Raw genomic sequence first — 229401 nt, forward strand, 5'->3', positions numbered from 1 at the left:
TGAGCGGGAAGGGGACCAGCGCCGCCTTCTACGCTGCGGAGACGAAAGGCGTGCTGTCGGCCCTGGACAAGCAGGCCCTCAGCCCGGCGGAGGTGGCGGACCGGCTCAACGCGATCTGGTGCCAGGGCCATGACCGCCGCCTCTTCCTCACCCTGGCCTACGGCACCTTCCACCCGCGGACGGGCCGCTACCAGTTCGTGCGGGCAGGGCATCCCTCGGCCTTCCTGCGCCGCGCGGAGGGCGGCGTGGCGCGCCTCCACCCGCGCGGCCTGGGCGTGGGCCTCAGCGCCACCCGGTTCAAGGACACGCTGGAGCCCAGCGAAGGCATCCTGGAACCCGGTGACAGCCTGATCTTCTACACGGACGGGCTGTCCGAGGCCCAGGCGCCGGATGACACCTTCTATGGCGAAGACCGCCTGGAGGCGCTGCTCGCCGGCTCCTTCGAAGATATGCAGGCCGCCATCCTGGCCGATGTGGTGGCCTTCACCCAGGGCCGCCCGCTGGCGGACGACCTCACCCTGCTCATCCTGAAACGCTAGCGCCGAATCCCTAGCGCCGAATCCCTAGCGCTGGGCGTCCCGGAGCTCCCGCATGATCTCGGGGGCCTGGATGCGGGCTCCGCCGAGGGCCTTCGCGAAGAGCAGCTTCGCCTCGTCCAGCCGGCCTTCGCTGCGGGCCAGCCAGGCCTGGGCGCGGAGGATGTAGGGCGTCTCCTCGGTGGAGAGCGCGCGGCTGCGGTCGAGCAGGGCGCGGGCCATGCCGCGCCGGCCCTCCCGGGCCATGCACTCGGCCTCGGCCGCCACGCAGTGGGTCTCCATGAGCGTGTCCCGGAGCTCCTGGTGGAGGGCCAGGGACTGCCGGTAGAACATGCGGGCCGCCTCGTAGCGGCCGGCATCGCGGTTGATCTCCCCCAGGTTGTAGAGGGCGGTGGCCTCCATCGGCCGGAGCTGGGTCTTCCGGGCCTGCTCGAGGCACTGGCGCTCCAGGCCCTCGGCCCGGTCCAGGTCGCCCCGCGCCTGGGCCACGCTGGCCAGGCCCATGAGGGAGTAGACCAGGCCGTTGCTGTCGCCGATGGCTTCGCGCAGGGCCTGGGCCTTGCGGAAGAAGGTCTCGGCCCGGTCCAGGCCGCCCTCCTGGGCCAGGGCCAGATCCCCCAGGTTGTTGGTGATGAAGGACTCGCCCCAGCGGTCGCCGTAGGCCTGCACGGTCTGGAGGGCGCTCTGGTAGCGGGCCTCCGCTTCCTTGAGGTGGCCGCGCTCCTTCTCGATCACCGCCAGGTTGTTGAGGGACCGGGTGGCGTTGAGCTTGTCGCCCAGGCGCTGGTACATGGCCAGGGCCTGCTGGTACTCGGCTTCCGCCTCGGCGGGCTTGTGCTGGCGCTGGAAGTTCACGCCGAGGGTGGCGTGGATGCCGGCTTCGAAGGCGGTCTCGCCCAGGGACTTGGCCAGGTCCAGGGCCTCGCGGCCGAGGCGGTCCGAGGCCTCCCATTGGCCGCGGTCCCCGTGCCGCACGGACAGGTAGTGGAGGGCCTTCATCTCGCTCACCCGGTCCCCCTGGGCGCGGGCGGACCAGCGGGCCCACTGGAACACGGGCTCGGGAGGGACGTCGGCGAGACGGCTGAGGCAGCGGGCATAGCCGAGGACCGCCGGGGCGAACTCCGGAGCCTTCAGTGCCGCCGCCTGGAAGGCCGGGGCGGCCTCCTTGAAGTCGCCCCGGTCCATGAGGTCGGCGCCGCGGATGTAGGCCTCCAGGGCCTCCGGAGCCACGGGCAGCATGGCCTTGGGCTGGGAGGCCAGGGGATCCACGGCCTTGATGAGCTCCGCGGCCACCTTGCGGGCCAGGGGCAGGGACACCGCCGCGCGGTCGCTGGCCTCGCGGGCCTCGCCGACGTGGCGGACCTTGCCGGAAGCGTCCTGGAGCTCGTAGGCCAGCACCACGGAGCTGCCCGCACCCCGGGACAGCGTGCCCCGCAGCACCAGCTGGGCGCCCATGGCGGACACGAGGCGGGCCTGGTCATCCTGCGGGATCGGGCCCCGGGGCGGCAGGCGCAGGGCCGCCCGGCCGCGGGCCAGGCTGTCGGCATCCACGGGCGCGAGCTTGGCCTGGGCGCCCAGGGAGGTCTCCAGCATCTGCGGCAGCATCAGCTGCGCCAGGGAATCCAGGTGGGCGTCGCCGGTGGCGTTGGTGAAGGGCAGCACCGCCAGCCGCGCCGGCCGCTCGCGGGTCAGGTCCGCGATGATCCCCCGCGAGGTGAACCAGTTCGCGCCCGCGGCCAGGGCCAGGGCGGCCAGGGCGGAGGCGCCGGCCCAGCGCAGGGCGCTGCGGGGGCGGAGCAGATGGTCGAGGCGCCGGCCCACCTGGGCCGCGGTGGGCCGCTTGAAGGGATGGGCCTCCAGCATGGACAGCAGGAGCTCCGCGGCCCCCGAGGGCAGACCCCGGACCTTGAGGTCCCGGTGGCTGCCCTGCACGATGGCCACCATCCGCGCCCGTCCTTCACCGGGGAAGGGATGCTCGCCCGCGAGCAGCTCCCAGCCCAGGATGCCCAGGGAGAACACGTCGCTGGAGGAGCCTGCCGCCTGGCCTTGGATCTGCTCCGGGGACGCGTAGCTCGGGCTGCCCATGAAGGTCCCCGCCTGCGTGATGCGCTCCCAGGCCTGGTTGCCCGAGGCCTCCGGGCCGGTCTTTCCCCGCCCCTCCTCCTCCATGGCCTTGAGGGTCTCCAGGGTCGGCACCCCTGAGGGCGTGCTGCGGGTGTCGCCCGGGCCCGTGGGCTCCACCAGGCGCGCCAGCCCGAAGTCGAGGACCTTCACCTGCAGCTTCCGGGTCCCCGGTGCCTGGGCCACCATGATGTTGCCGGGCTTCAGATCGCGGTGGATCAGCCCCTTCGCGTGGGCGGCTTCCAGCGCATGCGCCACGGCGCTGACCACCTGGAGCTTCTCGCGCACGGTGAGCTCGGGCCCCGCCTGGTCCAGGGTGCGTCCCTCGATGAGCTCCATGGCGATGTAGGTGCCGCTGGGGCTCTCCATCCAGTCGTGCACCTGGCACACGTTCGGATGGTTGAGCTGGGCCAGGGCCAGGGCCTCCCGGCGGAACCGCTCCGGCGCCGTGGCTTCGCGATCCGCGCCCGCCCGCAGGACCTTGAGGGCCACGCTGCGTTCCAGGGTGGGATCCCAGGCCTGGTACACCTCGCCCATGCCGCCCGTGCCCAGCAGGGCCTCCACCCGGAAGCGCCCCACCTGCGTGCCGGCTTCCAGAATCCGCCTCCGGTGGGAGGGCACGGACTCGGCATCGGTTTCATTGGACATTTGGGCACCGGCGATTTTTTTTACCTTATCACACGGTGGGATTCCCGATGGCTGTCCGTTCACTCCAGTCGGGCCTTCCGCTCGCCATCCCGCCAGCGCAGGCGCAGGGCCGCCCCGGCGGGCTGGGCCTGCGCCGCGGTCACGGGGTGTCCCTCGGCATCCAGGGCCAGCACGAAGCCTCGCTGGAGCGGGCCGGTGGGATCCAGGCCCCGCAGCCGTTCCCCCAGCACGGCCAGGCGCTGGCCCCGCTGCTGGAGGCCCCGCAGCACCGCCGGCGCCAGGGCGCGCTGGGCCGCATGCACCCGCGGCAGGTCCAGGTCCCCGGCGGCGCGCCCGGCGGCTTGGCCCAGGCGCTGGCGCAGCAGGGCGAGCCGCCCGCCGGCGGCATCCAGGCCGCGGCTGGGGTGGGCCAGGGCCAGGCGCTGGCCCAGGGCGGCCAGGCGCGTTTCAACCACCGCCAGGGGATCCGCCCGCTGGAGGCCGTGGTCCGTGAGCAGGTTGAGCGTCGTTTCCAGGCCCCGCAGACGCCAGGCGGTCTTGGCCGTCAGGGCTTCCACCCGCCGCCGCAGCTCCGCGCCCAGGGCCGCGCGGTCCGGCGTGGCCAGCTCCGCGGCCTGGCTGGGCGTGGCGGCGCGGCGGTCCGCCGCCAGGTCCACCAGCGTCGTGTCGATCTCATGCCCCACGCCGGTGATGACGGGGATGCGGCAGTCCACCACGGCGCGCACCAGCTCCGGATCGTTGAAGGCCCAGAGGTCCTCCAGGCTGCCGCCGCCCCGCACCAGCAGCAGGGCCTCGCAGCCCCAGTAGGGATCCTGGAGCTCCTGGATGGCCAGCAGCGTCTCCGGCACGCAGCGCTCGCCCTGGGCCGCCGCGGGGGCGATGAGCAGGTCGATGCCCGGCGCGCGGCGAGCCGTCACCTCCAGCACGTCGCGCAGGGCCGCGCCGCCGATGGCTGCCACGATGCCGAGCTTCTTCGGGAAGCGGGGCAGGGGGCGCTTGGGCCGGTCGAAGAGGCCCTGGGCGCGCAGGTCGGCCTCCAGCGCCCGCAGCCGCGCCTGCAGGTCGCCCACGCCCGCGGGCTCGCAGTGCGTGACCGCCAGCGTGATCGTCCCGCCCGCCACATAGAGGTTGAGGCTGCCCTTCAGCACCACCCGCTGCCCATCCGCCGGCCTGTGCTGGAGGAACCGCTGCTGCCCCGCCCACACCGCGCAGGACAGCGCCGCGCCCTCCTCTTTCAGCGTGAAGTACCAGTGCTTCCCCGAGCCCCGGAAATTCGACACCTCCCCCACCACGCACACCGCCGCGAACGGCGGCTCCAGCTTGGTCTTTACCTGCTCCAGCAGGCGCTTGACGGAGAGAGGCGCCGAGTCACTCATGGCTTGCGGAAGCGTCCCAGGCCCACCGTGAGCCCCGCGAAGACGGTGTATCGGGGCGCTCCTTGAGTCAGTCCCACATCCACGCCCGCATCCAGCACCAGCCGCTTCGACGCCTTGTAGGCTACGGCCCAGAGGTTGGAGGCGATGCGCGCATTCACCGGGGTGGCCTGGAGGGCGTAAAGTTCACCGGTGAGGGACCAGGCGTCGTTCAGGTTGCGGGTGATGGAAACGGTGCCCGCGGTCTGAGTGGCGCGGCCCCCTCCCGCATCGGGAGTGAGGCCGATCCAGGACTCCAGCAGGTTCACATCGATGTGGTAGGGCCCCGCATCCCGGCTGAACAGGAGGGTGAGAATGTCGATCGGGGCGCCGTTGCCGAGGCCCTGCGCCGACGAGGCCGTGGGGAAGGTGTGGGCCACCTGGATGGCCTGATCCATGCCGAACAGGCCATCGTGGAGGTAGCACCACTGCACGGCCAGATTGAAGTCACCCAACCCCGAGACTGCAGGCGCGCCCGCGGGTTCCAGGCGCAGGTAGCCCGGGCATGAGAGGCGAAGCTCCAGATCCTTCGCCAGACCCAATTTCAGGAGGGTGGGCGTTCCAAAGCTGGGGCCGTCGTCGCGGAGGGTGCTCCGCTGGAGACCCCATTCCAGCTCTGCGACGCCCGGCTGTGTGGTGAGGGCCGGATTGGCAAAGGTCGGCCGGTTGGGGTTCACCTCGATGGGTGGTTCCTCCGCCCGCAGAAAGCCGGAGAACATGAGGCAGAAGGCCAATGGGATGCGCATGGCCATTCAGGCTAGCGGATCTGGGTCCGGCCGGGGCCATGGGCCCGGGGGTTTTTGATGGCCTCGGTTGATCTACCTCGTAATACAATGGCGAACCATTCCATCCTTCCCATCGAGGTGGTTCCCATGCCTGGACGCGCCCTTCTCCTCCGCTGCCTGGTCCTCGCGTACGCCTGCACTGGCGTGGCGCAGGCCCAGACGAAACTGCTGCGCTTCCCGGACATCCACGGGGACAAGGTGGTCTTCACCTACGGGGGCGACCTGTGGACCGCCGCCAGCACGGGCGGTTCGGCCACGCGGCTGACGGCCCATCCGGGCCTGGAGCTGTTTGCGAAGTTCAGCCCCGACGGCAAGTGGATCGCCTTCACGGGCCAGTACGATGGTGATGAGCAGGTCTACGTGATGCCCAGCGAAGGCGGCATCCCCCGCCAGCTCACCTTTGATCCCGCCGCGGGCCCCATGCCGCCCCGGGGCGGTTACGACCACCAGGTGGTGGGCTGGACGCCGGATGGCTCCAGCGTGCTGTTCCGCGCCGGCAGCGACGCCGACGGCGTGCTGAGCCGCACGGCCCTCTACACCGTGAGCCTGAAGGGCGGCCTGCCGGCGAAGCTGCCCATGCCCACCGCGGGGCCCGGCACCTTCTCGCCCGACGGCAAGCGCATCGCCTACGCGCCCATGTTCCGCGACTTCCGCCACTGGAAGCGCTACCAGGGCGGCTGGGCGCAGGATCTCTACGTCTTCGACCTGGCCACGAAGGCGCAGAAGAAGATCGCCGCCAGCCCGCGCACCGAGCGCGATCCCATGTGGATCGGCGACAAGGTGTACTTCGCCTCGGACCGCGACGGCAAGCTGAACCTCTACGCCGTGGATCCCGCCACGGACGCCGTGCAGCAGCTCACCTTCCAGAAGACCTGGGACGTGCGCTGGCCCTCCAGCGACCACCAGTCGCGCATCGTCTACGAGCTGAACGGCGAGCTGCGGGTGATGAACACCCAGGACGGCAGCGACAAGGGCCTTGCCATCACGGTGCCCACGGATGGCGGCGCCTCGCGGCCCGCGCGCATCAGCGTGGAGCGCAACATCGAGGGCTTCGCCCTGTCGCCCAAGGGCGAGCGCGCCCTCTTCGTGGCCCGCGGCGACGTGTTCACCGTGCCCATCGAGAAGGGCCCCGTGCGCAACCTCACGAACAGCTCCGGCGCCCACGACCGGCAGGCCCGCTGGTCGCCGGACGGGAAGAAGGTGGCCTTCATCTCCGACCTGAGCGGCGAGGATCAGGTCTACCTCGTGGCGCAGGACGGCAAGGGAAAGTCCGAAGCGCTGACCTCCGGGCTGACGGCCCAGCTGAACGCCCTGCTCTGGGCGCCGGACGGGAAGCACCTGGCCTTCACGGACAAGGACGGCATCGTCTACGTCCTCGGCGTGGCCGACCGCAAGCTCACCAAGGCGGCGAAGGATCCCTTCGCGCGGGTGGGGGACCTGGCCTGGTCGCCGGACGGCCAGTTCCTGGCCTTCTCCCTGGCCAACCTGAACGGCACGCGCAGCCTCCAGGTCTGGGGCCTGGCGGACCAGCAGCTCCACCGCCTCACGGGCGAGCTGTTCCCCGTCACCGACCCCGCCTGGGATCCCGAGGGCAAGTACCTCTACGCCCTCAGCCGCCGGGACTACGCCCCGCAGATCAGCACCCTGGAGTTCGACTACGCGGGCAGCCGCAACCTGGACGTGGTGGCCTACGCCCTGCGGAAGGACGTGCCCCATCCCTTCCCGCCGGAGAGCGACGAGGTGGGTGTGACGCCTGAGAAGAAGGAGGACGGCCCGAAGAAGGAGGAGGGCGGGAAGAAGCCGGAGACCGCCAAGGCCCCGGCGGCGGCTGTGCGCATCGACTTCGACGGCTTCGAGCAGCGCGGCGTGCGCGTGCCCGTGCCCGCGGACAACCTGGCCGGCCTGGAGGCCGTGAAGGGCTTCCTCCTCTACAGCAAGCAGGAGCCCTTCGTGTACGGCGAGGCCAACGGCCGCCGGCCCGGCGGCGGCGGTCTCTGGATCTTCGACCTGAAGAAGCGCCAGGAGAGCGAGCTGCTGGCGGGCGCGCAGGGCTGGGTGCTGAGCCAGGACGGGAACAAGATCCTGGCCCGGGCCGGCCAGGGCCCCGCGGCCTCGTTCCAGCTCATCGACGCCAAGCCCAAGGCCACGGAGAAGAAGACCGTCTCCACGAAGGAGCTCTACGTGGACCGCATCCCCGCCGAGGAGTGGCGCGAGGTCTACGACGAGACCTGGCGGCGCTTCCGCGACTTCTTCTACGTGAAGAACATGCACGGCTACGACTGGAAGGCCCTGCGCGAGCAGTACCGCCCCTGGCTGCAGCACGTCACGCACCGCTCGGACCTGACCTACGTGCTGACGGAGCTCATCTCCGAGCTGAACATCGGCCACACCTACACCGAGGGCGGCGACCAGTTCCTGCCCGAGCGCGCCCGGGTGGGCCTGCCCGGCGCCCGCATCGAGCTGGATGCCGCCGCGGGCCGCTACCGCCTGGCCCAGATCTACCGCGGCCACAACGAAGAGCCCAAGTACCGCAGCCCGCTGACGGAGCCGGGCGTGGACGCCCGCGAGGGCGACTACATCCTCGCCATTGACGGCGTGGAGCTGAAGGCCGACACCAGCCCCTACCAGCTGCTGCGGAACAAGACCTTCTCGGTGACGCTGACGCTGAACGCCAAGCCCAGCCTCGAGGGGGCCCGGCAGGTCACCTACCAGCCCATCCAGAGCGAGGCCAGCCTGCGCTACCTGGACTTCGTGCTGCGCTCGAAGGAGACCGTGGACAAGCTCAGCGGCGGGAAGGTGGGCTACCTCCACATCCCCGACATGGGCGGCCCCGGCCTGTACGAGTTCATCAAGTGGTACTACCCGCAGATCCGCAAGGAGGGCCTGCTGGTGGACGTGCGCGCCAATGGCGGGGGCAACATCAGCCAGATGATCCTGGGCCGGCTCGGGAAGAAGCTGCTGGGCACGCGCTTCGGCTACGCGGGAGACATCCCCAGCACCTACCCCTCCACCGTGTTCCACGGCCCCATGGCGGCCCTCATCAGCGAGACCAGCGCCAGCGACGGCGACATCTTTCCCTACCACTTCCGCTTCGCGGGCCTCGGCCCCCTCATCGGCAAGCGCACCTGGGGCGGCGTTGTGGGCGGCGGCAACTCGCCCCTCATCGACGGCGGCAGCGTCTTCGTCCCGCAGTCCGGCACCAATGCGCCCACGGGCGAATGGATCATCGAGGGCGAGGGCGTGACCCCCGACATCGAGGTGGAGAACGATCCCGCGTCGATGCTGGCGGGCCACGACCGCCAGCTGGAGCGGGGCGTGCAGGAGGTGCTGAAGCGCATGGCCGAGAAGCCCATGCACCTGCCCAAGCGGCCGGCGGACCCCGTGAAAACGAAATAGGTCTGGTGGTCATACCACTGCGATTCGTGCCGGAAATATCCTGAGCAATAGATGTAACCACAAGGGCTGGAATCTCCCCGATTCCGGCCCTTGTGGCGAATAAACGCTTTTGGCTTGGTGGTCAGACCAAGGTTCGCTACTGTTCTGCAACTGATCCGGAGGTAGACAATGTTTCTCAGTGTCCTCGCAGCCACGCTGCCACTAATCGTTCTGCTCATCGGCATCCCGCTGCTGATGAAGCCCGCCGCGAAGGTGGCACCCATCGCCCTGCTGGTGACGGTGCTCGCGGCGATCCTCGTGTTCCACTTCCCGGCCAAGATCACGGTGCTGGCCGCCCTCCAGGGCGGGCTCACGGGCATCTTCCCCATCATGTACATCCCCTTCGGCGCGCTGGTGGTCTACAACGTGCTGAAGGCCACGGGCTGGATGGACAAGATGCAGGGCGCCATGGCGAACCTGACGGTGGACCGCCGCGCGCAGGCCCTGCTCATCGCCTTCGGCTTCGGCGCCTTCCTTGAGGGCATCTGCGGCTTCGGCGCCCCCGTGGCCATTCCCGCCAGCATCCTCATCGGCCTGGGCTACAACCCCATGATGGCCGCCCTGGTGTGCCTGGTGGCCAACACGGGCCCCGTGCCCTTCGGCTCCCTCGCTATCCCCACGGTGACGCTCGCCAAGACCACGGGCCTGGACGTGATGAAGCTCTCCCAGATGACGGGCCGCTTCATGGCGCCCCTGGCGCTCATCATGGCCTTCGCCACTGTGTACGCCATGTCCAAGTCCAAGGGCATGAAGGGCGCCCTGGGCACCATCCTGGTGTCGGGCCTCAGCTTCGCCATCACCGAGTTCCTCGTCTCCAACTTCATCGGCGCGGACCTCACCTCCGTGCTGGCGGGCCTGGTCTGCCTCGTGGCCACCGCCATCTACCTGAACTTCCAGAAGGGCGCCCAGCCCTGGCTCTTCGAGGGTGAGGCCCCGGCCACCGAGCAGCGGCGCGAGTTCCACGCGAAGGAGCTGTTCCTCTCCTGGCTGCCCTACCTGCTGCTGGCCGTGCTCGTCATCGCCGTGAACCTGCCCAGCACCAAGCCCCTCTTCAACGGCAGCGCCCCCGGCTGGAAGTGGGTGCTCCTCAAGGCCCAGATCTACAACCCCGGCAAGCTCTATGCGTTCACCTGGCTCCAGAGCCCCGGCACCATCATGCTCATCGCCGGCCTCATCGCCTTCCCCTTCATGGGCATCAGCTACGGCGTGATGGGCGAGCAGTTCGGCAAGACCTTCAAGCAGATGATCCCCTCCTTCATCGCGGTGGCCAGCATCCTCGCCATCGCCGAGGTGATGAACCTGGCCCTGCCCATCATCGACCCCAAGACCAAGCTGGCCGTGGTCGGCGACCTCGCCACCAAGCAGATCTCCATGGTGGCCACCATGGCCAACGGCATCGTCGCCCTGGTGAGCAAGCACGTGTATCCGTTCCTGAGCCCGCTCTTCGGCACCCTGGGCGTGTTCCTCACGGGCAGCAACACCTCGGCCAACGCCCTCTTCGGCAACCTGCAGAAGCTCACCGCCCAGGGCATGGGCCTGTCCGACATCCTCATGGCCTCGGCCGGCAGCGCGGGCGCCTCCGCGGGCAAGATGATCTCGCCCCAGAGCATCGTCATCGCCGCCACCGCCGTGGGCCTGGCCGGGAAGGAAGGCCTGATCATGCGCCAGACCATCAAGTACACGATCCCCTACGTGATCCTGCTGGGCCTCATGGTCTTCGGCTTCGCGTTCCTGTTCCCGGGGCTCGTCCCCTGACCTGCTGATCGACAACCGCCAAGACGCGAGAGCGTCTTGGCGGTCTTTTTAATCTTTGAATGCAACATGTGTATGTGAGGTGGGCCTATGCGCATCATCGTGGCTCCGGATTCCTTCAAGGGCAGCGTGTCGGCCCTCGGCGTGGCCGAGGCCATGGAGCGGGGCATCCATGTCGTGTTCCCGGCCGCGGAAGTGCTCAAGGTGCCCATCGCCGATGGTGGCGAGGGCACGGTCGAGGCCCTGGTGGCCGCCACGGGCGGGCGCCTCCTGTACGCGGGCGTGCGGGGGCCCCTGGGCGAGCCCGTGCGAGCCCACTGGGGCATCTCCGGCGACGGCACCACCGCGTTCATCGAGATGGCCTCGGCCTCGGGTCTGCCCCTGGTGCCGAAGGAACGCCGCGATCCCCGCAGCACCAGCACCTTCGGCACGGGCGAGCTGATGAAGGCGGCCCTGGACGCCGGCCTGCGCAAGCTCGTCATCGGCATCGGCGGCAGCGCCACCAATGACGGCGGCACGGGCATGGCCCGGGCCCTGGGTGTGCGCTTCCTGGATGCCGAGGGTCGCGAGCTGCTCGAAGGCGGTGCCGCCCTGGCGCGCCTGGCCCGCATCGATCTGTCGGGCCTGGACCCCCGCCTCGCCGAAGCCAGCGTCCTGGTCGCCTGCGACGTGGACAACCCCCTCTGCGGCCCGCGGGGCGCCTCGGCGGTCTACGGCCCCCAGAAGGGCGCCACGCCGGAGATGGTGCAGGAGCTGGATGCCGCCCTGGGCGTCTTCGCAGGGGTGGCCCAGGCCGCCACGGGCCGCGACATCGCGCTGCTGCCCGGCGCCGGGGCCGCCGGCGGCCTGGGCGCGGGCCTGCTCTTCTTCACGCCGGCCAGCCTGCGGCCCGGCGTGGCCATCGTGCTGGAAACCACGGGCTTCGACGCCCTGGTCCAGGGCGCGGATCTGGTCATCACCGGCGAAGGGCGCACGGATTTCCAGACGGCCATGGGCAAGGCGCCCGTGGGTGTGGCGGCGGTGGCCAAGCGCCACGGCGTGCCCGTGATCTGCATCGCCGGGGGCCTCGGCGACGGGGCGGACGACGTGCTGGCCCACGGCATCGACGCCCTCGCCACCGCCGTGCCCCAGCCCATGACCCTGGAGGCCTGCATGGGCCAGGGCGCCGTCCTCGTGGAGGCCGCCGCGGCCCGGGCCTGCCGCCTGGTGAAGGTGGGCATGGCCCTGCGTGGTTGACGCCCGGTAGCCTCGCCCCCTCGGCCAGAATCAATGTCATTGTCCCTACAGCCCACTGAGTGGAGATCCCCATGACGACGACCCTCGAGTTCCGTGACGCCGTTCGGTCCGCCTACCCGGATGTCTACACGCCGGAGGTGCTTCGTGCCCTCGACGTGCTGGCGCCCCTGGATGAGCGCCGCCGGGCGCGCATGGCGGCCCGGACCGCGCGGCGGAAGCAGCGGGCGGAGGCGCGCGAGCGCATCGCCTTCCTCGATCCGGAAGCGCTGATTCCGGGCACCCGGATCAAGGTGGCCGATGCCCGCGCCGGGAACTTCGATGGCGCCGTGATCCCGCCCGATCTCACCCGCCAGTGGATCCAGGGCACGGGGCCCGCCACCAAGCCGCGCTCCGATGTGCGCTCCGGCCTCCGCAACGTGGCCTATGCGCTGCTTTCCGGCGCGGACGGCTGGATGTTCGACGGCGAGGATGCGCTGGGCCAGGTGGACACCATGTCGCTGGACAACCACCGCAACCTAAAGCTCGCCATCGCCCGGGATCCCCTCTTCCTGGAAGTGGCCGAGGAGGTGGCCGGGGAGATGAACCGCTGGGCGGACGGCTTCTTCGGCCGCCCCATCATCGCCGACTGGCGCCAGCAGCTGGACTTCACCACGATCCTGTACCGCTGCCGGGGCCTCCACTTGGAGGACCGCCACATCCGCCGCGACGGGCACGGGTTCTCCGCCTCCATCGCCGACCTGGTGCTCTACGTGGTGAACAACCACGAGCGGCTGCGGGCCGCGGGCCGCAGCATCGTCCTCTACCTGCCCAAGACCCAGACCGCCGAGGATGCCGCCCTCTGGAACGACATGCTGCTGGCCCTGGAGGGCCACCTGGGCCTGCCCGTGGGCACCATCAAGTGCTACGTGCTGGTGGAGCAGCTGGAGCAGTGCTTCCAGCTCATGGAGATCCGCGCGGCGCTGTCACCGCACTTCGTGGGCTTCAACACCGGCCGTTGGGACTACATCAACAGCGTGTCGGACGCCCTGGCCTGGGACCGCGAGTTCGTGAATCCCAACATCCAGGCCATCACCATGACCTACGGCTACATGCGGACCTACGAGGACCGCGTGCGCCGGGCCATGAACACGCCGGACCGGAACGGGCGCTTCGCGCTCTGGCAGGGCGGCATGGAACCCAACATCCCCGTGGGCAGCGAGGAGGGCGTGGCGGCCAGCATGAAGCGCGCCGTGGCCGGCGCCGAGCGCGAGCAGCGCGAGGGCGCCTCCGGCAAGTGGGTGGCCCACTGGAAGATGGTGCACATCGTGCGGCCCGTGTGGGAGCGCGTGGGCGAAGCCAACCAGATGGGCCGCGCCTTCCCGGCGCTGACCTACGGCCCCGCGGACGCGGCGGGCCTGATGCAGCTGGAGGAGGCGCCCCGCACCATCGCCGGCGCCCGCGACCTGCTCTCCGTGGCCCTCCAGTACGGCAACGCCTTCCTGCGCGGCTTCCAGGCGGCTGCGCTGAAACCGGCGGACTTCTTCGGCAACGACGATGTGCTCTACCTCATGGAGGACATGGCCACGGGCGAGATCCGGGTCTCCATCCTGTGGGAGTGGCTGCACAAGGGCGCGGTCTTCACCGAGGCCGACGCCGCCACCGGCACCGCCGCCGGGGACGCCTTCACGCCGGCCCTCTTCGCCCGGCTGCTGGAGGAGGAGTACGCCAAGCTCCGCCAGGCCGGCAACCGCGATGTCCACGACGACTCCAAGAACACCACCCTCCCCATCGCCCGCGCCATCGTCCAGACCTATGTCCAGAGCAAGGTCAAGGCTCCCTGGTACGTGGACCTGCTCAACCTGAATCTGGGCCTGGAGGACCTGGCCGTGGCCGAACAGCGCATCGCCCGGTTCTTCGAGACCTTCAAGCAGGACGGCACCCGGATCACGGAGAACCTGGATTTCTGAAGGGAATGCGGCGAGAGGATTAACAGGATGAATGGCAGGATGAACAGGATTCAAGCCTGTCGCTGTCAGGCTGGCTGACCCGGTTCTTCATGCCGATGCTCCTGGGCCTGTCTGCCGGGGAAGTGGGTTGTCGCGCAGTCTGGGCACAGGCCGTGGGTGAGGGCCGTGCCCGCCACTTCCAGGCAACGCGGCTCCCCGGGAAGCCAGGCCCCGGCCTGGTCGCGGACCTTCCCGCACCAGCCGCAGACAGGGACCAGCGCACCCGGGGCGCGGCGGCCCGCGCAGGCAGCAGCCGGCTGACTCGAGACATGACTCATCGGGAAGGCTCCGGGGCTTCCGGAAGGTCGCCAGACCTTCATCCTGAAACCCATCCATGATGGTGGCGGCACAAGGATGTTTTGACAGTGATCTACGGCACGAGCCGTGAGCCTACCTGCGGTCAGGCTCTCAACGGGGCCGCGAAGGTCCGCGGGGTGGGGTGGTCGTCCTCGCTGCCGGGAAGCTGCTGACAGCCATCATCGAAGTGATGAGAGCCGGCTTCATTTTGATCGGGCAGGCCCAGCCACCGAGTCGGATGATGTTTTATAAAATATTTTAAAATAATTACTTATAGAACGGTTTGGTTTATGCACATGCCCCGGCACATCGGGGGCGGACATCAAACACGAGAGCCTGAATCGACCTGGCCGAAGCCCACCCTCGGGAGGGCTTGGCGTCGGTCGAATTCCGAAGGCTCAACCCTTCCATCCGTGTTTCAAAGCCTCGTTCATCCAGCAACCGGCATTCCTGCCCTCACCCCAAAAAGGACCGAACATGACCATCAAGCTGAACAAGAACCTTGCGATCCCCACGGGCCTTGCGTTGGCCATGGGCTTGGCCGCCTGGTCACCGTCCCTGGCGCAATCCACCGAGCCTGCGAAGGCGAAGAAAATGACGATGGAGCACTCCAAGACAGAGCACTCCAGGAAGATGATGGACCGTTGCCACGACATGATGGCCACCATGAAGGCCCAGGATGCTGAGCTGGCGGCTCTGGTTGCCAGCATGAACAGCGCGCCGAAGGACTCCAGGGTGGATCTGATGGCCGACATCATCACCAAGCTGGCAGATCAGCGGGCTGCCATGCACGCCCGGATGGCGGAAATGCATATGGAGATGATGAAGCACATGCAGATGGGCGAAGGCGCCACGCCGCACCATTCCATGAAGAAGGAGATGGAGAAGAAGACCGGGGAGCGGCCATGAGCGAATCGAAGACCTTCTCCAAAGACCCCACGTGCGGGATGAGTGTCGATGAAGCCACCGCGCTTCATTCAGAACGGGACGGGAAGACCTACTATTTCTGCAGCGAAATGTGCCAGGAAAGGTTCCAGTCCCTGTCCGCCGGTACCACCGAAACCTGCAACGGCTGACGTCCGCACCCTGGCGGGACTGCAAAATTCGATTTCAGGCTTTCTTTGGATTCACGCCTTTTGCAGTTCCGCCGCGAAGGCCTGCAGGGCGCGGTAGTAGGGATCGATGCTCGGGATGTAGTGGCGCTCTCCGGCGGCGTGGGGGCCGATGCCGGACTGGCCCCAGACCACGCCCTGGCCCTTGGGGGCAAAGCGGGCGGAGGTGCCGGCGCCCTTGCGGCCCAGGCGGATCTCGCCGCCGGCGGCTTCGATGCCCGCCAGCAGGGCCTTGAGGTAGGGGTTCTCGGGATCGCAGGCCACGCCGGGCTCCCAGGCGGAGGGCACGAACTCCAGGTCTCGCTTCTCCGCCAGGGCCACGATGTCGGCGCGCAGCCCTGAGATGTCGTCCTGGGGGATGGGGCGGATCTCCACACCCAGGGCGCCGCGATCCGGCGTGATGTTGAAGATGCCGGGCGTGCCCACCTGGATGTAGGCGAAGCGGGCCAGGGACTGCCAGCCGTCCGAGGCCTTCAGGGTGAGGCGCTTGCCGAACAGCTCGCGCAGGGCCTCCCGCGCACCCAGGAGGCGCTCCGTGAGGTCGCTGCCCCCCGCCAGGCCGCTGTGGCCGCGGGTGCCATGGGCCACGAACTCGAACCGCAGCACGCCGCGGTTCTGGGTGCAGACTTCGCCCCACAACTCGGTGCCCTTCTCGCCCGTGCGCTCGCCGGCCACGAAGAAGGACGGCTCATAGCCCCACTCCTCCTTCAGCTGCTGCAGCACATGGGGGGTGCCCATGGGCTCCAGCTCGCCGTTCTCCTCGTTGCCCACCAGGAGCAGGTTCACGGGCGGGTAGGGGGCGCCCTTCTTGAGGGTGTCCTTCATCCAGACGAGGTAGGTGGAGAGCACGGTCTTCATGTCCGCGGCGCCGCGGCCCCAGAGGTAGTCGCCCTCGATCTTCGGCTCGAACTGGCTGTCGTCGGGTTCCGGCTCCACCACGTCGAAGTGGCCGCAGAGCATGGCCGGGGCCTTCTCGCCGCCGGGGAAGTGGGCCAGCACCGCGGGGAAGGTGGCCTGGTCGAAGTAGCGCACGGGCACGCCGTGGTTGCGGAGGTAGTCGTAGATGAAGGTGGCCGCCCGGTGGATCTCGGGCATGCGCTCCTCGGGGCAGGCGGTGACGCTGGGGATGCGGATCAGGCGCTGGGACACGGACAGCACCTCTGCGGTCTTGTCCGCGAAGCCGGATTCCACCAGGGTTTCGGGCCGGGGCCGGAAGCGCACGGGGGCCCGGGGATCGAGGTGCACTTCATCGCGGGCGTGCTCCACGAAGTCCTGGAGTTTGTTCTGCTCCGCGCCGAGGTCGGCCAGGTGGGCGGTGACGGTCTCCACCTCGTCGCGGACCTGGACCTTCCGCGCCTCGGCCAGTTCGACGAGCAGGGCCGGCGGCACGATGTCCGAGGTGCCGAGCTTCGCCTGCAGGCGCTGGCGGATCTTCTCGGCGGTGCTGGGCGCGCCTTCAACCATGTCGCGCAACGGCTGGAGGTCCTCCCAGAAGCCCAGGGCCTCGGCCATGGGCCGCAGCTGGTTGAGGGTCCAGGCCAGGAATGGGCGCATGGCCACGGGCTTGGCGGTGAGGGGATCCTCGATGACGGCGTTCAGGCCCTCCCTGGCGGCCAGCTCCTCGTTGCGGCGGGCCCGGGTGATGTCCTCGGCGTCGTAGCGGAAGCCGCGGGCGAAGTCGGGATCGGCGTAGAAGCGGAGCAGCAGCAGGTGCTTGAGGGTGAGGTTCGCCACGTCGAGGGCCAGCTCGTGGCCGGGGTCGTCCGTGCGCACTTCCACGCGGGCCATGGGCAGGTCGATGCGCGCGAAGAGGTTCTGCCGCTCGATCTGCGCGGCCATGTCCTCCACGTTGCGCGTCTCGCCGGCGGCGAAGAGGCCCCGGGCGTAGATGTCGTGCAGCTGGTCGCTGGTGACCTGGATGAGGCGCTCCACGGGCTCGGCCTGGGAGCGGGCGCGCACGGGGATCCAGTTGTTGTTGCCGAAGCGGACGCCGCGCCGCACCAGGTCGTAGGACAGGCGCAGGTAGTCGGCGTGGCTGCGGTTCAGGTCCGGCATGTCCAGGGCCGGCGGGTTGGGGAAGGTGAGGTTCCGCACCGATTCGTAGGGCGTGAGCCGCACCACGGGCCTGCCGTCCTCCTCCGAGGCCTGGAGGGGCGTGCTGGCGCTGGTGGCGATGAAGAGCGCCGCGAAGGCCCGCATGAGCCGCGTGCCCGTGATGTAGACCTGGTTCTTGTAGTCGTCCAGGTGCCGGTCGCCGCGCTCGGAGGCGGGCAGGTGCATGAAGTCCCAGGCCAGCATGGGCTCGGGCAGGCTGAGGTTCGAGTGGGTGCCCGCGGTGGCCAGCTCGGTGCCGTACAGCTCGACGCAGCGCTGGAGGTAGCGCCGCTTGGCCAGGTGCCAGGACATGGGCACGCAGTCGGGCCCGATCTCCGGCAGCACGAGCAGGTTCCCGTGCCAGTAGTGCAGGGGTTCCCCGAAGGCGCGGCCCGCCTTGTAGAGGGCGTTGATGAGGGCGGCCTCAAGCAGGCGGCCTTCGTACACCGCGCCCCGGGGGGTGTGGTAGGGCCGCGTGACCCACTCGATCATCCAGTGGAAGACCTCCAACTGGTGGTACTCCTCGGTCCAGGGCGCCAGCACCTTGGTCCGCAGGTGATCGACGAAGGACATGCGGTCCGGCCCCGTGCCCACGGTGAGCAGGGGGCGGAACTGCGGATCCACCAGGTTCCACTCCAACTCCAGCCCGCAGAGGCCGCCCGAGGGACGGGTCTCCAGCGCCGTCTGGCGCGCCAGCTGGAACTTCTCGACGAAGGCGTTCAGGTCGAACACTAGCCCTCCAGACTCTTCAGCGCCGCCACGAGCCGCTCGGCGGCACCCCGGGTGCGCTCGACGGGGGTGGCGTAGGAGAAGCGGATCCACTCGGCGCCGTAGGGGCTGAAGAAGGCGCCGGGAACGACGGCCACGCCGTGCTCCTCGGCCAGGTACTGGCCCATGGGCTCGGAGTCGGCCCAGCCTTTGGCCGCGAAGGCATCCGCCACCTTGATGAAGGCGTAGTAGCCCTGCCCGATGATGTGGGTGAGCTGCTGCTCCTTGAGGAAGCCGCGCAGCCAGGCGCGGCTGGCGCGGGTGGGCTCGGCGATGGGCGCGGAGGCGGCGGCGAAGCCCTTCTCGTAGGCGGCCATGGCCACGGCCAGGCTGAAGAAGGAGGGGATCACGGTGTGCGAGGCCTGGGCCACGATGACCTTGACCACCTCCGCGTCCGCCAGCAGGTGGCAGTTGCGGATGTTGGAGGCGCCGAGGCTCTTGGTGAGGCCGTCGAGCACCATCAGGCGCTTGCGCATCGCGGGCTCGAAGGCGCGCAGGAGGACGTTCACGTCGTAGGGCTCGCCATCCCCCACCGCGTGGTACATCCAGTCGAAGAGGACGTAGGCCACGCCGGCTTCCAGCGCAGTGCGGGCCAGGGCGATCTGGCGCTCCAGCGTGAGCGTCTGGCCCGTGGGGTTGTCGGGGCTGGTGATGACGAGGCCCGCCACCTTGCGGCTCGACTTCGCGGCTTCGGTGACGCAGGCGCGGATGCCGTCCTCGGAATAGGCCCAGCCTTCCTCCGCCCGGCCCGGGGCCCACATCACATTGGCGCCGATGCCGTACGGCCCCCAGTTGTAGCTGATCCAGGGCACGCGGCTGACCACGATCACGTCGCCCTGGCGGCCGTGGCCCAGGGCCAGCATGGCCTGGTAGGCCTTCTGCAGGCCGTCGCGGCCGCCCTGGGTGCCGATGACATTGGCCGTGCCCCAGCCGGTGTCCGGCGCGAGCTTCCAGTACTGCTCGGCCACGGCCTTGCGGTAGGCCTCGGTGCCGAAGGGCATGTCGTAGGCGGTGCCGTGCTGCTTCTGCAGCTCGAAGGCGCGGTCCAGCAGCGCCCCGGGCACGCCGGGGAGCGAGGCCCCGCCGTCGCCCTGGCTGGCGTCGAAGACCGGCGCGCCGGGCTGCTTCTCCTGGAAGACCTTCAGCGACTTGTTGATGAGGAACATGCGGGAGGCGGGAATCGGCGCCAGCTGTTTCAGGTGATCGCTCACCGGGACGAGATTGGCCTCAGGCACGGCGAAGGCGGGCGTTTCAGGGGAGAGCAGGGCAGCCATGGATCCTCCCGATACGAAAAAGTCGCCCCTGCGGCAACCCGGGGGCGACAAGCATTGGTTAAGATTACCAGTCCGGGCCATGGGCTCAAGTTATAGAACGTTATATATCAATAAATGATGGTTATGGTTCGCTGGTGAAATCCAGGTGCCGGAACGGCCGGCCCGAGGGCCCTGTGTAGTCCTCCACGCACTGCCCATGCCCCAGGAGGAGGTACCGGTAGCTGAGCAGGCCTTCGAGCCCCACGGGCCCGCGGGCATGGATGCGCCCGGTGCTGATGCCCACCTCGGCGCCGAAGCCGTACCGGTAGCCGTCGGCGAAGCGTGTGGAGGCGTTGTGGAAGACGCCCGCCGCATCGACCTCGGCCAGGAAGCGGGCCGCGGCCCGGGGATCTCTCGTCACGATGGCCTCCGTGTGGCCGCTGCCGTGGGCGCGGATGTGGGCCAGGGCCGCATCGAGATCCGCCACCACCTTCAGGGCCAGGATGGGGGCGCCGTACTCCGCATCCCAGTCGGCTTCCGTGGCCGGGCCGAGGGTGGGCACCAGCTCCAGGCAGGCGGGGCAGCCCCGCAGCTCCACGCCCCGGGGGGCGAGGTCCGCCGCCAGGGCCGGCAGCAGACGGGCCGCGGCCCGGCGGTGGATCAGCACCGTCTCCACCGCGTTGCAGGCCGCCGGGTACTGCAGCTTCGCGTCCCGCACCAGGGCCACGGCCATGGCCGTCTCCGCGGCCTCGTCGAGGTACATGTGGCAGATGCCGTCGGCGTGCCCCAGCACGGGGATCCGGGTGGCGGCCTGGAGGCTCTGCACCAGCTCCCGGGAGCCGCGGGGGATCACGAGGTCCACCAGGTCGGGACGCTGCAGCAGGACTGCCACGGCCTCGCGGTCCGGCAGGCCCTGGACCGCGGCGTCCGGCAAGCCGGCTTCCGCCAGGGCCTGCTGGATCACGGCCAGGAGCGCGGCGTTGGAGCGGCGGGCCTCGCGGCCGCCCTTGAGCAGGACCGCATTGCCGCTCTTGAGGGCCAGGGCGCTGATCTGGACCAGGGCGTCGGGCCTCGCTTCGAACACGACGCAGAGCACGCCCAGAGGGCAGCTCACGCGGGTGAGCTCGAGGCCGTCATCCAGCAGCCGGCGCAGCTGGACCCGGTGCAGGGGATCGGGCAGGGCGGCCACGGCGCGCACGCCCTGGGCCATGGCGGCCAGCTTGGGGGCATCCAGGTGGAGCCGCTGGAGGGTGGCGGCGGGGAGGGTGTCCCCGGCGGCGCGGACATCCTCTTCATTCGCCGCGAGGAGGACGTGGGCCTGGCGCTCCAGCAGGTCGGCCAGCCGCAGGAGTGCCGTCGATCGGAGCCCGGAGGAGGTGGTCGCCAGGCGCCGCGATGCCTCGCGGGCGGCCTGGGCCATGGCCTGGATCTGGAGGGGGCTGAGGGCTGCTTCGCTCATGGCTGGACTCCCCTGGGGGCGGCGAGGAAGAGGGTGCCGACGGGCTCGCCTGCCAGGATCTGGTCGAGGATCCCGACGGCGAGGCCCGAGGCCAGCACCACGGGCACGCCGGCCTTCGCCGCGGCCCGGGCCGCCGCCACCTTGCTGACCATGCCGCCCCGCCCGCGGCCCGAGGTGCCGTCGAGCCTGGCCTGGGGATCGGCCCCGAAGGGGATCTCGGTCAGGGGCCTCGCGTCCGCATGCAGCCCGGGGTTCCGGGTGTGGAGGGCAGTGACGTCCGAGAGGAGGATCAGCAGATCGGCCTCGAGATGCGCGGCGACGAGGGCCGACAGATGGTCGTTGTCGCTGAAGATCGGCCGCCGGCCGGGGGAGGGGCGCTCCAGCTCCAGGGTGGACACGGTGTCGTTCTCGTTGAGCACGGGGATCGCCCCCAGTTCCAGCAGGGTCTCGAGGGTGCGCCGAAGGTTGGCGTGGCGGAGGGGATCGGCGAAGTCGTCTTCCGTGAGCAGCACCTGGGCGGCGCACAGGCCCATGCGGGCGAAGCCCTCCTGGTAGATGGACATGAGCTGGCCCTGGCCGGCCGCGGCGCAGGCCTGCTTCTGCGACAGGCCCTCGGGCTGGATGCCGAGCTGCCGGGCGCCGAGCCCCACGGCGCCAGAGGATACCAGCACGGGCTGGGCGCCCTGCCGGCGCAGGGTCGCCACGGTTTCCATCAGTCCGTACAGGCGGCTCAGGGCCGGCCGGCCTTCGTTGTCCAGCACCACCTGCGTGCCGAGCTTCAGCACGATCCGCCTGGCCTTGGAAAGGTCCGTCCGGGCGGCGGAGGCTTCGAGTCTGTGGATCATGGGACCTGCCGAAAGCAAAACCCCCGGGCTGGTGGGCACCGGGGGCGGGTGAGCGGATCGTATGGACGACGGACTCAGACCCCTCCCACCGGAATGCCGGGGATGGGCTGGCTGGGGATCGGGTTGAGGGTCGCGACAGGAATCATGGTGTGCCAAGTGTGCCGAAGCGGGGCGGCAGGCGCAATGGAGAATGGCGGATCAGTTCGCGGCCAGCTGCAGAGCCTCCCACACCGCCTCGACGTGGCGCCGCTCGGTGGCCTCCGCCCCGATGCTCACGCGGAGCATCTGCCGCCCCTTGAGTAGCGCGGGCGTGAGGTAGGCCTTGCCGCCCTCGTTGATGCGCCGGGCGATCTCCAGGTTGTGGGCGGTGAGGGAGGCCTCGTCCAGGCCGGGCTTGAGATGGCGGAGGCAGACGGTCTGGAGGGGCACCGGGGCCAGGCGCTCCCAGTCCGGGGCGGCGTCCACCTGGTCCTTGAGCCACTGGGCATTGTCCAGGTCGCGCCGGATGCGGGCCTGGAGGCCCTCCACGCCGACATCCATGAGGTAGAACCAGAGCTTGAGCGCCCGGAAGCGGCGGCCCAGCTGGATGTGCCAGTCGCGGAAGTTGCTCACCTGGCCGTCCTGGGCCGTACGCAGGTAGCTGGGGTTGGTGCTCATCACGCGGATGAGGTGCTGGGGATCGCGCACGTAGTAGGCGCTGAGGTCGAAGCCCACGCCCATCCACTTGTGGGGGTTGAAGACCAGGCTGTCGGCCCGCTCGATGCCCTCCCACATCCAGCGGCACTCGGGCAGCACCATGGCCGTGCCCGCGAGGGCCGCGTCCACGTGGAGCCACATCCCGTGCCGTTCCGCCAGGTCCGCCAGGGCCGGCAGGGGGTCCAGGGCCGTGGTGCCCGTGGTGCCGATGGCCGCGACCAGAGCGCAGGGGCGCAGGCCGATCTCGATGTCCTTCCCGATGGCGGCCTGGAGCAGGTCGAGCCGGACGGCGTGATTCTCATCCGTGGGGATGAGGCGGAGGAAGCTGCGGCCGAAGCCCGCCAGCAGCGCGGCCTTCTCGATGGAGCTGTGGCCCTGGTCCGTGGCGTAGACCACCAGGGGCGCCTCGCCGCTCTGGAGGCCTTCGGTGTTCTGGGCGTAGTCCGAGACCTTCTCCCGGGCGCAGAGCAGGGCCGTGAACGTGGCGGTGCTGGCGGTGTCGTGGATGACGCCGGTGAAGGCCGTGCTCAGGCCCACCATCTGGCGCAGCCAGTCCATGACCACTTCCTCGACTTCCGTGGCGGCGGGGCTGGTCTGCCAGCTCATGCCCTGGGCACCCAGGCCCGAGGCGGCCAGGTCGCCGAGGATCGAGCTGTAACTGGTGTTGCTGGGGAAGTAGGCGAAAAAGGATGGATGGTTCCAGTGGGTGATGCCGGGCATCACGTCCCGCTCCAGGGCCGCCAGGGCCTGGGCCACGCGGCCCCCGTGGAGGGGCGGGTGGTCCGGGAAGGCCGCCCGGATCTCGCCGGGCTTCACCTGGCTCATGACGGGCAGGCGCTCGAGGCCTTCGCGGTAGTCTGCGATCCAATCCACGAGCTGGTAACCGAGGCGGCGGAATTCTTGGGCGTCCATGGTCCCTAGTTTCGCCGCATCCCGGCCGCGGCGCGACCTGGATGTGGGAAGGGGCAATCGGCTGCGGGTCAGCTCAGGTGGAGGATGACGGTGGTTTTCGACTGGCCGCGTTCGCCCCCGCCGGAACCGCTGCTTTCCCTGGCATGGCGCACCACCACCAGGCGGTTCCCGACCTTCATGAACTGGAAGGATTCCTTCTGCTGCTGCTCGAAACTGATGACGAGCAGGGCCCGCCCCTTCATCCGGGTATGGGTCTCGGCGGCCAGGGGCAGGCCGTCGGTTCCGACCCAGACGCTGGCCGTGGCATCGAAATCCTTCACGTATTTCTGGTCCTGCTTGGACAGCCTGGGCGCGAGCTTCAACAGGAAGCGCCTGGCCGGTTTCCCCTGCCAGGCCTCGGCCTTCTCCTCCAGCAGCTGCCCCTGTTCCAGCATGCGGAGCAGTTCCTCGGCCCCATTGAGGTAATCGCTCACCTCGACGGGCTTCAGACCCTCGATGGCCCGCCGCGTGGTGGCCCTCTTTTCGGGGTCCATTGCCTGGACCCTGGCCTCCTGGGCAGCGGTCTGGATGAGGGCCCGGTTCCAGGACATCCTCAACCCCTGGGGACCATCCTCCACGAAGGTGGTGGCCTTGCCTTCGGTGATGACCGGGGCCTTGTCATCCCCCTGCCGGCTCCAGAACTGGTAGTCCACGCTGGCCTTCACGGGGTCCTGGCCGGTCATCCGGGCGAGCGTGGCCTTGAGGTCCGACAGTCCATCGGCCTGGAGGAGTCCACCGGCGAGGAGCAGGGCAACGAGTTGAAGGCGCATGGCGGCTCCCGGGAATCGAACTGGATCAGCTTACGGGAATGGATCCGGTTCGTATCGCAGCAGGTCTCCCGGCTGGCAGTCCAGCGCGCGGAAGCCGAAGTGAGCGGCGATCTCCCGCGGTGCAGCCGGGGCGATTTCCCTTCAAGGAATCGTTGAATAGTCCTGTTTGGTTATTATAGAATATTGTAGAACCGTGAAGGTTCTGGAGCAAGGAGCCGAGCATGGACATGACCATCGACTTCCCGGGCGGCGCGCGGGTCGACGCGCACTTCGGGCCTTACACCGTCATGACGGACCAGCCTGTCCAGGGTGGCGGTGAAGGGTCCGCGCCCAGCCCCTTTGCCCTCTTCCAGGCGTCCCTCGCCACCTGCGCCGGCATCTACGTGCTGAACTTCTGCCGCCAGCGGGAGCTCCCGACCGAGGGCATCCGCCTGGTCCAGCGGACCGTCCCCGATCCCGCCACGGGGATGGTGGGGCGCGTGGAGCTGGAGATCGTGGTGCCGTCGACGTTCCCCGAGAAGTACCACGAGGCCCTCGTGCGCACCGCCAGTCAATGCACGGTGAAGAAGCATATCGAGCATCCGCCGGCGTTCAGCGTGAAGACCCTGGTCGAGGGCTGAGGTCCGTCCCGGAGAAGGGCCTACTCGTACCGGAGGGCCTCGATCGGATCCTGCTTCGCGGCCTTCAGCGCGGGCCGCGGGACCCGCTCCGCGAGCCGAAGGCGAGTGGGAGGACGCGCCAGTGGCGCGTCCGTTCGTGGGGGAGCAGGCGCCGTGCGCGAGGCGAAGCCGAGCGCCCAGGCGCTGGCCCACGGGCGATGAGGTGATCTACTCGTAGCGCAGGGCCTCGATCGGGTCCTGCTTCGCGGCTTTGAGGGCGGGCCACAGCCCGAAGATCAGCCCCACGGCCGTGCTGACGCCGAAGCCAAGGATGATGCTCCAGATGGGCGCGGCGGCCGGGAACTCGAAGACGAGGCGGACCAGCATGGCGATGCCCAGGCCCACGGCGATGCCGATGGCGCCGCCCACGCCCGTGAGGCTGATGGCCTCCACCAGGAACTGCATGGCGATGTCCTTGCGGGTGGCGCCCAGGGCCTTCCGCACGCCGATCTCGCGGGTGCGCTCGGTGACGCTCACCAGCATGATGTTCATGACGCCCACGCCGCCCACCAGCAGGGCGATGGCGGCGATGAGGATCATGGCGCCGGCGATGCCGCCGGTGATCTGTTGGAAGGTCTTGAGCTGGGCTTCGCTGGTGAAGATGGCGAAGTCGTTCGGCTGGTTCGCCCGCAACCCCCGCCGGGCCCGGAGGATGGCCACCTCCTGGTCCATCATCTCGTACATGCGCTTGGGGTCCTTGGGCACGGTGGCGATGTGGATGGTGTCGCCGGTGCCGTTCTTCACCTGGGGGAACATCTCGTCGAAGGTGCTGATGGGCACGATCAGGATGTTGTCGGCGTCGCCGCCCAGGAAGCTGCCCTTCTTCTCCAGCAGCCCCACGACGCTGAAGGCGGTGCCGTTCACGAGCACGATGCGGCCGATGGGATCCTTCCTGCCGAAGAGGGCCGTGGCGGTCTCGGGGCCGAGGACGCAGGTGCGGGAGGCGTGCGCGATGTCGGCGTCCGCCAGGAAGCGGCCATCCTGGACAAAGGAGTTGTTGGACGGCGCATAGTCCGGATTGGTGCCCACGAAGGTGGGGCCGTTGGCTTCGGTGCCCTCGGGCGTCTTGATGATGAGGGAGGCGCCCGCCGGTCCGAACAGGTAGCGCTCCTGGGAGACGGCCGCCGCCAGCGTGGCCGTGCGCTTGAGCGCCTCGGCGTCCTCGATGGTGAGGTTCCGCCTGCGCTTCTGGTCCTCGGGCAGCGGCCCGCCGCCGCCGAACCGCTGCTCGTATTTCTGGAACTGCACCAGGGTGGTGCCGAAGCTGCTGAAGCTGTCCGTGACCGCGTCGTTGAAGCCCGACACGAAGCTCACCATGGCGATGACCGTGGCCACGCCGGCCACGATGCCCAGCAGCGTGAGGAAGCTCCGCAGCTTCTGGGCCACCATGGCGCGCATGGCGAACTTCACATTCTCGCTGCCGATGCCCCGAAAGCCCGCGTTCCGCCTGGCCATGATCACTCCGCCCGGATCGCGTCGATGACGACGAGGTTGGAGGCCCGGAAGGCAGGCAGGAAGCCCGCGGCCAGGCCCACAAGGGTGCTGAGGAGGATGCCCGTGAGGACGATGCCGGGCGTGATCTGCGCCGGGAAGTCCGCCAGGGCCCGGATGGTGAAGGCGCCCGCCGAGCCCACCAGCACGCCCACCACGCCCCCGGCGGCGGAAAGCAGGGCGGCCTCCAGCAGAAACTGGCGGCGGATGTCGCGCTTGCGGGCGCCCAGGGCCATGCGGACGCCGATCTCCTGGGTGCGCTCGACCACGCTCACCAGCATGATGTTCATGATCACGATGCCGCCCACGCCGAGGCTCACGCTGGAGATGAGCATGAGCAGCAGGAACGCCGCGCTGCTGATGGTCTTCCAGAGCTGCTGCAGGCTCTCCTGGGTGATGATGCCGAAGGGGTCGGGGTTGCGGAAGCTGGTGTGCCGCATGGCGCGGAACATGGCGCGGACCTCGTCCATGGAGGCGTCGAGCCCCTCCACGCCGCCCCGGGCCTTGATGTGGAGCTCGAGGCTGTCGTTGGCGGCCATGAAGTTCTTCCGGTAGACCTGGAGGGGGATGTAGATGCGGCCGTCCTGGTTGAAGCCGATGGTGCGCCCCTGCTTGGGCATGACGCCGATGATGCGGAAGGGCAGGCCCCGGATCAGCAGGATGCGGCCCACGGGATCCAGGTGCGGGAACAGCTCCTCCCGGGTGTTGGCGCCGATGACCGCTACGGCCTGGGCGGCCTGGTTCTCGTTCTCGCCGAAGTACCGGCCAGCTTCCATCTCGAGGTTGAAGAGGCCGCCGAAGTTCGCGGTGGTGCCGATGACGATGATGTCCGGGAGGCGCTTGTCGCCATAGTTCACGGGCATGGCGTTGCCGGCGGCGGCCGAGATCTGGGTGGCCTCCTTGAGCATGCCGCTGGAGAGGCGCTCGTATTCGGACCAGGTGATGGGCGGCCGCTTGAGGGCGTCCAGGAACTCCTTGCGGCTCCGGATGATGCCGAACTTCTGGACGATGAAGACGTCCGGGGCCAGGACGATGATCTTCTCCTTCACGTAGGTGTTCAGGCCCGAGATCACGCCCACCACGGCGACGATGGTGGCCACGCCGATGATGACGCCCAGCAGCGTGAGGAAGCTGCGCAGGGTGTGCGCCCGGATCGCCCTCAGAGAGGCGCGGAGGAGTTCAGTGGGATTCATGGCCGGGCCTCAGGGCTTGCCTTCGTCCTTGTCCTTCTTCTTCGCCTTCTCCACCCGCACCGCCTCCCCGCCCTTGAGGTCGCGCAGCGCCCGGTTGGGGCCGGTGATGAGCGTCTCGCCGCCCTTGAGCCCGGAGAGCACCTCCACGGAGAGGTCGCCCATGAGCCCGGTCTTCACGGCCACAAACTTGGCCTTGCCGCCCTCCTGGAGGAACACGCCCTCCTCCTCGCGCGGGGCGCCGGGCTTGCGGGCCTCCCCGGGCTTCAGCTTGATCTCGCGCATGACGAGGGACTGGAAGGGGATGGCCAGGGCCTGGTCGCGGCTGCCCGTGAAGATGTCCGCCTGGACCGAGAGGCCGGGCTTGATGGTGAGGGGCGGATCCTTGATCCAGACCTTCACCTTGAACTTGGTGGCTTCGTTGGCGCTGAGCTTGAGGATGGGGCTGCCGCCCACTTCGGTGACCTGTCCCTGGAAGGTCTGGTTGGGGTAGGCGTCCACGCGCACCTGGGCCTCCTGGCCCAGCTTCACGCTGGGGATGGAGGCTTCGTCCACTTCCATCTCCGCCTCGACCTTGCTCATGTCGGAGACGGTGAGCAGCACGGTGCCGGCCTGGTTCTGGATCCCGGGCACGGCGGTCTCGCCCAGCTCGATGCGGCGGGCGGTCACGACGCCGTCCATGGGCGCGGAGATGGTGGAGAAGCCGAGGCCCACGTGGGACTGGCTCACGTTGGCCTTCGCCTGGTCCGTCCGGCGGCGGGCGGTCTCCTGGGCGGCCTGGGCCGTCTCGAAGGCCGTCCTCGCCCGCTCGAAGTCCGCCGCGGAGATGATGCCCGCGGTGCGGTTCGCCTTGGCCCGGTCGAAGTCGGAGCGGGCCTGGGCGAGGTTGGCCGAGGCGGAGATCAGGTCGGACTGGGCCGCGTGCAGGTTGGCCTGCATGGCGTCCGCGTTGGCGCGGGCGCTGCGGGGGTCGATCTCCATGAGGAACTGGCCCTTGTGGACCCGGTCGCCTTCCTTGACGGCCAGGCGCGTCACCTGCCCCATGATGCTGGCCGAGATGTCGGCTTTGGTCACCGCCTGGATCTTGCCGTTGGCGCTCACCTTCGCCTGGAGGTTCTCGCGGCCCACGGTGGCCACCTGGACGGCGATGCCCTTGTCCCGCATGCCGGCGAGGCTCAACCCGCCGATCACAATGACCGCCAGTCCTCCGCCGAGGATCCACATCTGCTTCCGCTTCATGTCAAAGGCCTCCCCAACGGGCTGAACGTATCTCTATCTTCGCGCAGACAGCCAAGGGGTTTAGTGGCCTTGGGCATCGTTAATGGAATTTGTTTTCATTGACTCCGAAGGCCAATTGGAAAATAATTCCATCTGGAGGATCCACACTTGGCCCAGCGCACCTTCGGTCCCGCCATCCTCGCCCTTCTCGCGGCCGGCCCGGTCTTCGCCGCAGCGGCCGGCAGCGGCACGCTCGCGGGCCGGGTGCTGGACGACCAGGGCCGGCCGGTGGCGGGGGCGACCCTCAGCCTGGCCAACCCCGTGTCGGGCTACCGGCAGCAGGTGCGGAGCGATGCCAAGGGGGCCTTCGCCTTCCTGAACGTGCCGTTCAATGTCTACCACCTGGACACCCGGGCGCCGGGCCTGCTGCCGGGGCACGTGGACGTGGATGTCCACAGCCAGCTGCCCCAGCAGGTCACCGTGCCCCTCAAGCCCGAGGGCGCCACCGTGGTGGTGGAGGAGAACCTGCAGCTGGTGGAGGACCACCCCAGCACCCACATCGACATCGACAAGACCACCATCGAGCGCACCCCGGCGGCGGTGCAGAGCCGCGCCATGGAGAGCATCCTGCTCACCACGCCCGGCTTCATCGCCGACGAGAATGGCCGCTTCCACTTCCGGGGCAGCCACGGGCAGATGACCTACGTGGTGGACGGCATCCCGGTGTCCGACCAGATGCACGCCACCTTCAGCAACAGCCTGGATCCCTCCCAGGTGGAGAGCATGGAGGTCATCACCGGCGGCATCTCGGCGGAGTACGGCGGCAAGCCCGTGGTGGTGGTGAACCTCACGACCAAGTCGGGCCTGGGCACGCCGGACGGCTTCGAGGGCGAAGCCTCCTTCGGCGGCTCCCGGTTCCGCACCGCCGAGGCCGGCTTCAACGCCCGGGGGGGGAAGGAGGCCTTCGGCTGGTTCGTGAGCGCCGCCGCCAGCGAAAGCGACCGCTTCCTCGATCCGGTGAACTTCGGGAACCTGCACAACCACGGGAAGACGGGCCGTCTCTACTCCCGCTTCGACTGGATCCTGGGCAGCCAGGACACCCTGCGCTTCTCCGTGTCCGGCGGGCGCACCGACCGCGAGGTGGCCAACCTGGCCTCGCAGCAGGTCCGGGGGCAGGATCAGCGCGCCACCACGTCCGACGCGAACCTGAGCCTGGCCTGGACGCACCTGTTCAACGACCGCCGCAGCCTCGACGCGTCGCTGTTCTACCGTGGCTCCCAGGCGGAACTGAAGCCCAGCGAAGATCTGGCGGAGGGCTTCACGGGCGCCGGGATGCGGGACTTCCCCTACTGGGTGAAGCAGGACCGCAGCCTGGACAACCTGGGTGTCCAGGCCTCCCTCACCCAGCGCTGGGGCCAGGAGAACCTGCTGAAGGTCGGCGTCTCGCGGATTGCCTTCCCCATCCACGAGGCTTTCCGCTTCGCCATCCCCGATGACTCCCAGGCGGCCGGTCCCGGCGATCCCCTCTATCCCTACACCCCCGCCGGCGGCGGCCACATCTTCCAGTTCGACGCCCGCATCCAGCCCACCCTCACCTCGGCCTTCGTCCAGAACGACATCCACCTCGGCGCCTTCTTCCTGGCCCTGGGCCTGCGCCACGACACCTACCGGGTGGAGGACATCTCCGACAGCCTGCTCCAGCCCCGGCTGGGCCTGAGCTACCGGATCAAGGCCACGGGGACCGTGTTCCGGGCTTCGTACGACCGCCTGCTGATCCTCCGGGAGCACGAGAACCTGGCCCTGTCCCTGTCCCAGCAGGCCTGGGACCTGGGGCCCTACGCCGGCACGCCCCGGCAGCCCCTGCGGCCCGAGCGCCAGCAATCCTGCAGCTACGGCGTGGAGCAGCAACTGGGCAAGGCCGGGCGGATCATGGTCGAGTACTGGGAGAAGCGCAGCCGCAATGCCGGCGACAACGCCCAGTTCCTGAACACCGGCGTGCTGTTTCCCGTGGGGGCCGACAAGGGTCTGTTCCGCGGCATGAACCTGCGCCTGGACCTGGTGCCCGTGAAGGGGTGGTCCGGCTACCTGAGCCTGGGCCGGACCCGGGCCATCTTCCAGGCGCCCCTGGTGGGCGGCCTCCAGCTGGAGGCGCCCGAGGCGGCTCCGGGCGAGCGGTTCCTCATCGACCACGACCAGAAGCTCAGCGCCCAGGCGGGGGTAGTCTACGAGCACGGGGGCTTCACCGCCCAGGTGTCCGGCCGCTACGACTCGGGGCTCGTGGCCGGTGATCCCGCCGCGGTGGACGGGAATCCCGACTACGATTTCGGCGCCCAGTACGTCCGCCGCGATTCCGAGGGCACCTGGCGCATCCAGCCCCGCACCACCTGGAACCTGGGCCTGGCCCAGGCCTGGAAGCTGGCGGGGAAGCGCCGCCTGACGCTGGGGCTGGACCTCCTGAACGCCACGGACGAGCGCGGCCTCTACAACTTCCTCAGCACCTTCGGCGGCACCCACGTCATCCCGCCCCGCACGCTGGCGGGGAGGGTGAAGTGGGCGTTCTGAGGCGCCTGGACGCCTAGAAGGGGTGCTCGAAGCTCAGGTAGAGGAAGACGGCCTTTTCGCCGCGGCTGGCGCCCACGCCGATGGGCACCGCGATGCCGGGCACGATCTGGAGGCCGCTGGGGAAGTTGTAGGCCCAGCGGATGCCGGGTGAGATGAACGAGGAACTCTGGCGCTGGGTCTGGCCGGGGCCGGTGATGGCCTCGGTGTTGGCGTAGACGTACTCCAGCATCACGTTGAACCGCGGGTTCGCCAGCCAGATGAAGCTCTGGCCCAGCGAGTAGTCCCGGGTGGTGGCGCGGTCGCCATCCGTGTTGCGGGCCCTTGGGGTGAGGGTGCCACCGGCGTTGAAGTGGCCCACGAAGGCTTCGCCCATGGTGAAGCTGACGGGGAAGTTCACCTGGTATCCGGTGGCGCCCTTCCCGTAGCCGGTCTTCTCGTCGCCGGTCGGCAGGAGCACCGACAGGCGGGGTGCGATGGCCACGGGGGCGTCGCCATCCCCCAGCAGCTGATAGCGGTAGTTCAGGGCCACGTCGCCGAAGGCCTGCTTCCGGCCGGGAGAGGCGTCCAGCCGCTGCCAGGGCAGGGTGAAGCTGAACTGGTGCTTCTGGCTGAAGACCGGCCATTCCTGGGTGAAGGTGTAGATCCAGTCCTTGGACTCCTGGTACCGGGTGAAGGTGCTGATGTGCTGCACCACGCCCTTTTCCTGGTTGTAGGCCTCCTCTACGAGGAAGGAGTTGTCCTGGATGGGGCCTTCCTTCTTCTCCTGGGCCGTGAGGGAGGCCGCGAGGAGGAGGACGGGAAGGAGACGGGGGAGGCGGAGGGGGGAGGTGGGTGTCGTCATGTCGATGATATTGAGTCTCAGAAATAAATGATTCAAGACCTCGGGGTTGAGAAGTGATTCCCGTCACCAGGAGGGGCCCTTGAGGATGCCCCGGTCTAATCGGTGCGGGCAGGGAAGCCGGGCCCCGGGCCGGATACGTAGTGATACGATGGTCATTCCGACCCTATGTGGAGAATCCATGCCGTTCCAAGCCAGACGCCTCATGCTCCCCCTGCTCGCCTTCACCCTGGCTTCGGCCTCGCTGCGGGCCGAGGAGGGCATGTGGACCTTCGACAACCTGCCGACGAAGAAGCTTCAGACGACCTACGGCTGGGCCCCTGATCAGGCCTGGCTGGATCATGTGCGCCTCTCCGTGCTGCGCTTCCCCGGCGGTTCCGGCTCCTTCGTGAGCAAGGACGGGCTGGTGCTCACCAACGAGCACGTGGGCCGCGGCTGGATCCAGCGGGTGAGCAGCAAGGAGGCCGACTATGTGAAGAACGGCTTCGCGGCCGCCACCCGGGAGCAGGAGATCAAGGTGCCGGGTCTCGAGCTCATGACGCTCATGACCATGGACAACATCACGGACCGCCTGGCCAAGGCCGTGAAGGCCGGCACCTCCGAGAAGGAGGCCCACAAGGCCCGCCATGCGGAAATTGAGAAGATCAAGAAAGAGATGCAGGAGAAGAGCGGCCTCACCTGCGAGCACGTGACGCTGTACCAGGGTGGCGAGCACTGGATCTATTCGTACCGGAAGCATACGGACGTGCGCCTGGTCTTCGCGCCCGAGCTGCAGATCGCCCTGTTCGGCGGGGACTACGACAACTTCACGTACCCGCGGCACAACCTGGATTTCACCTTGTTCCGCGTCTACGAGAACGGCAAACCCTACACCCCCCCCGACTTCCTGAAGTGGACCCGCACGGGCCTGAAGGCCGGCGACCTCACCTTCGTGGTCGGCCACCCCGGCAGCACCAAGCGGCAGGACACCTTCGCCCAGATGATCTATTCCCGGGACTTCGCCATCCCCATGCGGCTCAAGGGCCTGGAGAGCCAGAAAGAGGCCCTGGTGCAGTACGGCAAGACCTCGCCCGAGGCGGCCCGGCAGGCCGGGACCCAGATCCTCCGGATCGAGAACAGCCTCAAGGCCCTCCGGGGGTACTGGTCCGGGCTGAAGAACAAGGAGGCCATGGCCCGCATCGAGGCCGACGAGAAGGCCTTCCGGGCCAAGGTGGCGAAGGAGCCCCGGCTCCAGGGCGAGGCCGGGCCCAGCTGGGGCAGGATCGAGGCCGCCCTGAAGGTGGCCCGGAGCCAGGCCAAGGACAACGCCTACGTCGGCACCGCCCACTCCACGCTGCTGGGGTACGCCCTGTCGCTGGTGCGGATCGCGGACGAGGAGCAGCTTCCCAGCGAGAAGCGCCTGTCCGAGTACAGCGACACCAACCTGAAGACCGCCAAGGCCCGGCTGGGGGTGCCCACCCCCTACTACCCGGAGCAGGAGATCTTCGTGTTCACCCGCGGGCTCGAAGAGGCCGCCCGGGAGCTGGGCCCGAAGCATGCCTTCGTGAAAGCCATGCTCGGCGGGAAGTCCCCCGCGGAGGTCGCCAAGGCCGCGGTGACCGGGTCGAAGCTCGGCGATCCCGAGGCCCGCAAGGCCCTCCTGGCCGGCGGCCGGAAGGCCATCGCCGGCAGCCAGGATCCGATGATCCTCCTCGCGAAAAAGCTGGACCCCCTGGGCCGGGCCCTCCGCAAGCGGCAGGAAGACCTGGTCCAGAGCGTCCTCACCGAGCACGCCGGGCGCATCGCCAAGGCCCGCTTCGCGGTGTTCGGCAAGAACACCTACCCGGACGCCACCTTCACCATGCGCCTCACCTACGGCCCCGTGGCCGAGTTCCCGGCCAACGGTACGCTGATCCAGCCCTTCACCACCTTCGGCGGCCTCTTCGACCGCTACGACGGTTGGGGCGGCAACGCGGCGGCGGCCCACGACGGCGCCTGGCGCCTGCCCCAGCGCTGGCTCGACAAGCGCGGCGCGCTGGACCCGTCCATGCCCTTCAACTTCGCCCACAAGGTGGACATCATCGGCGGCAACTCCGGTTCCCCCGTGGTGGACCGCAAGGGCGACCTGGTGGGCCTCATCTTCGACGGCAACATCGACATGCTGCCCGGCAACTACTTCTACGACGAAACCGCCAACCGCGGCGTCTCCGTGGACGCCCGGGCCATCATCCACGCCCTGGAGAAGGTCTACGGGGCCAGCGCCCTGGCCGCCGAGCTCACCGGGAAATAATTGTCTTCTGGAGTCACCATGAACCGCCTCTCCGCGCTCGCGCTGTCTCTCGTATCGGTGCTCGCCCTGCCTGCATTGCGCGCCGAAGACGGCATGTGGACCTTCGACAACCTGCCCCTGAAGCAGCTGAAGGAGAAGTACGCCTTCGAGCCGGGGAAGGAGTGGATCGACCACGTGCGCCTCTCCACCCTCACCCTGGGCGGCTGCACGGGCTCCTTCGTGAGCGCCGATGGCCTGGTGATCACCAACCACCACTGCACCCGGGGCTCCATCCAGCGCCTGTCCACCAAGGACCGCGACCTGGTGAAGAACGGCTTCGTGGCCATGAGCCGCGACCAGGAGATCAAGATCCCCGGCCTCACCTACCGCACGCTCATGGCCATGGAGAACGTGACGGAGCGCGTGGCCAAGGCCGTCAAGCCGGGGCTGGGCGAGAAGGCCGCGGCCGCGGCGCGGGCGAAGGAGCTGGACGCCATCAAGGCCGAGTTGGAGAAGGCCAGCGGGCTCACCTATGACGTGGTGAACCTCTACCAGGGCGGCGAGACCTGGATGTACGGCTTCAAGGTCTTCAAGGACATCCGCCTGGTGGCCGCCCCCGAGATCGCCGTGGCGGCCTTCGGCGGCGACTACGACAACTTCACCTACCCCCGCCACGACCTGGACTTCTCCATGGTCCGCGTCTACGAGAACGACCAGCCCTACCATCCCGCGCACCACCTGACGTGGAGCACCGAGGGGCTGAAGACCGGCGACCTCACCTTCGTGGTGGGCCACCCCGGCCGCACCAGCCGCCTCCAGACCTTCGCCCAGATGAAGTACGACCGGGACTTCGGCATCCCCACCTACCTGAAGGGCGCGGACCGCACCCGGGCCCTCCTCGAGGAGTACGGCAAGCAGGATGCCGAGCACGCCCGCCAGGTCCAGACCCTGATCCTGGGCGTGAACAACGGCGCCAAGGCCAACGAGGGCTCCCTGATGGGCCTGAAGGATGCCGAGGCCATGAAGCGCATCGAGGCCGCGGAGAAGGCCCTGAAGGCCGCAGTTGCCAAGGATCCCAAGCTGGCGGCCACCACCGGCCAGAGCTGGGCGCGCGTCGAGCAGGCGATCCAGCTCCAGAAGGGGTACCTCAAGGAAGCCCAGTACGTCGGCGCGGCCCGCTCCGCGACCCTGGGCCAGGCCCAGGCCCTGGTGCGCCTGGCCGAGCAGCAGGAGCTGCCCGTGGAGAAGCGCCTGACGGAGTACCGCTCCGAAGGCGGCCTCAAGACTCTGAAGACCCGCCTCTCGGGCCCCGCCATGGGCATGATGGGCCAGGCCGCCAACCCCGAGCTGGAGACCCTCCTCTTCACCCGCGGCCTGGAAGACGCAGCCCGCGAGCTGGGCCCGCAGGATCCCTTCGTCCTCGCGATCCTGGGCGGCAGGAAGCCCGCGGAAGTGGCCAAGGCCGCCGTGGAGGGCACGAAGCTGAACGATCCCGCCGTCCGCAAGGCCCTGGTCGAAGGCGGCAAGAAGGCCGTGGCCGAGAGCACCGATCCCATGATCGTGCTGGCCCGCAAGCTCGAGCCCATCCTGCTCCGCCTCCGCAAGAAGCAGGACGACGTGAAGGCCATCCTGGAAGAGCACGGCGCCCGCATCGCCAAGGCCCGCTTCGCGGTCTACGGCAAGACCCTGCCGCCGGACGCCACGGGCACGCTGCGCATCACCTACGGCGCCGTGGCCACCTATCCCGCCAACGGCACCCTCCAGCAGCCCTTCACCACCTGGGCCGGCCTCTACGACCGCCACTTCGGCTGGGGCGGCAACGAGGCCCACGCCTATGGCGGCGAGTGGACCCTGCCCCAGCGCTGGCTGGACCGCATGGGCAAGCTGGACCTCCGGACGCCCCTCAACTTCTCCCACGCCGTGGACACCACCGGCGGCAACTCCGGCAGCCCCGTGGTGAACCGCAAGGGCGAGCTGGTGGGCCTCCTCTTCGACGGGAACATCGAAGGCAACGCCGGCCGCTACTACTACGACGAGAAGGTGAACCGCAGCGTCTCCGTGGACGCCCGCGCCATCCTCGAAGCGCTCGTGAAGGTCTACGACGCGCCGCACCTCGCCGCCGAGCTGACCGGCAAGTAGTCCCGTTTCGCTGAATGCCAGGGGCCCCGTCCGGGGCCCCTTTTCGGAGCCCCCATGCGCCTCTCCGCCCTCGCCCTGTCCCTGGTCACGGTGCTCGCCCTGCCCGCGCTGCGCGCGGACGAGGGCATGTGGACCTTCGACAACATTCCGGTGAAGCAGATCAAGGCCAAGTACGGCGTGGATCTGGACACCGCCTGGCTGAAGAACCTGCAGTTGGCTACGGTGCGCTTCCCCGGCGGCACGGGGGCCTTCGTGAGCCGCGACGGCCTGGTGGTGACGAACCACCATGTGGGCCGGGGCGCCATCGCCCAGGTGTCCAGCGCCCAGGCCGATCTCGTGAAGAACGGCTTCACCGCGGCCCGCCGGAGCCAGGAGATCAAGGTGCCTGGCCTCGAACTGATGATGCTCGTCTCCATGAAGGACGTGACGGCGCGGGTGATCGGTGCCGTGAAGCCCGGCCTGTCGGACCAGGAGGCCATGGCGGCGCGGCTCAATGCCCTGGCGGATCTCCGCCGGACCGAGGAGGCCAAGACCGGCCTCACCTGCGAGCCAGTGACGCTCTACCAGGGCGGCGAGTACTGGCTCTACCGCTACAGGAAGTTCAGCGACGTGCGGCTGGTGGCGGCCCCGGAGCTCCAGGTGGCGGCCTTCGGCGGCGACCCGGACAACTACACCTACCCCCGCCACAACCTGGACTTCTCGCTGTTCCGCGTCTACGAGGACGGGAAGCCCTACCAGCCCGAGGCCATCCTGCCCTTCAGCGCGAAGGGCGTGGCCATGGGCGAGCTGACCTTCATCTCCGGGCATCCCTTCAGCACATTCCGCCAGCAGACGCATGCCCAGATGGCCTACGCCCGGGACTTCGGCATCCCCTTCCAGCTCCGCACCCTGGAGCGCCAGAAGCAGGCGCTGCAGGCGCTCTCGGCCACCTCGCCCGAATCGCGCCGCCTGGCGGCCGAGGCCATCTACGGCATCGAGAACGGCCACAAGCGGCTCAGCGGCCAGCTGCTGGGCCTGGCCAAGGCGGAGAACCTGAAGAAGGTGGAGACCGCCGAGGCCGCCTTGAAGGCCGCCGTGGCGAAGGATCCCGCCCTGCAGGCCCGCGTGGGCGAGAGCTGGAATCGCGTGGCCGAGGCCGTGGAACGCCAGAAGGCCCTGCTGAAGGAAGCCACCTACATCGACTCCGGGCGTGGAACCCTGGTCGGGCGCGTGGCCTCCCTCCGCCACGCCCTCACCCTGGTGCGGCTCGCGGACGAGACGGCCAGGCCCTCGGCCGAGCGGCTCACTGAGTTCAGCGAAGGCAACCTCAAGGCCACCCGGGCGCAGCTCCTGTCCCCGCGGCCCGTGCAGAAGCCCATCGACACCGCCCTGCTGGCGGCGGGCCTGCAGGAGGCCAAGGACGAGCTGGGCGCGGACCATCCCTTTGTGAAGGCCCTGCTGGGGGACCAGTCGCCGGAAGCCGTGGCCAAGGCCGCGGTGGAAGGCACGAAGCTGGACGATCCCGCCGTGCGGAAGCAGCTGGCGGAGGGAGGCAAGGCCGCCCTCGAGGCCAGCACGGACCCGATGATCCTCCTGGCGAAGAAGATCGATCCCTTCGGCCGCGCCGTCCACAAGCGGGTGGAGGCCGAGGTCACCGGCGTCTTCAATGAGCACGGCGGCCGCATCGCCGAGGCCCGCTTCAAGGCCTTCGGCCGGGCCGTCTATCCGGACGCCACCTTCACGCTGCGGCTGGGCTACGGCCCGGTGGCCACCTACGCCAACGGCACGGGCACCCTGGCCCAGCCCTTCACCACCTTCATGGGCATGTACGACCGGCACCTGGGCTGGGGTGGCAACGCCGCCGCCGCGGAGCATGGGGCCTGGACCCTGCCCGAGCGCTGGCTCAAGCGGCAGGCGAAGCTGGACCTGGCCACCCCCTTCAACTTCATCTACGCCTGCGACACCGTGGGCGGGAACAGCGGCAGTCCCGTGGTGAACGTGCAGGGCGAGTTCGTGGGCATCAACTTCGACAGCGTGTTCGAAGGGCAGGGCGGCTACTACGTCTACGACGCGGACACCAAGCGCGCCGTGGCCACCGATGCCCGCGCCATCCTCGAGGCCCTGCGCAAGGTCATGGACGCCAGGCACCTCGTGGCCGAGCTGACCGGGAAGTAGGCATGGACCTCTACTTCTCCTGCTCCCTCACAGGCGGACGCGGGGACCAGCCCGTGGTCGCCGCGCTGATCTCCCGCCTCCAGGCCCTCGGCCACTGCGTGCTGACGGCGCACTTGGCCGATGCCTCCGCCATGGCGGCGGACGGCGGCCTGTCGCCGGAGGCGGTGTACGAGCGGGACACGGCCTGGCTCCGCGCCAGCGACGCGGTCATCGCGGAGGTGAGCACCCCCTCCCACGGCGTGGGCTTCGAGCTCGCCTACGCCCTGGAGCGCGGCAAGCCCGTGCTGTGCCTGGCGCGGGAGGGCGTCCGCGTCAGCAAGATGCTCACGGGCATCCGCCAGCCCGGCTTCCAGGTGCGGACCTACCGCACGGTGGAGGAAGCGCTCGCGCACCAGGAGGCCTTCCTGGGGCGATAATGATGACGAGATCCTGAATCCCACGGAGGACGCCATGTCCGAGCAGGGAACCACCCGACGCGACCTCTTCAAGCTCGGCGCCGCCGCCACGGCGGGACTGATCGCCACGCGGCTGGGGGCTGTGGACACGGAGCCCGCCGCGCTGCACCCCGCCCCGAAGGCGCCCTTCAACCCGGCCACCGCCGCGGCCATGCCCACCCGCAACCTGGGGCGCGCGGGGCATCACGTGGGGATCTTCAGCCTGGGGGGCCAGGCCGCCATCGAGAAGGCGAACAACGAGAAGGTGGCCATCCCGCTCATCGAGCGGGCCCTCGATCTCGGCGTGAACTACCTGGACACCTCGGCACGGTACGGCGGCGACGCCCGCTGGAGCGAGCAGTACTTCGGCCAGGTGATGAAGCGCCGCCGCCGCGAGGCCTTCCTGGCCACCAAGACCCACGACCGCACGGCGGACGGCTCCCTGCGCATTCTCGAGACCTCGCTGAAGCTGCTCCAGACCGACCACGTGGACCTCTGGCAGCTGCACGCCATGAGCACCATGGACGATGTGGAGCGCGTCTGCGCCAAGGGCGGCGCCCTGGAGGCCTTCCAGAGGGCGCGCGACCAGAAGCTGGTGCGCTTCCTGGGCCTCAGCGGCCACACGGATCCCGACGTGCTGGCCGAGGCCATCCGCCGCTTCCCCTTCGACACGGTGCTCATGGCCTTCAACGCCGCCGACACCTGGCACCTGCCCTTCAAGAAGACCCTGCTGCCCCTGGCCGTGGAGAAGGAGATGGGCATCATCGGCATGAAGATCCCCGCCCGGGGCCGCATCCTCGAAGGCGTCCCGCCGCCGCCCCCCGACAAGCAGCGCGGCACCGCGAAGCACGACCGCCCCGGCACCCTCACCATGAAGGAGGCCATGCGCTACACCCTGAGCCACCCCGTGAGCACCGTCATCATCGGCGTGGACAACGTGGCCCAGCTCGAAGAGAACATCCGCATCGCGGGAGAGTTCCTGCCCCTGAACGCGGCCCAGCTGGAGGCGCTGGAACAGAAGGTGAAGCCCGTGTATGGGCAGGCGTCGTGGTACAAGCGGGATGCGCCGGCGAATCCGTCGAAGTGAAGGCAATTAGCCACGGATAAACACGGATGCACACGGATGCACACGGATGAAGCGGGCGGGTGCGAAGGTGGTAGCCTGGGTTAAATCTCGCTACCTCGTCTAATAGAAAGTTAGGCCTCTCGAATGGCGAAGATACTCCTCCTGTTGATCGTCTCCGTTCTCTGCCTCGGATATTGGTACCTGTGCGTTTTCAAGAAGGACAAGGTTCTCTGGGTTGTTAGCAATCCAGTAAACGGGAACACCTACTCTGACCTGCTTCCAATCCATTCATGGATTTCTGGCTTGATTGGTATCGCGGCTTTGGTTGCCCTTATTGCGAAACTCTTACCGCGATCGCCCTAACCTTCCGCTCAACTCGGACCCCGCCTGCATTGCCTTCAGCTCTCTCATCATTTCGCTATCTCGGCTCCGCTCGGCGCTTTGGTGTAGGTGCGGCCGGTTAGCTTCATTCGTAGTCCCCAAATTGGCGTTTATCAGCCTTTATCCGTGTTCATCTGTGGCTGATTTTGCTTTTTAGTGCTGAATAAATCTCTGGCCTCCGGTCCTTGAGCGCCGGGAACCGCTCGCGCCAGGCCCTCAGCGCTGTCAGGTCGATGTCCCCGATCACCAGCCCCTCGGTGGCATCTCCCTTCACGATCACTTCTCCGAAGGCGTCGTGCAGAGCCGAAGCGCCGGGGTAGTCGAGGCCGGCGCCGTCGCGGCCCACGCGGTTGACCCCGCAGACGGCCATCTGGTTCTCGATGGCGCGGGCGGCGAGGAGGGTGGACCAGGCGGCGATGCGGCGCAGGGGCCAGTTGGCGGGGATGAAGACCACCTCGGCGCCCTTCGCAGCAAGGGCGCGGAAGGGCTCGGGGAAGCGCAGGTCGTAGCAGATCTGCAGGCCGCAGGGGATCCCGTCCAACGCGAACAGGGGGCAGTCCTCGCCGCCGCTGTAGTGTTCGTGTTCCTCGCCGTAGGAGAAGGGATGGATCTTCCGGTAGGCGGCAATCAGCGAGCCGTCGGGCGCCGTGACGAAGGCCGCGTTGCGCGGATGAGGCACGTGGGCCTCCACGACCGAGCCCACCAGGTAGAGCCCGAACTCGCGGGAGAGCGCAGCCACGGCCTCCGTGGTGGGGCCGGGCAGGGGCTCGGCGAAGGGCTCGGGGGCCATGGTGAAGCCCAGGGTGAACAGCTCCGGGAACACCGCCACCCGCGCGCCCGCCCGGGCCGCCGCCTCCACGAACCCGCGGGCCCGGGCCAGGTTCGCCGCCGGGTCCTGCCAGACCGTGTCCTGCTGGATGAGGGCGACGCGCAGCGTGGTCATGGATCGATCCCTGGAGATGAGGAGTCGAGAAAGAAAAAGCAAACCACCAAGGCACCAAGACACCAAGAGCTGCAAAAGAAACTGGTCTTTGTCTTTCTTGGTGCCTTGGTGTCTTGGTGATGATCCTTGTTCTTGTTCGTCAGTCCTTGAACCTGGCGGGATCCAGCGGCCCGGCGGTGGTCTTCCGCAGGTAGCAGCCGGCGGCGAGCGCTCCCACGGCGAGGCCGCTGGTCATGCCGTGGCCGCCGAGGCCCGCGGACCAGAAGAGGCGGGGGTTCCAGGGATCCCAGCCGAGGACGAAGCGGCGGTCCGGGGCGAAGGTGCGCAGGCCGGTCCAGTAGCGGGTGATGGGGCGCTCTGCCAGGTCCGGCGCCAGCTCGCGCAGGCTGGCGAAGAGGCCCTCGAGCACCGCGGGATCGGTGTCCGGCTGCCGCCCGCGCGGGGGCAGGGGCACGGCCACCTCCTCGCAGGGGCACATGAGCAGGCCGCCGCTCTCCGGGCGCAGGTAGAAGGGGCGGTCCACCCACCAGGCCCAGGGCTCCTGCTGGGGATGGGCGGCGCCGCTCCACACCAGGGAGCGCCGCAGGGGGGTGAAGGGGATCTGCGATCCGGCCAGGCGGCCCAGCTCGCCCGCCCAGGCCCCCGCGGCGATGGCCAGCGTCTTCGCACGCAGCGGCCCGCGGTCCGTGTCCAGGTCGAAGCCTGCCTCCGTGGCCCGCAGGCCCGTGACCGCGCACCCGAAGCGCAGGTCCGCGCCTCCGGCCCGGGCGCCCTCGGCGCAGGCGCGCAGCAGGCCCGCGATGTCGATGACGCCGTCCCCGGGAATGGCGAGGTGCTCCGCCGCCTTCAGTCCGGGGAGGGGGATGCCTTCGCCGCGCTGGACGGCCACGCCATGGCGGGCCGCTTCGGCCTCGAAGGCGTCCAGGGGACCGCGTTCCATGCTCACCAGGAGCCCCCCGCCCGCGGTCAGCAGGCCTGCCTCCGCCAGGCGCCGGCAGCCTTCCACCGTGAGGGCCGTGTGTTCGTCGCGGCCCGTGAGGGAGCGGGCCACGGCGGCGTTGTGGCCGCTGGCGTAGGTGCCGGGCTGATCCTCCCGCTCCAGGACGACGATGCCGCCCTGGCCGGCCTGGGCGAGGTGGAAGGCCAGGCTCAGTCCGGCGATGCCGCCGCCGATGATCACCACCTCTGCCGTCTCAACCGTGCCCATATCCCATCGTAGCGCCGATGCCCACCAGACCTGCGTCCGCCCTGGCGCGGGGCCCCTGCCGCTGTGACCGGCGTCAAGCTTTCCGTGTTGCCACATGGGTGGAAGGCCTATGATGGGAAGCATCCGGAGGTTTCTCCGTGCGGACGATCCTGCGCGCCATCCTGGCCGTCGCGCTGCTCCTGGGCGGCTGGGGCGGGGACTGGGTGCTGGCCGGCAGCCGGGCGGCCCAGTCCCACGACTGCTGCTGCGGGACCATGCCCAGCGGCATGGAGGATCCCTGCCCCTGCCCGAAGCCCGAAGGGAACCGCACACCGCTGCGGGGCGCCTGCACCGAGCGCCAGGCGGTGGCCGCCCAGGCCGTGCGCCGGAGCGAACAGGGCGAGCGCCGGACCGAGCCCCGGCCCGAGCCCAGCGGCTGGGCCCGCTCGACTTCGGACGTTGCCGAAAACCTGCCCATCCCCACCCAAGGTGGCCGTGACCCGGATCTGGGACGGCACCTCGCACGACTGAATACCCTCCGGATCTGATCGGAAATGGTGCGAAGCTCTGCCTGCTTTCGAGCGGGTCAATGCCTCTTTCCCTTTCTCGGAGATCCCCATGCGCACGCTGCTGCGCCTGGCCCCGGCCCTGGTGCTCGCCGCACCGGCCCTGGCCCAGGCCCCCCATCACGACCACCCAGCCACTCCCCCTCAAGAGGCCGATCCGGTCCTGGCCTCCCTGCTGGCCGAAGCCCTCGGGAAGCATCCTGATGTCCAGAAGGCCGACGCGGCGGTGCGCATGGACCAGGAGCGCATCCCCCAGGCGGGCGTGCTGCCGGATCCCTCGCTGTCGCTGGGCATCCAGAACGATGGCTTCAAGGAGCTCCAGATCGGCAAGATGGAGACCAGCTACTACAGCGTCGCCTTCACCCAGCCGTTCCCCTGGCCCGGTAAGCGGGGCCTGCGGAGAGAGGTGGCGGCGGCGGGAGTGGATCTGTCCGAGGCCACCCGCTCCCGGGTGCTTCTGGGCCTGGAGGCCGACGTGCGGCGCGGCTATGCGGCCCTGCTGCTGATCCGCGGCCAGAAGGAGCTGCTGGCGCAGCAGGCCGTGTTCCTGGAGCAGTCCGAACGTTTGGCCCGCACCCGCTACGAAGTGGGGCAGGGCAGCCAGGGCGATCTGCTGCGGGCCCAGCTGGAACTCACGCGCCTGAAGCAGGCGGCCTGGTCCCTGGAGGCCGAGGAACGGTCGACCCTCGCGGGCCTGAACCGCCTCCGCCAGCACGATCCGGCGGATCCCATCGCCACCACGGCGGCCCTGGCGGACCTTCCGGAGCCCGGCCTCCTCACTGCGGACCAGGTGGAGGCCCGCAGTCCCGAATTGGCTGGCGCGCGGGCGAGCGTGCGCCAGACCGAGAAGCTGCTGGACCTGGCGAAGCTGGACCGGCGCCCGGACTTCGCCGTCACCGCGGGCATCATGCCCCGGGGCAGCCTGGATCCCATGTGGCAGGTGGGCGTGAGCATCTCCCTGCCCATCTACGGCCGGCACAAGCAGCAGCGCGCCGTGGCCGAGCATGAGCACCACCGCCGCGGCCAGGGCGCCGAGGTGGAATCCGTCCGCACCCTGCTCCGCCAGCGCACGGAGGAGCGCACCATCCAGATCGAGACGCTGCGCCGCACCCGGGACCTCTACCGCGAGGGCCTCCTGGTGCAGAGCGAGGCGAACTTCAAGGCTTCCCTGGCCCAGTACGAGGCGGGCCGCGCACCCTTCCTCGGCGCCCTCGAAGCCCTCAACGGCTGGGTGGGCGACCAGGGCGCCTACCTGCAGACCCTGGCCCAGCTCCAGGCCCAGCACATCGCCCTGAGCGAAGCGGCCCTCGGGGCCACACCCCCCGTCAACGGCGGGTCCCTGGCCTCGGCGAGCCTGGCCTCCGGTGCCGCCGCCCCCGCAAAGTCCGCCTCCTCCGCCAAAGCCCCGGGCCAAGCCCAGGACAGCGGCCCCGCCATGTCCAAGATGTAGGAGATCCCCCATGAGCCACGAACAACCCACCTTCGATCACCCGGCCCCCGCCCGCGCCTCCCGCTTCCGCACCCTCGGCCTGGTGGCCCTGGGGCTGGCCGCCGGGGCCGGCGGCACGCTGCTGCTGCGCCCCGCCCCCAAGGATGATCACGACCACGGGGCCGCCAGCGCGACGGCGCCGAAGAAGCAGATGTACCAGTGCCCCATGCACCCGCAGATCATCCAGGACCACGCGGGCACCTGCCCCATCTGCGGCATGGACCTCGTGCCCATGGACGGCCAGGGGACCGCGGCCACGAGCCTGGAGAGCCATGCGGCCGTCACCATCGACCACGAGCGCCAGCAGCTCATCGGCCTCCGCACCGAGCCGGTGGCCGAGGAGACCGTCAGCGGCGAGCTGCGCGCCCTGGGCCGCGTGGCCGTGGACGAGACCCGCGTCCGCAAGGTGAACGTGAAGGTGGAGGGCTTCGTGGAGAAGCTCTTCGTGGACTTCGTGGGCAAGCCCGTGGCCAAGGGCCAGCCCCTGTTCAGCCTCTACAGTCCGGAATTCGTCAGCGCCCAGCGGGAGTACCTGCTGGCACTCAAGACCCAGAAGGCCCTGTCGGGCGGCTCGCTGCAGAGCAGCGGCGGGGACCTGCTGGAGTCGGCGCGGCGCCGGCTCATGCTGTGGGACGTGCCGGCAGCGGCCATCGACAACCTGGAGAAGACCGGCGAGGTCCTGAAGTCGCTCACGCTGCGCAGCCCCATCTCGGGCGTCGTGACGGCGAAGAACGTGGTGGAGGGCGCCCGCATCACGCCGGCGGACATCCCCTTCGAAATCACCGATCTCAGCCGCGTGTGGGTGCTGGTGGACATCTACGAGGCGGAGCTGGGCCGCGCGAAGGTGGGCATGCCCGCCGAACTGACAGTCCAGGCCTCGCCCGGGAAGACCCTGAAGGGGCGGATCGCCTTCGTGGATGCCGTGATGGATCCCAAGACCCGCACCGCCAAGGCCCGCCTGGAGTTCCCGAACCCGGGAGGGCTCCTGAAGCCCGAGATGTTCGGGGACGTGGTGCTCCGGGGGCAGGGGCGCAAGGGCCTCGTCGTCCCGCTGGATGCAGTGCTGGACGCCGGCACCACCAAGGTCGCCTTCGTGGCGCTGGGGGACGGCAAGTTCGAGCCGAGGGAGGTCACCACGGGCATCACCATCGGCGAGAAGGTGGAGATCCGCTCCGGGCTGGCGGTGGGCGAGGCGGTCGTCGTCCGTGCCAACTTCCTCGTGGATTCCGAGTCCCGGCTGAAGGCGGCCCTGGCCCACATGAGCCAGAAGGCCGCCGGTGCCGAGGGCCAGAAAACCCCTGTTCCGCCGGCGCCGTCCGGCCACCAGCACTGAGGGGGCCGGGATGAGCGCACATGTGGGTTACGACCCCGAACACCCGACCTTCCTCCAGCGGATCATCCGCTTCTCGGCGGAGAACCGCTGGCTGGTGATCGCCGCCTCGGCGGTCCTGCTGGCCATGTCCTTCTGGACCATGCGGAACATCCCGCTGGACGCCCTGCCGGACCTCAGCGACACGCAGGTCATCGTCTACAGCAAGTGGGACCGGAGCCCCGACATCGTCGAGGACCAGGTGACCTATCCCATCGTCACGGCGCTGCTCGGCGCCCCGAAGGTGAAGGCCGTGCGGGCCCTGTCGGATTTCGGCTTCTCCTATGTCTACGTGATCTACGAGGACGGCACGGACATCTACTGGGCCCGGTCGCGGACCTTGGAGTACCTGAGCAAGATCACCTCCAGCCTGCCGCCGGGGGTGACGCCCGTCATCGGGCCCGACGCCACCTCCGTGGGCTGGATCTACCAGTACGCCCTGGTGGACCGGAGCGGCAAGCACAGCTCGGACGAGCTGCGCTCCATGCAGGACTGGTTCCTGCGCTACGGCATCCAGAGCACGCCCGGCGTGGCCGAGGTGGCCACCGTGGGCGGCCAGGCCCGGCAGTTCCAGGTGCAGGTCGACCCCAACAAGCTGGCGGCCTACCGCATCCCCATCGAGTCCGTCATCGGTGCCGTCAAGTCGGCCAATTCGGAAGTCGGCGGGCGCCTGGTGGAGTACAGCGGCCGGGAGTACATGGTCCGGGGCCGGGGCTACGTGAAGACCACCAAGGATCTGGAGCAGGCGGTGCTCAAGGCCGAGAACGGCACGCCCGTGCGCCTGGGCGATGTGGCCACCGTGACCCTCGGACCCGAGATGCGCCGCGGCCTCGCGGACCTGGACGGCCAGGGCGATGTGGTGGGCGGCATCGTGGTCATGCGCCAGGGTGAGAACGCCCTCAACGTCATCGAGCGCGTGAAGACGAAGATCAGCGAGCTGAAGCAGGGGCTGCCCGAAGGCGTGGACGTGATCACGGTCTACGACCGCTCGGAGCTGATCCACAACGCCATCCGGACCGTGAAGCACAAGCTCATCGAGGAGATGATCGTCGTCTCGATCATCATCCTCATCTTCCTGTGGCACGTGCCCTCGGCCCTGGTGCCCATCATCACCATCCCCGTGAGCGTGGCCCTGGCCTTCATCCCGATGTACGGCATCGGCCAGAACGCCAACCTCATGAGCCTGGCCGGCATCGCCATCTCCATCGGCGTGCTGGTGGATGGCGCCATCGTCGAGGTGGAGAACGCCTACAAGAAGATCGAGAAGTGGATCGAGGCCGGGAAACCGGGAAGCTTCTACCAGGTGCGCCTTGAGGCCCTGATGGAGGTCGGCCCCAGCGTCTTCTTCTCCCTGCTGGTGGTGGCGGTGAGCTTCATGCCCATCTTCACCCTGGTGGACCAGGAAGGGCGGCTGTTCAAGCCCCTGGCCTACTCCAAGAACCTGGCCATGGCCATCGCCGCCATCCTGGCGCTGACCCTGGACCCGGCCATGCGCATGCTCTTCGCGCGGGTGGAACCCTTCCAGTTCAAGCCGAAGTGGCTGGCCTGGACCTTCACACAGCTCGCCGTGGGCAAGTACTACGCGGAGGAGAAGCATCCCATCAGCGTCTTCCTCCACCGGATCTACGAGCCGCCCTGCCGCTTCGTGCTGAAGCACGCCAAGGCCACCATCGCCGTGGCGGTGCTGATGGTGGTGGCAACCATCCCGGCCTTCATGAGCCTGGGCAGCGAGTTCATGCCACCGCTGAACGAAGGCACGCTGCTCTACATGCCCTCCACCTTGCCGGGCCTCAGCCAGACCGAGGCCCAGCGCATCCTCCAGGTGCAGGACCGCCTCATCCGAACCGTGCCCGAGGTCGAGCGCGTGTTTGGCAAGGCGGGGCGGGCCGATACGGCGACCGACCCGGCGCCCTATTCCATGATGGAGACGGTGATCATCCTCAAGTCCGAGGACCAGTGGCGCGAAAAGCCCCGCTGGTTCAGCGCCTGGGCGCCGGACTTCCTGAAGGCCGTCCTCCGCCCCGTCTGGCGCGACCGGATCACCCAGGAGGAGATCGTCGCCGACCTGGACCGCGTGGTGCGGCTCCCGGCCATCCCCAACGCCTGGACCATGCCCATCAAGGCGCGGCAGGACATGCTGTCCACCGGCATCCGCACCCCCGTGGGCCTCAAGATCAACGGTGCGGATCTGGCGACCATCGAGAAGGTGGCCGTGGAGGCCGAGCGCATCCTGTCCGGCGTGCCGGGCACCCGCAGCGCCTTCGCCGAGCGCACGGCCCAGGGCTACTTCCTGGACTTTGTGCTGAAGCGGGAGCAGCTGGCCCGCTACGGCCTCAGCGTCGAGCAGGCCAACATGCTGGTGATGACCGCCGTCGGCGGCGACAACCAGAGCACGGTCTTCGACGGCCGGGCGCGCTACCCCGTGAACGTCCGCTACGCCAGGGACTACCGCGAGAGCCCCGACGCCCTGAAGCGCGTGCTCATCCCCACGCCGACGGGCGCCCTGGTGCCCATGGAGGAGATCGCCGACCTGAAGTGGACCAACGGCCCCGCCATGATCCGCGACGAGAACGGCCAGATGAACGGGTACGTGCTGGTGGACTTCGACACCTCGAAGCTGGACGTGGGCACCTATGTCCAGCACGCCAAGGCCGCGGTGGAGAAGGAGCTCAAGCTGCCGGCCGGCTACAGCCTCACCTGGTCAGGCCAGTACGAGAACATGATCCGGGTGAAGGAGCGGCTGAAGATCATCCTGCCCATCACCCTGGTGCTCATCTTCGGCCTGCTCTACGCCAACACCAAGAGCGCCTTCAAGGCCTCCGTGGTGATGCTGGCCGTGCCCTTCAGCGCCATCGGCGCCTTCTGGCTCCTCTGGCTGCTCGGCTACAACATGAGCATCGCCGTGTGGGTGGGCCTCATCGCCCTCATGGGACTCGACGCGGAGACCGGCGTCTTCATGCTGCTCTTCCTGGACCTCAGCCATGACGAGGCCCGGCGGGAAGGCCGCCTGAAGACCGACGGCGACCTCATCGAGGCCGTCATCCACGGCGCCGTGAAGCGCGTGCGGCCCAAGGCCATGACCGTCTTCGCGGCCTTCATGGGCCTGCTCCCCATCATGTGGAGCACCGGCACCGGCGCCGACGTCATGAAGCGCATCGCGGCGCCCATGGTGGGCGGCCTGGCCACCAGCTTCCTGCTGGAGCTGCTGGTCTACCCCGCCATCTACTACCTCTGGAAGCGCAAGGAGGTGGTGGCGGGTCCGGTCACACCCGAGCCCGTGCCGCAGGCGGTCTGAACCCATGGAGCAAGTTCCCGTCCTCATTCCGACTCCCCTTCCTGCCCGGGATCCCGGCGCCGAGCTCCCGGCGCCAGCCCCGGGCCGGAGGGGATGGCGTCCCCCGGGACGCCATCGGCGCCGGCGATGCCCCGTTCTGGAGGGTTCAGGGCTCCGCCGGCGCCGGCCTTGGGGAGGCAGCTCCTCCATCTCCTCTCATCCACTCCATCCCCTCCAGCTCCTCCCCCGGCGGCCCCGCGTACGGCCCAGGCTCCGCCGGTCATGAACGGGCCGTCATCCGAACAAGGACAACCCCATGCTCAACCTCCTGCTGACCCTGGCCATGACCGCCACTCCCCAGGCCAAGCCCGCCACCAACGCCAAGTGCCCCGTCCTGGGCGGCAAGGTCACCGAGAAATCCAAGACCGTGGCCGTCCGGGGCCAGGAGTACCGCCTCTGCTGCGCCGGCTGCGACACCACGCTGCTGAAGAACCCGGACAAGTACCTGGAGAAGGACGGCACGCCGAAGAACGCGAAGAAGTAGCGAGTAGACTGGAACGGCTCCCGGAGGACCCATGCTCCACACCGCCCTGCTCACCCTCGCCGTCCTGGCCGCGCCCGCGGCCGAGAAGGCCAAGCCCGCCACCAACACCAAGGATCCTGTCTGCAAGATGACGGTGGATGCCAAGTCCGCCTCCGTCGCAGTGCGGGGCCGGGAATACCGCGTGTGCAGCAAGCACTGCGGCGAGGCCCTCCAGAAGGATCCCGACAAGTACCTGGAGAAGGACGGCTCCGTGAAGGCTGAGAAGAAGAAGGGCTGATCCACCGCCTTTCCAAGGCCCCGGCGCGGCGGAAGCAGGTCTCCGCCGCACCGGGGCCTCGCCATGCCGATTCGCCCGGATCACAACCTTCATGGCTGGAGGATTTATTCAAAAATATGAACATTGGTCGAAAAATTAATATCTCTTAACAGCCGGTAGTAGGATCGTGACCCCAGGACCGGGATGGACACCCCGATCCCATCTCTCTGGAGGTCCCGTGCGCCATCTGGTCCCCTTCCTCCTTCCCGCCTTCCTGCTGGCCGCTCCCCCGGACCAGGCCAGGACCGATGCCCTCGCCCGGGACGCCAAGGCCCATCTGGCCGCCCGCGCCTTCCAGATGGGTCTCGACCAGCACCTGGGCCTCACCTTCAAGAACCTCGTCGCCGACGCCTCCGGCGAGGACCATGTGCGGCTCGACCAGACCTACAAGGGCGTTCCCGTGCTGGAGGGCGAGGCCATCGTCCACTTCCGGAACGGCCGGGTGCGGGCCGTCACCGACGACCTGGTGCGCGGCGTGGCCCTGAACGTGGAACCCAGCCTCGGGCGGGGTGAGGCCCTGGGCGCCGCCCACGCGGCCCTGGCCCCCCGCGGGAGCTACGCCTACGAGCCGACGGCGACCCTGGTCGTGGCCAGCCTCGACTCCGACAGCCCCGGCCGCGCCAACCGGTACGTGCTGGCCTACCACGTCCACACCGAGCTGGAGAATGGCGCCCAGGAGACGAAGCACACGGATTTCCTGGTGGATGCCCACACGGGCAAGGTCCTGGAGTCCTGGGACACCCTCCATACCACCGGCGCGAGCGGAACAGGCGCCTCCCAGTGGTACGGGACGGTGGCCCTCAGCACCAACAGCACGGCCACGGGCTATGAGCTGCGGGACACCACCCGGGGCAGCGGCGGCACCTTCGGCAACAACGTCACCACGAACCTCCTGAACGGCACCTCGGGCACCGGCACGATCTTCACCGATGCCGACAATGCCTGGGGCAACGGGCAGCAATACAGCGGTACCGCGGGCATGAGCGCCAATGCCCAGACTGCCGGCGTGGACGGCCATCGGGGCATGCAGGCCACCTGGGACTTCTACCAGAACGTGTTCGGCCGGAACGGCATCGACAACGCCGGCAAGGCCACCTTCAGCCGCATGCACTACAGCAGCCAGTACGACAACGCCTTCTGGTCCGACAGCTGCTTCTGCATGACCTACGGGGATGGCCAGGTGGGCGGCTCCGTGGGCGAGGCGGACCTCGACACCGCGGGCCATGAGATGACCCACGGTGTCTGCGCGGCCACGGCGAAGCTGGTCTACCGGAAGGAGCCGGGCGGCCTCAACGAAGCCAACTCCGACATCTTCGGGACCCTGGTGGAGTTCTACACCCTGAACGGCGGTACCGGCAGCTTCATCCCCAGCACGGCCGGCCCGGGCCCCATCACCGCCAACTACAAGCTGTTCGAGAACAGCTGGGGCCACGCCTATCCGAACGAGGCCCTGCGCTGGATGTACAAGCCCAGCCGCGACGGCCGCAGCCCCGACTTCTACAGCAGCAGCCTCGGCCGGCTGGACGTGCACTACAGCTCCGGCGTGGCGAACCACTTCTTCTTCCTGCTGGCCCACGGCAGCACGGTGGACAGCTTCAGCGACAACCTGGGCTCGCCCATGACCAACGGCGTCACCAGCATCACGGGCATCGGCAACGACAAGGCCGGCCGCATCTGGTACCGGGCCCTTACCGCCTACATGACGAAGAGCACCAACTATGCAGGCGCTCGGGCGGCCACGCTGAACGCCGCGGCGGATCTCTATGGGGCCAATTCCACGGAGTACACCACCGTGAACACGGCCTGGCTGGCGGTGAACGTCAAGTAGGGTGGAGCCACGGGAACACGCCACGCGGCGGCCGTCGGGCCACCGCGTGGCGCGCGCCGCACCGACACAGGGCGGGGCAGGCCACCGCCGGCTCAGGGCGGGGGCAGACCGAGGGTCCGCAGCAGGGCGGTCAGAGCCTTGAAGGCAGGGTGGTCCGGATCGCCCTCGTCATCCACGGCCAGAAGGTTGCGGGCCTTGCCGGGTCCCTGGACGTCGATCTCATACCGGTAACCATCGGTGTCGGTGGGCTCGTGGCTGCTGGTCAGGTCGGTCAGGTCCTCCAGCTGGAGGGCGAGGATCCTGTGGGACTCCGCGTCCAGCCGGGTGGCATCCACGGTGCCAAGCAGCTCTTCGATGCCCGCGGGTCCGCCGGTCTTGACGATGGTGAGGATCATGGCTCCTCCTCGTCGCTCACGAGGGGTCCTGGCCGGGGCCGCGTGGGTGGGCCGGAAATGTAGGGTCGCCCGCGAAGGGTGTCAATCGACCCGGGTATCGGGTTCCACGCCCGGGTGCCACCCGCGCGTCATCTCGGGCCCAGGGTGGGGTCGGCGCAGTCCTTCAGCACGTCCAGCCACGCCTTCAGCACGAAGGCGGTCGCCCCCCAGAGCGGGGCCTGGGGCAGCTCAAGGCGCGGGACATCCAGGGCCAGGCCATGGCGCTCCAGCCGCTCGATGGTCCAGGGGGCTTCCATCAGCGGCGCCAGGGGCAGCATGAGGACCTGCTCCAGCTCATGGTCCAGGCGGAACCGGGGCTCGGGTTCCTCCCAGCGGAAGAAGACCGGGGTGAAGCGCACCCGGGCCTTGGCCACGCCATCGGGGAAGCAGCCCAGCTCCCAGAGGCCCTCGGACACCCCGATCTCCTCGCGCACCTCCCGGCGGGCCGTGGTGGGCAGGTCGCGATCCCTGGGCTCCACCATGCCCCCGGGGAAGGCGATCTCCCCGGCGTGGTGGGGCGCGCCATAGCCGCGCTGGGCCAGCACCAGCTTCCGGGCGCCCGCGGCATCGCCCCAGAGGATCACGCCCACGGCCGCCCGGCGGGGATCCTCGGGGATGCGGGCGCTGATCTTGTGCGGATGGGGTCCGAGCTGGGGCCGCCGCAGGCTCTCCCCGATGCAGGGCCAGGGGATCGGGGGCGCCTCGTCGGGGGGGCGCCAGGCGCTCATTTCACCTTCCCGAACACGGATCCCTTCACCCGCTCCACGGTGTAGACGCCCCGGATGCGGCGCAGACCGGCCATGAGTTCCACGAGGTGGGCGCGGTCGCGCACCCGCAGGGCGATGTGGAACAGCCCGGCGCCTTCCTCCGTGGCCGAGCCGTGGAAGCGCTGCACGTTGATGCCCACGCGCTGGATGCCCTCGGAGATGGCGGCCACCATGCCAGGCCGGTCCTCGGTGGTGAGGGCGATCTCCGTGTCGTAGAGCTCCGTCCCGTGCTTGCCCCAGGCCACGTTCACGCGGCGCTCGGGATGCAGGGTGGCGGTGTTGAGCTGGGGGCAGTCGGCCCGGTGGATGGCGGTGCCGCGGGTGCGGGTGATGTAGCCCACCACCTCATCGCCCCAGATGGGCTTGCAGCAGGCGGCCAGGGCGTAGAGGATGCCCGCGGTGTCGCCCACCACCACCGAGTCCATGAGGTTCGAGGTGTTCTCCTTGGGCCGGGCCCGCTCGGGTTCGGGCACCAGGGGCTCGATGAGCTTGTGGACGCTGAGCCGGCCGAAGCCCAGGGCCGCATGCGCCGCGTCCCAGTTCGCCAGCTTCAGCTCCACCAGCCGCGCGTCGAGCTTGGCCTGGGACTCGGCATCGTCCAGGCGCACGCCCATGGCGCGGGCCTCGCGCTCCAGCCGCTCGCGGCCCAGGGTGATGGCGTGGGCGCGCTCCTCCTCGCGGATGAAGGCCTGGATGCGGCTCTTGGCGCCGGCGGACTTGACGAAGCCCAGCCAGTCCCGGCTGGGCTTGTGGTCGGGCCGGGTGAGGATCTCCACGCGGTCGCCGTTCTGGAGGATGTGCTTGAGCGGCACCATGCGCCCGTTGACCTTGGCGCCCACGCAGCGGTGGCCCACCTGGGTGTGGATGGCGTAGGCGAAGTCCACGGGCGTGCTGCCTTCCACGAGGCTGCGGAGATCGCCCTTGGGTGTGAAGACCTGGATGCGGTTGAAGGTCAGCTCGCCGCGCAGGTTGGCCACCAGGTCGCGGCTGTCCTGGGCGTCCTGGTGCAGCTCCACCATGCGGCGCAGGAAGGCCACCTGGTTGATCTCCAGGCGGTTGGCGATGCGGCCGTCCTTGTAGGTCCAGTGGCTGGCGATGCCGGCCTCGGCATGGGTATGCATCTCCTCCGTGCGGATCTGCACCTCGAAGATGTCGCCGGAGCTCATCAGCACCGTGGTGTGGATGCTCTGGTAGCCGTTCTCCTTGGGCAGGCTGATGTAGTCCTTGAACTTGCCGGGCACGGGCCGGTAGAGGCCGTGCACGAGGCCCAGGGCCGTGTAGCAGCTCGCGCGGTCCGGGCAGATGATGCGGTAGGCCAGCCAGTCGTGGATGTCGTCGAAGCCCTTGGCCTGGGCGCCCATCTTCTTCCAGATGCCGTACAGGTGCTTGATGCGGCCGGTGACGTGGGCGTTGATGCCCTGCTGGCGGAGGATGGCCTGGAGGGAGCCGTGGATCTCCTGGATGGTGCCGGCGAGCTTGGCGCGCTTGGCCTCCACCGCATTCCGCAGCTCCGCGTACTGCTCCGGCTCCAGCTGGCGGAAGGCCAGGTCCTCCAGCTCCAGGCGGACGAGGCCCATGCCCAGGCGGTTGGCCAGGGGCGCGTAGAGCTCCAGGGTCTCGCGGGAGATGCGGCGGCGCTTCTCCTCCTCCATGACGCCCAGGGTCTTCATGTTGTGCAGGCGGTCCGCCAGCTTCACCAGCAGCACGCGCACGTCCTTGCCCATGGCCACCAGCAGCTTGCGGACGTTCTCCGCGTTGAGCAGGTGCTTGTCCGTGAAGGCCAGCTTGCTCATCTTCGTGAGGCCGTCCACGATCTCGCCGATCTCGTCCCCGAACTGCGCCTTCACCTGGGGCAGGGTCATCAGGGTGTCTTCCACCACGTCGTGCAGCAGGCCGCAGGCCACGCTCGCGGCGTCCAGGCGCCAGTCGGCCAGGCTCTGGGCCACGGCCAGGGGATGGAAGAAATACGGCTCGCCGCTCTTCCGCAGCTGGGTGGCATGCATGTCCCGGCCCACGGTGAAGGCCCGGCGCAGCAGGACCACGTCCCCCTTGGGGTGGTGCTGCAGGAAGGCCGCCTTCACCCGGTCGAAGGCCCCGTCCAGGGTGAGGCAGGCGTCCCCTTCGCAGGCCGAGCCTTCCCCCTCGCGGAGGATGGGCTCCAGGGCTTTCCCGGGCACGGCCATGTTTGAGTGTCGCGCAGGGGCTGTCCAGACGCCAGACCGGAAGTGCGGGAAACAGGGGGGAAGCCTCGATCTGCCACACTTGTCGGATGCCGCGCCGCTCTGCCTCCGACGATTCCCCCGCCTACAAGGGCTGGACGCGCCCGGGGCCGGTGCCGCCGGGCGGAGTGGAGCTGGAGCCGGGCGAGACCCTCGACGGCCTGTGCGGCCACTGGCGGATCTTCCAGCTGGAGAAGGGCAACCGCTTCAGCACGGACGACCTGGTGACCGCCTGGTACGGGACCACCTGGTGCCCCAGCCCCGGGCGCATCGCCGACCTGGGCTCGGGCATCGGCAGCGTGGCCCTCATGGCGGCGTGGCGCTGTCCCGGCGCCACGGTGCACACGGTGGAGGCCCAGGAGCAGAGCCTGCGCCTGGCCCGGAAGAGCATCCGTCACAACGGCCAGGAGGGGCGGATCTTCCCGCGCCTGGGCGACCTCCGCGACCCCGCCCTGTTCGCGGGCGAGGCCCCCTTCGACCTGGTGACGGGCACGCCGCCCTACTGGCCCGAGGGCCACCGGCTGCCCGCCGCCCATCCCCAGTCCGTGCCCGCCCGTCTGGAGGTGCGTGGCAGCATCGCGGACTACGCCCAGGCCGCCGCCCGGCTCCTGGCCCCTGGCGGGATCTTCGCCTGCGTCTTCCCCAACGACCAGCGGGACCGCGCCCTGGCCGCCCTGGGCGAGGCCGGGCTGCTCTGCCTCCATCGCCGCGAGATCGTCTTCAAGGCCGGCGAGCCCTACGGCCTGGACGTCTTCGCCGCCGGGCGCCGCCAGGACTATCCGGACGATTTCGAAGCCAGGGCGCAGTGCCCGGAGGTGGAGCCGCCCGTCCTCATCCGCCGCGCCGATGGCAGCGTGGACCCCGCCATCGCCCGAGTGAGGCTCGCCGTGGGGTTCCCGCCGGGGCTGTGACCCCACTCGGATCCCGTATCCTGGGTCATGCGCCTTCGCCGCCTGCTCTGCCTTCCCGCCGCCCTCCTGCTCCAGGGGGCGCCACCGGACATCGCCGTGCCGCCCGCGGAGGCCGTCCGCACCCCCAGCGGCCTGGCGTACCGCGTGATCCGCCCGGGGCAGGGCGGCCGGCGGCCCACCACCGGGGACTTCGCCCGGGTCCACTTCACGGGCTGGGGGCCGGATGGTGCCGTCTTCACGAACACGAGGGTCCAGGATGAGGCGCCCTTCGTCAGCCTGGAGCGGCTGATGCCGGGGATGCGGGAGAGCCTGCTGGCCATGACCGTGGGCGAGCAGCGGCGCGTCTGGATCCCCGAGGCCCTCGCCTTCGCGGGGGCCAAGGGCCGGCCCGCCGGGACCGTGGCGATGGACCTGGAGCTGCTGGACGTGGTGCCCGATCCCCACCAGGCGCCGGCGGATGTGGCCGCTCCGCCGCCGGACGCGGCGGTCCTCCGCTCGGGCCTGGCCTTCAGCGTGCTCAAGCCGGGCACGGGGAAGGTCCACCCGACCCGGTCCAGCTGGGTGATCGTCCACTACACGGGCTGGACCACCGACGGGAGGATGTTCGACAGCTCGCTCCCGAAAGGCAATGCGGTCCCGCTCCACCTGAAGGGCACCATCGCAGGCTGGATCGAGGGCCTCCAGCTCATGGTGGAGGGGGAGCGGCGGCGCTTCTGGGTGCCAGAAAAGCTGGCCTACCAGGGTGCCAGCGGGATGCCCAGGGGCATGCTGGTCTTTGATGTGGAGCTGGTGGGGATCGGCCAGTAGCTCCAGCTCCTAGTTGAAGCGAACCTCCGACTGGGCCAGGGCATAGGCGAAGCTGGCCAGCGCGGCGGCGTTGAAGGCGAGGTCCTCCTTCTCCACCTTGTCGAAGGTGTCGGCGTGGGTGTGGTGGATGTCGAAGTAGTGGGTGGCGGCGTGGCCCACGCCGATGCCGGGCACGCCCTCGGCCACCATGGGGCCCACGTCCGCGCCGGATCCGCCGAGGCGCAGGTCGATGGCCCCGAACGGGGCAAGGCTGGCTCCCAGGCCCTTCAAGGAGGCCAGAGCCGCGGCTTTGGCCTCCGGCGTGGCCTTGCGGAGATCGAGGCCGAAGGACTTGATGCGCTCACTGCCGGAATCGGATTCGAAGGCGGCCACGATGTCCCTGAACTCGGCGCGATGGGCGTCGCGATAGGCGAGGCCGCCGCGCAGGCCGTTCTCCTCGTTGGTCCAGAGCACCACGCGGACAGTGCGGCGGGGCTTGAGTCCCAGGGCCTGGATGAGCCGCGCGGCCTCCAGGGCGGTGACGGTGCCGGCGCCGTCGTCCTGGGCGCCCTGGCCCACATCCCAGCTGTCCAGATGGCCACTGAGGATGACGACTTCGCCGGGCCGCTCCGTGCCCCGGATCTCGCCCACCACGTTGGCGGAGGGGACATCCGGCAGCGTCTGGGCGCCCATCTCGAGGTGGACCCGGATCGGCTCGCCGCGCTGCTGCATGCGCCGCATCTGCGTGGCGGCCTCCAGGGTCACCGAGGCGGTGGGGATCTTGGGGAAGGCGGGATCGTAGTCCATGACGCCGGTGTGGGGGGTATCGAGGCTCACGGGCCCCACGGAGCGCACGAGGGCAGCCACCGCGCCGTGCTTCGCCGCCTTCGCGGCCCCGTCGTGCCGGTAGACCACCGTATGGCCGTAGCCCTTGTAGGGCACGTCGAAGAGGACGATCTTCCCCTTCACGGCCGCCGCGCCCAGCTGATCCAGCTCGTCGAAGGAGCCCACCACCACCACGTCGGCGGTGAGGCCGCCCGGAGGCGTGCCCACGCTGCCGCCCAGGCCCAGGATGTTCAGGCGGTGCGGGGCGGGCAGGAGCAGCTCGGCGGATTCCCGGCCGCGCACCCAGTGGGGCACCATGGCCGCTTCGGTGTGGACGTTGACGAGGCCCGCGGCCTTCATGCGCTCCTGGGCCCAGGCGATGGCCTGGTCCAGCTGGGGGGATCCGCTGAGACGGGGGCCGATGCGGTCGCAGAGCCAGGCCAGATCCGCATAGGCGCCGTGGGTGCGGAAGGCTTCGGCCCGCAGGCGCTCGGAGGGTGTCTTCGGCGTCTGCGCGCCGAGGAGCAGGGGGGCGAGGAGGAACGGGAGGCAGCGGGATGGGGTCATGCCTCATCTTAATTGGTAATTCCGGCGGTTCACGGCTTTTTTGCCAGGGCCTCGATCTGGGCCGTCACGGCCTTCGTCAGCGCGTTGGGGATCGGGATGCTCAGGCTGTACTGCTCGATCAGCCAGCGGTCCCCTTTCCGCGTCAGCACGCCGGTGCCCCGGGCGGGGCCCAGGTTCGGGGTGGCGAGGTCCTCATCGAACCAGGCGGTGCGGCCATCTCCCGACAGGGTGATCGCCCGGCGCGTGGCCCTGAAGTTCCAGGCCTTTCCACGCTGGAAGATGGGGTGGGCCCAGGCCTGGAAGGCGGCCCTCGTCCAGCGCTCGGCGGGATCGGTGCCCAGGAACACGGCGCCTTCGGCGAAGTGGCCGAAGTAGCGGCCCTCATCGGCCTGCGCCGCCGCCAGGTGCCAGTCGTCCAGCACGGCGGCGACGGCCTGCTCGGCCGGGGATTGGGCGGCGAGCGAGAGGGTGGCGCAGAGGATCAGGGCGGGGCGCATGGGGGCTCCTGGCGTAGGCCGGTGTCAGCGGCGAAGGCTCACCCGGACCCGCATGCGGCCGCTGGCGTCGGTCTCCAGCACCTGCCAGGACAGCGGTCCGGCCCTGCCCTTGGGGTTCTCGCCGGGGCCCAGGTTGAAGGCGGCGTCGTCCAGCTCCCAGCGCCGGCAGGGGAAGTGGGGCTTGGGGGGCTCGGGGCTGCCGGGATGCGCATCCACCACGCGCATGGGGCCCCTGGGATCGTCGGGGCTCAGCAGGGAGGGATCGATGCGGGCCACGATGAGCCCCTCGTGGCCGGGGCCGAAGCGGCCCCCCACGCGGCCGCGCTCGAAGCCCCAGGGCCGGCGCACCTCCAGGCTGAAGAAGCGGCCCTTCTTCCGCGGATCAGGCAGGGTCACCCACTGGGGATCGGCTCCCGGGGCGCGGGAGACGGGCGCGATCCAGCCCTCCCAGGCGCGCCCCTTCACGGCGAGGCGGCGGACCTGGTCCCGGAAATGCCCCCGGTACCAGAGCTCGGACCGCACCCAGGCGGAGGGATGGGAGGGGCTGTAGCCCGTGTCCTCCACCCAGGGGCCCTCGCCGGGGTGGGAGCGGTCCCAGCCGCGGTACTGGCCCGCGTCCATGAGGTCCCAGATGCCGGCGGTGAGGGGGTCCCCGCAATCCAGGTAGAGGTCGTCCACGCGGTGCTCGCCCATGGCGTGGAAGGCCTCGTGCACGATGTTCCCGAGCGGCACCTGCTCTGTCATGAAGATCAGGGGCCAGCGGTGCCCGCGATCCCAGGGCAGGGGGACCAGCAGGCTCACCGCCTTGAGGTCGGCCTCGTCGGCGGTGAGGGACTGGGGCTTGCCGGGCGTGATGATCCAGAGGTGGTCGGGCTTGCCGTCGGAACGCCGGGCGCCGGTGCGGTTGTCCAGGCGGTCGCAGGCGCCGAGGTCCTCGCCTTGCAGCCGCTCCAGCACCCACTCGGCCATGCCCAGCTTGTGGGCGTCGGTCCGCGGGGCCGGATGGTCGGCGCTGCGCAGCTTGAGGAAGCGGCCCTCGACGAGGGAGAGGGCCCCCTTGCTGACTTCGTACAGGTAGTTGGCCGCGCTGGCCACCCCGGGCCGGCGGGAGAAGATGAGCTCGCGCAGGGCGCCGTCAGGCAGCTTCGAAGGTTCATCCGTGAAGTCGAGGCGCACGACGAAGACCGCCTCCTGGCGGTGCCGGGGCTCGGGGCTGAGGGCGATGTCGCCACGCCACTCGGCGGCCGGCACCAGGTCGCGGCGCCAGCCATCCTTCTCGACGGCCAGCACGGTGTCGCCCGGTTCCAGGTCCAGGTGGAAGCGGCCCTCCCCGTCGGTGACGGCCAGGGGGGGATCCGCGGCGGGGGACACCCGCGGCTGCCGATCCGGATAGACCCGCACCCCGGCCAGCCCCCGGCGGCCGTCCGTGACGCGGCCCTCCAGGGTGGCGGCCGGGGAAGCGAGGGCGGCCAGGAGGCCGAGGGCGGCTCCGAAACCGCGGCTGGAACGGCGTGTCATGCCTGGCCGACGAGTTTCTGCAGGTGGGCCAGCCGGGCCAGGAGGGCCACGCGGCGGCGGGTTTCCGGCGCCAGCAGGGGTTTCTCGAGGGCGTCGTCCACCGGCTCCCGCAGGCGCGACCAGGTCTCCAGCTCGCCGGGATCGTGCAGGAGGAGGATCGGCAGGTTCCTCAGCTCCCCGGACTGGTGCAGGGTCACGGCCAGGTTCTGGGCGCCCCCCTCGGACAGGTCCGTGTCGAGCACCAGCACGTCGGGCCGGTGGGCGAGGATCTGGGCCCGGGCCCGGCTTTCGCTCTGGGCCTCGAGGTAGATCGCCTGGTCCTTGCCGAAGTGGTTCTGGACCTGGGTGAGCACCAGCGCGCTGGCGGAGGCCACCAGCACCTTGGGGCGGGCCGGGGGCAGCGGGCCGGTCTGGAGCGCCAGGGCCCGGATGCGGAGGTGGGTCTGTACGCGCACCTGGAGGAGCAGGGTGTTGGCAGGCTTGCGGATGAAGTCGTCCGCGCCGGCGGCGTAGCTGCGGTCCTTGGCATCCCGGCTCAGGGCCGTCAGCACGAGGATGGGGATGTCCGCCGTGGCGGGATCGGACTTGATGGACTCGCAGGCCTTGAACCCGTCCATGGAGGGCATGACCACGTCCATGATCAGCATGTCGGGGCTCGGGCCGCCGCTCTTGAGGCGCGCCAGGGCCTCTTCGCCGTTGGCAGCCACGATCAGGTGGTGCTCCAGCGGCTGCAGCTGCGCCTCCAACATGCGGCGCTGCAGAGCGTTGTCCTCTACCATCAGGATGGTCATGGGAGACGCGAAGTAGGACAAGCGAACTCCTTGCTCTCGTGACTTGAGGGTAAAGGTCCTGAGGGTTCCAGGCAACAGCAGGATGTCGTCGGGGTTGGTAAAACCCCGCAGACAGCATGGGTTTCCAACGATACAATGGCCAGTTCGAGGTTTCTCAGTGGCTCATCCCAGTCTCATCCGCAATTTCTCCATCGTCGCCCACATTGACCACGGCAAGTCCACTCTGGCGGACCGCCTGCTCGAGCTGACCAAGACCGTGGCCGGCCGGGACATGCAGGCGCAGATCCTCGACGACATGGACCTGGAGCGGGAGCGGGGCATCACCATCAAGGCCCACGCAGTGACGCTGAAATACCCCGCGCTCGATGGGAAGACCTACACCCTGAACCTCATCGACACCCCGGGCCACGTGGACTTCACGTACGAGGTCAGCCGCAGCCTGGCGGCCTGCGAGGGCGCCATCCTGGTGGTGGATTCCACCCAGGGCGTGGAGGCCCAGACCCTGGCCAACACCTACCTGGCCCTGGAGAACGGGCTGGAAGTGTTCCCGGTGCTGAACAAGACCGACCTGCCCAGCTCCGATCCCGAGCGGGTGCTGGAGCAGATCGACACGGTCATCGGCCTGGTGGACACCGCCCACGCCGTGAACGTGAGCGCCAAGACCGGGGCGAACTGCGACCAGGTGCTGGAGCAGATCGTGAAGTGCATCCCCGCGCCCCAGGGCGATCCGGACGCACCGCTGCAGGCGCTGGTCTTCGACTGCTACTACGACGCCTACCGCGGCGTGGTGAACCTCATCCGCGTGGTGAACGGCACCCTCAAGGCCGGCGACCAGATCCGCTTCATGTCCACGGGCAGCGAGCACCGGGTGGACGAGATCGGGATCTTCGATCCCAAGATGGACAAGCAGGAGTCGCTGTCCGTGGGCGAGGTGGGCTACCTGGTGGCCAACATCCGCCAGCTGGTGGACGTGAAGGTCGGCGACACGGTCACTCATGCGGTGACGCTCACGACGAAGCCCGCCACCGAGATGCTGAGGGGCTTCAAGGAGATCCAGCCCGTGGTCTTCGCGGGCATCTTCCCCACCTCCAGCGACGACTTCGAGAACCTGCGGAACGCCATGGACAAGCTGCGGCTCAACGACAGCAGCTTCACCTACGAGCCGGAGACCTCCACGGCGCTGGGCTTCGGTTTCCGCTGCGGGTTCCTGGGCCTGCTCCACATGGAGATCGTGCAGGAGCGCCTGGAGCGCGAGTTCGACCTGGATCTCATCACCACGGCCCCCAGCGTCCGCTACCACGTGCACCTGACCGATGGTACCGAGACCGCCGTGGATAACCCCTCGAAGCTGCCGCCCCTCCAGAAGATCGCGAAGATCGAAGAGCCCATCATCGAGGCCACCATCCTCACCCGCACAGACTTCGTGGGCGGGCTGATCAAGCTCTGCGAGGAGCGCCGCGGCCTCCAGCAGAAGCTCGAGTACGTGAGCCAGGACCGCGTGATGCTGGTCTACGAGCTGCCCCTGAACGAAGTGGTGATGGACTTCTACGACAAGCTCAAGTCCGTCTCCAAGGGCTACGCCAGCTTCGACTACCACATGAAGCACTACACGGAATCCGACCTGGTGAAGATGGACATCCTGGTGAATAGCGAGGCGGTAGATGCCCTATCCATCCTGGTGCACCGCAGCAAGAGCCAGACGCTGGGCCTCGCGCTCTGCCAGCGGATGAAGGAAGTCATCCCCCAGCAGATGTTCGACGTGGCCGTGCAGGCCGCCATCGGCAGCAAGATCATCGCCCGCACCAACGTGAAGGCCCGCCGCAAGGACGTGCTGGCCAAGTGCTACGGCGGCGACGTCAGCCGCAAGAAGAAGCTCCTCAACAAGCAGAAGGAAGGCAAGAAGCGGATGAAGGCCATCGGCAACGTGGAGATCCCGCAGGAGGCCTTCCTGGCGATCCTGAAGGTCGAGGGCTAGTCGCCTTTGCCGCCGTTCTTGATCTCGCCGGACTCGACGAGGTTGGCCAGCAGGCGCGGGAGCTCATCCTCGCCGAGGATGCCCCGGCGCTGGAACAGGCGGATCAGGCCCAGCACCATGGCCCGCGTCTGGTAGGACTCCAGCGGGGGGACCGTTTCGCGGAGGGTCCGGCTGTGGATGAGATCCGGTGAGGACGCCGGGCGCGGAGCCTCTGTCGGCTCGAAGAACTGGAAGGGATCCAGGTTCGTGGGTTCCTGGATGGCGACGCCGGTGCTGTCGAAGAAGGGGTCCCGGGAGAAGGCCACCTCGGCCGCGAGGCCCGACGCGGGAAGGGGCAGGGGATCGAGGCTGAAGTTGACCGGGAGGGCCTCGCCTTCGGCGTGGTCGGCGCCCACGTCCACGGTCAGGGGCGCGCCCGGGGTGGGTGTCTCCAGGCTGCGGTAGAGGTCTCCGATGGCCTTCCGCAGCGCGCTGTGGGAGGCCACCACGGGCTGGATGTGCAGGCCCGAGGCGAACCGGGCGCTGTCCACGGCGTTCAGGTCCGACGGATCGGACATGGCCAACACCAGCGATTTGGGTTCCTTGATCGAGATGGGCAGCACGGTGAACTGGTCCGCCAGACGGTAGGGCACCAGCTTCAGCACCTCGGGCGGCACCTCGAGATTCCGGACGTCCATCTGCGGTACGCCGGCCTGGTGGCTGAGGAAGTCCATGAGGACCTCCTCGGAGATGTAGCCGAGGGCCACCAGGTTGCTGCCCAGACGGCCCCGGGCGATTTTCTGGTGCGTGATGGCGCTTTGCAGCTGGGCCGGCGTGATGAGGCCGGATTCCACGAGCAGTTCGCCAAGTCGCTTGATCGGTTGCTGCATGAGGGATTCCCGGGGCTTAGGTCTTCCGATGATGCAGAGAGGGTGGCCCTCAAGGTAACGTCATTCAAGGCTTTTGTGGGGCGTGGGGCATGGACTCTGAAGATCTCTGGCGGGCGGCCCTGCATGATTTCAACAATCTGGTGACGGGGCTCCAGGGTGTGGCGGATCTCGGAGACCCCTCGCTTCCCTTCGACCCGCAGAACCACGCAAGGTTGCAGACGATCATCGAGGATGGCAAGACCCTCATCGCCATGGCGCGCGCCCTGGCCCTCGGGCGTGTGTCCGGCGGGGAGCCGGTCCCCTGGGCGGACTGGGCCGCGGAAGTGCGTGAGCGCCTGGACGACGCCGGCCAGCTCTTCCGCTGCCCGGTGGAGCTGGTGGATGCCGGTGCCGGGACGGCCACCTGGCCCGCGCCGCTGCTCCAGGACTGGACCGTCGCGTTCACCCGGCAGATCCTTCCGTGGGCCGCGCCGGGTCCCCTGCGCCTGGAGGCGGAGGCCCGGTCCGGGGCCCTGCTCCTGCGCTGGATCACCGATGCGCCCCTCCCGCTCGCCCTGGAGGCGGAGCCTCCCCCGGACCTGCCGCGCAGCCTGGCGGGCTTCTGGCTGCGCGCCATGGCCGGCCACCAGGGCCTGGTGCTGGAGACCTCCCCGGGTTTCCTCCAGGCGCGCCTTCCCCGCCCCCAGAGCGGAACCATCTCTGCCAAGGACTCCTGATGTTCCAGCCCCCCCCTCCTGTTCCACCCGCGGCCGTGGTGGAGGTCACCGCCACGCGCTTTCCCGAGGATCCGGCCAGGGTACCCGCCTCCATCACGGTCCTCACCGCCCGGGACCTGGCGGATCGCGGCGCCACTGACCTGGGCGGCGCCCTGGGCCTGCTGGCGGGCGTCTACATCGCCCCCGGTGGCGATGGCGGGCCCGCGGGATCGGTGCCCGAATTCTGGGGCCTGAAGGAGTTCGACGCCTTCCTGCTCGTCGTGGACGGGGTGCCCTGGGGCGGGGCCTTCAATCCCGCGCTCTCGACCCTGAGCCTCGAGGGCGTGGAGCGCATCGAGATCCAGAGGGGCGCGGCCCCGGTGATGTACGGCGCCACCTCCTTCGTCGGCGTCATCCATGTCATCCGCGGCCTCCCCTCCGAGGGGAAGGGCACGGTCCGCCTCTCCGCGGGCAGCCATGGGAGCTTCGGAGGTGCCGTCTCCTTCCGGCTTCCGGCCGGAGCCACCACGGACAGCACCCTCACCGTGGATCACGACACCCAGGGCTTCGAGGATTCCCGCACGGGCTTCAAGCGTACGCACCTCCTCTGGCGCAACCGGGTCCAGGCCCTGGACGGAGTCCTCCGCTTCGACCTGGAGGGCACGGTCACGGACCAGCAGCCCGCCAGCCCCTTCCCCCGCGTGGGCAGAGCACTGACGGACCGGGTGCCCCTTGATGCCAACCACAATCCGGCCGGGGCCTACCTCGATGACCGGCGGGCCACCTTCACCGCGGGCTACGAGCGGACCCTGGAGGCCGCCACGCTCTGGGCCACCACCCTGTCGATCGCGCGCGGGCGCCAGGACGCCTTCCGCGGCTTCCTCACGGACGTGGCCACCACGGCTCCCAATGCCCACGGGTTCCGCGAGCGCATCGACCTCACGGACGTCTACTTCGACACGCACCTCACCTGGGCCGGGAGGGGCCTCAAGGTGGTCGCGGGCCTGGATCACCTGCATGGCCAGGGCCGCGGCCGGGGTGGGGATTTCGACTACTTCGTGAACCTCGACGGGTCCGGCGCCCCTGGGGCGGAGGCCCTCCCCAGCGAGGCGGACATCCGCCTGGACGACCGCCGGGACTTCTCGGGCCTCTACGTCTTCGCGCAGTGGCAGGCGGCGCCGCGCCTGACGGTGGAGGCGGGCCTGCGCCTCACCCGGGCGGAGGAGAGCCGCCGCACGTCCACGCTGGATGTCGCCAGCGGAACCCTTGAGGGCGGATCCGACGCTCGGACCACGACCCGCCTGGGCGGCAGCGCCGGGGCCACCTGGACCGCCTGGCAGCGCGGGGAGGACCGGGTGAATGTCTTCGCCGGCGTGCGCAGCACCTTCAAGCCCGCCGCCATCGACTTCGGCCTGGACAGCGGGGCGTCGATCCTGAAGCCCGAGACCGCCACCAGCTACGACCTGGGCCTCAAGGCCGACCTCCTGGACCGCCGCCTCGCCCTGGAGGTCAGCACCTTCCTCATGGACTTCGAGAACCTGGTGGTCCCCCAGTCGGCGGCCGGCTCGCCGGTGCTCGTGAACGCGGGCACGGAGCGGTTCCAGGGCGTGGAGGCCAGCGCGGCTTGGCGCTTCACGCACGATCTGGCGGCCCGCCTCGCCTACAGCTACCACGACGCCCGGTTCCGGAACTACGCCAAGGATTTCGGCGATGGCACCCTGACCCAGCTCGCCGGCAAGCGCCTGGAGATGTCGCCCTACCACCTTGGTGGCCTGGGCCTCGCCTATGCGCCGGCCCGGGGCCTCACTGCCTCGGCGGAGCTGTCCTATGTGGGGGCCGTCTTCCTCAACCAGCGCAACACCGCCCCGGCCGGGGGCTATGCTACCTGGGCGGCCGGCCTGGGCTGGCGGGGGGAGGCCTGGGAGGTCCGTCTGGACGGAAGGAATCTCACGGACCAACACAAACCTGTGGCCGAAAGCGAGCTGGGCGACGCCCAGTACTACCTGCTACCCGGTCGACAGGTCGCCCTGAGCGCCCGCTGCCGGTTCTGAGGCAGAAGGCGTTCCGACAGCGTTACCGGTACAATCAAAGGTTTGGGCGGTGCGATGAAGTTCCACATCCTCGCGACCATGTGGGCCACGAAGCGGAGCCCGGTGGACTCCGCGCAGTGGGGACCCACAGGGAGCGGATCATGCTTGTCAGGGAAGTAACGCGATGAAGTTCCACATCCAGACCTGGGGCTGCCAGATGAATGACCACGACGGCGAGAAGCTGTCGGGGCTGCTGTCCGCGGAGGGTTTCGAGGCCGTGGATTCGGCGGAGGACGCTGAGCTGGTGCTGCTCAATACCTGCTCCATCCGCGAGAAGGCCGTGCACAAGGTCTATTCCGAGCTGGGCCGCCTGCGCGAGGAGAAGCAGCGGCGTCCCCTGCTGGTGGGCGTCACGGGCTGCCTGGCCCAGCAGGAGCAGGCCGCCCTGTTCAAGCGGGCGCCCCACATCGACTTCGTGCTGGGCACCATGGCCCTGAAGCAGCTGCCGCGGCTGGTGGCCGAGGCCCAGGCGGGCAAGGCCCGGGTGATGGACACCGGCGAGTACCCGGACAATCACCTGTTCCCGCCGGCCGTCACACGCCGCCGGGACACGGCCAAGGCCCTGGTGACCATCACCGAGGGCTGCAACCACGCCTGCACCTACTGCATCGTGCCCACCACCCGCGGGGCCGAGCGGCATCGGCCGTACGAGGACGTCCTGGCCGAGGTGCGCGGCCTGGTGTCGCGCGGCTATCGCGAGGTGGAGCTGCTGGGCCAGAACGTGAACAGCTATGCCGGCGGCTGCACCTTCGCGGAGCTGCTGGAGCGGGTGTCCGAGGTTGAAGGCCTCGAATGGATCCGCTTCACCACCAGCCACCCCATGAACTTCACGAAAGAGCTGGCCCGGGTGCTGGTGACGAATCCCAAGGTCGTACCCTTCCTCCATCTGCCCCTGCAGAGCGGCAGCGACCGGGTGCTGAAGCGCATGCTGCGCGAATACACCGTGGCCGAGTACCTGGAGCGCCTGGGCTACCTGGGCGAAGGCCGGGCGCGCATGGCCCTCAGCACGGACTTCATCGTGGGCTTCCCCGGGGAGACCGACGAGGACTTCGAGGACACCCTGCGCGTCCTCGACGAGGTCGCCTTCGACAGCTCCTTCAGCTTCATCTACTCGCCCCGGCCGGGCACGCCCTCGCTGCGCCTGAAGGACGACCTGCCCATGGCCGTGAAGTCCGAGCGCCTGACCCGCCTCCAGCAGCGCCAGGCCGAGCTCACCCGGGCCAGCAACGAGCGGTTCCTGGGCCGCGAGATCCCGGTCCGCATCGAGACCCACGGCCCCACCGAGCATGGCTGGTGGCTGGCCCGCAGCGGCGAGTGGAAGACCGTGCATCTGGCAGCGGGGCCCGGCCGGGACCTGCCCTTCGGTGAGTTGGTGCAGGCGCGGATCACCCAGGCCAGCCCGCACTTCCTGGGGGCGGAGCTGGTGTAGGGGCTGTCGGCTATCAGCTATCAGTTGTCAGCGTGAGGGACCAGCGGCGGGTGGCGCCGGGGGGAAGCAGGAAGCTCCCCGGCTTGTCGGCGAAGTCCCCATCCCAGCCTTCGGGATCGGCGTGGCCTTCCCAGGGTTCGATGCAGAGGAAGGCGGGGCCGGGATCGGGCTTGGCCCAGAGGCCCAGGTGGGGGAAGCCATCCCAGCGCAGGGTGAGGGCCGGTCCTCCTTCCGCTTCGAAGCGGAGGCCCCGGCTCCGGGGCTCCAGGAAGATCAGGGCGTCCTCCGCGAACAACGCTTCGCAGAGCGGCAGCTCCCGCCCCTGGATGGGGCTGGGATGAGGGGTCGGATCCAGCAGCCCCCCGGCCGTCAGGCGCTGGAGCGGGCCGGGCTCCTCGGTCTCGAAGACGAGCCGGTGCGCGGCCTTGGGAAGACCCGGCGCCAGGGGCCACCGGAAGGCCGGGTGCAGGCCCAGGCTGGCGGGCAGGGGCGCGGCGCCGGGGTTGCGCAGGGAGAGGTCCATGCGCAGGGAGGTCGCGTTCAGGGTGTAGGCCACCCGCAGCACGAAGGGAAAGGGGTAGGCCGCGCGGCTGGCCTCGTCGTCGCGCAGCTCCACCGTGCAGGTGGTGGCGGTTCCTTCCAGCAGGGCGAAGTCGCGGTCCCGGGCGAAGCCGTGTCGGGGCAGGGGGAAGGTCTCCCCGCCATGCCGGAGGAGGTCGCCCTTCAGGCGGCCCACGATGGGGAAGAGCAGGGGGGCGTGGCGGGGCCAGAGGGCGCCTGCCCCCCAGAGCAGGTCGCGGCCACCCAGGCGCAGGGACTGGAGCTCGGCGCCGGTGGCGGCGATGACGGCCTCGGCCGGGCCTGAGTGCAATCGGTGGATGTCCATGCCCGAGATTATCGCCGTCGTGGTAGATTGCCCGCCTAGCCTGCCGCTTTCCTCCGGGAGCCAGCCATGCCATTCAAGGCGGACGTCATCGCGACGACCCTCCACGCGCCCCTCGCGAACGTGGAGCAGAACTGGCCGCTGGTGGTGGACGCGCTGGCCGCCCTCAAGATCCAGGACCCGGCCACGGAGATGGCCGCCGTGGCGACCATCGGGGCTGAGAGTTACCTCTTCGCGCCGGAGCGGGAACAGGGCAGTGAGGCGTATTTCCGGCGCATGTACGAGTTCAAGCGCGCCTTGGGCAACACGGAACCCGGTGACGGCGCCAGATACTGCGGCCGGGGCTTCATCCCGGTACTCGGTCGGGCCGAGTACGCGCGCTTCGGCAAGCTGGTCGGTGTGGACCTGGTGGAGGATCCGGACCGGGCGCTGGAGCCGGCCCTGGCCGCCCGCATCCTGGCCTACGACTTTATGCTCAAGGAAGTGCCCAAGGCCGCGGCCGAGGGGGACTGGGTGAAGGTCCGCCGCCTGGTCCGCGGCGACCTCACCGGGTGGAAGCGGTTCAACGGGATCCTCATCCCCCTGCTGAGGCTGCAGTCCGAGCAGGGGTGAGCATCCACACTTTGGTGCGCCCGACCAGACTCGAACTGGTACTCCGTTGCCGGAAGCGGATTTTAAGTCCGCAGCGTCTGCCATTCCGCCACGGGCGCGCCGCTCCAGCCTAACGGGGCATGGCCGTCCGTGATAGCGTCGAGCCATGAGGACCTGTTCCGCCGCGCTGGTGCTGGTGATCCTGCCCGCCTCCCTGTCCGCGCAGGTCCGGGATCTGCGGGCGTTCTACCGGGAGCGCTGCGCGACCTGCCACGGGGCCGATGGCTCCGGCCGCGGACTCAACGGGGCGCGTCTGGGAGGGCGGAACCTCGCCGATGGCCGTTGGCTGGCCAGGCAGGAGGAGGATGCCCTGGTGGCCTCCATCCTGAAGGGCCGGGGGGCCATGCCCGGCTTCGCGCGGCAGCTCACCGAAGGGGAGGCCCGGCGCCTGGTGGTGGAGACCCTGGCTCCCCAGGCGGGGCGGAAAAAACCCTGAACCGCCCCTTGCACGGGGGCCCGCCGGGCCCATCCTAGGCGGGTGTTTCAACATCCATCGAGGTGGCCATGCGGATCGTCCCGACCCTTCCCCTCCTCCTGTTGGCCGCCAGCCTGGGGGCCCAGACACCCCTGAAGTCCGTGGACGAGCTGCGGGCCTTCTTCGCCCAGAACTGCGTGAAGTGCCACGGCCCCGACGGGTCGGCCCACGCCGCTGACGGGAAGAAGCTCGGCGGGTTCGACTTCACGGACGCGAAGAAGGCCGCCAAGGAGACGGATGCCGACATGGTGAAGACCATCCGCAAGGGCATCTTCTTCGGCATGGTCATGCCCTCCTTCAAGGACCGCCTGACCGAGGCCGATGCGGCGCTCCTGGTGAAGGAAGTGCTCCGGAAGGCCGAGAAGGGCAAAGCCATCGCGCCGTAGCAGGAGGTGGGCCGATAGGATGAAGGGATGCCCGGCGCCCCCCCCGATCCTTCCACCCACCCCCTGCTCCGCAACCTGAACGCCCCCCAGCGGGAGGCCGTCTGCCATGCCCATGGGCCGCTGCTCATCCTGGCGGGCGCAGGCTCCGGCAAGACCACGGTGATCACGCGGCGCATCGCCTGGCTCATCGAGGAGGAGGGCGTCCATCCGGGCTCCATCCTGGCCATGACCTTCACGAACAAGGCGGCCGAGGAGATGCGGGAGCGCGTCCAGCGGCTGGTGTCCGTGCCCGCCGCGCAGATGTGGGTGAGCACCTTCCACAGCTTCTGCACCCGGATCCTGCGCCGCGAGGGCGAGCGCACGCCCGTGGGCCGCGATTTCGTCATCTTCGATCCGGCGGACCAGAAGAGCCTGATGAAGCAGGTGCTGGCGGAGCTGAAGCTCCCCGAGAAGCAGTTCCATCCGAAGAAGGCCCTGGAGGTCATCAGCGACTTCAAGAACCGCTGTCTGCTGCCGGAGGAGGCGAGGGAAGAGGCCCTGGATCCCTGGACCCGCAAGGTGCTGGATGCCTATGACCTCTATCAGAAGGGCCTGAAGAACCACCGGGCCTGCGACTTCGACGACCTGCTGCTCTATACCGAGCGGCTCTTCCGCGACCCCGTGGTCCAGGCCCAGTACGGGGAGCGCTTCAAGTTCATCCTCGTGGACGAGTACCAGGACACCAACCGGGCCCAGTACCTCCTCGTGCAGCACCTGGCCCGGCGCCACCACAACCTGTGCGTCGTGGGTGATGAAGACCAGTCGATCTATGGGTGGAGAGGCGCGGACATCCGCAACATCCTCGACTTCCAGCAGGACTTCCCGGAGGCCGTGCGCATCGAGCTGCTGCAGAACTACCGCTCGACAAAGAAGATCCTGGACGCGGCCTCGGAGGTGATCGCCAACAACTCCCAGCGCGTGGAGGGCAAGGGCGCGCTGAAGACCGACCTGGGCGACGGCGAGACCATCACCTTCAAGCTGGCGGACGAGGGGCGCCTGGAGGCGGAGTGGGTGGTGCAGCGCATCCAGGAGCTGCGCTACCGTGAGCCCGAAGCCAAGGTGGCCGTGCTCTACCGCGCCAACTGGCAGTCCCGGCAGATGGAAGAGGCCCTGCGCGCCCAGAACCTGCCCTACCGGCTGGTGGGCGGCGTGAAGTTCTACGAGCGCCAGGAAGTGAAGGACCTGATCTCGTACCTGCGCCTCATCTCGAACCCCTTCGACCTGGTGAGCTTCCGCCGCTGCGTGAACGCGCCCACCCGGGGCGTGGGACCCACCACGCTGGGGAAGATCGAGGGGGCCATTCCCGAAGGCGGCACGCCCCTCGAAGGGCTGGCCATCCTGCTGCGAGCGGGCGAGCTGAAAGGCCGGGCCCAGCGGGAGATGGGCAAGTTCCTCGAGCTCTTCCACCGGGCCGCCGCCGAGCGGGAGGGCCAGGGGCTCTCGGGCCTGGTGAAGTGGGTGCTCCAGGAGAGCGGCTACCTCCAGAGCCTGGAGGACGAGGCCACGCTGGAGGCCGAGGGCCGCATCCGCAACCTGGAGGAGTTCCTCAGCGCCGCCGCGGAATCCGAGTCCCTGGGCCTGCGCCTGTCGGAGTTCCTGGACCGCATCACGCTCGCCGCGGACGCCGACCAGGTGGAGGAATCCGCCCACCTCAGCCTCATGACCATCCACTGCGCCAAGGGCCTGGAGTTCCCCTTCGTCTTCGTCATCGGCATGGAGGAGGATGTCTTCCCCAACCGCAACGCCCGCGAGACGCCGGAGGGCCTGGAGGAGGAGCGCCGCCTCTTCTACGTGGCCATCACCCGCGCCCAGCGCCGGCTCACGCTGAGCGCCGCCCGGCGCCGCCGCATCATGGGCACCGAGATGCTCTCCATGCCCAGCCGCTTCCTGAGGGAGCTGCCCGCCGAGGCCCTGACGGCGCCCATCCGCTGGGGCACCGAGCTCTACCAGTCCGGCGAGGGTGTGCGGCCCGGCAGCTCCTTCACCCGGGGCGCCGGCGGCGGCTCCGTGGCCACGGAGCTCCAGCGCATCCGCAGCTTCTTCGATCGGGTCAAGGAGGTGCCGGCGCCGTCCGGTGAGCCAGATGGCGGCAGGTTCTCCGAACCTGCCGAAGCAAAAGATCCGGCTGCGTTTGAGGCGGGAACGCGGGTGAAGAGCGCCCGGTTCGGCGCGGGCACGGTGCTGGCTTCCTCGGGCCGGGGCGAGGGCCTGACCTACACCATCCGCTTCGATCAGGGCGGCGACCGGCGCATCATGGCGCGGTTCGGAGGGCTGGAGCGCTTCTGAAAGCTGGCGGCCGGCAGCTAAATCAGGTCCTCAAGGGCCGATATGGCCGTGGGGAACTGGAAGCCGAAGCCCAGGGCCTGGGCCCGGGTCGGAAGCACGAAGGCGCCCTGGAGCAGGAGGGCCTCGGCCATCTCGCCCAGGAGCCCCTTCAAGGCGGCGGCAGTCATGGCACCGGGCACCGGCATCAGGGGGCGGTGAAGCCGCCGTGCCAGAAGGTCGGTGAAAGCCTCGTTGTCGACCGGTGCCGGCGCCGTGCCGTTGAAGGGCCCCTCCCAGGCGGGGTTGTGGGCCGCCTCCAGGAACATGGCGACCAGATCGTCCAGGTGGATCCAGCTGAGCCCCTGCCTCCCCGAGCCGAGCTTGCAGCCGAGCCAGAACCGGACCGGCAGCGCCATCTTCGGCAGGGCCCCACCGTCCCGGGCCAGCACCACGCCGATGCGGATGCGGACGACACGGACCCCGATCGCCGAGGCCGCGGCGGCTTCCGCCTCCCAGGCCCGGCAGACCTCGGGCAGGAACCCGGCCCCCGGCGGGTCCGCTTCATCCACGGGCGTCTGGTCCCGGGCTCCGTAGTAGCCGATGGCCGAGGCGTTCACGAGCGCCCGGGGCGGCAGGCGGCAGTCTTTCATGGCCTCCACCAGCCGGCGGGTCGCGAGGATCCGGCTGTCGCGGATCGCGGCCTTGCGGGCCAGGCTCCAGCGCTGGTCCGCGATCCCCTCGCCCGCCAAGTTGATGACCGCGTCCGCGCCGTCGAGCAGGGCCGCGAGGTTCTCCCAGCCATGGGCTCGGGCTCCCGGGGGCAGGCCCGCCCGGGCTGGATTCCGGGTCAGGACCGTCACCTGCGCCCCCTGATCCAGAAGAGACCGGACCAGGGGCTGCCCCACCAGCCCCGTGCCGCCCGCGACCACCACCCGCCTGGGATCTGAACCCGCCATGGGCATCTCCTCGCCTGAATATAGGTCAAGCCCGGAGCTCCGGCGCTATCCTTGAACCTGGCTTTGAGTCCCGGGGACTCCTTCCGCCGAGGCAACCGTGCGCTACCTGCTCTCCAACCTGCCGCTGAACCTGGGGGAGGAGGCGCTGGACCTCGCGAAGCCCCTGGCCCACGCCCTGGGCGGTGCCCCGAAGGACTACCACGCGGTCGCCCTGGAACGCCGCAGTCTGGACGCCCGCCACAAGGGCGCCATCCGCTTCCTGACGGCCCTCAGCTTCGATACGGAGCGCGCCCTGGAATTGGGCCCCCATCCAGGCGGACTCAAACTGGACCTGGCGCCGCCTGCCGCGCCCTATGCCGTGGCGCCGCCACCGCGCAGACCCCGAGTGGTGGTCGTGGGCAGCGGCCCCGCCGGCACCTTCTGCGCGCTGCGCCTGCTGGACTACGGCATCGAGCCCATCGTGCTGGAGCGCGGGCCCGCCATGGGCGAGCGGGTGCAGGCCATCGCGGGCCTGTGGAAGGAGGCGGTGCTGGATCCCGAGGCCAACGCCCAGTTCGGCGAGGGCGGCGCGGGCACCTTCAGCGACGGCAAGCTCACCACGCGCATCGGCCATCCGGCCACCCGCTACGTGCTGGAGGCCTTCGTGCGCTTCGGCGCGAACCCGCGGATCCTCTACCTGGCCAAGCCCCACGTGGGCACAGACGTCATCCGCCGCTGCACGGTGCTCATCCGCAAGGAGGCCGAGGCTCGCGGCGCCCGGTACCGCTTCAAGGCCAGGCTGGCGGAGGTCCGCTTCGATGACCAGGGCCGCGTCCGCGCCGCGGTGCTGGCCAGCGGCGAGGAGCTCCCCTGCGAGGCCCTGGTGCTGGCGCCGGGCCACAGCGCCCGGGATACCTTCGAGATGCTGCATGGCCACGGCGTGGCCATGCGCCAGAAGCCCTTCGCCATGGGCGTGCGCGTGGAGCACCCCCAGGACCTCATCGACCGGTCCCAGTACGGCCCCAGCGCAGGGCATCCCTCGCTGCCCGCCGCGGACTACAAGCTGGTCTGCAACTTCGGCCTGAACCGGGCCGCCTACAGCTTCTGCATGTGCCCCGGCGGCGAGGTCATCCAGTGCAGCAGCGAGGAGGGCGGCGTGGTGGTGAACGGCATGAGCAACGAGAAGCGCGACTCGGGCTTCGCCAACTCGGGGCTGGTGGCCAAGGTGAACACCGCGGACTTCGGCAGCGACCACCTCCTCGGTGGCATGTACTTCCAGCGGAAGTGGGAGCAGGCCGCCTTCCGCGCCGCAGGCGAGACCTACGGGGCCCCGGCCATGGCGGTGCAGGATTTCCTCAAGGGCCGCGCCACGGGCCGCCTGCCCCGCACCAGCTTCAGGCCCTTCGCCGTGGCGGCGGACCTGCGCACCTGCCTGCCGGACTTCGTGCGGGAGCAGCTGGCGGGAGCCCTGCCCACCTTCGACCAGAAGATCCACGGCTTTGCCAGCAGCCAGGCCATCCTGCTGGCCATCGAGAGCCGCACCAGCAGCCCCATCCAGCTCCTGCGGGGCGAGGACGGCCAGTCCGTGTCGCACCCGGGCCTCTACCCCTGCGGGGAGGGCGCAGGCTTCGCCGGCGGCATCACCTCCGCTGCCGTGGACGGCATCCGCGTGGCCGAGTGGATCGCCCAGGGAGCCGGCGCTCCGGTGTTCCAACCCTTCGAGAAGCAGGTCAGGGCAGGGGATCTGGCGAACGAGTACTGATCTGGGGCTGGGGGACCTCGATGATCCGCCAGTCCTCGCCGAACTGCTCCAGGAAGCCCAGGGAGTAGCAGCGGAAGAACACGAAGATGGGCAGGAAGGCCACGGAGCTGAGGTAGGGCAGGATGGCCACGCAGCAGGTGAGGCAGCAGCCGGCCAGGATCAGGATGAGCGCGGGGATCCACAGCAGGAAGGTCATCAGGTAGAACCCGACGAAGCGCCAGCGGTTCCCGGGCAGGAGCTCCCGGCGCAGCACGGCCCAGGCCTCAGTGGTGCCGAGGTTCCGGCGATACATGATGGGCACCACGAAATCGCGCAGCAGCAGGCCGATGATCGCGATGGCCAGGAATCCGAGGAACAGGAGGCCTCCGGCGCTGATCGTCCCGGTGAGGGCGGAGGCCCCGAAATGGCGGGCGTGGATGTCGGGCAGGGCGATGAGGACGCCGAGCCCGCCGCAGACGATGAGGAGGCCCAGCGAGGCGAGCAGCAGCATGAGCCGGAACCGGAAGAGGCGATTCCCCAGGTCCTGGAACCGGGTCCAGGGCTCCACGATCTCCGCCCGGTCCCGGGCGACGTTGTCCAGGAACATGAACTCGCCCCGGCTGCCCAGCCACTGGAACACCACCACGAGGCCGAGGATCAGGATGAAGAGCACCACGCCCAGGGCGATCACCAGCGGCAGGTGGGTGGAGACCCACTCCGTCACTGGACTGAAGTCAGGCGCGGTGGTGCGGGAGGAATGATCGAAGGGATTGCCGTTGACGTTGAAGGACCCGCCGTCCACCAGATTGGCGAGGAAGACGGAAAAGCCCAGCACGAACCACTTCCGGGCGCTGAAGGGCTCGAAGAGGATGCGCCTGACATGGGCCAGGGCGGGCTGGATGGGATCGGTGATGGAGATCATGGTGGCCTCATCATTCCATGGCCTCCCTCCAGGCGGAAATCGGCTATCGTGGCTCCGAAGCCGCAGGATCAGGCGCACCGCCCCGGAGGAACCATGTTCGAATCCGCGGAGCTCGGCCACAGGATCGACAAGGACGTGTGGGACCGGGAGGTCCCCCCCCTGCGGGAGGCGCTGCTGGACGCCCAGTACGACCTCGCGGCGGCGAAGTTCCCCGTGGTCATCCTGGTGGCGGGCGTGGACGGGGCCGGCAAGAGCGAGACCGTGAACACGCTCAACGAGTGGATGGATCCCAGGCACATCCAGACCCACGGCCTGGCCGAGCCTTCGGACGAGGAGCGCGAGCGCCCCTACATGTGGCGCTACTGGCGCCTGCTGCCCCCCAAGGGGAAGATCGGGATCTTCGATGGCTCCTGGTACACGTGGCCCATCCTCGAGCGGGCCTATGGCCGCATCAAGACCTCGGACCTGGACCAGGACATGGCCCGGGTGGCGCGCTTCGAGCAGATGCTCATCCACGAAGGGGCCCTGGTGCTGAAGTTCTGGATGCACCTTGGCAAGACCGTCCAGAAGAAGCGGCTCAAGAGCCTGGAGAAGGATCCGAAGACGAGCTGGCGGGTGACGCCCCGGGACTGGAAGCACTTCGAGATGTACGACACCTTCCGGCAGGTGGCCGAGCGGGCCCTGCGCGCCACCAGCACGGGGGACGCCCCCTGGATCGTGGTGGAGGCCACGGATCCCCGCTACCAGCGGCTCACGGTGGGCAGGATCCTGCTGGAGCGCCTGCGGGCCCGGCTGGATCATCCCGCGCCGGTGGTCCCCCCGCCGCCCTCCCAGCCGCCGGCACCCACCCTGGATGGCGTGAACATCCTCAAGGCCCTGGACCTGTCCAAACGCATGGACAAGAAAGACTACGAGGAGGAGCTGCTCATCCTCCAGGGGAAGCTGAACCTGCTCACCCGGCACCGGAACTTCCGGAAGCATGCCGTGGTGCTGGTGTTCGAGGGGGTGGACGCCGCAGGGAAGGGCGGAGGCATCCGGCGCATCACCCAGGCCCTGGACGCCCGCCGGTACCACATCCACCCCACGGCCGCGCCCACGGAGGAGGAGCGGGCCCAGCCGTACCTCTGGCGCTTCTGGCGGAACCTGCCGCGCCGGGGCGAGGTGGCCATCTACGACCGCAGCTGGTACGGCCGGGTGCTGGTGGAGCGCGTGGAGGGCTTCTGCTCCGAGGCCGACTGGCGGCGGGCCTACAGCGAGATCAACGACTTCGAGGACCAGGTGGTGCGGAACCGCAGCCTCCTGCTGAAGTTCTGGCTGTCCATCAGCCAGGAGGAGCAGCTGCGCCGCTTCGAGGAACGGGAGACCACCCCGTTCAAGCGGTTCAAGATCACCGAGGAGGACTGGCGCAACCGCGAGAAGTGGCCCGCCTACGAGGCCGCCACCTGCGATATGCTGGACCGCACTAGCACCGAGATCGCCCCCTGGACCCTCGTCGAGAGCGAGGACAAGCACTTCGGGCGGATCAAGATCCTCAGGACCCTCGTGCAGCGGCTGGAGGATGAGCTATAGGATTCAACGCCTGGGACGCCCCATCTCCCTACGACACGACTGATCTGGCGAGATCCTCCTCCATGCCGACCCATCCTCCCCTCCCACCGCCCCAGGCCGTGCAGCCCGCCGCGGAACTGCCGCTCCTCCCCGGCTCAGACCCCATCATCCTCGGGGCGTTCCAATGGGCGCTGGCGCATTCCCCCAGCCTGCAGCAGGTGGTCCAGCAGCTGCCCGGGGCCGATCGGAAGGCCCGCTACCGGTTGGTCCCAGGCATGGCTCCGAACTACGGGGAGCTCCGCATCCGGCCGCTGGAGGACATCTACGACATCGACATCGTGGTGCCCATCCTCGCCTGGAGCCGCTGTGGGGACGCGCTTGAGCCTTGGGTGGCCAGCGCGCTGTTCCTGGCCCTGGAGACCGCGAGCAAGGGGAGATACAAGGAGACGGGGGATCCGCAGCACTTTCACTTCATCGGCAAGACCAGGGAGGGAGCCTTCGCCTTCCAGGCCAAGGTCCGGGAGGAACTGGCCTTGGCGGATCCCGCACGGATGAAGGATCTCCCCGACGGGCAGCTCATCTACCGCTACGAGTTCAGGCCCGGGACCTACCCGCCTTCAACCTCCCGGGATGTTCCCCGGTTTTCCAAGCCCCCTGTGCGCCGGCCCCTTCCCCCGGGCGTGTCCTGAGGCACCAGGAGGGACTTTCAGCGTTCGACGGTTCAGACCGCCCGCTCCTTGCCGAACACCCGGTCCAGCACCAGGCCCGCGGTCTCTTCGATGCTGCGGCCGGTGACGTCGAGGACGGGCCAGCGGCGGTGCTGCTTGAAGACTTCGTCGGCATAGACGAGCTCATCGAGGATGCGGCCCAGGTCGCTGTAGCTGTCGGCGCTGCCGGTGGCGCCCAGGCGCTTCAGGCGGTAGGCGCGGATCTCCTGGAGCCGGTCCGGCTGGATGGTGAGGCCCACGATGCGGCCCTGGGGGATGGTGTCGAGCTCGGGAGGCGGAGGGACGCCGGGCACGAGGGGCACGTTCAGCACCTTGTAGCCTTCCATGGCGAGATACATGGAGAGGGGGGTCTTGCTGGTGCGGCTGATGCCCACCAGCACGATGTCCGCGTCGGGCAGGCCTCCCATGTCGATGCCGTCATCGAATTTCAGGGCGAACTCGATGGCCTCGATGCGGCGGAAGTACTTGTCGCCCACCGCATGGAAGCTGCCGGGGCGCTCCTCGGGGCGCTCCCGCAGGTAGAGGGCCAGGGTGTCCAGCAGGTTGCCGAAGAGGTCCACCTGGGTGAGCCGCAGCTCCGCGCAGCGGTCCGCCAGGTAGAAGCGCATCTCCCGGGAGACGGTGGTGTGGATGATGACGGCGCGCTTGTCCGCGGCCATCTGGAGCACCCGGTCCATGTCCTCCTTGGACCGGACGTTCTGGAACCGGCGCACCAGGGCGGAGCTCTCGCCCTTGGCAAACTGGGTCAGGGCCGCCTGGACCATGCGCTGGGCGGTCTCGCCGGAACCTCCCGACACCACGTAGATGGGCTGCCTGTCCATGGAAAGAGCATACCCTGGGGTGATGGAACCGCTGTCCCGTACCCTCGTGTGGCTGGCGATGGCCCTCCCGGCCGGCGTGGCGATCGGCGGCGTGGCCGTGGTCCTCGCGCGCTGGGCGCGGATCCACCGCCGCGCCAAGGCGGACCCCGAGGCGCTCCTGCTCTCGGCCGTGTCCGGCAGCCTCCGGGAGCGGGGCGAGCTGGCCAACTCCCTGGGCGAGCTGCGCACGGTCCATGAGCGGCTGCTGGATGCGCTGCCCACGGGCGTGCTCTGGGTGGACCAGCGGCAGCGCCTGGCGGCCCTGAACCGGCGCGGCTGCGAGCTGCTGGGCGTCCGGCCCGGCGTCGTGGGCCTGGAGGCGGCCTTCGTGCTGGAGCCCTTCCCCTGGTTGCGGGAGGCCCTGGGCCGGGAACCCGGGCCCGCCTGGCGCTGCGCCGCCGGGGGCCGCCGCTGGCGGCTCCAGCGCATCGAGGCTCCGGACCGCATCGGCGCGCTGGTGCAGTTCGAGGATGTCACCGAGGCCGAGGCCGAGGAGCATCGTCGCCAGCTGCGGGAACGCTTCGCGGACCTGGGCGAGATGACGGCGGGCGTGGCCCACCAGCTCAAGAACGGCCTGGCGGTGCTCAAGGGCCGGGGGCAGATGCTGAAGCGGGCTGGCCATGGGGAGGCCGCGGAGGACCTGCTGGAGGAGACCGAGGATCTGGAGCGGATGGTCCAGCGCTTTCTCCAGTGGGCGAAGCCGCTGGATCCGGTGGCGGAGCCGCTCCGCCTCGAGGAGGCCGCCGCCCAGGCCCTGGTGGAGCTGAAGCGCCGGCCCATGAGCCAGGGTCGCCAGCTGGCGGTGGAAGGGGAGGGCGGGGCCACGGGCGACCCGCTGCTGCTCCACCAGGCCCTGGTGAACCTGCTGGAGAACGCCTGCCAGGCCACGCCGCTCGGGGGCCGGATCCTGCTGCGGGTCGCCCCCGGGCGGATCGACATCCTCGACGATGGGCCCGGGCTGTCGGAGGACACGGCCATCCGCATGCTCCGGCCCTTCGAAAGCGGCCGGCCGGACGGCACGGGCCTGGGGCTTCCCCTGGCCCTGAAGTGGCTGAATGCCCAGGGGGCCGATCTGCGCCTGGTGCCCCGTCCCGAGGGCGGCACCTGTGCGGAGATCCGCTGGTAGGACGCTGGTAACTTGATGTCATGAAGATCGCGCTCCTTCAGCTCAACGCCCGCCTCGGCGACCCCGAGGGCAACGGCCGGGCCCTGGAGGCGGCCTACGCCGAGGCGGTGACCCGGGGCGCGGAGCTGGTCCTGGCGCCCGAGCTGGCCATTCCGGGCTACCTGGCGGAGGATCGCCTCTGGGAGACGGGCCTCCGGCGGCGCATCGAGCGGGAATCCCACCGGCTGGCGGCGCTGTCCGGGCCCGTGCCGCTGCTCTTCGGGACCGCCCGCCCGGCACCCTCCGGACGCCTCTGGAACGAGCTGTGGTGGTGCGAGGGCGGGGCCCTCCGCCACTGCGCGCACAAGCGCGTGCTGCCCAGCTACGACATCTTCGACGAACACCGCTATTTCGAGCCGGATCCCTCGCCCCAGCCGCTGGTGGCCTTCCGGGGGCACCGCATCGGCCTCTCCATCTGCGAAGACCTCTGGGCGGATCCCCAGCTGGGGAATGCCCCCGTGGGCTACGGGGTGGATCCCATCGCGGACCTGGCCGCGGCGGGGGCCACGCTGATCCTCAACGGCAGCGCCAGCCCCAGCGGGCTGGGGAGCTACCTGCCGCCGGGTCGCAGCGCCCCCTGGGCCATCCCCTCGAAGGATGCCCAGCGGCAGCGCCTGCTGCCGGGCCTGGCCCAGAAACACGGGGTCCCCATCGCCTACGCCAGCCGGGTGGGGGCCGAGAGCTGGCTGCTCTTCGACGGCGGCTCGGGCCTGGCGCTCCCGGACGGCCGCTGGCAGGGTTGCGAACCGTTCCACGAGGGGCCACACCTGGTGGATACCAGCCAGCCCGGCGAGGCCTGGCGCACCGTGGCGGAGGCTTCCTGGCTGCGGACCGCGCTGGTGATGGGGATCCGCGACAACCTGGCCAAGCAGGGGCTCGAGGCGCTGGTGCTGGGACTCTCCGGCGGCATCGACAGCGCCGTGGCCGCGGCCCTCGCCGTGGAGGCCCTCGGCCCCGGCCGGGTGCTGGGCGTGGCCCTCCCCACGCGGTTCAGCAGCGGGGAGAGTTCCGCCCTGGCGGAGCAGCAGGCCCGGCAGCTCGGCCTGGGCTTCCTGGACATCAACGTCGATGCGCCTTTCGCCGGGTTCACCGCGGCCCTGGAGCAGGCCCTGCCGGACCGCGCCTTCGGCCTCACGGACGAGAACCTGCAGAGCCGGTGCCGCGGCAGCCTGCTCATGGCGCTGACCTCGGAGCCGGAGATCCACCACCGCCTCGGCACCAGCCGCGTGGCCGTGCTGAACACGGGGAACAAGAGCGAAGCCGCCACCGGCTACTTCACGCTCTACGGCGATGGCATCGGCGCCTTCGCCCCCCTGGGGGACTGCCTCAAGGCCCGGGTCTATGCCGTGGCGCGGGAGCTGGGGGATGCCGTGCCCCGGGGCGTGGTGGAGCGCCCCCCCACGGCGGAGCTGCGACCGGGCCAGACAGATGAGGCCAGTCTCCTGCCCTACGCCCAGCTGGACGCCATCCTGGGCGCAGCCCTGGAGGCCCAGCGCCCCGAGGAGGGGCTCGGGGACGACCTGGCGCTGGTGCTGGAAGGGGCCGCCCTGGATCAGGCCCGGACCTCGCTCCCCCGCATCCTGGGTCTCCTGCGCCGCTCGGAATTCAAGCGGCGGCAGCTGCCCTTCGCGTTCAAGGTGAGCCCCAAGGCCTTCGGTGCAGGCCGGAGGATCCCCCTCACAAGCCTATGAAAACCCGCATGGCCGCGATATTCTGGCCCTCCTGGCCGGTGTGGCGAAATGGCAGACGCGACGGACTCAAAATCCGTTTCCCCCTAAAGGAGTGTCGGTTCGAGTCCGACCACCGGTACCAACTTCCACGATTAATTGACCACAATCTCCTTGAATGGATGTCCGCGGAAGTCTACATTCGGCTGTCAGTCCCCCCGTTTGAAGATCCGAGTCGAGCGCCTGTCGGCCCCTGACCGGATCCCACTGCTGTTCGCCACGAAAAGGACCCGGACCATGGAAGTCGTTTGGAACACCCGCTACAACACGGGCATCCAGATCATCGACGAACAGCACCAGGAACTTTTCGCCACCGTCGATCGCCTCAGGAGTTCCGTCCAGTCCGGGGCGGACCGGACGGAGATCGAGACCCTCCTGGCCACGCTGGTCAGCCATTCCGAGCGCCACTTCGCCACCGAGGAAGCCTTCATGGCGCGGTTCGGGTACCCGGACCTGACCCAGCACGTGGCCGAGCACGCCTCCATGCTCACCAGCCTCCATGAGCTGCACAACAAGTTTCGGGAGAGCCACCACACCCTGGCGCTGATGATCCCGACCTTCATGGAAGGCTGGTTGAAGCACCACATCAGCGATGGGGACTTCGGCTTCGTGACCTTCCTGAAATCCCGGAACTTGGCCTGACCTGGGCTCCGCCTGTGACGGCCGGGTGACGGCCGTCGGGAATTTCCGGGAATTTTCCGGGTGAAAAAGGCACTTGAGCCGTTTGGCCAGGATCGGAGATCCTTGGACTCTCCCCTGCCACGGATAACCGGAAGAACCGGGATCCTCCATCCACCGACGGCCAGACCCCTGGCCCAGGAGCGACGATGAACCGACGCTGGACCACCCTCACGCTGACTGCCCTCGCCTGTGCCACGATCGCCTCGGCCCAGACCTCCTCCACCGCGGGCGCGGTGCGCGGCGTGGTCAAGAACAAGGCCGGCCAGGCGGTGCCCGGCGCCAGTCTCTCCCTGCGGAACCGGGAGACGGGCCTGGTCCGCACCGCCACGACCAATTCCCTGGGCGAGTACCAGATCGGCCTGCTGCCCGTGGGGAACTATGAGCTCACGGTGGCCGCCTCCGGCATGCGCACCCTGAAGGACACCGGTGTCCAGGTGTCCCTGGGCCAGAACACCATCGCGAACTTCAGCCTGGATGTGGCCGAGGCCTCGGCCATGGTGGAGATCGTCGCCTCGTCCCAGACCCTGGACACCACCCAGGTGAACAGCGTCACCGCCGTGGACAGCAAGCTGGTGGAGGCGCTCCCCTTGGCGGGCGGCCGCGACTTCACGGCCCTGGTGCAGCTCACGCCCGGCTCGGTCTACGACTCCGACAACAACCGCGTGTCCATGGAGGGCGCCCGCGGCATCCAGAACAACCTGACCATTGACGGCGCTTCGTACCAGTCGAACTTCTTCGGCGAGCAGCGCGGCTCCACCCGCATCCCCTTCGCCTTCGGCGCCGACACCATCAAGGAACTCCAGATCATCACCAACGCCTTCGATGCCCAGTACGGGAACGCGGCGGGCGCGGTGATCAACGCCGTGTCCAAGACCGGCACCAATGAGTTCTCCGGATCCGCGCTCCTGCAGGTGCGGCCGAAGTCACTGGTGGCGAAGATCCGGCCCGTGCCCTACGATCCGCGCGGGACCACCAACACGAACAAGGCCCTGACGAAGAACTTCACCCAGACCCAGTTCAACGTGAACGTGGGCGGCCCGATCATCAAGGACAAGCTGCACTTCTTCGTGGGCGTCGAGACCTACAAGTACAAAGAGGACATGACGCCGGACTTCGCCATCGGCACCAGCGCCTCCACCAACCTGGCGGCCTTCAACACCTTCATCGGCACCTTCGGCGGCCTGGTGATGGGGAATGACGGGCGCACCCTGGCCCAGGAGGGCGGCCGCAGCTATACGAACGACCGCACCAACACCGTCTACTTCGGCCGCTTGGACTGGACCATCAACGAGAACCACCGGGCCACCCTGCGCGTGAACGCCCAGGACTGGAAGTCTGAGAACGGCACCACCTCCTTCACCAGCAGCTTCGCCCCCACCACGGGCCAGACCCAGCAGGGGTTGGAGAAGAACAGCGGCCTCTCCTGGGTGGCCGAGCTGAACAGCATTCTCGGCGCGAACCTGGTGAACGAGGCCCGCATCCAGCGCGCCATCGAGCGCCGCCCCCGCTACGCCAACACCACCGCCGCCCCGGAGTTCCAGGTGAACAGCGGCTTTACGGCGGGCCAGAACAACTTCCTCCCCAACGGCCTGGACGAGTACAGCTGGCAGGTCATCGACAACCTCACCTGGAGCCAGGGCGACTGGACGGTGAAGGGAGGCGTGGACCTTCAGTTCTTCGACTTCAAGAACACCTTCTTCCGCTACCAGAACGGCTCCTTCCAGTTCGGGAACTACGCCACGGCCAGCCGCTGGGCCACGGGCACTGTGGGCACCGGCGACACGCTGGTCTACCAGGGGGCCTTCAGCAACTACGGCGGGGCCATCTCCTACAAGTCCAAGCTCTACGCGGGCTATGTTCAGGGCCAGTACCAGGGCCTGCTGGACCGCAGGCTGCTCCTCAGCCTCGGCCTCCGGGCCACCCGCGAGGACCAGCCGGACAACCCGCGCCCCAACACCCAGTTCGCCGGCCTGGACCAGGCCAATGACGCGTCGGCCTACGATCCCCGCTTCGGGTTCACCTACGACCTGAAGGGCAATGGCAAGACCCTCATCCGAGGCGGCTACGGCTGGTTCTCCAGCCCCAACCCAAGCCTCACCGTGTCCAACACCATGAACAGCAACGGGAACACCACCTCGACCTACCGGATCTCCAACGGCGCGTCCACCAACGCCCAGTTCAACACCGGCCTCCTCTCCTACGCCAACCGCGTGTCCGGGACCACCCTCACTCGGCTGGATCCCACACTGCTGGCCACGGTGGGCAACACCAACTCCAAGCAGGGGCAGGTCTGGGACCCGCGGAACGACCTGTCCGTGGCCAAGCGCGCGGCTCTGGGCATCGAGCACGCCTACGACAACGGCTATACCGTGGGCTTCCAGGCGGTGTACGCGAAGTTCGAGAACCTCCAGTACTTCGTGAACATCAACCTGAACCAGATCGGGGCTCCCGCCGGTTCGTATTACAACGACGGCTATCCCCTCACCACCAACCTCTTCGGTGGCGCCCGCCCTGCCAAGGCCGTGGTGGCCGGCCGGCTCCTGGATTTCACCGGGTTCGGCGACGTGTTCCTCAGCCGGAATGATGGGGAAGGCAAATACCAGGCCCTGATCCTCACGCTGTCCAAGCGGGCCGAGTCGGGCTGGGGCTTCACCTCCAACCTGACCTGGTCCAAGGCCCGGGACAACAACTCCAACGAGCGCACCACCGCCAGCGCCAGCTCGGAATCGAACGTCAACAACCCGGCGGATCCCCTGGCCACCTATGCCTACAGCGACAATGACCGCCGCTGGCGGGTGGTCTTCGCGGGCTACTTCCCCGTCTACTTCGGCATCCAGGGTGCCGTGAACTTCAGCTACACCTCCGGTCGTCCCTACAGCTCCTTCAATACCGGCCGCACGATCACGGGCGTCTCCTACTCCGGCGACCTGAACGGGGATGGCGCCACCAACGACTACAGCCCGAACACGGAGCGCAACCAGTTCCGGCAGCCCTCGCTCCGCAGCCTGGACCTCCGCCTGAGCCGGGACTTCAAGATCGCCCGCCGCTTCGAGATCCAGGCCTTCCTGGACATCTTCAACCTGCCGAACTGGGCCAACCAGCGCACCACGCTGACCACCGGCACCCAGGGCAACGCCACCGTCGGGTTCGTCCCCGTGTCCGATTTCGGATTCATCAACCTGCCCGACCGCAGCACCCGCGAGGTCCAGCTCGGCGTCCGCGCCAAGTTCTGATCGCCGCAGCTGGCAAGAAGAAGGCCCCGCATCCGCGGGGCCTTCTTCTTGCGGCGGGCCGTCACTTCAGGGTGATGACGGTGGCCCCGGCGCCGCCCTGGTTCTGGGGGGCATCCTCCACCCGGGCGATGCCGGGGTGGCCGCGCAGGGCCTCGCGGACCGCCGCCTTCAGCCGGCCGGTGCCGTGGCCGTGGACGATGCGGATGATGCGCCGGCCCGCGGCGAGGGCTTCCTCCACGAAGCGGTAGATCTCACTGTCCACGTCGTCGCTGGCCCGGCCGATGAGGTTGATCTCGGAGTCGATCTCCTGGACTTCGGCCCGCACTCGCACCCTGCCAGTGGGTTTCGGCGCCGCCTCCCGGGCGCCGATGGGCTCCAGCTCACCCAGGCGGCACTCCAGGCGGCGGCCCTGAGGCGTCTCCAGCGTGGCCCGGTCACCCTTGAGGGAAACGACCTTGCCCTCGACGCCCAGACCTCGGTGGCGGGCGTAGCCCCCCTCCCGGACCTCCAGGGGCGTCGCCGGCTTGGGCTTGGCCCCACGGGGCGCCAGCTCTGCCTCCGCCAGGCGGGCGAGCTGCTTCACCCGCTCGTGGGCCTCGGTGCCCAGGCGGTCGGCGTTCACGTCGGCCGCCTTCTGGCGCTCCTTCAGTTCCTTCACCAGACGCTTGCCCTCGTGGTCGAGGAAGTCCAGCACCCGGGCCAGCTTCTCCTTCGATTCCTTCTGGAAGGCCTCCCGCTCGGACCGCAGCTTCTCCTCCCGTTGGCGGAGGATCTCCCGGTCCTTCTCGGCGGCCACCGTCTGGCGGCGCAGGGTCTCGGCCTCCTCCAGCAGGCGCGTGCGCTCGGCCTCCAGCTCCCGCAGGAAGTCGCGCCAGTCCTGCTCCCGCTGGCCCAGCACCTTGTCGGCGTGGTCGAGCACAGCCTTGGGCAGGCCCAGCTTGGCGGCGATGGTGAGGGCGCGGCTCTGGCCCGGCTGGCCCACCAGCAGGCGGTAGGTGGGGGCCAGGCGGTCCTCGTCGAACTGCACGGAGGCGTTCTGGAAGCGCGTGTGGCGCAGGGCCCACTGGCTGATCTCGCCCAGGTGCGTCGAACAGAGGATCCAGCAGCGGCGGCGGGACAGGGTCTGGAGCATGGCGATGCCCAGGGCCGCGCCCTCCTTGGGATCCGTGCCCGTGCCCAGCTCGTCCAGCAGCACCAGGCCGCCGTCATGGACGTTTTCCAGGATCTTCTTCAGATGCAGCACATGGCTGCTGAAGGTCGAGAGGCTTCCCGTGATGGTCTGGTGGTCGCCGATGTCCGCGTGGAGGCTGGGCAGGGCGGGGAAGCTGGAGCCCTCCTTCGCCGGCACGGCGCAGCCGCAGGCCGCCAGCACCGAGAGCAGGCCCACGGTCTTCAGCACCACAGTCTTGCCGCCGGTGTTCGAGCCGGAAATGACCAGGCCCGGCTTCTCCGCCTCCAGCACCAGGTTCAGGGGCACCACGGGGTGGGGCAGCGGATCCAGGCCCATGGCCTCCCGCACGGCGGGCAGCAGCATGGGATGGCGGGCCTCCAGGAGGCAGAGACGGCCCTGCTTGGGATCGGTTTCCACCTCCGGCAGACGGCCGTCGCAGAGGGCGGCCCAGCGCAGGAGGGCGAGCCCCTGGTCCGCCTGGGCCTGGAGGTCCCGCCAGCGGGCGAAGTCCTCGCGCCGGGCCCGCAGGTCCGCCAGCAGGTCCCGCAGGAAGGCCTGCACGGCCTGGGCGTAGTCGCGGTCGGCCTCCACGAAGGCGTTGTTGAGGGGCACGGCCTCCATGGGCTCGATGAAGACGGTGGCACCGCTGCCGCTGCGGTCCAGCACCAGGCCGGGCATGAGGCCGCGCCGCTCCTGGCGCACGGGCAGGCAGAAGCGCCCGTTGCGCTCCACGACCATGGCCTCGTTGAAGGCGTCCGGCGTGGCCCGCAGGAGCTTCTGGAGCTTGGCCTGCACGGCCTGGAAGGCGTCCTGGCGGTGCCGGTGGAGGCTGGCCAGGGCCGGAATGCGCAGGGGATCCAGCCGGCCGTCGGCGTCGAAGCTCTTCGCCAGGCGCTCCGCGATGGGCGCGGGGTCCGGCAGCAGGGCCGCCGTCACCTGAAGCCGGTCGATGCCCAGGTGCGTGCCCGCAGGCGCCGGGCGGGCCTCAGGCCAGGGCAGGGCGGCCAGGCTCTGCAGCAGGCGGGCCATGGCCTTCAGCCCATCCCGCAGCTGCCGCCAGTGCTCCGGCAGCAGCCAGCCCGCCGGGTTCAGCAGCTCGTCCAGGGCCTCGTCCATGGGCAGCACCGGCAGGAGATCCGGCGACTGGGCCCAGAGGTCCTGCAGCTCCAGCTGGTGCAGCCGCCGCAGTCCCGCCAATCCGTCCGAGGGCTGCATGGCGCCCAGGGCCACGCGCGCCGGCGCCGTGCGGGCCCCCGACTGGATCAGGCGCACCGCATCGGGGAATTCGAGAGCATGGAGTTCAGGGTTCATGGGGCGCAGTCTTCAATCCTCGTCTTCAGTAAAACAAAAAGGGCCCGCTTCTGCGGGCCCTTTGCGTGCAAAGCGCTGCTTTGCACGAAGGCAGGATCAACCGATCATGCGCCGTTCCTGAGCGAGGCGCTTCAGGGTCTTCTTACGGGCGGCGAGCATCTTGCGCTTGCGCTTGGTGCTGGGCTTCTCGTAGTGCTGGCGCTTCTTCAGCTCGCTGAGAATGCCGGACTTCTCGCACTTCCGCTTGAAGCGGCGAAGGGCGAACTCGAAAGTTTCGTCTTCTTTGACCTTGACCAAAGGCATATGGATGCACCTCCTTTCCCGTGGATTTCAGAGGGACCTGCGGGGCAGGACCGGACCGAACGAAAAGTCTACCTCAACACTGGGGTTATGGCGAGGAGGAAAGCCTCCAGCTACCCTGAACCCTCACTGCTTCTTCCGGATGCCCATGCCACGCCCCCTCCTGCTCATCGTGGACGGCGAGTCCCTACGGACTCCCGGCCTGGTGTCTGCCATGGAAGGCGACGGCTGGGAGATCCGGTGGCTGCGCCACGATGGGACCGAGGCCTTCCTGCGGGAGAGCCTGGATCCCGACCTGCTGCTCCTGGATTCGGCCGCCCCCGGCGGCGCGGACAGCGACCTGGTCCGGCAGCTCCGGCAGCGGAATCCCCGGTTGCCGGTGCTGGTGGTGACCGAAGGCCCCGACCGCGGGGAGGAGGCCGGAGCCGGCGTGCAGGAGTACCTGGAACGGACCCGGCCCGATGGGGAGATCGCCGCCATCCTCCGTCGCTACCGCCCCGGCCAGGCCAAGCTCAGCACCCAGGACATCTTCGGGGACCTCCTGGCGGACCTGGAGGGGGCCGGGGAGCCCGCGGCGGCCTCGGCCGGACCGGCGGCGGCCCAGCCTCCCCTGAGCGCCTCGGACATCTTCGGCCGCGTGATCGAAGAGGTGGAGGCACTTCCGGAGCCCGCTCCCATCAGGAACCTGGTGCGCGTGGTTCCGGCCCTGGCCTCGGCTTCCGCCCCGACCCCGTCCATCGCCTCGCTCCCGATCGAGTCCCTGGGACCCTCGGATTTCACCCTCAGCGGCATCTCGGGGGTCCACGACCCCTTCGCCTGGTCCGGCGGCCCGGCGGGCTCCCCCGCGGGCCCCCCGGCGCCGGAGGCGAAGCCCGCGACCCCCGGGGCGCCGGACATCCTCGAGGAGTACGGAAACTACTTCCTGCTGGAGAAGATCGCCATCGGCGGCATGGCCGAGCTGTTCAAGGCCCAGCAGCGCGGCGTGCAGGGCTTCCAGAAGATCGTGGCCATCAAGCGGATCCTGCCGCACTTCAGCGACAACGAGGACTTCGTCACCATGTTCATCGACGAGGCCAAGCTGGCGGCCCAGCTGACCCATCCGAACATCGTGCAGATCTTCGACCTGGGGAAGGCCGGCAACTCGTACTACATCGCCATGGAGTACGTGAACGGCCGGGATCTCCGCACGCTGCTGCGGAAGGTGCGGGAATACGGCCTGCCCTTCCCGGAGCAGGTGGCGGCCTTTGTGGTGATGAAGGTGGCCGCGGCCCTGGACTACGCCCATCGCAAGCGGGGCTTCGATGACCGGGAGCTCAAGCTGGTCCACCGTGACATCAGCCCCCAGAACGTGATCCTCTCCACCGAGGGCGCCGTCAAGCTCGTGGACTTCGGCATCGCCAAGGCCGCCAGCAAGGCCAGCCATACCGTGGCCGGCGCGCTCAAGGGGAAGCTGCTCTACATGAGCCCGGAACAGGCCACGGGCCAGCCCCTGGACAACCGCTCGGACCTGTACTCCCTCGGCCTGGTGCTGTTCGAGCTGCTCACGGGCGAGCGCTGCTTCCAGGCGGATTCGGAACTCGGCGTGCTCGAGAAGGTGCGCCTCGGCCGGGTGTCGGACCTGCTCACGCTGAACCCGAAGGTCTCGAAGGAGATGGCGGCCATCGTGAGCCGGGCGCTCCAGAAGGGCGTGGACCACCGCTACCCCTCGGCGCGCTTCATGGAACGCGACCTGCGCGACTACCTCCAGCGGCTGGGCCCGCCCATCACCGAGCACGATGTGGCCGAGTACATGCAGGCCCTGCTCAACGGGACCCCCGAGAACCTCGAGCACCTGATCGCCTCCCGGTTCCCGCCGCCCGCGGGCTTCACGAGCGGGACCCATCGCAACCTGGCGCTCCAGGCGGACACGGCCATCCGGAAGGTTCCCGTGCCCAGCGAGACCCCTGAACTCAGTCTGGCGCCGCTGGAGCCCATCGAGCCGATCGGGGACATCCCGCACCGGCCCCGCTGGCTGCTGCCCGTGATCCTCGGCCTCGCGGCGGCCCTCGTGGCCCTGCTGGCCATCGCCCGGTGGTCATGACCCGGTGGTCCTGAACCGGCGATCTGGATAAGATCACTCTTTACGAACAGTTTCGTCGCCCCAGGGAGCACCCATGGATCTGAGCCAGGATCAGAAGGCCTTCTACGAGACCACCCGCGAGCGCTGCCGCTCCGAGGTGTCCCAGATCAACAACACCATCGCCTCCGAAGTGCAGCGGGTGAAGGAGCTGCTCACCAGCCTGAGCAACCGCAAGACCGCGGTCCTCCAGATGTACGGCGCCGCCTGCGAGGTGCTGGGCGAAGAGAACGATCTCGCCGAAGAGTCCATCGACATCGAGTTTTAGCTGTCAGCCATCAGCTGTCAGCTCTCAGTCACTGATGGCTGACAGCTGATGGCTACTCATGGATCCGCATCAGCGGGGCGGCGCACTTCTGGCAGTTGCTCTGGTGCGGGGGATTCTTCTTTCCGCAGTGGCTGCACACCTGGATGTGGGCCCGCTTGCGGCGCCAGATGCGCAGGTAGAGGACGCCGAGGAGCGCGATCAGCAGGCAGCCCTTCTGCCAGGACTGGAGGAAGAAGCCCGTGGGGCTCTCGGCCTTGGGTTTCTCCGGCTGCCCCTGGAGGCTGAGGGTGGTGGGCTGGCTCATGCTTCGGCCCCTTCGTCGGGCAGGTCCTCGATCGTCTCCAGAGCGCCATCGCCGAAGAGCCCGTCCTCGGGCAGGGGCGGCTCGAGCGCGGCCAGGGCCTGGGCCTCCAGGCGGCCTTCGCCGAAGTCGTCCAGCCGCGGAAGGTCATGGAGGCTCTTCAGGCCGAAGTGCAGCAGGAAGGCCTGGGTGGTGGCGTAGGTCATGGGCCGGCCCACCACGGGCTTGCGGCCGGCGGGGATGATGAGCTGGCGCTCCAGGAGGCTCTTCACCTGGTTGGCGCTGCTGGTGACGCCGCGGATGGCGTTCAGCTCCGTGATGGTGACGGGCTGGCGGTAGGCGATGATGGCCAGGGCCTCGATCAGCGCCGGCGTGAGCTTGCCGCTGCGGGTGGTGGTCACCAGCCGGGCGACCATCTCCTTGTAGAGCGGGCTGGTGGCCATGCGCCAGCCGCCGCCGACCTCCAGGAGGCGCAGGCCGCTGGAGCCGCTCAGTCGCTCCTGCAATTTCTCGATGCCCTGCTGGAGGGCGCCGTCGCCCAGGCCCGTGAGCTCCCGCAGCCGCGCCAGGTCCAGCACCTCGCCGGCGGCCGTGAACAGGGCCTCCAGGGCGCCCGGGAGGTCGCCACCCTCGTCCCAGAGGGGGTCCTGGTTGAAGATCTCGATGTCGTTCACCGGTACGCTCCCAGCCGCTGGCCCACCTTCACGCCGCCTTCGGTCCGGAGTGGCAGCCAATCCTTGGCCCTCGGCCCGCCGATCAGCAGCACCACGGTGGAGCCGAACTCGAAGGTGCCGAGGTCGTCGCCGGGCCCACAGGGCAGGCGGTCCACCGTGAAGCCGCCGTCCCGCGGCAGGTCCCGCCCGCCGAGCCAGCGCCCGTCGATCACGACGCCGCCCACGTGCGTGGCGCCCACCAGCACCGCGGCCACCTCGAGGCCTTCGCAGGAGCCGGTGCCAAGGGCGGTCCACGCCGCGCGCCGGTTGCGCTCGTAGAGGCGGGGGATGGCGCCGGTGCTGGCATCGTTCACGGGCCAGAGCTCCCCTTCCACGCGGCTGACGGCAGTGACGCTGCCTTCCAGGGGCACGTGGATGCGGTGGTAGTCCTTGGGCGAGAGGTAGAGGGTGAGGTACTGGCCGCCCTCGAAACGCTCGGCGCCCCGCTCATGCTTCAGAAGCTCGGAGACGTGGTAGGTGAGGCCCTTGGCCTGGATGGCCGTATCGGCCTGGATGCGGCCGCTGGCGATGATGCGGGCGTCCACGGGGCTGTTCAGGCCGCCGGGCAGGGGCGCGTCCTGGGGACGCAGGCCCGGCTTGAGGCGCCGCGTGAACAGGGCCTGGAGGCTGGGATAGTCCTTCAGGGGGAATTCGGCCTCGGCCAGGTCGATGCCGTAGTGCCCCGCGAACCGGCCCAGCAGGGGCTCGCGCCAGGCTCTGGGCAGGGAGCGGGCGGCGGCCCAGCCCACCACCCGCGAGCCGAGCTTCTTCGGGTAGAGGCCGAGCAGTCTCAGGGAGAGGGGCCCCGGCGTCCAGAGCAGGACATAGGCCACCCAGAGCAGGGCGAACACAAGCGCCACGCGCGCCGGAGGGGGCCAGGACAGATGCATCCCATCAGGATAACCCGCCCTCCGCCCGCCTGGCCCGCTCACGTAGCATGGACCCATGGATTGGACCCACCTGAAGCCCTCCGGAGGCCGCCGCATGCCCTGGAAGAACGGCGGCGGCACCACGCTGGAACTGGCCGTGGACCCGCCGGGGGCCACCCTGGAGACCGGCTTCCGCTGGCGCCTCAGCTCGGCTGATGTGGCCGCATCGGGGCCCTTCTCGGCGTTTCCCGGCCTGGAGCGGTGGCTGCTCCTGCTGGCGGGCGCGGGCTTCCACATCGATTTCGGCCCCCACGGCCGCGCGGAGCTCACGGAACCGTTCCTGCCCATCCATTTCTCCGGCGACTGGCCCGCTGTCGCCACGCTGGCCGGCGGGCCCAGCCAGGACTTCAACCTGATGGTGGACCCCCGGCGGTGCCGGGCCCGGCTGGAGACCCTCCGGCTGGAGGCGTCCCTGGCGTTGCCCCTCCAGGCTGCGACCACCCTCCTGTTCGTGGCCCGGGGCACGGTGTCCGTCCCGGCCTGGAATCTCCACCTCGGCCACCGGCATCTGCTCCGCGTGGAGCGGGGCCGCGGCGCTCTGAGCGTTGCGCCGGGGCTGGCCGGGGCGGTCCTGGTCCGGATGGACCTGGATCCCGCCTGACCCCCCCCCATCCGCTCCGTGGTAGGGTGGCACCCACTCACCCCACCGCCCAGGAGGCACCCATGAACCGGAGGATTCTTTCCTCGCTGCTGGCATTCGGCTTCGCCCTGCACGCCCAGACGCCGGTGAAGATCGGTGTCATCAACTGCGCCACGGGCACCCAGGCGCCCATCGGCGAGTACATGAGCAACGGCTACAAGCTGGCGCTGGAGGATCTCCAGAAGAAGGGCATCAAGGTGGAGCTGGTCACGGAGGACGACACGGGCAAGCCCCAGGTGTCCATGTCGGCCATGGAGAAGCTGGTGACCCGCGACCGCGTGGCCGCCGTGGTGGGCCCCTACAGCTCCGCCTGCGCCAACGCCGTGTCGAAGCTGGCCGAGAAGTACAAGGTGCCCCTGCTGGTGCCCGTGGCCTCCAAGGAGGACATCACCCGGCAGAACCAGAAGTTCGTCTTCCGCCTCAGCGCCACCACCGAGGACTATGCCTCCATCCTCATCTCGATGGCCCAGAAGCTGGGCAAGCCCAAGACCATGGCGATCCTGAACGAGAACACCGACTTCGGCACCTCCGGCGCCAAGTCCGCCAAGGCCTACGCCGCCCAGGTGGGCATCCAGGTGGTCATGGAGGAGGCCTACGCGGCCGGCTCGCCCGACTACCGCTCGACCCTCGCCAAGGTGAAGGCCACCAAGCCCGACCTCGTCTTCATGGTGTCCTACGTGGCCGACGGCATCCTGCTCATGCGCCAGGCGCGCGAGGTGGGCCTCCAGCCCCAGGCCTTCCTGGGCGCGGGAGCGGGTTTCGCGTCCTCCGAGTTCGCCCGGGAGCAGGCCATCTCCAACAACGTGTTCTCCAGCACCCAGTGGACCACCGACGTGAACTGGCCCGGCGCCAAGGACTTCGGGGCCCGCTACAAGGCCAAGTTCGGCAAGGCCGAGGTCCCCTACCACGCCGCCAACGCCTACGCCTCGATGATGGTCATGGCCGAGGCCGCGGCCAAGGTGGGCGGGGACCGCGAGAAGCTCCGCGCGGAGCTGCGGGGCGGCCACTGGAACGGCATCATGGGCGACGTGCGGTTCGTGGACTACAGCGGCTACACGAACCAGAACAAGCACCAGATGCTGGTGGAGCAGATCCAGAACGGCAAGCACGAGACCGTCTGGCCGCCTGAGTACGGCTCGAAGAAGCCGGTCTACCCCTTCAAGTGGAAGTAGCCACCTTCTGATCAGACCGTGAGCCTGTCATCTTGGATGGCATGCACATCGGACACGCGCTCACGGTCATGGCCGCGGCCTTCCTCGCCGGGGCCATCAATTCCATCGCGGGGGGTGGCACGCTCGTGTCCTTCCCCGCGCTGCTTGGCATAGGCCTCACGGGGCAGCAGGCGAACGTCACCAGCACCTTGGCCCTGTGGCCGGGTTCCATCGGAGGGTTCTGGGGCCATCGGGAGGATCTCGCGGGCATCCGGGCCTTCGCCCTGCGCCTGATGCCGCCCTCGCTCCTTGGCGGGGCGCTGGGTGCCTGGCTCATGCTCGTCACGCCCCAGAAGGTTTTCGACCAGCTGGTGCCCTGGCTGATCCTGGTGGCGACGGTCCTCCTGGCGGCCAACGATCCCGTCAACAAGCTGCTGAAGCGGATGGGCAGCCACGACCGCACCCCGGGCTGGTGGGTCGGCGCCATGATCTTCCAGTTCATCGTGGGCATCTACGGCGGCTACTTCGGCGCCGGCATCGGCATCCTCATGCTGGCGGCCCTGAGCCTGCTGGGCCTCACGGACATCCACCAGATGAACGGCCTCAAGAACCTGCTGGCCCTCTGCATCAACGGCATCGCCATCTTCGCCTTCCTGGCCATGGAGTTCCTGCGGCACCCCGGCAACGTGCAGTGGAAATACATGGTCGTCATGGCTGCCGCGGCTGGCCTGGGGGGCCTCTTCGGCTCCCACATGGCGCACCGGGTGGGCCGCAAGACCGTGCGTGTCGGCGTTGTCAGCATCGGGTTCATCCTGTCGGCCTGGTACTTCTACAAGCATTACGCCGTCTGACAAAGGCGCCGCTTCCAGGCGGGGGCTGGAGGGCCGTCCGGGGCCTCCATTCAAGAAAAGAGAATTTTTCTGTGCTTGAACTGGCGCGAATTTGAGGCAAGATCCAAGCGACAAATCACACAGCGCCCGTTGGCGCTCTTGAACAGGAGGCCCGCAACATGGCCGAGAACCTCACCAAGGCTGAACTCGTCGAAGCCGTCGCCAAGACTGCCGACATCACCAAGGCTGCCGCTGCTGCTGCGATCGGCTGCTTCCTCGACTGCATCGCCGGCCACGTGGGCAAGGGCGGCAAGGTGACCCTGGTCGGCTTCGGCACCTTCAGCCAGAAGACCCGCAAGGCCCGCACCGGCCGCAACCCCCAGACCGGGGCCCCCATCAAGATCGCCGCCTCGAAGTCCATGAGCTTCAAGGCCTCGAAGGCCGCCAAGACCGCCAAGCCCAAGGCCGCGAAGAAGGCCGCCCCCAAGGGCAAGAAGAAGTAGTCGGTCCATCGGGACCGGAAGAAGGGGGCCATCGGCCCCCTTCTTCCTTTGGGACCGACCCACGCGACGAGGAGCGGAGAAGCAGATGGCACTTTCAGGATGGGCCGAGGACTACGTGAACCTGGTGCTGGCGGTCGGCCGCCACGACGCCGACTTCGTGGACGCCTACTACGGCCCTCCCTCGTGGAAGGCGGCGGCCGAGGCCGGCAGTCCGCGCCCCCTTCCGGACCTGGGCACGGAGGCCCGCCGGATCCGGGAGGGCCTCGCCGCCGCATCGGTGCCGGCCGGCGAGGCGCTGCGCCGAGACTACCTCCTGGGGCAGCTGGGGGCCGTGGAGGCCCACCTGGCCCGCCTGCAGGGCCACCGCTTCAGCTTCGACGACGAAGCCGAGGCCCTCTACCAGGCCCGGCCCCCTGTGACACCGGAAGCCACCCTGGAGGCTGCGCTGGCCCGGCTGGATCGGGTGCTTGACGGCCCCGGCTCCGTTCAGGACCGCTACCAGAAGGCCCGGGAGCGGGTCCTCGTTCCGCCGGAACGGGTGGATGCGGTCTTTCAGGCGGCCATCGCGGAGGCCCGGGAGCGCACCTGCCGCCACGCGACCCTGCCGGCCTCCGATCACTTCCGCGTGGAGTACGTGCGGGACAAGGCCTGGTCTGCCTACAACTGGTACCAGGGCGGCGGGACCTCGGTGATCCAGGTGAACCTGGACCTGCCCATCGCCATGGACCGGGCTCTGGATCTGGCCGCCCACGAGGGCTACCCGGGCCACCATGTCTACAACGCCCTGCTGGAGCAGCGCTTCGCCCAGGCTCCGCCCGCGGGCCGGGGCTGGGTGGAGTTCACGATCTACCCGCTGTTCTCGCCCCAGTCCCTGATTGCCGAAGGGACCGCCAACTTCGGCATCGAAGTCGCCTTCCCCGGTGGGGAACGCCTCGCCTTCGAGCGGGACGTGCTCTTTCCCCTGGCGGGCCTCGACCCCGCCGAGGCGGAACGCTGGTCGAGGGTGCAGGCGGAGCTGAAGGTGCTGGCCTTCGCTGACAACGAGGCCGCCCGTGGCTATCTGGACGGCCACCTGGATCGCGCCGGGGCCGAGGCCTTCCTGGTCCGCTACTCCCTGCGGACCGCGGCCCAGGCCGCCCAGCGCCTGCGGTTCATCGACACCTACCGCAGCTACGTCATCAACTACAACCTCGGCGAGCAGCTCGTGCGCGACTGGGTCGAGCGCCAGGGGGGCACCGTGGCGGACCCGGCCCGGCGCTGGGCGGTCTTCGTCGATCTCATCTCCAGCCCGCGATTGCCCAGGGCGCTGGGGCTCTAGAGCCCACGGGCTCCCGTACAATGGGACTCGCACCCGGGGAGCCGTCCTGCGTCTGATCATCGCCGAGAAACCGAGCATGGGCCGCGCCTTGGCGGAGGCCCTGGGTCTGCCCGGGCGGGGGCGGAGCCTCATCGAGGGGAACGGACTGGTGGTGACCTGGTGCGTGGGGCACCTGGTGGAGGCCCTGAATCCCGAGGGCTATGATCCCGCCTGGAAGGCCTGGCGCTGGGACCGGCTGCCCATCTTCCCGGAGCCCTTCCGCTATGCGCCCATCGAGCAGACAAAAGAGCAGTTCGACGTGGTGGCGCGCCTGCTCAACCGGGCGGACATCACCGAGGTCGTGAACGCCACGGACGCCGGGCGCGAAGGCGAGCTGATCTTCGATCTCGTCTACCGCCTGGCGGGCTGTGCCAAGCCCGTCCAGCGCTTCTGGACCTCGAGCCTCACGCCGGAGGCGATCCAGGCGGCCTACGGGGCCATGAAGCCAGGGGAAGCCTACACCGGCCTGCGGGACGCCGCGCGCAGCCGCCAGGAGGCGGACTGGCTGGTGGGCATCAACGCCACGCGGGCCCAGACCCTGCGCATGCGCAGGGCAGGGGCCGAGGATGGCGTGTGGAGCGTGGGGCGGGTCCAGACCCCGACCCTGGCCCTGCTGGTGCGCCGGGAACTGGAAATCCGCGACTTCAAGCCCCAGCCGTTCTGGACCCTCAGGGCCCGGTTCGCGCATCCCAACGGAGTCTACGAGGGTCGCTGGTTCCGGGAGCAGGAGGGCCAGACCCAGGAGCGCTTCGCCACCGAGGCGGAAGTCCAGGCGCTGGCGGCGACCCTGGCAGGCAAGCCAGGGAGGATCCGGAGCGCCACGGGCCGCACGGAGAAGAAGAAACCCGAGCTGCTCTACGACCTCACGGCCCTGCAGAAGGAGGCCAACAAGCGCTTCGGCTTCACGGCGGAGGGCACCCTGGGCCTGGCGCAGAACCTGTACGAAAAGCAGCTCATCTCCTACCCCCGCACCAACAGCCGCCACCTCACGGAGGCCGATGCCCTGAAGGCGCCCCAGTGGATCAAGGCCCTGGCCCAGGGGCAGCTCACGGAGCTCGGGCCCTTCCTCGACCAGCTCCGGAAGCGGTGGCCCGTGAAGCTGGACAAGCGCTTCGTCAACGACAAGGAGGTGGAGGACCACGCGGCGCTGGTGCCCACCGAGAAGCCCGCCCGGGGCCTCGCCGGCGACGAGCTGCGCATCTACGACCTCATCGCCCGGCGCTTCCTCGGGGCCTATTTCCCGGATCGCGTGGAGACCAAGACGACCATCATCACGGAAGTCGCCAGCGAGACCTTCAAGACCAACGGCACCGTCGTGAAGGAGGAGGGATGGTCTGCCGTGGATCCCCCTTACCGCCGCAAGAAGGCCGAGAAGGTGGCCGACCCGGCCGAGGCGGAGGAAGAGGCCGAGGAGGACAGCGAGGGCGGCCTGCCTGTCGTGAAGAAGGGCGAGGCCGTCGAGGTCGCCGCCCTGCAGCCCAAGGAGGGGAAGACCACGCCCCCCAAGCGCATGAGCGAGGGGGACCTGCTGTCCGCCATGCAGGGCGCCGGTCGGGACCTGGACGACGAGGCCCTCCGCGGGGCCATGCGGGACTGCGGTCTGGGTACGCCTGCGACGCGCGCGAACATGATCGAGACCCTCATCAAGCGCGCCTACATCGAGCGCAAGCGCAACATCCTGCTGCCCACGGACAAGGGCATCCGGCTCATCCAGGGCCTCCCGGCGGAAGCGCTGCGCAGCGCGGAGCTGACCGGGACCTGGGAAGCCCGCCTGGAGCGCATGCGGCGCGGCGAGGAGACCCGCGAGGCCTTCATGGCCGACATCCGCAGATTCGTGTCCGCCGTGGTGGAGGAACTCCAGGACGCGCCCGCCCCCCACGTCCACGGGGCCCCCTGTCCTGCGTGCGGCCAGCCCATGCGGATCATTCCCAGCACCCGGCGCGGGGAGTTCTTCCACCGCTGCCTGCCGTGCAACGTCGTGGAGCCGGTGGCGAAGGCCCACTAGAACCCTCAGGAGAGCCCTGGCCGCCGCTCCGCCCCGACCGCCGGAGGCATCGGCCCAAAAAGGAAGCCGCCTTGCGGCGGCTTCGTCTGGCGGAGAGTAAGAGATTCGAACTCTTGATACGCTTTTGGCGTATACACGATTTCCAATCGTGCTCCTTCGGCCACTCGGACAACTCTCCCGTGGCTCCGCGTGAACGCGGGGAACCAGAAGGTTATCACGGCCCCGGGCCGCGGCCAAGGGCCGTGATCGGAAGGGCTACACGGCCTCGAGAACGGCCACCAGCAGCTTCCAGAAGTTGCCGACGGAGGGCACGCTCACGTGCTCGTCGGGGGTGTGGACGTCCCACATGCTGGGGCCGAAGGACACCATCTCCATCTCGGTGTACTTCTCGCCGATGAGACCGCACTCCAGGCCGGCATGGATGGCCATGATCTCCAGCGGCTTGCCGAACACCTTCTGGTTGGTCTCGTTGACGATGCGGACCAGCGAGGCCTTGGGCTCGGGCTTCCAGCCGGGGTACCCGCCGGTGACGTGGGACTCGAACCCACCCAGGGCGCAGGTGGCGGCGATGCGCTCGGACAGCGCGGTCTTCGAGGGGTTGATGGAGCTGCGCGTGAGGAGGTTCACCTCGACCTCGTTCTCGCGGGTCTCGATCACGCCCATGTTGGTGGAGGTCTGCACCAGGCCAGGAATGTCCGGGCTCATGGCCTCGACGCCGTGGGGCAGCGCCAGCAGCAGCTGGATCAGGGCATCGGTGTCGGGGCCGGACATGACCTGGGTGGCCTCCCCGGGCTCGAGGGCCAGGTGCAGGCCGGGATCGAAGGCGCCGAGCGCCGCGCGCCAGTGGGCCTCGTGCTCCGTCAGGGCGGCCTTGAAGGCCTGTTCCTTGGCGGGGTCCAGGAAGATCTGGGCCGAGGCTTCGCGGGGGATGGCGTTGCGCTTGTTCCCGCCCTTGATGGAGGCCAGGCTGAAGCCGAAGGCCGGCTTCAGGGCACCCAGGACCTGGGCGAGGATGCGGATGGCATTGCCGCGGCCGGCATGGATGTCGATGCCGGAGTGACCGCCCTTGAGGCCGAACACCTTCAGGCGGAAGGCCTTGGTGCCGGCGGGCGCGGCCGTGCGGGTGAGCTTGCGGGTGACGATGGTGTCCTCGCCGCCGGCGCAGCCGATGGTGAGGTAGCCCTCCTCCTCGCTGTCGAGGTTGAGGAGGAACTTGGCCTTGAGGCGGCCGGGCTGGAGCCCGTTGGCGCCCGTGAGGCCGGTCTCCTCGTCAATGGTGATGAGCGCCTCGATGGGGCCGTGGGCGATGTCCTTGCTGGCCAGCACCGCGAGGGCCGCAGCCACGCCGATGCCGTTGTCGGCGCCGAGGGTGGTGCCCGTGGCGCGGAGGAGGTCGCCGTCCTTCCAGACCTTGATGGGATCCTTGAGGAAGTCGTGCCCCGTGCCCTCGTTCTGCTCGCAGACCATGTCCACGTGGGCCTGGAGGCAGACGGTCGGCCGGCCTTCCTTCCCGGGGGTGGCCTTCTTCCGGATGATCACGTTGCCGACCTCGTCGCGCTCCACCTCGCAACCCAGGGCCTTGGCCTGATCGGCCACCCAGGCCGCGGCGGCGGCTTCGTTCTTGGACCCGCGGGGGATCTTCGACAGCCCCAGGAAGTAGGACCAGATCGTCTTCGGTTCGAGGGATTCGAGCAGCGCGTCCACAAAACCTCCCTGGGCCCGGCCGGTCGGCCGGGGCGGTTCCGTCAACTGTACCGGCCGACCGGCAGCCTGGGACGTGACGGGAGTCACGGTGTGACACGATTTCGAATCCCTCTCCCTCCGCCACGAAGAAGCCGCCTTTCGGCGGCTTCAGTGGCGGAGAGAGAGGGATTCGAACCCCCGAACAGGTTTCCCCGTCTCCGCATTTCGAGTGCGGTGCCATCAACCACTCGGCCATCTCTCCGGAACGCCCATTCTATCAAACTGACCGTTAGAATCCAGCCTTCGGGAAGCCCGGGTAGGGCCTCATCCCGCGATCTGACCCCCGGCCACGGCCTGCCGGGCTTCCGTGAGCTGGGCCAGCGTGTAGGCCGCGAGGGCGAGCAGGAGGTCGCGGACCGCCACGTCGAGGTAGGCGCCCATGGTGAGCAGGTTCAGGGCGATGCCCACGAGCCAGAGGCCGGCGACGTAGGCGCCCAGGCGGGTCCAGCGGGTGAGGATGGCCAGGCCCACCAGCATCTCCACCAGCCCGATGGCATGCATGAAGGTGGCCGGGGAGACGGGGATCACGCGCAGCACCAGGGGATTCAGGTAGAGCTCCCACCTGGCGAGGAGGTTGAAGTACTTGTCCAGTCCCGCCAGGAAGGGCGCGGCGCCGAGGCCGATGCGCAGGGCCCACCAGCTCGTGTTCAGCTTGTCGTTCATGGTCTGGTTCCTTTCATCCATGGGGGAGCCTCAGAGGCTCTTCAGGTACTCGACGAGGTCCGCCTTCTGGGCGCTCGTCAGACCGAGACCCTTCCGGGTGTCGTAGGTCTCGACGACCGCGCCCAGCGTGGGGGCGGTGCCGTTGTGGAAGTAGGGCGCGTGCTGCCACAGCCCGGCCAGGGGCGCGGTCCGGTACATCCTGGTGGCGCTCCGCGAGGCGTAGCTGGGAACGCCCGCCGGCTCGGGCTCGCTGACCACCTCGCTGGGCAGGTGCAGTCGGAGGTTGGCGTCGGTCAGCGTCGGGCCCGAGTGGCAGGCGGCGCACTTCCCGGGGCCCTCGAAAACGGCCCTCCCCCGGCCGGCGGCCGCGGCATCGAAGCTCCCGGCTGGGGGCCGCGGCGCGGCGAGGCTCAGCTGGTAGGCCTGCAGCGCCGGCAGCTTGGCGGACACCAGGTCGGTGGTCCCGTTCGTGACGCTCACGCCGGTGCGGGGCTCGGAGAAGCTGCCCCGGCCGCCCATCTGGGTCACGGCGACATAGCGGTTCCAGTAGGCAAGGTCGCTGCCGTCGCCGGTGGCGGTGATGCTGTGCACGCCCAACAGCCCGTAGGCCGGCGGGATCACCTGGGGCCCGTTCTGGCCGTCCAGGTTGAAGCGGGGATCGTATCTCCCCTTGCCCCAGGAGGCGTAGACGGCCTTGGCGCCCGCGGGCACCGCAGGGGAGAGGGCGATGATGGCGCCCGGGTTCAGGTCGCGGTTGGCCCAGCCGTCCAGGCGCTTGCCGATGCCCGGCGCGAAGGAATCGTCCACGGTGGAGTGGCACAGGGCGCAGGTGATGCCGACCCGCGTGAGGGTGTCCTTCCCGTTCACGCTCTCCACCGTGCCCTTCACCCCCACGACGGCGTTGAGCTTCAGCAGGGCCACTGTGGTGGCCGGGTCGGTCAGGCTGATGGCCCCGCTCTGGATTCCCTGCACCACTGCGGACGGCAGCGCCTCGGCATCGACCTTCAGGCCCACGGACAGGGCGGTGGTGGGATCCACGGCGGTGGCGATCACCTGGTGCATGCCCAGGGTGTCCGTCCAGAAGGCCTCATCCCCGAAGGTGTCGTCGCGGAAGATGACCTTGCCCTGGGCGACCAGGGCCGGGTCCAGGGGCGGTTCGCCCGGGGCCGTTGCCGCCCGATGGCTGGAATAGCAGCCCGCGGCGACGAGCAGGGCCGCGACCGGGAGGGCGAGGGTGTATCTCAGGGGCAGTTTCATGGCGGACTCCTTGCCCGGACGGGCTCCTGTGGTTCACCTCCTGAAGCTAGGGGTTCTATAAAAACAAACAAGAATGTTTAAATTGTTTAAACTCTCAGCATCCGATTCGCCCGCGGAGGCGGCCATGAAGAACCTGCACGAGAACCAGCGCAAGATCCTGGAGCACCTGCTCAGCCATCACGAAGGCGCCTCGCTGGACGAGCTGGCCGCGCACCTGGGGCTCACGCGGACGGCGGTTCAGCAGCACGTCCTGAAGCTGATGGATCTCGGCTACCTCACCTACTCGGACACGAAGGGCTCCGTGGGTCGGCCGCGGCGGCGCTACCTGATCTCGGACGAGGGGATCGATGCCTTCCCCAAGAAGTACTCCTGGCTGGCCAACGCCATCCTGGCCCAGCTCGCCCAGAACCTGGGCCCCGGTGGCGCCAGGTCCTTCATGCAGAACCTGGCCGGCGCCGTGGCGGCCTCGCTGGAGAGCCGGGCGAATCCCGCCGATCCGCCGGCCCAGCGGCTGCGGAAGGTCACGGCGCTCATGAACGAGCTGGGCTACCGGGCCGTCCTGAAGCCCGGCGGCCCCGCCGGGGAAGCCGCCATCGAGGCGGTCAACTGCGTCTACCACGCCGTGGCCAAGGCGCACCCCGAGCTGTGCCAGTTCGACGTGAGCCTCATCGAGCAGGCCACCGGGATGGACGTCCACCTGGAGACCTGCATCGCCAAGGGCGGCGCCGTGTGCCGGTTCTGCGTATCGAAGCCCTCTCGGAGCTGAGAGACCACCCGGTAGAATCCAGCATCCGGGAGGCGGGCATGGACGGCAGGGCGTGGATGCTGGGATGGGCCCTGGCGGTGTCGGCCTCGGCCTCGGCCCAGGAGACGGACCTGTCCCTGACGGCCGCGGCGGCGGATCGCTTCGCGGCGCTGGCGCTCAAGTGCGCGCGGCAGGAGTATCCGAACAAGCTGGATCACGTGATGAACGGGGCGGGGGAGGTGCAGTCGCCGAAGGTCCTGCACCCGGCCTTCTACGGTTGCTTCGACTGGCACTCCTCGGTGCATGGGCACTGGATGCTGGTCCGCCTGCTGCGCACCCATCCGGACATGGCGAAGGCGGCGGAGATCCGCGCCGTGCTGGACGAGAATTTGGCGCCTGAGCGGATTGCGGTCGAGGTAGCCTACCTGGATCAGCCCAACCGGCGGAGCTTCGAGCGCACCTATGGCTGGGCCTGGTTGCTCAAGCTGGCGGCGGAGCTGAAGACCTGGGATGCGCCCGAGGCCCGTCGCTGGTCTGCGGCCCTGCAGCCCCTGGCGGATCGGATCGCCGCCGCCTACCGGGACTTCCTGCCGAAGCAGACGTACCCCATCCGCACCGGCGTCCACCCCAACTCCGCCTTCGGCCTGGACCTGGCGCTGGACTATGCGAAGGCCGCGCCGGATCCGCGGCTGGAGGTGGCCATCCTCGAGCGGGCGCAGACCTGGTTCGGCCGGGACCGCCGCGGTCCCCTGGCCTGGGAGCCGGGCGGGGAGGACTTCCTCTCGCCCTGCCTGGAGGAGGCGGCGCTGATGGCGCGCCTGCTACCCGGGAATCGCTTCGGCCCGTGGCTGGATGCCTTCCTGCCGGGCCTGCCCGGAACGCTGGTCCCCGCGGTCGTCTCGGACCGGACCGATCCCAAGATCGTCCACCTGGATGGCCTGAATCTGAGCCGCGCCCGGGCCCTGTATGACCTAGCCCGGACCTTCGGCCCCAGGGATCCCCGGCGGTCCGCCCTGGTCCGGGCCGCCGACCGCCACGCCCGGGCCTCGCTGCCGCATCTGGCCTCCGGCAGCTACGAGGGCGAGCACTGGCTGGCCACCTTCGCCCTGCGCATGCTCGAGGCCAGAGGCACGGGTATCAATAGATAACGAGGGCAATAAAAGGTAACTTTCAGGTTATCTATGATTTGCCTGGCTGAAAAATACCATTCCGACCCTTGACGTCCGGACGCTGTCGCACGACCATCGGCAGGCATTGCCTGACATCGATGTGCAAGGTTGACCACCTGTCCGGAGGTTTCTGGATCGGCTTCGCCGATCCATTCGGGACCTTCCGGGCCCTGCCGAGGGAGGATCTCGTGAGACTGCGAACCTATTCCATCGCCACCGTGGCGCTGGTGAGCGTGTTCCCGCTCGCCGCGCCGCTCCAGGCCTGCTGCGATGACTTCTGGAGCTGTGTGGGCGCCGTGGCCTCGGGGGGGCTCACCTGCGCGGTGGAAAGCCTGGTCAACAGCATCAGGACCCTCATCCAGAACGTGTCGCGGCTGGCTTCGACTCTGGGCCAGCAGGCCGCCGATGTGGTGAACCTCGCCAAGTCGGAATTGAACGGCGCCGCCGGGGACCTGCGGGGCCTGGCCGGCCAGGCCGAGGGGGACTTCAATGCTGCCGCCCAGCTGGCCCAGTCCGTTGTGAACGAGGCGAGCCGCCCCCAAGTGATGGTTCCCCACGTGGCGCCCGGTGTCGCGGCGGCCGCCGGCACCGCCGGAGCGCGAGCGGGCACCGTCGGCGTGCAGCCCCCGGGCGTCCGTCCGGGTGCCACCACCGCCACCGCGAAACCCTCGACGGTGGGCGCGGTTGGTGCGGGCACGGGAGTCCGGGTGGATCAGCTGCCGGCCGATCCCCACGAGGTGACGGAGGCCCTGCGGAGGGCCAAGGATGCCATCGACGCCCTCCGCCCCGATGTGACGCAGCCCATCAACCAGGTCCGCCAGTTCGCCACCCAGGCCGAGCAGCAGGCCGCCTCCGCGGCTTCCTCCGCCGCGAACATCGCCCAGACGGCCCTGCTGGCGCCGCTCCAGACCTTGGGCAACATGCTCACGGACCTGGTCAACCACCCGGAGCACATCTTCGATCCCAGCCGGATCGTGGACGACGCCATCACCCAGATCACGAACCAGGCCATCACCACCATGACCCAGGTGCATGACGCGGTGATGCAGCAGGCCAAGGCGACCCTGGACCAGGCCCAGCGGCCCATCCAGGACGCCCTGGACCGCGCCGCGGTGGCGAAGAAGATCGCCGACGCCATGCAGAAGGTCCAGCGCGCGAAGACGAAGTCGTCCTGCGACGCCCTCAACGCCCTGATCCCGCGCCAGCGCCTGGAGGTCCGCGCCTTTGTCACCCACGTGGCCGGCGCCGCGCCCGCCCCGGGGGTCATGGCCCTGAACCTGAACCAGAACAGGACCCTGGCCCTGGCGCCCTTCAACCGGACGGTGGCCTCGCGGCTCACCGCCAAGACTGCCGGCACCCAGATGGCCGCCAAGCTGAAGGGTCCCTGGCAGGACTTCAAGCGCCTCCAGGCCGCCCCCCCCAAGGTGGACCCCGCGGCGAAGCCCAGGGTGGACGCCGAGATCTCCCGCCGCTTCGCCGGGAAGTCGCCCGCGGAGGCCGAGGGCGAGAAGCGCGCCATGCTGAACGAGGCCCGCACGCGGTTCGCCAAGGATCCGGCCCTGCTCCGGAAGGTCGAGGCCATGCTCGACAACGACCCGGTGATCCGGGGCCGCCTGGGCGGCCCCCGCGGCGCGGCGATGCGTGAGCAGTAGGGCCATGCCCGGGGGTTCCCCCTTGTCTGGGAGGCAGGTGTGATCGATCGGTCTCTGCGGACCTTCGTCCTGGCCACCGCCACCGCCGCCACGGCGGTGGCGGCCGGGGACGGCTTCGAGCTGAAGCCGCCCGCCGCCCCCGGCGCGCCACTCCAGGGCACCGCCACAGCGCCGGCGGGAACGGAATGGGTGGTGGTCTTCTACCGGGTGGCGGGGGAGGAGGAGTTCTCCAGCTTCAACCTGGATGTGGGGCCGGACGGGACTTCCTATGCGGGCCAGCTGCAGGGCGCCTTCCCCTCGGGGGCGAAGCTCGAGTACTACGCGGCCCTGCGCACCCCCGCCGGCATCAAGTACCTGCCCCGGGAAGCCCCGGCGGCCTTCGCCAGCCTGCAGCTGCCCGGCACCCCCGTGGCCCCGGCGGGCGGGGCTGCGGCCCAGGCTCAGGCCGAGCCGGTGCCTGGGCCGGGCTCCGGTCCCGGCCCGGGGAACCCGCCCCCGGCCCACGGCCCGATCTACGTGGACGGCGCCTTCGAGCGCGTGGCGCACCACCAGAACCCGGTTCCGGGGGAGCAGCGGAATGTGGCCTCGGGCCAGATCCGGTTCGCCTACCAGAAGGACGAGGATGGCCGCCAGGTGCTGCTGAACGCCCGGGTGGTCTACACCAACCAGCCCTTCGGGAACCAGACGCGCTGGAGCCTCGGCGACCTCCAGGCGGCCTACGCCGCCGGAGGCCACAAGGTCCAGGTGGGCGACATGGTGGTCCAGGAATCCGAGCTGACCCTGGGCGGGGCGGGGCGCCGGGGCCTCGATTACACCTACGCGGGGCAGCCGCTGGGGGCCCATCTCTTCGCCCTCAACACCCAGGCCCATGCCGGCACGGAGGGGCTGGCCTGGCCCGTGAAGGGCAGCGAGGTCTACGGCGGGTCCCTGGGCTACGGATGGCTCAACGGCAACCTTCGGGCCAAGGTGGTCTTCCTCTCGGGGAAGGACGATCCCGCCACCGCCACGAACCTGGTGTCCGCCTACGCGCCCACAGTGCGGGACGGGTCCACCGGCTCCCTGGTCCTGGACGGGCGCTTCTTCGACAGCCGGCTGGCCGTATCCGGGGAGTACGCGCGCAGCCTCTTCACCAAGGACCTGCTGAACGAGGCGCCCCACCTCGCCGACCAGGCCTGGCGCCTCAGCGGCTTCTGGGCCGATGGGCCCTTCAGCGCCCAGCTCGGCTACCGGGACGTGGGCCGGGACTTCGGGACCGTGGGCGTGGCGTTCTTCGTGGGGGACCGCCGCACCCTGAACGGCAGCCTCGGGTTCAACCGCGCCACCTGGAGCCTCAGCGCCACGGCCATCGACGAGCGCACCAACCCCACCGGACAGCCCGGCCTGGACCAGGCCTGGAGCCAATCCCAGAGCCTGGATGCGAGGGTGGGGCTCACCCAGGCGCTGTTCTGGCGGGTGGGGCTCCGGCAGGCCCGCCAGGAGGCCGAGCTGATCTCCAATCCGCTCATCCCCTTCAGCAACAGCACCCGCTCCGGGCTGACCACCGGCTTCGACCTGATGCTGCCGCCCGCCTCCAGCCTGGCGTTCAACGCCCAGTTCGACCGCCTCCGCGCGGAAGGCGCCAGCGACACCCGGGGGACCAGCACCACCTTCTCCCTCGGCGGCAGCCTGGCCGTGGGACAGCGCGTGCGGGTGTCCCCGAACCTGAGCTGGTCCCGGACCCTCAACGATCCCGGGGACCAGAAGACCACCATGGAGAACGCCTTCCTCAACGCGGACTTCGCGCTCGTCCCCGGCATCCTGGGCTTCCTCCTGAACGGGGGCATGTCCCGGACCGTGCTCGTCACCGGCGAGGTGATGGAGAACTCTGTGGCGGAGGGCACCCTGCGGTTCTTCCTGGACACCTTCCTCAAGGGCCGCGGCCGGGCCAGCCTGGGCCTCAAGGGCCGCTACACCCACGCGCCGGCCCTGGCGGCCCTGGCCCGGGGCGGGGCGACGGGGACGCCGACCCCCGCCACCACGGCTGCGGCCATGGCCAACGACAACCAGGTGTCGATCCTCCTGAACATCTCGTACTGAGGAGCAGCCCCATGCGAAACCTCCTCATCACCCTCGCGCTCCTCGGCACCCTGGCCCTGGGGGCCCAGGGCACCGGCACCCTCTCCGTGACCCCCGGCATCCCGGTCACGGGGGTTCCCACCACGTTCCTGCTGTCCGCCAGTCCGGCGCCGGTCGGCGCCGTGGTCTGGGACTTCGGGGATGGCACCTCCCTCAGCGGCGGATCCGTGGCGACCCATGTCTACGCGCGGTCCGGGCCCTACCTGGTGCAGGCGGTCTATCCGGTGGTGGTCGGGCAGGTGTTCCAGACCGCCCAGCTGCCGCTACGGGTGGCGGACCGCTTCGGGCCCGCGGCCCCGTTCAGCATCTCCATGCTGCGCCTCCGCTGGGAGGATGGCCGCGTGGACACCACCGTGGAGCAGGGCTTCAGCCCCCTGGCCGCCTTCGCGGACGTGAAGTTCGAAGGCACGGGGCTGCTCCAGGCCCAGTGGGTGGTGGATGACATCCCGCTGGGCACGTTCACGGCGTCCCTGGCCTTCGCCGGCGCGGTCACCCTGGACTCGAGCCGCATGATCCCCCTGCCCACCACGGCCTACGGCGAGCACCTGGTCACCCTCAGGATCCTCTCGCCGGTGGTGCCCTTCGAGTCGCCCCGGATCCGCTACTTCGTGAAGCTGGGCGGCGAGGAGGCCCCCCAGGTGGATGAGGTGGCCCCCTCGGCGGTGCGCCCCGGCGAGGAGACGGAGCTCCGCATCCGCGGCCGCCGTCTGGCCCCGGGCATGGCCGTCTCCTTCGGCAAGGACATCGCCCTGGTAGCGCCGCTTCGGTTCCCGGAGCCCGGCTGGGCCATCGCCCGGGTCTTCGTGGCTCCCACGGCCCACCCGGGTTTCCGCGAGGCCCAGGCCTTCAGCAAGGCCGGGCGGAGTCGCGGCCCGGCGCGGCTGGAGGTGCTGCCCCGGCCCCGGCAGACAGCTTCGGCTGGACCGGTGCCGCCCGCGCCCCTCCTGGCCTTCCTCTGGTCCGAGGGAGATGGCGTGGCGAAGCCCAGCCTGCTCCGGGCGCTGACGGCGGCCTTCTTCCCTCCGGAGGAAGGGTATTCCGCCGGAGAGGCCCCAAACCTCTTCCAGCGGCCTTCCGGAGAAGAATGATCCCCGGGGACCCGGGCTCAGGTACGCCGCCGCCGGAAGAAGGCCTGCAGCTGCTCCCGGCATTCCGGCTCCAGCAGGCCCCCCTCGAAGGCGAAGCGGTGGTTCAGGGCCGCGCCGTCCAGGGTGTCCAGCCAGCGGCTGACGCCCACCTTGGGGTCCGAGGCGCCAAACACCACGCGCCCGACCCGGGCGTGGATCAGCGCGCCGAAGCACATGAGGCAGGGCTCCAGCGTCACGTAGAGCGTGGCGCCCGTGAGCCGGTAGTTCTTGGCCCAGGCCCCGGCGCTGCGCAGCGCCTGGATCTCCGCATGGGCCGTGGGGTCGTTCAGCTTCACGGGGTGGTTGTGGCCGCGGCCCAGGAGGGCACCTTCTGACACCAGCACGGCGCCCACGGGCACCTCGTCCAGGCGGTCCGCCTTCTCGGCCTCCTCGAGGGCGAGCTTCATGAAGTAGATGTCGTCACCGCTCCACATGGCCCAACCAGTGTGGCTGATTTCTCGGCCGCTCCCATGGCCAGGTGATTCCCTCCTCGCCGGGGGCCCGACGATGGAGGCGACATCGAGTCGCCTCCATCGTCACCCGGCGGTCGGGACGTCACCGCTCCACATGCTTCCAGTGTGGCCGAACGGTGATCCGTACATCGGGAACAAAGGAGCAGTATGGCCGAAAAGCCCTTGAACAAAAAGGCTGATCCTCGGTTTTGAGGGTCGCTACACTCACTTTGGTCCTTCGGACCGATGTCATTCTCACGACCCCGCGGCGGCCCGGCCCCCGCGGGGTTTTTGCAGAGCCGCCGAGCGGGGGACGCACATGCAAGCGCACCTGATCCTGAAGGACGGGACCATTTTCCGGGGGCGCGCGCCGTTGGGCTTCGGCGGGGGCGGCGAGGCGGTGTTCACCACGGCCATGGCCGGCTACCAGGAGATCCTCACGGATCCCAGCTTCGCGGGCCAGATGGTCTGCATGACCTTCCCCGAGCAGGGCATCTACGGCATCCACGCCGACCTGAACGAGGGCACGCGGCCCTGGGCCACGGGCCTGCTCTGCCGCCGCCTCACCTTCGCGCCGGACCACACCCGCTCCGAGGGCGACCTGGCGGGCTGGCTCAAGCGCCACCACATCCCCGTGATGACCGACCTCGACACGCGCGCGCTCACCCAGCACCTGCGCGATCAGGGCTCCCAGCCCTCGCTCATCTGGACTGAGTTGGACGGCAGCCTGGATGCGGGCGTGGCCAAGGCCAGGGCCCTGTCGGACATGACCGGCCAGGCCCTCTGCGCCGAGGTGAGCTGCAAGGACCGCTACGAGCTGAACCCCGGCGGCGCCTTCCGCGTGGCGGTGCTGGATGGCGGCATCAAGCTCGGCATCCTGAGGCAGCTGGAGGCCGTGGGCCTGCACCTGGAGGTCTTTCCCTGGGACGCCCCGGCCGCGGAGCTGGCCGCCAAGCGCTTCCACGGGCTCTTCCTCAGCAATGGCCCCGGCGATCCCGCCGCGCTGCCCGGCATGCAGAAGGAGGTCGAGGCCTGCATCGGCAAGCTGCCCATCTTCGGCATCTGCCTGGGCCACCAGCTGCTGGGCCAGGCCTTCGGCGGCCGCACCTTCAAGCTCAAGTTCGGCCACCGCGGCGCCAACCAGCCCGTGCACGACCTCATGACCGGCCGCATCGAGATCACGGCCCAGAACCACGGCTTCGCGGTGGATGAGGCCAGCCTGCCGAAGGAGATCGAGGTCACCCACAAGCACCTCAGCGACGGCACCGTCGAGGGCCTGCGGCACACCAAGCTGCCGATCTTCTCGCTCCAGCATCACCCGGAGGCCTCGCCCGGACCCCACGACGCCCACCCGGCCTTCCAGCGCTTCGTCGCTATGCTCCAGGAGGTCCACCATGCCTAAGCGGACGGATCTGAAGAGTGTGCTGGTGCTGGGTTCCGGCCCCATCCAGATCGGCCAGGCCTGCGAGTTCGACTACTCGGGGACGCAGGCGCTGAAGGCCCTGAGGGAGGAGGGCATCCGCACCATCCTGCTGAACTCCAACCCGGCCTCGATCATGACGGACCCGGGCCGGGCCGACGCCACCTACATCGAGCCCCTCACCCTGGCGGTGCTGGAGAAGGTCATCGAGGCCGAGCGGCCCGACGCCATCCTGCCCACCGTGGGCGGCCAGACGGCCCTCAACCTCGCCATGGAGGCCCACGAGAGCGGGCTGCTGGAGCGCACGGGGGTCATGCTCATCGGCGCCCAGCCCGAGGCCATCAACCGCGGCGAGGACCGCCAGCTCTTCAAGGCCCTCATGGACGACCTGGGCCTGGAGACCTGCCGCGGCGGCTTCGCCCACAACATGGGCGAGGCCCGCGACCTGCTCAAGCTCACGGGCTTCCCCGCCATCATCCGCCCCAGCTTCACCCTGGGCGGCAGCGGCGGCGGCATCGCCTACAACGTGGAGGAGTTCGAGACCATCGTGGCCCGGGGCCTGGACCTGAGCCCCACCAAGCAGGTGCTCATCGAGGAGAGCATCCTGGGCTGGAAGGAGTTCGAGCTGGAGGTGGTGCGGGATCTCGACGACAACGTCGAGGTGATCTGCTCCATCGAGAACCTGGACCCCATGGGCATCCACACGGGCGACAGCATCACGGTGGCGCCCGCGCTCACGCTCACGGACCCCGAGTACCAGCGCATGCGCGACGCGGCCCTGGCCGTCATCCGCGCAGTGGGCGTGGAGACCGGCGGCTCGAACATCCAGTTCGCGCTGGACCCCGAGACCAGCCGCATCATCGTCATCGAGATGAACCCCCGCGTGAGCCGCAGCTCCGCGCTGGCCTCGAAGGCCACGGGCTTCCCCATCGCCTGGGTGGCCACGAAGCTGGCCCTCGGCTACCGGCTCTGGGAGCTGCCCAATGCCATCACCCGCATGACCAAGGCGGCCTTCGAGCCGGTGCTGGACTACGTGGTGGTGAAGATCCCGCGCTTCACCTTCGAGAAGTTCCCCCAGGCCGAGAAGGTGCTGGGCACGCAGATGAAGAGCGTGGGCGAGGTCATGAGCCTGGGTCGCAGCTTCCAGGAGGCCCTGCAGAAGGCCGTGCGCTCGCTGGAGGAAGGCCACAAGGGCATCTCCGGCGCCCTGGAAGGGAAGCTGGACCTGGGCCGCCTCAAGGAGCACCTGCTCATCCCCGGGCCCCAGCGCATCTTCTGGGTCTACCACGCGCTCAAGGCCGGCCACAGCGTGGAGGAGCTGCACCGCCTCACGAATATCACGCCCTGGTTCCTGCGCGAGATCGAGGAGATCGTGGTGCTGGAGGGCCGCCTCCGCAGCTTCCCTGTGGATCGCCTGCCCGAGGAGCTGCTGGAGAAGGCCAAGCGCGCCGGTTTCGCGGACGATCAGATCGCCGTGTTCTGCTCGGGCACCGAGGCCGAGGTCGCCGCCCGCCGCGAGGCCCTGGGCCTGCGTCCGGCCTACAAGCGGGTGGACACCTGCGCCGGCGAGTTCCAGGCCGAGACACCCTACCTCTACGGCACCTGGGAAGATCACAGCGAGGCCGAGCCCACGGACCGCCCCAAGGCCATCGTGCTGGGGAGCGGGCCCAACCGCATCGGCCAGGGCGTGGAGTTCGACTGCTGCTGCGTGCAGGCGGTGGAGGCCATCCGGGCCAGCGGGGTGGAGGCCATCCTCATCAACTGCAACCCCGAGACCGTCAGCACGGACTTCGACACCAGCGACCGCCTCTACTTCGAACCCCTCACCTACGAGCATGTGAAGGCCGTGGTGGACCGCGAGGCCGCCGGCGGCAAGCTCCTGGGCGTCTTCGCCCAGTTCGGCGGGCAGACGCCGCTCAAGCTGGCCGGCCCCCTGCATGCCGCGGGCGTGAAGCTCCTGGGCACGCCGCTCAACGCCATCCTCGACGCCGAGGACCGCGAGCGGTTCGGCCAGGCCCTCAGGCGCCTGGACATCCCGGCCCCGGCCTGGGGCATGGCCACCAGCTACGAACAGGCCAGGGACATCGCCCAGCGCCTGGCCTACCCCGTGATGGTGCGTCCCAGCTTCGTGCTGGGCGGCCGCGCCATGGCCGTGGTCTTCGATGATGCGGGCCTCGAGAAGTACATGCGGGAAGCCGTGGCCGTGAGCAACGACCAGCCCATCCTGCTGGACCGCTTCCTGGACGGCGCGCAGGAGCTGGACATCGACGTGGTGTGTGACGGCGAGCAGGTGGTCATCGCCGGCCTCCTGGCCCACATCGAGGAGGCGGGCATCCACAGCGGCGACAGCTACGCCGTGATCCCCGCCCTGGGCGTGCCCGAGGACATCCTGGAGACCGTGAAGGGCTACGCCCGGAAGCTGGCCCTGGATCTGGGCGTGCGTGGCCTCATGAACCTGCAGTTCGCCGTGAAGGACGGCATCGCCTACTGCCTGGAGGCCAACCCCCGGGCCAGCCGCACGGTGCCCTTCGTGAGCAAGGCCACGGGCATGGACTGGGCCGGCGTCGCCGCCCGCATCGGCCTGGGCCAGAGCCTGAAGCAGCAGGGCGTCACCGATGGTGTGCCCCGCGCCGTGTCGGTCAAGGGCGTGGTCTTCCCCTTCGCCAAGTTCCCGGGCGTGGATCCGGTGCTGGGCCCCGAGATGAAGAGCACGGGCGAGGTCATGGGCATCGGCGACGGCTTCGGCGAGGCCTACGCCAAGGCCCTGCTGGCGGCGGGCATCCCGTTGCCGCTGTCGGGCACGGTGTTCCTCACGGTCAACGACCGGGACAAGGCGCGCCTGCCGGAGCTGGCCCACAAGCTGGTGGCCCTGGGCTTCGGCCTCTGTGCCACCGAGGGAACGGCCCGCACGCTGGAGTCCGTGGGCCTCAAGGTGCGCAAGATCTTCAAGGTGAACGAGGGCCGGCCCAACGCCGTGGATCTGCTGAAGAACGGCGAGGTGCAGTGGGTCATCAACACACCCCTGGGCCGCGACGCCTTCTTCGACGAGAGTGCCATCCGCCGCGAGGCCCTGCGCCTGAAGATCCCCTGCCTCACCAACCTCAGCGCCGCCCTCGCCGCCTGCGAAGCCGTCGAGACCCTGCGCGGCGAGATGAAGGTGCGGGCGATCCAGTCCTTGGGATGATTCCTGCCCTCGCCACCTGATGGGCCGGCAGAGATTCTTCCGGCTCGATCAGGTGGCGCGGTCTAGGGACGCATGTTGTAGCGGTTCAGGAAAGCTTCCACGGCTCCCGGATTGGCTTTCAGCCAGGCCTCGTAATCAGGCCGGAAGGTCTCGCGGTAGCGCAGCAAGAAGATGGCTGCGTCGAGTTGACCATCTCGCTGGAAGGTCAGGAACTGGCGAAGGATTCGATCTTTCGGCTCGGTCCCGGCTTTCTGACACGCCTCGGCATAGGTCGTCAGGCTCAGCTCCCAGAAGAAGCGCTCCTGCTGGAACCGGGTCTTGAGGTTCGGAGTGTCTTTGCCTCCACCAGAACCGGCATCCACACTGATCCTGTCGAGGATGGCGCCGGCCAGGATCATCCAGACGGATTGGGCCTGGGCGTCCGCGGGGGAATCGCTGAGGCTCACGGTCTGAGCCCCGTCCTTGTTCCATCCGACCATGACGCCGGGTCTGAAGGCGAGCCGCGTCATGGGGCGTCCCTCATCCCTGCGATACCAGGCCAGAGGCTGCCAGCTGGCGCGGTTGCCAGGGAAGACCTTGATGGCCTCGATCATGGTTGCTTCGGCTTCCTGTTTCCGCCCCAGGGCCTTCTGGGCGTCTGCGAGGTAGCGCCAGGCCCGCGGATCGGCGGGATTAAGCTGCGCTGCCTTTCGGAACCACGAGATGGCATCCTCCATCCGCTTTTCCGCGAAGTAGGCATCCCCCACATAGAGTGCCGCCTGGGCAAAGGCCGGGCTCTCTTTGAGAGCCTTTAAATAATGGGTGCGGGCCTCGTCCCAGGCCTCTTTTCCGAAGGCTTCCTCCCCCGCGCTGAAGGCCTGGGTGGCGGCCGCCGATGGATCAGCAGGCGCCGGGCGTTCCGCATCCCGCAAGTGCTGAAGCAGGGACATGGCGTTCGCCGCTGCGTTCTTGTCGAGTTCCTGTATGTCCAGCATCGCCGTAGCGCTTTCCTCGGCGCATTCCTGGTACCAGGCGGCGGACCATCCCTTGGATTGCTTCGCCATCTCTCGATATACCTGGGCCCGGATCCAAAGTGGTTGGGCATCCTTCGGGTCGCGGGCGATGGCCAGATCCAGCTGATCGAGGGCTTCGCCGACCTTCCCCGCGTTCAGAAGGTCGATGGCCTTTTGAACGGGAAGAATGGGGGCCATGGGAGGAATGGCGGGCGGCGCGAGGGCCACGATGGCGGGGGCCAGGAGCGGGAGGGGCATGCGGCGTCCGGGGAATGACTCAGGATTCCCGGATGGCGGGTCGGGGTCAACCGCTCGAGAAACGGGAAGGCCGGAGGTGGCACATGACAATTGACGTACCGGCGACGATCATGTCCTTCCGCCATCTTCCCGGAGGTCGTCATGTCCGCGTCCGTTACTGACCGTATCCAGTCCTTCCTGGTCTCGGGCCCCTTTGCGGTGGTGGGCGCGAGCACGGACCGTTCGAAGTACGGGAACAAGGTGCTGCGCTGCTACCAGCAGCATGGGAAAGAGGTCTATCCCATCAACCCCAAGGCGCCTGAGGTGGAGGGCCTGAAGGCCTACCCCTCGCTGGCGGCGCTGCCGGTGAAGGTGCCGGCCATCTCGGTGATCACGCCACCGGCGGCCACGGAGCAGGTGGTCCGCGAAGCGGCGGCCGCGGGTGTGAAGCACATCTGGATGCAGCCCGGCGCCGAGAGCGACGCGGCCATCCGCACGGCGGAATCCCTGGGGATGAACGTCATCGCCGGGGGGCCCTGCCTGCTGGTGATGATGGGCTATCACGAGTGAATCCGCTGCGCGGATTCACATATAAAAAGCCTTCCGGATTCGCGAAGCGAATCCTCATCTGAATTCGCGCAGCGAATTCAGCCTAGGCCAGCCCCAGGCTCCTCCGTACCTCCAGCCGATCCTCCTCGTGGGCCTGGATCAGCTTGGGCACTTCGTTCTGCCACAGCTTCGATACATCGGCGAAGGAGATGGTCGGCTTCGCTTCGGCGCCAGGGGTCGAGGGTTCGGTTGAGTCCTGCGAGAACATCCCGCGGGTACCAGGTTCGGGGGTCATGGGTTTGGATCCTCAGTAGGGAAAGGTAAGCGGTCTGGAGCTGATACGCAATCACGGAATCGACGGCTTTCGGGCGCGTCCGCACGCTGGCGATGGCCTCGTGCCCCGTGGTCATGAGATCGGGGCCCTCCTCGTCCACGCGCACGTGGTAGAGCCGCAGGGAGCGACCCGCCCGGGGGGCGAAGCCCAGAAAGGTGAAGGGGGCCCACGCGTGGGCCCGGGCCATGCGGTCCAGGGGCACGTAGCGGCCTTCGCGCTCGGAGCGGGCCAGCATGGCCTTGAGGGCGCCGCCGGGGTCGCGGTCTGTGTAGACGAGGTGGACCTCGCCGCAGCCCGCCTGCCGGATGCGATCCAGGAGGAAGGCCACACCGTCGGGATCCGTGTGGGGCGCGTCGAACACGGCGCCGAAGGCTGATCCCATGGCCAGGGCGTTGGTGGTCTTCCCCGTGGCCTGGCCGCCCATGAAGATGATCACCGGCCCGCCCTGGGCATGGGCCAGGGCCCGGTCGCGCAGGCGCTTGCCCAGGGCGTTCAGATGCACGGCGGCCCGGCCCGCCGGATCCTCCAGGGCCTCGTAGCCCTGGGTGGGGTTCTGGCGGAGGCTGGGCAGCAGCGTGGCGAGGAGGTCCCCGTTCACCAGTTGGCCCTTGAGCGTCCCCGGCCGGGCCGCGTAGTCATCGAGGGCGGGGCCCGCCCGGCGGGCCAGGTCCGCGGCCTCGGCCTCGAGGGCCCCGCGCAGGTTCCGGCGCCCGGCTTCATCGAGCTCCCAGTAGGAGCGGCGCTGGTGCCAGGGAACCTGCTGCCAGGGCAGCGGAGCCGGGGAGGGAAGGGGGGGCATGACCCCCCCAGCCTACTGGATGGCGGGGGGGACCACACCCTATGCTCGAAACCATGTCCGCTCCCGCCTCCACCCTCCTGTTTCCCGGCCAGGGCACCGAGGTCCCGGGCATGTCCCGGGGCTGGGAGGGCCACGAGGCCTGGGCGGAGACGCTGGGGGTGGCGGAAAGCCACACAGGCCGGCCCCTGAGGCGGGCCATGGTCGAGGGGCCGCTGGATCTGCTGCGGTCTCAGCGGTTGGCGCCCTGTGCCGTGCTGGCCCACTCCGTGGGTATCTACCGCGCCTGGCGCGGGGCCGGGATGGCCCTTCCCGTGGCTGCCGCGGGCCACAGCATGGGGTTCTACTCCGCCCTCGTGGCCGCCGGAGTGGTACCGCTCGAGGCGGCCCTGGACCTGATCTCCGCCGTGGAGGACCTCAGCGAGGCCGCCTTCGGCCGCGGGGCCATGGGCATGGCCTTCCTCATCGGCGTGCCGGAGTTGGAGGTGCACCGGGCCCTGGCGGACCACCCGGGGCTTGTGCTGTCCAATCGCAATGGGCAGGCCCAGTTCACGGTCTCCGGCCCCGTGCCCGCCCTCGAGATCCTGGTGGGGAGACTGGAGCCTGCGGCCCTCAAGGCGGGCCTGTTGCCGGTGCAGCATCCCCTGCATGGCCCCCACATGGCGGCGCTGCTGCCGGCCATCACCCGGAGGCTGGCGGCCGTGCGGCCCGCGGAGCCCGCCTTCCCGCTGATCTCCCACTTCGACGGGCGCCTGCTCACGACGGGCGCGGCAGCCTGGGATGAGGGCATCGCCTCCGTGGCCCTGCCCGTGGACTGGCTGGCCGTGGTGGCCCGGCTGAAAGCCCTGGGCGCTCCGCTGGCGGAGTGCGGCCACGGTCGGCAGCTGGCGGGGCTGACCCGCTGGGCGGAGCGGGACCTGGTGGTGGCTTCGCTCCAGGACCCCCCGCGCTCGTAAAAAATCGCCCAATTCTCTGGTAATACATCTGGATATGCCGCCCGGGGCTCTGCCATGATGGGCTCCCGAACCCTTCGGTCTGGATGCGCTCCATGGCGGTTTCCCCTCTCATCCTCGGTGAAGCGCTGGCGAACAGGTGTTCCCAGGTGCTCTACCGCTGCATGGAGGAGGTGGGCAGCACGAAGGGGGTCCTCTACCTCCGGGTGCCGGGGCAGGGCGCGTTCGAGGTCGTGAGCTTCTACGGCTGGCCCCGCGGGACCCGGCCGCCGGTGTCCATCCCCGAAGGCCACCCGCTGTTGATCCGGACCCAGCGCCAGCGCCGGACCTACGTGGTGAATGACGCCTCGGAGTCGCCTGAGCTCTCGGCCTTCGGCCAGGGCGGGGAGTGGCCCCGCTACCTCATCACGCCGGTCTATCTGCAGGGGGACTGGGTGGGCCTGCTCATCCAGCGGGACCGCATCAAGGGCGGCACCTTCGAGGCGGAGCGGGACGAGCCGCCCACCCTGGCCATCTGCGGGGATCTCGTGGCGGCCCTGAAGGAGTTCCACTTCTACGGCGGACCCCGTTCCGTCCCGATGCAGCCCATCGGTCCCGGCCGGGTGCCGGAGGGCCTGCCCACCGCGGCGGACCTCATCGGCGAGGTCGCACCAGCGCCCGAGCGGCTCCTGCCGCCGGTCCCTCCCGCTGTGCCCCATGCCCGGGCCGCGGGGCCGGGCGTCCCCTCCACAGGGCCCTCGACCAGGGAGCGGCTCTACGGCTTCCCGGGCGGCAAGAGCGACTACACGTCGCTGCCCTGGGAGGCCGATCGCAGTCTCAGCGGCTGGGTGGCACCCGCGCCCGTGAACCCCGAGCGCCGGCAGGGCATGGTGCCGCCTGAGCTGCGGGGGTTCTTCTGGGAGATCGCGGGGCTCATCAGCCAGATCCTCCCAGCCACCGCCGTGGCGCTCTGGATCGAGGATCCCGAGGAGATCCGCCCCATCCTCGCCTTCAGCACCCTGCCCCTGTCCCCGGACCTCCAGCAGCAGATCCTGGCCCACGCCACGTTCCACCTGCCGGCGGTGCGGGAACCGGATCTGCGCCTCATCAGCCGGACGGAGATGCCCGAGGTGCCGGCGCTCACGGGCGCGTTCGCCACCTACATGCCCCTCCTCCTCAATGAGACGCCCCACGGCCACGACCTGGTGATGGTGTTCCGCCTGGAGGACCACTCCTTCTCCCTCGCCGAGGTCGAGGCCATCCAGCAGCTGAGCCGCATCCTGGCGCTCCACCTCCAGGAGGCGCGGCTCCATGAGCGGTACCACCACGCCTTCCTGTCCGTGAGCCACCGCATCCTGCAATCCGGCGAGGGCCGGGTGCCGAGCCTGCGGCCCCACAGCCTGGCCACCGCGCGCCTGGCCCGGAACCTGGCCCTGATGCTCGACCTGCCCACCGAGGATGTGGAGGCGGTGAGCATCGCCGCCCTCCTCCACGACGTCGGCCTGCTGCTGCTGGACCCCCAGATGCTCGCGAAGCCCACGCTGACCGGCGAGGAGATGAAGAAGGTCCGCGACCATCCGGAGCTGGCGGCCGTCTTCCTCAAGGACCTGCGCTTCCCCTTCGACGTGATCCGCATCATCCGCCACCACCACGAGCGCTGGGATGGCCGGGGCTACCCGGAGGGCCTGCGCGAGACCGCCATCCCCATGGGCAGCCGCATCATCGGCCTCATCGAGGCCTACGAGGTGATGACCAGCGGCAAGGGTTATCGCCGGCCCCAGGGCTTCCGCCAGGCCCTGGTGGAACTCCGGAACGAGGCTGGCACCCAGTTCGATCCGGCGGTCGTGGAAGCTTTTTCCGAGCTCATGGCACGAAAGGATGAAAGGGCCTGATAATTGAGGCCCGGAGCGTCCATGCGGTCCACTCCTCCAGCCCGAACCCAGCGCGGCTTCACCATGGCCCTGGCCCTGGCCCTGGTCGTGGCGATGGGCGTGATGCTCATGAAGATGGGGCCCCGGCTGAGCGCCGAGGTCCAGCGGGAGAACGAGGCCGAGCTGATCTTCCGGGGCGAGGCCATTGCCACGGCACTCAGGGTCTATTTCGCCCAGATGAAGCGCTACCCCACGGACCTGGACGAGGTCATGAAGGTCCGCCCCCGTATCCTGCGCCAGAAGTACCTGGACCCCATGACCAGCAGCGGCGAGTGGCAGTTCGTCACCCAGGTGCAGGCCGGAGCCTCCGGCGATACCCAGGGCCTGCCCATCGTCGGAGTGCGCAGCCGCTCCGATAAGGACAGCATCCACGCCTATCAGGGCAAGACCCTGGTGAAGGACTGGCTCTTTACGGCTGACGAGAATCTCCTCGGAGGAGGCGCCATCACGGAGAACGAGCGGACCCGGCGCGGCCTCCAGGGGACCACGCCGACCCCCCGGAAGCCCTGAGGCACCATGCGGCCGCTCCTGCTGATCGCCTTCCTGCTGGTGTCCGGCCGGCCTTCCGCGGCCCAGGACTTCCAGGCCTGGGTGCGGGACCTGGAGGCCCGCGGGATCGTCGTGTCCGCCGGAATCTGGGAGGTCGATACCGGGAAGATCCTCGAGCGCCATCACGAAGACCTGGCCCTGGTGCCGGCCAGCACCACCAAGGTGGTCACCACCTACGCGCTGCTGAAGACGCTGAAGCCCGACGCCACCATCGAGACCGAGGTCTGGGGCGACCTCAAGGACGGGGTGGTGCAGGGGGACCTCACCTTCAAGGGCGACGGCGACCCGCTGTTCACCAGCGAGCGCATCTGGATGCTGGCCCAGTCGCTGAAGAAGGCGGGCATCCGGCGGATCACCGGCGGCATCCGGCTCGATCAGAGCGCCTTCGACGCCCAACGGGAGCCGCTGGGTTGGGAGAACACCTCCGCCGACACGCTGCCCGTGGTGCGGGCGCTCTCCGTGGACTTCAACCGGGACGAGAACGGCCGCCTCGTGGCCGATCCCGACCGCCAGGCCCGGGAGACCCTCCAGCGCATCCTCCAGGAGACGGGCATCGCGGTGGAGAGCCGGGTCGGTGTCAGCGGTACGGGCGTTCCCCGCAAGCTCGCCTCCTGGACCTCGCCGCCCCTGCGGGCCCTGGTGCAGGACATCAACAAGTGGTCGAACAACTTCATGATCGAGATGCTCGTGCGGCGGTTCGGAGCCGGCTCCTGGCCCCGCGGGATCCAGCGGGTGCAGGCCTTCTACCGCACGGCCTTCGGTCTGGGGCCTGAACAGCTCCAGATCACGGATGGGTCGGGCCTCAGCAAGGACAACCGCCTGTCGGCCCGCACCCTGGCCATCATCCTCCGGGGGGCGTACCACGACTTCGAGGTGGGCCCTGAGTTCGTCTCGTCGTTGAAGGTCATCGGCGGCGAGCCCTGGAAGCTGAAGGTGAAGGACCCCAACCTCACGCGCCGGGTGCGGGTGAAGACCGGCCACCTCGACCAGGTCACTAGCCTCTGCGGCTACCTCCAGACCTTCGACGGGAAGGTGAAGGTGTTCGCCATCCTGCTGAACGGGCCCGCCCACGATGAGGATGTCTGGGAGCAGGTCTCCCGCTGGGCGAACTGATTCCGCTCAGCCCTTGCGCCTTCAGCCTCCCGGCGGCGATGCTGGATCCATGGATGGGACGCGGGCGGAGACGCCGGATCCGAGAGGCCTGGCGGCCCTGATCCTCGGGGCCTCGCTCCTGGGGTTCGCGGCCATGCTCGTGCGCTGGGCCGCCCCCGCGGGGCCGCTGGCGGTGGGGTTCTACCGCATGGCCATCGCCCTGCCGCCCGTGGCCTGGCTGGCCTGGCGAGCGCGGGGCACCGCGCGGGCCGGCGTCGGGCGGGCCCGGCTCTGGGCCGGCGTGGCGGGCCTCTGCTTCGTGGGCGACCTGTGGATGTGGCACTCGGCCCTCCATCACACGAGCGCCGCCAACGCCACGCTGCTGGTCACGCTGGCACCCATCTGGGTGGCCGTGGTCTCCGTGGCGTGGCTCGGGGCCCGGTTGCGGCGCCGCTTCTGGCTGGGCGTGATCCTCGCCCTGGCCGGGGCCCTGGTGCTGGGGCTGGCCAAGGGCGCCCGCTGGGGCACGGGGCTGGGCGAGCTGCTGGGGGCGCTGGCTTCCCTGGCCTACGGCGCATTCACCCTTGTGCTGGGCCGCGCCCGCCGCGACCTCAGCGCTCCGGAGGCCCTGTTCTGGGTGGTCCTCTGCTGCACGGCAGGCTTCGGCGTCCTGGGATCCGCCCAGGGCGAGGCGTTCAGCGGCTATCCGGCGCGGGCCTGGTGGGCCCTGGCGGGCCTGGGCCTGGGCGTGCAGGTGGTGGCCTGGTGGCTCATCACCTGGGGCATGGGCCACGTATCCACCAACGTGGGCGCCATGGGGCTCATGACCCAGCCCGTGGCCACGGTCATCCTGGGCTGGCTGCTCCTGGGCGAATCCGTGCGGCCCATGCAGGGGCTGGGCACGCTCCTGGTATTGGCGGGCATCGCGGCCTGCGCCTTCGCGCCGCCGGCGGCGGGGAAGGCCTGAGTTCCGGGCCGCGTCATCCGGTCAGAGCTGCAGATGGAGGCGCAGGCCGCAGATGGTGGCCGGACCCCGGTCGCGGTTGAAGGCGAGGCGCTCGAAGCGCTGGGCCTCGAAGCTGAAAGAGCCGAGAGATCCAACGGCCAGGGCGTAGTAGGCATCCAGCACACGCTCGGCCGAGTAGGCCAGGCGGCCGTCGCCCACCATGAAGCCGGACCCGCCGGCCACCAGATAGTCGCGGTGGTGCCGGTTGAGGCCGTTGGCCGCGAAGCCGAGCCCGACCCGGTCGCCACTGCGGCCCCAGGCCCTCCCACTGGCGGACAGGCCCATGGACAGGGTCCGCTCCACCTCCGTGAAGGCCCAGGATTCCGTCTTCCCGTCATTCCACCCCGCCCGTAGGAACAGGCCCAGGCCCGGCGTGACGGCCTGCTCCGCGTTGAGCCCGAACCCATGCTTGGCGCGGCCGGGCACGCGAGTGGCTGTCACGTCCGGCGCCGCAGGAGCCAGCGCGAGGGCCTCCCGGTAGGACCCCATGCGCGCGTGGTTCTGGAAGGCGAGCAGGCGCAGGGCGCCCTTCTGGCCGCCGAGCTCGTGGTCGTGCTCCAGCTCGATCACCTCGCCGTGCGCATGGTGGACATCGTGGTCAAGCTGCAGCTGGTTCGCCTCTCTCGGCTCCATGAGGGACCCGGCCCGCAGGGCCCAGTCGTCGTGGAGCCACTCCAGCGCCACGCCCCAGGTGTAGCCGCGCGTATCCGCCGGGTAGTCCCAGGCCGCGTTGGCCCAGAGGCTCCAGTTGTTGAACTGGGTGCGGGCGTCATGGCTGTAGGTGTTGGCGTCGAAGATGTCCGTGCCCGACAGCTTGCCGGCCGTGAACACCACGCGGCGGCGGCTCTGGCGGGTGGCCACCTGGTTGGGGCCATCCTCCACGGCCTCGGTGGGCTCGCCCAGGTTCCAGGTCTGGCGCAGGAAGAGCCGGGCCAGGCCCGCTTTGAGCGTGGTGCTGTCCACGCGGTAGGTCTCTCCGTTCGGAGGCGCGGCGAGGCCCAGCACCCGGCTGACCCCGGCTCCGGCGAAGGCCTCGGCATTGGCATAGAGTTCCGCGCCCTCCCACAGCCGGCGGCCGGCGAAGACGGTGGTCGTGTAGGACCCCCGGACCTCCCGGCGGTCCTGGAGGCTGTTGTCGCCCTCGTAGGGGGCGGTGAACCCGCCGTGGCCCTGGAGCTGGTAGGTGAGCTGGACATGGAGGGACCAGGGACCCGGGGCCTCGGAAATCTGGGCCCCCAGGCCAGCGGAAAGACAGAGGGAGACAAGGGCGTACAGTCGCTTCATCGTGGCGCGATCCGATCGGACTCAGGTTGGGTGGCAGGTCTGGTGAGCCGGGGTGGCTACTCCGGCGTGAGGACGCCCCGCTCCTCGCGATAGGCGAAGAGTTCCCCGAAGCGGCCCCACGCGACCAGGGTCTCGAAGGTCTTCTCCGGATCCTCCATGGGCAGCCGGGTGGCCAGCTCCTGGAGGAGGGTCTCCTCGGACAGCTCGCCCTCCTCGAGGTGCATCATCTCCTGCACCACGCGGAAGAGCCGCAGCTCCAGGAGCTGGGCTCGCCACAGGTCCTTGCGGTCATCCATGTTGGCGTTCACGAACCGCTTGCCCAGGGGCGTGAGCAGGACGGCGCGCTTGGGCGTGTCCACCAGGTCCAGCATCTCCGCGGCCTTCACAGTGGTGAGCACCTTCTCGAAGGCGACATGGGTGTGCGAGGCCACCTGGAAGAGGTCGCTGGTGCCGCCCTGGGTCTCCAGGAACTCCAGCAGGCCCAGGATGTCGCCGCTCTGGGCCATGGGCAGGGGCTCCACCTGGTCCTCCTGGGCGGCGGCGCTGGGGATGGGGGCGGTGACCTGCACGTCCGGGAGCTCGGCGCTGGTGAAGATGTCGTGCAGGTGGTCCACCAGCTTCATGAACTCGGGGGAGCGGCTGTCGCGGGGCCGGGCCATGGGCACCTCGACGATGGTCCGCAGGGTGCCCGGGCTGCCGGACAGCACGGCCACCCGGTCGGCCATGAGCAGGGCCTCGCGGATGGACTGGCTCACCATCACGATGGCCGAGGGGTTGCGCTCCTTGTCCGCCCAGATGTCCATGATCTCCGCGCGCAGTGCTTCCGCCGTGAGGGCGTCCACCTGACTGAAGGGTTCGTCCATGACCAGGATCTCGGGGTCCACCGCCAGGGCCCGGGCCACGCCCACGCGCTGCTTGGTGCCTCGCGAGAGCTCGCGGGGGAAGGCCTCCTCGAAGCCCTCGAGGCCGACCTTGCGGATGGCCTGGTGGGCCCGCTCGCGGACCTCGCCCTCGGGCAGGTCGCGGGCGCGCAGCACCACACGGACGTTCTCCTCCACGGTCATCCAGGGGTAGAGGGCGAAGCTCTGGAACACCATGGCCACGCCCGGATTCAGGCCTTCGAGCTTCTCGCCGTGGTGGCGGACCTCGCCCTGGGTGGGGGGCATGAGGCCCGCCAGCAGCCGCAGCAGAGTGGACTTGCCGGAGCCGTTGGGGCCGATGAGGCACAGGATCTCGTCCGGCCGCACCTCGAGCCGGATGTCCTCGAGCACGCGCTGGACGCCGCCCCGGGGGCCGGGGAAGCGCATCTGGACGCCGCGGAGTTCGCAGATGGGGGAGGTGTAGGGCTGCTGCATGTCCACCTCAGCGGTTGAGCGCGTAGCGGGTCTCGGCCAGGCGATAGAGCGGCACCCAGACGAGGCGGTTGAAGAGGACGACCAGGGTCGCCATGAGGAGGGCGCTCGCGGCCAGATGGGGCATGGAGCCCTGCTCAGTGGCCAGCACGACCTCGGCGCCCAGGCCGAAGGTCCGGAGCGTGTGCTGCCTGGTGGTGACGATCTCGGTGATGATGCTGGCGTTCCAGGCGCCTCCGGTGGCGGTCACCCACCCGGTGACGAGGAAGGGGAACACCGCCGGGAAGTAGAGGTTCCAGCAGCGCTTCCACAGGGACATCCGGTAGGCGGTGGAGGCCTCGCGGAGGTCCGCGGGGATGGCCTGGGCCCCCGCGATGATGTTGAACAGCAGGTACCACTGGGTGGACAGCACCATCAGCAGCACGCAGCTCACGCCGAGCCCGATGCCCAGGGAGCTGAACAGCAGGATGAGCGACGCGAAGATCAGGGAGGAGGGGAAGGAGGCCGCCACCTGCACCACGGACTGCAGGCGCCGGGACCACTTCGGCGACATGCCGATCCACAGGCCCACCGGCAGGGTCCAGAGCGTGGCCAGGAACGTGGACAGGAGCACCCGCGACAGGGAGGCCCCGCCGGCCTTGAGCAGGACCAGCCACTTCGGGCCGCTCACCTCGGCCAGCAACCGCACGACGGAGAACGCTCCCAGCGAGAGCAGCGCGAGGATGCCCACCATGGCCGAGGAGGCCACCCAGGACCCCAGCCGCCCTGGTCGCTGGAACTCCTCGTGGGCCTTCCGGATGAAAGCCGGGCGCGGGGTCCGCTGGTGCAGGCGCTGGTTGCGGCGGCGTTCCAGCCACTTCAGGAGGCGTGAGCGGCGGAAGAGGCGGAGGAGCCAGTTCTCGCCGGGATCCACCTCGCCGCCCTCGTCCACCTGGAAGCGCTGGGACCAGGCCACCACGGGTCGCCAGACCAGCTGGTCCAGCAGGATCACCAGCACCAGCATGGTGAGGATGGCGTAGATCTGGGCGCGGGTGCTCCCCTGCTCCACCGCCGTGTTCATGTAGGATCCCAACCCCGGAAGCTGGAAGTTCTTGTTGCCCGCGTGGAAGGCCTCGGCAGACATGAGGAAGAACCAGCTGTTCGCCACGCTCACCATGGAGTTCCACACCAGGCCCGGCGTGGCGAAGGGGATCTCGACCCAGCGGAGCTTCTGGAGCCAGGTGAAGCCGTAGAGGCTGGAGGTCTCCTCCAGTTCCTTGGGCAGGGTCTTCAGCGACTGGTAGAAGCTGAAGGCCATGTTCCAGGCCTGGCAGGTGACGATGAGGAGGATCGCCGACAGCTCCAGGCCGATGTTGCTCCGGGGGAAGAGGGTGAGCATGAGCAGCAGCACGGGCGGCAGGAAGGCCAGCAGCGGTACGCTCTGGAGGATGTCGAGGATGGGCACCAGCACCCGCTCGGCGCGCGGGTCCTTGGCCGCCCAGTAGGCCACCACCAGCGTGAAGGCCAGCGACACGACGTAGGCCGCGATGGCCCGGATCAGGGACAGGAGGAGGTACTTGGGCAGGGCCCAGGCGCTGAGGGCGATCTCCACCGTGGGCCGCTGGACGGCAGTCCACTCCTTCCCCACCAGCCAGAGCGCCGCCAGCGTGCCCACGAGGGCCGCGAGCACGAGGAGGTCGATCCAGCGGCGGTGCCGGATGGGCGCCGTCAGCAGGTTCATCGCCTGGCCCCAGACAGTGTCGAGGAAGCGGTGGATCATGGCCGGTCCGGAGGAGCGGATGGGGCGCAGCCTTGCGCGCCGACATCCCGTTCAGGGGGCGGATTCGGGGGAGCCGGAAGAACGGGGGATGGCCACCTCAGCGGGCGGCGCACCACGACGGAGGTTCGGAGAGGTCGGATTGTCGTCCCATCGAACCTCCTTTCCGGCGCCAGGGCCATGGCCAGTCTGACCCCGGGACTGGCCCCGGTCAACACGGGAAGCGCTTCACCTGAGGCCTCGATGGGGGCACCATGAACGATTCAACGAGGAGTGGAATCGTGCGGAACGGCAGCCATGGCGACCGCTGAGGAGCGGGTGCTGGCCCTGGCCGTGGCCCGCGGGTTCCTCGAACCCGGCGACATCAGCGGCCAGCTGGATGACCTGGTGGCCTCTGGGCGCCTGGACGAGGGCGATCGCCGCATGCTGGAGCAGGAGCTGGCCGACCTGGAGGCCGCCGAGGCGGACCACTGGTCCATGGAAATCACCGCGCAGGGGCCCAGGGCGTCCGACGGCCCGGGCACGGAAGGGGGGGCCGAGTCCCCGGTGCCAGGCCCGGAGGCGTCCATCCCACCGGCCGGGCTCCGGCAGAGCGGAATCTTCCGGGCCCGGACCCTCGAACGGTGGGGACGGTTCGAGGCCCTGGAGCTGCTCGGCGAAGGGGGCATGGGCCGGGTCTTCCGGGCCACGGACTCCCGCCTCCGCCGCGTGGTGGCGCTCAAGCTCCTCCGGCGGGACGATCCCGCGCTCCTGCAGCGGTTCATCCAGGAGGCCCAGCTCCAGGCCCGGATCGACCATCCCAACGTCTGCCGGGTGCATGAGGTGGGCGAGTGGCGCGGCCAGCCCTACATCGTCATGCAGTTCATCAATGGGGAGACCCTCCTGAAGGCCGCGTCCACGCTGTCGCTGGAGGCGCTGCTGCGGCTCATGACGGAAGTCTGCGAAGGCGTCCACGCGGCCCATCGCCTGGGCCTCATCCATCGCGATCTCAACCCGGCGAACCTCATGATGGAGCGGCTCGAGGACGGGTCCACCCGGGCCTGCGTGCTCGACTTCGGGCTGGCCAGGGGCCTGGAGGGCGGCCGGTTCACGGAAACCGGGCAGGTGATGGGCACCGTCAGCTACATGTCCCCCGAGCAGGCGCGGGGGAAGGCGGGCCTGCTGGACCGCCGGTCGGACATCTATTCCCTGGGCGCCACCCTCTACGAGCTGCTGACCGGGGATCCGCCCTTCGGGGGGGAGGGGCTCGACTGCATGACGCGCATCGTGAAGGACGATCCGGTGCCGGTCCGGACGCACGTGCCCACCATTCCGCCGGACCTCGATACGGTGGTGCTCACCTGCCTCCAGAAGGACCCGCGCCGGCGCTACGCCACCGCCCGGGCGCTGGGGGAGGACCTCCAGCACATCCTCGACGGCGAGCCCATCCAGGCCCGCGCCGCCACGCCGGTGGAACGGATGATCCACTGGGCCCGGAAGCGCAAGGCCCTGGTGGCGGCCTCGGCCGCGGTCTGCCTGTCCATCGCGGTCTTCGGCGGGCTGGCCGTGCGGGAGCGGCTGCGGGCCCAGACCCGGGCCGCCCATGCCCAGCGGTTCGCCCAGGCCGCCGAGCGCATCGAGGCCCTGGCCCGCTACCTGCGGATCCAGCCGGCGCGGGATCTGACCCGCGACCAGGCGGATCTCCGGGCCCGGGTCGAGGCCCTGACCCGGGAAGTCCGGGCCGCGGGGCCGCTGGCGGAGGCGCCGGGTGCCTACGCGCTGGGGCGGGCCCGCCTCGCCCTGGACGATCCGTCCGGCGCCAGGACCCACCTGGAACGGGCCTGGGCCATGGGGTTCCGGACGCCCGAGGCGGCCCACGCCCAGGGGCGGGCCCTGGCCGCGATCTATCAGATCGAACAGGGGAAGGCCTACGCGCTGCCCGACCCGGACCTGAGGCAGCGGCGGCTGGAGGAGTTGATGCAGACGCTGAGGATTCCCGCGGCTGACTGGCTGAGGCGCGGCGCCAGCGCCAGCCTGGAGCCCCCGGCCTTCCGGACGGGGCTGCTCATGCTGATGGAGGGCCAGCCGCAGGAGGCGGTCCGGCTGGCCCGGGAGGCCCAGGCGCAGGCTCCCTGGTTCTACGAGGCCCTGCGGCTGGAGGCGGAGGCCTGGCTCGCCCAGGCCCACCTCGCGCAGGAAGAGCCGATCACCAGGCCCGCCCTGGCGGCGGCGGGCCGGGCCCTGGCGCAGGCCGAGCTCCGGGCCCCCTGCGATGTGGACCTTCTCCGCCTCGACCTCCGGCGCTGGCAGGAGGCGGTGGCGCTGGGCTGGCAATCGGGGGCGGACCCCCGCGGGCCCGTCCTGGCCCAGGTGGCCGTGGCGGACCGCTGGACCCTGCTGGAGCCCTCCGCGGCCGAGCCCCTGGCCTGGCGGGCGCGGGCGCGGGGGGAGATGGCCCGGTACCTGACCTACCGGGAGAGCGACCCGGGGGCCTGGCTGACCCAGGCCAGGACAGATGCGGCGGAGGCCCTGCGGCGGAACCCCGATGAAGTCGAGGCGTTCACCGCCCGGGCTTCTGTCCTACGCACGGAAGGCTTCCGCCTGTTGAGCGCGGGGGCGGATCCCTCCCAGCCCCTGAAGGAGGCCATGACCGCGGCCGATCGGGGCCTGCAGCTCGATCCGGGGCACATCGTCCTGATGAACATCCGCAGTTCCGCCCTGCTCGCCTGGATCGACCACACCCGACTGAAGGGCAGCTACCGCCGCGACGCGGTGGCGCCCTACCTGCAGCAGGCCCGGGCCACGGCGGATGCGCATCCGGGGGACGCCTACTATCAGTCGAGCCTGGGGGGCGTGGCCCAGGCCATGGCGAAGGCCAGCCTGGCCTCTGGAGGAGATCCCTCTGCCGACGCGGAGGAGGCGGTCCGGGCCTATGAGGCGGCCCTGAAGACCCAGCCCGGCCACGTGGGGTTCCATCGGGGCATCCTCATCGCCCGGGCGGTCCAGGCCAAGGCCCTGGCGCGGGATGGCCGGGATCCCGAGGGTGCAGTGGACCTGGCGCGTACGGCCTTCCATCGCGCCCGGAAGGCCCAGGTCCCCCTGGCGACCCTGACGCCCTTCCTCATGGAGGCGCTCCTGGCCGCCGCCATGCAGGCGCAAGCGCAAGGCCGGGATCCCAGCGGCTACCTGGACGAGGCCGGCCAGCTGCCGGTCCAGCTGGATGGCAGTGCGGAAGATCCCATCGAACCGGGCGCCATCCGGCTCCGCTACCTGGCGTTCCTGCTGCGCACCGGGCACCGGTCCCAGCCCCCGCACGTGCGGGAATCAGGGGAGGAACTGGCCCGGTCCCTGGTCAGGCTCAAGCCCGTGGATCCCGGGTTCTGGATGGCCCTGGCCCAGTTCCGTGAGGCCTGCGGCGATTTCGCGGGCGCCGCCCAGGTCCGGGCGAGGGGCAGGGCTCTGCATCCAGGCTGGCGGGACTTCTAGCCATTCACGGGATTCATGAGGCTCTTCGAAAGGTAGGCCGGCGCAGTCCCATCCTCCTTGGGGTGGTTCCAGATCTGGTTCACCACGGCCGGGGTTATGGGAAGGTGCGGCTGGTCGCCGATGATCGGCCCGCCGTGCGGGAAATGATGGAGGAAATCCTCCCGGGTCATCTGCTTGCCCTCGGCGGGGCCGCCCTTGTCGTAGAACTTGCCGAAGACCTCCACGGCCCGGTCGCTCCACACGAGCGCGTCGCAGATCTTGGGATCGATGGTGTGGACCCGCGTGGTGCCGTCGGGCATGAGGAGATTCACGGTGATGCCCGTGATGCGGGGGCGGGGTGGGTTGGCCATGGAGGATCTCCTGTGGCGTGAGGTTCAGGGGCGGGGCACGGCCTGGAGCAGCTGGGCGATGACCTGGTCCGTGGTGGCGCCATCGGCCTCGCTCTCGAAGGTCAGCAGGAGCCGGTGGCGCAGCACGTCGGGGGCGAGGTCCACCACGTCCTGGGGCAGCACGTGGTCGCGGCCCTGGAGGTAGGCCAGGGCGCGGGTGGAGGCCTGGAGGGAGAGCGAGGCCCGGGGGCTGGCCCCGCAGCGCAGCAGCTCCTTGCCTTTCCAGACCTTGCCGTGGCCGGGCCGGGTGGCCTGCACCAGCCGCACGATGTAGGTGCGGATGGCGTCGTCCAGGCGCACCTTCTGGGCCTCGCGACCGGCGGCCAGGAGGCTCGCGGCATCCACCACGGGGTTCACCTCGTCGCCGTTCAGGTGCGCGCGGCGGAGCACCTCCACTTCGTCCTCCTGCTTCGGATAGTCCACGTGGAGCTTGAAGAGGAAGCGGTCCATCTGCGCTTCGGGCAGGGGGAACGTGCCCTCCTGCTCCAGCGGGTTCTGGGTGGCCAGCACGAGGAAGGGATCCGGCAGGCGGAAGCTCTCCTCGCCCAGCGTCACCTGGCGCTCCTCCATGGCCTCCAGCAGTGCGGCCTGCACCTTGGAGGGCGCCCGGTTGATCTCGTCCGCCAGCAGCAGGTTCGCGAAGATGGGGCCGCGCTTGGGGGTGAACGTGAGCTGCTTGGGATCGAAGACCAGGGTCCCCACCACGTCGCTGGGCAGCAGGTCCGGCGTGAACTGGATGCGGTGGAAGCTGGTGTGGCTGGCGGCGGCCAGCGTCTTGATGGTGCGCGTCTTCGCCAGGCCCGGCAGGCCCTCCAGCAGGACGTGGCCGCGGCAGAGCAGGGCCACCAGCAGGCGGTTGAGCAGCTGGGGTTGGCCCACGATCACCTTGCGGCATTCGGCGAGCAGGGGTTCCAGGGAGTGGGCGTAGGTCGCGGTCATGGGGTGTCCTGAAGGTCCACTCATCTTGACTGGAACCGGGTCGGACCGGAATGGCGCATTGACCCCTGGTAGGTCTTCATGACCCACGGTAAGTGCTTACGGGCTCTGTGGCCGGTGCTAGGCTCCTCCAAACCCCGATCCCAGTCACTTCCCCATGGAGGACCCATGCGATCCGCAGTCATCGTCGAAGCCAAGCGCACGCCCATCGGACGGGGCGTCAAGGGCGCCTACGCTGCCACCCGCCCCGAGCAGCTGGGCTCGGTGGTCATCGAGGCCCTCAAGCCGCTCCTGAAGGACTGGTCGGGCCTCGAGGACGTGCTGGTGGGCTGCGCCATGCCCGAGGGCGAGCAGGGCATGAACATGGCCCGGCTGATCAGCTTCCGCGCGGGCCTGCCCATCACCGCCGGCGCCGCCACCATCAACCGCTTCTGCGGCAGCAGCCAGGAGACCATGCTCATGGCCGCCCGGGCCATCATGGCCAACCAGGGCGACCTCTTCCTCACCGGCGGCGTGGAGAGCATGTCCAAGGTGCCCATGATGGGCTTCAACCCCAGCGTGGATCCCTACATCAGCGAACACTACCCCGCGGCCTACTGCTCCATGGGCATCACGGCTGAGAACCTGGCCAAGGAATACAAGATCTCGCGCAAGGACCAGGACGAGTTCGCCTACCAGAGCCACCAGAAGGCCGCCGCCGCCTGGAAGGCCGGGAAGTTCGAGAAGGAGATCGTCCGCTTCGAGGCCAAGGGCCTGGACGGCAAGCCCGTCACCCTCCAGCAGGACGAGTGCATCCGCGCCGAGACCACCCTCGAGAAGCTGGGCGAGCTGAAGGCCGCCTTCATGGTCGATGGGTGCGTCACCGCCGGCAACAGCTCCCCTGTCACGGACGGCGCGGCCTTCATGCTGGTGATGGAAGAAGGCCTGGCCAAGTCCCTGGGGCTGAAGGCCCGGGCCCGGATCATCGGTGGCGCCGTGGCCGGCGTGGAGCCGGACCGCATGGGCATCGGCCCCGTGCCCGCCGTGAAGAAGGTGCTGGACCGCTTCGGCCTCAAGCTCGACCAGATCGACGCCATGGAGCTGAACGAGGCCTTCGCCGCCCAGAGCCTGGCGGTGATCCGCGAGGGCGGCTACGACATGGCGAAGGTGAACGCCTGGGGCGGCGCCATCGCCGTGGGCCACCCCCTCGGCGCCAGCGGTGCGCGCATCATCACGACCCTGCTGAACCGCCTCGAGACCGACGGCGGCAAGTACGGCATCGCCACCATGTGCATCGGCGGCGGCCAGGGCATCGCGTCCATCATCGAAAAGATCTGATCCAACCACGCGAATCGACATCAGGAGGTTGGACATGAACATCAAGAAGATCGGAGTCCTCGGGTCTGGCGTGATGGGCTCGGGCATTGCGGCGCATGTGGCGTCGGCGGGCTGCCAGGTGGAGCTGCTGGACATCGTCATCGACGAGGCGGCGCCGGACAAGCTGGCGGAAGGGGCGCTGGCGGCGTTGGCGAAGTCCAAGCCGGCCCTGGCCATGCACCCCTCGTTCCTCAAGAAGATCCGGCCCGGCAACCTGCGGGACCACCTGGACCGCCTGGCGGACTGCGACTGGGTGGTGGAAGTGGTGAAGGAGGACCTGGCCATCAAGCGGGAGCTGTACGGGCGTCTGGAGCCCAAGCTCAAGGCCGGCGCCTGGGTCAGCTCGAACACCTCGGGCATCCCCCTGAAGCTGCTGGTGGAGGGCCGCAGCGACGCCTTCCGGCAGCACTTCGTCATCACACACTTCTTCAACCCGGTGCGCTACCTGAGGCTGCTGGAGTTCGTGAAGGGCCCCGAGGTGGATGACAAGGAGGCCCAGGCCTTCCGCACCTGGCTGGAGGAGAGCCTCGGCAAGGAGGTCGTGCCGGCCTACGACAGCCCCACCTTCATCGGCAACCGCATCGGCATCCACAGCATCATGGCCACCCTGCAGATGGCCCTGGAGGAGAAGATCCCCTTCGAGGTGCTGGATTCGGTGCTGGGCGACGCGGCGGCCCGGGCCAAGAGCGCCGCCTTCCGCACGGCGGATCTGGCGGGCGTGGACATCCTCGCGGCCACCGCGAAGAACGTCTACGACCTGTGCCCGAACGACGAGGTGCGGGATGTCTTCAAGTTCCCGGAGTTCCTCCAGTACATGCTGGACAACAAGCTCCTGGGCAACAAGACGAAGCAGGGCTTCTTCAAGAAGGGTCCGAAGGACGCCAAGGGCAAGAAGAGCTTCCTGGCGCTCGATCCCGCCACCCGCGAATACATTCCGCAGGTGAAGCGGGATTGGCCCATCCTCAAGGAGCTGAAGGGCATCGACGACCCCGCGGAAAAGGTGAAGACGCTGCTCACCAGTGATACGGAAGCCGGCCGCCTGGCCTGGCGCTGCATCGCCCCCAACCTCACCTATGCCGTGAACCGCCTGGGCGAGGTGACGGACGGTCCCCTGAACGTGGACCGCGCCATCAAGAACGGCTTCGCCTTCGAGCTCGGGCCCTTCGAGACCTGGGACACCCTGGGCGTCGAGCGGGTCGTGGCCCGCATGAAGTTCGAGGACCTGCCCATCGCGCCCCTCGTGGAGCAGATGTTGGCCAAGGGGGTCACCAGCTTCTACCGCTGGGAGCACGGCGTCCCCGTGGCGCAGCTCAATCCCAAGACCCTGGCCTACGATGCGATCCTCGAAGACAAGCGCGTGATCATCCTCAAGCGCGAAGAGGGCCGCGGCAAGGTGGTGGCCGAGAATGGCAGTGCCCAGCTCCTCGACCTGGGCGATGACGTGGCCTGCCTCAGCTTCCGCAGCAAGATGAACGCCCTCGACGACGGCATCATCGGCCTGATGGAAGACACCATCCAGAAGCACATCCCCGGCCGCTTCAAGGGCCTGGTGGTGGGCAACCAGGGGCAGCACTTCAGCGCCGGCGCCAACCTCGTGATGGTGCTGAACGCCGCCAAGGACAAGCAGTTCGACCTCATCGAGGAAGTGGCCCGCCGCCTGCAGTACGCGGCCCGCATGCTCACCTATGCCCCGTTCCCCACGGTGGCGGCGCCCTTCAACCTGGCCCTGGGCGGCGGCTGCGAGGTCACCATGGCCTGCCAGCGGGCCGTGGGCCACGCCGAGCTGTACATCGGCCTGGTGGAGGTGGGCGTGGGCGTGATCCCCGCGGGCGGCGGCTGTCTCCAGATGCTGCTGCGCATGGAGGAGGCCATGGCCGCCAAGGGCGAGCTGGGCCCCATGCCCAAGGTGAAGGCCGCCTTCCAGTTCATCGGAACGGCGAACGTGAACACCAGCTTCGATGAGGCCCAGCGCAACGGCTACCTCCGCCGCACGGACCGCCGCGTGATGAACAAGGCCTTCCTGCTGAACGAGGCCAAGCAGGAAGTGCTGAAGATGGCCGCGGACTTCCAGCCCGTGAAGGAGCGCACCCTGCGCCTGCCGGGCCGGGGCGGCAGCGAGGCCCTCAAGATGGCCGTCCGCGATTTCCAGCTGCAGGGCCTGGCCAGCGAACACGACGCCATCATCATGGGCGAGCTGGCGAACATCCTGTGCGGCGGGGACGTGAGCCTCGTCCAGGAGATCAGCGAGGAGCGGATCCTGGAACTGGAGCGGCAGGCCTTCGCCCGCCTCTGCAGCTACGAAAAGACCCAGGCCCGCATGGACGCCATCCTGAAATCGGGGAAACCCCTGCGGAACTGACCCAAACTACCGCTATGTTGTGACTTAAGCCGCCTTTTCCCGGGCGGCTTTTTTTTGGTGTTGCCAGGGTGTGACCAGGTCGGAACACTTGGGGCGGTCCACATCGGAACCAGACAATCAGGAGGCACTGTGAGCGGAAATTCTCAGTCAACTCCACGCGTAGCGGCCATCGTGGGCCCCTACCTCTCCGGAAAGACCTCCTTGATGGAGAGCCTTCTCTTCGTGGCGGGCGCCCTGCCGCGCAAGGGCTCCGTCAAGGAGGGGAACACCGTCGGCGACGCCTCCATGGAAGCCAAGGCCCGGCAGATGAGCGTCGAGGCCAGCCTCGCGGCCTGTACCTATGAGGGTGAGAACTGGACCCTCATCGACTGCCCGGGATCCGTCGAGTTCCGCCAGGAGTCGGTCCACGCCCTCATGGCCGCGGACATCGCCGTGGTGGTGTGCGATCCCGACCCGGCCCGGGCGCTGATGGCCGCGCCCGCCCTGAAGTTCCTCGATGACCACAAGATCCCCCACGTCATGTTCATCAACAAGATGGAAGCCGCCGGCAGCGCCGGAAAGCTGAAGGACGTGCTCAATGCCCTGCAGATGGTGTCGGAGCGCCCGCTGGTGCTGGTGGAGATCCCCATCCGCGAGGGCGACCAGGTCACGGGCTACGTGGACCTCATCAGCGAACACGCCTACAAATACGAAGCCGACAAGGATGCGGACCTGAAGCAGCTGCCGGAGTCCCTGTTGCCCGAGGAGCAGGAGGCCCGCCAGCTCATGCTGGAGAAGCTTGCGGACTTCGACGACCACCTCATGGAGGAGCTGCTGGGCGACATGGCGCCCTCGCTTGAGGAGGTGTCCGAAGACCTGGCCAAGGATGTGCGCGACGATCTGCTGGTGCCGGTCTTCTTCGGTTCGGCGGACAAGGACGCCGGCGTCCGCCGGCTCTTCCAGGCCCTGTGCGACGAAGCGCCCCGGGTGGAGGCCACTGCCGCGCGGCTGGGCATCCCCGAGGGCAAGGACGCGCTGGTGCAGGTGTTCAAGAGCGTCCACGCCCAGCACGTGGGCAAGCTGAGCATCTCCCGGGTGTGGCGCGGCGAGGTGGCCGATGGCGCGATCCTCGCGGGGAACCGGGTGAGCGGCATCAACCGGCTCTTCGGTTCCCAGCAGATCAAGCAGCAGAAGGCCTCCGCCGGCGAGGTGGTGGCCCTGGGCCGCATGGATGAGGTGCGCACCGGCGAAGTTCTGACGCCCGGCGCCAAGCTCGAGATGGACTGGCCCGAGCCTCTCCAGCCCATGCTGGCCCTCAGCCTGCACACCGCCAAGAGCGGCGACGACGTGAAGCTGTCGCTGGCCCTCCAGAAGCTCTGCGAAGAGGACGCCTCCCTCCAGGTGGAGCAGAACGCCGAGACCCAGGAGCGCATCCTCTGGGGCCAGGGCGAGGTGCACCTCAAGTGCGCCCTGGACCGCCTCAAGAGCCGCTTCGGGCTCGATGTCCAGCAACACCCGCCCATGGTCCCCTACCGCGAGACCTTCACGAAGGGCGCCAAGGTGCACGGCCGCCACAAGCACCAGACCGGCGGCCACGGCCAGTTCGGCGACGTGTGGTTCGAGATCAAGCCGCTGCCCCGCGGCACGGGCTTCCAGTTCGAGGAGCGCATCGTGGGGGGCGTGGTGCCCAAGAACTTCTTCGGCGCCATCGAGCACGGCGTGGTGGACTGGATGAAGCGCGGCCCCCTGGGCTTCCCCGTGGTGGACATCCACGTGGCCCTGGTGGACGGCAGCTACCACACCGTGGACAGCTCCGACATGGCCTTCAAGACCGCCGCCCGCATCGGCATGACCGAGGCGGCGCCGGTCTGCCACCCGGTGCTGCTGGAACCCATCTCCGAAGTGCACATCAGCGTCCCCAGCGAGTACACGCCCAAGGCCCAGCGCCTGGTGACGGGCCGCCGGGGGGGCCAGGTGCTCGGCTTCGACGCCAAGCCCGGCTGGAAGGGCTGGGACGTGGTCTCCGCCTACATCCCCCAGGCCGAGATGAGCGACGTCATCGTGGAGCTCCGCAGCCTCACCATGGGCGTCGGTTCCTTCACCTGGGCCTTCCATCACCTGCAGGAGCTGGTGGGCCGCGACGCCGACAAGGTGGTGGAGGCAAGGAAGGCGGCGAAAACAACGGCCTGAGGCCGAGCGCGGCTCCAGCCCTCCGGGCTGGAGATAGGAAAAGCCATTCTTCCTTCAAAATGAGACAATCTATCTCCGGATTCCCGCAGGGAATCCGGAGCATGGAGCGTCCCCTTGGCCCAGAAAGGCGTGCAAGTCATCACGGTGGAACCGGACAGCCTGGCCGAGGAGGCCGGGATCCGTCCCGGCGACACGTTGCTGGAGATCCATGGCGAGGCGGTGCTGGACCAGCTGAACTACCAGTTCCTCATCACCCGGGAGGACGAGGCGCAGGTGCTTGTCCAGCGGCCGGACGGCAGCACCTTCCAGGCCTTCGTGGAGAACGGCGGCGAGGGCATCGGAGTGGACCTGGCCCAGGATGAGGTGAAGGTCTGCAAGCAGAACTGCGTGTTCTGCTTCGTGCACCAGATGCCCAAGGGCTTCAGGAAGTCGCTCTACCTCAAGGATGAGGACATCCGCCTGTCCTTCCTCTACGGCCACTTCACGACGCTCTCCAGCAGCGATGACGCGGAGCTGGACCGCATCGTACGCGAGCGGCTGAGCCCCATCCACGTCTCGGTGCACGCCACAGATCCCGCGGCCCGGGTGAAGGTGGTGGGCAACCCTCGCGAAGGCCACATCCTCCGCAAGATCGACCGGCTGCTGGAGGGCGGCATCGATGTCCACACCCAGGCGGTGGTGGCGCCGGGGCTCAACGACGGGGCCATCTGGCAGCAGACGGTCGACGACCTCTGGAGCCGAAGCCTGGGAGGGGGGAAGGAGGGCAGGGGCAGCGTCCTGAGCCTGTCCTGCGTGCCCGTGGGGCTCACGGCCCACCGGGAGAACCTGCCTTCGGTGCAGGATGTCGACACGGCCTTCGCCCGGGACTGGGTGGCCCGCTGGATGCCCGAAGTGCGGAAGCACACCCGGGCCAACGATGGCGAGCCCTGGCTGCTGCTGGCGGACGAGTGGTTCACCCGGGCGGGCATCGAGGTCCCCGGACGGGCCTTCTACTCGCGCTCCTGGGCCCAGCTGGAGAACGGTGTGGGCCTGGTGCGCCGTTTCCTGGAGCACAGCCGCCGCTTCATCAAGAGTCCCCGCGCCAAGGGTTTCGCGGGGCGGCGGGTGCTGCTGCTGACGGGGTCGAGCTTCGCGCCCACCCTTTCGCGGGTGGCCGCCGAGCTGAACCGCGCCGTGGGCAGCCATCTGCGCGTGGTGCCGGCCCGGAACTTCAGCTTCGGCGACAGCGTCACCGTGGCGGGTCTGCTCTGCGGCGAGGACCTGAAGTACGCCGCCCACGCCGATCGGGATGCCAAGGGCGGGGGCCCGGGCTGGGTGGATGCGGTGGTGGTGCCCTCAGCCAGCCTGCGCACCCACACGGGCCCCACGGACCAGTACACCCTGCGCGGGGTGGTGGTGCGGGAGGAGGGGACCTTCCTGGATGACCTGACGCTGCCCCAGATGGCGGCGGAGCTGGGTGTGCCCACGGTGCCCAGCGGCGCCAACCTGTCCCACCTCCTGGATCACCTGGAGGCCGCCGACCGCGGCGCCTTCCGGGGCGGGGCCCTGGCCTCGGCCTTCCACACCGCGGGCCTCAACCTGCCCCAGGGCGCCTACAACCCCTGAGCCTCGTGTAGGGAAAAACGCACGCAGAGGGGCGCTGAGAAGGCGGAGGGCGCTGAGAAAAGAGGAGAGCCGATGCAGCCTCCGCGCGCTCTGCTGTCTCCGCGTCCCTTCGCGGGTGTGGTTGAAGCTTTTCAGGCCCCACCCCCGCCAGTCCAGGCAGGATGGAAGGCATGCCAGCCTTGATCGCCGCCCAATCCCGCCGCCGCATGGTGGCCCGCGCGGAGTTGGCTGGTTCTGCGGTGTGCTTCGGCCTGATGGCCATCCTGGCGCGGAAGCTCACGCTGCCGGGCATGGGGTTCACGGCGGGCCACCTGGCCGTGCTGCGCTTCGTGGTGGGGGCCCTGGTGAGCCTCGCCGCCTTCGGCCTGATCCCGGGGCTCTACCGGCCGAACAACTACCGCCTGCTGGTGACGCGGGGGCTCTCCGGCGGCGCTGTGGTGGTGCTCTACTTCTACGCTCTGGCCCACATCCCGGCGGGGGAGGCGGGGATCCTCTACAACGTGTTCCCCGTGATCGCCGTGGTGATGTCCCTGGCGCTCTTCAAGGAGCGCCCCACGATCCACCTCTGGCTGGCCATCCTGGCTGCCTCCCTGGGCGTGGTGCTGGTGCTCAGCCAGGGGCATATGGGGCTGGGCCTCGGGAGGGGGGAGGTGGCCGCCCTGGCCGCGGCCATCTTCGCGGCCACGAGCGCCAACGCCATCCGGGCGGCGCGCCATACGGAGAATGCGGCCACCATCTTCTTCTTCTTCTGCGTGGCTGGGCTGCCCGTGGTGCTGCCCTTCGCCCTCTCGCCCTGGCCCGGCCTCTCCCAGGGGAGCCTCGGCGCCTGGGGCCTGGCGGTGCTCATGAGCCTGCTGGCCCTCGGAGGCCAGCTGCTGATGTCCGAGGCCTACGGGACCCTGGCCGTGTCCGAGGCGGCGGTCTGGCTCCAGCTGCTGCCGATCGTCCAGTACCTGATGGCGGTGCCCATGCTGGGGGAGCGCGCCACTGGGGCCGGGCTGGCGGGCGTCCTCATCACCGTGGCGGGGGTGGCCTACGGCACCGTGCTCGGGCACCGCCCGCGGGCATGAAAAAGGGCCCCGGGTGGGGCCCTTCTCGTGGAATCGGGAACGCCTAGCTGACGGGCGCGGCCACGATGCGCTTCTTGAGGGAGACGGCCACTTTCACATCGCCGCCATCCTGGCCCTGGAACTTGTCCAGGTTCTCGAGGGACTTCTTCTTCGCCAGATCCGAGGCGACGCGGATGGCATCGAGCACATCCACCATGGCCTGGAACTTCACGTCCTCGTCCACCTTCAGGAAGACCTTCCGGTAGTTGAGGGGCTGCAGCATCACGGCATCGGGCAGCTTGTCCTTGATGCCCTGGGCGTCGATCTTGTCCTGCTGGAGGGTCATCGTCCCGTCCTGGTCCACCTGGATCAGGATGTTGTTCGGATCGGGCTTGGGCGGGGTGGAGGTCTGGACGACCTGGGGCACCACCACCTTCATGGCCTTGCTGAGACCGGGCACCATCACGATGAACACGATCAGGAGCACCAGCACGATGTCGATCAGCGGGGTGACGTTGATATCGGTTTTCGCCTTGCCTTTCGCGCCGCCGGCATCCATCAGTTACCCCCTTCCTTCTTGGTGTCCTTGTCCTCGCTGGTCACGATGGAGGCCTCGTCGGCGCCACCCTTCCGGCAGGACTGGAACAGCTCATTGATGTACTTGAAGGGCAGATCGGCGTCGGCCTTGACGAACACCCGCTTGTCGTTCAGCTGGGACACGTTGCGGTTGATGTAGTCCTCGAGCTTCTGGCGCTGGCCTTCGTCATTGATGAAGAAGCGCTCGTCCTTGGCGTCCTTGTCGTCGATGAGCACGGCGCCGGGGCCGATCACTTCGTACTTGTCATTGCGCTTGGAGGTCAGCATGAGGGTCAGGTACTTCTGGCCTGCGTCCGCCTGCTGGTCCACCTTCGGGGCATGCTTGGCCAACGGCAGCTTCACGGCGTTGTTCACGGCTGGAGTGATCACGATGAAGATGATCAGCAGCACCAGCACGATGTCCACAAGCGGCGTGACGTTGATGTCGGACTTCATCCCACCCTTGGAACCACCTGTATCCATGGTGTGTTCTCCTCAGAAAATCGCCCGGGAGCTCGCGCCCCCGGGCTGGGTGGCGGATCCTTAGCTCTGGCTCTCGCGGCGGATGAACTCGTCGATCATCTGGGAGGCCGCATTGTTGATGTTGGTGACGACGACATCCTGCTTGTTGGTCAGCAGGTTGTAGATCCACACGGCCGGGATGGCGACGAACAGGCCGAGCGCGGTGGTGGCCAGGGCCTCACCGATGGAGCCGGCCAGGGCGTTGATATCGCCAGCGCCCTTGGTCTTCAGGTCGGAGAAGACCTTGATGATGCCGATCACGGTGCCGAGCAGGCCGATGAAGGGGGCCAGCGCGCCGATGGTGCCCAGGCCGCTCATACCCTTCTTGAGGAGCTCGACCACCTCGGCGGTGCCGCGCTGGATGGCGCGCTCCACGGGCTGGATGGCGTCGTGGTTGGGGTTCATGGTCTTGAGCTGCTTCTCGTACTGGAAGATGTCCAGGCCGTGCTTCAGCACCAGGGCGATGTGGCTCTTGTTGTGGGTGGTGGCGGCGCGCTTGGCGGCCTCGAAGTCACCGCGGCGGAGCGTGTCCATAAAGAGCTTGAGGAACTTGTCGGAGGCCTGCTTGCTCTGCGCGTAGGTCACGAAGCGCTCGATGGCCACGTAGATCTGGTAGGCCATCAGGAGGAAGAGGACGGTGATGATGAACTTGTTGGCGATGGACGCCGCGCGCCAGATCTCGGCCGCGGAGAAGCTGTCGTGGCCGCCTTCGGCAAGCCCGAGCATCAGGGGGGTGGCAAGCAGGTTCATGAGGTTTCCTTATGGAATGGGAAAAGGGTTGGACGTGGGAGGTGGCGCGGGCTAGCGGAGCCGGAACGGCATCGTGAGCTTGAAGCGCGCGTACTGGGGAGTGCCGTTCAGGAGGGCGGGCTCGAACTTCCACTGCATGGCGTAGGCTTCGGCCGTGGGCCGCAGCTGGGGAGGACCTTCCTTCGCGACGGCCGAGGTGGGTACGCCATCGGGGCCGACCACGATCTCCACGACCACCGTGCCCTGGATCTTGGCGATCTTGGCGAGGGCCGGATACGGCGGAGCGGGGGGCTGGTACTTCACCTTGATCTGGCTGAAGTCGAAGTCCACCACCTTGCCGGTGCCGCCGACGACGCCGCCGACCACACCGCCGACCACACCGCCGATGACGCCGCCGGGGACACCGCCGGGGACGCCGCCGGGGACACCGCCCAGGGAGTGGTCCTGCTTGGGCAGCTCTTTAGGCACCGTCTCGGGCACCACTTCCTGGCGCGGATCGATGGGGGTCGTATCCACCTTGCCCGTGGACACGGCCATCGGCGGCGGAGGCGGCGGAGGCGGGGGAGGCGGAGGAGGCGGCGGGGGCGGCGCGGCCTCAGCCTGTTCGGCGAGGTCGATGGCCATGGTCTTGAGGACCTTCTGACCCGTCTCCGTATGCTTCGCCAGCTGGAAGGCCACGAGCGCGAACAGAGCGTACATGGCCACCGTCGTGGGGATGGTGACCTTGGGGTTGCCCCGCCGGATGGCGTCGTTCCCGGCGGCGAGGGAGGACTTGTAGACTGCGTCCTCCAACGACTCCACGGGGGGGGCCGGCTTTGCGGGGATTGACTTCTTGGGATCTTTGCTCATGCGACTCCCGTGAAAGATCCAGGGGAAAAAACAGCGAGCCGAACCGACGGGAACATCGATCCGGCTACGGAGATGGAGATAAAGAACTGGGGCAAGCCCAACGGCTAAGATGGCAAAGGGCGGACGGCTGGTCAAGCTGGAATAACAGGCGCAAGTCCCCGTGGACAGGGCATTCGGCGTTTTTTTGCTGGCTTTCGCAACACCCATCTGCGTTTCAAAAGGGTGGAATTGTTAATTTTTGTTAAGGAAGTAGAAACTCCCCATGCCAAAGATCACAAGTCCCTATTTCTCATTCATCCACGAGTCTCGGGGCGCCTCCGGGCCAGCCCGGGCCGGGCGATTTCATACCTCACATGGCGAGGTCGAGACACCCGCGTTCATGCCCGTGGGGACTCAGGGAACGGTGAAAGGCATCACTCCGGCTCAGCTCCGGGACATCGGTCCCCAGGTGATTCTGGGGAACACATACCACTTGGGGCTCCGGCCAGGGGATGCTCTGGTGGCCCAGCACGGGGGGTTGCACCGGTTCATGGGCTGGGAAGGGCCCATCCTCACGGACTCCGGGGGCTTCCAGGTCTTCTCCCTGGCTTCCCTGAGGAAGATGACCGAGGAGGGGGTCGCCTTCCAGAGCCACCTGGACGGCAGCCCGCAGTTCCTGTCGCCGGAGCGCAGCCTGGAGATCCAGCGGAACCTGGGCTCCGACATCTGCATGGCCCTGGACGAGTGCCCGCCGGGCCGGATGGAGCGGTCCAAGCTCGAGGTCAGCATGGCCCGCACCACGCGCTGGCTGGCCCGGAGCCGAGCGGTGCCCCTCCAGGCACACCAGGGGCTCTTTGCCATCAACCAGGGCGGCACCCACCTGGACCTGCGGCGGGGTCACCTGGCGGAGGCCCTGGAGCTCGACGCGAAGACTCCCTTCCAGGGCTTCGCCGTGGGCGGCCTGAGTGTGGGGGAGCCCAAGGACGAGATGAACGCGGTGCTGGCGGAGTTCGTGCGGGAGCTGCCGGCGGACCGGCCCCGCTACCTCATGGGCGTGGGGACGCCGGAGGACCTGCTCTTCGGCATCGAGCAGGGGGTGGACCTCTTCGATTGCGTGCTGCCCAGCCGCGAGGCCAGGCACGGCCGCATCCTCACGAGCCGGGGCAAGCTCAACCTCAAGAACGCCCGGCACCGGGAGGCGGACCTGCCCCTGGACCCGGATTGCGCCTGCTACACCTGCCGGACCTTCAGCCGGGCCTACCTGCACCACCTCTTCCGCTGCGGCGAGCTGCTGGGCTTCACGCTGAACACGATCCACAACCTGAGCTACACTGTGGGGCTCACCCGCGCTGCGCGGCAGGCCCTGCTGGAAAACCGCTTTCCGGCGTTCGCCCAGACCTCGCGCGCTCGATGGCAGACCGAGGAGCCCTAGATGATGATGTACGCCCTTCTTCAGCAGCCCGCGACCGGTGGTCCGGCCTGGATCCAGTTCGTGTTCATCGGCGGCATGGCCCTGATGTTCTACTTCCTTCTCATCCGCCCCCAGAGCAAGGCCCGCAAGGAGATGGAGGCCCGCCTGTCGAAGCTGAAGGCCGGCGACGAGGTCGTCCTGACCTCCGGCCTCTACGCCACCATCGACCGCGTCGAGGACAAGCACATCTGGCTCAAGCTCGGCGGCTCCGTGGTCAAGGCGCGGCGCGCGGCCGTGGCGGCCCTGGCCAACGAACCCGAATCCCAGAACTGATCTTCCCGACCTGCCGGGCCGGGACCAACGCACCACTGTTGGCCCGTCCCGCCTTCTGTTAGGAGCGCCCCGTGACCAAACGGAGCCTCTGGCGCCTCGCCATCGTCCTCGCCGTGCTGTTCGGCTGCGGATATTTCTTCACGCCCCTGTCCAAGGTGAAACTGGGCCTCGACCTCCGGGGCGGCGTCCACTTCGAGCTGGAGGTCCAGGGCCAGGAGGCCCTCGCGGCCGACCTGCGCGACAGCAAGGACCGCCTCGCGTCCCGCCTCAAGGAGAAGGGTCTGCCGGGCGCCACGGTGCGCGTGGATGGCGCCGCCCTCCGCGTGGAGGGCGTGGGCGCCGATCAGAAGGCCACCGTGGAGAAGGTCGCCAAGGACTTCTTCCCCGGCTACACGTCCGCCTCCGAGGGGGATGCGTTCCTCCTCTCGCAGAAGGACTCCTACCAGAAGCAGCTCAAGGACGACGCCAACAAGCGGGCCCTCGAGGTCATCGAGAAGCGCATCCGCGACATCGACCCCGCCAACGTGCTGGAGCCTGAGATCACCGCCAGCGGCGCCGAAGGCAACCGCATCGTGGTGGAGATCCCCGGCATCGAGGAAGGCGATCGCGAGCGCATCAAGACCCTGCTGGCCACGCCCGGCCACCTGGAGCAGCGCCTGGTGGCCAAGGGTCCCCAGGTCTACTTCCCCTCCAAGGAGGCGGCCCTGGAGTTCTTCAAGGGGCAGATCCCGCAGGAATTCGAGCTGTTCCCCGAGATCGAGAGCGAGCGCCAGGCCCGTCGCACGGGCCAGCCCACGGCGAAGGCCAAGCCCGGCGAGGAGAAGATCAGCCGCTGGGTGCTGCTGGAAAGCCGCGTGGCCGTGGACGGCGCCGACATCATCGATTCGCACCGGGCCTCCAACTCGCAGACCGAGGCGAACGAAGTCAACTTCACCCTCAACAAGAAGGGGGATGACGACTTCGCCCGCCTCACGGGCATCGCCTCCGAGGAGAGCCGCTACATCGCCATCGTGCTCGACCGCAAGATCATCACGGAGCTGACCGCCAAGGAGAAGATCATCGGTGGTGCCGTGCGCATCAGCGGCAGCTTCAGCGCCCAGGAGGCCGACGACCTCGCCAGCCAGCTCCGCAGCGGCGCCCTGCGCGCGCCCATGAAGTTCCTGGAAGAGCGCGTCGTGGGCCCCGGCCTGGGCCGCGACTCCATCCACGCCGGCGTGCGCGCGGCCATCATCGGCTTCGCCGCGATCATCGCCTTCATGGTGATCTTCTACCACTGGTCCGGCGCCAACGCGATCGTGGCTCTGACGGTGAACGTGATCGTGATGATGGGCCTGCTGGGCTCCTTCCGGGCCACGCTCACCCTGCCGGGCATCGCGGGCTTCGTGCTCACCCTGGGCATGGCCGTGGACGCCAACATCCTCATCTTCGAGCGCATCAAGGAGGAACTGGGCTTCGGCAAGAGCGTGCCCGGCGCCATCGACGCGGGCTTCGACCGCGTGTTCTGGACCATCGTGGACAGCCACGTGACCCAGCTCTTCGCTGCCCTGCTGCTCTTCATCTTCGGCACGGGCCCCGTGAAGGGCTTCGCCGTGACCCTCACCGTGGGCGTCGTGGCCTCGCTGTTCACCAGCATCTACATCAGCCGCTACATCTATGACTGGGTGCTCGAGCACCACCCCGGTACCAAGACGCTCTCCGTGGGCACTCACACCTTCTTCAAGGGCGCGTCCTACGACTTCATGAAGTACAAGGGCACGGCCATCGCCATCAGCTGGGGCATCATCCTGATCTCCCTCCTCTATGTGCGGCCCTGGAACCTCACCCACAACAACCGCATCCACCTCGGCATGCAGTTCGTGGGCGGCAACGACATGACGGTGCGGTTCCGCGGCGCCATGGAGCCCGAAACCATCCGGGCCGCGCTGGCCAGGAACGGCTACACGGATGCCTCGGTCGTGGCCTACGAGAATGCCGACAAGTCGGTCCGCGACTTCTCCGTGAAGGTGAAGGCCAAGAAGGACGCTGATCAGAAGGACAGCACCATCCAGGCCAATGCCCTCCGGGCGATCTTCAAGCAGATGGACCCTGAAGGCGCGAGCAACCCGCTCCCGGCCCTCAACCTCGAAGGCTCCAAGACCCTGGCCGACACCCTGGTGAAGACCAACCCCGTCGGACTGGGCGGGGATGAGGCCGCCCTCGCCGCCGCCTATGCGCCTCTGGCGGAGAAGGTCATCGCCGCCCGGGACCGGCTCCCCTCCGGCCTCTACCAGGCCTTCGGCGAGCTTCCGCAGGACCTGCCCCAGGCGGTGCGGGACACGGTCCAGAAGAACTACCGTCTGGGCTCCGTGGGCATCCTCAAGGACGAGAGCTTCTCGCCCAGCATCTCCGGCGAGTGGACCCGCAAGACCCTCACGGCCGTGGCCTGGGCCCTGGGCGCCATCCTGGTCTACGTGATGTTCCGGTTCACGGCCAGCTACGCCGTGGGCGGCATCGTGGCGCTGGTCCACGACATGCTCATGGCCCTGGCGCTCTTCGCGGCCTTCGGCTACGAGTTCAACGTCCCCGTGGTGGCCAGCTTCCTCACCCTCATGGGCTACTCCATGGCCGACACCATCGTGGTGTTCGATCGAATCCGGGAGAACAGCCATCGACCGGAATACCGCCGGGCGACGGTGACCAAGCTGGTGAACGACTCCATCAACCAGACCCTGGGCCGGACGATCCTCACCTCCCTGTCCGTGCTCTTCGTGAGCGTCTGCCTCTGGCTCTTCGGCGGCCCGGCGCTCCACGACCTGGCCTTCCCGCTGGTCATTGGCGTCATCACCGGCACCTACTCGTCCATCTACATCGCCAGCCCCGTGGTGGTGTACTGGGACCAGTGGTTCGGCGGGAAAGATAAACTCAAACAGCACGCTTGATCCATCGGTTCACATGGAAAAATCGTGGCCCGTTCGGGCCACGATTTTTCTAGGCGCTTCGCGCGGAAGAAGAACGACCTACTTCAGGTGCTTCTCCAGGAACGCATAGATCTCCTTGCGGGACTCCTGGGCCACCGTGGTGTCGATGCGGTTGAAGCTGTGGCCGCCGGGGGCGTCCTGGTAGATCTTGCTCTCAAAGGTCTTGCCGGCGGCCTTGAGGGCGTTGATGAGCTGCTCGACCTCGACCACATTCACGTCCCGGTCGTTGGTGTTCGTGTGGATGAGCAGGGGGGTGCGGAGCTTCTGGACATTCCACACGGGGCTGCGACGTCGGTATTCCGCCACGGCGTCCTTGGGTTCCTTGCCGATGTGGAACTTGGCGGAGAACTCGGCCACGTAGTCCTGCCCGACGTAGCCCAGGCGCATGATGAGATCCGAGACGGGCACTCCGGCGTAGGAGGCGGCGAACTTCTCCGGGTGGTCGAAGACGGCCATGAGGGCGATGAGGCCGCCGTGGCTCCAGCCCACGATCGCGCAACGCCTGGGATCCACAGGCAGGTGTTCCACGGCCCAGTCCCGGCCTGCGACTACGTCGTCGATCTCCAGGCCGCCGTAGTCGATGGCTTCGTAGAAGCCCTTGCCGTAGCCCGTGGAGCCCCGGTAGTCCGGGGCGACCACGATGTAGCCGCGCTCGATCATCTCCCGCACGATGTGGACGTGGTAGGTGCCGAAGTCGCCGTGGACCCCGCCATGAGGCAGCACGATGAGGGGCAGCTTGCGGCCCTTCTCGGCCTTGCGCGGCACGAAGACGTACTGCTGGATCTTCAGCGGGTGCCGCTCGTTCTTGATGCCGTAGGTCTCCTCTCCCTTGGGGTTGGGGGGCCCGGTGTAGGTCACCTTGTCCACCACGGCCACGTCCGAGAGCCGCTGGAACCAGAGCTGGTCGTCTGCGGCCTTCCGTACGGCATCAAGCTCCCAGTTGAGGCCGTTCACCCGGGTCTCCACGCGCTTGAGGCGATCCTCTCCAGGGGCGGCCTGTCCGGACAGCGCGGGTGCCATCGCCAGGAGAAGGGCGGGAAGGCCGAGGGAAGACCAGGTCGGTGGACGCATGGATGGCTCCGGTTTCAGCCCAGGCTAGCGCGATGAACCTCGTCACGCGAGGGCTGAGCGGCCATGGACAAACGGAGCCGTTCCTCTGAATATGTCGGGTCGCCCCTATTCCCAGTCCGGCCCTTCCCTGGAGGAGACCATGAAGCATGCCCTGAGAGGCTTTGCCATCGTTGCATCCGTCGCGGTCCTTGCAGCCTGGACCCCGGCCCGCGCCCAGGGGCTCCCGATGCCTATCCTCGTCCGGGCCGAGCCGCAGATGGTCTACCCCGGCACGCCGGGCTGGCTGGATTCCAACGGTCGCGTGGCCATCACCATCTCCGGGGAGAACCTGTCCCCGGACGATGACCTCGGCCACCCCGCGGGGCCGGACGGCGGCTACCAGCACATCTTCATCCGCGGTGTGTCGCCCCACGGGGATCGGGTCACCCCCTGGGTTCCCGCCACCGCCGCCAACGGCTGCCAGGTCTATGGCGGGGCCGCCCGGACCGTCATCTCCCTGGGGGTGGATCCCTCCCATTACCTCAGCGAGCCCGGGAGCCACTTCCAGGTGAAGCTCTGGGTGTCGCTGTCGGCGACCGAGGCCGCCGATCCGGTGGGCTCCGGCAGCATGAGCAGCCCCTGGTCCGCCATCAAGACCATCGACGTGGCCCCGGCCGGGGCGGTGAAGCCCTCGGCCACCCCGGTGGCGGGCGCCCCCCCGGTCATCAGCCGCATCGTCCCCGCCGACCTCCTCATCGGGAAGCCCGGCCAGGACTACCGTCTCCGCATCTACGGCACCTTCGCCACGGGGGCCTGCAAGGTCATCTTCGGCGGCGAGGCCGCGGCCCCGGTGCCGGGCGAGGATCCGGCCGTGGGGTACGAAATGACGCCCGCCTGGACCTCCACCGGGAAGGACAACGTCTTCCACGTGACCATTCCCGCCAAGTACCGGCGAACCTCCCCCGGCCAGCTCCGGATCGCAGTCCTGGACAGCGCTGGGCGCACCACCCCTGAGAAGGTGGTGACCTTCAGCGCCATGACCGTGCGCGACACCGGGCGCCCCCCGATCTCGGCCCTTCCGACCCAGACACCCCGGACCACGGCCGTGCCCCCGGCGGCTTCAACCGTGGTGGTGCAGACCGCGCCTCCCCCGCCTCCAGGCCAGCCCGCCGTGTTCCAGGTGAAGCTGACGCCCCCGCCCAAGCTCACCGAAATCCCTTCCGATGTGGCCGCCCGGGGCCAGCGGCTGGCCGCCAGGGTCCAGGGGCCTGCCCGGCCTCGGTATGACCAGGCGCGGAGCGATGTGCTGCGCGCCATGAGGACGCCCACCGCGGATGTCCGCGGCACCGCCCAGAACGCGGTCCGGGGCCAGTTTTCCGGGACCTCGTCCATGGATATCGAGGCCCTCGTGGCCATGGTCCTGATGGAGTCTTCCCGTTCGGCGGAGCAGGATCTGCGGGATGCGCTGGCGACCATGGACCAGATCAACCAGGCCAAGCAGGCCCAGCGCGACCAGGCCCAGCGCCTGCAGGAACAGGAGCGGCGGCTCCGGGCACAGATGCGGCAGGCCTCCCCCGGGGTGGCGGTGGCACCTGGACTGCTCCGGGTGGCGCCCAAGGTGCCGCGGAGCGTGACACGGACCCCGGTCCTGAACCTGGAACTGCCCAGGCTGGCTCCGGACCTGATCCATCCGCCGGCGCCCCGTCAGGATCTGACGGCCGCCCAGATCGAGGCGGAACTGGCCAGGACCAAGGGCAACCTGGATGACCTGTCCGAGCTGGGGGACCTGATGCAGACGCGGCTCCAGCAGTACATGGATCAGCGCGCCAAGGCCCTTGAGCTGTGCTCGAACATCCTGCGGAAGTTCGCCACCACCGAGGATTCGCTGATCAGGAACCTCAAGTAGCCTAGTCACCTTCCCAGCTCACCCAGCCCGCCCGGCCAGGGATCTCCCGACGGGAGACCGCCTTGGCCGGCGGGTTGGCGGCCTTCAGCTCCGGCAGCCAGTCCGCGTGGGTGCGGGCCTGGACGCTGCGCTCGCGCAGGCCGCCCAGGAAGGCGTCAAAGGTCTCGAACAGAGCCCCGCCCTCGACCTCGGTGTGCAGGGCGTAGACGTTCAAGGCATCCTCCCGCACCAGGTCCCAGACCTCCCGGTTCACCTGGTCCGGCGTGCGGCCGTCCAGGCCCAGCAGCTCATCCAGGGTGGGCAGGGTGGTGGGGATCTGGAGGGTGCTGAGCGTGCGTCCCTTCACGATGGGGTAGAAGGGCGCGAGCCCCCGGCAGTCGCCGGCGTAGGCCAGGCCATAGGCCTCCTGCAACTCCAGGGTGGTGTCGTTGCAGCGCCAGGCGGGGCTCACGGCGCCCAGGGGCTTTTCGCCGAAGATGGTGCCGAAGGCCTCGTGGGCGTTCGAGTACCAGTCCGACAGCCACTGGCGCGACTTGCGGTCCAGCAGGTCGTGGTACTGCACGTGGTCCCAGGCATGGATGCCCACCTCGTGGCCCGCGGCCTTCGCGGCCCGCATCTCGGCGGCGGCCCGTTTCCAGATGATGGGTGCGGGGATGAGCACGCCGTACATCATGGTCTTGAACCCGTAGAGCTTGGTGGCGTTGGTGCGCCGCATCTTGGCCAGGAAACCCTTGCGGAAGATGCGCCGGATGGCCTTGCCGCTGTTGTCGGGCCCGAAGCTGAAGTAGAAGCTGGCCCGCATCTGGTGCTTGTCCAGCAGGCGCAGCAGGGTGGGGATGCCCGTGACCGAGCCTTCCAGGGTGTCGACGTCCACGCGGAGGGAAATGGCTTTCATGCTGATTCCTCGAAGCCTCCATTCCACCCGCGAACCGGGCCCACCACAAGGCGCGGGCTCACTGGACCAGGGGAAAGCGCCAAGGCGACCGGGTCGGGTGGCGCCCTTGGAAGGTATCCCTGGTGTATCTGATCGAGTGAAATGGCGAGATAGAGTCTCTGGATCCTTGACGCTGGCGAGGCCCTTGGAAGGCGCTCCATTCCTGCCTCTACGCCGCTCTCATCGAGGCATTTGAAAAAGGGATTCTGCCCGGCGTTATCCGATCTATGATCATCGCGATCCATTCCCGACAGTCTGATCACATAGGAGGTTTCGCCATGCAGAAGTCCCTCCACCTCGATCCCAACAAGTGCACGGGCTGCCTGCAATGCGAGATGGCCTGCGCCTGGGAGAACCACCGGAGCTTCACCATCGCCAAGTCGCGGATCAAGGTGTTCACGTTCCACAAGGAAGGCCGCTTCGTGCCCTACACCTGCACGCAGTGCGACGAGGCCTGGTGCATGATCGCCTGCCCGGTGGACGCCATCCGGCTGGATCCCGTCACCGGCGCGAAGATCGTGCTGGAGCCCACCTGCGTGGGTTGCAAGGTCTGCACGATCGCCTGTCCCTTCGGCACCATCAACTACGTGGCCTCCACGGGCAAGGTGCAGAAGTGCGACCTCTGCGGCGGCGAGCCGGCCTGCGCCAAGGCCTGCCCGACCGGCGCCATCACCTATGTGGATGCCGACTGGACGGGGCTCGGGAAGATGCGCCAGTGGGCCGGCAAGACCGACACCAACCCGGCGACGGTGTGAGGAGCGACTGCCATGGCATGGACCAAGAACGTTCTCCGCGTGAACCTCGAGGCCGGCACCTGCACGACCGAGCCGCTGAATATGCAGTGGGCGCAGGATTACCTGGGCCAGCGGGGCCTCGCCACCAAGTACCTCGTGTCCGAGATTGATCCGAAGGTCGATCCCTTCTCCCCAAAGAACAAGCTCATCTTCGTGACGGGCCCGCTCACGGGCACCATGGCCGCCACCGGCGGACGGTACTCCGTGGTGACCAAGGGGCCGCTCACGGGCGCCATCGCCTGCTCCAACTCCGGCGGCTACTTCGGCGCCGAGCTGAAGTTCGCGGGCTGGGACATGGTGATCTTCGAGGGGGCTTCGCCGAAGCCCGTCTACCTCCTCATCAACGACGGCAGGGCCGAGCTGGTGGACGCCTCCCACCTCTGGGGCAAGACCGTCTGGGAGACCGAGGAGATCATCAAGACCCAGCACCAGGATCCCCAGATCCGCGTGGCCTCCATCGGCCGGGCGGGCGAGAACCGGGTGCTCTACGCGGCCATCGTGAACGACCTGCACCGGGCCGCGGGCCGGTCCGGCGTGGGCGCCGTCATGGGCTCCAAGAACCTCAAGGCCGTGGCGGTGCGCGGCACGCGGACCGATGCCTACCACCTGGCCGATCCCGAGGCCTTCTTCGCCGCCACCGAGGCGGGCAAGAAGGTGCTGGCGGCCAACGGCGTGACGGGGCAAGGGCTCCCGACCTACGGCACCCAGGTGCTCATGAATGTCATCAATGAGCTGGGGGCGCTGCCCACGCGGAACCACCGGGACGTGCAGTTCGAGGGCGCCCACGACATCTCCGGCGAGGCCATGCACGAGAAGCGGCCCACGGACGGCAAAGCCAATCTCGTCACCAACGGCGCCTGCTTCGGCTGCACCATCGCCTGCGGCCGCATCTCCCGCATGGACCCCGGGCACTTCAGCGTGAAGGACAAGCCCCAGTACCACGGTGCCTCCGGCGGCGTGGAGTACGAGGCGGCCTGGGCCCTGGGCGCCGCCAATGGCGTGAACGATCTCGAAGCCCTCACCTACGCCAACTTCCTCTGCAACGAGGACGGCTTCGATCCCATCACCTTCGGGGCCACCGTGGGCGCGGCCATGGAGCTCTACGAGATGGGCGTCCTCACGGAGCAGGAGGTCGGCTTCAAGCTGCCCTTCGGCTCCACAGAGGCCCTGGTCAAGCTGGCGGAGCTGACGGCCAGGGGCGAGGGCTTCGGCAAGGTCATGGGCCTGGGCTCCAAGCGGCTCTGCACGAAGTACGGCCACCCCGAGCTGTCCATGACCGTCAAGAGCCAGGAGTTCCCGGCCTACGACGGTCGCGCCCTCCAGGGCATGGGCCTGGCCTACGCCACCAACAACCGCGGCGCCTGCCACCTGCGCGGCTACATGGTGTCGCCGGAAGTCCTGGGCATCCCCGTGAAGATGGAGCCCCAGGCCACCGAAGGGAAGCCCGCCATGCTGAAGGCCTTCCAGGACCTCACCGCCGTGGTGGATTCCGCCGGCATCTGCCTCTTCACCACCTTCGCCTGGGGCCTCCAGGACATCCAGCCGCAGATCCAGACCGCCTGCGAGGGCGACTGGTCTGAGGAGCGGCTGCTGCTGGTGGGCGAGCGCATCTGGAACCTGGAGCGCGAGTTCAACCTTGCCGCCGGGTTCACGGCCAAGGACGACAACCTCCCGCCGCGGCTGATGAAGGAACCCGCCAAGACGGGCCCGCAGAAGGGGGCCGTGTCCAAGCTCGACATCATGCTGCCCGAGTACTACCAGCTACGCGGCTGGACGCCGGAAGGCGTTCCCACCGCCGAGACGCGTTCGCGTCTCGGCGTGTGACAACGATGGGTTTCGTATGAAACACCTGATCATCGGAAGCGGTCCCGCCGGCGTCATCGCCGCGGAGACCCTGCGCAAGGCCGCCCCCGCCGCGGAGATCACCCTGCTCTGCGGCGAGGGCGGGCCGCCCTACGCCCGCATGGCGATTCCCTATCTTCTGAAGGGGGAGATCGCGGAGGCGGGCACCCACATCCGGAAGGATGCCGACCACTATGACCGCCTGCGCATCCAGCTGGTGCAGGCCCGCGCCCGGGCCATCGACACCGCCGGCCGCACCGTGGACCTTGGCGGCGGGCGCAGCCTGCCCTTCGACCGGCTGCTCATCGCCACGGGCTCCCACCCCAGCCTGGAGAAGATCCCCGGCATCGACCTACCGGGTGTCCACAGCTGCTGGACCCTCGAGGACGCCCGGACCATCCTCGACATGGCCCGGCCCGGCACCCGCATCGTCCAGATGGGCGCTGGCTTCGTGGGCTGCATCATCATGGAGGGGCTGCTGTCGCGCGGCGTGGACCTCACCATCCTCGTCCGCAGCGGCTACATGGTGCGCCGCATGATGAACCCCACCGCCAGCGGCATGATCCGCAAGTGGTGCGAGGCCAAGGGCGTGAAGATCCTCACCCGCACCCAGCCCCTCGGCATCACGGCCGAGGGTGGCGCCCTCCGGGTGGACCTGGGCGGGGGACGGGGCCTTCCCGCGGATCTCTACCTCAGCGCGGTGGGCGTGGATCCCAACCTCGACTTCCTGGCAGGCAGCGGCATCGACGTGGGCCGCGGGATCCTGGTGGATCCCACCATGCAGACCAGCGTCGCCGGAATCTATGCCGCCGGGGACGTAGCCGAGGCCACGGACTGCCTCACGGGTCGGCGGCAGCTCAACGCCATCCAGCCCAACGCCGTGGAGCAGGGCCGCATCGCGGCGCTGAACATGGCGGGACAACCCGCCCAGTTCCGGGGCAGCTTCGTCTTCAATGTGCTCACCACGCTCGGGCTGGTCTCCTCCTCCTTCGGGGAGTGGCAGGGCGTGCCGGAGGGCGAGTCCACCGAAGTCCTCGACGAGGCCCGCTACCGCTACCTGAACCTCCAGTTCGAGGGCGATCGCCTGGTGGGCGCCAACTGCGTGGGCTTCGCCGACCACGTGGGCGCCTTCCGGGGCCTCATCGAGGGCCGGGTGCGGCTGGGCAAGTGGAAGCAGCGCCTCCTGGAGGACCCCACCCGGATCATGGAGGCCTACCTCGCAGCGGCGCACCGGGTGGCATGAAGATCACCCTCAAGCTGTTCGCCTCCCTAGCGGCCCACCTGCCGCCGGAGGCCCGGTCCCGCCATCGGGTCGAGCTGGAGCTGGCGCCGGGCGCCACCGTGGCCGACGTGATCCGCCATCAGGGCATTCCCCCGGGCCAGTGTGCCATCGTGCTGGTGGATGGGGCCTGGGTGGCTCCGCCGGAGCGTTCGGCGCGGATGCTGGCCGAGGGCGAGGTCCTGGCCATCTGGCCGCCCGTGGCCGGCGGCTGATGGACCACCGCCTGGAGATGACCCTCAGCCGCGAGGAGTTCCTGCGCCTCTTGCCGGGGGCCGTGGGACCGTTCACCGAGGAAGACGGCGGCTTCCGGGGGACCGATGGCCCGCTGAGGTGGCGCATCCGGCTCATCCCCCTTCCGGAGCTCCGCGTGGGCCGCGTGGTCCTGCCCCGGTACCAGGTCGAGATCCGCCTCGAAGGCCATACGGCGGGCCAGGCGGAGGCCTTCCTGGCCCGCTTCCAGCGCGGATTCCAGCGGGGCGGGGGCTAGAAAACCCGCAGGTCCCGTATAATCCACGGATGCCCACTCAACGCCCTGCCGGAATCCTGCGCTCCTTCCCGCCTGTCTTCTGGCTGGCGAATGTCATGGAGCTCTTCGAGCGGGCGGCCTACTACGGCCTCAACTCGGTGCTCGCGGTCTATCTCACGAACGAGGTCGTGAAGGGCGGCCTGGGCTTCACGGAACAGTCCGTGGGCTTCCTCCAGAGCCTGATCTACGCGTTCACCTACGTCATCCCCATCGCGGGTGGGGCCCTCGCGGACCGCTACGGCTACCGCCGCATGCTCCTCTTCGCCTTCTCGATCCTCACCGCGGGCTACTTCATCGCGGGGAATGTCACTTCCTACGGGGCCGTGTTCGCGGGGCTGCTCGTGATGGCGACGGGCGCGGGCCTGTTCAAGCCCATCATCTCCGGCACCCTGGCCCGCACCACCACGGAGGAGAACTCCGGGTTCGGCTTCGGCATCTACTACTGGATGATCAACATCGGGGCCTTCCTGGCGCCCCTCGTGGTGAGCGTGCTGAAGGGCTTCTCCTGGCGCTACGTGTTCATCGCCTCGGCCCTCTACTGCGCCGCCATGCTGGTGCCCACGGTCTTCCTCTTCAAGGACCCGCCGAAGCCCGCGAACACCAAGAGCCTGCGCGAGGTGGCCCACGGCGCGGCCATGGTGCTGGGCGACGCCCGCTTCATGCTGATGATCGTGGTCTACTCCGGCTTCTGGATCCTCTACTTCCAGAACTTCGGATCCGTGCTCTGGTACCTCCGGGACTTCGTGGACGCCACGCCCGTGAACCGGTTCTTCGCGTCCTTCGGCGTGCCCCTCAAGTTCGACGCCGAGCACGTCACTGTGGTCAACGGCGGAACGATCATCCTGCTGCAGGTGCTCGTGAGCCGCATCGTGAAGAAGATCCGACCCCTGCCGACCATGGTGTCCGGCATCGTCATCGGCACCATCGGTTTCCTCTGCCTGGCGGCCTCCACCAACGTGTGGGTGTTCATCCTGGGCATCTCGGTCTTCTCCATCGGCGAGATGACGGCCCACCCGAAGTACTACAGCTACGTGGGCCTGGTGGCCCCAGCGGACAAGAAGGCCGTCTACATGGGCTACGCCTTCCTCTACGGCGTCATCGGCAGCCTCATCGGCTCCAGCCTGGGGGGCATGCTCTACGGCTCCATGTTGAAGCCCCTGGTGGGTCAGGCCGGCGGACCCGCAGCCGCCCGGACCTTCTGGCTCCTCTTCGTGGCCCTGAACATCGTGGCGGCCGTCGGCCTCATCCTCTACGACCGGACCTTCGCCGAGGACACGCCGCAGACCAACGAGAAGGCCCGGAAGATCATGCTGGGGATCTACGGACTGCTCCTGGCCGGGGGCGTGCTGTTCGTCTGGTCGGCGGTCTCCGGGGACGCCGTGTCCTACAAGACCCTGGTCCAGGCCGTGATCATGCTGGCCCTGGGAGCGGGCGGTATGGTCGTCAGCCTTCGCAAGGGCTGATCGGAGGGTTCAGCTTTGCCGGAACCCCTGGGACCGGTCCGTCCGCCGCGCCTGGATGAAGCGGCGGATGGGCTCGAAGTCCATGCCCGGGCTGGGCAGCAGGACCACGCCCAGTCGGGTGGGATACTCCTGGCCTTCGAGGTAGGCCAGATGCCGGACCTCGCCGGGACAGTGGAGGACCGAACCGTCCGGCAGCTTCGCGTCGATCTCCACCGGGGCGTGGAGGTCCACGATCAGGGCCTCCTCCAGGGCCAGGCCCACGCCGGTTTCCGTGAGGTTCACCAGCAGGGCGTCGAGGATCCGGCCGCCCAGGCCCACGCGCACCTTCAGGGGGGATTGATCCGGAGCGGCCACGCGCATGTCCCGGCGGCGGTGGAGCTGGGCGGACTCGTGGGGCCAGTCCAGGCGCAGGAGGGTGTCGCCTTTGTCGTCGAGCAGGGGCGGGAGGAGGAGGGACTCCAGGGTGAGCACCTCCTCGCCCAGGAGCACGGTGAGGGTCACGGGCGTGCCTTCGGCGGGCACGGCGTCCCGGGCATGGAGACCGGACAGCTCGAGGGTCGAGCCGGGGCGGAAGGCGTGGATGCGGAGATCACCCAGGAGGCGGGAGCTGGCGGTCTGGAGCCGGAGGCTCGCGACGGCCCCGGTCAGGCGGGCCTGGATGAGGAACTGCTCCAGGACGGGGGCGGACAGGGGTGAATGTCCCATGGGGTGATGCCTTTCAAATGCCTTGGCTCAGCCGGTCCGCCAGGTTGGAGTGGAGTCCTGCGGCCAGGATGGCCTTGGCGGCGCCATGCACATCGTACTCCAGGCGGTGCAGGCGCACCCGCCGCCGGCCGGGATCATAGGTCATGAAGGACACCCTCGGGTCCCGGTCCCGCGGCTGGCCGACGGAGCCGGGGTTCACCAGGTAGCGGCAGTGGGGCTGCATGGCGAACCACTCGCCCGGCTGGAGGCAGATCCAGTTCAGCCGCCCCTGGGCCTCGTCCAGCTCGAAGCAGCCGGGGAGGTGGGTGTGGCCGAAGAAGCAGAGGGGCCCCTGGAAGGCGTCGAAGGCCAGGCTGATCTCGCGCATGTGAAGCAGGTAGGCGTCCTCGTCCATCGGCGACCCGTGGGCGATCTGGTAGTCCTCGCCCACCCAGGCGGGGCCCACCGGCAGGTCCGCCAGGAAGCGCCAGTTGTCCTGCCGAAGCTTCTCCCGGGTCCAATCGGCGGCCTGCCGGGCGGGCAGGCTGAAGGCCCCGTAGGGCTCCAGGCCCGCGCAGACCTTGTCGTGGTTGCCCCGCACCATGAACCGGGGCCGCAGCTCGCGCACCTTGTCCAGCAGCTGGTTGGGGTGGGCCCCGTAGCCCACCAGGTCGCCCAGGAGCACGAAGCGGTGGATGGCCCGCCGCCGCGCGAACCGGAGCACGGCCCGGAGGGCATGCAGGTTCGAGTGCAGGTCGGAGAGGATCAGATCCACTGGGATATTCCTGGGGGAGGAATCCAGTCTACCAAGCCGTCATCATGGCGGAGACAAGATCCTCCGGGCTCCGGCCGAAGGGCAGCAGGGCGGGGGTCAGGGACCAGGCCGCGGCCCGGGCGGCACAGCGGGCCATGAAGGCGCCCCGGTCCTGGGCGAGGGGGCGCCGGGGATCCCGGCTCACCCGTCCCCAGGCCCGGGCCGGCGGCTCCGCCAGCCAGAGGGGGGCGAAGCCGGCGGCGATGACCACCTCGCGGTTGGCCGGGGCCTCCCAGGCGCCGCCCCCCAGGGCCACCACGGCGGGCGTGGTGAGCAGGGCGGGCAGCAGGGCGGATTCCAGGGACCGGAAGGCCCCTTCACCCCGCCCGGCGAAGATGGCGCTCACGGGAACGCCCTGGTCCGCCTCGATCACGTCATCCAGGTCGTGGAAAGGCAGGCCCAGTCGCTGGGCCAGCAGCCGGCCGAGGGTGCTCTTCCCGGCGCCGCTGCCGCCCAGGAGCACGATGCCCTGACCCCGCCGGAAGGGCGGCCGGATCTGCCACCGCGCCTGCTGGATCTCCCAGCCGAGGCTCGCGGGATCCGTGGACTGGTGGACCTCGCCCACCATGGCCAGGGCTTCGGCCCCGGCCTCGAAGCAGGCCTTGGCGTCCGCGGGGCCCAGGCCTCCGATGGCGATGGGGGCGAGGCCCTGGGCCCGCAGGGCCGCGCAACCCGCGCGGAGCCCTTCGAGGCCGATGGGGGTGGCGTGATCGGACTTCGTGGCCGTGCCGCGGAAAGGGCCTACGCCCGCGTGATCGCAGGCCGGATCCACGGCCTCCCACTCCGCGGGCACGTGGGTGGAGGCTCCGATATGGCAGCCGTTCAGGCCCGGGAGGCGGAGCGCCTCGGCCGCGGGCAGGTCGCCCTGGCCCAGGTGGAGGCCCCAGGGGGCGAGCCCCTCCCGGGCCGCGAGCAGGGTCAGGTCCGCCCGGTCGTTCACGCAGATGAAGGGCCAGCCGCCGTTCGCCGCCGCGTCCGCGAGGGCCGCGCGCAGTTCCAGCCACTGGGCCTTCGCATCCAGGGGCTTGCCCCGGAACTGCACCAGCGGAAAGCCCGCCTCGCCCAGACGGCGGATTTGCGCGGAAAGGGACTCCGGGCGTGATGCGTCGGTGATGGGGTAGAGGGGCGGGAGGTGGAGCATGGGCCCCAGTCTACGCCGCCTCGCCATCCGCGAACTGCAGCCGCACCAGCTTGGCGTAGACGCCGTCCTGGGCGATGAGGCCGTCGTGGGTGCCGCGCTCGACGAGGGCGCCCTGGTCCATGACCCAGATCTCGTCGGCGTCGCGGATGGTGGAGAGCCGGTGGGCGATGGTGAAGGTGGTGAGGCGGTGGCTCACGCGCTCGATGACGGTCTGGATCTTGGCTTCGGTCTCGGAGTCGATGTTGGCGGTGGCCTCGTCCAGCAGCAGCACCGCGGGTTCCAGATAGAGCATGCGGGCGAAGGCCAGCAGCTGCCGCTCGCCGGCGCTGAGCTTCTGGCCCCGCTCGCCCACCTGGGTGTCCAAGCCCTGGGGCAGGCGGGCCACCAGGTCCTTCAGCTGGCTCTGTTCCAGCACCGAGGTCAGGCGGCCCTCATCCATGGGCCGGTCCAGCACGATGTTGTCGCGCAGGGTGCCGGAGAAGACGAAGACATCCTGGAGCACCAGGCCGAAGAGGTCGCGCAGGCTGCGGAGCTTCAGCTCCCGCACGTCCACGCCGTCCACGGTGATGCGCCCCTCGTGCACGTCGTAGAAGCGCATGAGCAGGTTGATGAGGGTGCTCTTGCCGGCGCCGGTGTGACCCACCACGGCCACGCGGCGGCCCTTGGGGATGACGCCGCTCAGCTCGCGGACCACCTTCCGGCCGCCCTCCTCGTAGGCGAAGGTGACGTTCTCCAGGCGCACTTCGCTGGTGAAGGCGGCTGGCTTGGCATCGGCGGCTTCGGGAATCTCCTCCCGGTTGTCCAGCAGCCGGAAGATGCGCTCGCTGGAGGCCAGGGCCGTCTGCATCACGTTGTAGCGCTCGGCCAGTTCCCGGATGGGCCGGAAGAACCGGCCCGACTGCTGGATGAAGGCCAGCAGCAGGCCCCAGGTGATGGCGCCAGCCTGGAGCTTGAAGCCCGCGTAGAAGATGAGCGCCGCCAGGGTGCCGGAGGTGATGAACTCCACCACGGGGAAGAACACCGCGTAGGCGAAGATGGTGCGGAGGAAGGCCTGGAAGTAGTCCTCGTTCAGCGCCTTGAACTGCTGGTCGCTGTGCGCCTCCTGGGCGTTCACCTGGACGAGGCCCATGCCGGAGATCTGCTCCTGGAGGAAGGCGTTGATGGCGGCGTAGCGGCGCTGGGTCTCCCGGAAGGCCTCGCCGGCCCGGCGGCGGAAGATCTCCGTGGCCACCAGCAGGAAGGGCAGGATGCCCAGCGCCACCAGGGCCATGCCCGGGTGGGTCCAGAACATCCAGGCCACGATGGCCAGCAGGGAGAGGGCATCCCCCACGATGGCCACGAAGCCCGAGGCGAACATCTCGTTCAGGTTCTGCACGTCGCTGGTCACCCGGGTCATGAGGCGGCCCACGGGATTGCGGTGGAAGAAGTCCGTGCTGCGGCCCATGAGGTGCGCGAAGAGCTGCACCCGCAGCTCGAGCATGGCCTTCTGTCCGACCTTGGCCAGTAGGAAGTAGCGGGCGAAGCTGACCAGGAAGCCTGCGATGAGCACGCCGAAGAAGCCCGCGATCATGGGCGCGGCGCCCTTCAGGCTGCCCTGGTCCATGAAGCGGTTGATGAGCCGGAGGGTCAGCTCCGAGGGCATCACCTCGAGGAAGGCCCCCAGGGCCATCAGGCCGAGCAGGGCCAGGAGCGCCGCCCACTGGGGACGCAGGTAGCCGGCCAGGCGCCAGAGCAGCGTGTGGCGCATGGGCCGCTGGTCCATGCGGTCGGATTGGAAGAAGGCTCCCTGTTCGGACATGGGGTCATTCTCCCACAGGCGCCCGGATTCCTGCTGGAACCGCGACGGATCCCTGCGGCGCCTGTAAAGTGGTAGGTCTCCGGAGACGACATGGGCCCCTGGATTCCCGCCTTCCTTGCCGCCGCCCTCGTGGCGCAGGTGCCGCCATCCGGCTCCGTGGTCGAGACCCGGCTGCGCCGGGACGTGACGTTCCTAGCCTCCCCCGCCCTCCAGGGCCGGGGCAACGGCTATCCGGAACTGGAGCAGGCCGCTGCGCACCTCCTCCGGGAGTGGAAGGCCCTCGGCCTCAAAGCCCAGGTCCAGCACTTCCCCTTCATCGCCAAGGTCACACGGGAGGACCAGGGCGCCCTCCTGGCCCACGGCGAGGACGCGCGCCCGCTGGTCTGGGGCCGGGACATCGAGGCTTTCGGCTACAGCAGTGACGCGGACTTCCGCCAGAAGCCCCTCACCTTCCTCGGCCACGGCGTCCGGATCCCAGGCGGCTACGACGACCTCGCCGGGATGGAGGTGAAGGACCGGGTGGTGGTCATCGCCCGGACGCTGCCGGACACGGAGGCCTTCGCCCACCTGCCCCGGGGCGAACGGAGCCTGCTGGCCCGCATCAAGCGCCTGGAGACCGAGAAGGCCGCCGCGGTCCTCGTGCTGGAGGACGGCCCGGCCCGGCCCCTGCAGCGGGAGGAAGGTCCCGTAAAGCTCGACCTGCCCGTGCTCAGCCTCTCAGCGGACGCTCTGGGCACGGCCTGCGGCGATCTCCAGGCGCGGCTCAAGGCCATCCGCGAGACGGGCAAACCCGCGAGCCAGGACTTCATCTACGCCCCCTGGACCACGCTCACCCTGAAGCTTAAACTCCGCCGCGAAGAGGCCCAGGTGCCCAACGTGGTGGCCGTGATCCCCGGCCGCGACCCGAAGCTCCGGAAGGAATACATCGTCCTCGGGGCGCACCTCGACCACCTGGGCTTGGGTGAGCGCCACAGCCTGGGCGGCGCGGAGGCCCGCGGGCAGGTGCATCCCGGCGCCGATGACAACGCCTCGGGCACGGCCATGGTGCTGGAGCTGGGGCGGGAGCTGAAGAAGGCGCGGCCGCGGCGCTCCATCCTGCTGATGCACTTCGGCGGCGAGGAGGAGGGCCTGCTGGGCTCCGGCTACTGGATCCAGCACCCGACCCACCAGCTGGAATCCGTGAAGTTCATGCTCAACTTCGACATGGTGGGCCGCCTGGATCCCGTGGCCCCCAAGCTGATGATGGGCGGCCTGGGGGCGCCGAAGGCCGCCCTGGAGGCCGCGAAGAAGCTCGCCCCGGAAGGCTTCTCCATCAGCGTCGACGTGGGTGCGGCCGTGGGCGGCTCGGACCACATGAGCTTCTCCCAGGCGAAGATCCCCACGTTCTTCTTCTTCACGGGGATCCACGGTGAGTACCACCGGCCCTCGGATACCGCGGACCGCATCAACTTCGCCGGCATGGCGAAGCTGGCCGGCTACGGCCGGACCCTGGCGCTGGACCTGGCCAATGCGGATACCCTGCCGGCCTTCGATCCCGAGACCGCCAAGGTTGTCATGGGGGGGAATGGAGGGCCCATGCGCGTGGCCTTCGGCACCCTTCCCGACTACGCAGACAACCCGAAGGGCTTCCGCATCAACGGCGTGTCCAGGGGCTCCACGGCCGAGGCCATCGGGCTCCAGGCCGGCGACATCATCATCCGGTTCGGCGACCGGCCCGTGAAGAACATCTACGATTTCATGGACGCCCTCGGCGCCCACCGCGCCGGCGACAAGGCCGTGGTCCAATGGCTCCGGGGGGACCAGACCATGCAGGCCGAGGCCACACTGAAAGGCCGCTCATGAGGCTCGCCACGCCCACCGGATTCGCCACGGAAGTCTTCCTCCAGGAGACGCCGGATCCGAGTCTGCTGCCCGAAGGTCCCTGGACCCTCGTGGGTGATGTGCGCCTGCGGGAGACCTGGACCAGCGCGGGCATGCCGGAACCCGCCCACACCCTCTGGGTGTCCGTGTCCGAGGAGGAGAAGAAGCTCCGGACCATCCTTCCCTGGCTGGAACACTGGGCCCGGGTGCCCCTGCACCGGGAGGCCACCGTGGTGGCCCTGGGCGGTGGTGTCCTGTCCGACATGGCCGGCCTGGCCTCGGCCCTCTACCTGCGGGGCGTGGCCTGGCAGGTCTGGCCCACCTCCCTGCTGGCCATGGCCGATGCGGCCCTGGGCGGCAAGACCGGCGTGGACCTCGCCGCCGGGAAGAACCTGGTGGGGGCTTTCCACGCCCCGCGCCGCCTGGTGGCCTGCACCGCGTTCCTGGAGAGCCTGCCCACCCGGCACCTGGAGAACGGCCGCTGGGAGCTGGTCAAGACGGCCCTCATCCAGGGCGAGATGGCCTGGGCCGCGGAGATGCTCCAGGACGGTCCCGTGAAGTTCGCCTGGGTGGAGCGGACCCTGGCCTACAAGGCCGGTGTGGTGCACCGCGACCCCCGAGAGGCGGGCGAGCGGCGGCTGCTGAACCTCGGCCACACGCTGGGGCACGCCCTCGAGGCGGCGTCGGGCTACGGCCTGCTGCACGGCGAGGCGGTGGGACTGGGGCTGCTGGGGACCTGCCTGCTGGCCGAGGAGGTCGGGCTGAAGGCCTTCCCGCCCGCGTTCCTCGAAGCGCTGGCCCGGCGGCTGGCGCCGCTGGCCCCCCTCGTCGCCCCCTGGCCCGCCTGCCTGCCCCTGCTGCTCCGGGACAAGAAGGCCAAGCACGTCCCGGGGGCCGCCGAGGACGAGCCGGGCACGGAGATCCACTGCATCCTGCCGCGCTTCGGCGAACCGGCGATCCAGCGCACCCTGGCCCCCCAGGTCTGGGAATCCCCCCATGCCCGTCTCATCGACCTGCTTGCCCAGGAGGCCTCCCGTGCCTGATCTCCGGCTTCCCCTCCTCGCTGTCTTCCTGGCGGCGAACCTGGCCTCCGCGCCCGTGGAGGATGTCCGGGCGATGATGTTGCAGGCCCGCGCCCTGCAGCTGCGCGGGGGCGGTTCGGATCCGGCTGCGGCGGTCGCCATCTACAAGCGGGTGGCCACTCTGGTACCGGAAAGCGCCGAGGTCCACCTGCGGCTGTCCGAGGCCCTCCAGGAGACCGAGGACGGCCAGGCCGCCGTGGCCCCCGCCCGACGGGCCGTGGCGCTGGCGCCACGGAACGCCGAGGCCCGGGCCCACCTCGGCCTCCTCCTGTACCAGCTCTCCCTGAAGGATGAGGCCCTGTCCAAGGAGGCGGCCCGCGAGCTGCGGGCGGCGGCGGTCCTGCTGCCCCAGGACCCCGAGCTGTGGGCGCGGCTGGGCGAGGTGTCCGAGCGGCTGAAGGATGGCGAGGGCGCCCTCCGGGCCTGGCTGCGCCTGGGCCGTCTCCGCCCGGGCTTCCAGGGGGCCTGGGAGCGGGCCGCGATTCATGCGCGGGCCCTCCAGAACTACGAGGGCCGCCGGGAGTCGGTGCTGGCCCTGAACGCCCGGAATCCGGAGGAGCGCCACCTCCGCATGCTGGAGGAACTGGCCCGGGACCAGATCCAGGCCGGTTACCTCGCCCACGCCGAGGAGAGCTTCCTGCTGCTCGCCCGGCACCTGCCGCAGGAGGCAGGCCTCTGGGAGAACGTGGCCCTGGTCCGGATCCAGACCTCGCGGTTCGACGAGGCCCTGGACAGCCTGGGGAAGGCGGAGGCCCTCAAGCCGACACCCCGGACCACCTTCAACTCGGCGCGCGCCCTCATGAACCTGGGCCGGTTCCGCGAGGCCGAGACCCGACTGGCGGGACTGCTCGCCGGGACGATCCAGGATGACCTGATCGCCGACGGATCCCTGGCCCTGTACGCGGAGGCGCTGCTGCTGGAGGGGAAGGGCGGCCCGCTGCTGGCCTACCTGAAGGAGCATCCCGGCCGGGAGCAGGTCGCAGGGGAACTCCAGGTGTTCACCTGCCAGGCCCTCATCAGCCGCAATGACTGGAAGAGCGCCCTGGCCGCCCTGAAGGTCGGCATCGCGCGCTTCCCCAAGGTGCCCTTCTTCCAGCAGGCTGCGGAGCTTCCGCCCGAATATCTGGAGTACCGCTTCTTCTCGCGGAAGGAGGCCCGTTCCGCCCTGGAGCAGCTCCACCTGGAGGGAATGGCGGCCATCTGGTCCGAATTCCGCCGCTGGGACAAGTGCCTGGAGGCGCTCGAGCGGGCCCGCACCCTGGGACCCGTCCGGAACGTGGACATCCTGATCATGCAGAGCAGCGCCTATGAGCAGGTGGGACGCACCGAGGACTCGCTGCGGGTGCTCCGGGAGGCGCAGAAGGCGAACCCCGGCAATCCCATGGTGCAGAACAACCTGGGCTACCTGCTGCTGGAGCAGGGGCGGGAGCTGGAGGAGGCGGCCGCCCTCATCGAGGCCAGCGCCAAGGCCACTCCGGACAACGGCAATGTGGTGGACAGCCTGGGCTGGGCCCAGTTCAAGTTGGGGAGGATCGCCGAGGCCGAGGCCACCCTCCGCAAAGCTGCAGAGCTGAGCCCCTTCAGCCCGGAAGTCCGCAAGCATCTGGGCGAAGTGCTGGTGAAGCAGGGCAAGTTGGCGGAGGCCGCCGAGCAGTGGGAACGGGCCCTGGCCTTCGTCTTCCCCGATCGTCCCGCCCTTGAGAAGCGACTGGGGGAGCTCCGCATCCTCCTCGCCCGGGAATCGGCCCGGAAAGTCGGGGAGGCCCAGGAGCCTGCCCCCGACGCCACCCCGGACGATGATGACGAGGAATGATCATGCTGTTCTTCCAGGTTCCTCCTGCTGAAGTGGTCCCCGCCCCGGCGGTGCCGGTGCGGGCCCAGTACGGGTGGGGCTATTCCGGCGCCGGGGGGGAGGGAACGGGCACCTTGAACCTGCTGATGGAGCCCGGCTCCGGCCGCCTCGTGGCGGAGCTGCACGGACTCGGCGAGCGCCTGCTGCTGCTGGAGGGCGACCGGGCCTCGGGCTACCGGCTCCAGGTGCCCCGGCAGAAGGTCGACCAGCGGGCTGCCACCCTGGCGGAGCTGCCGCTGCCCTTCCTGCCCCAGATGGCCAGCGTCGAGGCCCTGCTGCGCCTCCTGCGAGCCGGCGAGGGACCCGGAGTCAGCATCCTGAAGCAGGACGCCATGGGCCCCCTGAAGCTCCACTGGCGGGGCAGGGACCCCCAGGGGAGGGAGGAGCAGGTCTGGCTGAGCCGGAAGCGCTGGGACGGGCCGCGCTGAGGGATCAGGCGCCCGACCTTGAGGAGTGGCGCTGCCTCAGCACCCGGAAGACCGTCAGGTCGAGCGTCGGCTGGATGATGGCGAGCCAGATGGCGCCGTAGGTGAAGGAGAGGACGATCTTCACCCAGTTCGGGTAGGGCGGGATGGCGTCCCGGAACAACCACACCGGAAGGATGGCCAGGGAGATGCAGGAGGCGAAGGTGATGTAGAAGGTGGTCCTGAAGGTGCGCTTGCTGACTCCCAGCAGGCGCTCGCAATCCGCGAGATCCTGGTTGCGGCTGACGCGGAAGTAGTTCTGGTAGGCGGTCAGGAGGGCGAAATGGGGCGCTCCGGTCGCTTTCTGGAACAGCGGGCCGAAGGTGGACGGTTCGAAGGCATCGGCAAACTGGATGGCCATGGCCCCGGCACCACTGCGCACGACCGTGCCCTCGGCTTCGAGGCGCCGAACGCCCTCTCCATCGGGCACGGGCAGGGTGACGCGGCACGAACTGCCCACGGGTAGGGTGGGGGATGCGATCAGCAATACGCCCTTCAACCCCACATTGACCGCCATGGCGTAGGCGACCATCCGTCCCATCGACACCACTTTGACCTTCTGGCTGTATGGGATGCGCTCGACGGCCCGTTCGTTTTTCGAGACGCTCATGAGATGTCCTCGCATGGGTGATGGTAAGTCACCTGAGAATATTCGCAAGGAATGGCATAAAGCAGGCACGATAATGTTCCGTCCGATTACGGTCGATGAGTCACCCGAGAGCATGAGGGGTTCGCATGCACGCTGGGAGTATTCAAGTCCGCTTATGGGGCATCCTGGCCATCGGGGTGATCTGCTCCCTTATCGCCTGCGCTGGCGGTGCGGCGGCTACCCCCAGCTCGACCCCCTCTGCAGTGGTCATGGAAGTGACTCCAGGCAGCACCGAGGTCGTCACCGGAGCCACCGTCACCGTCACTGCCAAGGTGAGCGGCGTCCAGAACACCGAGGTCACCTGGAGCGTGGACGGCATTCCCGGCGGCAACGCCACCGTGGGCACCATCACGGGGTCCGGTAATACGGTCATCTACACAGCCCCTTCTGTGGAGGGCGCCCATACGTTGACCGCCACGAGCCTGGCGGATTCCACGAAACAGGGCAACTCCAAGGTCAGCGTCAAATACACCGGGAAACCCATCACCGTCTCCCTCAGCCCGGGAGCGGTCTCCCTGCCCAGCGGGGGCTCCCAGGCCTTCACGGCCACGGTGTCGAACGCCACCAACCTGGCGGTGACGTGGACGGTGGACGGCGTGGCGGGCGGCAATGCGACCACCGGGATCGTCAACGGGACTGGTGCCACCGTGACCTACCTCGCCCCCACGACTGCGGGCAGCCATACCCTCACTGCCACCAGCGCGGCGGACCCGACCAAATCGGCCTCCGCGGGCCTCACCATCACCTCCCCGGTCCTGGCGGTGGGCGTCACCCTCAGCCCCGCCAGCCTCACCCTGGCCGCTGGCGCCCCGGCCTCCTTCACGGCCACCGTTTCAGGAAGCACCACCGCGGGAGTCTCCTGGACGGTGGATGGCATCGCCAATGGGAACGGCACCGTGGGAACGGTATCGGGAAGCGGCGGCACCGTCACCTACACCGCGCCCTCCACCGGGGGCATCCATACCCTGACCGCCACCAGCCTGGCGGATGCCACCAAGAACGCTTCGGCCACGATCACTGTGCAGGCCACCCAGACCGTGGTCGCCATCGCCCTGAGCCCCGGAACGGCCACGGTGACGGCCGGAACTTCGGCGGCCTTCACAGCCTCGGTGACCGGCACCACCACCACGGGTGCCACCTGGGCCGTGGATGGCATCGCGAACGGCAACACCTCGGTGGGCACCCTGACCGGAACCGGCAGCTCGCGCACCTACACGGCCCCCACCACCACCGGAAGCCACACCATCACCGCCACCAGCAGCGCTGATCCCAGCAAGAGCGCCGCCGCGGTGGCGACGGTCCAGGCCCCCGCTCCGACGGTGAGCGTCGCCCTGAGTCCGACGGCCCTCACCCTGGCCACCGGGGCCTCGTCCTCCTTCACGGCCACGGTGTCCGGCTCCACCACGGGTGTCACCTGGATGGTGGACGGAGTCGCCAATGGGAACAGCACCGTGGGAACGGTCACAGGCAGCGGCAACACCGTGACCTACACCGCCCCGTCCACCGGTGGCGTCCACACCCTCTACGCGACCAGCACCGCGGACACGACCAAGAGCGCCTCGGCCACGCTCACCGTGCAGGCTCCCCTGCTCGTCAGCGTCACCTTGAGCCCGAGCTCCTCCACCGTGACCGCAGGATCGGCGACCACCTTCACGGCCTCGATCTCGGGCACCACCAACACGGGCACCACCTGGGCGGTGGATGGCATCGCCAATGGCAACACCACGGTGGGCACCCTGACCGGAACCGGTGGCTCGCGCACCTACACCGCCCCCACCACCAGCGGGACCCATACCCTCACCGCCACGAGCACGGTCGATCCCACCAAGAGCGCGGCGTCGAGCGTGACGATCCAGGCCAGCACCACCGCCCCCACGGGGGTGATCGTGGCCCCGGATGGCCTCGCCACCAATCCGGGCACCCTCGCGTCCCCCACCACCCTGGAGGGGGCCCGTGCGCTGATCCAGAAGGCCAGCCGGGCCACGGCAGGCACCCTCCGTGTGCTCCTGCGTGGTGGCATCTACCCCAGGAGCTCCACCTTCACCCTGGGCACGGCGGACTCGGGGAGCACCGCGAATCCGGTGGAATGGGCGGCCTACCCCAACGAGACCCCCAGGATCATCGGCGGAGTATCCATCAGCCCGACCTCAGCCAAGCTGGTGGACGGCTCCGATCCCAACTGGTCGCGCCTGGATCCCGCGGCCCGGCCCTACATCTATGTGGTCGATCTGTCGGCCTACAAGGCCAGCCTGGGCACCTTGTCCAGCCGGTCGGACTCCGGCGGCGGGGTCAACCAGTCCGCCGAGGTGTTCGTGAACGGGGCGCCCCTCACCCTGGCGCGGTATCCCAAGGCCGTGCCTCGGGCGCAGGTGGACATCGCGCCCCAAGCCACCATCCGGGTGAGCGGAACGCTCACGCCCGACGCGACCGGAGACTACGCCTACAAGGGGCAGGACAGCCTCGGGAGGCCCTACTACCAGCTCTCCAAGAACGGTGTGGTCTGGTCCATCGCCGCCTCGGCCACGGGGCCCGATTGGCGGCTGTCCAACCGCAGGGACCTGGGGGGCTCCGGCACCTCGGCGTCCTGGGGCACGTGGGACACTTTCGCGGGTCCCGCCGGGGCCTTCACGGCCGGCTCCGGCGCCAGCGGAACCGCCTTCCTCTCCCCCGCGGACGGGTCGCTCCCGGTGCCGGGCTTCCTGCTCATCCGCGCCACCAACGGGACGACCCAGATCACCGCATCCGATCCCCGCATGAGCCGCTGGCGAGCCTCGGAGGCCATGTACTTCGGCCTCGGGTACTACAGCTGGTCCGGCAGCCACAGCCCGCTCACCTCGCTTGATCCCACCACGGGGACCCTGGTACTCAGCACGGCACCCACGTACGGGTTCCGCCCGGGCCAGCCCTTCTTCGTCTACAACCTCCTCGAAGAGCTCACGGATCCCGGGGACTATTTCATCGATCGTACGAACGCGAGGCTCTATCTGCGACCCCAGGGCGACGTGCCGCCCACCGAAGTCATGCTCTCCACCCTCCAGTCGCCGGTGGTCCAGCTGTCGGGCTGCCAGCAGCTGACCTGGCAGGGAGTCACCTTTGAAGCCGCGAAGGACCGCCTGGTCTATGCGACCGGATGCACCTCCGTCGCCTTCAGCCACTGCAGCTTCCGCAACGCGGGCGGGTACGGGTTGATCCTCACCGGCACCGCCAACCTGGTGGACAGGTGCGATTTCCGCCAGCTCGGCCAGGGCGGTGTGCTCGCATCGGGAGGCGACCGGATGACCCTGACGCCCAGCCGGACGGTCATCCAGAACAGCGAATTCCAGTACTTCGGCCGCCTGTTCTGGACCTACCAGCCAGCCATCAACCTCCACTCCATCACCGACTACTCCTACAACAACGACTGCATCGGCATCACCGTCCAGAACAACGAGATCCACCACTCGCCCCACGCCGCCATCCTCTTCAGCGGGAACGAGCACACCTTCCGCTACAACCACATCCACGACGCGACCCAGTGGGCCAACGACTCGGGCGTGATCTACACCACGGGCCGGGAGTGGGGCACCCAGGGGAACCTGATCCAGTTCAACCTGATCCGCGACTGCGGCAGCCCGCTGGGGACCTTCCTCTCGGGCATCTACATCGACGGGATCGGCAGCGGCGTCAAGATCGAAGCGAACATCCTCTACCGCGCCGCCCCGGCCTTCGCCATCCAGCACAACGGCGGGCGGGACATCCAGACCCAGTACAACGTCTTCTACGGCCACTGGTACGGGGTGGACATCAGCAACGTGGCCTTCGAGTTCGCCAACAACACGGCCGGGTCGAGCTGGGACCTGCTCGGCAAGCTCATCCACTTCAACTACCAGTCCGCGCCCTGGTCCACGGCCTATCCGAACGTGGCCAAGATCCCCAACACCTGGTCGCAGATCCAGGGCACCCACTGGCTGGAACCCGAGGGCTCGGTCTGCTACGGCAACCTGCAGTCCGGTCCCGGAGCGGAGATCTACCGCCAGCACAATTCCGCGGCAGCCCTCGCGCCGCCGATCTCCTGGTTCAGCCAGGTCGGCTCGAACCTCAGCCAGGTGGACCCGCTCTTCACGGACCCCAAGAACCTCGACTTCAGCCTGCAGCCCGGCAGCCCGATGTTCACCATCCCGGGATTCCCCGGCATCGATACCACGAAGATCGGCATCCAGAGGTAGCTAGGCCAGTGGCGGGTCGCAGAGGCTGACGAGGTCATGGTGGCCCGTGACCGCCTGGCCGCTGAACATCCAGCGGCGGACGCTCCTGTCCTGGATGGTGGGGAGGACCACGAGCCCTAGGTGGAGGTAGGGATGCCAGAAGTCCTTCTTCAGCGACAGGATGGGCTCCCAGTTGACGTCATCGATGCTGGCATAGAGGGGGCAGCGCCGCGTGGTCATGAACGGGCTGGTTTCGTAGCTGGTGGAGATCAGGGACACTCCCGCCACGTCCGCCGCGAAGAGTGAGCTGCCCTCCGTGGGCCTCAGGCGGTCCCAGCGGCCGGTCTTCCGATCCAGCCGGATGATGAAGTTGGGTTCCACCTCCGAATCGGAGCCGTAGATCAGCGCCTCGGGGCGGGGCAGGGCGCTGACGGCCCGCACCATCTGGTGCCCGCGGTCCACCCAGGTGAGGTTCCGCCCGTCCTTGGACAGGGCCGCGATGCCGGGCTCCCGGCCCTGGTCGCCTGCCAGGATCCAGTAGTGGTCTGCATAGGGATCCACCAGGACCTGGTGGATGTGGTGCACGTCGCCCTTGGGAAGCTCGAACAGGGGCTCGAACCGGCGTCCCCCGTCCTCGGAGGCGTAGACGCGCACGCCGACGCGGTTCATCTCGACGCCACCGTACTCGCCGAAGAGCAGCCGGGTCCCGTCCAGCGACAGGGTGATGGGGCGGGATCCGCGGGACACCGCCCAGCTTCGTGTCATCCGGCGCTCACCCGGGCCGGCCCGGTAGATGCCGTCCCGGGCCACCACCACGCGCGTGCCGTCCGGCAGCACCTGGAGGGCCTGGAGGTTGACGCGGAGCAGGCGAGTCGCCAGCGACACCCTGAGGACCGCGTGGTTCCAGGGGGAGGTGGGCACCCAGGCATCCAGCTTCCAGGTGGCTCCCCCGTCGTCCGAGCGGAAGATGCGGTACCCCCGTGCGATGTAGAGCCGCCCGGCCTGGTCGATGAGAAGGGCCCGGCCCTTCGTCTCCCCGCAGATGAAGGGGGGATCGGCGGGTCTCATGACCGGTTCGCGCCGGGGGGCTTGAGCTCGAGGCGAAGGTAGATGAGGCGGCGGGTGCTCTGCCGGGGGTCCTCGACAAAGCCCGCCCGTTCATTCAGCAGCCTGGCCCGGTGGTTGTCGCGCCGGACTCCGGTGACCACCAGCTCGGCACCCCAGGTCCTGCAGACTTCGATCGAGGCCTGCTTCAGGGCCGCGCCCAGGCCGTGGCCCTGGGCTTCGGGCCTGAGGGCGGTGAAGGCGATCTGGGCGACCTTGCGGTGAGGGGGGGGATCCCAGCCCAGCACCGAGGAGGCGAGGCGCTTGAGGAGCGCCCATGGCGGATGCACGAGGCGCATGAGCCATTCGGGGCGCAGGGCGAGCCAGGGCCGCCGCAGGAGGCCGCGGGTGACCGTGCGCCTGCAGGCCAGCAGCATGGGAACGTTGTAGTAGCCGTTGCAGAAGGCCGTGAAGCCGAGGATCCGGTCCTCCTGGCGCGCCACCAGCACCTCCGTCTCGGGCGAGGTGAGCAGCCACCCGTAGGCCTCGCGGATGAAAGGATGTCCCAGTTGCAGGGCGAAGTGCTCCTCCTTGGAGAAGCTGTCGAGATGGAGGTCCACCAGGGCGTCGAGGTCCTCGAGGCGGGCGGGGCCGATCCAGACGGGATGGCCGTCCAGCACGGCGGCCTGCACCTCCCGCGGCCTCTCGAGCTGCACCTCCTGGTGACTTCGCGCTGCAGTCAGACGGAACTCCTTTCTGGTCGGGGATCCATGGTCAGTGGACACATCCAGGGGGCAGCCTCCAACCGGCAGGTGGAAGCACCAGGGGGAACGATGCCTCCTTTCATTTTCATCCGGTTTGGGCCAGGTTGTCTCATTTCTTGTGCCAGAATCCGTCGAAATTCATGTTGTAATGTCCAAATCCTGACAGGTCCTGCTCTCCATCGGAATAACCCTCCAGCCACGTTCTGGACTATTCTTGACTACACCTACGAGGGAGCGGATGCCTGAAGCAAGCCCGACCAGCATGACACGTCTTTTCTACAAAGGCGATGCCGTAAAAATAAAGACATTTGAGGAGATTGCCGTCACCTTAGATGGGGATGGTTGCCTGGATTCACTTCCCTTCATGCCGGAGATGCGGGCCTTCTGTGGCAGGACATTCACGGTGGCCTGCCGATTGGAAAAAACATGTGTAGAGGGGTATGGTGCACGGTCTGTACCAGGCACCATCATTCTGGAGGGGCTGAGATGCGATGGTTCGGGACATGATGGCTGTCAACGGTCCTGTACCATGCTTTGGAAGGAAGCCTGGATAGAGCCTGCCAAGGATCAGGGTGCGATGGCACAAGCTGTTGGTTTCAATTCAAAAGAAGCTGGAAGCTGGCCATTCAAGATCGTGGATGGCGAGGGGAGGTACTTCTGCCAGTCCACTCAGCTTCAGAGTGCCTCCTCCTATCTTTTCCCACTGAGCTTCAAACGCTGCCTGGTGGAATACACATCCAAGAACATCGAACTGAAAACCGCCCTCCGCTATCTGTGGACTCCCTTGATCGTCAAGATTAAATCGAAAATTCTGGGCCGTGCGGCCGTCCAGCCCGTGGGCACCTCCCGGCAGACACCCACGGCGTCTCTGGGCCTCCAGCCGGGGGACTGGGTCGAGGTCAAGAGCGCGGAGGAGATCGGGGCCACGCTCGATGGGGCGGGATTCAACCGGGGGCTGGAGTTCACGCCCCAGATGCTCCCCTTCTGCGGCGGGACGTTCCGGGTTCGGAGCCGCGTCGATCGGGCCATCCTCGAGACCACGGGCCGCATGAAGGCGCTGAAGGACACGGTGATCCTGGAGCGCGCCACCTGCGATGGGCACACGATCCTGGGTGGATGCTCGAGGGACGTCTACCACTACTGGCGTGAAATCTGGCTGCGCCGTGCCCCGGCTCCCGGGACCGAGGTCCCATGAACGCCGAGATCTTCGCCGAATGGCTGCGCCGCCAGGGGCACAAGGTGTTGCGGTCGGAGAGCAGCTACTGGTTCAATGCCGGGCCGGGTGTCTTCCAGGCCTTTCCCTACCATTGGCTGATCAAGCCGGGCCCCCAGGAGATCCGCTGGCTGATGATGATGCACAGCATGATCGCCCTGAGATACTCCACACCACTGGACCATCCGGGCGGGAAGGTCAGCTACCACGTCGTTCTGCGGAAGCCCTATGACCTGACCATGCTGAAGTCCCAGGCCCGCAACGGTGTGAAATCCGGATTGAAGCACTTCCAGATCGAGCAGGTCTCCTTCGAGCGTCTGGCGACCGAAGGATGGGTGCTCCAGGAGGACACCCTCCGGCGGCAGGGGCGCCTGCGCAGCATGACTCGAAAGGCCTGGGAGCGCCTCTGCCGGGCGGCCGTGGACCTTCAGGGCTTCGAGGCCTGGGCGGCCACCGCGAACGGGCAGCTCGCCGCCGCGGTGATCGTGTGCCGCATGGACGACTGGTGCTACATCCCCTATTCCCTCAGCCACTCGTCCTACCTCGGCCAGCATCCGAACAATGCGCTCTTCTTCACCGTCAGCTGCAACCTGCTGGACCGGGAAGGCGTGAGCGGGATCTTCTTCACCGTGCAGTCCCTGGATGCCCCGGCCCAGGTGGATGAGTTCAAGTTCCGGATGGGCTTCCTCCCGGTGGTGGCCTGCCAGCAGGTGGCCTTCTCGCCCCTGCTCCGCCCCTTCGCGAACTCCCTGACCCACGCGGTGATCCGGCGGCTTTACTGTCGCTTCCCGTCGAGCCCCTCCCTCGCCAAGGCCGAAGGGATCCTGCGCTTCCACCTGGATGGAGCGCGCCCGCCCTCGGACCAGGCTTGGCCCGAATGCCTCTCGGAGCTTCGCTCTGCCGCCCTCGAGGCGGTGGCCTCGCCGGGACCCCGGGCTCCCGGCTGATCGCGCGGCTTCAGCCCTTGGTCCGGTGGGGCCGGGCGGCTCCCAGGAGGTCCATGGGGAGCCGGCGCAGGCAGCCCACCAGGTGGGTGGCCCAGTCTCCCCCATAGGGCACGTAGCAGCGCACGGCGTAGCCCTCCTCCCGCAGGCGGGCCTGCAGGTCGGGCTTCACGCCGAGGAGCATCTGGAACTCGAAGGCGTCCTGGCCAAGCCCCAGGCGCTTCTGGACGGTCTTGGTCCATGCCACGGCCTCGGCGTCATGGGTGGCGATGGCAGGCGCATGCCCCTGCCGGAGCAGGCGCTCGATGTCCTCGTGGAAGGCGGTGTCGATCTCCACCCTGCGGTGAAGGACCACGTCCCGCGCCTCCCGGTATCCCCCCTTCACCAGGCGGATGCTGGCGCCGAGTGCCATGAGCCGGTCCAGGTCCTGGCGGCGGTGGCGAAGGTAGGACTGGATCACGATGCCGACGCGCTCAGGTCCGTACTGGCTGAGCATGGCCTCGAACATCCGGAGGGTGTCCTCGACATAGACGGCCTCCTCCATGTCCAGTCGGACGAAGCCCCCAGTCCGGGCCGCGCAGTCCAGGATCCGGCGGAGGCCCGCCTCGGCCAGGGCCGGATCGAGGTCGAAGCCGATCTTGGTGAGCTTGACCGAGACATGCGCATCCAGGCGATCGGCCCCGATGGCCTGGAGCGCATCGATGGCCTGATCGATGGCGGTTTGGGCCTCCGCGATGGACTCCGCATGCATGCCGTGAAAGTTCAGGGACCCCTTGAGGCCGCGGGCATTGAGGCCCCGGACCGTCGCCAGGCCCGAGGCGAGGTCCTTCCCTCCCACGAAGCGGCCCGCCAGATCCCTCAGGACGGGCAGGCCGAGGATGGCCTTCCTGAACCAGGAGTTCCTGGCGATCAGCAATGCGGCCTTTCGGATCATGGGGGTCTCTTTCGCGAGGTGGTTGGCACGGATCCGTGCGGAATTTCCAATCATTGTGGCGAATGATTTGGGAAAAGTCATGACTTGTGGATAATCAATCCGGTATTTATCTATTTCGGATTCAGAATCAGGATCACCAGGATCGGGACGACCGGAGAGACAATGCCCGCCATCACATCCATCACCCATCGCAGGGTCCTGAACTCCCACGTCGACTTCACCACCGAGTTCCTCGTCACCCTCGAAGATGGCTCCGTGGGCCGGGGGGCGTCGCCCAAGGGCGAGACCATCAGCATCTACGAAGACCAGAACCGGCCCATCAGTCCAGATGTCATCATCCGCCAGCTGGAAACCGACGGCTGCTTCCGCAGGCCGCTCGATCAGCAGGCCCTGGACGCCTACTTGGCGGAGCGCTTCGACCAGTTCGGGCGGAACAACGCGTTCAGCCTCTCCCTGGCGTTCTACAAGGCCACGGAAGCCACGCAGTCTCCCTTCGCCTTGTTCGCCCGCCCTGCAGGGCCGCTCCAGCCGCCCCGGCTCTGCCTCAACATCCTGAACGGCGGATGGCACGCGTACACCAACCCGGTGCTCAGCGACTTCAGCGAGTTCATGCTCGTGGCGAGGGAGTCCGACCCCGCCACCGTCATCGCCAGCCACCAGACCATCCAGAAGGCCGTGAAGGAGCGGCTGCGCTCCCTGGAGTCCACCGTGATCTCGGGGAACCGCGTGCACCGGTTCCCGGTGGCGGACAACCGGGCGGTCATCGAGTTCCTCCTGTCGATCCGCGACAGCCTCGGGCTCGCCGGACAGTTCGACTTGATGATCGATGCCTCCGCCTCGGACCTGTGGAAGGACGACCGCTACCGGCTGGCCATCACCGACGGTTCGGCCCACACCAGCGAGTCCTTCCGCGACTACTGGCAGGGGCTCATCCGGGATTATGGCCTGATGTACCTCGAGGACCCCTTCCACGAGAACGACGAGGCGGTCTGGCGCGACCTGACCGCCGCCCAGACGAGCTGCCGGATCATCGGCGACAACTTCTACTCCTCGGATGCCGCGAGGATCACCCGGGGCGCCGCCGAGGGCTTCACCCACGGCGTCATCGTCAAGCCCAACCAGGCGGGTTCGGTCACCGCCGTGCGCCAGGCCATCGAGGCGGCCCAGCGCCACGGGCAGATTCCCATCACGTCGCACCGCTCCATCAGCACGGAGGAGACCTTCCTCTCCCTTCTGACCTGCATGTATGGCGTGCCCTACATCAAGATCGGGCCCCTGGAGACCGACTACTCCTCGGTGGTCCGCCTGAACGAGATCATCCGGCTGACCACCGAAGCCGCGGGGTCGCGATGAAGACCTCCATCAGCACCCTCCGACACGCCCGCACCGCCTACAACCAGGAGAAGCGGTACGCCGGTTCCATCGATATCCCCCTCAGCGAGCAGGGCCGCCTCGAGGCCGAAGAGGTGGCGCCGAAGCTGAGGGGCATCGCCTTCGACGCGGTGGTCACTTCGCAGCTGCGCCGGGCCCAGGAGACTGCGCGGCTCATCGCGCCAGCCGGTGTCCCCATCCTGCGCACGCGCCTGTGCAACGAGCGCACCTTCGGGATCATGGAGGGACTGACCTGGGATGATGTCCAGACGCTGGATCCGCCCGTGCTCATGATCTCCGTCGGAGGTGACCTCCACACGGTGAATCCCAGGAATGGCGAGCCTTTCGAGCAGGTCTGGGTGCGGGCGCGGAAATTCCGTTCCTACCTCTTCCGCCGCTTCGAGGGGCGGAAGGTGCTCGTGGTGTCCCACGGTGTCTTTCTCCAGATGTTCCACGGCGTGCTCCGTGGCTCGACCTGCATCGAGTCCCTGGCCGTCTACCCCGCCAACCTGGAATTGCGCCGCTTCGACTTCTCGGGGGACGCATTGGCGAAAGAGGCCGTGGTGAGACTGGGCGAAGTGAAGGAGGTTGCATGGTGAAGGTGGCCGATCCCCCCGTCAGCTGGCTGCGGGAGGGCATGAAGTGGCGCGAGCGCCTGCGGGAGCTCGCGGGCCTCTGGCAGGGGGCCTATTCCCGGATGCTCTATCGCATCTCCCCGGTCCTGCTCGCGAAGTACCGCTACCGCCGGGAGACGGGGCGGCGGCTGCGCCTGGACCAGCCCCTCACCTTCGACGAGAAGCTGTTCTGGCTGATGCTGTTCTGGCGCCATCCGCTCAAGACCCAGTGCGCCGACAAGTACGGCATGCGGGCTTACGCCATGGAGCTGGGCTACGGGGACCTGCTCGTGGATCTGCTGGGCGTGTATGAGAAGCCTGAAGACATCGACTTCGCCCTCCTGCCCGAGCGCTTCGTGCTCAAGGCGACCCATGGTTGCGGCTACAACCTCATCTGCCGCGACAAGAGGAATCTGGATTTTCGAGAGGCCCGCCTGCAGCTGGAGCAGTGGCTGAAGGAGGACTTCGCCAGTGTGTTCGGCGAGGTGCAGTATGCCGACATCCCCCGCCGCATCATCTGCGAGCGGTTCCTGGACGACGGGAGCGGGGTCCTCCCCTCCGACTACAAGCTGCATTGCTTCCACGGGAGGGTCCACTTCACGACGGTCTGCACGGGGCGCGGGGCCGACGGGCAGGGTGCCGCCTACGACCACTACGACCGGGAATGGGCCGCTCAGGTGCCGATCTCGAAGTCCGGCGTGCATCCCGAGCGCTGGCACCCTCAGCCCGCAGGCTATTCGCAGATGCTCGAGGCCGCGGAGGCCCTGTCGAAGCCCTTCCCCTACGTCCGCATGGATTTCTATGCGGTGGACGGGAAGGCCGTGCTGGGCGAGATGACCTTCACCCCCGCCGGGTGCATCGACACCGGCTACACGGACGAAGCCCAACACGCCATGGGTGCCCTGATCCACCTGCCCGAACGCCTCTGACAATGAAACGCCCCTGTCATGCCGTGATCGTCACGCCCTATTTCTGGCCGATCCTCGCCTCCTCCACGCACCTCATGAAGGACCTCGCAGAGGGGCTGGCCGAATCGGGACTGACCGTGACGGTGCTCACCAACGCGCCAGCCAACCTGACCGAGGTCGCCCTGGACCACCCGCGGCTCCAGGGTCGCATCCACAGGGGCTGGAATCCGTTCATCCGGCGGCTGGGCGTGCTCCCGAAGGTCTGCGAGTATGCGTGGTTCCTCGCCTATTTCGTGTTGAGGGGCCTTTTCGTCCCGAAAGTGGACCTCATCTTCGTGGCCTCCACACCGCCGCTGGCGGGTCTCCCGGCGGCCCTGCTGGCCCGGTTGAAGGGGGCCAAACTGGTCTATAACCTTCAGGATCTCTTCCCGGATTCCGCCGTGGTGGGCGGCATGCTCTCCGCCGGAAGCCCCATCTACCGGATCCTGCGGCGGGCGGAAGCCCTCACCTATCGCCTGTCGGACCGGGTCTCGGCCATCAGTCCCACTTTTTCGGAGCATGTGCACAGCCTCGCGCCGGGCACCCGCGTGGACACTGTGGAGAACTGGGTGGACACGGACCACATCCGGCCGCTGGAGGCCGCTGAGGACCAGGCCATCACGACCTTCCGGCAGGGCGGTGGCTTCGTGGTGCAGTACGCCGGGAACATGGGGCTCATGCAGAACCTCGAGGTGATCCTCCAGGCCGCCCAGCGCCTGAAGGAGGACCGCGACATCCTGTTCGTGTTCATCGGCGATGGGAATGCCAAGGCCGGCCTGGAGGCCCTGGCCCGTGAGCGGGGACTGGCGAACTGTGTCTTCCTGCCCATGCAGCCCCTCGAACGGGTGCCGTCCGTCTACAACGCCTGTGATGTGGGCGTGATCCCGCTCAAGCCCGGGGCCGCCCATCTCGCGGTGCCCAGCAAGACCTGGAACTACCTGGCCGCCGGGCGCCCCGTCATCGGCTGCGTGGAGGACGACAGCCCCCTGGCGGCGGTGATCCGGGACAGCGGGTCCGGCTCGGTGGTGCCTCCAAGCGACGCCGAAGCGCTGGCCCAGGCGACCCTCGAGTACCGGAACTCGCCGGAGCGCGTGCGCGCGGACGGGCGGCGGGGGCGCGAGCATGTGGAGGCCCACCTGTCGCGTCGGATCGCCGTCGCGCGGTTTGCCCGGATGTTCAATGAGATGACGACGGAGGAAGGGACATGAGAGATGCTTTTCTCGCCTACAATCCCCCGACCATCGGCGATGCCGAGCGGGCGGAGGTGATGGACACGCTCCAGACACCCTGGGTCACGACCGGGCCCAAGACCGTGGCCTTCGAGGCGGCCCTGAAGGCCCGCCTGGAGGCTCCCGCTGTGGTCGCGTTGAACTCCTGCACGGCGGGGTTGCATGTGGGGCTGGTCGCCCTGGGGGTGGGCCCCGGGGACGAGGTGATCGTTCCCGCCATGACGTTCTGCGCCACCGCGAACGTGGTGGAACACGTGGGTGCGAAGCCGGTGCTGGTGGACGTCTGCCCCGATACCCTGACCCTATCCCCCGAGGCCGTGGCCGCAGCCGTCACGCCCAGGACCAAGGTGATCCTGCCCGTGCACTACGCCGGCCATCCCGCGCAAATGGACGAGTTGGACGCCCTGGCCGAGCGCCACGGCCTCGCGGTGCTCGAGGACGCGGCCCATGCCATCACCGCCCGCTACAAGGGCCGCCTGATTGGTTCCAGATCGAACCTGGCCGCCTTCAGTTTCTACGCGACCAAGAACCTCACCACTGTCGAAGGGGGTTGCCTCACCGGGGACCCAGCCCTGGTGGAGAAGGCCCGGATCATCGGCCACCACGGCATGAACCGCGATGCCTGGAAGCGCTTCGACCGCTCGGGCACCTGGTACTACGAAGTGGTGCTCCCCGGCTTCAAGTACAACCTGACCGATATGCAGGCCGCCATCGGGCTGGTGCAGCTGAAGCGGCTCGCGGCCTTCCAGGCCCGCCGGCGCGAGGTGGTGGCCCGCTACGAATCCGGGTTCAAGGATCTGGCCGCGCTGGAACTGCCCGTCGAGCTGGAGTGGGCGCACTCCAGCTGGCACCTCTACGTGATCCGGCTGCGGACGGAGGCCCTGCGCATCGACCGGAACGCCTTCATCGACGGGCTGAAGGACCGCAATATCGGCACATCGGTGCACTACCTGCCGGTACACATGCACCCCTTCTACCGGGACAAGTACGGCTACCGGCCGGAGGACAATCCCGTGGCCGCCGCGGCCTACGAGCGCATGATCAGCCTGCCCCTGCACGCCGGGCTGAGCGACGGGGACGTGGACGACGTGATCGCAGCCGTGCGCGACCTCGTGGCCCTGCACTCTGTCTGAGATGGCCAAGCGGGCCTTCGATCTCTTCTGGGCCCTCCTCGGGCTGGTGCTGCTTTCACCGGCCCTGCTGGTGATCGCCCTGGCGGTGAAGCTGGAGGACCGCGGCCCCGTCTTCTTCCGCCAGGTGCGGATCGGGCGGGGCGGGCGCCCCTTCCGGATCTGGAAGTTCCGCACCATGGGCGTCGATGCCGAGCGGCAGGGCCGGGCCATCACCGTGGGCCAGGATCCACGGATCACGCGCCTGGGCCGCCACCTCAGGAACGCGAAGCTGGACGAGCTGCCGCAGCTCATGAACGTCGTCGCTGGCGAGATGAGCCTGGTGGGGCCGCGCCCGGAAGTGCCGCAGTTCGTGGCGCACTACACGGATGCCCAGCGGGTCATCCTGGATCTGAGGCCGGGCATCACGGATCTGGCGTCCATTAAGTACCGCCATGAGAGCGAGCTGCTCGCGCAAGCCGAACGTCCCGACGAGGCCTACCTCCGGGTGGTGCTCCCCGACAAGATCCGCATCAACCTGGCCTATGCGGCGCAGGCCAGCCTGTGGTCGGACTTCCGCGTCATCCTGGCCACCCTGGGCCTGGCGCCGGCGCCCCGGATTCCCGGCACCCACTGATCCCGCGGCACCGCCTGGCCGGAGCGTTCAGTCCTTCCGCCAGACGAAGCGATGCATATAGTCCACTCGGGGGCGGAAACAGGGCGGGACGATGGGTAAATCAAGTTATGGATCGGCCGTCATGAATGTCATGATAGCCGTAGAGTGAATATGAAAATCACGCCAATGCGACTTGGAGGCACCCAGCATGGTCAAGTCTTCCTCCCCCGGGCCGGTGCTTCCGCCGCGGTTCCCGGGCAGGAGGCCTGGATCATGACCCGCTTCCCGGCGTGGCTGCTCGCGCTGGTCCTCGCCGCAGGCATGGGCCGCGCGGGTGAACCCGTGCAGCGCTTCTTCGTGTCCCCGGCAGGACGGGACAGCTGGTCGGGCCATCTGTCGGCGCCGAGCGCCGATGGAACGGATGGCCCCTTCGCCACCCTCGGTCGGGCGAGGGATGCGGTCCGCGCGCTGAAGCGGGAGGGGGGAGGCGCCGGGCCGGTGTCCGTGCAGCTCCGGGGCGGGGCGTACTACCTGGAAGGACCAGTCGTCTTCGGCCCCGAGGACTCGGGCACGGCCCAGGCCCCCGTGTCGTACGAAGCCTATCCGGGAGAACGACCGGAGCTGATCGGAGGCCGGCGGCTCACTGGATTCCAGGCACCCCCGCCGGGGAAGCCGCTCCAGATCGATCTGCCCCGTCTCCCGGGCGCGGGCTGGCGGTTCCGCTCCCTCTTCGTCGCGGGGCGCCGGGAAGTGCGGGCCCGCTATCCGAACCTTGATCCGGCCGATCCCATCCGCAGGGGGTTCCTCTTCGCGGCGGCGCAGCCTGGATATGTGGCTTTCGGGGTGACCGTGGGCGGCATCCACGGAGCGGGGGACTGGCTGGAATACCGGCTCACGGTGCCCGCGGCGGGAGACTATGCCCTGTGGCTGCACTACGGCGCGGCGAACGCGCCCTACGGATTCTCCGCCATGGATGGCCGCTGTGCCGTCTCGGTGGACGGCCGGGCCCCGGTCGCCCTGGCGGATCTGGAGGATACGGGGGCCTGGAAGCCCGTGCGCTGGGGGCGGGCGGCCACCTTTCACCTGTCGGCGGGCGAGCATCGCCTGCGCTGGCAGAACCGAAAGGGCGGGGGGCTGGTGCTCGACGCGCTGGCCCTGTGCGACGATCCCCGGTGGCGGCCTTCGGGCGCGGACTTGCCCCCTCCGGCCCAGGGGCGGCTGGTGACCCTGTCGGCCAAGGATTTCCTCCTTGCCCGGGCTCCGCAGATGGTGGTGAGCGGCGCTGGCGGCGGACCGAAGGATGCCCTCTGGTGCGCCCCGGGCGAGTGGCATCCGGCCTGGTCCACGGCACCCGATGCGGAAGTGCACATCTTCCCCTCCGGCGAGTGCCGTGCCTTTTCGGAGATCCTCTCCATCCAAGGCCACGACCGGGCCACGGGCCGTGTCGCGCTGGGCGGACCGGAGACCCTGGCCGCCCTGAATCCCGGCGACCGGTTCTTCATCGAGAACATCCGGGAGGAACTGGATGCGCCGGGGGAGTGGCATGTGGATGCGCAAACGGGCCGCCTCACCTACCTGCCCCGGCCGGGTTTCTCGGCGCGGACCGAAGTGATCGTCCCCCTGACCCGCCGCCTGCTGCAGGTGGAGGGGCGCCACGCGCCCCAGGGCTCCGTGCGACATCTCCGTTTCGCGGGACTGGTCCTCCGGGACACGGACTGGGCGCGGGGCGGGGCGAGCGCGGGCTACGGCGTGGGCGAGGACGCCGCCATCGTCCTGCGGGGGGCCGAGGCCTGCGTGGTGGAGGACTGCCGCTTCCTGAACCTGGGAGGGTATGCCGTGGCCCTGGACCAGGGGCGCGGCCACGTCGTCCAGAACTGCGAGGTGGCGCATGCGGGAGGCGGGGGTGTGCTCGTGCGCGACAGCGCGGGGAACCGGATCACCGACAACCACCTGCATCACCTTGGCGAAGCCTATGCGCACGTGGGGGGCGTGGTGCTCGCGAGCGGGGCGGCGGAGAACCAGGTGGCCCACAATGCCATCCACGACTCCGCCCGCTATGGCATCTCCCTGAAGAATGCGGGCGGGCGCAATGTCATCGAGTACAACCTCATCCAGAACACCTGCCTGGAGACCTCTGATGCCGGCGGCATCGAAGTGACCCAGCACGACCGCGCCGTCCGCAGCGGCAGCTGGATCCGCTTCAACCGGGTGGCCGACACCATCGGCTACACCTCGAGCTTCGGCGAGCCCTCCTTCCTCGCCTGGGGCATCTACCTCGATTCCTTCGCCAGCGGGTACGAAGTGCGGGGCAATGTGGTCTGCCGAGCCTGGAACGGCGGCATCATGCTCCAGGGAGGCCGGGGGAATCGGGTGGTGAACAATGTCTTCGTGGACGGCCAGGTCGCGCAGGGCACTCTGGCCAACTTCGAGGGCCAGGCCAGGGATCTCCAGTTGATGAGCAACGTCATCGCCTACAGTGCCCCCGGTGCCACCACCTTCGTCACTGGGACCCTTGGCCCCGAGGTCATCCAGGTGGACCGCAACCTCTACTTCCCGCCTCTGGGCGCGCCGCCCCGCTTCGGGGCGGGGGGCGGCCAGAGCCTGGCCGAGTGGCGGCAGGCTGGCAGAGACCGCGGATCCAAGGTGGGGGACCCTCTCTTCCAGAACCCGCGGGGGGACGACTACACCCTGCGGCCCGGATCTCCCGCCTACCTGCTCGGCTTCCAGGCCCTCCCGCCCCCGCGGCTATGGGGCCCCAGGCGCCGGCCCTGCACGTGCGCCATCCTCCCTGCGGGGCCGCGGTTCTGGGGCAAGGGGGGAGAGCGGCCCGTCCGTCAGACGAGACCAGGTGAGTGACACTCGAGGCAAGTCCACGCAAGCATGCCATGCGGTTCAGCAAGGAGAGGGATATGGAAACAGTTGTGGTGACGGGCTCCGCCGGTTTCATCGGACGCAACCTGGTGGCCACCCTCTTCTGGGCCAGCGAGCCCTTCGATCCCCAGTGGCCGGACACCCATGCCCTGCCTGTCTGAAGTAGCGCCTGGCGGCTGCCTCCACCCCTCCGCCCACCGGGATGGTTGCGATGACTAGCGCCCTCCTGGACGGTCTGGCCGAGCGGGCCTCCCGCTATCGACCCATTCTGGGCTCGGTGGCCGCGCTGTTCAGCGGCAACATGGCCGCGTCCATCCTCGGGGCCCTGGGCGGGCTGCTGGTGGCCCGGTTCATCGGTCCCGAGGAAGCGGGCCGCTTCCGCACCTACACCATCCCCCTTCTGTATCTCACCTTCCTGCATCTCGGGACCTTCGACGGGCTCTGGCGGCAGATCCCCTTCTACACGGGGCGCAACCAGCCGGATCAGGTCGAAGTCGTCGCCTCGGCCGCCGGGGCCTGGAACCTGCTGGTGTCCGCCGGGGCTTCGGGGGTCTTCCTGGCCCTGGCCGTGGCGGCCATCATCCGCGGGGACCTCTACGCCTTCAGCGGCTGGCTCTCCCAGGTGCTCTCCGCCTGGGGGGTGTACTACGCAGGGTATCTGCGCGCCACCTACCGGACCATCCACCAGTTCGTGTCTCTTGCCCGGGTCCAGCTCATCCAGGCTGCGCTCAGCTTCGCGCTGGTCTTCCTCGTTCCCTTCCTGGGCTTCTTCGGACTATGCCTGCGAGGGTCTGTTCCGGGCCTGGCCGGGACCGGCCTCCTCCACCGGGGCAGACCCCTGCGCATCCGCTACCGGCTGGACCGCCGGGCCCTCGGTGAAGTCGTGCGGGTGGGGCTTCCCTTCAGCCTCTGGGGGAGTCTGAACACCTCCATCTGGGTTGCCACGGAAAGCGCCCTGATGCTTTCGCTCGGAGGGCTGACGGGCCTCGGGCTCTTCGCCGTGGCCGTCGTCATCCGCGATGGCCTGAACGTCCTCCCCCAGTCGGTCTACCAGGTGCTCACTCCCAGGGTCGTCGAGGCCTATGCGCGGGAGGGCAGCGTGCGCACCGCCCATGCCCGCTCGCTGTTCGTCACCGCCGGTTTGACGCTCACCATGCTGGCTGTGGTGGGGCTCAGCTCGGTCCTGCTGGGCCTGCTGGTGCCCTGGGCGATCCCCAAGTACGCCCAGGGGGTGCCTCTGATGAAGGTCTGCCTCTGGTTCTCGGTCATCGAGGCCGCCTCGCTGCCCTTCAACACCTTGTTCGCCACCGGGCGGTCCTGGCTCTGGGGCCGGGGCATCCTCGTCGGGCTGGTGGTGTTCCCCCTCAGCAGCTACCTGCTGGTTCCGGTCGTGGGAGGCATGATGGCGGTGGGGCTGGGATCGCTCCTCGGCCGGGTCGCCCGGACGCTGGTCGGATACTTGGAACTCGCAGTGCTGACACGCAAGGAGCGGCCATGAGCCCCCAGGACCTTCCCCTCCTCTCCACCGACGGGGCGGCGGAAGGAAACCGCTCGGCGCTGATCCTTCCGTTCGTGCTGGGCATGGGGATCAACCTGGTCTCCCTGCTGGTGGGCGAGCCGTACCGCATGGCCGAGCTGGGGCTGGCCGTCGCCCTGGTCGCGACCCTCGCCTGGTCGGCCCGGCCCCTGACCTGGATCGTGTTCACCGCCGTGCTCGCCGCGAATCCCGCCAACACCTCGACCCCCGTGGCCCTCAACCTCTTCTGCGCGGCGGTCTATTTCGCGCTGGCGCGGCGAAGCGGGGTGGGCAGGCTGCCGAGACTGGCCCAGGTTGCGCTCTTCCTCGCGGTGCTCTCGCTTGTCATCAGCATCCTGGCCTCCCTGTGGCTGGATCCTGCCACCGCCACCATCCACACCACGGACGTCTCGCAGCCGCGCCCCTGGGGGACCACCTGGGCCGGAGGGGCCTCCATGGAGATGCTGACCTCCCAGGGGGTCTCCGTGGCCAACTACCTGCTGGGCCCCTTCCTGTTCATCCCGCTCATCTGCTCGCGGATCCGGGAGGACCACGACCCGGACCTGCTGCTGAAGGGCCTGGTGCTGGGCTTCCTGGTGCCGACCCTGCTGATGTTCCTGCTGGCCAGGACCCTGGGGAAGCCCACTTTCGACGCCAACGCCCTGCGGGAAGGGATGCTCAACGTATCGACCTTCCGCTTGGGCCAGCTGGACATCCAGATGATCCGCACCCAGGTGGGCATCGTGCTCGCAGCGCTGATCTGCGCCTCCTTCGCCGTGGCCGTGGCCCAGGTCGGGCGGGGGGTGCGCCTGGCGGCCGCCGCCTGCCTGGCCCTCTCCGGCTACTTCCTGCTGGTCACAGGCAGCGTCGGCAGCTCCCTGGCGGCCCTGGCGGGCATCGTGCTGATCCTCCTGCTGGGCAAGCGACGCTTCTCGGTGCGGCGCTACGCCCTGGTGCTGGTGGCGGGCGGGGGACTCCTGGTGGGCGCCTGGGCAGTGCTGCCTGAGGGCGTGCAGCGCTATGCGGTCACCCGGTACGAAGTGAGGGTGGGAGGGGGAGGCCCCGCCACAGCCACCGCCGACCGGGCCTGGCGCTGGAAGAAGTCCTTCAGCTACCTCATGGACAACCCCAGCGGCGTCGGCTGGTCGCTGTACGTGGAACCCCTGGGGATCTACCCACACAACGACTACCTGACCTACGGCATCGCCTTCGGGGTGCTGTGCGGCCTGCTCTACTTCCTGCTTCCCTCGGGTCTGCTGCTCTCTTTCGTGGCGTTCAAGCCCGGGGCTGCGGAATCAGCCCGCTTCGCCTTGTCCCTGGCGGGGGCGGGGGCGGCCACGGTGCTGCTCCTGAACTCCCTGTCCGATCACATGACCGCCAACCGCTGGTACTTCAACGTGGTGTGGATGATGATCTGGTACGCCTTCTTCGCCAGCCGCGCCCGGCCTGTCGCCGCGGAAACCCCTGAAGGGCCGCCTCCGGCTGACTCCATCCAGAGGAGCCCGCTGCCATGACGGATCTGGCCATCGTCGTCGTGGGCTATGACCGCCCCCATGCGCTCTCGAGGTTGCTGGCCTCCCTGGACCGGGTGGCCTTTGAGGGCCGGGTGCCCCTGATTGTGAGCCTGGACCACTCGGGCAACGAGGAGGTGCAGCGGGTCGCGGAAGCCTTCACCTGGAGGCACGGGGAGAAGACCATCCGCACCTTCCCCCGGCGGCTGGGCCTCAAGCAGCACATCCTCTCCTGCGGCGATCTCACGGAGACCTACGGGCACCTCCTGGTGCTGGAGGACGATCTGTACGTGTCCCCCAACCTCCACCGCTTCGCCGTCCAGGCCATCGAGCGGTACCGCGACGATGACCGCATCGCGGGGATCGCCCTGTACAGCCACCTGTGGAATGTGGGCTGCGATCGGCCCTTCCAGCCCCTGCCCGAACCCGTCGACGCCTACTTCATGCAATTCGCCTGCTCCTGGGGGCAGATCTGGTCGCGGGCGGGCTGGTCGCGCTTCCGTCAGTGGCTCGACCAGCACGGCGGCGCCTGCGACCCCCACCCCGCCATCCCCGCCAATGTGACCCAATGGTCGGACCACTCCTGGCTGAAGCACCACATCCGCTACTGCATCGAGACCCAGCGCTTCTTCGTCTATCCCAGGGTGTCCCTGGCCACCAACTTCAGCGATCTGGGCCAGCACAACACGGGGCGGGAGAACGGCTACCAGGTTCCCCTTCAGGAAGCGCACGAGGTGCCCTACCGCTTCCCCGACCTGGATTCCTCACGGGCGGTCTATGACGCGTTCTTCGAGTCCATGCGGCTCCACGAGCCGCTGGGGCTCGCCGCGGAGGACCTGTGCGTGGACCTCTACGGCATGAAGGGGAACCGGCTCGGCGCACGCTACTGGCTCAGCCTGGAACCGGCGCCCTTCCAGGTGGTGCGGGCTTTCGACCTCGCCTTCCGGCCCCACGAGGCGAACATCCTCCATGCCGTTCCGGGAAGCCTGATCAGGCTCTACGACACCGCTGTGGCGGCCCCGCCCCCGCCCGGTCCGGATCTGTCTGACACGCGGATGAAGTACGATGTCCGCTGCCCTTCCTACAAGAGCCTCCTGCGCTACGCCCTGCGCATCCTCCGGGGGCGGCTGAAGGCGAAGCTGACGGGAAAGGAGTGAGGCCGATGCTGGGAATCCTCAAGCGCCTGGCGAAATGGGTGAAGTTCTCCGTGATGGGCCGCCGCCGGGGCATCCGGATCGGACCGCGCTGCCTGATCGGCTACCACAGCGAGCTGGAGGGGGGGAACACCTTCCTGGCGGGCACCGTCTTCAGCGGCCGCCTGGGCTACGGCAGCTACCTGGGGGAGGACTGCCGGATCGAGGCCACGGTGGGGCGCTTCTGCTCCATCAGCGCGGACGTGGCCACCATCCCCGGGCGCCATCCCATCTCGGAGTTCGTCTCGACCCATCCGGCCTTCTACTCCCTGAAGCGGCAGGCGGGATTCACCTTTGCGAAGACCCAGGCCTACGAGGAGTACGCCTTCGCCGATCCGGCGCGCCGCGTGGGGGTGGTCATCGGCCATGACGTGCTCATCAGCTACGGGGTGAGGATCCTGGAGGGGGTGCGCATCGGCGACGGGGCCATTCTGGCCGCAGGTGCCCTGGTGCGGACCGATGTGGAGCCCTACGCCATCTACGGGGGCGTTCCCGCCCGCAAGCTGGGGCAGCGCTTCGATGACGAGACCATCCGCCAGCTGCTGGAGATCCGCTGGTGGGACCGGCCCCTGGACTGGATCCGCGATCACGCTGCCGCCTTCCGGGACGTGCCCGCCTTCCTGGCGGCCTGCCGCGTGGACTCGAGATCGCTCCCGGATACTCCCTCCCCTGACCCGACGCCCTCCGAGGCCCCATGAGCGGAACCCGCCGATTGATGATCCTTCCCTGCGAGCCCGGGCGGCAGGACGGCTACAGCCTCGCCGTCGCCGCCGACCTGGCGCGCCTGGCGCCGGGACCGGAGGACGTGGTCGTCTACCGCAGCGCCCCGTCCGCGGCGCGGCAGGACGGGGCCCTGCCCATCGCCACCGCCACCGCCGCCGAAAAGGCCTGGAACATCCTGCGGGGGCGCCCGCCCTATGAGCTGCTGGAAGGTTCGCTCCGCCGCTGTCTGGCGGGGGTGGCGGGAGGCTTCGAGGAGATCTTCGCGGGCGAGATCTTCTTCTATCGGGCCTTGCGCCAGATGTTCCCTGCCGCGCAGATCCAGGCCCGCTCCCACAACTTCTACAGCCTGGGCCGCTGCCGACAGCTGCTGGGTCACGTGCCCACCAACCTGAGGCACAGCCTGAACCTGTTCCTGTACTCCCGGCTCGAGATGGAGATTCTCGCCGACCCGAAGGCGAGCCTGGCGTTCATCACCGAGGAGGAGCTGGCCTTCGCCAGGCTGCTCTCGCCCCTCGCCCCGAGCTCCTGGTGGCCGGTGGTCGACCCGGGCCTGGCCCTGCGGGAGGACCTGCGGGCTCCCACGGTGCCCAGGCTGGTCTTCTTCGGAAGCGCCGCGGCCTCGCACACCGCCATCGGCCTGAAGCTGCTCTGCCAGGAGGTGTTCCCCCGGCTGCGGGCACGGATGCCCCAGGTGGAACTCCACCTCTTCGGCCACGGCTCCGAAGCCTACGGCGCTCCCGCCCGCGGCATCCACGGCCATGGCCGGTTCGCGGGCGACGGCCTTCCCTTCGAGGGCGACGGGCTGTTCTGTGTGCCGGATGTCCACGGCTGCGGCATCAAGCTCAAGGTCGCCGACCTGCTGAAGGCGGGCGCCCCGTTCATCACGACCCCCATGGGGCTCTCGGGCTACCACCTCCCGCCCCATCCCCACGTCCTGGTTCACGAGCTGAAGGACTGGGCCGAGGCCCTCGCAGCCTACTTCCAGGCCCAGGGACTGGATCAGCCTCCGCGCACCACAGCCTGAAGCAGGGCGCTCACGCGGCGGGCCTGGTGGTGGCTGGTCTTGCAGGAGAGGACGAAGGCCTTGGCGCCGAGGCCCCTGGCATGCAGGGCCTCCCTGGGCTGGGCCAGCAGCGAGGCCAGTGTGCGGGCCATGCCCTCCTCATGCTCCGCGTCGAAGGTGAAGACATGGTCGAGGTATTCGGGCGGCATGCCGGGCAGGGGGGTGGTGAGCACAGGGGTGCCGGAGGCCATGTACTCCATGTTCTTCGAGGGGAAGGAGAAGCGGGTGAAGGCTTCCGTCGAGGGGCGCGGATTCACGAGCAGGGTGGCCTCCACCTCTGCGACCACCACCTCCGCATTGGGCCGCACGCCCCAGAAGGTGATGCGGGGGTCCCGCGCCTGGGCGTCGCGGATCTGCGCTTCGAGCTCGCCGCTGCCGTATAGCCAAAGCCGTGCATCAGGCTCGGGCAGGCGCTGGAAGGCATCGATCAGGGTGCGCACCCCGTACTTCGCGTAGAGGGCCCCGGCGTAGAGGATCACGCCCTCGGGCCGCTTGCCGGGCAGGGTGTTGTCCGTGGCGGCCATGGCGGGATCGACCATGCCTTCGATCACCACGTGGGGCCGGCGACGCGGATTGACCACGGGATTCATGGCCTCCGTCAGCACCAGGTAGGCGTCGTAGCGTTCCGTCAGGCCTGTGGCCAGCGCCCGGTAGGCCCGGATGAGCAGGCGCCGGAAGGTCGAGTCGCCCCCGCCGATGTAGTCGTGGAGGATGTCGGGAACATCGGTGACGATGGCCAGGGTGGGGGTGCGGGTCATCGCTGCGGCCACCCAGGCTCCGGCGGAGATGGAGAGGTCCAGCACGTCGCAGAGCACGAAACAGGGCCCGGCCCTCCGGGAGAAGCGCCAGCGCAGGGTCGTGGCCAGGCTCCACAGGAAGACCACGGCGTGGGAGATGCCCGGGAGCATCCGCAGGGACAGGTACCGGTAGTCCAGGCCGCCCTCGGATTCGTCCTCCTGGGTGGGGAGGCCCCGGGTTCCGGGACGATGGGGAAGCAGGGAGAGGGCGGTCACGGGCCCGTTGGTGGCGGCCAGGCCCCGGGCCAGCAGGCCATGGAACTTCTGCTCCTGCTGGGCGGGCTTGACCGGCTGCTCGCGCAGGAGAACCGCCAGTCGCGATTCCGAGCAGAGCCGCGACACGTAGAGGAGGTCCATGGGTGCTTTCCTGGAGGAGGGGGAAGGGATGCCCCTAATCTAGCGCTGGATGCCGATCTTGGCGGCGTCGATGCCCGGGAAACCGGGGATGCCGTACATCGGACTGCCGGCCCTGAGGCGGAAGTCCAGGTTCGCCGGGTCCGTGAACTGGGGGTCCACCTGGACCGGGTTGTTGGAGACCTGGGCGAACCAGGCCAGCGGCGGAGCCAGGGCCGGGAACACGTTCTCCTGGCGGATGGCGTCCGAGGAGCGGCCCTGGAACAGGTTGCCGTAGAAGACGCAGTTTTCCGGCTCGAGCCAGTGGCTGCCCTGGACCTGGGTCCAGTCGTTGGGAATGGGGGCCAGCCAGGGGTAGGCCGTGGACCAGGGGGGAGCCTGGTAGGCGAAGTGGGCGAGCCTCTCCAGCAGGTTCAGGCTGCTGCCCGGGATGTTGTTGGCATAGGTGGTGACATAGTTCACCGAGACCGCCCCGAACCAGCCTCCGGAAATCACGTTGTAGCGCATCTTCACGTCGCGGCCGCCGTTGTGCTGGATGGCCAGGGTGGGGCCGGCCTGGTACAGGATGTTGCCCTCGATGGTGACGCCGCTGCCGCCGGTGTCGAGGTAGATGGCCGGGGTCCAGGTGCCGAAGGGGCCGCCGCCATGGCGGATCAGGTTGAACTGGAGCAGGTTCCCCTGGCTGGCCCAGTCCCGCTGCGAGTAGATGGCCCCGGCATCGTTGGTCCACTGGCACACGTGGTGGATGAGGTTGTAGCGGAACGTGTGGTTGTTGCCCTGGAAGAGGATCGCCTGGTGCGGGGCATGGTGGATCTCGTTGTGCTGGACCGTGATGCCGCTGCAGTCGTCGTTGAAGGGGACGTAGTTGATGGAGGTGAGCTGGATGCCTGGCAGATAGCTCCAGAACAGGCGGTCGTAGTGATGGATGTCGCAGTTCTCCAACACCGTGCCGCTGTCGGTCAGGGTGGGCCGGCTGCCGCCGCAGGCCCAGATCCCGCCCTTGCCCAGGTAGGCCAGTTCGCAGGCGTCGACATGGTTGGCGGACCCGCCCAGGAGCAGACCCCACCCCCCGGCGTTGAGGAACCGGCAGCGGCTGAAGGTCACCCGGGTGCAGGTCTGGGCGTCCACCAGGTTGCCCTGGGCCGCCTCGAAGCTGATCCCGCTCCAGGTCACGCGGCCCACACCGCGCAGGCTGAGCAGCGGCGAGGTGAGGGTCGAGAGCAGGAGCTCGTTCGGCAGGACATCTGAAGGGGGGCGCAGGTACAGCCGCGCATTCACCCGGTCGATGAAGTAGTCGCCGGGATCGGTGAGCTCCTCGAGCAGGTTGTAGAGAAAGAAGGGGTGGCCCTCGCGCAGCCCGTAGGGGGGGCTCGTGGAGAGTTGGAGGGTCCCGCCCGCTGGATCGATCGACGAGAGGGCGCCATGGTAGGCGGCCCAGGCGTAGTAGCCCTCGCCGAAGTACATGGCCTCGCCCGCGCGCCAGAGTCCCATGCGCGATTCAGGTGCCGTGATCTGCGTGCTTCCGTCGGTGGCCCGGATGAGCATGAAGCCAGGCATGGGCCGGCTGCCGTCGGCGGGCGCGATGAAGGCGTTGCCGCTCGCGCCCGAGAAGGGGGGGAAGGTGCCCGCCGGTCCGGCGAAGGTCTCCCAGCTGCCCCAGGTGGCGGCGGTGCCCGTACCCCCCAGGTCGCGGCGGTTGGACAGGTTCCAGTCCGCCGAGGCGGCGGAGGCGGCGATGGACCAGAGCTCCCCGCCCTTGGCCAGCTGGTAGTAGGGATGGCCGTAGGCGTCCGTCCCCTTGTAGGCGTAGTCCCCGGTGGCATCAGGCGTGAGGCTGCCCGACACCCGCAAGGTGGCCGGCGGTGAGAGGTTCACGGAGCCGGCCTCCACGGCCTTCGGGTACCGGGCCAGGGTGAGGGGGCGGCCGTCGGCGAAGGCTTCCATGGCCCGGTTCACCTCGCCGCCAGCGGCGGTGCGGCTCGCGAGACTCCCCATTCCCGCGCGGAGGGCCCCCAGGTCGGCCACCCGGATATAGGGGCGGGCTGCGCTGTCCAGGCGCGCCCAGTTGGGATCCGTCGACGCCACCGTGCGCAGGGCCTGGGGGTCGATGGCGGCGCCACCCACCAGGCGCGGTGTCTCCCCGGCGTAGGCGACGTATTCCACCGGGTTGGCGGCGGACCCGGAGTCTGCCGCGACCAGCGCGAAGGTGGAGGTCCGGAGGTAGCGGCCACCGCGCAGGGTGACGCGAAGGATCCCCGGGGTGGCGCGGGGCACCTGGCGGAGCAGGGCCTGGGCGCCTTCCAGGGTGGTCGGCGCCGCCAGGGTGCCGGGGTTGCCGGGCAGGCCCTCGGGCGCCACGAACACTTCCTTCAGCAGGTTCTGCACGGCCGGCGGGGCGGATGGGGCGGGCACGGCCTCCTGACCTCCGCTGCCGCAGGCCCCAGCCAGGAGGAGGGGCAGCAGGCACAAGCCCAGGCGGGCCAAGGCTCGAGGTGTCTCTAACGGGATCATGGCCGTCCTCCTCCGTTTCTCGCCGTGGCCCCTGGAATTGCGGCTGCTTGGGGGCCTGGAAAGCGGACCTCCGGTGGAACCCTAGCCGGCGGCCCTGGGGAGTTCGATGGTCTCGGGGGCTTCGGAGAAGCCGCCCAACCCATTGGCGGCGGGGACATAGGAGGGGACCAGGCGCCGGAACAGATGCAGGATCTCCCGGCGGCGCAGGGCCTCGTCCTCGATGGCCAGTGTCTGCCGCAGAGCCTGGAGCCAGCCTTCCACGGTGGTCTGGGCGCTTGACTCCTGGAGGGCTTCGAAGACCTTGGGATGCACGCAGCTCTGGCGGGTCTCCTTGGTGTGGAACAACTCCTCGAAGAGCTTTTCGCCGGGCCGGATCCCCGTGAACTTGATCTCGATGTCGAGCTCCGGATCCAGGCCCGAGAGGGTGATCATGTCCTTGGCCAGGTCGAGGATCCGCACGGGATCGCCCATGTCCAGGACGTAGACCTTCCCGGTCTCGCCCAGCAGGCCGGCCTGGAGCACGAGCTGGCTGGCCTCGGGCACCGTCATGAAGTAGCGGGTCATCTTGGGATCCGTCACTGTGAGCGGCCCCCCCCGCAGGATCTGCTCCCGGAAGATGGGCACCACGCTGCCCCGGCTGCCGAGGACGTTCCCGAAACGGACGCTCACCAGCTTGGTGCCAGGCGCAGCGTGGTCGGCGCCCGCCCGGACGATGGTCTCCGCGAGGAACTTGGAGACGCCGAGCACATTGGTGGGATTCACCGATTTGTCGGTGGACACATTCACGAAGATCCGTGTGCCCACACCGAGGGCTGCATCCAGCACCTGCCTGGTTCCGAAGATGTTGTTCTCGATGGCCTCTTCGGGATACAGCTCAAGAAAGGGCAGGTGCTTGTGGGCCGCGGTGTGGAACACCACCCCCGGCTTCCAGCGCAGGAAGGCCTGGTGGAGGCGCTCCTTCTGGCGGATATCGCAGAGCTCGATGCTCAGCGGCAGGCTGGGGAAGGTGGCGCGCAGCTCCCGCTCGATGAGCCAGAGGCTGTACTCCCCCCGCCCGAGGAGCACGATCCTCGCGGGGCTGTAGGTGGCCACCTGCCGGGCGAGCTCGCTGCCGATGGAGCCGCCGCCGCCGGTGATCAGCACCACGGCGTCGTGGAGGATCCGGCCCAGGGCGGTCTGGTCCAGGTGGATCGGATCCCGCCGCAGGAGGTCCTCGATGGACACATTGCGGATCTCCGGCTGCCAGGGCTGATTGCCCAGCAGGTTGTAGAAGCCGGGCACGGTCTTGAGTTCCACACCCGTGGCCCTGACCACGTTCCGGATGTGGCGGACCACCTGGCCGGGCGCGCTGGGGATGGCCATGATCACCTGGCTGATCTGGTTCTCCTGGATGATCATCGGGATCAGCTCGGTGGTGCCGAGGACGGGGATGCCCTGGATGCGCAGGCCCTGCTTCTCGAAGGCATCATCGACGAATCCCACGACCACGGCGCCCAGCTCCTGGTGCCGCTTCAGCTCCTCCGCGACCAGGAAACCGGCCCTGCCGGCCCCGACGATGAGAGCCCGGGCCACCGGATTGGACCTGCTCAGCACCGAGCTGAAAAAGGGGATCTCCCCCTCGTAGATGGCGCGGGTGACGAGCCGGATGCTTGTCCACAGCATGCCGGTGAACAGGCTGGCCATGAACAGGAAGAGGTAGCCCCGGTTCGGCGAGAGGCTCACGCCAAAGGCCATGGCGCCTGCGGCGACCAGGAAGGCCGCCAGGGCGGCCAGCATGGTCGACACCAGATCCTTGAAGCCCGCCATGCGGTAGTGCTGATGCGTGTTCCGGAATATCGCGCTGGCGGACATGACGATGAGGCACCAGACCGCCACAGTCGAGGCGCTGAAGGCGGAGTCCTGGGTCAGCTCGGACATCACCAGCCAGGCCACCAGCCCCATCTGGCCGTCGAGGATCAGCTTGATGACCTGACGGAACCACTGGGTCTTGATGATCTCGCTTGTCGTTGGGTGGGAGGACATGGGGTTCCTGTGTCTCGCCTTCGGAGAAAACTCCCGCCATCCTACATGCGGGTCTGTCGTGATGGCAATTGAAATGCTTGAAAAACAAAGACAGCAAGAAGAAAAAATAGTCAAATTCTGCAAATTATCAATAAAAAGTGCTTGCTTGCCCGCTCTCGGTCAGTATTCTTTGAATTCATTCAGGCTGATGTTGATCGACCGCATGCCAAGTGGCTTTGAATGATTCTCCTTGAATAGGTAATTTACGATTTTTTAATCAGCATTTCACGCTTGATGCCACCTTGTGGAGCGCCCGCTGCGGAGATCAAGATGACCATCCTTCAGGATTTCCTCCCCCTTTCCACGCCGGTGCTGACGGATGCGGCTTCTTCCGCCCGGGCGAGGGGTGCGTGGCCCCGCCTGACGGCGGCGCTTGGGGCCCTGCTGCTGCTCGGCGCCTGCACAGCGCCCGGCATGAAACTGAATGTGCGGCCGGGGCGCCGCGAGACCACCACCCAGATGGATGGGCTCAACGTCACCCTGCGTTCCCTAAGCGCCGATGCGGTGGCGGCCCAGAAGCCACGCACTCCTGATCCGGCCTCCCTGGACGCGCTGTTCCAGGAGAAGGCGCTTCCCTACCGCATCGGCCCCCAGGACGTGCTCCTGGTGACGGTGTGGGACCACCCTGAGATCTCCCTGCCCCTGGGCCAGTACCGCCAGGATGCCAGTTCGGGGACCGTGGTGGACGAGGCCGGGGAGATCTACTTCCCCCATGTGGGGAGCCTCAAGGTGGCGGGGATGACCACCTCGCAGGCGCGTGTGGCGCTCATCAGCCGCCTCTCCAAGATGCTCCAGAACCCCCAGATCGACGTGAAGGTCATCGCCTACCGGTCCCAGAAAGTCTATGTGGGGGGCGAGGTCCGGAACCCCGCTGTGCACAACGTGACCGATGTGCCGTTCACGCTGGCCGAGGCCATCAACCGGGCTGGGGGATTCCTGCCGACCGCGGACGACAGCCGCATGACCCTCACCCGCGGGCAGCAGGTCTGGCGGCTGAATTTCCAGGGCTCGCTGGCCTCGGGCAACCGCATCGCGCAGATCCTCCTGAAAGACGGGGATTCCCTGCAGGTGCCCAGCGCCCTCGAGAACCCGGTCTACATGCTCGGCGAGCTGGTCCGCCCCGGCACCTTGCCCCTGGTCCACGGGAATCTCTCCCTGGCCAAGGCGCTTTCGGATGCGGGCGGTATCCAGGGGATGAGTGCCGATGCCCGCTCCATCTACGTCATCCGGCAGGGCGAGACCGCCCGGGGGGTGGACGTGTACCACCTCGATGCGCGCAATCCCACCGCCATGGTGCTGGCGGACCGCTTCCAGCTCAACCCGAGGGACATCGTCTACGTCGATGCGGGGACGCTGGTGCGCTTCAACCGGGTCATGAACCTGCTGCTCCCGACGGTCACGGCGGTCAACTCCACGGCGCTGACGGTCGCGGAATCGGACTACTTCCTCAACCGGAGGTGAGCCCTGTCTCCGATCCGCCCGCCCCGGGCATCCCCCTTCCTTGCAGGGCCCGTTTCTTGATGTCAAAGCCGCCGATCACGTCCATTCTCGTGCTGTGTGAGGGAAACCACTGTCGCGCACCCATGGCCGAGGGCCTGCTCCGGGAGGCTCTGGGTCCTGCGGTGCGGGTCAGTTCCGCAGGCCTGGATGCGCTGGTGGGAGCCCCCCCGGATCCCGAGGCGATGCGCCTGATGAAGGCCCATGGCGTGGACATCGCCTCCCACCGCGGGCGGCAGGTGACACCGGAGATGGCGCTGGAGTCGGATCTCATCCTGGTCATGGATGCCCGCCAGCGGGCCTGGTGCGTGGATCTGGTGCCCAGCGCCTGCGGGCGGATCTTCCTGCTGGGCCACTGGCTGGGTTCGCCACCGCCCGACATCTCCGATCCCTATGGTCAGGGACCAGACGCCTTCCGGCTGGCCTTTGACGCGATCCGACAATCCGTGACGGCCTGGGTGCCGCATCTCCGTTCAGAGCAGAGGCCGGCATGACATCCACGCCATCTCCCCAGTCCCGCCCGACGCCCCCGGCTTCCGGCCTCCTTCCCCGCGCGGCGAGGGCCATGGAGGAGCTGCGGGAGATCGACCTCCGGGAGTGGTTCCTCACCCTGTGGGAAGGCCGCCTCCTCATGCTGGCCAGCATCGCCTTCTGCATGGCGCTGGGGCTCTTCATCATCTGGCGGAGCACGCCGATCTACCAGGCTGAGGCCATGCTCCAGATCGAGCCGCCCAAGAATGTGCGGGATTCGGATGCAGCCTTCGCCCGCATGGGAAACCTGTTCACACCGCCGTCGGATGCTTTGACCGAGATCGAGATCATCGGCAGCAGCCTGATCCTCGGGCGCACAGTGGAGGCCCTGGATCTCGACCTGGTGGCACGGCCTGTCCGCCTCCCCATCATCGGCGATCTCCTGGCGGGGAGCCAGGCGGCCGGGCCCAGGGTGGAGGTGGAGACCTTCCAGATTCCCGCCCACTTCCGTGGGCTCCTCTTCCAGATCGTCGCCCTGCCGGGTGGCACCTTCGCGTGGAAGTCGCCCTCTGAACCCCCCGCCCAGGGGAATCCCGGCGCGGCGTATCCGGAGGATGCGCTGCTGGCCACCGGGCGCCCCGGTGACCTGCTCACCGCCACCTGGGGCGGGGAGAAGCTGACGCTCCAGGTCCGGACCCTGTCCGCCAAGCCAGGACAGGCCTTCCGGCTCCAGCGCCGCCCCCTGCAGGCAGCCATCACCGACATCCGCAACGACCTGGAGGCTTCGGAAAAAGGCGCCTCCCAGGCCAACCGGACCACCAACCTCCTGGCTCTCGCCTACCGGCATCCCAACCCGGCCCTGGCGGCGGACATCCTCAACGAGATCATGAAGCAGTACCTGCGGCAGAACGCCCAGCGCAAGAGCGGGGAGATCAGCCAGACCCTGGCGCTCCTCCAGCAGCAGCTGCCTGAAGTGCAGGACAAGCTCAAGCAGGCGGAGGCCCAGCTGAACCAGTACCGGGCCCAGACCGGAGCTGTGGATCTCGTCCGGGAGACGGACCTGGCCCTCCAGCGCGGCGCAGCCCTGGCTACTCAGATTTCGGCCCTGAAGCAGCGCCGGCAGGAGCTGCTGAGGACCTACATGGAAGGCTCGGACCTGGTGACCACCATCGATGCCCAGATCGCCAAGCTGGAGAGCGAATCCGCTGGAGTGAACCGGAAGGTGCAGGCCCTCCCGGGCGCGCAACAGACCATCATGCGGCTCTCCAGGGATGTGCAGGCCAATACCGAGCTCTACACCACGATCCTGAACAGCATCAAGCAGCTCCAGGTGACGCAGGCCGGCGAGGCGCAGAACACGCGGGTGATCGATGCCGCCATGCCCGGCCTCAAGCCCGTGAAGCCGAAGAAGGCCATGCTGGTGGCGGTGTTCCTCATCCTGGGCGTGGTGGTCGGCATCGGCCTCGTGCTCGGGAAGGCCGCGCTGTTCCGGGGGGTGGAGGATCACCGCATCATCGAGAACCGTCTGGGCATTCCCGTGTTCGCCACCATCCCCCATAGCAAGGCCCAGGAAGGCCACCAGCACGCCATCAGCGGGGGCCGCCCCGGCACCCACATCCTGGCCTTTGCGGATCCGGACGACCTGGCCACCGAAAGCCTCCGGAGCCTTCGGACCATGCTCGGCTTCTACCTGCGGGATCTCACCACCCGGACCGTCCTGGTCACCGGCCCGAGCCCGATGGTCGGGAAATCCTTCGTCAGCACCAACCTCGCGGCGGTGCTCGCCCAGGCCCACGCCAAGGTGCTGCTGGTGGACGCGGACATGCGCCGAGGTAGCCTGCACGCCTACTTTGGCCTGGATACCCGCAAGGGCGGCCTCTCCGAAGTCCTTTCGGGAAAGATGCCCTGGCGGAGCGCGGTGCAGTCCACCGACGTGCCTGGGCTCCAGGTGCTGTGTTCGGGCGCCATCCCCAGACACCCGGCGGAGCTGCTGACGACTCCCGTCTTCTCGACGTTCGTGGCCGAGGCCAGCCGGGAGTACGAGTTCGTCGTCTTCGATGCTCCACCGTTGCTGCCTGTCACCGACGCGGCGATCATCGGCTCCAAGGTGGGGCTCGTGCTGCTGGTGGCGAAGGCGGGCCAGCATCCCCTGGACGAGTTGCGCACCTGCCAGGTGCGCCTCGAATCCAACGGCATCTCCCTGGATGGGTGCGTCTTCAACGACATCATGCCCACCGGCCTCAGCTACTACGATCAGCGCTACCGCTACGGGTATCTCTATGCCTACGGGAAGGCGGAGAAGGGTTGACGCCTCTCTAGGACCGCGGGGGCGGCGGCCATCCCGGCTTTCCGGCCTCGATCCAGGCCTGGAGGATGGCATCCGCCAAGTGCTTCCCCGCCAGGCGCAGCTGGCCCTTCACGGCGGGCCCCTGCCTGGCCCAGAAGATCATCCAGTAGGCCTGGGAGCGGAGGGCCTTCCCCTGGCCGTCCAGGGGCGTGGTGCGATCAGCGGCCCGGTCATCCTCCAGCAGCTGCGGGACCAGGGCATGGGAGGCGCGAAGCCAGTCCCAGGGGCGGTCCAGGATGCCCGGATCGGCTTCGGCCGGAAGGGCCTTCACCGCGTCCTGGCTGTAGTACCGCTCCACCAGGCCTGATTCCCAGCGGCTGTGGACGCCCCGCTGGCCCGTGGCCTGGCCGTCGTGGTTCTCGGTGGTGTGCAGGGGCACATGGGTGTCCGCCACGTAGTGGCTGAGGATGGCGGTGGCCATGGCCACCCGGGACGCATCGCCGGAGCGGAAGGCGTCCACCAGGTCCCGCCAACGGTCCTGGATGATCCAGGGCACCACCCCCTTGCGATAGTAGTCCCCGCCGATCTGCGCCCGGGCCTGCTCCAGCGTCCGGGGGAGGTGGTCCGGCCCTCCGTACGGCTCCATGTCGAAGAAGTGCCGGGGCCCCTCCTTGTGGTCGCTGCGCCAGTGGTCGGGATCCGAGGCGTGGTCCTCCACCTCGGCTTCGCGGCCCACGTACCAGGCCCGGGGGCCAGGCGGCAGGCCCTCCAGGGCCAGGGCGCAGGTGACGCGGTGGCCCTTGTCGCCCCAGGCGGAAAGCGGCAGGGCCGCGAGGAGCAGCAGGAGGAGAGGGGTCTTCATGTCCGGCTACTCGGGAATGGTGCCGGTCCGCTCCCAGCGGGTGCGGGTGAAGAAGTGGCGGGCGGCGTCGATGAAGTCGGCGGCCACGTCCGTGGGGCCCTCGGGCACCCGGCCATTGTCGTTATCCGTGTCGCCCTCGCGGAAGCTCCACCACACGATGAAGGGCCGGCCCCGGAGGTGATCCGCGGGCAGGAAGCCCCAGTAGCGGCTGTCCATGCTGTTGTCGCGGTTGTCGCCCATGGCGAAGATGTGGCCGGGGGGCACGGTCACCGGGCCCAGGTTGTCCTTGAACCCCTCCTGGATGAGGCTGTTCATGGACTGCATCTGGTTGTGGTCATGGAGGGCCAGCACCTCCGGATCCGCATGGCGCCAGAGGCCCACAGGATGTTCCGCCTCGCCGGCATTCCGGGCCAGGGGCCAGGGCCCGGGCGTGGGGCCATCGGTGCTGCGGCCGAACTGGAACTCGAAGGGCCCGGTGACCTGCTTCCCGTTCACGTAGAGGCGCTTGTTGCGCATCTCCACCGTGTCGCCAGCCAGGGCCACGCAGCGCTTCACGTAGTCCTGGTCGCGGTCGATGGGGTAGCGGAACACGATGATGTCACCGCGCTTCACGCTCCGCATGGGGAACAGCGTCTCCTCCCAGGCCCACTGGGGCCGGGCGAAGATGAACTTGTTGGCCAGCAGGTGGTCGCCGATCATCAGCGTGTTGCGCATGGATGCGGAGGGGATCTTGAACTGCTGACCCACGAACGTCTTGAAGAACAGGATCAGGATCATCGCGAAGCAGATCACTTCCAGGTTGTCCCGCACCGCGCCCTTGGCGGCGCCGGGCGGCAGTTCGATCTCGGCTTCGGGGGTCTTGTCGGCGGGAAGGTCAGCGGCCATGTCGGCTCCGGAAATGGTCGATCAGGGACGCGGGGCGAGGGCGAGGTCCGGGAAGCCGCGGGCCACCAGCCGGTTCACGGTAACCCAGCTTCCCCCGCGCTCCTCCTGGGACTCCACCTCGCCGAGGTTGGGCAGGTAGAGGATCCGGCGGCGGGGACCTTGCGGCGGCCGGGCCTCCACCCAGACGCCCACGGGATCGGACGTGGCCGGCAGGATGGCGGCGCCCTCCCAGGTGGCCCGGCCCACCACACGGAACTCGACGCCCCGGTCCACCCAGGTGGTGGTGGCGGGGAAGCCGGGCGGCAGCGTCTGGGCCACCACCTGGCCGTCGGCGCCCATGAGGGCGATGCCGCCATCCTGGTACCGGACCACCGTGCTCATCTGGCTCCGGAGGCTGGTCTGATCGAGCTGCACGAGCCGCGGGGGACCCGGGGCCATGGATGACCGGGCGACCCGAACCTGAAGGCGATCCAGCGAGCGCTGGGGTTGGGGCTGGGAGGGATCCTCGAAGGCCAGGGTGAGGCCCTCTTCCCAGGGCCCGTAGACGGGCGAGGCCGCGCGGGGCTGGCAGGCCAGTCCGAGCAGCAGGACCGCCGGTGCCGCCAGGGACAGGACCCCTCGCATCAGCGGGGCCCCTTGTTGAACTTGGCCATCAGGTCCGTCAGCGAGGCGCCGGAGGCCGGAACCGCGGGCTCCCGCTTGGGCTGGGGGGGCCGGACCTCGCGTTCGGGCCGGGGCGGGCGGACTTCCTGGGGGCGCGGAGGGCGGGCGCCTTCGGGCCTCGGTGGCCTGGGTCCTTCGGGACGGGGGGGACGCGGGCCCTCCGGCCGAGGGGGGCGCGGACCCTGGGGGCGGCCACCGGCCTGAGGACCGGTCTGTGACCCGGAGAGCGGCCGCGGGGGGCGGGGAGCCCCCTGGGGCCGCCGATGCTGCGGCTGGGGCCGGTCGGCGCCTTCGGGGGCGGCCAGCAGGGCCTTGATGGAGAGGGCGATGCGCTTGGCCTCCAGGTCCACGGCCAGCACCTTCACCTTCACGGCCTGGCCCACGCTGAGGGCGTCCGCGGGGTTCTTCACGTAGCGGTGGGCGATCTCCGAGAGGTGCACCAGGCCGTCCTGGTGGACGCCGACATCCACGAAGGCGCCGAAGTCGGTCACGTTCGTGACAATGCCCTGGAGCTCCATGCCCACTTCCAGGTCGCTGGGCTTGTTCACGCCCTCGCGGAACTGCACGGCCTCGAACTGGTGCCGGGGGTCGCGGCCAGGCTTCTTCAGCTCGGCCAGGATGTCCTTCACCGTCTCCACGCCGAACTTCTCATCGACGAGCAGCTTGGGATCCAGGGCGTCCAGCACGGCGTCGTTGCCGATGAGCTCGGGCACGGTCTTGCCCGCCAGCTGGCAGATGCGCTGCACCACGGGGTAGCTCTCGGGGTGCACAGCGGAGGCGTCCAGGGGGTCCTCGCCGCCGGGTATGCGGAGGAAGCCCGCGGCCTGCTGGAAGGCCTTGGCGCCGAAGCGGCCGACCTCGAGGAGCTGCTCGCGGCGCTTGAAGGCGCCGTGCTCGAAGCGGTGAGCCACGATGTTCTTCGCCAGCCCCTCGCCGATGCCGGCCACGTAGGCCAGCAGCTTGTACGAGGCGCTGTTCAGGTCCACGCCCACGCGGTTCACGCAGCTCTCGACCACATCATCGAGCCCCTTCTTGAGGGCGGTCTGGTTCACGTCGTGCTGGTACTGGCCCACGCCGATGCTCTTGGGATCCACCTTGACCAGCTCGGCCAGGGGGTCCTGGAAGCGCCGGGCGATGCTCACGGCGCCGCGCACGGTGACGTCATGCTCGGGGAACTCCTCCCGGGCGATGTCGCTGGCGGAGTAGACCGAGGCACCGGCCTCGCTCACGCTCACGCAGATGAGGCCCGTGCGGTTGGTCTCCTTCAGCCACTCGCGGATGAAGGCCTCCACCTCGCGGCCACCGGTGCCGTTGCCGATGGCGATGGCCTCGATGGGATTCCCGGTGCAGAGCTTCTCCAGGATGGCGCGGCTGCCGTCCAGGTCCCGCTTGGGTTCCAGGGGGTAGATGACCTCGTTCTGCACCAGCTGGCCCAGGCGGTTGATGACCACCAGCTTGCAGCCCGTGCGGATGCCGGGGTCCACGCCCAGGGTGCAGCGCTGGCCCGCGGGCGGCGCCAGCAGCAGGTGGTCCAGGTTCGTCTGAAACACCTTGATGGCCTCGCCGTCAGCCTTCTTCTTGGCTTCGTAGCGGACTTCGGATTCGATGGCGGGTGCCAGCAGCCGGTCGAAGGCGTCGCCGGCCACCTCGTTGAGGAAGCGGCGGTAGCCGCTGGCGGGGTTCACCTGGACCTTGGAGACGAGCTGGCTCACCAGGTTCTCGCGTTCCACCAGGAGCTTCACGGTGAGGATCTCCTCCTTCTCGCCACGGCGCAGGGCCAGCAGGCGGTGGCTGGGGATCTTGCGGATGGGTTCGGAGAAATCGAAATAGGGCTTGAAGCGCAGGGCGGCCTGGTCGGCCTTGCGCTCCTCGCGGATCTCGGACTTGAGCACGCCCTGTTCGTGGAACTCGAGACGCAGCCAGGCGCGGATCTCCGCGTCCTCCGTCAGGCGCTCGGCCAGGATGTGGCCCGCGCCCTCCATGCACTCGGAGGGCGAGCGGAGGCCCTCCTCATCCTTGATGAACGGCTCGGCGATGAGGAAGGGATCTGCGCCGGAATCATCCGCCAGCAGCGAATCCAGCAGGGGTTCGAGGCCGCGCTCTTTCGCCACCGTGGCCTTGGTGCGCTTCTTGGGCTTGTAGGGCAGGTAGAGGTCCTCGAGCTCGGCCTTCACCCAGGTGCCCTCGATCTTGGCCTTCAGCTCGGGGGTGAGCTTGCCCTGCTCGTCGATGGACTTCAGCACCGTCTTCCGGCGGTCCAGCAGGTCCTTGTAGTAGGCATGCCGGTCTTCGACGGCGCGGATGGCCACTTCGTCGAGCGATCCCGTCGCCTCCTTCCGGTACCGGGCGATGAAGGGCACGGTGTTGCCCTCCTCCAGCAGCGCCACGATGGCGGCCACGCCGGCACGGGGGAGCTTGAGCTCCTTGGCCATGAGGTCGAGCACTTGATCCACACTTGCTCCTTGCATCCCGGGTCCGGGCGAACTGCGATGATACCAAGCCGGGCTGGAGGCTCCTACAGCACGACTTTCCGGCGGGCACCCTGGGGGGCCCGCTCCAGGTCGCGGAGGGACTTCTTCCAATGGGCTGCATCCAGGCCGGTGCCGATGACCACGGCCACGCAGGCCGTGGCGGTGCCATCCGCGAGGAGGGGCAGGGGCGAGATCTCCAGGCGCCCGTCCGCCAGCTGGAAGGCCCAGCGGTCGCTCCCGTCGTTGCGCGCGGCCCAGCCTGCGAAGACGCAGACGCCCTTGGCGCGCAGCAGCTCGCCGGATTCCGGCGGCGCCAGCAGCAGGGCCTCCAGGGCCGCGGGATCCACGGGATGGTCCCAGTGGAGCGTGAGGGAACGCGCCTCGGCGAAGCTGGTGCCGCCCGAGGCTTCCCAACCCTCGGGCACGGGGCGCAGGTCCCCGCGCCAGGGATCGGGGCTGCCCTCCGGGGCGACCCCGTGGCGCGTGGGGATCAGCGGAATGTGCCTGAAGGCCGAGCGCAGTTCGCCCTCCCAGGCCACGGCCGCCGAAGGATCGAGATCGACCTTGCTGAGGTGGATGAGGCTGGCCAAGGCCGCCTGCCGGTGGAGCAGGGGCTTGGTCTTCAGGTGGTCCACCGGGGCCAGGCAGGAGACCACCGTGAGCAGGCCCGCCAGCCGCAGGCGCCCGGCGAGGGCGGGTTCCACCTCCAGGTCCAGCAGGTCCGTGGGATCCGCCAGGCCCGTGGTCTCCAGCACCACGCGCTCGGGCCGCTGGCCTTCCGGCTGGTCGCACCAGGCCTGGAGGGTATCCACCACGTCGTTGCGGAGGCTGCAGCAGACGCAGCCGTTCACCAGGTTCTCCACGCCCGCCAGCTCGGGGCGCTCGGCGTCGACCAGGGTGCCGTCCACGCTGATGGCGCCGAACTCGTTGATGAGCACGGCCACCCGGCGGCCCGCGGCGACTTCGGCCTTGAGCAGGCGGTTCACCACGGTGGTCTTCCCGGCGCCCAGGGGGCCGGTGACGATGAGGACTTCGAGCAGGGCGCGATCAGACATCCCTCCATGATGCCGCCAGGGGCCGAAATATGAGAGCGTGGAGCCGTGGATCTCCTCGACTTCAGCTACCTGGCGACTGTCTCCCTGGTGGGGGCCGTGGCGCGGGCCTGCGCCCGGGGCCTGCCCGGGGCCTGGCGGCTCCGGCTGGAGGCGGAGGTTCCGGACCTGCCCGAGGGGCGCTGGATCTGGCTGCACGCGGTGAGCGTCGGCGAGCTGCTGCTGGCGGACGGCCTGGTGGCGCGCCTGCGTGAGGCGGGGCACCGCGTCCACGTCAGCACCGGCACTCCGGCGGGCATGGACCTGATGGCCCGCCGGCTGCCGGACTGGAACGATGGCACGGGGCGGGTCAGCGGCGGCCCCTTCCCCCTGGATGATCCCGCAGGGCTGGAGCCCTTCCTCCGCCACGCCCCCGCCGCCTTCATCGCCCTGGAGACGGAGCTGTGGCCGGGCCTGTTCCGGGCCCTCGAGGTTCGCGGCATCCCGCGCATCGTGGTGAACGGCCGGCTCACGGAGCGGTCCCTCCGGCGGGGCGGTCCCTGGCTGCGGCGGGCGGCCTCGCGCCTGAACCTGGTGGCGGCCCGGGACGAAGCCAGCGCCGGGGCCTTCCGGCGCCTGGGGGCGCCGGAGGTGCAGCTCGGCGGCAACCTCAAGGCGGACCTTCCGCCGCCGCGCCCCCTGCATGCCGGCTGGGAGAACCTGCGGAAGGCCTGGGCGGCCCGGCCGGTGGTCGTGGCCGGGAACACGGTGGACGGTGAGGAGGACCTGCTGATCGGAGCCTGGCGGTCGGTGCGGGCACAGGTTCCGGGCCTGCGCCTCATCCTGGCCCCGCGTCAGCCCCGCCGCTTCGAGGCGGTGGCCGGCCTCCTGGCTGGCCAGGGCCTCGCCTTCCGGCGCGCTTCCGCGGGCTGGCCCGCCCCGGCCGCCTGGTCGGCGGTGGACGTGCTGCTCCTCGATACCCTCGGGGAGCTCTCGGCCGCCTATGCCGAAGGCACGGTGGCCCTGGTGGCTGGAGGATGGGCCGCCGAAGGGGGGCACAATCCGCTGGAACCCGTCCGGGCGGGAGTACCCGCGCTCGTGGGACCGGGCTTTGCCAATTTCGGGGACCTGGTGCCGCCGCTGCGCGAGGCGGGCCTGCTCCAGGTGGTTGAGGCGCCGGATCTCGCCCGGACCCTGGCCGAGACCCTGGCCTCCGCGTCCCTGCGCCCGCAGGGCCCGCTCCCGCTGCCTGAGTCCCTGCGGGGCACCCTTGACCGCACCCTCGGCCTGCTCGCGCCGCGCCTGGCGTTTCCGGCGGAGGCCCCCGGCAGGCCGGTGACCTTCTAGTATCCTGGGAACACGGAGCCCCCATGAACCGCCGCGGGACGCACATCCTCCTGATCGATGACGACCTGGCCGTGCTTGAGATGGTCCAGACAGCCCTGTCCCACTACGGCATGGAGGTCCATGCCTATCCCGATGCGGCGCAGGCCATGGAGCTCCTCCACAATCCGAACGCGCCGGCATTCGACATGGTGCTCAGCGACATCAACATGGAGGGGATGGACGGGTTCGATGTGATCCACAAGGTGAAGGCGACCCATCCCCACCTGCCGGTGGCGCTCATGACGGGCCAGGCCTCGATGGACTACGCCATCCAGGCCATGCGGTTCGGCGCCTCCAACCTGTTCATGAAGCCCATCGCCCTCCGGGACCTGGTGCAGAGTGTGTTCCACCTGGTGGACCTGCACCGGGATTTCCGCAAGGCCGACGATGGCCTGCGGGGCCTGGTGAACGAGCGGCGGCATTTCCTGTTCCGCTCCGACGAGCTGGACATTCCGAGCCTCATGCACCACCTCACGGACCGGCTCGTGCCCATGGGATTCGCCTCCGCCAGCAACATCGACGTCATCGCCATGGCCATCCACGAGGCGCTGGTGAACGCCCTGGAGCACGGGAACCTCGACCTGGACTCGCGCCTCAAGGGGGATCTCTTCGCCGAGGAGGATCCCTATGCCGCGCTCCGCGCCAAGCGCATGGCGGATCCCCAGTACGCGGGGCGGCTGGTGGAAGTGCGTCTGGCCATGGACACCGAGCGGTTCGAGGTGGAGATCAGCGACGAGGGCCAGGGCTTCGACGCCAGCCGGCTCTCCCCCCCCCAGCCCGATTCCGAGATGGCCCCGCATTGCGGCCGCGGCCTACCCCTCATCCTCCTCGTGATGGACGAAGTCCACTTCAACGAGAAGGGGAACCAGGTGCGGCTGGTCTTGCGAAGAAAGTGATGTTCTCCGGCCGAAGGCCGTACATGCAAAACGCCGGCACGCCGGCGTTTTGCATGTGGAGAAAAGCATCAATTAGAACGCACTCTCCACGAAGGCCTTCAGCTGGGGCTTCGGCTGGCCGCCGATGAGCTTGTTCACGGGTTTGCCGTCCTTGAACACGATCAGGGTGGGGATGCTCATGATGCCGAACTGGCCGGCGACCTGGGGGTTCTCGTCCACGTTCATCTTCACGAACTTGGCCTGGCCCTTCATCTCGGCGGCCAACTCGTCCAGGACGGGGGCGATCATCTTGCAGGGGCCGCACCAGGGGGCCCAGAAATCCACGAGGGTGACACCCTGGGCGACGGCCTGGGGGAACTCGGCGTCAGTGATGTGGGCGACAAGGTCGGACATGGGAACTCCTTTCAAGTTCGGGGTCTTCAGGGGACGGGGAGGGGGCCGCCGGGATTGGCTCCCCCCCACTGGGCGATGGTGAAGATGCTCATGTAGCGGTCGTTGGTCTCCCGCAGGCGCTGGGCCAGCACTTCACAGAGGGCGTAGAGGATCTTGAGGGCGACCTTGTGCTGCACCTCGATGAGGGAGCGCAGGTCCTGGAGGGGGATGAAGAACAGCTCCGAAGGCTCGTTGGCGATGGCATCGGCGGCCCGGGCGGCGAGATCGATGAGGGCCATCTCCCCGAAGAAGGCCGGCGGCTCCAGCACGGCCAGGGCCTCCTCGCCGGTGGTGCTCCGCTTGGAGATGCGCACCGAGCCCTTGAGCACGATGAACAGGCCATCCCCGGCATCGCCCTCCCGGAAGATCACCTCGCCGGCCTTGACCTGGCGCACCTGGCCGATCATCAGGATCTGGGCGCGCTCCGCCTCGTCCAGGTTCCGGAACAGGGGCGAGCGGGTCAGGAAGAGGGTGTCGATCACTGCCGATCCGTTGGGGGCTGGTCCTGGGATGGTTCCAGAGGCACGTGGGCGCAAAGGTCGAGACCGAAGCCACGGAGGCCAATGTACTTGGTTTCATGGCGGCTGAGGAGGCGCATTTTTCCAACGCCCAGCTGGCGCAGGATCTGGGCGCCCACGCCGAAGTCGCGATCGTTCATGACCTGGGGCTGGGTGTGGCCCTCTTCGGCCACCCCGGGCGTGTGGGCATGGCGGCGCAGGTAGACCAGCACGCCCCGGCCCTCCTTCGAGATGGCGGCCATGGCCTTCTGGAAGAGGCCGGTCTCGAAGCCGTGCAGGTCGTCCGGCAGGGTCTCGACATGGACCCGCACCAGGGGCGGGTCGCCGCCCAGATCGCCCAGCACGAAGGCCAGGTGGCTGCCCCCGTCCAGCAGGCTCTGGAAGCGGTGGACCTTCAGCGCGCCCCACTGACTGGCCATGGTGCGGACTTCGAGGGGGGCCACCAGGGGCTCCTGCCGGAGCCGGTAGGCCACGAGATCCGCCACGGTCACGAGCGGGAGGCCGTGCTGGCGGCAGAAGGGGACCAGGTCCGGCACCCGGGCCATGGTGCCGTCGTCCTTCATGATCTCGCAGATGACGCCGCTGGGGTGCAGGCCCGCCAGGCGCGCCAGGTCCACGCTGGCCTCGGTCTGGCCCGTGCGGGTGAGCACGCCGCCGGGACGGGCCCGCAAGGGGAAGACATGGCCGGGCTTCACGAAGTGCTGGGGCTTGGCGTCCGGGGCGATGAGGGCCTGGATGGTGCGGGCCCGGTCCTGGGCGCTGATGCCCGTGGTGGTGCCCTCCCGGGCCTCCACGGAGACGCAGAAGGCCGTCTCGAAGGGGCTGGTGTTGTCCCGGACCATGAGCGGGATCTGGAGCCGGTCCAGCACTGGGCCTTCGAGGGCCGCGCAGATGAGGCCCCGGCCGAAGGTGGCCATGAAGGCGATGGTCTCCGGCGTCACGTGCTCGGCGGCCAGGGTGAGGTCGCCCTCGTTCTCGCGGTCCTCGTCATCGACCACCACCACCATGCGGCCCTGCCGGATGGTGTCGATGGCCTCCTCGATGGAGGCGAAGGGGGAGTCGGGGCGGGTGCTCATAGACCCCTCAGCATCGCTCAGGAGGACCCGGGGGGGAAGGGCGCACTCCGTGGTAAGGTTGAACATCTCTTATAGGCCTTTATTTTCCCGAGAGGAACGACCCATGTCCCAGGGTGTGATCCAAGGCTCCATGCGCGAGGCGCCGCTGCCCGACATCATCCAGCTCGTGAGCCAGGGTGGGAAATCGGGGTGCTTCCATGTGCAGCAGGAGGCCTCCCGCGCACGGATCTACCTCAAGGACGGGCGGATCATCCACGCCGTCACCCCCACGGGCGAGGGCTTCGAGGCCCTCATGGAGGTGGCGCTCTGGCTCGACGGCAGCTACCGGTTCGAGGAGCTGGTGCCCGACGTGCCGTCCACCATCACCAAGCCCAATGCCTCCATTCTCATGGAGCTGGGGCGGCGCATGGACGAGTGGCGCGTCATCAGCCAGAAGATCCCCTCCGTGGACCTCTATCCCGCTTCCACCTTGCTGCCCGGGGAGACGCCGCACGGCGTGAACACCCGGGAGGCGCGGGTGCTGGCCCTGTCCACGGGCTACTACAGCGTGGCCGAGGTGGCCGAGGCGATGCAAAAGCCCGTCCTCACCACCGCCAAGGACCTCTACGGTCTGGTGATGGCCGGCCATGTGGTGCTGAAGGGCATCCGCTCCGGCAAGCCGCCCAAGGTTGAGGCCCCCGCCGCGACTGAACCCGCGCCGGCGCCGACGACGGCGGCCGTCCGGGAGGAACTCCCGGCCTTCGCGCCCCCCCCGCCGGGCTCTGTGGGCTTCCCCGAGGGCCAGGATCCCCTGCCTGAAACAATCGGTGGCGGATTCGCCGCGGCCGTGCCGCCGCCCGCGCCGGCCAAAGCCGCGCCGGTGGATGATCCCCAGCGCATGGTCAAGCTCATGAACTTCACCCAGCGCATCGCCCAGGCGGCCAAGATGGTGCTGCCTGAACCCCAGCACGAGATGGTGAACCGGCTCCAGGCCAAGGCCACCCAGCAGATCATTTCCGGCGACGGTCCCGAAGCGGTGAAGAACCTCGCCCTGGCCATCAGTCGCGGCGCGGTGGATGCCGGATGCGACGCCGACATGGTGCGCACCCTGAACACCCACCTCAAGGCGCTGTTCGCCACCAAGTAGGCGGTTTCCATGATCCGACGTCTCCTTTCGGGCCTCCTGGCCTCGGTCCTCCTGCTGGCCCTGGGATGCAAGGAGCCCGACGGCAGCTCCGGAGGCACCGCGGGCGTCGCTCTCTATGCCTACGACAGCACCACGAGCGCGATCTTCGTCTGGACCGACCTGAGCGCTCTGTACGACGGCGCGGGCGCGACAGTCGCTCCGACCAAGACGATCACGTCCTCCGTGTTCAGCAGCAAGATCACCAGCCTGGCCTGGGGCGGGCTCTGCTTCGACCGGCAGAACGGGCACCTCTACATGGTCTCGGACACCGGCACCATCGTGCGGGTGAGCAACATCCGCACGCAGAGCGGGGACGTCGCCAGCTCCGAGGTGGTCTCCTTCAGCCTCGCCAGCACGGGCCGCCTTTCCAGCTCCACCTTCGGGCAGGCGAGCCTGGACCCCCAGACCGACACCCTCTACATCACCGAGAACGGCAGCAGCGGCACCCAGATCTGGGTCGTCAGCAACGCCAGCACCCAGCCGCAGAGCGCCACGATCGCGCTGCAGGCGCTGATGGCCAGCGGGGATAGCGGGGGGACGGGGGTCGCCTCCGCCTCAGGATCGGTCTACGCCTTCATGCTGTCCGGCGACCCCGTGGGGACTGTGACGACCTACACGGGGCCGCGCCTCCGCAAGGGAACCTCCTCCGGCTTCTTCGCCGCCAGCACGATCATCGGGCCCTCGACCCTTCTCGGGCAGTACGGGTCCCTCGCCCTCGATACGGGGAACGGCTATCTTTTCGTGGCCCGCCACAACACCGATGCGGGCGCCTCGACCGCGCCCATCGAGGTCTTCACCACCGGCGTGTTCGGCCAGGCCTACGATCAGCCGCCCACCGCCACCCTGGGGAGCGCCACGGACCAGGCGGACCTACGGGTCATCGCCCATGCCGGCACCAAGGACTGGCTGGTGGGCCTGCGGGGGAACGGCGCCACGGCGTACGACACCATCTACCTCTGGAAGTCTCCTTTGGGCGGGACGGCGGCGAAGGCCATCACCCCCTCGCCCGCCACCTCTCTGTTCAAGGGCGTGGCCGTGGACGGGAACGCCTCGTGACCGGGCTCCGCCTGCTGGGCCTGCTGGCCCAGGACGTGCTGCGGGACCTCTTCCGCCACCGGGGCCAGTACCTGCTGGCGGTGCTCACCCTGGCCTCGGGCCTCCTCCTGGCGGGCGGCGGCCTGCTGCTGGTGGAGAGCCTGGACCGCTTCGTGGGGCGCCTGGAGGACATGGCCAAGGTCGTGGTCTACGCGGCGGACGGCAAGAATCTCGATGAGGCGGAGGCCCGGCTCCGGCGCGATCCCCGCTTCCGCGAGGTGCGCCGCGTGCCCGCGGCCGAGAACCGCCAGCGGTTCCAGGCCGCCACCCGCGAGGCCGGCCTGCTGCTGGAGAGCGCGGGGCAGGAGGCCCTGCCCGAAAGCCTGGAGCTGAGCCTCCGCCAGGATCTGGCCGAAGGTGCCAGGGCCGTGGAAGTGGGCGCGAGCCTGCGGGGCCTTCCGGGAGTGGGGGACGTGGTGGCGGACCAGGAGCGGCTGGAGCAGATCCAGCACATGGCCCGCATGCTGCGTTCGGCCCTGGCCAGTCTCGGCGCCGTGCTGCTGGTGGCGGCGGGCTTCGCCACGGGCAATGTCATCCGCATGAGCATCCTGGCCCGCGAAGAGGAGATCGCCATCATGCGCCTGGTGGGGGCCTCTGAAAGCTTCATCCGCACGCCCCTGGTGCTGGAGGGCGCGGCCCTGGGTCTGGGCGGCAGCCTGCTGGCCCTCCTGGGCCTCTTCGGCCTGTGGCTGCCCATTTCCCGGGGCATGGGCGGCCTGTCGCCCTTGCTGGTGGACCTGGCGCGGCTGGGCTTCTTCTCGGCTGGCAGCATGGCCCTGCTGGCCTTCGTGGGCGCCGTCACCGGCGCCCTGGGCGCCCTGTGGGCCTTCTGGACCACCCGCCGCGCCCAGCGCGCCGAAGCGGCACTGATGGAGAGCGCGGGCTAGGCGATCTAGCTCTTCCACCGCCGCGGATCCGCCTCCCGCAGCCCCAGCTGGTCCAGCACGCGGGTGGCGAAGGTGTCGTAGAGGTCGTCCAGGGTTTTCGGGCTGCTGTAGAAGCCCGGCATGATGGGCATGACGATGGCGCCAGCATCGTGGAGGCGCAGCATGTTCTCCAGGTGGACGCGGTTGAGGGGCGTCTCGCGCAGGCAGAGCACGAGCGGGCGGCGCTCCTTGAGGCACACGTCGGCGGCGCGGCTCACCAGGGATTCGCTCACGCCGGAGGCGATGCGGCCCAGAGCGCCGGCGCTGCAGGGCACGATGGCCATGCCGTCGTGCCGGTGGGAACCCGAGGAGATGTCGGCGCCCAGGTCGCGCTCATCGCGCAGGCCGACTTTCGGCAGGGCAGCGAGATCCTTCGGCGTGAGGCCGGTCTCGTCCAGCAGGCAGCGCTTCCCCGTGGGCGACAGCAGCAGGGCGACCTGTTCCACGGCGGGGCTGGCGGACAGGCGCCGCAGCACGGCCACGCCGAAGGCCGAGCCCGAGGCGCCAGTGATGGCGAGGGTGAAGCGGAGGCCGCCGGGATTCGTCATTCGGTCGTCCGTCATTCCGGGCCTCATTCTGGCGCAGGCCGATAGGCCCCGAAGAAGATCGCATTGAACAGCAGACGCCGCGTGAAGGGCGTCTGGCCGCGGAAAACCGGGTCGCCCGCCACCAGGATCACCGCGCCCAGGCCCAGCTTCTCGCGAAAGGCGTAGGCCGTCTGCTGGAGCCTGGCCTCCATGGCCTTGGGCACCAGGCCCGAGAGCTTCAGCTCCTCCTTGCCGTAGTGGAGGGGGTTCTCGCCGCCGGAGCTCAGGTCCAGGACGGGATCGCTGGTGTCCAGCACGGCCGCTCCGCCTTCGGCGTGGAGGCCCCAGGCCAGGGGATGGCTGCCATCCACCTGGACCTTCAGGAACGCCCCGGGGATGCTCTCCTCCAGGGCCCGCTCCTCGCGCTTGTCCCAGGGGCGCACCAGCTCGGCTGGATCGGCCTTGGGCGCCTCGCGCTTGGGATCCTTCTCCTTGAGCCGGGCCTCCTCGGCGGCCTTGGCCAGCAGGTGGTAGCCCGTGGGGGTCAGGCCCGCGCGGGAGGCATAGGCCGCGCCGCCCTGGAAGGCCAGCAGGCTGCCGCCCTCCGTGACCCACGCCTTCAGCTTCGCCGCGCCGCCTTCGCCCAAGGCCTGCTGCCAGCCTTTGCCCAGGGCGCCGTCGTCCACGACGATGACGTGGGTGAACCGGGACAGCGGGGTGGCGCCGAGGCGATCCGCCCGCAGCTGCACGAAGGGCAGACCCGCCTCCGTGAGGGTGTGGGCCACGGCCCCGAAGGCCATGGGGTTGGCGGGGCGGTCCATGAGGATGGCGATGTGCGGCGTGCGGAGGATCAGGGCGCGGTTGGTGCCCAGGTCCGGCCCGGCGTCCATCTGGCCAGTATCCATGGCCACCACCGGGTGGCGGTTCTCCCGGGCCAGGGCCTGCAGGCGCCCGGCCAGGGACTCCGGATTGGTGCGCCGGGGCAAAACGAGGGTGCCCGGTCCGAACCGCCGGCCCTTGAATGTGGCGGGCTCCGCCAGGGCCGTGGCATGGAAGCCGTCCTGGAGCAGGGCCGCCAGCGTGCGCTCGGCACCCTCGTAGCCGCCGGGAATGAGGTAGCCCCAGGCGGCGGCCGGGAGGGGCTCTTCCGCTGCGGGGGCGAGGGGCGCCGTAGCGACCTTGGGGCGCGCCTTCGCCCGCCAGGCGGGAACGTGGAAGGCCACGGGCAGGCTCCAGGCAGTGATGTCGTAGGTGGGCTTGGGTCCCATGCGGGCTTCACCCTCGAGCAGAGCCTGGGCGAGGCCGCCGCGCGGCTGGTCCAGGGGCACCAGGTAGCTGCCGGCGGGCAGGCCGGGGGCCTTGGCCAGGCCGACCGGATCCAGGCCCGCGGTGCCCAGGTCGGCCATGGTGCGGAGCACCTCGATGCCATTGCGCCCCAGCAAGTCCGCCAGGGCCCGGGCGCGGCCGGGATCCTCCCCCTCCGCCAGGAGGAAGGCTCCCGCGCGGTCGCCCAGGGCCACCTGCTCGCGGCGGGCCCGCTGGAAGTCCCAGAGCAGGGCCTGGCGCTCCGCCGCGGCCGTGGCCACCGTGGCCAGGCTGGCGGCCACATGGCGCTGGATGCGGCCTTCGAGCGTGAGGACCTCGCCATCCTGGCGCTTGTACGCGGGGCCGCCCTGGCCGGCCACCTCGAAGGTCATGCCCACGGCGCCCTGGAAGGTGGGCCAGGAGTCCCCGTAGCCGGGATAGAAGAGGTCGAACACATCGCGGCTGAAGTAGGCCCAGCCCCGGGTGTCGAAGGCCCGGGCGACGCCCTTGCCGAAGGTGGCCTGCCAGCGGCCGGAGTGCGCTTCGGGGAGGGCCTCGTGGATGGGCTGCATGGTGGGCGGGAAGTAGTAGGTGGCCTCGGGCCACATCTCGTGGTGGTCCGCCATCACCTGCGGATTCCAGCGCAGGAACGCCGCGGCCTTGGCCCGGGACTCGCCCTGGGTCTGCCAGGCCCAGTCGCGGTTCAGGTCGAAGAGCCGGTGGTTGAAGCGGCCTCCGGGCCAGCGGCTGGTGTTCTGCGCGTCCATGGGATCGCTGGTGATGAAGGGCGTGGCGGCCTCGGCCACGGACTGGCGGTGGCGGGCCAGTCCGTCGGGATTCTGGGTGAGGTCCATGAGCAGCACCACGCGCTCGAGCTGCTTCAGCACCTCGGGGCTGCGGGCCGCGGCGAAGTGGTAGGCCACGGCCAGGGCGGCTTCGGAACCCGAGGCCTCAGAGCCGTGGACCGAGTAGCCCAGCCACACGAAGGCGGGGTTGGTCTCCGCGATACGCCGGGCTTCGCCTTCGCTGCACGTCCGGGGATCCGCGAGCTTGGCGTTGAGGGCCTGGAGCTCCTCCAGCCGGTTCAGGTTCTCGGGCGAGCTGATGACGAGGAAGGGCTGTTCGCGACCCTCCTCGGTGACATTCAAGGTCAGGTGCCTCACGCGGTCCGGCGCGGCGGTGGCCAGGCCGCGAACGTAGGCCAGCAGGGCGTGATGGGGGGTGTAGCGGACGCCGAGGTCCGGCTGGGGCACCTCGGGGCGGTACTCTCCCGCTGGCAGCAGGCCGGGCGGAAGCCCCGCCAGCAGGGGCGCGACGCAGAGCAGGGCGGGCAGCGGGCGGAGCGCCGGGAAGGCCATGGTCAGTCCAGGCCCAGGAAGGCGGGCCCGGCGTGGGTGATGGAACCTGCCCCGAACGTGATGAGGAGGTCCCCGCTGCGGGTGAGGCGGCGCAGCACCTCCGGCAGGTCGTCCACGCGCCCGGCGAGGTGGACCTCCTTCTGGCCGTGAGAGCGCAGGGCCTCCACCACGGCGGCGCTGTCCACGCCCTGGATGGGCGGCTCACCCGCGGGGTAGATGTCCGTGACCACCACGGAATCCGCTTCGAAGAACGCCGTGCCGAACTCGTCCAGCAGGGCCTTGGTGCGGCTGTACCGGTGGGGCTGGAAGGCCGCCACAATGCGGCGGTCGCGGAAGCCGGCCCGGGCTGCGGCGAGGGTGGCCGCGATTTCTGTCGGATGGTGCCCGTAGTCATCCACCACCAGCACACCGTCCTTCTCGCCCTTGAGCTGGAACCGCCGGTCCGCGCCGGTGAACTCGGCCAGGCTGGTGCGGATGACCTCCCGCTCCACGTCGAGTTCCAGGGCGATGCCGATGGCGGCCAGGGCGTTCAGCACCATGTGGTGCCCGGGCACGCCCAGGCTGAAGGTGCCCAGGTCGTCACCGTGGGCGCTGACCTTGAAGTGGGTGCGGAAGCCCTCCTGGCGGATCTCCCGGGCCCGGATGTCCACCTGGGGATGGGTGCCGTAGGTGCGCACCTGGCGCTTCAGGCGCGGGCGCACGGCGGCGGCGTGGGGATCGTCCATGCAGAGGAACACCGAGCCGTAGAAGGGCACCTTGTTGGCGAAGGCCACGAAGGCGTCCTGGATCTCCTCCAGATCCTTGTAGTGGTCCAAGTGCTCCCGGTCGATGTTGGTGATGGTGGCCAGGGTGGGGTTCAGCATGAGGAAGCTGCCGTCGCTTTCATCGGCCTCGGCCACCAGGACGGGGCCCTTGCCCAGCTTGGCGTTGCTGCCGATGGTGCCCAGCTTGCCGCCGATGACGATGGTGGGGTCGATGCCCCCATGGCTGAGCACCTGGGCCACCATGCTGGTGGTCGTCGTCTTCCCGTGGGAGCCCGCCACGGCCACGCCGTACTTCATGCGCATGAGTTCCGCCAGCATCTCGCCCCGCGGGATCACGGGCACCTTGGCCGCGTGGGCGGCCACCACCTCCGGATTGTCACCCTTCACAGCGGAGGAGATCACCACCACCTGGGCTCCCTCGATGGCCTCGGCCCTGTGGCCGATGTGCACCTCGATGCCCAGGCCGCGGAGGCGCTGGGTCACGGCACTCTCCTTCAGGTCCGAGCCCGACACCCGGTGGCCCAGGTTGGCGAGCACCTCCGCGATGCCGGACATCCCGATGCCGCCGATGCCCACGAAATGGATGTGCTGGATCTTGCCGAACACCTTGAGGCCCCCATGCTTAGAAGCTGCCAGAATACTCCAGCCGCTGGCATGGCTCTGGCTTCATATGGTGTTCCAGCGGAACCTGGGAGGTGTGCGATGAGATCCCATAGCCCGCAATTCCACGTCGCCACGGTCTTTTCGGGCCTGCTCATGGCCTCGACGCTTTGTAGCGCATCGCCACAGCAGGACCGGGGCCGTCGCGAATCGCCACAGCCGGTGCGCCCCATGGTCGAGCGGGCGTCGCCCGAGATCTCCCGCCCGGACAACCCCCGATCGGTGGCCGGCCCCACGACGGACCGGATGGACCGGATGGACCGCCACCCGGGCCCCCGCACGCGCGAGGTGGACCCCCGCCCGGAGGCCCTGGCCCCCCGGGTGTCCAGCGTGGGCCTCTACCCCGGCACGCGCGTGGTGGTGCCGCCCGCCTGGCACCGCTGCACGACCTTTCCTACGGGTTTCTACTGGCGCCAGCGGGACCTCATGGCTGAGATCCAGTGGCTCTCCCGCCGGGGCTTCGTCCCCGTGACGGCCCTGGGCGACACGGTGGAGGCCCTCACGGACTATGTCCAGGTGCCCTCCGGCTGGCGGGCCTACGGTGTTTCCGTGCCCGCGGGAGGCACGGTCCAGATCGAGGTCCAGCACAGCAACCTGGGCTGGTTCCGGCTCATGCTCGTGGACAAGTGGGGCCGGCCCGGACCCGGCATGTTGCAGGCCGCCATCGCACCCCAGCCGATCCTGGTGACCTACAAGAATCCCGGCAAGGAAGCCACCGCGGTCTACGTCATCGTCGACGATCCGGCCTGGTGGTCCGATGCGAAGAATCCCTATACCCTCGTCCTCCGCCGGGATTGGGATCCCGCCCGGGTGGACCTGAGCGGCGTGAAGATGGTGGCCGGCCTCTGGGGCGCCAGCCCCAGCGTCAGCGCTGAGTTCCGGGGACCCAGCCTGACGGGACCGGCTGTCTTCCCTCATTAGGCAGGAGGTTCTCCCACGCAGGAACAGCCCCGTTCGGGGCCGTTCCTGCGCATGTCTGCGCCTATTGCCAGGGACACGCCCCAGTGACCTGCATGCGGAAGGCGCGGGGCTCGATGGTCAGCTCGGCGCGGTCACGCTCGGCCACGGGCTCCCCATCGAGATGCCAGGGCAGGGGGCGCTCCAGGCGCAGGATGGCGTGCCGGAGGCGTCCCTCGTGCCGGAGGGGGGTGTGGCCGCCCTCCCGGAACAGGGTGGGTGCCTCCGCCAGCAGGTCGAACCAGGAGGGCCGGGCCAGGGTGGCCCACTGGAGGCAGCCGTCCGTGGGATCCGCCCCCGGCGCGATCCACAGGCCGCTGCCATAGGTGGGGAGGTTGGCGAAGCAGAGGCTCCAGGCCTGCTCTGGCAGCGCCGCCTCGGGCACCTTGAAGGCCTGCCTGAGGCGGTCCAGGCGCCCGGCGGGGTCGGGCATGGGCGCCAGGTCCGCATCCCAGGCCAGGGCGGTGGCGGGCCAGGTGCGCCAGAGCTGCCAGCAGGCCCGCGCGTAGGTGCCGAAGCCGCGGCCGGACATGGCGTCGAAGCGGTGGGCCACCGCGGCCTCGAAGCCCATGCCGCAGACGTTCAGGAAGGGCTCCCCGTCTAGGCTCGGCAGATCCATGCGCAATTCCCGGCCCTCCAGCAGGCGCTGAATTGCGCCTGCGGGTTCCAGGGGCGTGCGGAGTCCACGCGCCAGCCCGTTGCCGCTGCCCCCGGGGATGGCGCCGAGGGGGACCGGGCAGCCGCGGCCGATCAGGGCCTTCGCCGCGTGATGGATCGTCCCGTCGCCGCCCCACACCAGCAGCGGACCTTCGGCGCGGACCGCCTGGGCGATGGCGGGCTCGAAGTCCCAGGGCGGCCCGAAGGGGATGGGATCCACCCGGTCCCGGAGGTCCTTCGGCAGCGGACGGAGCAGGGCGTCCGGATCCTTCGTCGCGATGCCTGAGGCAGGGTTGTAGAGGAGGGGGAGCTTGGGCGCTTGCGGCATGGATGAGTCGCTCCCTTGGCTTGCGATGTTGCCATGGTGGCATCAAGTCAAAATGAATGCTCACCAAATCAAAATGAATGTTCATCGAGTATAAACCCTTATTTATGTGATGGTTCAAATAAGGTTATTGAACCGTACCGCAATGAATGAATTTGAAAATAAAGATCTTTATTGGCATTGCGAAAGTAAAATGACAACCAATAATGATGCCTAGATAGTTTTTGGATCCGTTTGGAGTGATTTCGGTCTGGTCTGTTTTTTCCCGTTGCCTTGGAGGCACCATGAAATTCCTAAACCGTGCGAAAAGCGCGGCCACTGTGCTGGCCGCGCTGGTTTGTCTGTCCTTCTCTCTCGACTGTGGCGGTGGTGGAGGAGGTGGCAGCACGCCGCCGCCGTCTGTCGCCCCCACCGTCAGCCAGCAGCCTGCCAATCAGGCCGTGCTGGAAGGCGCCACAGCCACCTTCTCGGTGGTGGCCTCAGGGACCGCCCCCCTCAGCTATCAGTGGAATAAGGGCGGCGTGCCGATCAGCAGCGCCACGGCCGCCAGCTATACGACCTCTCCAGTCGTGCTGGCCGACACCGGGTCGAGCTTCACGGTGACCGTGAGCAATGCGGTCGGCTCGGTGACGAGCAGCGCCGCGACCCTGACCGTGAATCCAGCGCCGCCGACCATCACCACCCAGCCAGCCAACGTCACGGTCAACGCGGGAGCCACGGCGACCTTCACCGTGGTGGCCGGGGGCACTCCGCCCTTCACCTACCAGTGGAAGAAGGGTGGGGTCGATATCGCCGGGGCCACCTCCGCCAGCTACACCACGCCCGCCACCGTTCCCGCCGATGACGGGGGGAGCTTCACTGTGACGGTCAGCCATGGCGGCGCCTCCGTCACCAGCTCGGCCGCCATCCTCACGGTCCTGTCCGTTTCGGTGGCCATCGGCCAGCAGCCTGCCAATCAGGCGGTCCTGGAAGGCGCCACTGCCACCTTCTCGGTGGTGGCCTCGGGGACCGCGCCCCTCGCCTATCAGTGGAAGAAGGGCGGCGTGGCGATCAGCGGTGCCACGGCCGCCAGCTACACGACCCCTCCGGTCGTGCTGGCCGACACCGGGGCGAGCTTCACCGTGACCGTGAGCAATCCGGTCGGTTCGGTGACGAGCAGCGCCGCGACCCTGACTGTGAATCCAGCGCCGCCGACCATCACCACCCAGCCAGCCAGCGTCATGGTCACTGCGGGAGCCACGGCGACCTTCACCGTGGTGGCCGGGGGCACTCCGCCCTTCACCTACCAGTGGAAGAAGGGTGGGGTCGATATCGCCGGCGCCACCTCCGCCAGCTACACCACGCCCGCCACCGTTCCTGCCGATGACGGGGGGAGCTTCACTGTGACGGTCAGCCATGGCGGCGCCTCCGTCACCAGCTCGGCCGCCATCCTCACGGTCCGGTCCATCCCGGCGTTCACCCTCCAGCCAGTGGGTGCCACCGTCGCGGCCGGCGCCGCTGCAACCTTCACCGCCGCGGCCACGGGCAATCCGGTTCCGACCTACCAGTGGTACCGGGATACCACGTTGCTGACGGGCCAGACCGCCGCGACGCTGACCCTTCCGGCGGCCACCCTGGCGGATGCGGGCAGCTACACCGTGACCGCCACCAATTCCCTGGGTTCCGCCACCAGCTCCGCGGCAGTCCTGATCGTGAACCAGACACCGCTCATCGTGACCCAGCCAGCCAGCCTGACGGTCCCTGTCGGCCAGTCCGCCACCTTCTCCGTGGCCGTCACGGGCTATCCTGCCCCGTCCTACCAGTGGTACCGGGACACCTCCCTTCTTGCCGGCGAGACCGCAGCGACGCTCACCCTGGCGGCCGTCACTGTGGCGGATGCCGGAAGCTACACCGTGACCGCGACCAACGCGCTTGGCACCATCACCAGCGCGGCCGCGACCTTGACGGTGCAGCCCACCTTCCAGGCCAGCGGGCGAGTGACCCTGGTCGATGAGTTCCAGCCCAACAACAGCGGCGTCGGCATCCCCGGCGTCACTTTGAGCCTCGATACCATGCCGAATGCCACCACCGCTGTCACGGACGGATCCGGCTACTTCAACATTCCGGGCATTCCCGACGGCACCTACACGCTGACACCCAGCATGCCGGTCGGGACCAAGGTCATGTTCCTGCCCCCTGGCCAGACCGTGACCGTGTCGGGTTCGGACCTCGCGGACCTGCGGGTCCAGGCAGCCCTGGGCTACACCGTCTCGGGGACGGTCAGTTATCCCGGCGCCAAGACGGGCCGCGTCTACCTCCGGCTCGATGGCGGCAACGGCGGTGCCCCCGGTGTCAGCATCCCCGGTCCGGGCGCATTTTCCATCCGCGGTGTGGCGCCTGGCAACTACACCCTGACCAGCTGGATGGACGGCATGGGCCAGGGGAATCCGAACGCCGCCAACCCGACCGGTACCAGGGTCGGTGTGGTGGTGGGATTCGGTGATGCCTCCGGCGCGGATCTGTCCCTGGCGGATCCTGCCGCCATCGACCTGTCGGGCCTCACCCCCGTCCTGAACAGCGCCGCGCCCATGGACGGCGGCGTCCTCCTCAACTGGAAGCCCCTGCCGAATGCGCAGGGGGTGGAACAGGCGGATTCCTACCTGATCCAGTGGAGCACGGACGGCTTCTCCACGCTCGCGGGCAGCGCCACCGTCGCCGCCAGGGGCAAGCAGGACACGGAGAAATTCGGGTCCACGCTCTTCGTATCCGGTCTCGCCAATGGCACACCCGCCGACTTCCGCGTCTACGCCAAGGCGGGGGCGACCACGAGCCTCTCTTCCAACGTGGTCACCGCCACACCGGCCGCCGCGGCCGGAGGGAATGCCATCTCGGGCACCATCAGCTTCACCGGGCCGGCCACCGGACCTCTGTATGTGGTGCTGTTCGACACCTCGACCAGCCAGTCCTACGCCGTGAAGGCCGCCGGTCCCGCCAGTCCGCAGCCCTACATGGTCGCGGGCGTGCCCAACGGCACCTACGACATCCTGGCGATGGTCGACCAGAACGGCAACGGCCTCCTCGACCTGGGCGAGGCCTCGAACATCGGCGGCTACGGCACCATCGCGGTCACCGGGGACATGGTGAATCACGACCTGACGCTGCCCTCCAGCAATGCGGTGGTCAACGCGGTCACCCAGCATGAGATCTACACGGTCGCCCAGGCCACCCACGAGCTCTACGGCGTATGGTTCGACGTGCTTCCCGGCATGAAGCTGCCCGTCAATGTGACCCTGCAGATGGGGAGCCTGCTCTTCGATGTCGGTCTGCCCAGCAGCGGGGGCTTCAACTACTGGGCGAACCTGGGGCTCTACCGGCCCGTGGTCGGCATGGCTTCCGTCCAGGTGGGCTACCCGGATTCCGGTGCCCCGGTGGACACCTTCACGCTGGATACCTCGAAGGTGCTGAACGCCTTCGCCACCAACCTGGCCCCGGTCACCGGAGCAGCCGCTGGAACCCAGCCCACCTTCAGCTGGGGCCCACCCGTCCCGCTGCCTGCCTGGCCCTTGACCTACCGGTTGTGGATCCGCCAGAAGGACACGGGGGCCAGCATCTGGAGCATCTCCATGCCGAGCTCGCAGCTGTCCGTGGCCTACGGCGCGCCCGGAGGCACCCCCGCCACTCCGCCGGCCCTGACGACCGGTGTCACCTACCTCTGGGCCGTCGAGGTGATCTGCCCGCTCGGGAACTCCACGATCAGGATGGTCGAGTACACGCCCTGAAACAGGTCGTCCCATTGGGAAACGGCGGAGGGAAACCTCCGCCGTTTTTTTTGTCACGTCCGGAAGCGTGCCGGCGGCGCCTCCAGCCGGAGGGCCTCGCCGGTGATGGGGTGCTTCAGGCCCAGCCGCCAGGCATGGAGCCAGAGGCGGTCTGAAGGGGCGCCGCCGTAGAGGGAGTCGCCGAGTACAGGCCGCCCCAGGTGGGCCAGATGCACGCGGATCTGATGGGTGCGGCCCGTATGGATGCGGGCGACGAGGTAGTGGCCGGGGACTAGGCCTTCCGCCTCCTCCGCCGTGGCGGGCCGGAAGTCTGTGCGGGCGGACTTGGGGTCCATGAGGTCGCCCTCGCAGCCGAAACGGCCGGGATCCGCCCCCCGCAGGCGGCCGATGGGGGCCTCCGCGGTGCAGGCTTCCAGGGGCGCGGAGACACGCACGAGGTAGAGCTTCTCCAGGTCGCGGCCCGCGAAGGCGGAGGCGAGGCCGGGATTGGCCTTGGCATCCTTGGCCAGCACCAGCAGGCCGGAGGTGCCCTGGTCCAGGCGGTGGTGGAGGAACAGCTTCAGGTCCGGTCGTTGGGTCTTCAGCAGGGCGAGCAGGTCGTGGCGGTCCGTGGCCCAGGTGCCCTGGGTGGCGAGCCCCGCGGGCTTGTCCACGGCGAGGATCCATTCGTCCTCGAAGACGATGGGAATGGCCGTGGTCGGCACCGGCGGCAGGTCGGGGTCGAAGGCCACCCGGACCTCGAGGCCCGGCTTCACGAGTTTCCCCGCCACCTTCACGCGCTTGCGGTCCACCTGGACGCCGCCCAGCTTCAGGGCTTCCCGGGCTGCCCGGCGCGACAGCTCCGTCCGTTTGGCGATGAGCTGATCCAGGCGCAACTCTGCGTCCTGGGGGTCCACGGTGAAGGTCCATTTTTTCAGTGCCATATCCCCAGGGTAGCCGCGGCGCGGAATTGCCTCAAAAAGCGAGGCAATTCCGCCATGGGTTTGGCATGCTGGAAGGTGGAGGCTCCCCATGATCCGAATGCTTCGCGCCGGCCTGCTGATGGCACTGGCTGTGCTGGCCACGGCCGCGGATATCCCCCTGTCGGGCTGGACAGCGAAAGGCGGCAGCAGCCCTGCGGTCACGGGTGGGATGACCTTGAAGGCCGCGGCCTCGGGCTCCGAAATGACCCTGGTTTCGGCGCCGGTGACCCTGAAGGTCGGCGAGCTGTACTGCCTGAGCGCGGTCATCGATACCCACGGCGTGAAGGCCGATGCGCTGGCCCGCTATCCCACGGCCCTCGGCGCCTGCCTCTCCATGGAGAGCTTCCCGTTCACCAATGCCTCCCAGAGCGTGGCCGGAACCTCCAAGCGGCAGGTCTCCGTGCTGTTCCTCGCCACCGCGCCCGCGGATCGCGTGCAGCTGCACCTGGGCCGCAATGGGAGGGCCACGGGCGACGCCGCCTTCAGCCAGGTGAAGCTCGAGAAAGTGGAGGACGTGACCCGGTTCATCCCCATGGAGACCGTGCGCTGGGCGGGGAAGGGCTTCCGCTATGAAATGGGCGGCTGGACCTTCCTGCACATCGAGGGCGCGCCCTATGCCCGGGGCCGCCAGCACGGCGAGCTCATGGCCGACGAGATCGTGCGCTTCATCACCAAGCTCGCGATCCAGAAGGACGCGGCAGATCCCGCCCGGGGCTGGGCCGATAAGCGGCAGTTCGCCGACGCCCTCTTCCTGCGCAAGTTCGATCTGGAGTTCCTGGAGGAGATGAAGGGCATCGCCGACGGCGCCGCCAAGGCCGGCGCCCGGTTCAAGGGGCGCGCCATCGATCTGCTGGACATCGTCACGCTGAACAGCGATGTGGATGCGAGCTACCTCCAGTCCGCCCTGCCGCACACCGCCAACCCCCTCACCAACCGCACCTTCATGACCGGGGACGACGAGGCGGCCAAAGGCGGGCAGGGGGACCACTGCTCCTCCTTCGTGGCCACCAAGGGCGCGACGAAGTCCGGCCGGTTCATCTTCAGCCAGATCTTCATGTGGGGCGGCTACACCGGGACCGAGTGGAACGTGATGCTGGACGTGGTGCCCGAGAAGGGCCACCGGCTGGTGCTGCAGACCTTCGCCGGCGGCATCCACAGCGGCACCGACTGGTACCTCAACGCCTCGGGCCTGGTGATGGGCGAGACCACCGTGGGCCAGACGCCCTATAAGCCGGACGGCACGCCGCAGAGCAACCGCATCCGCAAGGCCGCCCAGTACGCCAATGGCATCGACGAGGCCGCCGCCATCCTCTTCGCGCAGAACAACGGCCTCTACACCAACGACTGGACCATGGCCGACACCAAGACCGACGAAGGCGCCTGCTTCCTGCTGGGGACCGAGAAGACGCGCCTGTGGCGCACCGGAACGAAGGGCAAGCCGGCCGACACGCCGGGCAA

General features: G+C 69.0%; 179 protein-coding genes and 4 tRNA genes (2 of these 183 cut by a window edge). 107 read left to right on the forward strand and 76 right to left on the reverse strand.

Annotated features, from left to right (window positions below; all coding sequences use genetic code 11):
* Positions 1-539: the end of a PP2C family protein-serine/threonine phosphatase gene (locus tag QSJ30_RS02565; RefSeq protein WP_285606217.1), read on the forward strand. Its footprint begins 1393 nt before the window's first position; the window shows 539 of its 1932 coding nt (coding positions 1394-1932); the start codon falls outside the window, past its left edge; its stop codon occupies positions 537-539.
* Between the two features lie 24 nt (positions 540-563).
* Here QSJ30_RS02565 and QSJ30_RS02570 read toward each other — a convergent pair whose 3' ends face one another.
* Genes QSJ30_RS02570 through QSJ30_RS02580 form a run of 3 tightly spaced genes read right to left on the reverse strand, consistent with a single transcriptional unit; the run spans position 564 to position 5463 of the window.
* Positions 564-3305, reverse strand: coding sequence for a protein kinase domain-containing protein (locus QSJ30_RS02570; protein WP_285606218.1), 2742 nt, complete (start codon positions 3303-3305; stop codon positions 564-566).
* Positions 3306-3364: 59 nt separating this feature from the next.
* The gene (gene xseA / locus QSJ30_RS02575) at positions 3365-4681 is read right to left on the reverse strand and encodes an exodeoxyribonuclease VII large subunit (RefSeq protein ID WP_285606219.1); all 1317 of its coding nucleotides are present in this window, start codon (positions 4679-4681) and stop codon (positions 3365-3367) included.
* On the reverse strand, positions 4678-5463 hold the full coding sequence (locus tag QSJ30_RS02580) for a transporter (protein WP_285606220.1): 786 nt from the start codon (positions 5461-5463) through the stop codon (positions 4678-4680). The genes xseA and QSJ30_RS02580 overlap by 4 nt, the downstream gene beginning before the upstream one ends.
* 126 nt (positions 5464-5589) lie before the next feature.
* Between QSJ30_RS02580 and QSJ30_RS02585 the strand changes: the two genes are divergently transcribed.
* The 6 genes from QSJ30_RS02585 (at position 5590) to QSJ30_RS02610 (ending at position 15283) form a co-directional block, all read left to right on the forward strand.
* Positions 5590-8898, forward strand: a complete 3309-nt coding sequence (locus QSJ30_RS02585) for a S41 family peptidase (RefSeq protein WP_285606221.1) — start codon at positions 5590-5592, stop codon at positions 8896-8898.
* Positions 8899-9066: 168 nt separating this feature from the next.
* The gene (locus tag QSJ30_RS02590) at positions 9067-10692 is read left to right on the forward strand and encodes an L-lactate permease (RefSeq protein WP_285606222.1); all 1626 of its coding nucleotides are present in this window, start codon (positions 9067-9069) and stop codon (positions 10690-10692) included.
* A gap of 87 nt (positions 10693-10779) precedes the next feature.
* Complete coding sequence (locus QSJ30_RS02595; protein WP_285606223.1) at positions 10780-11925, forward strand: glycerate kinase; 1146 nt, start codon at positions 10780-10782, stop codon at positions 11923-11925.
* Between the two features lie 71 nt (positions 11926-11996).
* On the forward strand, positions 11997-13871 hold the full coding sequence (locus QSJ30_RS02600) for an aldolase/citrate lyase/malate synthase family protein (protein WP_285606224.1): 1875 nt from the start codon (positions 11997-11999) through the stop codon (positions 13869-13871).
* An 813-nt stretch (positions 13872-14684) separates the two neighbouring features.
* Positions 14685-15116: a hypothetical protein gene (locus QSJ30_RS02605; protein WP_285606225.1), complete on the forward strand. Its 432-nt coding sequence runs from the start codon at positions 14685-14687 to the stop codon at positions 15114-15116.
* On the forward strand, positions 15113-15283 hold the full coding sequence (locus QSJ30_RS02610; protein ID WP_285606226.1) for a YHS domain-containing protein: 171 nt from the start codon (positions 15113-15115) through the stop codon (positions 15281-15283). Before QSJ30_RS02605 ends, QSJ30_RS02610 begins: the two co-directional genes overlap by 4 nt.
* 51 nt (positions 15284-15334) lie before the next feature.
* Here the strand turns inward: QSJ30_RS02610 and QSJ30_RS02615 are convergent, their stop codons facing one another.
* The 6 genes from QSJ30_RS02615 to QSJ30_RS02640 form a co-directional block, all read right to left on the reverse strand.
* Complete coding sequence (locus QSJ30_RS02615) at positions 15335-18145, reverse strand: M20/M25/M40 family metallo-hydrolase (RefSeq protein ID WP_285606227.1); 2811 nt, start codon at positions 18143-18145, stop codon at positions 15335-15337.
* Positions 18145-19455, reverse strand: a complete 1311-nt coding sequence (locus tag QSJ30_RS02620; RefSeq protein ID WP_285606228.1) for an aminotransferase class I/II-fold pyridoxal phosphate-dependent enzyme — start codon at positions 19453-19455, stop codon at positions 18145-18147. Before QSJ30_RS02620 ends, QSJ30_RS02615 begins: the two co-directional genes overlap by 1 nt.
* A gap of 121 nt (positions 19456-19576) precedes the next feature.
* Positions 19577-20893 (reverse strand): glutamate-5-semialdehyde dehydrogenase, encoded by a 1317-nt coding sequence (locus tag QSJ30_RS02625; protein WP_285606229.1) that lies wholly within the window; start codon positions 20891-20893, stop codon positions 19577-19579.
* Positions 20890-21738, reverse strand: coding sequence for a glutamate 5-kinase (gene proB / locus QSJ30_RS02630; RefSeq protein WP_285606230.1), 849 nt, complete (start codon positions 21736-21738; stop codon positions 20890-20892). Before proB ends, QSJ30_RS02625 begins: the two co-directional genes overlap by 4 nt.
* Positions 21739-21936: 198 nt before the next feature.
* Positions 21937-23346 carry a pyridoxal phosphate-dependent decarboxylase family protein gene (locus QSJ30_RS02635; RefSeq protein ID WP_285606231.1) on the reverse strand — a complete coding sequence of 470 codons (1410 nt, stop codon included), beginning with the start codon at positions 23344-23346 and terminating at the stop codon, positions 21937-21939.
* 68 nt (positions 23347-23414) lie between these two features.
* Entirely contained in the window at positions 23415-24155 is a 741-nt protein-coding gene (locus tag QSJ30_RS02640) for a hypothetical protein (RefSeq protein WP_285606232.1), read from the reverse strand.
* Positions 24156-24376: 221 nt separating this feature from the next.
* Between QSJ30_RS02640 and QSJ30_RS02645 the strand changes: the two genes are divergently transcribed.
* Positions 24377-24775: an OsmC family protein gene (locus tag QSJ30_RS02645; RefSeq protein WP_285606233.1), complete on the forward strand. Its 399-nt coding sequence runs from the start codon at positions 24377-24379 to the stop codon at positions 24773-24775.
* 207 nt (positions 24776-24982) lie between these two features.
* Here the strand turns inward: QSJ30_RS02645 and QSJ30_RS02650 are convergent, their stop codons facing one another.
* From QSJ30_RS02650 to QSJ30_RS02660, 3 genes are read right to left on the reverse strand one after another with little or no spacing between them, the layout of a single operon-like run.
* Positions 24983-26269, reverse strand: coding sequence for an ABC transporter permease (locus QSJ30_RS02650; RefSeq protein ID WP_285606234.1), 1287 nt, complete (start codon positions 26267-26269; stop codon positions 24983-24985).
* 2 nt (positions 26270-26271) lie between these two features.
* Entirely contained in the window at positions 26272-27498 is a 1227-nt protein-coding gene (locus tag QSJ30_RS02655; protein WP_285606235.1) for an ABC transporter permease, read from the reverse strand.
* A 9-nt stretch (positions 27499-27507) separates the two neighbouring features.
* Positions 27508-28734 (reverse strand): efflux RND transporter periplasmic adaptor subunit, encoded by a 1227-nt coding sequence (locus QSJ30_RS02660; protein WP_285606236.1) that lies wholly within the window; start codon positions 28732-28734, stop codon positions 27508-27510.
* 147 nt (positions 28735-28881) lie between these two features.
* Between QSJ30_RS02660 and QSJ30_RS02665 the strand changes: the two genes are divergently transcribed.
* Complete coding sequence (locus QSJ30_RS02665) at positions 28882-31275, forward strand: TonB-dependent receptor (protein WP_285606237.1); 2394 nt, start codon at positions 28882-28884, stop codon at positions 31273-31275.
* A 13-nt stretch (positions 31276-31288) separates the two neighbouring features.
* Here QSJ30_RS02665 and QSJ30_RS02670 read toward each other — a convergent pair whose 3' ends face one another.
* Positions 31289-32116: a transporter family protein gene (locus tag QSJ30_RS02670; protein ID WP_285606238.1), complete on the reverse strand. Its 828-nt coding sequence runs from the start codon at positions 32114-32116 to the stop codon at positions 31289-31291.
* Between the two features lie 178 nt (positions 32117-32294).
* Between QSJ30_RS02670 and QSJ30_RS02675 the strand changes: the two genes are divergently transcribed.
* The 5 genes from QSJ30_RS02675 to QSJ30_RS02695 are packed head-to-tail and all read left to right on the forward strand — an operon-like array spanning position 32295 to position 40175.
* Positions 32295-34382 (forward strand): S46 family peptidase, encoded by a 2088-nt coding sequence (locus tag QSJ30_RS02675; RefSeq protein ID WP_285606239.1) that lies wholly within the window; start codon positions 32295-32297, stop codon positions 34380-34382.
* Between the two features lie 18 nt (positions 34383-34400).
* The gene (locus QSJ30_RS02680; protein WP_285606240.1) at positions 34401-36500 is read left to right on the forward strand and encodes a S46 family peptidase; all 2100 of its coding nucleotides are present in this window, start codon (positions 34401-34403) and stop codon (positions 36498-36500) included.
* A 54-nt stretch (positions 36501-36554) separates the two neighbouring features.
* Complete coding sequence (locus tag QSJ30_RS02685) at positions 36555-38654, forward strand: S46 family peptidase (RefSeq protein ID WP_285606241.1); 2100 nt, start codon at positions 36555-36557, stop codon at positions 38652-38654.
* A gap of 2 nt (positions 38655-38656) precedes the next feature.
* The gene (locus tag QSJ30_RS02690) at positions 38657-39070 is read left to right on the forward strand and encodes a nucleoside 2-deoxyribosyltransferase (RefSeq protein ID WP_285606242.1); all 414 of its coding nucleotides are present in this window, start codon (positions 38657-38659) and stop codon (positions 39068-39070) included.
* 34 nt (positions 39071-39104) lie between these two features.
* The gene (locus QSJ30_RS02695) at positions 39105-40175 is read left to right on the forward strand and encodes an aldo/keto reductase (RefSeq protein ID WP_285606243.1); all 1071 of its coding nucleotides are present in this window, start codon (positions 39105-39107) and stop codon (positions 40173-40175) included.
* Positions 40176-40665: 490 nt separating this feature from the next.
* Here QSJ30_RS02695 and QSJ30_RS02700 read toward each other — a convergent pair whose 3' ends face one another.
* Both QSJ30_RS02700 and QSJ30_RS02705 read right to left on the reverse strand, forming a co-directional pair.
* Positions 40666-41478, reverse strand: coding sequence for a nitrilase-related carbon-nitrogen hydrolase (locus tag QSJ30_RS02700; RefSeq protein WP_285606244.1), 813 nt, complete (start codon positions 41476-41478; stop codon positions 40666-40668).
* Between the two features lie 139 nt (positions 41479-41617).
* The gene (locus QSJ30_RS02705; protein WP_285606245.1) at positions 41618-42685 is read right to left on the reverse strand and encodes an NAD(P)/FAD-dependent oxidoreductase; all 1068 of its coding nucleotides are present in this window, start codon (positions 42683-42685) and stop codon (positions 41618-41620) included.
* A 137-nt stretch (positions 42686-42822) separates the two neighbouring features.
* On the opposite strand from QSJ30_RS02705, the gene QSJ30_RS02710 reads away from it, so the two are divergent.
* From QSJ30_RS02710 to QSJ30_RS02740, 7 genes are all read left to right on the forward strand, one after another.
* Complete coding sequence (locus QSJ30_RS02710; RefSeq protein ID WP_285606246.1) at positions 42823-43212, forward strand: hypothetical protein; 390 nt, start codon at positions 42823-42825, stop codon at positions 43210-43212.
* 70 nt (positions 43213-43282) lie between these two features.
* On the forward strand, positions 43283-44680 hold the full coding sequence (locus QSJ30_RS02715) for a TolC family protein (RefSeq protein ID WP_285606247.1): 1398 nt from the start codon (positions 43283-43285) through the stop codon (positions 44678-44680).
* Positions 44681-44690: 10 nt separating this feature from the next.
* Positions 44691-46052 (forward strand): efflux RND transporter periplasmic adaptor subunit, encoded by a 1362-nt coding sequence (locus QSJ30_RS02720; RefSeq protein WP_285606248.1) that lies wholly within the window; start codon positions 44691-44693, stop codon positions 46050-46052.
* 10 nt (positions 46053-46062) lie between these two features.
* On the forward strand, positions 46063-49383 hold the full coding sequence (locus QSJ30_RS02725; protein WP_285606249.1) for an efflux RND transporter permease subunit: 3321 nt from the start codon (positions 46063-46065) through the stop codon (positions 49381-49383).
* A 295-nt stretch (positions 49384-49678) separates the two neighbouring features.
* Positions 49679-49906 (forward strand): hypothetical protein, encoded by a 228-nt coding sequence (locus QSJ30_RS02730; protein ID WP_285606250.1) that lies wholly within the window; start codon positions 49679-49681, stop codon positions 49904-49906.
* Positions 49907-49937: 31 nt separating this feature from the next.
* Positions 49938-50183: a YHS domain-containing protein gene (locus tag QSJ30_RS02735; protein ID WP_285606251.1), complete on the forward strand. Its 246-nt coding sequence runs from the start codon at positions 49938-49940 to the stop codon at positions 50181-50183.
* Between the two features lie 217 nt (positions 50184-50400).
* Positions 50401-52050 carry a M4 family metallopeptidase gene (locus QSJ30_RS02740; protein ID WP_285606252.1) on the forward strand — a complete coding sequence of 550 codons (1650 nt, stop codon included), beginning with the start codon at positions 50401-50403 and terminating at the stop codon, positions 52048-52050.
* A 92-nt stretch (positions 52051-52142) separates the two neighbouring features.
* Here the strand turns inward: QSJ30_RS02740 and QSJ30_RS02745 are convergent, their stop codons facing one another.
* The 3 genes from QSJ30_RS02745 to QSJ30_RS02755 all read right to left on the reverse strand — a co-directional run bounded on the left by QSJ30_RS02745 (position 52143) and on the right by QSJ30_RS02755 (position 55428).
* The gene (locus tag QSJ30_RS02745; RefSeq protein ID WP_285606253.1) at positions 52143-52445 is read right to left on the reverse strand and encodes a hypothetical protein; all 303 of its coding nucleotides are present in this window, start codon (positions 52443-52445) and stop codon (positions 52143-52145) included.
* A 128-nt stretch (positions 52446-52573) separates the two neighbouring features.
* Positions 52574-53212 carry an NUDIX hydrolase gene (locus tag QSJ30_RS02750; RefSeq protein WP_285606254.1) on the reverse strand — a complete coding sequence of 213 codons (639 nt, stop codon included), beginning with the start codon at positions 53210-53212 and terminating at the stop codon, positions 52574-52576.
* On the reverse strand, positions 53209-55428 hold the full coding sequence (locus QSJ30_RS02755) for a RelA/SpoT family protein (protein ID WP_285606255.1): 2220 nt from the start codon (positions 55426-55428) through the stop codon (positions 53209-53211). The genes QSJ30_RS02750 and QSJ30_RS02755 overlap by 4 nt, the downstream gene beginning before the upstream one ends.
* 92 nt (positions 55429-55520) lie before the next feature.
* On the opposite strand from QSJ30_RS02755, the gene QSJ30_RS02760 reads away from it, so the two are divergent.
* Positions 55521-56381, forward strand: coding sequence for a tRNA1(Val) (adenine(37)-N6)-methyltransferase (locus QSJ30_RS02760; protein ID WP_285606256.1), 861 nt, complete (start codon positions 55521-55523; stop codon positions 56379-56381).
* 27 nt (positions 56382-56408) lie between these two features.
* A complete protein-coding gene (locus tag QSJ30_RS02765) occupies positions 56409-57188 on the forward strand; it encodes an FKBP-type peptidyl-prolyl cis-trans isomerase (protein ID WP_285606257.1) in 780 nt (259 codons plus the stop codon).
* 9 nt (positions 57189-57197) lie between these two features.
* On the opposite strand, the gene QSJ30_RS02770 is transcribed toward QSJ30_RS02765, so the two are convergent.
* The 4 genes from QSJ30_RS02770 to QSJ30_RS02785 are packed head-to-tail and all read right to left on the reverse strand — an operon-like array spanning position 57198 to position 61386.
* Complete coding sequence (locus QSJ30_RS02770) at positions 57198-58559, reverse strand: M20/M25/M40 family metallo-hydrolase (protein WP_285606258.1); 1362 nt, start codon at positions 58557-58559, stop codon at positions 57198-57200.
* A 29-nt stretch (positions 58560-58588) separates the two neighbouring features.
* Complete coding sequence (locus QSJ30_RS02775; protein ID WP_285606259.1) at positions 58589-59056, reverse strand: nuclear transport factor 2 family protein; 468 nt, start codon at positions 59054-59056, stop codon at positions 58589-58591.
* A gap of 24 nt (positions 59057-59080) precedes the next feature.
* Positions 59081-60574: a metallopeptidase domain-containing protein gene (locus QSJ30_RS02780; RefSeq protein ID WP_285606260.1), complete on the reverse strand. Its 1494-nt coding sequence runs from the start codon at positions 60572-60574 to the stop codon at positions 59081-59083.
* Positions 60571-61386, reverse strand: coding sequence for a response regulator (locus tag QSJ30_RS02785; protein WP_285606261.1), 816 nt, complete (start codon positions 61384-61386; stop codon positions 60571-60573). The genes QSJ30_RS02780 and QSJ30_RS02785 overlap by 4 nt, the downstream gene beginning before the upstream one ends.
* 136 nt (positions 61387-61522) lie before the next feature.
* On the opposite strand from QSJ30_RS02785, the gene lepA reads away from it, so the two are divergent.
* On the forward strand, positions 61523-63340 hold the full coding sequence (gene lepA / locus QSJ30_RS02790) for a translation elongation factor 4 (protein ID WP_285606262.1): 1818 nt from the start codon (positions 61523-61525) through the stop codon (positions 63338-63340).
* On the opposite strand, the gene QSJ30_RS02795 is transcribed toward lepA, so the two are convergent.
* Entirely contained in the window at positions 63337-64209 is an 873-nt protein-coding gene (locus QSJ30_RS02795) for a cyclic di-GMP-binding domain-containing protein, MshE-related (protein ID WP_285606263.1), read from the reverse strand. The genes lepA and QSJ30_RS02795 overlap by 4 nt on opposite strands.
* Before the next feature lie 89 nt (positions 64210-64298).
* Between QSJ30_RS02795 and QSJ30_RS02800 the strand changes: the two genes are divergently transcribed.
* From QSJ30_RS02800 to miaB, 3 genes are all read left to right on the forward strand, one after another.
* On the forward strand, positions 64299-64925 hold the full coding sequence (locus QSJ30_RS02800) for a hypothetical protein (RefSeq protein ID WP_285606264.1): 627 nt from the start codon (positions 64299-64301) through the stop codon (positions 64923-64925).
* Positions 64925-66955: a TonB-dependent receptor gene (locus QSJ30_RS02805; RefSeq protein ID WP_285606265.1), complete on the forward strand. Its 2031-nt coding sequence runs from the start codon at positions 64925-64927 to the stop codon at positions 66953-66955. The genes QSJ30_RS02800 and QSJ30_RS02805 overlap by 1 nt, the downstream gene beginning before the upstream one ends.
* 163 nt (positions 66956-67118) lie before the next feature.
* Positions 67119-68423, forward strand: a complete 1305-nt coding sequence (miaB, locus tag QSJ30_RS02810) for a tRNA (N6-isopentenyl adenosine(37)-C2)-methylthiotransferase MiaB (RefSeq protein ID WP_285606266.1) — start codon at positions 67119-67121, stop codon at positions 68421-68423.
* A gap of 13 nt (positions 68424-68436) precedes the next feature.
* On the opposite strand, the gene QSJ30_RS02815 is transcribed toward miaB, so the two are convergent.
* Positions 68437-69309: an aldose 1-epimerase family protein gene (locus QSJ30_RS02815; RefSeq protein ID WP_285606267.1), complete on the reverse strand. Its 873-nt coding sequence runs from the start codon at positions 69307-69309 to the stop codon at positions 68437-68439.
* A 66-nt stretch (positions 69310-69375) separates the two neighbouring features.
* Between QSJ30_RS02815 and QSJ30_RS02820 the strand changes: the two genes are divergently transcribed.
* Positions 69376-69918 (forward strand): hypothetical protein, encoded by a 543-nt coding sequence (locus tag QSJ30_RS02820; RefSeq protein ID WP_285606268.1) that lies wholly within the window; start codon positions 69376-69378, stop codon positions 69916-69918.
* 12 nt (positions 69919-69930) lie between these two features.
* Here the strand turns inward: QSJ30_RS02820 and QSJ30_RS02825 are convergent.
* Positions 69931-70016 (reverse strand) — tRNA-Leu (locus QSJ30_RS02825).
* Positions 70017-70063: 47 nt separating this feature from the next.
* On the opposite strand from QSJ30_RS02825, the gene QSJ30_RS02830 reads away from it, so the two are divergent.
* The 3 genes from QSJ30_RS02830 to QSJ30_RS02840 all read left to right on the forward strand — a co-directional run bounded on the left by QSJ30_RS02830 (position 70064) and on the right by QSJ30_RS02840 (position 73143).
* Positions 70064-70393 (forward strand): c-type cytochrome, encoded by a 330-nt coding sequence (locus QSJ30_RS02830; RefSeq protein ID WP_285606269.1) that lies wholly within the window; start codon positions 70064-70066, stop codon positions 70391-70393.
* A gap of 68 nt (positions 70394-70461) precedes the next feature.
* Complete coding sequence (locus QSJ30_RS02835; RefSeq protein WP_285606270.1) at positions 70462-70818, forward strand: c-type cytochrome; 357 nt, start codon at positions 70462-70464, stop codon at positions 70816-70818.
* Between the two features lie 27 nt (positions 70819-70845).
* Positions 70846-73143, forward strand: coding sequence for an ATP-dependent helicase (locus QSJ30_RS02840; RefSeq protein ID WP_285606271.1), 2298 nt, complete (start codon positions 70846-70848; stop codon positions 73141-73143).
* Positions 73144-73160: 17 nt separating this feature from the next.
* On the opposite strand, the gene QSJ30_RS02845 is transcribed toward QSJ30_RS02840, so the two are convergent.
* Positions 73161-74078, reverse strand: coding sequence for a TIGR01777 family oxidoreductase (locus tag QSJ30_RS02845; protein WP_285606272.1), 918 nt, complete (start codon positions 74076-74078; stop codon positions 73161-73163).
* 97 nt (positions 74079-74175) lie between these two features.
* Between QSJ30_RS02845 and QSJ30_RS02850 the strand changes: the two genes are divergently transcribed.
* On the forward strand, positions 74176-75819 hold the full coding sequence (locus QSJ30_RS02850; protein WP_285606273.1) for an NAD(P)/FAD-dependent oxidoreductase: 1644 nt from the start codon (positions 74176-74178) through the stop codon (positions 75817-75819).
* Here the strand turns inward: QSJ30_RS02850 and QSJ30_RS02855 are convergent.
* On the reverse strand, positions 75788-76720 hold the full coding sequence (locus QSJ30_RS02855; RefSeq protein WP_285606274.1) for a DUF7544 domain-containing protein: 933 nt from the start codon (positions 76718-76720) through the stop codon (positions 75788-75790). The genes QSJ30_RS02850 and QSJ30_RS02855 overlap by 32 nt on opposite strands.
* Positions 76721-76813: 93 nt before the next feature.
* On the opposite strand from QSJ30_RS02855, the gene pap reads away from it, so the two are divergent.
* Both pap and QSJ30_RS02865 read left to right on the forward strand, forming a co-directional pair.
* Positions 76814-78289 (forward strand): polyphosphate:AMP phosphotransferase, encoded by a 1476-nt coding sequence (gene pap / locus QSJ30_RS02860; RefSeq protein ID WP_285606275.1) that lies wholly within the window; start codon positions 76814-76816, stop codon positions 78287-78289.
* A gap of 62 nt (positions 78290-78351) precedes the next feature.
* Entirely contained in the window at positions 78352-78957 is a 606-nt protein-coding gene (locus QSJ30_RS02865; RefSeq protein ID WP_285606276.1) for a hypothetical protein, read from the forward strand.
* A gap of 32 nt (positions 78958-78989) precedes the next feature.
* On the opposite strand, the gene QSJ30_RS02870 is transcribed toward QSJ30_RS02865, so the two are convergent.
* The gene (locus QSJ30_RS02870; RefSeq protein WP_285606277.1) at positions 78990-79817 is read right to left on the reverse strand and encodes a pyruvate, water dikinase regulatory protein; all 828 of its coding nucleotides are present in this window, start codon (positions 79815-79817) and stop codon (positions 78990-78992) included.
* A 22-nt stretch (positions 79818-79839) separates the two neighbouring features.
* Between QSJ30_RS02870 and QSJ30_RS02875 the strand changes: the two genes are divergently transcribed.
* The 5 genes from QSJ30_RS02875 to QSJ30_RS02895 all read left to right on the forward strand — a co-directional run bounded on the left by QSJ30_RS02875 (position 79840) and on the right by QSJ30_RS02895 (position 86662).
* A complete protein-coding gene (locus QSJ30_RS02875) occupies positions 79840-80982 on the forward strand; it encodes a sensor histidine kinase (protein ID WP_285606278.1) in 1143 nt (380 codons plus the stop codon).
* Between the two features lie 20 nt (positions 80983-81002).
* Entirely contained in the window at positions 81003-82712 is a 1710-nt protein-coding gene (gene nadE, locus QSJ30_RS02880; RefSeq protein WP_285606279.1) for an NAD(+) synthase, read from the forward strand.
* 34 nt (positions 82713-82746) lie between these two features.
* Positions 82747-82833 (forward strand) — tRNA-Leu (locus tag QSJ30_RS02885).
* A gap of 152 nt (positions 82834-82985) precedes the next feature.
* Complete coding sequence (locus QSJ30_RS02890) at positions 82986-83390, forward strand: bacteriohemerythrin (protein ID WP_285606280.1); 405 nt, start codon at positions 82986-82988, stop codon at positions 83388-83390.
* A 185-nt stretch (positions 83391-83575) separates the two neighbouring features.
* The gene (locus tag QSJ30_RS02895; protein WP_285606281.1) at positions 83576-86662 is read left to right on the forward strand and encodes a TonB-dependent receptor; all 3087 of its coding nucleotides are present in this window, start codon (positions 83576-83578) and stop codon (positions 86660-86662) included.
* Between the two features lie 61 nt (positions 86663-86723).
* On the opposite strand, the gene QSJ30_RS02900 is transcribed toward QSJ30_RS02895, so the two are convergent.
* Both QSJ30_RS02900 and rpsU read right to left on the reverse strand, forming a co-directional pair.
* Positions 86724-89144: an endonuclease MutS2 gene (locus QSJ30_RS02900; protein ID WP_285606282.1), complete on the reverse strand. Its 2421-nt coding sequence runs from the start codon at positions 89142-89144 to the stop codon at positions 86724-86726.
* 96 nt (positions 89145-89240) lie between these two features.
* Positions 89241-89447: a 30S ribosomal protein S21 gene (rpsU, locus tag QSJ30_RS02905; protein ID WP_026852993.1), complete on the reverse strand. Its 207-nt coding sequence runs from the start codon at positions 89445-89447 to the stop codon at positions 89241-89243.
* A gap of 145 nt (positions 89448-89592) precedes the next feature.
* On the opposite strand from rpsU, the gene QSJ30_RS02910 reads away from it, so the two are divergent.
* Positions 89593-91524 (forward strand): serine/threonine-protein kinase, encoded by a 1932-nt coding sequence (locus QSJ30_RS02910; RefSeq protein ID WP_285606283.1) that lies wholly within the window; start codon positions 89593-89595, stop codon positions 91522-91524.
* Positions 91525-91597: 73 nt separating this feature from the next.
* Positions 91598-91828 (forward strand): hypothetical protein, encoded by a 231-nt coding sequence (locus QSJ30_RS02915; protein ID WP_243305270.1) that lies wholly within the window; start codon positions 91598-91600, stop codon positions 91826-91828.
* A gap of 52 nt (positions 91829-91880) precedes the next feature.
* On the opposite strand, the gene QSJ30_RS02920 is transcribed toward QSJ30_RS02915, so the two are convergent.
* From QSJ30_RS02920 to asd, 3 genes are read right to left on the reverse strand one after another with little or no spacing between them, the layout of a single operon-like run.
* The gene (locus QSJ30_RS02920) at positions 91881-92132 is read right to left on the reverse strand and encodes a hypothetical protein (RefSeq protein ID WP_285606284.1); all 252 of its coding nucleotides are present in this window, start codon (positions 92130-92132) and stop codon (positions 91881-91883) included.
* Positions 92129-92803 (reverse strand): SMC-Scp complex subunit ScpB, encoded by a 675-nt coding sequence (gene scpB, locus QSJ30_RS02925; RefSeq protein WP_285606285.1) that lies wholly within the window; start codon positions 92801-92803, stop codon positions 92129-92131. The genes QSJ30_RS02920 and scpB overlap by 4 nt, the downstream gene beginning before the upstream one ends.
* Positions 92800-93732 carry an archaetidylserine decarboxylase gene (gene asd, locus QSJ30_RS02930; RefSeq protein ID WP_285606286.1) on the reverse strand — a complete coding sequence of 311 codons (933 nt, stop codon included), beginning with the start codon at positions 93730-93732 and terminating at the stop codon, positions 92800-92802. The genes scpB and asd overlap by 4 nt, the downstream gene beginning before the upstream one ends.
* Before the next feature lie 94 nt (positions 93733-93826).
* On the opposite strand from asd, the gene QSJ30_RS02935 reads away from it, so the two are divergent.
* The 6 genes from QSJ30_RS02935 (at position 93827) to QSJ30_RS02960 (ending at position 100257) form a co-directional block, all read left to right on the forward strand.
* Complete coding sequence (locus QSJ30_RS02935; protein ID WP_285606287.1) at positions 93827-94372, forward strand: HutD/Ves family protein; 546 nt, start codon at positions 93827-93829, stop codon at positions 94370-94372.
* A 62-nt stretch (positions 94373-94434) separates the two neighbouring features.
* A complete protein-coding gene (locus QSJ30_RS02940) occupies positions 94435-95583 on the forward strand; it encodes an ABC transporter substrate-binding protein (RefSeq protein WP_285606288.1) in 1149 nt (382 codons plus the stop codon).
* Positions 95584-95624: 41 nt separating this feature from the next.
* The gene (locus tag QSJ30_RS02945; protein ID WP_285606289.1) at positions 95625-96413 is read left to right on the forward strand and encodes a sulfite exporter TauE/SafE family protein; all 789 of its coding nucleotides are present in this window, start codon (positions 95625-95627) and stop codon (positions 96411-96413) included.
* Positions 96414-96571: 158 nt separating this feature from the next.
* Entirely contained in the window at positions 96572-96895 is a 324-nt protein-coding gene (locus QSJ30_RS02950) for an HU family DNA-binding protein (RefSeq protein ID WP_285606290.1), read from the forward strand.
* 85 nt (positions 96896-96980) lie between these two features.
* Positions 96981-98213, forward strand: a complete 1233-nt coding sequence (locus QSJ30_RS02955; RefSeq protein ID WP_285606291.1) for a DUF885 domain-containing protein — start codon at positions 96981-96983, stop codon at positions 98211-98213.
* 58 nt (positions 98214-98271) lie between these two features.
* Positions 98272-100257, forward strand: coding sequence for a DNA topoisomerase 3 (locus QSJ30_RS02960; RefSeq protein ID WP_285608040.1), 1986 nt, complete (start codon positions 98272-98274; stop codon positions 100255-100257).
* An 87-nt stretch (positions 100258-100344) separates the two neighbouring features.
* Here the strand turns inward: QSJ30_RS02960 and QSJ30_RS02965 are convergent.
* The 5 genes from QSJ30_RS02965 to QSJ30_RS02985 form a co-directional block, all read right to left on the reverse strand.
* Positions 100345-100435, reverse strand: a tRNA-Ser gene (locus QSJ30_RS02965).
* Positions 100436-100512: 77 nt separating this feature from the next.
* Positions 100513-101961: an aminoacyl-histidine dipeptidase gene (locus tag QSJ30_RS02970; RefSeq protein ID WP_285606292.1), complete on the reverse strand. Its 1449-nt coding sequence runs from the start codon at positions 101959-101961 to the stop codon at positions 100513-100515.
* Between the two features lie 151 nt (positions 101962-102112).
* A tRNA-Ser gene (locus QSJ30_RS02975) sits at positions 102113-102202 on the reverse strand.
* A 62-nt stretch (positions 102203-102264) separates the two neighbouring features.
* Positions 102265-102663 (reverse strand): hypothetical protein, encoded by a 399-nt coding sequence (locus tag QSJ30_RS02980; RefSeq protein WP_285606293.1) that lies wholly within the window; start codon positions 102661-102663, stop codon positions 102265-102267.
* A gap of 30 nt (positions 102664-102693) precedes the next feature.
* A complete protein-coding gene (locus QSJ30_RS02985; RefSeq protein ID WP_285606294.1) occupies positions 102694-103920 on the reverse strand; it encodes a c-type cytochrome in 1227 nt (408 codons plus the stop codon).
* Positions 103921-104044: 124 nt separating this feature from the next.
* Between QSJ30_RS02985 and QSJ30_RS02990 the strand changes: the two genes are divergently transcribed.
* The 5 genes from QSJ30_RS02990 (at position 104045) to QSJ30_RS03010 (ending at position 110689) form a co-directional block, all read left to right on the forward strand.
* The gene (locus tag QSJ30_RS02990) at positions 104045-104686 is read left to right on the forward strand and encodes a helix-turn-helix transcriptional regulator (RefSeq protein ID WP_285606295.1); all 642 of its coding nucleotides are present in this window, start codon (positions 104045-104047) and stop codon (positions 104684-104686) included.
* A 38-nt stretch (positions 104687-104724) separates the two neighbouring features.
* Complete coding sequence (locus QSJ30_RS02995) at positions 104725-105813, forward strand: DUF2891 domain-containing protein (RefSeq protein ID WP_285606296.1); 1089 nt, start codon at positions 104725-104727, stop codon at positions 105811-105813.
* 209 nt (positions 105814-106022) lie between these two features.
* Complete coding sequence (locus QSJ30_RS03000; protein WP_285606297.1) at positions 106023-107486, forward strand: hypothetical protein; 1464 nt, start codon at positions 106023-106025, stop codon at positions 107484-107486.
* 39 nt (positions 107487-107525) lie between these two features.
* Positions 107526-109562: a hypothetical protein gene (locus QSJ30_RS03005; protein ID WP_285606298.1), complete on the forward strand. Its 2037-nt coding sequence runs from the start codon at positions 107526-107528 to the stop codon at positions 109560-109562.
* An 11-nt stretch (positions 109563-109573) separates the two neighbouring features.
* On the forward strand, positions 109574-110689 hold the full coding sequence (locus QSJ30_RS03010) for a PKD domain-containing protein (protein WP_285606299.1): 1116 nt from the start codon (positions 109574-109576) through the stop codon (positions 110687-110689).
* A gap of 17 nt (positions 110690-110706) precedes the next feature.
* Here the strand turns inward: QSJ30_RS03010 and tadA are convergent, their stop codons facing one another.
* Positions 110707-111162 (reverse strand): tRNA adenosine(34) deaminase TadA, encoded by a 456-nt coding sequence (tadA, locus tag QSJ30_RS03015; RefSeq protein ID WP_285606300.1) that lies wholly within the window; start codon positions 111160-111162, stop codon positions 110707-110709.
* A 337-nt stretch (positions 111163-111499) separates the two neighbouring features.
* On the opposite strand from tadA, the gene carA reads away from it, so the two are divergent.
* Together carA and carB are read left to right on the forward strand one after the other, a co-directional pair.
* On the forward strand, positions 111500-112582 hold the full coding sequence (gene carA, locus QSJ30_RS03020) for a glutamine-hydrolyzing carbamoyl-phosphate synthase small subunit (RefSeq protein ID WP_285606301.1): 1083 nt from the start codon (positions 111500-111502) through the stop codon (positions 112580-112582).
* Positions 112575-115784, forward strand: coding sequence for a carbamoyl-phosphate synthase large subunit (carB, locus tag QSJ30_RS03025; protein ID WP_285606302.1), 3210 nt, complete (start codon positions 112575-112577; stop codon positions 115782-115784). Before carA ends, carB begins: the two co-directional genes overlap by 8 nt.
* 62 nt (positions 115785-115846) lie before the next feature.
* On the opposite strand, the gene QSJ30_RS03030 is transcribed toward carB, so the two are convergent.
* Entirely contained in the window at positions 115847-117004 is a 1158-nt protein-coding gene (locus QSJ30_RS03030) for a tetratricopeptide repeat protein (protein ID WP_285606303.1), read from the reverse strand.
* 171 nt (positions 117005-117175) lie between these two features.
* Here QSJ30_RS03030 and QSJ30_RS03035 point away from each other — a divergent pair, with 171 nt between their 5' ends.
* Entirely contained in the window at positions 117176-117583 is a 408-nt protein-coding gene (locus tag QSJ30_RS03035; protein WP_285606304.1) for a CoA-binding protein, read from the forward strand.
* 77 nt (positions 117584-117660) lie between these two features.
* Here QSJ30_RS03035 and QSJ30_RS03040 read toward each other — a convergent pair whose 3' ends face one another.
* Positions 117661-118695 carry a hypothetical protein gene (locus tag QSJ30_RS03040; RefSeq protein ID WP_285606305.1) on the reverse strand — a complete coding sequence of 345 codons (1035 nt, stop codon included), beginning with the start codon at positions 118693-118695 and terminating at the stop codon, positions 117661-117663.
* 53 nt (positions 118696-118748) lie between these two features.
* Between QSJ30_RS03040 and QSJ30_RS03045 the strand changes: the two genes are divergently transcribed.
* The 5 genes from QSJ30_RS03045 to QSJ30_RS03065 all read left to right on the forward strand — a co-directional run bounded on the left by QSJ30_RS03045 (position 118749) and on the right by QSJ30_RS03065 (position 124163).
* Positions 118749-119648, forward strand: a complete 900-nt coding sequence (locus QSJ30_RS03045; RefSeq protein ID WP_285606306.1) for an ACP S-malonyltransferase — start codon at positions 118749-118751, stop codon at positions 119646-119648.
* A 92-nt stretch (positions 119649-119740) separates the two neighbouring features.
* Positions 119741-121516 carry an HD-GYP domain-containing protein gene (locus tag QSJ30_RS03050; protein ID WP_285606307.1) on the forward strand — a complete coding sequence of 592 codons (1776 nt, stop codon included), beginning with the start codon at positions 119741-119743 and terminating at the stop codon, positions 121514-121516.
* A gap of 21 nt (positions 121517-121537) precedes the next feature.
* Complete coding sequence (locus tag QSJ30_RS03055; RefSeq protein ID WP_285606308.1) at positions 121538-122065, forward strand: type II secretion system protein; 528 nt, start codon at positions 121538-121540, stop codon at positions 122063-122065.
* Positions 122066-122071: 6 nt separating this feature from the next.
* Positions 122072-123217 carry a D-alanyl-D-alanine carboxypeptidase/D-alanyl-D-alanine-endopeptidase gene (locus QSJ30_RS03060; RefSeq protein WP_285606309.1) on the forward strand — a complete coding sequence of 382 codons (1146 nt, stop codon included), beginning with the start codon at positions 122072-122074 and terminating at the stop codon, positions 123215-123217.
* A 49-nt stretch (positions 123218-123266) separates the two neighbouring features.
* The gene (locus QSJ30_RS03065) at positions 123267-124163 is read left to right on the forward strand and encodes a DMT family transporter (protein ID WP_285606310.1); all 897 of its coding nucleotides are present in this window, start codon (positions 123267-123269) and stop codon (positions 124161-124163) included.
* 21 nt (positions 124164-124184) lie between these two features.
* On the opposite strand, the gene QSJ30_RS03070 is transcribed toward QSJ30_RS03065, so the two are convergent.
* The 3 genes from QSJ30_RS03070 to QSJ30_RS03080 are packed head-to-tail and all read right to left on the reverse strand — an operon-like array spanning position 124185 to position 128597.
* Positions 124185-125486 (reverse strand): carbohydrate porin, encoded by a 1302-nt coding sequence (locus tag QSJ30_RS03070; protein ID WP_285606311.1) that lies wholly within the window; start codon positions 125484-125486, stop codon positions 124185-124187.
* 56 nt (positions 125487-125542) lie between these two features.
* Positions 125543-126841 carry an ABC transporter ATP-binding protein gene (locus QSJ30_RS03075; protein WP_285606312.1) on the reverse strand — a complete coding sequence of 433 codons (1299 nt, stop codon included), beginning with the start codon at positions 126839-126841 and terminating at the stop codon, positions 125543-125545.
* A gap of 7 nt (positions 126842-126848) precedes the next feature.
* Positions 126849-128597 (reverse strand): ABC transporter permease, encoded by a 1749-nt coding sequence (locus tag QSJ30_RS03080; protein WP_285606313.1) that lies wholly within the window; start codon positions 128595-128597, stop codon positions 126849-126851.
* 294 nt (positions 128598-128891) lie between these two features.
* On the opposite strand from QSJ30_RS03080, the gene QSJ30_RS03085 reads away from it, so the two are divergent.
* Positions 128892-132059 carry a serine/threonine-protein kinase gene (locus QSJ30_RS03085; RefSeq protein WP_285606314.1) on the forward strand — a complete coding sequence of 1056 codons (3168 nt, stop codon included), beginning with the start codon at positions 128892-128894 and terminating at the stop codon, positions 132057-132059.
* Here QSJ30_RS03085 and QSJ30_RS03090 read toward each other — a convergent pair.
* Together QSJ30_RS03090 and QSJ30_RS03095 are read right to left on the reverse strand one after the other, a co-directional pair.
* The gene (locus QSJ30_RS03090) at positions 132056-132409 is read right to left on the reverse strand and encodes a hypothetical protein (RefSeq protein ID WP_285606315.1); all 354 of its coding nucleotides are present in this window, start codon (positions 132407-132409) and stop codon (positions 132056-132058) included. The genes QSJ30_RS03085 and QSJ30_RS03090 overlap by 4 nt on opposite strands.
* Before the next feature lie 24 nt (positions 132410-132433).
* Positions 132434-133387, reverse strand: coding sequence for an AAA family ATPase (locus QSJ30_RS03095; RefSeq protein ID WP_285606316.1), 954 nt, complete (start codon positions 133385-133387; stop codon positions 132434-132436).
* Positions 133388-133552: 165 nt separating this feature from the next.
* Between QSJ30_RS03095 and QSJ30_RS03100 the strand changes: the two genes are divergently transcribed.
* The 5 genes from QSJ30_RS03100 (at position 133553) to QSJ30_RS03120 (ending at position 141943) form a co-directional block, all read left to right on the forward strand.
* The gene (locus QSJ30_RS03100; RefSeq protein WP_285606317.1) at positions 133553-134701 is read left to right on the forward strand and encodes a thiolase family protein; all 1149 of its coding nucleotides are present in this window, start codon (positions 133553-133555) and stop codon (positions 134699-134701) included.
* Between the two features lie 34 nt (positions 134702-134735).
* A complete protein-coding gene (locus QSJ30_RS03105; RefSeq protein WP_285606318.1) occupies positions 134736-137099 on the forward strand; it encodes a 3-hydroxyacyl-CoA dehydrogenase/enoyl-CoA hydratase family protein in 2364 nt (787 codons plus the stop codon).
* Positions 137100-137228: 129 nt separating this feature from the next.
* On the forward strand, positions 137229-139268 hold the full coding sequence (locus tag QSJ30_RS03110) for an elongation factor G (RefSeq protein ID WP_285606319.1): 2040 nt from the start codon (positions 137229-137231) through the stop codon (positions 139266-139268).
* 114 nt (positions 139269-139382) lie between these two features.
* Positions 139383-140873, forward strand: a complete 1491-nt coding sequence (locus QSJ30_RS03115; protein WP_285606320.1) for a DUF512 domain-containing protein — start codon at positions 139383-139385, stop codon at positions 140871-140873.
* Between the two features lie 170 nt (positions 140874-141043).
* Positions 141044-141943 (forward strand): DMT family transporter, encoded by a 900-nt coding sequence (locus tag QSJ30_RS03120; protein WP_285606321.1) that lies wholly within the window; start codon positions 141044-141046, stop codon positions 141941-141943.
* A gap of 43 nt (positions 141944-141986) precedes the next feature.
* Here QSJ30_RS03120 and QSJ30_RS03125 read toward each other — a convergent pair whose 3' ends face one another.
* The 4 genes from QSJ30_RS03125 to QSJ30_RS03140 form a co-directional block, all read right to left on the reverse strand.
* Entirely contained in the window at positions 141987-142481 is a 495-nt protein-coding gene (locus QSJ30_RS03125) for an ExbD/TolR family protein (protein WP_285606322.1), read from the reverse strand.
* Complete coding sequence (locus QSJ30_RS03130) at positions 142481-142954, reverse strand: ExbD/TolR family protein (RefSeq protein WP_285606323.1); 474 nt, start codon at positions 142952-142954, stop codon at positions 142481-142483. The genes QSJ30_RS03125 and QSJ30_RS03130 overlap by 1 nt, the downstream gene beginning before the upstream one ends.
* An 87-nt stretch (positions 142955-143041) precedes the next feature.
* Positions 143042-143770 (reverse strand): MotA/TolQ/ExbB proton channel family protein, encoded by a 729-nt coding sequence (locus tag QSJ30_RS03135; protein ID WP_285606324.1) that lies wholly within the window; start codon positions 143768-143770, stop codon positions 143042-143044.
* Positions 143771-143821: 51 nt separating this feature from the next.
* Positions 143822-144562 (reverse strand): energy transducer TonB, encoded by a 741-nt coding sequence (locus QSJ30_RS03140; protein ID WP_285606325.1) that lies wholly within the window; start codon positions 144560-144562, stop codon positions 143822-143824.
* A 319-nt stretch (positions 144563-144881) separates the two neighbouring features.
* On the opposite strand from QSJ30_RS03140, the gene tgt reads away from it, so the two are divergent.
* From tgt to secD, 3 genes are all read left to right on the forward strand, one after another.
* Entirely contained in the window at positions 144882-146030 is a 1149-nt protein-coding gene (tgt, locus tag QSJ30_RS03145; RefSeq protein WP_285606326.1) for a tRNA guanosine(34) transglycosylase Tgt, read from the forward strand.
* The gene (yajC, locus tag QSJ30_RS03150; RefSeq protein WP_243300575.1) at positions 146031-146342 is read left to right on the forward strand and encodes a preprotein translocase subunit YajC; all 312 of its coding nucleotides are present in this window, start codon (positions 146031-146033) and stop codon (positions 146340-146342) included. It abuts the gene before it with no gap.
* Positions 146343-146413: 71 nt separating this feature from the next.
* A complete protein-coding gene (secD, locus tag QSJ30_RS03155; protein ID WP_285606327.1) occupies positions 146414-149260 on the forward strand; it encodes a protein translocase subunit SecD in 2847 nt (948 codons plus the stop codon).
* A 78-nt stretch (positions 149261-149338) separates the two neighbouring features.
* On the opposite strand, the gene QSJ30_RS03160 is transcribed toward secD, so the two are convergent.
* Entirely contained in the window at positions 149339-150370 is a 1032-nt protein-coding gene (locus tag QSJ30_RS03160; protein WP_285606328.1) for an alpha/beta hydrolase family protein, read from the reverse strand.
* Between the two features lie 226 nt (positions 150371-150596).
* On the opposite strand from QSJ30_RS03160, the gene QSJ30_RS03165 reads away from it, so the two are divergent.
* The gene (locus QSJ30_RS03165; protein WP_285606329.1) at positions 150597-152255 is read left to right on the forward strand and encodes a hypothetical protein; all 1659 of its coding nucleotides are present in this window, start codon (positions 150597-150599) and stop codon (positions 152253-152255) included.
* A 1-nt stretch (position 152256) separates the two neighbouring features.
* Here the strand turns inward: QSJ30_RS03165 and QSJ30_RS03170 are convergent, their stop codons facing one another.
* Positions 152257-153150 carry a polysaccharide deacetylase family protein gene (locus QSJ30_RS03170; protein WP_285606330.1) on the reverse strand — a complete coding sequence of 298 codons (894 nt, stop codon included), beginning with the start codon at positions 153148-153150 and terminating at the stop codon, positions 152257-152259.
* A gap of 317 nt (positions 153151-153467) precedes the next feature.
* Between QSJ30_RS03170 and QSJ30_RS03175 the strand changes: the two genes are divergently transcribed.
* Genes QSJ30_RS03175 through QSJ30_RS03200 form a run of 6 tightly spaced genes read left to right on the forward strand, consistent with a single transcriptional unit; the run spans position 153468 to position 159096 of the window.
* Positions 153468-153944 (forward strand): 4Fe-4S dicluster domain-containing protein, encoded by a 477-nt coding sequence (locus QSJ30_RS03175; protein WP_285606331.1) that lies wholly within the window; start codon positions 153468-153470, stop codon positions 153942-153944.
* A 12-nt stretch (positions 153945-153956) separates the two neighbouring features.
* The gene (locus QSJ30_RS03180; protein WP_285606332.1) at positions 153957-155807 is read left to right on the forward strand and encodes an aldehyde ferredoxin oxidoreductase family protein; all 1851 of its coding nucleotides are present in this window, start codon (positions 153957-153959) and stop codon (positions 155805-155807) included.
* Between the two features lie 16 nt (positions 155808-155823).
* On the forward strand, positions 155824-157068 hold the full coding sequence (locus QSJ30_RS03185; RefSeq protein WP_285606333.1) for an NAD(P)/FAD-dependent oxidoreductase: 1245 nt from the start codon (positions 155824-155826) through the stop codon (positions 157066-157068).
* Entirely contained in the window at positions 157065-157319 is a 255-nt protein-coding gene (locus QSJ30_RS03190) for a MoaD/ThiS family protein (protein ID WP_285606334.1), read from the forward strand. The genes QSJ30_RS03185 and QSJ30_RS03190 overlap by 4 nt, the downstream gene beginning before the upstream one ends.
* Positions 157319-157594: a hypothetical protein gene (locus QSJ30_RS03195; protein ID WP_285606335.1), complete on the forward strand. Its 276-nt coding sequence runs from the start codon at positions 157319-157321 to the stop codon at positions 157592-157594. Before QSJ30_RS03190 ends, QSJ30_RS03195 begins: the two co-directional genes overlap by 1 nt.
* Before the next feature lie 29 nt (positions 157595-157623).
* Complete coding sequence (locus tag QSJ30_RS03200) at positions 157624-159096, forward strand: MFS transporter (RefSeq protein WP_285606336.1); 1473 nt, start codon at positions 157624-157626, stop codon at positions 159094-159096.
* A 9-nt stretch (positions 159097-159105) separates the two neighbouring features.
* On the opposite strand, the gene QSJ30_RS03205 is transcribed toward QSJ30_RS03200, so the two are convergent.
* Genes QSJ30_RS03205 through QSJ30_RS03220 form a run of 4 tightly spaced genes read right to left on the reverse strand, consistent with a single transcriptional unit; the run spans position 159106 to position 163533 of the window.
* Positions 159106-159801 (reverse strand): PilZ domain-containing protein, encoded by a 696-nt coding sequence (locus tag QSJ30_RS03205; RefSeq protein WP_285606337.1) that lies wholly within the window; start codon positions 159799-159801, stop codon positions 159106-159108.
* A gap of 13 nt (positions 159802-159814) precedes the next feature.
* Positions 159815-160555, reverse strand: a complete 741-nt coding sequence (locus tag QSJ30_RS03210) for a metallophosphoesterase family protein (protein WP_285606338.1) — start codon at positions 160553-160555, stop codon at positions 159815-159817.
* Positions 160556-160583: 28 nt separating this feature from the next.
* A complete protein-coding gene (locus QSJ30_RS03215) occupies positions 160584-161735 on the reverse strand; it encodes a shikimate kinase (RefSeq protein ID WP_285606339.1) in 1152 nt (383 codons plus the stop codon).
* 10 nt (positions 161736-161745) lie between these two features.
* Positions 161746-163533 carry an ABC transporter ATP-binding protein gene (locus QSJ30_RS03220; protein ID WP_285606340.1) on the reverse strand — a complete coding sequence of 596 codons (1788 nt, stop codon included), beginning with the start codon at positions 163531-163533 and terminating at the stop codon, positions 161746-161748.
* Positions 163534-163623: 90 nt separating this feature from the next.
* Here QSJ30_RS03220 and QSJ30_RS03225 point away from each other — a divergent pair, with 90 nt between their 5' ends.
* The 4 genes from QSJ30_RS03225 to QSJ30_RS03240 are packed head-to-tail and all read left to right on the forward strand — an operon-like array spanning position 163624 to position 168755.
* Entirely contained in the window at positions 163624-165375 is a 1752-nt protein-coding gene (locus tag QSJ30_RS03225; protein WP_285606341.1) for a M28 family peptidase, read from the forward strand.
* Positions 165372-166436: a 3-dehydroquinate synthase gene (locus QSJ30_RS03230; protein ID WP_285606342.1), complete on the forward strand. Its 1065-nt coding sequence runs from the start codon at positions 165372-165374 to the stop codon at positions 166434-166436. The genes QSJ30_RS03225 and QSJ30_RS03230 overlap by 4 nt, the downstream gene beginning before the upstream one ends.
* A complete protein-coding gene (locus QSJ30_RS03235) occupies positions 166429-168288 on the forward strand; it encodes a tetratricopeptide repeat protein (RefSeq protein WP_285606343.1) in 1860 nt (619 codons plus the stop codon). Before QSJ30_RS03230 ends, QSJ30_RS03235 begins: the two co-directional genes overlap by 8 nt.
* A 2-nt stretch (positions 168289-168290) precedes the next feature.
* Positions 168291-168755 carry a hypothetical protein gene (locus QSJ30_RS03240; RefSeq protein WP_285606344.1) on the forward strand — a complete coding sequence of 155 codons (465 nt, stop codon included), beginning with the start codon at positions 168291-168293 and terminating at the stop codon, positions 168753-168755.
* A 4-nt stretch (positions 168756-168759) separates the two neighbouring features.
* Here QSJ30_RS03240 and QSJ30_RS03245 read toward each other — a convergent pair whose 3' ends face one another.
* Positions 168760-169401, reverse strand: a complete 642-nt coding sequence (locus tag QSJ30_RS03245) for a hypothetical protein (RefSeq protein WP_285606345.1) — start codon at positions 169399-169401, stop codon at positions 168760-168762.
* 248 nt (positions 169402-169649) lie between these two features.
* Here QSJ30_RS03245 and QSJ30_RS03250 point away from each other — a divergent pair, with 248 nt between their 5' ends.
* A complete protein-coding gene (locus QSJ30_RS03250; protein ID WP_285606346.1) occupies positions 169650-173645 on the forward strand; it encodes a right-handed parallel beta-helix repeat-containing protein in 3996 nt (1331 codons plus the stop codon).
* On the opposite strand, the gene QSJ30_RS03255 is transcribed toward QSJ30_RS03250, so the two are convergent.
* Complete coding sequence (locus QSJ30_RS03255) at positions 173646-174692, reverse strand: beta propeller repeat protein (RefSeq protein ID WP_285606347.1); 1047 nt, start codon at positions 174690-174692, stop codon at positions 173646-173648.
* Positions 174689-175384 (reverse strand): GNAT family N-acetyltransferase, encoded by a 696-nt coding sequence (locus QSJ30_RS03260; RefSeq protein ID WP_285606348.1) that lies wholly within the window; start codon positions 175382-175384, stop codon positions 174689-174691. Before QSJ30_RS03260 ends, QSJ30_RS03255 begins: the two co-directional genes overlap by 4 nt.
* 286 nt (positions 175385-175670) lie before the next feature.
* Between QSJ30_RS03260 and QSJ30_RS03265 the strand changes: the two genes are divergently transcribed.
* Together QSJ30_RS03265 and QSJ30_RS03270 are read left to right on the forward strand one after the other, a co-directional pair.
* Entirely contained in the window at positions 175671-176627 is a 957-nt protein-coding gene (locus QSJ30_RS03265; protein ID WP_285606349.1) for a hypothetical protein, read from the forward strand.
* Complete coding sequence (locus QSJ30_RS03270; protein WP_285606350.1) at positions 176624-177592, forward strand: GNAT family N-acetyltransferase; 969 nt, start codon at positions 176624-176626, stop codon at positions 177590-177592. Before QSJ30_RS03265 ends, QSJ30_RS03270 begins: the two co-directional genes overlap by 4 nt.
* Before the next feature lie 10 nt (positions 177593-177602).
* On the opposite strand, the gene QSJ30_RS03275 is transcribed toward QSJ30_RS03270, so the two are convergent.
* Positions 177603-178523, reverse strand: a complete 921-nt coding sequence (locus QSJ30_RS03275) for a proline dehydrogenase family protein (RefSeq protein WP_285606351.1) — start codon at positions 178521-178523, stop codon at positions 177603-177605.
* 162 nt (positions 178524-178685) lie between these two features.
* On the opposite strand from QSJ30_RS03275, the gene QSJ30_RS03280 reads away from it, so the two are divergent.
* The 13 genes from QSJ30_RS03280 (at position 178686) to QSJ30_RS03340 (ending at position 193247) form a co-directional block, all read left to right on the forward strand.
* Complete coding sequence (locus QSJ30_RS03280; RefSeq protein ID WP_285606352.1) at positions 178686-179876, forward strand: enolase-like domain-containing protein; 1191 nt, start codon at positions 178686-178688, stop codon at positions 179874-179876.
* Positions 179873-180493 carry a histidine phosphatase family protein gene (locus QSJ30_RS03285; protein ID WP_285606353.1) on the forward strand — a complete coding sequence of 207 codons (621 nt, stop codon included), beginning with the start codon at positions 179873-179875 and terminating at the stop codon, positions 180491-180493. Before QSJ30_RS03280 ends, QSJ30_RS03285 begins: the two co-directional genes overlap by 4 nt.
* Positions 180487-181437, forward strand: a complete 951-nt coding sequence (locus QSJ30_RS03290; RefSeq protein ID WP_285606354.1) for an ATP-grasp fold amidoligase family protein — start codon at positions 180487-180489, stop codon at positions 181435-181437. The genes QSJ30_RS03285 and QSJ30_RS03290 overlap by 7 nt, the downstream gene beginning before the upstream one ends.
* A gap of 2 nt (positions 181438-181439) precedes the next feature.
* Positions 181440-182663, forward strand: a complete 1224-nt coding sequence (locus tag QSJ30_RS03295; protein ID WP_285606355.1) for a glycosyltransferase family 4 protein — start codon at positions 181440-181442, stop codon at positions 182661-182663.
* Positions 182660-183817, forward strand: coding sequence for a DegT/DnrJ/EryC1/StrS family aminotransferase (locus QSJ30_RS03300; protein WP_285606356.1), 1158 nt, complete (start codon positions 182660-182662; stop codon positions 183815-183817). Before QSJ30_RS03295 ends, QSJ30_RS03300 begins: the two co-directional genes overlap by 4 nt.
* A gap of 1 nt (position 183818) precedes the next feature.
* Positions 183819-184430, forward strand: a complete 612-nt coding sequence (locus tag QSJ30_RS03305; RefSeq protein WP_285606357.1) for a sugar transferase — start codon at positions 183819-183821, stop codon at positions 184428-184430.
* Positions 184431-184682: 252 nt separating this feature from the next.
* On the forward strand, positions 184683-187265 hold the full coding sequence (locus QSJ30_RS03310) for a right-handed parallel beta-helix repeat-containing protein (RefSeq protein WP_285606358.1): 2583 nt from the start codon (positions 184683-184685) through the stop codon (positions 187263-187265).
* A 53-nt stretch (positions 187266-187318) separates the two neighbouring features.
* Positions 187319-187441 carry a cupin domain-containing protein gene (locus QSJ30_RS03315; protein ID WP_285606359.1) on the forward strand — a complete coding sequence of 41 codons (123 nt, stop codon included), beginning with the start codon at positions 187319-187321 and terminating at the stop codon, positions 187439-187441.
* Between the two features lie 50 nt (positions 187442-187491).
* A complete protein-coding gene (locus QSJ30_RS03320; protein ID WP_285606360.1) occupies positions 187492-188778 on the forward strand; it encodes a lipopolysaccharide biosynthesis protein in 1287 nt (428 codons plus the stop codon).
* Positions 188775-190310 carry an O-antigen ligase family protein gene (locus tag QSJ30_RS03325; RefSeq protein ID WP_285606361.1) on the forward strand — a complete coding sequence of 512 codons (1536 nt, stop codon included), beginning with the start codon at positions 188775-188777 and terminating at the stop codon, positions 190308-190310. Before QSJ30_RS03320 ends, QSJ30_RS03325 begins: the two co-directional genes overlap by 4 nt.
* Complete coding sequence (locus tag QSJ30_RS03330; RefSeq protein ID WP_285606362.1) at positions 190307-191464, forward strand: hypothetical protein; 1158 nt, start codon at positions 190307-190309, stop codon at positions 191462-191464. Before QSJ30_RS03325 ends, QSJ30_RS03330 begins: the two co-directional genes overlap by 4 nt.
* Positions 191465-191469: 5 nt before the next feature.
* Complete coding sequence (locus QSJ30_RS03335; protein WP_285606363.1) at positions 191470-192198, forward strand: CatB-related O-acetyltransferase; 729 nt, start codon at positions 191470-191472, stop codon at positions 192196-192198.
* Entirely contained in the window at positions 192195-193247 is a 1053-nt protein-coding gene (locus tag QSJ30_RS03340) for a glycosyltransferase (RefSeq protein ID WP_285606364.1), read from the forward strand. The genes QSJ30_RS03335 and QSJ30_RS03340 overlap by 4 nt, the downstream gene beginning before the upstream one ends.
* Here QSJ30_RS03340 and QSJ30_RS03345 read toward each other — a convergent pair.
* The 3 genes from QSJ30_RS03345 to QSJ30_RS03355 form a co-directional block, all read right to left on the reverse strand.
* Positions 193223-194440 (reverse strand): glycosyltransferase family 4 protein, encoded by a 1218-nt coding sequence (locus tag QSJ30_RS03345; protein ID WP_285606365.1) that lies wholly within the window; start codon positions 194438-194440, stop codon positions 193223-193225. The two genes, QSJ30_RS03340 and QSJ30_RS03345, sit on opposite strands and share 25 nt — an antisense overlap.
* A 39-nt stretch (positions 194441-194479) precedes the next feature.
* A complete protein-coding gene (locus QSJ30_RS03350; protein WP_285606366.1) occupies positions 194480-196948 on the reverse strand; it encodes a right-handed parallel beta-helix repeat-containing protein in 2469 nt (822 codons plus the stop codon).
* Between the two features lie 81 nt (positions 196949-197029).
* Complete coding sequence (locus tag QSJ30_RS03355) at positions 197030-198970, reverse strand: nucleoside-diphosphate sugar epimerase/dehydratase (RefSeq protein ID WP_285606367.1); 1941 nt, start codon at positions 198968-198970, stop codon at positions 197030-197032.
* A gap of 309 nt (positions 198971-199279) precedes the next feature.
* Between QSJ30_RS03355 and QSJ30_RS03360 the strand changes: the two genes are divergently transcribed.
* Genes QSJ30_RS03360 through QSJ30_RS03370 form a run of 3 tightly spaced genes read left to right on the forward strand, consistent with a single transcriptional unit; the run spans position 199280 to position 203285 of the window.
* Entirely contained in the window at positions 199280-200470 is a 1191-nt protein-coding gene (locus QSJ30_RS03360) for a polysaccharide biosynthesis/export family protein (RefSeq protein ID WP_285606368.1), read from the forward strand.
* A 59-nt stretch (positions 200471-200529) separates the two neighbouring features.
* On the forward strand, positions 200530-201000 hold the full coding sequence (locus QSJ30_RS03365) for a low molecular weight protein-tyrosine-phosphatase (RefSeq protein ID WP_285606369.1): 471 nt from the start codon (positions 200530-200532) through the stop codon (positions 200998-201000).
* Entirely contained in the window at positions 200997-203285 is a 2289-nt protein-coding gene (locus QSJ30_RS03370; RefSeq protein ID WP_285606370.1) for a polysaccharide biosynthesis tyrosine autokinase, read from the forward strand. Before QSJ30_RS03365 ends, QSJ30_RS03370 begins: the two co-directional genes overlap by 4 nt.
* A 7-nt stretch (positions 203286-203292) precedes the next feature.
* Here the strand turns inward: QSJ30_RS03370 and QSJ30_RS03375 are convergent, their stop codons facing one another.
* From QSJ30_RS03375 to QSJ30_RS03395, 5 genes are read right to left on the reverse strand one after another with little or no spacing between them, the layout of a single operon-like run.
* Complete coding sequence (locus QSJ30_RS03375) at positions 203293-204126, reverse strand: S1/P1 nuclease (RefSeq protein WP_285606371.1); 834 nt, start codon at positions 204124-204126, stop codon at positions 203293-203295.
* 6 nt (positions 204127-204132) lie between these two features.
* Positions 204133-205011, reverse strand: coding sequence for a signal peptidase I (lepB, locus tag QSJ30_RS03380; RefSeq protein WP_285606372.1), 879 nt, complete (start codon positions 205009-205011; stop codon positions 204133-204135).
* A gap of 21 nt (positions 205012-205032) precedes the next feature.
* Positions 205033-205635 (reverse strand): hypothetical protein, encoded by a 603-nt coding sequence (locus tag QSJ30_RS03385; protein ID WP_285606373.1) that lies wholly within the window; start codon positions 205633-205635, stop codon positions 205033-205035.
* The gene (locus QSJ30_RS03390) at positions 205635-208142 is read right to left on the reverse strand and encodes a Tex family protein (protein ID WP_420798756.1); all 2508 of its coding nucleotides are present in this window, start codon (positions 208140-208142) and stop codon (positions 205635-205637) included. Before QSJ30_RS03390 ends, QSJ30_RS03385 begins: the two co-directional genes overlap by 1 nt.
* 47 nt (positions 208143-208189) lie before the next feature.
* Positions 208190-209200: a CobW family GTP-binding protein gene (locus tag QSJ30_RS03395; RefSeq protein ID WP_285606375.1), complete on the reverse strand. Its 1011-nt coding sequence runs from the start codon at positions 209198-209200 to the stop codon at positions 208190-208192.
* Between the two features lie 45 nt (positions 209201-209245).
* Between QSJ30_RS03395 and QSJ30_RS03400 the strand changes: the two genes are divergently transcribed.
* A complete protein-coding gene (locus tag QSJ30_RS03400; protein ID WP_285606376.1) occupies positions 209246-210523 on the forward strand; it encodes a 3-deoxy-D-manno-octulosonic acid transferase in 1278 nt (425 codons plus the stop codon).
* 23 nt (positions 210524-210546) lie between these two features.
* Positions 210547-211458 carry an ATP-binding response regulator gene (locus QSJ30_RS03405; RefSeq protein ID WP_285606377.1) on the forward strand — a complete coding sequence of 304 codons (912 nt, stop codon included), beginning with the start codon at positions 210547-210549 and terminating at the stop codon, positions 211456-211458.
* A gap of 72 nt (positions 211459-211530) precedes the next feature.
* Here QSJ30_RS03405 and trxA read toward each other — a convergent pair whose 3' ends face one another.
* The 3 genes from trxA to ribB are packed head-to-tail and all read right to left on the reverse strand — an operon-like array spanning position 211531 to position 213484.
* Positions 211531-211851 carry a thioredoxin gene (gene trxA, locus QSJ30_RS03410; RefSeq protein ID WP_043483480.1) on the reverse strand — a complete coding sequence of 107 codons (321 nt, stop codon included), beginning with the start codon at positions 211849-211851 and terminating at the stop codon, positions 211531-211533.
* 26 nt (positions 211852-211877) lie between these two features.
* On the reverse strand, positions 211878-212372 hold the full coding sequence (locus tag QSJ30_RS03415) for a Crp/Fnr family transcriptional regulator (RefSeq protein WP_285606378.1): 495 nt from the start codon (positions 212370-212372) through the stop codon (positions 211878-211880).
* On the reverse strand, positions 212369-213484 hold the full coding sequence (gene ribB / locus QSJ30_RS03420) for a 3,4-dihydroxy-2-butanone-4-phosphate synthase (protein WP_285606379.1): 1116 nt from the start codon (positions 213482-213484) through the stop codon (positions 212369-212371). The genes QSJ30_RS03415 and ribB overlap by 4 nt, the downstream gene beginning before the upstream one ends.
* A 103-nt stretch (positions 213485-213587) precedes the next feature.
* Here ribB and QSJ30_RS03425 point away from each other — a divergent pair, with 103 nt between their 5' ends.
* From QSJ30_RS03425 to QSJ30_RS03435, 3 genes are read left to right on the forward strand one after another with little or no spacing between them, the layout of a single operon-like run.
* Complete coding sequence (locus tag QSJ30_RS03425) at positions 213588-214610, forward strand: DUF4388 domain-containing protein (protein WP_285606380.1); 1023 nt, start codon at positions 213588-213590, stop codon at positions 214608-214610.
* Positions 214611-214619: 9 nt separating this feature from the next.
* A complete protein-coding gene (locus tag QSJ30_RS03430) occupies positions 214620-215705 on the forward strand; it encodes a hypothetical protein (RefSeq protein ID WP_285606381.1) in 1086 nt (361 codons plus the stop codon).
* Positions 215702-216631 carry a cell division protein FtsX gene (locus tag QSJ30_RS03435; RefSeq protein WP_285606382.1) on the forward strand — a complete coding sequence of 310 codons (930 nt, stop codon included), beginning with the start codon at positions 215702-215704 and terminating at the stop codon, positions 216629-216631. The genes QSJ30_RS03430 and QSJ30_RS03435 overlap by 4 nt, the downstream gene beginning before the upstream one ends.
* A 5-nt stretch (positions 216632-216636) precedes the next feature.
* On the opposite strand, the gene QSJ30_RS03440 is transcribed toward QSJ30_RS03435, so the two are convergent.
* From QSJ30_RS03440 to murC, 3 genes are read right to left on the reverse strand one after another with little or no spacing between them, the layout of a single operon-like run.
* Positions 216637-217233, reverse strand: a complete 597-nt coding sequence (locus QSJ30_RS03440; RefSeq protein WP_285606383.1) for a UbiX family flavin prenyltransferase — start codon at positions 217231-217233, stop codon at positions 216637-216639.
* 8 nt (positions 217234-217241) lie between these two features.
* Positions 217242-219860, reverse strand: coding sequence for a M14 family zinc carboxypeptidase (locus QSJ30_RS03445; protein WP_285606384.1), 2619 nt, complete (start codon positions 219858-219860; stop codon positions 217242-217244).
* A gap of 2 nt (positions 219861-219862) precedes the next feature.
* Positions 219863-221230, reverse strand: coding sequence for a UDP-N-acetylmuramate--L-alanine ligase (gene murC / locus QSJ30_RS03450; RefSeq protein ID WP_285606385.1), 1368 nt, complete (start codon positions 221228-221230; stop codon positions 219863-219865).
* A gap of 225 nt (positions 221231-221455) precedes the next feature.
* Between murC and QSJ30_RS03455 the strand changes: the two genes are divergently transcribed.
* Complete coding sequence (locus QSJ30_RS03455) at positions 221456-222205, forward strand: hypothetical protein (RefSeq protein WP_285606386.1); 750 nt, start codon at positions 221456-221458, stop codon at positions 222203-222205.
* A gap of 61 nt (positions 222206-222266) precedes the next feature.
* Here QSJ30_RS03455 and QSJ30_RS03460 read toward each other — a convergent pair whose 3' ends face one another.
* Positions 222267-223226, reverse strand: a complete 960-nt coding sequence (locus tag QSJ30_RS03460) for a diacylglycerol/lipid kinase family protein (RefSeq protein WP_285606387.1) — start codon at positions 223224-223226, stop codon at positions 222267-222269.
* A 281-nt stretch (positions 223227-223507) separates the two neighbouring features.
* Between QSJ30_RS03460 and QSJ30_RS03465 the strand changes: the two genes are divergently transcribed.
* Positions 223508-226981 carry an immunoglobulin domain-containing protein gene (locus QSJ30_RS03465; RefSeq protein ID WP_285606388.1) on the forward strand — a complete coding sequence of 1158 codons (3474 nt, stop codon included), beginning with the start codon at positions 223508-223510 and terminating at the stop codon, positions 226979-226981.
* A 53-nt stretch (positions 226982-227034) separates the two neighbouring features.
* Here QSJ30_RS03465 and QSJ30_RS03470 read toward each other — a convergent pair whose 3' ends face one another.
* Complete coding sequence (locus tag QSJ30_RS03470) at positions 227035-227904, reverse strand: RluA family pseudouridine synthase (protein ID WP_285606389.1); 870 nt, start codon at positions 227902-227904, stop codon at positions 227035-227037.
* 88 nt (positions 227905-227992) lie between these two features.
* On the opposite strand from QSJ30_RS03470, the gene QSJ30_RS03475 reads away from it, so the two are divergent.
* Positions 227993-229401: the beginning of a C45 family autoproteolytic acyltransferase/hydrolase gene (locus QSJ30_RS03475; RefSeq protein ID WP_285606390.1), read on the forward strand. The gene runs 1711 nt beyond the window's last position; only the first 1409 of its 3120 coding nucleotides appear in the window; the start codon lies at positions 227993-227995; the stop codon falls past the right edge of the window.

Origin of the sequence: Geothrix edaphica (assembly GCF_030268045.1) — a bacterium.
GTDB lineage: Bacteria > Acidobacteriota > Holophagae > Holophagales > Holophagaceae > Geothrix > Geothrix edaphica.

Bases quoted from the DNA above. Each gene is read 5' to 3' on its own strand.
- QSJ30_RS02570 (WP_285606218.1), bottom strand. From the start codon at position 3,305: ATGTCCAATGAAACCGATGCCGAGTCCGTGCCCTCCCACCGGAGGCGG.
- xseA (WP_285606219.1), bottom strand. From the start codon at position 4,681: ATGAGTGACTCGGCGCCTCTCTCCGTCAAGCGCCTGCTGGAGCAGGTA.
- QSJ30_RS02580 (WP_285606220.1), bottom strand. From the start codon at position 5,463: ATGCGCATCCCATTGGCCTTCTGCCTCATGTTCTCCGGCTTTCTGCGG.
- QSJ30_RS02585 (WP_285606221.1), top strand. From the start codon at position 5,590: ATGCCTGGACGCGCCCTTCTCCTCCGCTGCCTGGTCCTCGCGTACGCC.
- QSJ30_RS02590 (WP_285606222.1), top strand. From the start codon at position 9,067: ATGTTTCTCAGTGTCCTCGCAGCCACGCTGCCACTAATCGTTCTGCTC.
- QSJ30_RS02595 (WP_285606223.1), top strand. From the start codon at position 10,780: ATGCGCATCATCGTGGCTCCGGATTCCTTCAAGGGCAGCGTGTCGGCC.
- QSJ30_RS02600 (WP_285606224.1), top strand. From the start codon at position 11,997: ATGACGACGACCCTCGAGTTCCGTGACGCCGTTCGGTCCGCCTACCCG.
- QSJ30_RS02605 (WP_285606225.1), top strand. From the start codon at position 14,685: ATGACCATCAAGCTGAACAAGAACCTTGCGATCCCCACGGGCCTTGCG.
- QSJ30_RS02610 (WP_285606226.1), top strand. From the start codon at position 15,113: ATGAGCGAATCGAAGACCTTCTCCAAAGACCCCACGTGCGGGATGAGT.
- QSJ30_RS02620 (WP_285606228.1), bottom strand. From the start codon at position 19,455: ATGGCTGCCCTGCTCTCCCCTGAAACGCCCGCCTTCGCCGTGCCTGAG.
- QSJ30_RS02625 (WP_285606229.1), bottom strand. From the start codon at position 20,893: ATGAGCGAAGCAGCCCTCAGCCCCCTCCAGATCCAGGCCATGGCCCAG.
- proB (WP_285606230.1), bottom strand. From the start codon at position 21,738: ATGATCCACAGACTCGAAGCCTCCGCCGCCCGGACGGACCTTTCCAAG.
- QSJ30_RS02635 (WP_285606231.1), bottom strand. From the start codon at position 23,346: ATGGACGCCCAAGAATTCCGCCGCCTCGGTTACCAGCTCGTGGATTGG.
- QSJ30_RS02640 (WP_285606232.1), bottom strand. From the start codon at position 24,155: ATGCGCCTTCAACTCGTTGCCCTGCTCCTCGCCGGTGGACTCCTCCAG.
- QSJ30_RS02645 (WP_285606233.1), top strand. From the start codon at position 24,377: ATGGACATGACCATCGACTTCCCGGGCGGCGCGCGGGTCGACGCGCAC.
- QSJ30_RS02650 (WP_285606234.1), bottom strand. From the start codon at position 26,269: ATGGCCAGGCGGAACGCGGGCTTTCGGGGCATCGGCAGCGAGAATGTG.
- QSJ30_RS02655 (WP_285606235.1), bottom strand. From the start codon at position 27,498: ATGAATCCCACTGAACTCCTCCGCGCCTCTCTGAGGGCGATCCGGGCG.
- QSJ30_RS02660 (WP_285606236.1), bottom strand. From the start codon at position 28,734: ATGAAGCGGAAGCAGATGTGGATCCTCGGCGGAGGACTGGCGGTCATT.
- QSJ30_RS02670 (WP_285606238.1), bottom strand. From the start codon at position 32,116: ATGACGACACCCACCTCCCCCCTCCGCCTCCCCCGTCTCCTTCCCGTC.
- QSJ30_RS02675 (WP_285606239.1), top strand. From the start codon at position 32,295: ATGCCGTTCCAAGCCAGACGCCTCATGCTCCCCCTGCTCGCCTTCACC.
- QSJ30_RS02680 (WP_285606240.1), top strand. From the start codon at position 34,401: ATGAACCGCCTCTCCGCGCTCGCGCTGTCTCTCGTATCGGTGCTCGCC.
- QSJ30_RS02685 (WP_285606241.1), top strand. From the start codon at position 36,555: ATGCGCCTCTCCGCCCTCGCCCTGTCCCTGGTCACGGTGCTCGCCCTG.
- QSJ30_RS02690 (WP_285606242.1), top strand. From the start codon at position 38,657: ATGGACCTCTACTTCTCCTGCTCCCTCACAGGCGGACGCGGGGACCAG.
- QSJ30_RS02695 (WP_285606243.1), top strand. From the start codon at position 39,105: ATGTCCGAGCAGGGAACCACCCGACGCGACCTCTTCAAGCTCGGCGCC.
- QSJ30_RS02700 (WP_285606244.1), bottom strand. From the start codon at position 41,478: ATGACCACGCTGCGCGTCGCCCTCATCCAGCAGGACACGGTCTGGCAG.
- QSJ30_RS02705 (WP_285606245.1), bottom strand. From the start codon at position 42,685: ATGGGCACGGTTGAGACGGCAGAGGTGGTGATCATCGGCGGCGGCATC.
- QSJ30_RS02715 (WP_285606247.1), top strand. From the start codon at position 43,283: ATGCGCACGCTGCTGCGCCTGGCCCCGGCCCTGGTGCTCGCCGCACCG.
- QSJ30_RS02720 (WP_285606248.1), top strand. From the start codon at position 44,691: ATGAGCCACGAACAACCCACCTTCGATCACCCGGCCCCCGCCCGCGCC.
- QSJ30_RS02725 (WP_285606249.1), top strand. From the start codon at position 46,063: ATGAGCGCACATGTGGGTTACGACCCCGAACACCCGACCTTCCTCCAG.
- QSJ30_RS02730 (WP_285606250.1), top strand. From the start codon at position 49,679: ATGCTCAACCTCCTGCTGACCCTGGCCATGACCGCCACTCCCCAGGCC.
- QSJ30_RS02735 (WP_285606251.1), top strand. From the start codon at position 49,938: ATGCTCCACACCGCCCTGCTCACCCTCGCCGTCCTGGCCGCGCCCGCG.
- QSJ30_RS02745 (WP_285606253.1), bottom strand. From the start codon at position 52,445: ATGATCCTCACCATCGTCAAGACCGGCGGACCCGCGGGCATCGAAGAG.
- QSJ30_RS02750 (WP_285606254.1), bottom strand. From the start codon at position 53,212: ATGAGCGCCTGGCGCCCCCCCGACGAGGCGCCCCCGATCCCCTGGCCC.
- QSJ30_RS02760 (WP_285606256.1), top strand. From the start codon at position 55,521: ATGCCGCGCCGCTCTGCCTCCGACGATTCCCCCGCCTACAAGGGCTGG.
- QSJ30_RS02765 (WP_285606257.1), top strand. From the start codon at position 56,409: ATGCGCCTTCGCCGCCTGCTCTGCCTTCCCGCCGCCCTCCTGCTCCAG.
- QSJ30_RS02770 (WP_285606258.1), bottom strand. From the start codon at position 58,559: ATGACCCCATCCCGCTGCCTCCCGTTCCTCCTCGCCCCCCTGCTCCTC.
- QSJ30_RS02775 (WP_285606259.1), bottom strand. From the start codon at position 59,056: ATGCGCCCCGCCCTGATCCTCTGCGCCACCCTCTCGCTCGCCGCCCAA.
- QSJ30_RS02780 (WP_285606260.1), bottom strand. From the start codon at position 60,574: ATGACACGCCGTTCCAGCCGCGGTTTCGGAGCCGCCCTCGGCCTCCTG.
- QSJ30_RS02795 (WP_285606263.1), bottom strand. From the start codon at position 64,209: ATGCAGCAACCGATCAAGCGACTTGGCGAACTGCTCGTGGAATCCGGC.
- QSJ30_RS02800 (WP_285606264.1), top strand. From the start codon at position 64,299: ATGGACTCTGAAGATCTCTGGCGGGCGGCCCTGCATGATTTCAACAAT.
- QSJ30_RS02805 (WP_285606265.1), top strand. From the start codon at position 64,925: ATGTTCCAGCCCCCCCCTCCTGTTCCACCCGCGGCCGTGGTGGAGGTC.
- miaB (WP_285606266.1), top strand. From the start codon at position 67,119: ATGAAGTTCCACATCCAGACCTGGGGCTGCCAGATGAATGACCACGAC.
- QSJ30_RS02815 (WP_285606267.1), bottom strand. From the start codon at position 69,309: ATGGACATCCACCGATTGCACTCAGGCCCGGCCGAGGCCGTCATCGCC.
- QSJ30_RS02820 (WP_285606268.1), top strand. From the start codon at position 69,376: ATGCCATTCAAGGCGGACGTCATCGCGACGACCCTCCACGCGCCCCTC.
- QSJ30_RS02830 (WP_285606269.1), top strand. From the start codon at position 70,064: ATGAGGACCTGTTCCGCCGCGCTGGTGCTGGTGATCCTGCCCGCCTCC.
- QSJ30_RS02835 (WP_285606270.1), top strand. From the start codon at position 70,462: ATGCGGATCGTCCCGACCCTTCCCCTCCTCCTGTTGGCCGCCAGCCTG.
- QSJ30_RS02840 (WP_285606271.1), top strand. From the start codon at position 70,846: ATGCCCGGCGCCCCCCCCGATCCTTCCACCCACCCCCTGCTCCGCAAC.
- QSJ30_RS02845 (WP_285606272.1), bottom strand. From the start codon at position 74,078: ATGGCGGGTTCAGATCCCAGGCGGGTGGTGGTCGCGGGCGGCACGGGG.
- QSJ30_RS02855 (WP_285606274.1), bottom strand. From the start codon at position 76,720: ATGATCTCCATCACCGATCCCATCCAGCCCGCCCTGGCCCATGTCAGG.
- pap (WP_285606275.1), top strand. From the start codon at position 76,814: ATGTTCGAATCCGCGGAGCTCGGCCACAGGATCGACAAGGACGTGTGG.
- QSJ30_RS02865 (WP_285606276.1), top strand. From the start codon at position 78,352: ATGCCGACCCATCCTCCCCTCCCACCGCCCCAGGCCGTGCAGCCCGCC.
- QSJ30_RS02870 (WP_285606277.1), bottom strand. From the start codon at position 79,817: ATGGACAGGCAGCCCATCTACGTGGTGTCGGGAGGTTCCGGCGAGACC.
- QSJ30_RS02875 (WP_285606278.1), top strand. From the start codon at position 79,840: ATGGAACCGCTGTCCCGTACCCTCGTGTGGCTGGCGATGGCCCTCCCG.
- nadE (WP_285606279.1), top strand. From the start codon at position 81,003: ATGAAGATCGCGCTCCTTCAGCTCAACGCCCGCCTCGGCGACCCCGAG.
- QSJ30_RS02890 (WP_285606280.1), top strand. From the start codon at position 82,986: ATGGAAGTCGTTTGGAACACCCGCTACAACACGGGCATCCAGATCATC.
- QSJ30_RS02895 (WP_285606281.1), top strand. From the start codon at position 83,576: ATGAACCGACGCTGGACCACCCTCACGCTGACTGCCCTCGCCTGTGCC.
- QSJ30_RS02900 (WP_285606282.1), bottom strand. From the start codon at position 89,144: ATGAACCCTGAACTCCATGCTCTCGAATTCCCCGATGCGGTGCGCCTG.
- rpsU (WP_026852993.1), bottom strand. From the start codon at position 89,447: ATGCCTTTGGTCAAGGTCAAAGAAGACGAAACTTTCGAGTTCGCCCTT.
- QSJ30_RS02910 (WP_285606283.1), top strand. From the start codon at position 89,593: ATGCCACGCCCCCTCCTGCTCATCGTGGACGGCGAGTCCCTACGGACT.
- QSJ30_RS02915 (WP_243305270.1), top strand. From the start codon at position 91,598: ATGGATCTGAGCCAGGATCAGAAGGCCTTCTACGAGACCACCCGCGAG.
- QSJ30_RS02920 (WP_285606284.1), bottom strand. From the start codon at position 92,132: ATGAGCCAGCCCACCACCCTCAGCCTCCAGGGGCAGCCGGAGAAACCC.
- asd (WP_285606286.1), bottom strand. From the start codon at position 93,732: ATGCATCTGTCCTGGCCCCCTCCGGCGCGCGTGGCGCTTGTGTTCGCC.
- QSJ30_RS02935 (WP_285606287.1), top strand. From the start codon at position 93,827: ATGCCCTGGAAGAACGGCGGCGGCACCACGCTGGAACTGGCCGTGGAC.
- QSJ30_RS02940 (WP_285606288.1), top strand. From the start codon at position 94,435: ATGAACCGGAGGATTCTTTCCTCGCTGCTGGCATTCGGCTTCGCCCTG.
- QSJ30_RS02945 (WP_285606289.1), top strand. From the start codon at position 95,625: ATGCACATCGGACACGCGCTCACGGTCATGGCCGCGGCCTTCCTCGCC.
- QSJ30_RS02950 (WP_285606290.1), top strand. From the start codon at position 96,572: ATGGCCGAGAACCTCACCAAGGCTGAACTCGTCGAAGCCGTCGCCAAG.
- QSJ30_RS02955 (WP_285606291.1), top strand. From the start codon at position 96,981: ATGGCACTTTCAGGATGGGCCGAGGACTACGTGAACCTGGTGCTGGCG.
- QSJ30_RS02980 (WP_285606293.1), bottom strand. From the start codon at position 102,663: ATGAACGACAAGCTGAACACGAGCTGGTGGGCCCTGCGCATCGGCCTC.
- QSJ30_RS02985 (WP_285606294.1), bottom strand. From the start codon at position 103,920: ATGAAACTGCCCCTGAGATACACCCTCGCCCTCCCGGTCGCGGCCCTG.
- QSJ30_RS02990 (WP_285606295.1), top strand. From the start codon at position 104,045: ATGAAGAACCTGCACGAGAACCAGCGCAAGATCCTGGAGCACCTGCTC.
- QSJ30_RS02995 (WP_285606296.1), top strand. From the start codon at position 104,725: ATGGACGGCAGGGCGTGGATGCTGGGATGGGCCCTGGCGGTGTCGGCC.
- QSJ30_RS03010 (WP_285606299.1), top strand. From the start codon at position 109,574: ATGCGAAACCTCCTCATCACCCTCGCGCTCCTCGGCACCCTGGCCCTG.
- tadA (WP_285606300.1), bottom strand. From the start codon at position 111,162: ATGTGGAGCGGTGACGACATCTACTTCATGAAGCTCGCCCTCGAGGAG.
- carA (WP_285606301.1), top strand. From the start codon at position 111,500: ATGCAAGCGCACCTGATCCTGAAGGACGGGACCATTTTCCGGGGGCGC.
- carB (WP_285606302.1), top strand. From the start codon at position 112,575: ATGCCTAAGCGGACGGATCTGAAGAGTGTGCTGGTGCTGGGTTCCGGC.
- QSJ30_RS03035 (WP_285606304.1), top strand. From the start codon at position 117,176: ATGTCCGCGTCCGTTACTGACCGTATCCAGTCCTTCCTGGTCTCGGGC.
- QSJ30_RS03040 (WP_285606305.1), bottom strand. From the start codon at position 118,695: ATGCCCCCCCTTCCCTCCCCGGCTCCGCTGCCCTGGCAGCAGGTTCCC.
- QSJ30_RS03045 (WP_285606306.1), top strand. From the start codon at position 118,749: ATGTCCGCTCCCGCCTCCACCCTCCTGTTTCCCGGCCAGGGCACCGAG.
- QSJ30_RS03050 (WP_285606307.1), top strand. From the start codon at position 119,741: ATGGCGGTTTCCCCTCTCATCCTCGGTGAAGCGCTGGCGAACAGGTGT.
- QSJ30_RS03055 (WP_285606308.1), top strand. From the start codon at position 121,538: ATGCGGTCCACTCCTCCAGCCCGAACCCAGCGCGGCTTCACCATGGCC.
- QSJ30_RS03060 (WP_285606309.1), top strand. From the start codon at position 122,072: ATGCGGCCGCTCCTGCTGATCGCCTTCCTGCTGGTGTCCGGCCGGCCT.
- QSJ30_RS03065 (WP_285606310.1), top strand. From the start codon at position 123,267: ATGGATGGGACGCGGGCGGAGACGCCGGATCCGAGAGGCCTGGCGGCC.
- QSJ30_RS03070 (WP_285606311.1), bottom strand. From the start codon at position 125,486: ATGAAGCGACTGTACGCCCTTGTCTCCCTCTGTCTTTCCGCTGGCCTG.
- QSJ30_RS03075 (WP_285606312.1), bottom strand. From the start codon at position 126,841: ATGCAGCAGCCCTACACCTCCCCCATCTGCGAACTCCGCGGCGTCCAG.
- QSJ30_RS03080 (WP_285606313.1), bottom strand. From the start codon at position 128,597: ATGATCCACCGCTTCCTCGACACTGTCTGGGGCCAGGCGATGAACCTG.
- QSJ30_RS03085 (WP_285606314.1), top strand. From the start codon at position 128,892: ATGGCGACCGCTGAGGAGCGGGTGCTGGCCCTGGCCGTGGCCCGCGGG.
- QSJ30_RS03090 (WP_285606315.1), bottom strand. From the start codon at position 132,409: ATGGCCAACCCACCCCGCCCCCGCATCACGGGCATCACCGTGAATCTC.
- QSJ30_RS03095 (WP_285606316.1), bottom strand. From the start codon at position 133,387: ATGACCGCGACCTACGCCCACTCCCTGGAACCCCTGCTCGCCGAATGC.
- QSJ30_RS03100 (WP_285606317.1), top strand. From the start codon at position 133,553: ATGCGATCCGCAGTCATCGTCGAAGCCAAGCGCACGCCCATCGGACGG.
- QSJ30_RS03105 (WP_285606318.1), top strand. From the start codon at position 134,736: ATGAACATCAAGAAGATCGGAGTCCTCGGGTCTGGCGTGATGGGCTCG.
- QSJ30_RS03120 (WP_285606321.1), top strand. From the start codon at position 141,044: ATGCCAGCCTTGATCGCCGCCCAATCCCGCCGCCGCATGGTGGCCCGC.
- QSJ30_RS03125 (WP_285606322.1), bottom strand. From the start codon at position 142,481: ATGGATGCCGGCGGCGCGAAAGGCAAGGCGAAAACCGATATCAACGTC.
- QSJ30_RS03130 (WP_285606323.1), bottom strand. From the start codon at position 142,954: ATGAAGTCCGACATCAACGTCACGCCGCTTGTGGACATCGTGCTGGTG.
- QSJ30_RS03135 (WP_285606324.1), bottom strand. From the start codon at position 143,770: ATGAACCTGCTTGCCACCCCCCTGATGCTCGGGCTTGCCGAAGGCGGC.
- tgt (WP_285606326.1), top strand. From the start codon at position 144,882: ATGCCAAAGATCACAAGTCCCTATTTCTCATTCATCCACGAGTCTCGG.
- yajC (WP_243300575.1), top strand. From the start codon at position 146,031: ATGATGATGTACGCCCTTCTTCAGCAGCCCGCGACCGGTGGTCCGGCC.
- QSJ30_RS03160 (WP_285606328.1), bottom strand. From the start codon at position 150,370: ATGCGTCCACCGACCTGGTCTTCCCTCGGCCTTCCCGCCCTTCTCCTG.
- QSJ30_RS03165 (WP_285606329.1), top strand. From the start codon at position 150,597: ATGCCTATCCTCGTCCGGGCCGAGCCGCAGATGGTCTACCCCGGCACG.
- QSJ30_RS03170 (WP_285606330.1), bottom strand. From the start codon at position 153,150: ATGAAAGCCATTTCCCTCCGCGTGGACGTCGACACCCTGGAAGGCTCG.
- QSJ30_RS03175 (WP_285606331.1), top strand. From the start codon at position 153,468: ATGCAGAAGTCCCTCCACCTCGATCCCAACAAGTGCACGGGCTGCCTG.
- QSJ30_RS03180 (WP_285606332.1), top strand. From the start codon at position 153,957: ATGGCATGGACCAAGAACGTTCTCCGCGTGAACCTCGAGGCCGGCACC.
- QSJ30_RS03185 (WP_285606333.1), top strand. From the start codon at position 155,824: ATGAAACACCTGATCATCGGAAGCGGTCCCGCCGGCGTCATCGCCGCG.
- QSJ30_RS03190 (WP_285606334.1), top strand. From the start codon at position 157,065: ATGAAGATCACCCTCAAGCTGTTCGCCTCCCTAGCGGCCCACCTGCCG.
- QSJ30_RS03195 (WP_285606335.1), top strand. From the start codon at position 157,319: ATGGACCACCGCCTGGAGATGACCCTCAGCCGCGAGGAGTTCCTGCGC.
- QSJ30_RS03200 (WP_285606336.1), top strand. From the start codon at position 157,624: ATGCCCACTCAACGCCCTGCCGGAATCCTGCGCTCCTTCCCGCCTGTC.
- QSJ30_RS03205 (WP_285606337.1), bottom strand. From the start codon at position 159,801: ATGGGACATTCACCCCTGTCCGCCCCCGTCCTGGAGCAGTTCCTCATC.
- QSJ30_RS03215 (WP_285606339.1), bottom strand. From the start codon at position 161,735: ATGCTCCACCTCCCGCCCCTCTACCCCATCACCGACGCATCACGCCCG.
- QSJ30_RS03220 (WP_285606340.1), bottom strand. From the start codon at position 163,533: ATGTCCGAACAGGGAGCCTTCTTCCAATCCGACCGCATGGACCAGCGG.
- QSJ30_RS03225 (WP_285606341.1), top strand. From the start codon at position 163,624: ATGGGCCCCTGGATTCCCGCCTTCCTTGCCGCCGCCCTCGTGGCGCAG.
- QSJ30_RS03230 (WP_285606342.1), top strand. From the start codon at position 165,372: ATGAGGCTCGCCACGCCCACCGGATTCGCCACGGAAGTCTTCCTCCAG.
- QSJ30_RS03240 (WP_285606344.1), top strand. From the start codon at position 168,291: ATGCTGTTCTTCCAGGTTCCTCCTGCTGAAGTGGTCCCCGCCCCGGCG.
- QSJ30_RS03245 (WP_285606345.1), bottom strand. From the start codon at position 169,401: ATGAGCGTCTCGAAAAACGAACGGGCCGTCGAGCGCATCCCATACAGC.
- QSJ30_RS03250 (WP_285606346.1), top strand. From the start codon at position 169,650: ATGGAAGTGACTCCAGGCAGCACCGAGGTCGTCACCGGAGCCACCGTC.
- QSJ30_RS03255 (WP_285606347.1), bottom strand. From the start codon at position 174,692: ATGAGACCCGCCGATCCCCCCTTCATCTGCGGGGAGACGAAGGGCCGG.
- QSJ30_RS03265 (WP_285606349.1), top strand. From the start codon at position 175,671: ATGCCTGAAGCAAGCCCGACCAGCATGACACGTCTTTTCTACAAAGGC.
- QSJ30_RS03270 (WP_285606350.1), top strand. From the start codon at position 176,624: ATGAACGCCGAGATCTTCGCCGAATGGCTGCGCCGCCAGGGGCACAAG.
- QSJ30_RS03275 (WP_285606351.1), bottom strand. From the start codon at position 178,523: ATGATCCGAAAGGCCGCATTGCTGATCGCCAGGAACTCCTGGTTCAGG.
- QSJ30_RS03280 (WP_285606352.1), top strand. From the start codon at position 178,686: ATGCCCGCCATCACATCCATCACCCATCGCAGGGTCCTGAACTCCCAC.
- QSJ30_RS03285 (WP_285606353.1), top strand. From the start codon at position 179,873: ATGAAGACCTCCATCAGCACCCTCCGACACGCCCGCACCGCCTACAAC.
- QSJ30_RS03290 (WP_285606354.1), top strand. From the start codon at position 180,487: ATGGTGAAGGTGGCCGATCCCCCCGTCAGCTGGCTGCGGGAGGGCATG.
- QSJ30_RS03295 (WP_285606355.1), top strand. From the start codon at position 181,440: ATGAAACGCCCCTGTCATGCCGTGATCGTCACGCCCTATTTCTGGCCG.
- QSJ30_RS03300 (WP_285606356.1), top strand. From the start codon at position 182,660: ATGAGAGATGCTTTTCTCGCCTACAATCCCCCGACCATCGGCGATGCC.
- QSJ30_RS03305 (WP_285606357.1), top strand. From the start codon at position 183,819: ATGGCCAAGCGGGCCTTCGATCTCTTCTGGGCCCTCCTCGGGCTGGTG.
- QSJ30_RS03310 (WP_285606358.1), top strand. From the start codon at position 184,683: ATGACCCGCTTCCCGGCGTGGCTGCTCGCGCTGGTCCTCGCCGCAGGC.
- QSJ30_RS03315 (WP_285606359.1), top strand. From the start codon at position 187,319: ATGGAAACAGTTGTGGTGACGGGCTCCGCCGGTTTCATCGGACGCAAC.
- QSJ30_RS03320 (WP_285606360.1), top strand. From the start codon at position 187,492: ATGACTAGCGCCCTCCTGGACGGTCTGGCCGAGCGGGCCTCCCGCTAT.
- QSJ30_RS03325 (WP_285606361.1), top strand. From the start codon at position 188,775: ATGAGCCCCCAGGACCTTCCCCTCCTCTCCACCGACGGGGCGGCGGAA.
- QSJ30_RS03330 (WP_285606362.1), top strand. From the start codon at position 190,307: ATGACGGATCTGGCCATCGTCGTCGTGGGCTATGACCGCCCCCATGCG.
- QSJ30_RS03335 (WP_285606363.1), top strand. From the start codon at position 191,470: ATGCTGGGAATCCTCAAGCGCCTGGCGAAATGGGTGAAGTTCTCCGTG.
- QSJ30_RS03340 (WP_285606364.1), top strand. From the start codon at position 192,195: ATGAGCGGAACCCGCCGATTGATGATCCTTCCCTGCGAGCCCGGGCGG.
- QSJ30_RS03345 (WP_285606365.1), bottom strand. From the start codon at position 194,440: ATGGACCTCCTCTACGTGTCGCGGCTCTGCTCGGAATCGCGACTGGCG.
- QSJ30_RS03350 (WP_285606366.1), bottom strand. From the start codon at position 196,948: ATGATCCCGTTAGAGACACCTCGAGCCTTGGCCCGCCTGGGCTTGTGC.
- QSJ30_RS03355 (WP_285606367.1), bottom strand. From the start codon at position 198,970: ATGTCCTCCCACCCAACGACAAGCGAGATCATCAAGACCCAGTGGTTC.
- QSJ30_RS03360 (WP_285606368.1), top strand. From the start codon at position 199,280: ATGACCATCCTTCAGGATTTCCTCCCCCTTTCCACGCCGGTGCTGACG.
- QSJ30_RS03365 (WP_285606369.1), top strand. From the start codon at position 200,530: ATGTCAAAGCCGCCGATCACGTCCATTCTCGTGCTGTGTGAGGGAAAC.
- QSJ30_RS03370 (WP_285606370.1), top strand. From the start codon at position 200,997: ATGACATCCACGCCATCTCCCCAGTCCCGCCCGACGCCCCCGGCTTCC.
- QSJ30_RS03375 (WP_285606371.1), bottom strand. From the start codon at position 204,126: ATGAAGACCCCTCTCCTCCTGCTGCTCCTCGCGGCCCTGCCGCTTTCC.
- lepB (WP_285606372.1), bottom strand. From the start codon at position 205,011: ATGGCCGCTGACCTTCCCGCCGACAAGACCCCCGAAGCCGAGATCGAA.
- QSJ30_RS03385 (WP_285606373.1), bottom strand. From the start codon at position 205,635: ATGCGAGGGGTCCTGTCCCTGGCGGCACCGGCGGTCCTGCTGCTCGGA.
- QSJ30_RS03390 (WP_420798756.1), bottom strand. From the start codon at position 208,142: ATGCAAGGAGCAAGTGTGGATCAAGTGCTCGACCTCATGGCCAAGGAG.
- QSJ30_RS03395 (WP_285606375.1), bottom strand. From the start codon at position 209,200: ATGTCTGATCGCGCCCTGCTCGAAGTCCTCATCGTCACCGGCCCCCTG.
- QSJ30_RS03405 (WP_285606377.1), top strand. From the start codon at position 210,547: ATGAACCGCCGCGGGACGCACATCCTCCTGATCGATGACGACCTGGCC.
- trxA (WP_043483480.1), bottom strand. From the start codon at position 211,851: ATGTCCGACCTTGTCGCCCACATCACTGACGCCGAGTTCCCCCAGGCC.
- ribB (WP_285606379.1), bottom strand. From the start codon at position 213,484: ATGAGCACCCGCCCCGACTCCCCCTTCGCCTCCATCGAGGAGGCCATC.
- QSJ30_RS03425 (WP_285606380.1), top strand. From the start codon at position 213,588: ATGTCCCAGGGTGTGATCCAAGGCTCCATGCGCGAGGCGCCGCTGCCC.
- QSJ30_RS03430 (WP_285606381.1), top strand. From the start codon at position 214,620: ATGATCCGACGTCTCCTTTCGGGCCTCCTGGCCTCGGTCCTCCTGCTG.
- QSJ30_RS03440 (WP_285606383.1), bottom strand. From the start codon at position 217,233: ATGACGGACGACCGAATGACGAATCCCGGCGGCCTCCGCTTCACCCTC.
- QSJ30_RS03445 (WP_285606384.1), bottom strand. From the start codon at position 219,860: ATGGCCTTCCCGGCGCTCCGCCCGCTGCCCGCCCTGCTCTGCGTCGCG.
- QSJ30_RS03455 (WP_285606386.1), top strand. From the start codon at position 221,456: ATGGTCGAGCGGGCGTCGCCCGAGATCTCCCGCCCGGACAACCCCCGA.
- QSJ30_RS03460 (WP_285606387.1), bottom strand. From the start codon at position 223,226: ATGCCGCAAGCGCCCAAGCTCCCCCTCCTCTACAACCCTGCCTCAGGC.
- QSJ30_RS03465 (WP_285606388.1), top strand. From the start codon at position 223,508: ATGAAATTCCTAAACCGTGCGAAAAGCGCGGCCACTGTGCTGGCCGCG.
- QSJ30_RS03470 (WP_285606389.1), bottom strand. From the start codon at position 227,904: ATGGCACTGAAAAAATGGACCTTCACCGTGGACCCCCAGGACGCAGAG.